Annotated in this window: 218 protein-coding genes; 154 read left to right on the top strand and 64 right to left on the bottom strand. The window is 41.4% G+C overall.

What is annotated here, in order from left to right:
* The first annotated feature begins 15 nt into the window (after positions 1-15).
* A complete protein-coding gene (locus QNM18_RS03010; RefSeq protein ID WP_284136288.1) occupies positions 16-513 on the top strand; it encodes a lipocalin-like domain-containing protein in 498 nt (165 codons plus the stop codon).
* Between the two features lie 171 nt (positions 514-684).
* Here the strand turns inward: QNM18_RS03010 and QNM18_RS03005 are convergent, their stop codons facing one another.
* A complete protein-coding gene (locus QNM18_RS03005) occupies positions 685-2,154 on the bottom strand; it encodes an FAD-dependent oxidoreductase (RefSeq protein WP_284136287.1) in 1,470 nt (489 codons plus the stop codon).
* Positions 2,155-2,209: 55 nt separating this feature from the next.
* The gene (locus QNM18_RS03000) at positions 2,210-2,908 is read right to left on the bottom strand and encodes a phosphoglycolate phosphatase (protein ID WP_284136286.1); all 699 of its coding nucleotides are present in this window, start codon (positions 2,906-2,908) and stop codon (positions 2,210-2,212) included.
* 530 nt (positions 2,909-3,438) lie between these two features.
* Between QNM18_RS03000 and QNM18_RS02995 the strand changes: the two genes are divergently transcribed.
* From QNM18_RS02995 to QNM18_RS02830, 34 genes are all read left to right on the top strand, one after another.
* Positions 3,439-4,299: a TolB family protein gene (locus tag QNM18_RS02995; RefSeq protein ID WP_284136285.1), complete on the top strand. Its 861-nt coding sequence runs from the start codon at positions 3,439-3,441 to the stop codon at positions 4,297-4,299.
* Positions 4,300-4,362: 63 nt separating this feature from the next.
* A complete protein-coding gene (locus QNM18_RS02990) occupies positions 4,363-5,061 on the top strand; it encodes a hypothetical protein (protein WP_284136284.1) in 699 nt (232 codons plus the stop codon).
* Between the two features lie 127 nt (positions 5,062-5,188).
* On the top strand, positions 5,189-5,560 hold the full coding sequence (locus QNM18_RS02985; protein ID WP_284136283.1) for a type II secretion system protein GspG: 372 nt from the start codon (positions 5,189-5,191) through the stop codon (positions 5,558-5,560).
* A 223-nt stretch (positions 5,561-5,783) separates the two neighbouring features.
* Complete coding sequence (locus tag QNM18_RS02980; protein WP_284136282.1) at positions 5,784-6,266, top strand: hypothetical protein; 483 nt, start codon at positions 5,784-5,786, stop codon at positions 6,264-6,266.
* Between the two features lie 185 nt (positions 6,267-6,451).
* Complete coding sequence (locus tag QNM18_RS02975) at positions 6,452-6,946, top strand: hypothetical protein (protein WP_284136281.1); 495 nt, start codon at positions 6,452-6,454, stop codon at positions 6,944-6,946.
* Between the two features lie 95 nt (positions 6,947-7,041).
* Positions 7,042-7,464 carry a hypothetical protein gene (locus QNM18_RS02970; protein ID WP_284136280.1) on the top strand — a complete coding sequence of 141 codons (423 nt, stop codon included), beginning with the start codon at positions 7,042-7,044 and terminating at the stop codon, positions 7,462-7,464.
* Between the two features lie 42 nt (positions 7,465-7,506).
* A complete protein-coding gene (locus QNM18_RS02965) occupies positions 7,507-7,806 on the top strand; it encodes a hypothetical protein (RefSeq protein ID WP_284136279.1) in 300 nt (99 codons plus the stop codon).
* 366 nt (positions 7,807-8,172) lie between these two features.
* Positions 8,173-8,529, top strand: a complete 357-nt coding sequence (locus QNM18_RS27265) for a DUF6559 family protein (RefSeq protein WP_348772541.1) — start codon at positions 8,173-8,175, stop codon at positions 8,527-8,529.
* A 98-nt stretch (positions 8,530-8,627) separates the two neighbouring features.
* Entirely contained in the window at positions 8,628-8,996 is a 369-nt protein-coding gene (locus QNM18_RS02955) for a DUF4431 domain-containing protein (protein WP_284136277.1), read from the top strand.
* A 340-nt stretch (positions 8,997-9,336) separates the two neighbouring features.
* Complete coding sequence (locus QNM18_RS02950) at positions 9,337-9,654, top strand: heavy metal-binding domain-containing protein (RefSeq protein ID WP_284136276.1); 318 nt, start codon at positions 9,337-9,339, stop codon at positions 9,652-9,654.
* Between the two features lie 288 nt (positions 9,655-9,942).
* Positions 9,943-10,257 carry a hypothetical protein gene (locus QNM18_RS02945; RefSeq protein ID WP_284136275.1) on the top strand — a complete coding sequence of 105 codons (315 nt, stop codon included), beginning with the start codon at positions 9,943-9,945 and terminating at the stop codon, positions 10,255-10,257.
* 610 nt (positions 10,258-10,867) lie between these two features.
* A complete protein-coding gene (locus QNM18_RS02940; protein WP_211009267.1) occupies positions 10,868-11,194 on the top strand; it encodes a hypothetical protein in 327 nt (108 codons plus the stop codon).
* 237 nt (positions 11,195-11,431) lie between these two features.
* Positions 11,432-11,824: a hypothetical protein gene (locus QNM18_RS02935; protein ID WP_284136274.1), complete on the top strand. Its 393-nt coding sequence runs from the start codon at positions 11,432-11,434 to the stop codon at positions 11,822-11,824.
* Between the two features lie 560 nt (positions 11,825-12,384).
* Positions 12,385-13,041 carry an ATP-binding protein gene (locus QNM18_RS02930; protein ID WP_284136273.1) on the top strand — a complete coding sequence of 219 codons (657 nt, stop codon included), beginning with the start codon at positions 12,385-12,387 and terminating at the stop codon, positions 13,039-13,041.
* 184 nt (positions 13,042-13,225) lie between these two features.
* On the top strand, positions 13,226-13,636 hold the full coding sequence (locus QNM18_RS02925) for a helix-turn-helix domain-containing protein (protein WP_211009270.1): 411 nt from the start codon (positions 13,226-13,228) through the stop codon (positions 13,634-13,636).
* 81 nt (positions 13,637-13,717) lie between these two features.
* Positions 13,718-14,125: a VOC family protein gene (locus tag QNM18_RS02920; RefSeq protein ID WP_211009271.1), complete on the top strand. Its 408-nt coding sequence runs from the start codon at positions 13,718-13,720 to the stop codon at positions 14,123-14,125.
* Positions 14,126-14,229: 104 nt separating this feature from the next.
* Positions 14,230-14,535 (top strand): hypothetical protein, encoded by a 306-nt coding sequence (locus QNM18_RS02915; protein ID WP_284136272.1) that lies wholly within the window; start codon positions 14,230-14,232, stop codon positions 14,533-14,535.
* A 95-nt stretch (positions 14,536-14,630) separates the two neighbouring features.
* On the top strand, positions 14,631-15,023 hold the full coding sequence (locus tag QNM18_RS02910; protein ID WP_284136271.1) for a hypothetical protein: 393 nt from the start codon (positions 14,631-14,633) through the stop codon (positions 15,021-15,023).
* A gap of 457 nt (positions 15,024-15,480) precedes the next feature.
* Positions 15,481-15,951, top strand: coding sequence for a hypothetical protein (locus QNM18_RS02905; protein ID WP_284136270.1), 471 nt, complete (start codon positions 15,481-15,483; stop codon positions 15,949-15,951).
* Positions 15,952-16,189: 238 nt separating this feature from the next.
* Complete coding sequence (locus QNM18_RS02900) at positions 16,190-16,582, top strand: hypothetical protein (protein WP_284136269.1); 393 nt, start codon at positions 16,190-16,192, stop codon at positions 16,580-16,582.
* A gap of 340 nt (positions 16,583-16,922) precedes the next feature.
* Entirely contained in the window at positions 16,923-17,480 is a 558-nt protein-coding gene (locus tag QNM18_RS02895; protein WP_284136268.1) for a hypothetical protein, read from the top strand.
* Positions 17,481-17,932: 452 nt separating this feature from the next.
* Positions 17,933-18,253, top strand: coding sequence for a hypothetical protein (locus QNM18_RS02890; protein ID WP_211009278.1), 321 nt, complete (start codon positions 17,933-17,935; stop codon positions 18,251-18,253).
* A gap of 347 nt (positions 18,254-18,600) precedes the next feature.
* Positions 18,601-18,819 (top strand): DUF7661 family protein, encoded by a 219-nt coding sequence (locus QNM18_RS02885; RefSeq protein WP_211009279.1) that lies wholly within the window; start codon positions 18,601-18,603, stop codon positions 18,817-18,819.
* Positions 18,820-19,104: 285 nt separating this feature from the next.
* Positions 19,105-19,440: a hypothetical protein gene (locus tag QNM18_RS02880; RefSeq protein ID WP_284136267.1), complete on the top strand. Its 336-nt coding sequence runs from the start codon at positions 19,105-19,107 to the stop codon at positions 19,438-19,440.
* A 90-nt stretch (positions 19,441-19,530) separates the two neighbouring features.
* Positions 19,531-20,730 (top strand): serine hydrolase domain-containing protein, encoded by a 1,200-nt coding sequence (locus QNM18_RS02875; RefSeq protein WP_284136266.1) that lies wholly within the window; start codon positions 19,531-19,533, stop codon positions 20,728-20,730.
* Between the two features lie 153 nt (positions 20,731-20,883).
* The gene (locus QNM18_RS02870; RefSeq protein ID WP_284136265.1) at positions 20,884-21,327 is read left to right on the top strand and encodes a hypothetical protein; all 444 of its coding nucleotides are present in this window, start codon (positions 20,884-20,886) and stop codon (positions 21,325-21,327) included.
* Positions 21,328-22,204: 877 nt separating this feature from the next.
* Positions 22,205-22,552, top strand: a complete 348-nt coding sequence (locus tag QNM18_RS02865) for a hypothetical protein (protein ID WP_211009283.1) — start codon at positions 22,205-22,207, stop codon at positions 22,550-22,552.
* A 173-nt stretch (positions 22,553-22,725) separates the two neighbouring features.
* Positions 22,726-23,202 carry a hypothetical protein gene (locus QNM18_RS02860; RefSeq protein ID WP_284136264.1) on the top strand — a complete coding sequence of 159 codons (477 nt, stop codon included), beginning with the start codon at positions 22,726-22,728 and terminating at the stop codon, positions 23,200-23,202.
* Between the two features lie 212 nt (positions 23,203-23,414).
* Complete coding sequence (locus tag QNM18_RS02855) at positions 23,415-23,975, top strand: NADAR family protein (protein WP_247687228.1); 561 nt, start codon at positions 23,415-23,417, stop codon at positions 23,973-23,975.
* A gap of 145 nt (positions 23,976-24,120) precedes the next feature.
* Positions 24,121-24,570, top strand: a complete 450-nt coding sequence (locus QNM18_RS02850; protein ID WP_284136263.1) for a hypothetical protein — start codon at positions 24,121-24,123, stop codon at positions 24,568-24,570.
* A gap of 88 nt (positions 24,571-24,658) precedes the next feature.
* On the top strand, positions 24,659-25,132 hold the full coding sequence (locus tag QNM18_RS02845; RefSeq protein WP_211009286.1) for a hypothetical protein: 474 nt from the start codon (positions 24,659-24,661) through the stop codon (positions 25,130-25,132).
* A gap of 89 nt (positions 25,133-25,221) precedes the next feature.
* Positions 25,222-25,716, top strand: a complete 495-nt coding sequence (locus QNM18_RS02840; protein WP_284136262.1) for a hypothetical protein — start codon at positions 25,222-25,224, stop codon at positions 25,714-25,716.
* A 117-nt stretch (positions 25,717-25,833) separates the two neighbouring features.
* Positions 25,834-26,085 (top strand): TIGR03643 family protein, encoded by a 252-nt coding sequence (locus QNM18_RS02835; protein ID WP_284136261.1) that lies wholly within the window; start codon positions 25,834-25,836, stop codon positions 26,083-26,085.
* Positions 26,086-26,432: 347 nt separating this feature from the next.
* Complete coding sequence (locus QNM18_RS02830; RefSeq protein ID WP_211009289.1) at positions 26,433-27,161, top strand: sterol desaturase family protein; 729 nt, start codon at positions 26,433-26,435, stop codon at positions 27,159-27,161.
* Positions 27,162-27,324: 163 nt separating this feature from the next.
* On the opposite strand, the gene QNM18_RS02825 is transcribed toward QNM18_RS02830, so the two are convergent.
* The gene (locus QNM18_RS02825) at positions 27,325-28,056 is read right to left on the bottom strand and encodes a type 1 glutamine amidotransferase domain-containing protein (RefSeq protein WP_211009290.1); all 732 of its coding nucleotides are present in this window, start codon (positions 28,054-28,056) and stop codon (positions 27,325-27,327) included.
* A 90-nt stretch (positions 28,057-28,146) separates the two neighbouring features.
* Complete coding sequence (locus QNM18_RS02820; RefSeq protein ID WP_284136260.1) at positions 28,147-30,195, bottom strand: winged helix-turn-helix domain-containing protein; 2,049 nt, start codon at positions 30,193-30,195, stop codon at positions 28,147-28,149.
* A gap of 172 nt (positions 30,196-30,367) precedes the next feature.
* On the opposite strand from QNM18_RS02820, the gene QNM18_RS02815 reads away from it, so the two are divergent.
* Complete coding sequence (locus tag QNM18_RS02815; protein WP_211009292.1) at positions 30,368-30,811, top strand: nuclear transport factor 2 family protein; 444 nt, start codon at positions 30,368-30,370, stop codon at positions 30,809-30,811.
* A 247-nt stretch (positions 30,812-31,058) separates the two neighbouring features.
* Here QNM18_RS02815 and QNM18_RS02810 read toward each other — a convergent pair whose 3' ends face one another.
* The gene (locus tag QNM18_RS02810; protein ID WP_284136259.1) at positions 31,059-32,216 is read right to left on the bottom strand and encodes a tetratricopeptide repeat protein; all 1,158 of its coding nucleotides are present in this window, start codon (positions 32,214-32,216) and stop codon (positions 31,059-31,061) included.
* A 351-nt stretch (positions 32,217-32,567) separates the two neighbouring features.
* On the opposite strand from QNM18_RS02810, the gene QNM18_RS02805 reads away from it, so the two are divergent.
* The 5 genes from QNM18_RS02805 to QNM18_RS02785 all read left to right on the top strand — a co-directional run bounded on the left by QNM18_RS02805 (position 32,568) and on the right by QNM18_RS02785 (position 35,209).
* On the top strand, positions 32,568-33,254 hold the full coding sequence (locus QNM18_RS02805) for a helix-turn-helix domain-containing protein (protein WP_284136258.1): 687 nt from the start codon (positions 32,568-32,570) through the stop codon (positions 33,252-33,254).
* Between the two features lie 166 nt (positions 33,255-33,420).
* A complete protein-coding gene (locus QNM18_RS02800; protein WP_284136257.1) occupies positions 33,421-33,633 on the top strand; it encodes a hypothetical protein in 213 nt (70 codons plus the stop codon).
* Positions 33,634-33,701: 68 nt separating this feature from the next.
* Positions 33,702-34,031, top strand: coding sequence for a hypothetical protein (locus tag QNM18_RS02795; protein ID WP_211009296.1), 330 nt, complete (start codon positions 33,702-33,704; stop codon positions 34,029-34,031).
* Positions 34,032-34,162: 131 nt separating this feature from the next.
* The gene (locus QNM18_RS02790) at positions 34,163-34,531 is read left to right on the top strand and encodes a hypothetical protein (protein ID WP_284136256.1); all 369 of its coding nucleotides are present in this window, start codon (positions 34,163-34,165) and stop codon (positions 34,529-34,531) included.
* 198 nt (positions 34,532-34,729) lie between these two features.
* Entirely contained in the window at positions 34,730-35,209 is a 480-nt protein-coding gene (locus QNM18_RS02785; protein ID WP_284136255.1) for an NUDIX hydrolase, read from the top strand.
* 180 nt (positions 35,210-35,389) lie between these two features.
* Here QNM18_RS02785 and QNM18_RS02780 read toward each other — a convergent pair whose 3' ends face one another.
* The gene (locus tag QNM18_RS02780) at positions 35,390-37,057 is read right to left on the bottom strand and encodes an energy transducer TonB (protein ID WP_284136254.1); all 1,668 of its coding nucleotides are present in this window, start codon (positions 37,055-37,057) and stop codon (positions 35,390-35,392) included.
* A gap of 468 nt (positions 37,058-37,525) precedes the next feature.
* Here QNM18_RS02780 and QNM18_RS02775 point away from each other — a divergent pair, with 468 nt between their 5' ends.
* Both QNM18_RS02775 and QNM18_RS02770 read left to right on the top strand, forming a co-directional pair.
* Positions 37,526-37,930: a DUF4177 domain-containing protein gene (locus QNM18_RS02775; RefSeq protein WP_211009300.1), complete on the top strand. Its 405-nt coding sequence runs from the start codon at positions 37,526-37,528 to the stop codon at positions 37,928-37,930.
* A gap of 230 nt (positions 37,931-38,160) precedes the next feature.
* Positions 38,161-38,709, top strand: a complete 549-nt coding sequence (locus tag QNM18_RS02770) for a GNAT family N-acetyltransferase (RefSeq protein ID WP_284136253.1) — start codon at positions 38,161-38,163, stop codon at positions 38,707-38,709.
* Between the two features lie 211 nt (positions 38,710-38,920).
* Here the strand turns inward: QNM18_RS02770 and QNM18_RS02765 are convergent, their stop codons facing one another.
* Complete coding sequence (locus tag QNM18_RS02765) at positions 38,921-40,864, bottom strand: GEVED domain-containing protein (RefSeq protein WP_284136252.1); 1,944 nt, start codon at positions 40,862-40,864, stop codon at positions 38,921-38,923.
* Positions 40,865-41,484: 620 nt separating this feature from the next.
* On the opposite strand from QNM18_RS02765, the gene QNM18_RS02760 reads away from it, so the two are divergent.
* Together QNM18_RS02760 and QNM18_RS02755 are read left to right on the top strand one after the other, a co-directional pair.
* Positions 41,485-41,733: a hypothetical protein gene (locus tag QNM18_RS02760; protein WP_211009303.1), complete on the top strand. Its 249-nt coding sequence runs from the start codon at positions 41,485-41,487 to the stop codon at positions 41,731-41,733.
* A 582-nt stretch (positions 41,734-42,315) separates the two neighbouring features.
* On the top strand, positions 42,316-44,145 hold the full coding sequence (locus tag QNM18_RS02755) for a serine hydrolase domain-containing protein (RefSeq protein ID WP_284136251.1): 1,830 nt from the start codon (positions 42,316-42,318) through the stop codon (positions 44,143-44,145).
* Between the two features lie 211 nt (positions 44,146-44,356).
* Here the strand turns inward: QNM18_RS02755 and QNM18_RS02750 are convergent, their stop codons facing one another.
* Positions 44,357-46,186, bottom strand: coding sequence for a hypothetical protein (locus tag QNM18_RS02750; protein ID WP_284136250.1), 1,830 nt, complete (start codon positions 46,184-46,186; stop codon positions 44,357-44,359).
* A gap of 465 nt (positions 46,187-46,651) precedes the next feature.
* Here QNM18_RS02750 and QNM18_RS02745 point away from each other — a divergent pair, with 465 nt between their 5' ends.
* Complete coding sequence (locus tag QNM18_RS02745) at positions 46,652-47,434, top strand: ion transporter (protein WP_284136249.1); 783 nt, start codon at positions 46,652-46,654, stop codon at positions 47,432-47,434.
* A gap of 85 nt (positions 47,435-47,519) precedes the next feature.
* On the opposite strand, the gene QNM18_RS02740 is transcribed toward QNM18_RS02745, so the two are convergent.
* On the bottom strand, positions 47,520-48,824 hold the full coding sequence (locus QNM18_RS02740) for an amidohydrolase (RefSeq protein ID WP_284136248.1): 1,305 nt from the start codon (positions 48,822-48,824) through the stop codon (positions 47,520-47,522).
* A 309-nt stretch (positions 48,825-49,133) separates the two neighbouring features.
* Here QNM18_RS02740 and QNM18_RS02735 point away from each other — a divergent pair, with 309 nt between their 5' ends.
* From QNM18_RS02735 to QNM18_RS02705, 7 genes are all read left to right on the top strand, one after another.
* A complete protein-coding gene (locus QNM18_RS02735) occupies positions 49,134-49,886 on the top strand; it encodes a hypothetical protein (RefSeq protein WP_211009308.1) in 753 nt (250 codons plus the stop codon).
* 510 nt (positions 49,887-50,396) lie between these two features.
* On the top strand, positions 50,397-51,128 hold the full coding sequence (locus QNM18_RS02730; protein ID WP_284136247.1) for a carbon-nitrogen hydrolase family protein: 732 nt from the start codon (positions 50,397-50,399) through the stop codon (positions 51,126-51,128).
* A 62-nt stretch (positions 51,129-51,190) separates the two neighbouring features.
* A complete protein-coding gene (locus QNM18_RS02725; protein ID WP_284136246.1) occupies positions 51,191-51,559 on the top strand; it encodes a DoxX-like family protein in 369 nt (122 codons plus the stop codon).
* 389 nt (positions 51,560-51,948) lie between these two features.
* Complete coding sequence (locus QNM18_RS02720; RefSeq protein ID WP_284136245.1) at positions 51,949-53,028, top strand: serine hydrolase domain-containing protein; 1,080 nt, start codon at positions 51,949-51,951, stop codon at positions 53,026-53,028.
* Positions 53,029-53,979: 951 nt separating this feature from the next.
* Complete coding sequence (locus QNM18_RS02715; protein ID WP_284136244.1) at positions 53,980-54,837, top strand: TolB-like translocation protein; 858 nt, start codon at positions 53,980-53,982, stop codon at positions 54,835-54,837.
* 99 nt (positions 54,838-54,936) lie between these two features.
* Positions 54,937-55,809, top strand: coding sequence for a TolB-like translocation protein (locus QNM18_RS02710; protein WP_284136243.1), 873 nt, complete (start codon positions 54,937-54,939; stop codon positions 55,807-55,809).
* Between the two features lie 337 nt (positions 55,810-56,146).
* Entirely contained in the window at positions 56,147-56,911 is a 765-nt protein-coding gene (locus QNM18_RS02705; protein ID WP_284136242.1) for a ribonuclease H family protein, read from the top strand.
* A 90-nt stretch (positions 56,912-57,001) separates the two neighbouring features.
* Here the strand turns inward: QNM18_RS02705 and QNM18_RS02700 are convergent, their stop codons facing one another.
* On the bottom strand, positions 57,002-57,559 hold the full coding sequence (locus tag QNM18_RS02700; RefSeq protein ID WP_247687231.1) for a TetR/AcrR family transcriptional regulator: 558 nt from the start codon (positions 57,557-57,559) through the stop codon (positions 57,002-57,004).
* The gene (locus QNM18_RS02695) at positions 57,556-58,059 is read right to left on the bottom strand and encodes a DUF2867 domain-containing protein (RefSeq protein WP_211009316.1); all 504 of its coding nucleotides are present in this window, start codon (positions 58,057-58,059) and stop codon (positions 57,556-57,558) included. The genes QNM18_RS02700 and QNM18_RS02695 overlap by 4 nt, the downstream gene beginning before the upstream one ends.
* A gap of 102 nt (positions 58,060-58,161) precedes the next feature.
* Between QNM18_RS02695 and QNM18_RS02690 the strand changes: the two genes are divergently transcribed.
* The 3 genes from QNM18_RS02690 to QNM18_RS02680 all read left to right on the top strand — a co-directional run bounded on the left by QNM18_RS02690 (position 58,162) and on the right by QNM18_RS02680 (position 60,569).
* The gene (locus QNM18_RS02690; protein WP_284136241.1) at positions 58,162-58,290 is read left to right on the top strand and encodes a hypothetical protein; all 129 of its coding nucleotides are present in this window, start codon (positions 58,162-58,164) and stop codon (positions 58,288-58,290) included.
* Between the two features lie 245 nt (positions 58,291-58,535).
* On the top strand, positions 58,536-59,489 hold the full coding sequence (locus tag QNM18_RS02685) for a hypothetical protein (RefSeq protein WP_284136240.1): 954 nt from the start codon (positions 58,536-58,538) through the stop codon (positions 59,487-59,489).
* Positions 59,490-60,281: 792 nt separating this feature from the next.
* A complete protein-coding gene (locus tag QNM18_RS02680; RefSeq protein ID WP_211009320.1) occupies positions 60,282-60,569 on the top strand; it encodes a hypothetical protein in 288 nt (95 codons plus the stop codon).
* 120 nt (positions 60,570-60,689) lie between these two features.
* Here the strand turns inward: QNM18_RS02680 and QNM18_RS02675 are convergent, their stop codons facing one another.
* Positions 60,690-60,974, bottom strand: a complete 285-nt coding sequence (locus QNM18_RS02675) for a transcriptional regulator (RefSeq protein ID WP_284136239.1) — start codon at positions 60,972-60,974, stop codon at positions 60,690-60,692.
* A gap of 1 nt (position 60,975) precedes the next feature.
* Positions 60,976-61,446, bottom strand: a complete 471-nt coding sequence (locus QNM18_RS02670) for a hypothetical protein (protein ID WP_284136238.1) — start codon at positions 61,444-61,446, stop codon at positions 60,976-60,978.
* A 213-nt stretch (positions 61,447-61,659) separates the two neighbouring features.
* Between QNM18_RS02670 and QNM18_RS02665 the strand changes: the two genes are divergently transcribed.
* From QNM18_RS02665 to QNM18_RS02650, 4 genes are all read left to right on the top strand, one after another.
* Positions 61,660-62,535: an alpha/beta hydrolase family protein gene (locus tag QNM18_RS02665; protein ID WP_284136237.1), complete on the top strand. Its 876-nt coding sequence runs from the start codon at positions 61,660-61,662 to the stop codon at positions 62,533-62,535.
* 117 nt (positions 62,536-62,652) lie between these two features.
* A complete protein-coding gene (locus tag QNM18_RS02660) occupies positions 62,653-63,060 on the top strand; it encodes a GFA family protein (RefSeq protein ID WP_284136236.1) in 408 nt (135 codons plus the stop codon).
* Between the two features lie 75 nt (positions 63,061-63,135).
* On the top strand, positions 63,136-63,351 hold the full coding sequence (locus tag QNM18_RS02655; RefSeq protein ID WP_211009324.1) for a hypothetical protein: 216 nt from the start codon (positions 63,136-63,138) through the stop codon (positions 63,349-63,351).
* Positions 63,352-63,604: 253 nt separating this feature from the next.
* Positions 63,605-63,799 carry a hypothetical protein gene (locus QNM18_RS02650; RefSeq protein WP_023401019.1) on the top strand — a complete coding sequence of 65 codons (195 nt, stop codon included), beginning with the start codon at positions 63,605-63,607 and terminating at the stop codon, positions 63,797-63,799.
* A 130-nt stretch (positions 63,800-63,929) separates the two neighbouring features.
* Here QNM18_RS02650 and QNM18_RS02645 read toward each other — a convergent pair whose 3' ends face one another.
* Entirely contained in the window at positions 63,930-64,091 is a 162-nt protein-coding gene (locus QNM18_RS02645; protein ID WP_284136235.1) for a hypothetical protein, read from the bottom strand.
* A gap of 406 nt (positions 64,092-64,497) precedes the next feature.
* Here QNM18_RS02645 and QNM18_RS02640 point away from each other — a divergent pair, with 406 nt between their 5' ends.
* The 6 genes from QNM18_RS02640 (at position 64,498) to QNM18_RS02615 (ending at position 69,098) form a co-directional block, all read left to right on the top strand.
* A complete protein-coding gene (locus QNM18_RS02640) occupies positions 64,498-66,396 on the top strand; it encodes a S9 family peptidase (RefSeq protein WP_284136234.1) in 1,899 nt (632 codons plus the stop codon).
* 306 nt (positions 66,397-66,702) lie between these two features.
* On the top strand, positions 66,703-67,152 hold the full coding sequence (locus QNM18_RS02635; RefSeq protein ID WP_211009327.1) for a DUF6174 domain-containing protein: 450 nt from the start codon (positions 66,703-66,705) through the stop codon (positions 67,150-67,152).
* Between the two features lie 264 nt (positions 67,153-67,416).
* The gene (locus QNM18_RS02630) at positions 67,417-67,743 is read left to right on the top strand and encodes a hypothetical protein (RefSeq protein ID WP_211009328.1); all 327 of its coding nucleotides are present in this window, start codon (positions 67,417-67,419) and stop codon (positions 67,741-67,743) included.
* 239 nt (positions 67,744-67,982) lie between these two features.
* A complete protein-coding gene (locus QNM18_RS02625; RefSeq protein ID WP_284136233.1) occupies positions 67,983-68,306 on the top strand; it encodes a hypothetical protein in 324 nt (107 codons plus the stop codon).
* Positions 68,307-68,454: 148 nt separating this feature from the next.
* The gene (locus QNM18_RS02620; RefSeq protein WP_284136232.1) at positions 68,455-68,664 is read left to right on the top strand and encodes a hypothetical protein; all 210 of its coding nucleotides are present in this window, start codon (positions 68,455-68,457) and stop codon (positions 68,662-68,664) included.
* Positions 68,643-69,098: an SRPBCC family protein gene (locus QNM18_RS02615; RefSeq protein WP_284136231.1), complete on the top strand. Its 456-nt coding sequence runs from the start codon at positions 68,643-68,645 to the stop codon at positions 69,096-69,098. Before QNM18_RS02620 ends, QNM18_RS02615 begins: the two co-directional genes overlap by 22 nt.
* 95 nt (positions 69,099-69,193) lie before the next feature.
* On the opposite strand, the gene QNM18_RS02610 is transcribed toward QNM18_RS02615, so the two are convergent.
* The 3 genes from QNM18_RS02610 to QNM18_RS02600 form a co-directional block, all read right to left on the bottom strand.
* Positions 69,194-70,549, bottom strand: a complete 1,356-nt coding sequence (locus tag QNM18_RS02610; protein ID WP_284136230.1) for a hypothetical protein — start codon at positions 70,547-70,549, stop codon at positions 69,194-69,196.
* A 43-nt stretch (positions 70,550-70,592) separates the two neighbouring features.
* Positions 70,593-70,790: a hypothetical protein gene (locus tag QNM18_RS02605; protein WP_211009332.1), complete on the bottom strand. Its 198-nt coding sequence runs from the start codon at positions 70,788-70,790 to the stop codon at positions 70,593-70,595.
* A gap of 423 nt (positions 70,791-71,213) precedes the next feature.
* Entirely contained in the window at positions 71,214-73,313 is a 2,100-nt protein-coding gene (locus QNM18_RS02600) for a winged helix-turn-helix domain-containing protein (RefSeq protein WP_284136229.1), read from the bottom strand.
* A 200-nt stretch (positions 73,314-73,513) separates the two neighbouring features.
* Here QNM18_RS02600 and QNM18_RS02595 point away from each other — a divergent pair, with 200 nt between their 5' ends.
* The 5 genes from QNM18_RS02595 to QNM18_RS02575 all read left to right on the top strand — a co-directional run bounded on the left by QNM18_RS02595 (position 73,514) and on the right by QNM18_RS02575 (position 77,511).
* Entirely contained in the window at positions 73,514-75,070 is a 1,557-nt protein-coding gene (locus QNM18_RS02595; protein WP_284136228.1) for an MBL fold metallo-hydrolase, read from the top strand.
* A gap of 302 nt (positions 75,071-75,372) precedes the next feature.
* Positions 75,373-75,504 carry a hypothetical protein gene (locus QNM18_RS02590; RefSeq protein WP_284136227.1) on the top strand — a complete coding sequence of 44 codons (132 nt, stop codon included), beginning with the start codon at positions 75,373-75,375 and terminating at the stop codon, positions 75,502-75,504.
* A 96-nt stretch (positions 75,505-75,600) separates the two neighbouring features.
* Positions 75,601-75,825 (top strand): hypothetical protein, encoded by a 225-nt coding sequence (locus QNM18_RS02585; RefSeq protein ID WP_284136226.1) that lies wholly within the window; start codon positions 75,601-75,603, stop codon positions 75,823-75,825.
* A gap of 370 nt (positions 75,826-76,195) precedes the next feature.
* Positions 76,196-76,702 carry a macro domain-containing protein gene (locus QNM18_RS02580; protein ID WP_284136225.1) on the top strand — a complete coding sequence of 169 codons (507 nt, stop codon included), beginning with the start codon at positions 76,196-76,198 and terminating at the stop codon, positions 76,700-76,702.
* Between the two features lie 125 nt (positions 76,703-76,827).
* Positions 76,828-77,511 (top strand): alkylmercury lyase family protein, encoded by a 684-nt coding sequence (locus tag QNM18_RS02575; protein ID WP_211009339.1) that lies wholly within the window; start codon positions 76,828-76,830, stop codon positions 77,509-77,511.
* 79 nt (positions 77,512-77,590) lie between these two features.
* Here QNM18_RS02575 and QNM18_RS02570 read toward each other — a convergent pair whose 3' ends face one another.
* Positions 77,591-78,793, bottom strand: coding sequence for an endonuclease/exonuclease/phosphatase family protein (locus QNM18_RS02570; RefSeq protein WP_284136224.1), 1,203 nt, complete (start codon positions 78,791-78,793; stop codon positions 77,591-77,593).
* A gap of 235 nt (positions 78,794-79,028) precedes the next feature.
* Here QNM18_RS02570 and QNM18_RS02565 point away from each other — a divergent pair, with 235 nt between their 5' ends.
* The 11 genes from QNM18_RS02565 to QNM18_RS02515 all read left to right on the top strand — a co-directional run bounded on the left by QNM18_RS02565 (position 79,029) and on the right by QNM18_RS02515 (position 91,623).
* Entirely contained in the window at positions 79,029-79,586 is a 558-nt protein-coding gene (locus QNM18_RS02565) for a GNAT family N-acetyltransferase (RefSeq protein WP_284136223.1), read from the top strand.
* A 78-nt stretch (positions 79,587-79,664) separates the two neighbouring features.
* Positions 79,665-80,072, top strand: a complete 408-nt coding sequence (locus QNM18_RS02560; protein WP_284136222.1) for a VOC family protein — start codon at positions 79,665-79,667, stop codon at positions 80,070-80,072.
* A 221-nt stretch (positions 80,073-80,293) separates the two neighbouring features.
* A complete protein-coding gene (locus QNM18_RS02555; protein WP_284136221.1) occupies positions 80,294-80,644 on the top strand; it encodes a hypothetical protein in 351 nt (116 codons plus the stop codon).
* A gap of 68 nt (positions 80,645-80,712) precedes the next feature.
* Positions 80,713-81,309, top strand: a complete 597-nt coding sequence (locus tag QNM18_RS02550) for a hypothetical protein (protein ID WP_211009344.1) — start codon at positions 80,713-80,715, stop codon at positions 81,307-81,309.
* Positions 81,309-82,424, top strand: a complete 1,116-nt coding sequence (locus QNM18_RS02545) for an efflux RND transporter periplasmic adaptor subunit (RefSeq protein ID WP_284136220.1) — start codon at positions 81,309-81,311, stop codon at positions 82,422-82,424. Before QNM18_RS02550 ends, QNM18_RS02545 begins: the two co-directional genes overlap by 1 nt.
* A 7-nt stretch (positions 82,425-82,431) precedes the next feature.
* Positions 82,432-85,539: an efflux RND transporter permease subunit gene (locus QNM18_RS02540; protein WP_284136219.1), complete on the top strand. Its 3,108-nt coding sequence runs from the start codon at positions 82,432-82,434 to the stop codon at positions 85,537-85,539.
* A 78-nt stretch (positions 85,540-85,617) separates the two neighbouring features.
* Positions 85,618-85,992 carry a hypothetical protein gene (locus QNM18_RS02535; protein WP_284136218.1) on the top strand — a complete coding sequence of 125 codons (375 nt, stop codon included), beginning with the start codon at positions 85,618-85,620 and terminating at the stop codon, positions 85,990-85,992.
* Between the two features lie 313 nt (positions 85,993-86,305).
* Positions 86,306-88,273, top strand: a complete 1,968-nt coding sequence (locus tag QNM18_RS02530) for a pyridoxal phosphate-dependent decarboxylase family protein (RefSeq protein WP_284136217.1) — start codon at positions 86,306-86,308, stop codon at positions 88,271-88,273.
* A gap of 149 nt (positions 88,274-88,422) precedes the next feature.
* Positions 88,423-89,688 (top strand): hypothetical protein, encoded by a 1,266-nt coding sequence (locus QNM18_RS02525; RefSeq protein ID WP_284136216.1) that lies wholly within the window; start codon positions 88,423-88,425, stop codon positions 89,686-89,688.
* Between the two features lie 205 nt (positions 89,689-89,893).
* A complete protein-coding gene (locus QNM18_RS02520; RefSeq protein WP_284136215.1) occupies positions 89,894-90,544 on the top strand; it encodes a hypothetical protein in 651 nt (216 codons plus the stop codon).
* Between the two features lie 110 nt (positions 90,545-90,654).
* Positions 90,655-91,623, top strand: a complete 969-nt coding sequence (locus tag QNM18_RS02515; protein ID WP_284136214.1) for a hypothetical protein — start codon at positions 90,655-90,657, stop codon at positions 91,621-91,623.
* Positions 91,624-92,228: 605 nt separating this feature from the next.
* Here the strand turns inward: QNM18_RS02515 and QNM18_RS02510 are convergent.
* Together QNM18_RS02510 and QNM18_RS02505 are read right to left on the bottom strand one after the other, a co-directional pair.
* Positions 92,229-92,603, bottom strand: a complete 375-nt coding sequence (locus QNM18_RS02510; RefSeq protein WP_284136213.1) for a VOC family protein — start codon at positions 92,601-92,603, stop codon at positions 92,229-92,231.
* Positions 92,604-93,516: 913 nt separating this feature from the next.
* Positions 93,517-94,659, bottom strand: coding sequence for a hypothetical protein (locus QNM18_RS02505; RefSeq protein WP_284136212.1), 1,143 nt, complete (start codon positions 94,657-94,659; stop codon positions 93,517-93,519).
* Positions 94,660-94,927: 268 nt separating this feature from the next.
* Between QNM18_RS02505 and QNM18_RS02500 the strand changes: the two genes are divergently transcribed.
* The gene (locus QNM18_RS02500; protein ID WP_284136211.1) at positions 94,928-96,460 is read left to right on the top strand and encodes a leucyl aminopeptidase; all 1,533 of its coding nucleotides are present in this window, start codon (positions 94,928-94,930) and stop codon (positions 96,458-96,460) included.
* A 119-nt stretch (positions 96,461-96,579) separates the two neighbouring features.
* Here the strand turns inward: QNM18_RS02500 and QNM18_RS02495 are convergent, their stop codons facing one another.
* Genes QNM18_RS02495 through QNM18_RS02485 form a run of 3 tightly spaced genes read right to left on the bottom strand, consistent with a single transcriptional unit; the run spans position 96,580 to position 101,061 of the window.
* Entirely contained in the window at positions 96,580-99,054 is a 2,475-nt protein-coding gene (locus tag QNM18_RS02495) for an ABC transporter permease (RefSeq protein ID WP_284136210.1), read from the bottom strand.
* 12 nt (positions 99,055-99,066) lie between these two features.
* Positions 99,067-99,798 carry an ABC transporter ATP-binding protein gene (locus tag QNM18_RS02490; protein ID WP_284136209.1) on the bottom strand — a complete coding sequence of 244 codons (732 nt, stop codon included), beginning with the start codon at positions 99,796-99,798 and terminating at the stop codon, positions 99,067-99,069.
* Between the two features lie 9 nt (positions 99,799-99,807).
* Positions 99,808-101,061, bottom strand: a complete 1,254-nt coding sequence (locus QNM18_RS02485; RefSeq protein WP_284136208.1) for an efflux RND transporter periplasmic adaptor subunit — start codon at positions 101,059-101,061, stop codon at positions 99,808-99,810.
* A gap of 263 nt (positions 101,062-101,324) precedes the next feature.
* Between QNM18_RS02485 and QNM18_RS02480 the strand changes: the two genes are divergently transcribed.
* The 5 genes from QNM18_RS02480 to QNM18_RS02460 all read left to right on the top strand — a co-directional run bounded on the left by QNM18_RS02480 (position 101,325) and on the right by QNM18_RS02460 (position 107,336).
* Positions 101,325-102,020 (top strand): response regulator transcription factor, encoded by a 696-nt coding sequence (locus tag QNM18_RS02480; RefSeq protein ID WP_211009358.1) that lies wholly within the window; start codon positions 101,325-101,327, stop codon positions 102,018-102,020.
* Positions 102,021-102,028: 8 nt separating this feature from the next.
* Positions 102,029-103,771: a sensor histidine kinase gene (locus QNM18_RS02475; RefSeq protein WP_284136207.1), complete on the top strand. Its 1,743-nt coding sequence runs from the start codon at positions 102,029-102,031 to the stop codon at positions 103,769-103,771.
* A gap of 120 nt (positions 103,772-103,891) precedes the next feature.
* Positions 103,892-105,598 (top strand): FAD-binding oxidoreductase, encoded by a 1,707-nt coding sequence (locus QNM18_RS02470; protein WP_284136206.1) that lies wholly within the window; start codon positions 103,892-103,894, stop codon positions 105,596-105,598.
* Positions 105,599-105,995: 397 nt separating this feature from the next.
* Positions 105,996-106,349 (top strand): gamma-glutamylcyclotransferase family protein, encoded by a 354-nt coding sequence (locus tag QNM18_RS02465; RefSeq protein WP_284136205.1) that lies wholly within the window; start codon positions 105,996-105,998, stop codon positions 106,347-106,349.
* Between the two features lie 30 nt (positions 106,350-106,379).
* On the top strand, positions 106,380-107,336 hold the full coding sequence (locus QNM18_RS02460; RefSeq protein ID WP_211009362.1) for a DUF4350 domain-containing protein: 957 nt from the start codon (positions 106,380-106,382) through the stop codon (positions 107,334-107,336).
* Positions 107,337-107,371: 35 nt separating this feature from the next.
* On the opposite strand, the gene QNM18_RS02455 is transcribed toward QNM18_RS02460, so the two are convergent.
* The 3 genes from QNM18_RS02455 to QNM18_RS02445 all read right to left on the bottom strand — a co-directional run bounded on the left by QNM18_RS02455 (position 107,372) and on the right by QNM18_RS02445 (position 109,399).
* Positions 107,372-107,782, bottom strand: coding sequence for a type II secretion system protein GspG (locus QNM18_RS02455; RefSeq protein WP_284136204.1), 411 nt, complete (start codon positions 107,780-107,782; stop codon positions 107,372-107,374).
* A gap of 39 nt (positions 107,783-107,821) precedes the next feature.
* A complete protein-coding gene (locus QNM18_RS02450) occupies positions 107,822-108,199 on the bottom strand; it encodes a type II secretion system protein GspG (protein ID WP_284136203.1) in 378 nt (125 codons plus the stop codon).
* Positions 108,200-108,376: 177 nt separating this feature from the next.
* Positions 108,377-109,399: a helix-turn-helix domain-containing protein gene (locus tag QNM18_RS02445; RefSeq protein WP_284136202.1), complete on the bottom strand. Its 1,023-nt coding sequence runs from the start codon at positions 109,397-109,399 to the stop codon at positions 108,377-108,379.
* 191 nt (positions 109,400-109,590) lie between these two features.
* Between QNM18_RS02445 and QNM18_RS02440 the strand changes: the two genes are divergently transcribed.
* A complete protein-coding gene (locus tag QNM18_RS02440) occupies positions 109,591-110,235 on the top strand; it encodes a hypothetical protein (RefSeq protein ID WP_211009366.1) in 645 nt (214 codons plus the stop codon).
* A 125-nt stretch (positions 110,236-110,360) separates the two neighbouring features.
* Positions 110,361-110,867, top strand: coding sequence for a cytochrome b/b6 domain-containing protein (locus QNM18_RS02435; protein ID WP_284136201.1), 507 nt, complete (start codon positions 110,361-110,363; stop codon positions 110,865-110,867).
* 36 nt (positions 110,868-110,903) lie between these two features.
* Here QNM18_RS02435 and QNM18_RS02430 read toward each other — a convergent pair whose 3' ends face one another.
* Together QNM18_RS02430 and QNM18_RS02425 are read right to left on the bottom strand one after the other, a co-directional pair.
* Positions 110,904-112,019, bottom strand: coding sequence for a pyridoxal-phosphate-dependent aminotransferase family protein (locus QNM18_RS02430; RefSeq protein ID WP_284136200.1), 1,116 nt, complete (start codon positions 112,017-112,019; stop codon positions 110,904-110,906).
* 145 nt (positions 112,020-112,164) lie between these two features.
* Positions 112,165-113,022, bottom strand: a complete 858-nt coding sequence (locus QNM18_RS02425; RefSeq protein WP_284136199.1) for a LysR family transcriptional regulator — start codon at positions 113,020-113,022, stop codon at positions 112,165-112,167.
* Positions 113,023-113,157: 135 nt separating this feature from the next.
* Here QNM18_RS02425 and QNM18_RS02420 point away from each other — a divergent pair, with 135 nt between their 5' ends.
* The 8 genes from QNM18_RS02420 to QNM18_RS02385 all read left to right on the top strand — a co-directional run bounded on the left by QNM18_RS02420 (position 113,158) and on the right by QNM18_RS02385 (position 118,090).
* Positions 113,158-113,817 carry an FMN-dependent NADH-azoreductase gene (locus tag QNM18_RS02420; protein WP_284136198.1) on the top strand — a complete coding sequence of 220 codons (660 nt, stop codon included), beginning with the start codon at positions 113,158-113,160 and terminating at the stop codon, positions 113,815-113,817.
* A 175-nt stretch (positions 113,818-113,992) separates the two neighbouring features.
* Positions 113,993-114,469, top strand: coding sequence for an ASCH domain-containing protein (locus tag QNM18_RS02415; protein ID WP_284136197.1), 477 nt, complete (start codon positions 113,993-113,995; stop codon positions 114,467-114,469).
* Entirely contained in the window at positions 114,466-115,122 is a 657-nt protein-coding gene (gene hxpB / locus QNM18_RS02410) for a hexitol phosphatase HxpB (RefSeq protein ID WP_284136196.1), read from the top strand. The genes QNM18_RS02415 and hxpB overlap by 4 nt, the downstream gene beginning before the upstream one ends.
* Positions 115,123-115,242: 120 nt before the next feature.
* Complete coding sequence (locus QNM18_RS02405) at positions 115,243-115,602, top strand: response regulator (RefSeq protein WP_284136195.1); 360 nt, start codon at positions 115,243-115,245, stop codon at positions 115,600-115,602.
* 99 nt (positions 115,603-115,701) lie between these two features.
* On the top strand, positions 115,702-116,649 hold the full coding sequence (locus tag QNM18_RS02400; protein ID WP_211009374.1) for an esterase/lipase family protein: 948 nt from the start codon (positions 115,702-115,704) through the stop codon (positions 116,647-116,649).
* A 103-nt stretch (positions 116,650-116,752) separates the two neighbouring features.
* Positions 116,753-117,142, top strand: coding sequence for a RidA family protein (locus QNM18_RS02395; protein ID WP_211009375.1), 390 nt, complete (start codon positions 116,753-116,755; stop codon positions 117,140-117,142).
* Positions 117,143-117,258: 116 nt separating this feature from the next.
* Positions 117,259-117,618 (top strand): RidA family protein, encoded by a 360-nt coding sequence (locus tag QNM18_RS02390; RefSeq protein ID WP_284136194.1) that lies wholly within the window; start codon positions 117,259-117,261, stop codon positions 117,616-117,618.
* A 34-nt stretch (positions 117,619-117,652) separates the two neighbouring features.
* Positions 117,653-118,090 (top strand): GNAT family N-acetyltransferase, encoded by a 438-nt coding sequence (locus QNM18_RS02385; RefSeq protein ID WP_211009377.1) that lies wholly within the window; start codon positions 117,653-117,655, stop codon positions 118,088-118,090.
* 56 nt (positions 118,091-118,146) lie between these two features.
* Here QNM18_RS02385 and QNM18_RS02380 read toward each other — a convergent pair whose 3' ends face one another.
* Together QNM18_RS02380 and QNM18_RS02375 are read right to left on the bottom strand one after the other, a co-directional pair.
* Positions 118,147-118,629 carry an acyl-CoA thioesterase gene (locus QNM18_RS02380; protein ID WP_211009378.1) on the bottom strand — a complete coding sequence of 161 codons (483 nt, stop codon included), beginning with the start codon at positions 118,627-118,629 and terminating at the stop codon, positions 118,147-118,149.
* A 96-nt stretch (positions 118,630-118,725) separates the two neighbouring features.
* Positions 118,726-120,375 carry an electron transfer flavoprotein-ubiquinone oxidoreductase gene (locus tag QNM18_RS02375; RefSeq protein ID WP_211009379.1) on the bottom strand — a complete coding sequence of 550 codons (1,650 nt, stop codon included), beginning with the start codon at positions 120,373-120,375 and terminating at the stop codon, positions 118,726-118,728.
* Between the two features lie 175 nt (positions 120,376-120,550).
* Between QNM18_RS02375 and QNM18_RS02370 the strand changes: the two genes are divergently transcribed.
* Positions 120,551-121,303, top strand: a complete 753-nt coding sequence (locus tag QNM18_RS02370) for an electron transfer flavoprotein subunit beta/FixA family protein (RefSeq protein WP_284136193.1) — start codon at positions 120,551-120,553, stop codon at positions 121,301-121,303.
* On the top strand, positions 121,300-122,226 hold the full coding sequence (locus QNM18_RS02365) for an electron transfer flavoprotein subunit alpha/FixB family protein (protein ID WP_284136192.1): 927 nt from the start codon (positions 121,300-121,302) through the stop codon (positions 122,224-122,226). Before QNM18_RS02370 ends, QNM18_RS02365 begins: the two co-directional genes overlap by 4 nt.
* 51 nt (positions 122,227-122,277) lie before the next feature.
* Here QNM18_RS02365 and QNM18_RS02360 read toward each other — a convergent pair whose 3' ends face one another.
* Both QNM18_RS02360 and QNM18_RS02355 read right to left on the bottom strand, forming a co-directional pair.
* A complete protein-coding gene (locus tag QNM18_RS02360) occupies positions 122,278-123,276 on the bottom strand; it encodes a helix-turn-helix domain-containing protein (protein WP_211009382.1) in 999 nt (332 codons plus the stop codon).
* Complete coding sequence (locus tag QNM18_RS02355; protein ID WP_211009383.1) at positions 123,276-124,187, bottom strand: GGDEF domain-containing protein; 912 nt, start codon at positions 124,185-124,187, stop codon at positions 123,276-123,278. The genes QNM18_RS02360 and QNM18_RS02355 overlap by 1 nt, the downstream gene beginning before the upstream one ends.
* Before the next feature lie 310 nt (positions 124,188-124,497).
* Here QNM18_RS02355 and QNM18_RS02350 point away from each other — a divergent pair, with 310 nt between their 5' ends.
* The 6 genes from QNM18_RS02350 (at position 124,498) to QNM18_RS02325 (ending at position 132,589) form a co-directional block, all read left to right on the top strand.
* Entirely contained in the window at positions 124,498-127,287 is a 2,790-nt protein-coding gene (locus tag QNM18_RS02350; protein WP_284136191.1) for a TonB-dependent receptor, read from the top strand.
* 55 nt (positions 127,288-127,342) lie between these two features.
* Entirely contained in the window at positions 127,343-128,617 is a 1,275-nt protein-coding gene (locus tag QNM18_RS02345) for a metallophosphoesterase (RefSeq protein WP_284136190.1), read from the top strand.
* 207 nt (positions 128,618-128,824) lie between these two features.
* Positions 128,825-129,415 (top strand): RICIN domain-containing protein, encoded by a 591-nt coding sequence (locus QNM18_RS02340; protein ID WP_284136189.1) that lies wholly within the window; start codon positions 128,825-128,827, stop codon positions 129,413-129,415.
* Positions 129,416-129,849: 434 nt separating this feature from the next.
* Positions 129,850-130,713: a hypothetical protein gene (locus tag QNM18_RS02335; RefSeq protein ID WP_284136188.1), complete on the top strand. Its 864-nt coding sequence runs from the start codon at positions 129,850-129,852 to the stop codon at positions 130,711-130,713.
* A gap of 214 nt (positions 130,714-130,927) precedes the next feature.
* Complete coding sequence (locus tag QNM18_RS02330; RefSeq protein WP_284136187.1) at positions 130,928-131,392, top strand: hypothetical protein; 465 nt, start codon at positions 130,928-130,930, stop codon at positions 131,390-131,392.
* A gap of 357 nt (positions 131,393-131,749) precedes the next feature.
* Positions 131,750-132,589: a glycosyltransferase gene (locus tag QNM18_RS02325; protein WP_211009389.1), complete on the top strand. Its 840-nt coding sequence runs from the start codon at positions 131,750-131,752 to the stop codon at positions 132,587-132,589.
* A gap of 706 nt (positions 132,590-133,295) precedes the next feature.
* Here QNM18_RS02325 and QNM18_RS02320 read toward each other — a convergent pair.
* From QNM18_RS02320 to cyoA, 7 genes are read right to left on the bottom strand one after another with little or no spacing between them, the layout of a single operon-like run.
* Entirely contained in the window at positions 133,296-133,784 is a 489-nt protein-coding gene (locus QNM18_RS02320) for a hypothetical protein (RefSeq protein ID WP_284136186.1), read from the bottom strand.
* Positions 133,781-134,383, bottom strand: a complete 603-nt coding sequence (locus tag QNM18_RS02315; RefSeq protein WP_023399251.1) for an SCO family protein — start codon at positions 134,381-134,383, stop codon at positions 133,781-133,783. Before QNM18_RS02315 ends, QNM18_RS02320 begins: the two co-directional genes overlap by 4 nt.
* A gap of 4 nt (positions 134,384-134,387) precedes the next feature.
* The gene (cyoE, locus tag QNM18_RS02310) at positions 134,388-135,272 is read right to left on the bottom strand and encodes a heme o synthase (RefSeq protein WP_023399252.1); all 885 of its coding nucleotides are present in this window, start codon (positions 135,270-135,272) and stop codon (positions 134,388-134,390) included.
* A gap of 1 nt (position 135,273) precedes the next feature.
* On the bottom strand, positions 135,274-135,615 hold the full coding sequence (cyoD, locus tag QNM18_RS02305) for a cytochrome o ubiquinol oxidase subunit IV (RefSeq protein ID WP_023399253.1): 342 nt from the start codon (positions 135,613-135,615) through the stop codon (positions 135,274-135,276).
* A complete protein-coding gene (cyoC, locus tag QNM18_RS02300) occupies positions 135,615-136,235 on the bottom strand; it encodes a cytochrome o ubiquinol oxidase subunit III (protein WP_023399254.1) in 621 nt (206 codons plus the stop codon). Before cyoC ends, cyoD begins: the two co-directional genes overlap by 1 nt.
* A gap of 16 nt (positions 136,236-136,251) precedes the next feature.
* A complete protein-coding gene (cyoB, locus tag QNM18_RS02295) occupies positions 136,252-138,288 on the bottom strand; it encodes a cytochrome o ubiquinol oxidase subunit I (RefSeq protein WP_023399255.1) in 2,037 nt (678 codons plus the stop codon).
* A complete protein-coding gene (cyoA, locus tag QNM18_RS02290; protein WP_247687236.1) occupies positions 138,278-139,087 on the bottom strand; it encodes a ubiquinol oxidase subunit II in 810 nt (269 codons plus the stop codon). Before cyoA ends, cyoB begins: the two co-directional genes overlap by 11 nt.
* A 288-nt stretch (positions 139,088-139,375) precedes the next feature.
* Between cyoA and QNM18_RS02285 the strand changes: the two genes are divergently transcribed.
* Positions 139,376-139,891 (top strand): hypothetical protein, encoded by a 516-nt coding sequence (locus QNM18_RS02285; RefSeq protein ID WP_023399257.1) that lies wholly within the window; start codon positions 139,376-139,378, stop codon positions 139,889-139,891.
* A gap of 89 nt (positions 139,892-139,980) precedes the next feature.
* On the opposite strand, the gene QNM18_RS02280 is transcribed toward QNM18_RS02285, so the two are convergent.
* Positions 139,981-141,165 carry a quinone-dependent dihydroorotate dehydrogenase gene (locus tag QNM18_RS02280; RefSeq protein ID WP_284136185.1) on the bottom strand — a complete coding sequence of 395 codons (1,185 nt, stop codon included), beginning with the start codon at positions 141,163-141,165 and terminating at the stop codon, positions 139,981-139,983.
* Positions 141,166-141,318: 153 nt separating this feature from the next.
* On the opposite strand from QNM18_RS02280, the gene QNM18_RS02275 reads away from it, so the two are divergent.
* Positions 141,319-141,894, top strand: a complete 576-nt coding sequence (locus QNM18_RS02275) for a hypothetical protein (protein WP_211009393.1) — start codon at positions 141,319-141,321, stop codon at positions 141,892-141,894.
* A 48-nt stretch (positions 141,895-141,942) separates the two neighbouring features.
* On the opposite strand, the gene QNM18_RS02270 is transcribed toward QNM18_RS02275, so the two are convergent.
* A complete protein-coding gene (locus tag QNM18_RS02270) occupies positions 141,943-142,416 on the bottom strand; it encodes a deoxycytidylate deaminase (protein ID WP_023399260.1) in 474 nt (157 codons plus the stop codon).
* A 335-nt stretch (positions 142,417-142,751) separates the two neighbouring features.
* Between QNM18_RS02270 and QNM18_RS02265 the strand changes: the two genes are divergently transcribed.
* The 11 genes from QNM18_RS02265 to QNM18_RS02215 all read left to right on the top strand — a co-directional run bounded on the left by QNM18_RS02265 (position 142,752) and on the right by QNM18_RS02215 (position 161,298).
* The gene (locus QNM18_RS02265) at positions 142,752-143,018 is read left to right on the top strand and encodes a hypothetical protein (RefSeq protein ID WP_349774885.1); all 267 of its coding nucleotides are present in this window, start codon (positions 142,752-142,754) and stop codon (positions 143,016-143,018) included.
* Positions 143,019-143,292: 274 nt separating this feature from the next.
* The gene (astB, locus tag QNM18_RS02260) at positions 143,293-144,630 is read left to right on the top strand and encodes an N-succinylarginine dihydrolase (RefSeq protein WP_284136184.1); all 1,338 of its coding nucleotides are present in this window, start codon (positions 143,293-143,295) and stop codon (positions 144,628-144,630) included.
* Positions 144,631-144,839: 209 nt separating this feature from the next.
* Positions 144,840-145,679: a DUF350 domain-containing protein gene (locus QNM18_RS02255; protein WP_284136183.1), complete on the top strand. Its 840-nt coding sequence runs from the start codon at positions 144,840-144,842 to the stop codon at positions 145,677-145,679.
* A 1-nt stretch (position 145,680) separates the two neighbouring features.
* Positions 145,681-146,466, top strand: coding sequence for a hypothetical protein (locus QNM18_RS02250; RefSeq protein ID WP_284136182.1), 786 nt, complete (start codon positions 145,681-145,683; stop codon positions 146,464-146,466).
* On the top strand, positions 146,466-147,983 hold the full coding sequence (locus tag QNM18_RS02245) for a polyamine aminopropyltransferase (protein ID WP_284136181.1): 1,518 nt from the start codon (positions 146,466-146,468) through the stop codon (positions 147,981-147,983). Before QNM18_RS02250 ends, QNM18_RS02245 begins: the two co-directional genes overlap by 1 nt.
* Positions 147,984-148,340: 357 nt before the next feature.
* The gene (locus QNM18_RS02240) at positions 148,341-149,642 is read left to right on the top strand and encodes a tetratricopeptide repeat protein (RefSeq protein ID WP_284136180.1); all 1,302 of its coding nucleotides are present in this window, start codon (positions 148,341-148,343) and stop codon (positions 149,640-149,642) included.
* Positions 149,632-150,840, top strand: a complete 1,209-nt coding sequence (locus QNM18_RS02235) for a FecR family protein (RefSeq protein WP_211009399.1) — start codon at positions 149,632-149,634, stop codon at positions 150,838-150,840. The genes QNM18_RS02240 and QNM18_RS02235 overlap by 11 nt, the downstream gene beginning before the upstream one ends.
* Positions 150,841-150,850: 10 nt before the next feature.
* Positions 150,851-156,565, top strand: a complete 5,715-nt coding sequence (locus QNM18_RS02230) for an Ig-like domain-containing protein (RefSeq protein WP_284136179.1) — start codon at positions 150,851-150,853, stop codon at positions 156,563-156,565.
* A 22-nt stretch (positions 156,566-156,587) separates the two neighbouring features.
* Entirely contained in the window at positions 156,588-157,406 is an 819-nt protein-coding gene (locus QNM18_RS02225) for an MBL fold metallo-hydrolase (protein WP_284136178.1), read from the top strand.
* Positions 157,403-159,628, top strand: coding sequence for a CHASE2 domain-containing protein (locus QNM18_RS02220; protein WP_284136177.1), 2,226 nt, complete (start codon positions 157,403-157,405; stop codon positions 159,626-159,628). Before QNM18_RS02225 ends, QNM18_RS02220 begins: the two co-directional genes overlap by 4 nt.
* Before the next feature lie 17 nt (positions 159,629-159,645).
* A complete protein-coding gene (locus tag QNM18_RS02215; RefSeq protein ID WP_284136176.1) occupies positions 159,646-161,298 on the top strand; it encodes an HD domain-containing phosphohydrolase in 1,653 nt (550 codons plus the stop codon).
* A gap of 13 nt (positions 161,299-161,311) precedes the next feature.
* On the opposite strand, the gene QNM18_RS02210 is transcribed toward QNM18_RS02215, so the two are convergent.
* On the bottom strand, positions 161,312-161,683 hold the full coding sequence (locus tag QNM18_RS02210; protein WP_284136175.1) for a VOC family protein: 372 nt from the start codon (positions 161,681-161,683) through the stop codon (positions 161,312-161,314).
* Positions 161,684-161,771: 88 nt separating this feature from the next.
* On the bottom strand, positions 161,772-162,362 hold the full coding sequence (locus tag QNM18_RS02205; protein ID WP_284136174.1) for an acyl carrier protein phosphodiesterase: 591 nt from the start codon (positions 162,360-162,362) through the stop codon (positions 161,772-161,774).
* 229 nt (positions 162,363-162,591) lie between these two features.
* Here QNM18_RS02205 and QNM18_RS02200 point away from each other — a divergent pair, with 229 nt between their 5' ends.
* Genes QNM18_RS02200 through QNM18_RS02185 form a run of 4 tightly spaced genes read left to right on the top strand, consistent with a single transcriptional unit; the run spans position 162,592 to position 165,873 of the window.
* Complete coding sequence (locus QNM18_RS02200) at positions 162,592-163,341, top strand: ABC transporter permease (protein WP_211009406.1); 750 nt, start codon at positions 162,592-162,594, stop codon at positions 163,339-163,341.
* Positions 163,342-163,343: 2 nt separating this feature from the next.
* The gene (locus tag QNM18_RS02195; RefSeq protein WP_284136173.1) at positions 163,344-164,009 is read left to right on the top strand and encodes an ATP-binding cassette domain-containing protein; all 666 of its coding nucleotides are present in this window, start codon (positions 163,344-163,346) and stop codon (positions 164,007-164,009) included.
* A gap of 3 nt (positions 164,010-164,012) precedes the next feature.
* Positions 164,013-165,050: an MlaD family protein gene (locus tag QNM18_RS02190; RefSeq protein ID WP_284136172.1), complete on the top strand. Its 1,038-nt coding sequence runs from the start codon at positions 164,013-164,015 to the stop codon at positions 165,048-165,050.
* On the top strand, positions 165,043-165,873 hold the full coding sequence (locus QNM18_RS02185; RefSeq protein ID WP_211009409.1) for a hypothetical protein: 831 nt from the start codon (positions 165,043-165,045) through the stop codon (positions 165,871-165,873). The genes QNM18_RS02190 and QNM18_RS02185 overlap by 8 nt, the downstream gene beginning before the upstream one ends.
* A gap of 53 nt (positions 165,874-165,926) precedes the next feature.
* Here the strand turns inward: QNM18_RS02185 and QNM18_RS02180 are convergent, their stop codons facing one another.
* On the bottom strand, positions 165,927-166,334 hold the full coding sequence (locus QNM18_RS02180) for a GFA family protein (protein ID WP_284136171.1): 408 nt from the start codon (positions 166,332-166,334) through the stop codon (positions 165,927-165,929).
* 82 nt (positions 166,335-166,416) lie between these two features.
* Positions 166,417-167,508: a GGDEF domain-containing protein gene (locus tag QNM18_RS02175; RefSeq protein WP_211009411.1), complete on the bottom strand. Its 1,092-nt coding sequence runs from the start codon at positions 167,506-167,508 to the stop codon at positions 166,417-166,419.
* A gap of 276 nt (positions 167,509-167,784) precedes the next feature.
* Between QNM18_RS02175 and QNM18_RS02170 the strand changes: the two genes are divergently transcribed.
* Together QNM18_RS02170 and QNM18_RS02165 are read left to right on the top strand one after the other, a co-directional pair.
* Positions 167,785-168,123: a gamma-glutamylcyclotransferase family protein gene (locus tag QNM18_RS02170; protein WP_284136170.1), complete on the top strand. Its 339-nt coding sequence runs from the start codon at positions 167,785-167,787 to the stop codon at positions 168,121-168,123.
* 99 nt (positions 168,124-168,222) lie between these two features.
* Positions 168,223-169,143, top strand: coding sequence for an ABC transporter substrate-binding protein (locus QNM18_RS02165; RefSeq protein WP_284136169.1), 921 nt, complete (start codon positions 168,223-168,225; stop codon positions 169,141-169,143).
* Positions 169,144-169,207: 64 nt separating this feature from the next.
* On the opposite strand, the gene QNM18_RS02160 is transcribed toward QNM18_RS02165, so the two are convergent.
* Both QNM18_RS02160 and QNM18_RS02155 read right to left on the bottom strand, forming a co-directional pair.
* Positions 169,208-171,544 carry a zinc dependent phospholipase C family protein gene (locus tag QNM18_RS02160; RefSeq protein WP_284136168.1) on the bottom strand — a complete coding sequence of 779 codons (2,337 nt, stop codon included), beginning with the start codon at positions 171,542-171,544 and terminating at the stop codon, positions 169,208-169,210.
* 92 nt (positions 171,545-171,636) lie between these two features.
* Positions 171,637-172,662 carry a LacI family DNA-binding transcriptional regulator gene (locus QNM18_RS02155; RefSeq protein ID WP_211009414.1) on the bottom strand — a complete coding sequence of 342 codons (1,026 nt, stop codon included), beginning with the start codon at positions 172,660-172,662 and terminating at the stop codon, positions 171,637-171,639.
* 281 nt (positions 172,663-172,943) lie between these two features.
* Here QNM18_RS02155 and glk point away from each other — a divergent pair, with 281 nt between their 5' ends.
* From glk to adk, 6 genes are all read left to right on the top strand, one after another.
* Entirely contained in the window at positions 172,944-173,960 is a 1,017-nt protein-coding gene (gene glk / locus QNM18_RS02150; RefSeq protein ID WP_211009415.1) for a glucokinase, read from the top strand.
* 12 nt (positions 173,961-173,972) lie between these two features.
* A complete protein-coding gene (locus tag QNM18_RS02145) occupies positions 173,973-174,983 on the top strand; it encodes a LacI family DNA-binding transcriptional regulator (protein ID WP_211009416.1) in 1,011 nt (336 codons plus the stop codon).
* A 272-nt stretch (positions 174,984-175,255) separates the two neighbouring features.
* Complete coding sequence (gene edd / locus QNM18_RS02140; protein ID WP_023399285.1) at positions 175,256-177,109, top strand: phosphogluconate dehydratase; 1,854 nt, start codon at positions 175,256-175,258, stop codon at positions 177,107-177,109.
* A 22-nt stretch (positions 177,110-177,131) separates the two neighbouring features.
* Complete coding sequence (locus tag QNM18_RS02135) at positions 177,132-177,752, top strand: bifunctional 4-hydroxy-2-oxoglutarate aldolase/2-dehydro-3-deoxy-phosphogluconate aldolase (RefSeq protein ID WP_211009417.1); 621 nt, start codon at positions 177,132-177,134, stop codon at positions 177,750-177,752.
* Between the two features lie 16 nt (positions 177,753-177,768).
* Positions 177,769-178,773, top strand: a complete 1,005-nt coding sequence (gene gap / locus QNM18_RS02130) for a type I glyceraldehyde-3-phosphate dehydrogenase (RefSeq protein WP_211009418.1) — start codon at positions 177,769-177,771, stop codon at positions 178,771-178,773.
* Between the two features lie 332 nt (positions 178,774-179,105).
* Positions 179,106-179,750, top strand: coding sequence for an adenylate kinase (gene adk / locus QNM18_RS02125; RefSeq protein ID WP_039609765.1), 645 nt, complete (start codon positions 179,106-179,108; stop codon positions 179,748-179,750).
* 187 nt (positions 179,751-179,937) lie between these two features.
* Here adk and QNM18_RS02120 read toward each other — a convergent pair whose 3' ends face one another.
* A complete protein-coding gene (locus QNM18_RS02120) occupies positions 179,938-182,166 on the bottom strand; it encodes an EAL domain-containing protein (RefSeq protein WP_284136167.1) in 2,229 nt (742 codons plus the stop codon).
* Between the two features lie 319 nt (positions 182,167-182,485).
* Here QNM18_RS02120 and tmk point away from each other — a divergent pair, with 319 nt between their 5' ends.
* The 6 genes from tmk (at position 182,486) to QNM18_RS02090 (ending at position 190,796) form a co-directional block, all read left to right on the top strand.
* Positions 182,486-183,118: a dTMP kinase gene (gene tmk / locus QNM18_RS02115; protein ID WP_284136166.1), complete on the top strand. Its 633-nt coding sequence runs from the start codon at positions 182,486-182,488 to the stop codon at positions 183,116-183,118.
* Positions 183,119-183,149: 31 nt separating this feature from the next.
* Positions 183,150-184,061: a DNA polymerase III subunit delta' gene (holB, locus tag QNM18_RS02110; RefSeq protein ID WP_211009421.1), complete on the top strand. Its 912-nt coding sequence runs from the start codon at positions 183,150-183,152 to the stop codon at positions 184,059-184,061.
* 5 nt (positions 184,062-184,066) lie between these two features.
* A complete protein-coding gene (locus tag QNM18_RS02105) occupies positions 184,067-184,393 on the top strand; it encodes a PilZ domain-containing protein (protein ID WP_211009422.1) in 327 nt (108 codons plus the stop codon).
* A gap of 10 nt (positions 184,394-184,403) precedes the next feature.
* Positions 184,404-185,201, top strand: coding sequence for a TatD family hydrolase (locus QNM18_RS02100; RefSeq protein WP_284136165.1), 798 nt, complete (start codon positions 184,404-184,406; stop codon positions 185,199-185,201).
* A 25-nt stretch (positions 185,202-185,226) separates the two neighbouring features.
* Positions 185,227-187,026 carry a metallophosphoesterase family protein gene (locus QNM18_RS02095; protein ID WP_284136164.1) on the top strand — a complete coding sequence of 600 codons (1,800 nt, stop codon included), beginning with the start codon at positions 185,227-185,229 and terminating at the stop codon, positions 187,024-187,026.
* 74 nt (positions 187,027-187,100) lie between these two features.
* Positions 187,101-190,796 carry a two-component regulator propeller domain-containing protein gene (locus QNM18_RS02090; RefSeq protein WP_284136467.1) on the top strand — a complete coding sequence of 1,232 codons (3,696 nt, stop codon included), beginning with the start codon at positions 187,101-187,103 and terminating at the stop codon, positions 190,794-190,796.
* 48 nt (positions 190,797-190,844) lie between these two features.
* On the opposite strand, the gene QNM18_RS02085 is transcribed toward QNM18_RS02090, so the two are convergent.
* On the bottom strand, positions 190,845-191,591 hold the full coding sequence (locus tag QNM18_RS02085) for a hypothetical protein (protein WP_284136163.1): 747 nt from the start codon (positions 191,589-191,591) through the stop codon (positions 190,845-190,847).
* A 531-nt stretch (positions 191,592-192,122) separates the two neighbouring features.
* Between QNM18_RS02085 and QNM18_RS02080 the strand changes: the two genes are divergently transcribed.
* Positions 192,123-193,055: an N-acyl amino acid synthase FeeM domain-containing protein gene (locus tag QNM18_RS02080; protein WP_284136162.1), complete on the top strand. Its 933-nt coding sequence runs from the start codon at positions 192,123-192,125 to the stop codon at positions 193,053-193,055.
* 62 nt (positions 193,056-193,117) lie between these two features.
* On the opposite strand, the gene metG is transcribed toward QNM18_RS02080, so the two are convergent.
* The gene (gene metG / locus QNM18_RS02075; RefSeq protein WP_284136161.1) at positions 193,118-195,142 is read right to left on the bottom strand and encodes a methionine--tRNA ligase; all 2,025 of its coding nucleotides are present in this window, start codon (positions 195,140-195,142) and stop codon (positions 193,118-193,120) included.
* A 191-nt stretch (positions 195,143-195,333) separates the two neighbouring features.
* Between metG and apbC the strand changes: the two genes are divergently transcribed.
* Together apbC and QNM18_RS02065 are read left to right on the top strand one after the other, a co-directional pair.
* Positions 195,334-196,407, top strand: a complete 1,074-nt coding sequence (gene apbC / locus QNM18_RS02070) for an iron-sulfur cluster carrier protein ApbC (RefSeq protein WP_211009428.1) — start codon at positions 195,334-195,336, stop codon at positions 196,405-196,407.
* Between the two features lie 177 nt (positions 196,408-196,584).
* Positions 196,585-199,050 (top strand): putative bifunctional diguanylate cyclase/phosphodiesterase, encoded by a 2,466-nt coding sequence (locus QNM18_RS02065; protein ID WP_284136160.1) that lies wholly within the window; start codon positions 196,585-196,587, stop codon positions 199,048-199,050.
* Positions 199,051-199,062: 12 nt separating this feature from the next.
* On the opposite strand, the gene QNM18_RS02060 is transcribed toward QNM18_RS02065, so the two are convergent.
* From QNM18_RS02060 to QNM18_RS02050, 3 genes are all read right to left on the bottom strand, one after another.
* Positions 199,063-201,102: a hybrid sensor histidine kinase/response regulator gene (locus QNM18_RS02060; RefSeq protein ID WP_284136159.1), complete on the bottom strand. Its 2,040-nt coding sequence runs from the start codon at positions 201,100-201,102 to the stop codon at positions 199,063-199,065.
* Positions 201,103-201,255: 153 nt separating this feature from the next.
* Entirely contained in the window at positions 201,256-202,047 is a 792-nt protein-coding gene (locus tag QNM18_RS02055) for a CLCA_X family protein (RefSeq protein WP_348772545.1), read from the bottom strand.
* Positions 202,040-202,639 (bottom strand): tRNA-uridine aminocarboxypropyltransferase, encoded by a 600-nt coding sequence (locus tag QNM18_RS02050; RefSeq protein ID WP_284136158.1) that lies wholly within the window; start codon positions 202,637-202,639, stop codon positions 202,040-202,042. Before QNM18_RS02050 ends, QNM18_RS02055 begins: the two co-directional genes overlap by 8 nt.
* Before the next feature lie 128 nt (positions 202,640-202,767).
* Between QNM18_RS02050 and QNM18_RS02045 the strand changes: the two genes are divergently transcribed.
* Both QNM18_RS02045 and QNM18_RS02040 read left to right on the top strand, forming a co-directional pair.
* Positions 202,768-203,112, top strand: a complete 345-nt coding sequence (locus QNM18_RS02045; RefSeq protein WP_211009432.1) for an Hpt domain-containing protein — start codon at positions 202,768-202,770, stop codon at positions 203,110-203,112.
* 163 nt (positions 203,113-203,275) lie between these two features.
* Positions 203,276-204,490: a pyridoxal phosphate-dependent aminotransferase gene (locus QNM18_RS02040; RefSeq protein ID WP_211009433.1), complete on the top strand. Its 1,215-nt coding sequence runs from the start codon at positions 203,276-203,278 to the stop codon at positions 204,488-204,490.
* Positions 204,491-204,525: 35 nt separating this feature from the next.
* Here QNM18_RS02040 and QNM18_RS02035 read toward each other — a convergent pair whose 3' ends face one another.
* From QNM18_RS02035 to QNM18_RS02005, 7 genes are all read right to left on the bottom strand, one after another.
* Positions 204,526-205,200, bottom strand: coding sequence for a M15 family metallopeptidase (locus QNM18_RS02035; protein ID WP_211009434.1), 675 nt, complete (start codon positions 205,198-205,200; stop codon positions 204,526-204,528).
* Positions 205,197-206,348 carry a succinyl-diaminopimelate desuccinylase gene (gene dapE / locus QNM18_RS02030; RefSeq protein ID WP_211009435.1) on the bottom strand — a complete coding sequence of 384 codons (1,152 nt, stop codon included), beginning with the start codon at positions 206,346-206,348 and terminating at the stop codon, positions 205,197-205,199. The genes QNM18_RS02035 and dapE overlap by 4 nt, the downstream gene beginning before the upstream one ends.
* Positions 206,345-206,692: an ArsC family reductase gene (locus QNM18_RS02025; protein ID WP_211009436.1), complete on the bottom strand. Its 348-nt coding sequence runs from the start codon at positions 206,690-206,692 to the stop codon at positions 206,345-206,347. The genes dapE and QNM18_RS02025 overlap by 4 nt, the downstream gene beginning before the upstream one ends.
* A complete protein-coding gene (locus QNM18_RS02020; RefSeq protein ID WP_211009437.1) occupies positions 206,689-207,195 on the bottom strand; it encodes a PTS glucose transporter subunit IIA in 507 nt (168 codons plus the stop codon). Before QNM18_RS02020 ends, QNM18_RS02025 begins: the two co-directional genes overlap by 4 nt.
* Positions 207,195-207,575, bottom strand: a complete 381-nt coding sequence (locus QNM18_RS02015) for an ACT domain-containing protein (protein ID WP_023399310.1) — start codon at positions 207,573-207,575, stop codon at positions 207,195-207,197. Before QNM18_RS02015 ends, QNM18_RS02020 begins: the two co-directional genes overlap by 1 nt.
* Before the next feature lie 116 nt (positions 207,576-207,691).
* Positions 207,692-209,836, bottom strand: coding sequence for a phosphate acetyltransferase (gene pta, locus QNM18_RS02010; protein WP_211009438.1), 2,145 nt, complete (start codon positions 209,834-209,836; stop codon positions 207,692-207,694).
* Positions 209,837-209,838: 2 nt separating this feature from the next.
* On the bottom strand, positions 209,839-211,038 hold the full coding sequence (locus QNM18_RS02005; protein WP_284136157.1) for an acetate kinase: 1,200 nt from the start codon (positions 211,036-211,038) through the stop codon (positions 209,839-209,841).
* Positions 211,039-211,190: 152 nt separating this feature from the next.
* On the opposite strand from QNM18_RS02005, the gene yfbV reads away from it, so the two are divergent.
* Positions 211,191-211,637: a terminus macrodomain insulation protein YfbV gene (gene yfbV, locus QNM18_RS02000; RefSeq protein ID WP_023399313.1), complete on the top strand. Its 447-nt coding sequence runs from the start codon at positions 211,191-211,193 to the stop codon at positions 211,635-211,637.
* A gap of 443 nt (positions 211,638-212,080) precedes the next feature.
* Here yfbV and rlmA read toward each other — a convergent pair whose 3' ends face one another.
* The 3 genes from rlmA to xthA are packed head-to-tail and all read right to left on the bottom strand — an operon-like array spanning position 212,081 to position 214,361.
* Positions 212,081-212,890, bottom strand: coding sequence for a 23S rRNA (guanine(745)-N(1))-methyltransferase (gene rlmA / locus QNM18_RS01995; RefSeq protein ID WP_284136156.1), 810 nt, complete (start codon positions 212,888-212,890; stop codon positions 212,081-212,083).
* Positions 212,887-213,510 carry a hypothetical protein gene (locus tag QNM18_RS01990; protein WP_211009441.1) on the bottom strand — a complete coding sequence of 208 codons (624 nt, stop codon included), beginning with the start codon at positions 213,508-213,510 and terminating at the stop codon, positions 212,887-212,889. The genes rlmA and QNM18_RS01990 overlap by 4 nt, the downstream gene beginning before the upstream one ends.
* A 41-nt stretch (positions 213,511-213,551) precedes the next feature.
* Positions 213,552-214,361: an exodeoxyribonuclease III gene (xthA, locus tag QNM18_RS01985; protein WP_211009442.1), complete on the bottom strand. Its 810-nt coding sequence runs from the start codon at positions 214,359-214,361 to the stop codon at positions 213,552-213,554.
* A gap of 238 nt (positions 214,362-214,599) precedes the next feature.
* On the opposite strand from xthA, the gene QNM18_RS01980 reads away from it, so the two are divergent.
* The 3 genes from QNM18_RS01980 (at position 214,600) to yccX (ending at position 218,363) form a co-directional block, all read left to right on the top strand.
* Positions 214,600-215,043 (top strand): exonuclease III, encoded by a 444-nt coding sequence (locus tag QNM18_RS01980; protein WP_284136155.1) that lies wholly within the window; start codon positions 214,600-214,602, stop codon positions 215,041-215,043.
* 210 nt (positions 215,044-215,253) lie between these two features.
* Positions 215,254-217,920 (top strand): TonB-dependent receptor plug domain-containing protein, encoded by a 2,667-nt coding sequence (locus QNM18_RS01975; protein WP_284136154.1) that lies wholly within the window; start codon positions 215,254-215,256, stop codon positions 217,918-217,920.
* 176 nt (positions 217,921-218,096) lie between these two features.
* Complete coding sequence (yccX, locus tag QNM18_RS01970; RefSeq protein WP_211009445.1) at positions 218,097-218,363, top strand: acylphosphatase; 267 nt, start codon at positions 218,097-218,099, stop codon at positions 218,361-218,363.
* Between the two features lie 142 nt (positions 218,364-218,505).
* Here yccX and QNM18_RS01965 read toward each other — a convergent pair whose 3' ends face one another.
* Positions 218,506-219,792 (bottom strand): citrate synthase, encoded by a 1,287-nt coding sequence (locus QNM18_RS01965; protein ID WP_211009446.1) that lies wholly within the window; start codon positions 219,790-219,792, stop codon positions 218,506-218,508.
* Between the two features lie 415 nt (positions 219,793-220,207).
* Here QNM18_RS01965 and sdhC point away from each other — a divergent pair, with 415 nt between their 5' ends.
* From sdhC to sucD, 8 genes are all read left to right on the top strand, one after another.
* The gene (gene sdhC, locus QNM18_RS01960) at positions 220,208-220,585 is read left to right on the top strand and encodes a succinate dehydrogenase, cytochrome b556 subunit (RefSeq protein WP_155250762.1); all 378 of its coding nucleotides are present in this window, start codon (positions 220,208-220,210) and stop codon (positions 220,583-220,585) included.
* A complete protein-coding gene (sdhD, locus tag QNM18_RS01955) occupies positions 220,576-220,923 on the top strand; it encodes a succinate dehydrogenase, hydrophobic membrane anchor protein (protein ID WP_211009447.1) in 348 nt (115 codons plus the stop codon). The genes sdhC and sdhD overlap by 10 nt, the downstream gene beginning before the upstream one ends.
* Entirely contained in the window at positions 220,924-222,696 is a 1,773-nt protein-coding gene (gene sdhA, locus QNM18_RS01950; RefSeq protein WP_023399323.1) for a succinate dehydrogenase flavoprotein subunit, read from the top strand.
* A 10-nt stretch (positions 222,697-222,706) separates the two neighbouring features.
* On the top strand, positions 222,707-223,432 hold the full coding sequence (locus QNM18_RS01945) for a succinate dehydrogenase iron-sulfur subunit (RefSeq protein ID WP_023399324.1): 726 nt from the start codon (positions 222,707-222,709) through the stop codon (positions 223,430-223,432).
* A gap of 90 nt (positions 223,433-223,522) precedes the next feature.
* The gene (sucA, locus tag QNM18_RS01940; RefSeq protein WP_211009448.1) at positions 223,523-226,336 is read left to right on the top strand and encodes a 2-oxoglutarate dehydrogenase E1 component; all 2,814 of its coding nucleotides are present in this window, start codon (positions 223,523-223,525) and stop codon (positions 226,334-226,336) included.
* A gap of 10 nt (positions 226,337-226,346) precedes the next feature.
* Positions 226,347-227,828 (top strand): 2-oxoglutarate dehydrogenase complex dihydrolipoyllysine-residue succinyltransferase, encoded by a 1,482-nt coding sequence (odhB, locus tag QNM18_RS01935; RefSeq protein ID WP_284136153.1) that lies wholly within the window; start codon positions 226,347-226,349, stop codon positions 227,826-227,828.
* Positions 227,829-228,013: 185 nt separating this feature from the next.
* Positions 228,014-229,180 (top strand): ADP-forming succinate--CoA ligase subunit beta, encoded by a 1,167-nt coding sequence (gene sucC, locus QNM18_RS01930; protein WP_023399327.1) that lies wholly within the window; start codon positions 228,014-228,016, stop codon positions 229,178-229,180.
* Complete coding sequence (sucD, locus tag QNM18_RS01925) at positions 229,180-230,052, top strand: succinate--CoA ligase subunit alpha (RefSeq protein WP_023399328.1); 873 nt, start codon at positions 229,180-229,182, stop codon at positions 230,050-230,052. Before sucC ends, sucD begins: the two co-directional genes overlap by 1 nt.
* Positions 230,053-230,686: the final 634 nt, after the last annotated feature.

Raw genomic sequence — 230,686 nt, 5'->3', positions numbered from 1 at the left:
ATGGATATATGAACAATGAGAGTTTTATTTACCTTAGTGCTCGCGTTAGGATTGCTTAGCGGGTGTCAAACACTAAGCAACAGCCGTCAAGCAGACACGCTAGAAGGTGAATGGCAATTAGAATTAGAAACATTAGTTATAGGTGACCAAAAATACACCACCTTCGATGGTAAAAGCCGTGAAATGATTAAAATATTTACAGATAGTCATTTTGCGTTTTCGAGTATTGGTAATAACCGGCCAAGGTTTAGCTCGTTTCAACTCACGAAAGAACAAAAAGTTGTAGCGTTTGATAATTTTGGTGGTTCGTTGGGCCGCTATAGCTACGAAGATAATATATTGACTGAACATATTGAATATTCGAGTTTTCCAAATTATGAAGGGGTATCCATTCCTTTTAAAATAACAATAATTGGTGACACTATGGTTCAAGAAGGAACCTACCCGCTCATTGAGCTCGGTCTAGGGGAGCAAGATGGATACTTGCGTGCAACTTTCAAACGCATTAAGTAGGCATTAAAAGCGTTGTAAGGGATACCATAGGACAGGCACAAATCCAATAATGAAAGACCTAAGCTCTATTAGCCAACAAAAAGGCCGATGAAATATTGCTCATATTCTTACTGTTCAGATCGAATATAGAACGGCTAAAGGTTTTGGCAAACCTAAAGCCGTTGTAACTATTTAGCTAATGTTTGGCGTTGTTCGCCTGGCGAGGTCTACAGGAAAACCACGCTCTTGTGCAAGATATTCTGCCCGTTGAGCAATTTGCTGCTCTGTTATATCGCTAGTTGAAGACGTATCAACAAAATCACTGTGACAGTATTTTGAGTACCTGTCAGCCAACAAACCAAGTTCTACGAGCTTACCAATGATAGTGTTAGCAGCTGGCAGTGCAGATGATGCCTTGACGATTTCACATCGCGCATAGCTATTTGATTGAAAAGCAACATCTGCAACTCGTAATGTCGCATCTTCCCCCGGTATCTGCTGCGCGCCATACATCGGGCGTCCGCCAATATCAGCGCTATTAAACGCGGGAATAAAGCCAGCTACTTTTTCAATGGCTTTGGTGGTTCTTTCATTAATTACCTGCTCGTCCCACTGATGATTGACTTTGTCGATGTATTTGTTCGGTAGCTCTGGCTGGGCACTTTCTTGCTTCGATGAGACTAAGCCATCTTCAAAAAGGGTAATGTCAGGTGTCATTGCATGTATTTGAAAATAACCGTTAGGGTAGGGGGTTAATTGGGTCATGCCATTTTTAGTGCCTCGAGTACCATGAAAAATAACTTCTGGCCAATTAGTCTGGTCGTTGTTCCAGCGGCTAATGTAAGCGGCTTTAAATTCAACCATACGTTGTGGCTTAAGCCCTATCATGTCATCGATAGTGCCGGTTCTAAACCCACACGCATTGATTAAATAGTCAACTTCAAACGTTTCGTCTACGCCCGAGCGCTTTGTCTCTATATGCCACTTTTGAGCACTGTTTTGCGTAACAGAAGTGACCTGGGTGTTTGTCAATAACTCACAATACTGACTGCTTTCTAGGGCTAAACTGGTCAATGCAGCTAGTCTAAAAACGCTAATGCCATATTCTTGTACCAAAAACACGGGAAACTTAAGCTGAGTTAAATCAGTTTGTTTAGCAAAAGCTATCATCCATTCGTCAGGGGTTTTTGGATGCTTTGGTGCAGTTAATTGCGATAGCCTTTCGAGGTCAGGACGTTGGTATAGCCTAAAATACTCGGATGCTGGCCCCAATATCTCATTTTGTGGATCTAACGCGATTAGTCGCTGGTACTCTTGCTGAAGCACTGTTAGCCTAGATACAACGTCGCTTGGCTTTCCGTTATCGTGCGATGGTACAGCTACGATTGTTGGCCTGTAATCGATAGCGTCTTGATATAGTTTTGCGGTGTTGATCGACTGTTTTAACAGATCGACACATTGTTGGTCTGATATTTCTCTATACAAATTGCCGCCTGCGTGTAGATGACACATTGGCGGACCATTGACTAGGCTACTTTCTTTTTCAAAAAGTAATACATTAGCGCCTTGTTGGCTTAGTTTTAATGCGATAGTGGCACCGCCAATACCACCGCCTATGATTCCTACGCGGGTATTGGAGTGCTCAAAGTGTTTATTTAGCATGTTCTAGACAGTAATTGAAATGATACAACGAAAAACCTTGGGAAGGTTGATAATCTTAATATGTAGGTTCCGTTATGGGAACTAGGGCTTCAATGATACCTGCAAAGTTATCTAATACGAGTGATGCGCCATGACTGTTAATGTCTTCACCATGATTATATCCATAGGTTAAACCGATGCTTTGCATGTCTGCCGCTGTAGCTGCAAAAATATCGTTTTTTGAGTCACCTATCATTAAGCACGACGAGGGGGAAACGCCAAGAGTTTCGCATACATAAGTTAACTGCATTGGATCTGGTTTGCGTTTTGGTAGGCTGTCGCCTCCTACAACCATTTCGAAAAAGTCATTTAAACCTAAATGTTTCAAGATAGGGCGAACAAACTGTTCTGGTTTGTTTGTTACAATCACCAAACGATAACCGTCGCTATGCAGAGATTCTAATGTGCTTTTTACATTAGGATATAGTGTTGTCTCAACGCATACATTCTTATCATAGAATGATAGAAATATTGAAAGCGCTTTTTCGACGTAAGTGGCATCTAAATCAGGGTCAATGTCGATACTGCCTGATAATGCTCTTTTAGTTAACACTGCTGCACCGTTACCAACCCAACTACGAATAGTGTCTGTAGGGTAGGGGGTCATGTCTAATGCGTTTAGCATCTGATTAATACTGAGCGCCAAATCTGGCACACTGTCAATTAATGTCCCATCCAAATCAAATAGCAATACGTCTTTGTTGGTGAATTTCAATTTAAATTCCTACTTCCTAATGTTTGCCCTAATTCAAATCCGCGCTAGTGTATCTTTAAAAGGACTAGCATTCTACGGTTTACCTAGCTAAATTTTTGTCTTTTGTGCAGCCTTATTAGGTTACCTTTCTTTAATATTAAATATGTAGTGATCGCCTCATGTCTTTCAACTAAATATGGGTGTTATACGGCTTCTATGTATATTCGGTTCAAAAACAGAGTGAAAAGTAATTTTTCCGATAAAAGCAACAAGCAGCAAGAGAGTGTCGCAAGTTTATTCGGTTAGGGAACCTAACCCAGTTCGAAAGCATATAACAATGCAAATCAAGTGGGCAGATTTTAGTCGTTTTTTCGCTTCGTTAAAGGTTTTATCCAAATACTATCAACCCCTTAGCAGGGCATTTGATGCCCTCAATAGATGGGTTGTCGCCTACAGAGAAAGAACATCTTAAAGTCATAAGAACGTCAGGTCTTTTTTCCAATTTAAATAAACTGGCAGCCACCTTGATCAGCTTCAAATAAGGACAAATCATGAAGCATATTCGCATTTCAGTTACTCTGCTGTTTTTGGTTCTAACTATGAGCAACAAAGGCCATAGTCAAGTTGCACTTTTAGCTCCTGTAGAGCCTTATTTTGGGCAAAAACCACCAGACTTAACTCCCGAAGTGTTTGCCCCTGATATTGTTTCTTCGGAACATCATGAGTGGGACGCTGTTTTCACACCCGATATGAAAGAGTTCTACTTTTCTAGGAAAAACAACACAAGTAAAAAAGAATCGCATTTTGTTCTTAAATTCGAGAATAATCGATGGCACGAGTCGGAAGTAGAGCGAGGGGTGGGCGGTTCTATCTCTCCTGATGGTAAAACTATGTATTATACAAATAAATATAGGGAGAGAATCGATGGTGGATGGTCAGAGTTAAAAAGTCTCGGTTCTGAGTATGAAGACATCGACATCATGGCCCTTACGGTTTCCTCAAAAGGCACTTATTTTTTTGATGAATATCGTAGAGGGGGAGGCGGTCTTCTTCGATATGCTCGTCTGATCAATGGTAAACGTGAAGCCCCAAAACCCCTCAGCAAAGAATTGAACACCGGAATAGTGAATATCCATCCCTTTATTGCACCTGATGAGTCCTATATTTTGTGGGATAGCAGAAGAGATGGCGGCTATGGTGGTAGCGATATCTACGTTAGTTTTCGACAAGAAGACGGCTCATGGGGTGCTGCCATTAACTTAGGGGATAAGATAAACACGAGTACCTCACAAAATGGAGGATACGTAACACCAGATGGCAAATATCTTTTCTTTAACAGCCCTGATAAATCAGGAAATGGAGATTTCTACTGGGTAGACGCGCAAATTATTGAGAAACTTAGACCGAAATGATAAATAATATGGCAATCGCAGTAAGCGCGACTCGCGTTGTAAGCTACCCGTTATTTGGTAATTATGAGTAAAAAAGTAAAGTACATAATATCCTTTTGTTTATTAGTAGCCATAGTCATTAAGTTTGGCCCCATATTGTGGGGCATTTATTTAATTGATAAATCAAAGAGCGAAGCGGGCGGAGATGAGGTCTTTACTGGGCTAGTTACTGTCACATTTAAAAAAGTTACCTCCAAGCCTTCAAATCAATTTGATTTGGGCTTTCTTTCAATTGGACTACCAGATGGCTTTGTGGATGATAAGTTAGACGAATTTAAGCCAATAATGCATTCTTTTTCAGCAGAAACTGAGGAGTCAATTACCATTTCGGATATGTCGTTAGAGGATATGCACACTGGTTATTTAGTTTCAAATTTAAAACATGAAAATACTGTTGGAATTGATTTTATTAACAGTGAATTAGGGCTGTTTTTAACTTTAACTAATTTAAAGCCGGATAAGGTTAATGTCTTGAGCTCTCTATTAGAAGTAAGCCAGATGGTAGTGCTGTTAAAATTGAGAAGTATTTTTATATATGGGAAAGAAAAGGAGTTTTATTACTTCAGAGTGGATGATCATCTAGAGGTAATCCAGCTGGTTGAGAAACAGGATAAAGGTCGAATTTTACTATTTCACAATAAAAATTGGTTGGCGGAAATATACTATCAATCTCTAACACAAGAAAGTCTAAACATACTACTTTCAAATATTCAGGTAAAGTAAAAAGCTTATAGCAAGTGCTTAAAGCATAGAGGATGCAAAATGTTTGGTTTGGGCTACTTAGTAACCATATTTAGACAAGCATTTGTGCATCCATTAACTAGGCATTATGAAGCCCGCGAGATAGTCAATGATAAAAAATAGAGTGTGCTGGGCGTTTGGAGCCTTACTTATTGCCGGGCTGGCCTTAATTGTCATGCCACAGCTTATGAGTAAACATCACTATTATCGAGTGTCTAAAGAAGCGCTCGATATAGCAGCGTTAGAAGCGGCTATAAAAATGTATTATACAACTCATCAAACATACCCCCATACCCTATCAGATTTGATTGAATCAAAAGTCGGTATTATTGAGTCAATACCTATAGATAGCTGGGGGAATGAGTATAAATATAATAACCCAGCTAAGGTCTCCAATAAAAGGTTTGAGGTTATTTCACTCGGTGCAGACAACAAAATAGGTGGTGAGGGTGATAATCGAGATATTTTCTTGAGCAATTAGTTAGCCGATTTTACTGGCGTTATGTAACGGTTGGATCATATGAAATCAAAGGCCAACTTTGTGGAGAAGTTATTACTCTCTCTGCAACAACCAATGATAAAAGCTGGGGTAGAGGACTTGAGATAGGTCTTAGGTATAATGGCATTGATCGCAAAGTTGGCTTTTGCTCCACCGCCGCTTATTTGAGCCTGCTCAGACCGCATTATTCTTTTTGGAAAGTAAAATGAAGTACATTGTTATCTCAGACGATAAAATAGATTTTAAAACTAGTAAGTGGTTATTAGAGGGGGCGGTTATTGCAGGCTGTGATCGTTTTTCTTTAGACTTCGATTCCGTTTCTTGCGCTACCAGCATACGTCACAAAGAAAAATTACGACAAGAACTTGAACCCTATTATATGGGGGAGGCGGTATTAGAAAAGCTTATTGTGTATCGTCCAAATCCATTTTTTCAAAAACAAGAAATCTGGAAATTAAACAGGGACAGTAAAAAAATTATTATGTCTCATATGGGGCGTAACTTATTGGATTGGAACAAAGCCATCAATTCAGGAATACTTAATTGGCGTTTTTACGTAAAGGAGAAGTTGCGAGCCGGGTCTGCATATCAAGACGACTACTTTATATTCTATGATATGCCAGAATTCGTTTTAGAAGTACTTAAAGAAAAAAACGTATTAACAAGTGAAGGTAACGCGATAAAATAGACAATTAAGTTCACGGCTGTAATCGCCTTGCTTAGCTACGTTTCTCAGTTTAACTTATCGTTATCAGCCCTTTATTGGGGCGGAATAAGTATCTAAGGAAGTTTCGACATGTCGAAGATCGATGACCAGTTTTATAGCCAAACCTTTTTAATCCGTTACGCAGATATCAATTGGATTCGTAAAAATTGAGTATATATTTTGAGCCAGTAATAAATACAAGTATTGACCACTTATTATCTCTAATCCCTTTTTTAGTAGTACTGTGTTTGGTTATTAAGTTTCCTGTTATAACTCAAGTAGCCTCTGATATAACGAAAACTAAAAGAACAACCTTGGTGGGAGTCTTTGTTGCTATATGTCTGTTGGCTATCTCAGCTGAAATCTCTCAATATCATGAGAAAGTTGAAGTAAGAAACATCATTAAAAACAAAGAGTTTCAGCAAGTCCAAGGCTGTATTAGCAACTATGAAACACGCAAACCTAAAGCGGGCACCTTGATTGAGTCATTTAGTATCGAAGGGGTGGAATTTTACTTTAGTAATCATGATGCAGGGCCATATTTTCATGGGGGGTTGCATAACGATAACTTTTTCAAAAACGGCCGATGTGTTTCCATTGATTACATATTAGATGGGAATAAAAATAAAATCTTGAAAATTAATAGGTTAACAACAGCTTAAAGTCGGATTCGTCATTGATGACCCAATAGTGCTTGGCTTTACATTTAGGCCAATAAAAATTCCTCGTTTAAAGTATTAGCAACTTAGAGATAAATATGCGTTATTTTTTAGCTTTACTGACATTACTTTCAAATATGTCATTGGCATGTACAGTAGAAAGTAGAAGTTATACCGAACTTGTTTCACAGGCTAAACAGGTTTTCATCGGCTCAGTTGTTGAAATTCATTGGAGTGATTTTGAAAAACATGTACAAAAACATTCGCCAGTAGAAAAAGAAGAAGTCACAATTTTGATGAGCGGAGGATATACTTACAGAGCTATTCCACATGAGGTTTGGAAAGGTCAGGTTAATATGTCTTTAAGGCTTCGTGGTGGCTATTGTAATGGCGCGTTTGTTAATGGCGGCAAAACATATTTAATAATGACATTCGATGATAGTTCTGTGTTAGGCAGTAAAGCCTTTCCGCTTAACCCAGAACTAATGAATATTGTAAAAACAGAGCTATCAGTTAACTAGCAAACGCTTAAACTAGGGGGCGTTATATTCTCATGGAGGCTTATGTACTCTGAACCATGGAATGACATAGAAGATTACGGTTCTTCACACAAATTAGCACTATTGACAGAAATAGTCGCGGAACTTTCTATTGGCCATGTATTGTATGGTAAAAATATAGAAATCCTTGCAAAGCGAGAAGATAGAGATGACGTTTTGGTCAAGTCTGAAGGTAAGTACTTTATTGTTCATTTAACTTGGTCAAACAGCAAAGAAGTATTGCCGTACCCAAAAACAGAGCTTTATGACTCGGTTGAGTTACTTCGCAAAAAGCTTGAGAAAGATACCAATTACTTTGGATAATTCAAATGCTTAGATTGCAAATCAAACAGTTGACGAAAAGCAGCAAGTTTGCGCTTAGGTATTTTTAATTGTGTTCTGCTTTTCACACTGTTCAAGGTACACATTATGATGAAGGTGAATAATTGAGTCAGCAATGCAAAAAATGTAATAGTAAGATCAACCCTATAAAGGTTGAGTTAGGCCATTGTTCACACTTTAAATGTCCTGATTGTGGCGCAGATGTATCAAGCAATAGAGGCAAAGGTACTCTTGCTTTAATAGGCATTGCCATAATTGCTTGAGCCTTTGTTTATCACCATTTGGCGTAAGAGTTTCGTAAACCCAAGTATAAATGTCTCGTTATATAGCTAGGCTTTAGGAGGAGCTATGTTTTTATCAAAATATAGAAAGAAAAGAGCAATAAGAAGTTACATACTCCGGCTAGGGAAAGACCTTTCGAGAAGGTATGGCAAGAGTAAAATGTATACATCTGGGCAGGTTGAAAAAACTGTCCATGATGAAGGTTATAACTGGAGGCATATTTGTTATGCGCATGCTTTATATACAAGTATGAAACAGTTCGATAAATGGCATGACGAACGTGGCGAAAGTTGTGACTATAACGAAATGCGAGAGGAAGTGTCAGATACATTTTTTGGCGGCGATATATCGTATATTGAGTCAGGAAGCTTTTGTGATGACTCTGCTGGGGGAGCAGGAGGTGACGGTGGAGGCTCAGATTAACCCGAGCCAGCCATTTAAGTTAGGAATATAACCATTTGTTGTATTCACTCTGTTCACCGTAAAAACAACTATAGTCTGTCAATTAAAGGAGCACCGCAGTGTTCATAAAGTATTTAGTTATAGTACTTGTGTTGCTACCTTTCGAAGCATTGTCGTGTATACCGACAGATGGCACAAAAGTTAACATGACTGGCACTATAGAAATGTCTGAAATTAATATTAAAGGCAAGATAAAAAAGTTTAAGTCTATTAAGCTTAAACATGACCAATGCTTCAAGCCCGATAGGGTGTTTTTGGATACGGTGCTATACCTCGATGTATTACAACTTGTCGTTCCAAGTACAATTAGCTTAAATTTAGGTCAGCAGTATGTGTTAAATGGAGAGGCACTTCACTGGCATACTAAACATCACTACACCAAAGTACTATTTAGTGTAAGCTCAGTAAAAACTTTAACAAATAAATAGTATAGCCATTGTATGGCTGGCTTTAGTCACAAAGCATAAATATTAGCATGCTATTTTTTAAAGTTATAACTACTGGTTTTAATCGTTATTTTATCGGCCTTTACGGAAAATTCAGAGCAACGGATGCTTCCTCTTATAGATAATTATTCAGATGATAATTGGAAGGGCATTGGCATTTTATGATTCTAACGAGTCCAACATTTATATCTATGCACTGGTCAGAACTTATTTAATAATGGCGTTAAAAGCTTGGCAAGTACTCATTTATTGGTTAGTTTTAATAAGTCATATAGGATAATTCTGTACAGTATATTAAGACGTTGTGTTATAGGAGGAAACTATGATTTATACGACAACTGAAACAGTTCCTGGAAGAGAAATTGAAGCGGTTTTGGGCATCGTCAATGGTAATGTGGTTCAGTCGAAGCATGTTGGCCGAGATATTATGGCAGGTTTGAAAGGCATTGTTGGAGGAGAGCTTAAGGGCTACACCGAAATGTTGGTTGAAGCGCGAAATATAGCGGTTGAACGATTAATTGAAAATGCAGAAAAATTAAATGCCGACGCGATAGTGGGAATACGATTTACAACAAGCGCTATCACTGATGGGGCATCAGAAATACTGGTGTTTGGTACGGCAGTAAAACTTCGAACATAGCGAGGGTAGCCTATAGGTTGCTGCCCTTCGTGCAAGCTGTGAAATTTAAGTCAATAAAGCACAAAATGGACTGAAGTAAGAATGGCAAAAGTGTTGTTTTTAGTTTTAATGAGAGAGTAACTTTTTACTTTAATACTTCTGTTAATGGCGTCAGATGTACTGATAGGTGGGTATTTAAATAAAAGTTCATATAATAAAATGTGAAGGGGCTCGTAACGGTTGGCACGAGCCTTATTAGTCTCATTTTTTTGATAATTATCTATTACCGATTGTGAGTTAAGTGCCACTATGGGATTGAATATCAGTGTAGCAATAGTAATTGCTTTGGCTATTGTAGGAGCTTGGTGCGTTGAGATATCACATGATCAAGCCCATTCAGTAAAATTTACAGAAACGATACGAGCATACAACGACTGGGAATGTGCCTACCAAAATCAGTATGGATGTAGCGTCGTACTTGAGGACGCAGCTGGCACCGAGCATAATGTTCGGCGCAGACAATATAGTAAGGACTTTATGGCTGTTAAAGTTGAACAAGCTGGTATAAGTGGCTGGGTTTTTGCCGGTAATGGTGTTCATGTCAGTTCTAAATCAAGTCCTTAAGAATGTTGTATGGCTGTAGTTAGCATAGCTGGTTGGGCTTCGCCCATCAGCATATTTCAAAGCTACTAATCCCGGACATATACATTCATTGAGCTAAGTTGGCTGGAGAAACTTAAACGGTGGTATACAGATTAACAATTACCACCCATTGTTAATTAACCTAACGAAAATGGAAGTTACGCTCTCAACTAATGAAATGGTATGGTGTAGGTGCTGTAGCTGGTACGACGAAATGCCCGTAAGTGTGTCAAACAATTGATAAAAATATCTTATTATATCTCCTTTTTACAAACTCACTCTCTTGATAGGTGCCACCTGAAAATAAGTATGAATATTAGCTTCTGAAGCAGCATTAATGTCGCATTGAGCATTGTTATTTGTTGTTTAATTTTAAGTGTTGCTGGACTTATAATCAAAGTTGAAGTTAAAAGTGAAGTGAGTTTTTTCTTGTTTTTTAAATTTAATTTTTTTGAGTTAAAATGGTTGTATTGTTGTGTGTGTTTTTAAATTATAATTTCTGTTGTTATTAAGGGTGATAATTTACACCTTAATATGACAATTTTGTGCATTACAAAATATAACACTAACTAAACTCACTATGGAGAGGACAATGAAATTAATTGGATTAGCAGCTTTACTATTTTTATCTATACCTTCGTTTGCGAATGATTGGAGTCAGGCGACAAAAGTTGCGGAAATCAATACTGGCTACACCGGTGGCTTTATATTGTTTCGTACAGAAAAAGCACATCACAATCCTAAAAACTGTGACGCAGCTTTTTATGCTGTCAGACAAGGAGATGCTGAAGTTGACCAAATCCTATCAGTCCTTTTAGCAGCACAAAAAAGCGGTGGCTCAATACAGGTTGGTGTCAACTCAAGTAAATGCGATCAACATGGACGGATCTCCGTGTCTAGAATTAGAAGCTTGCCGTAACTTCAGTAAATTGCTCGGCTTTACTTGGTGATATAGGAGTAAAGTTGAGCAATACTGCGATATGCCTCAGTGGCGATAAGGTTAAAATTTAACTCAAATCAATTAAATTGCCTCAGTACACAACACTTAAAAGCATAAAGTGTTTGTAGCTTACTCTAAGTTAAATTAAATACCTTCATTTAGCTTCAATTTGTTATAATTTAAAGCATTTTGACAAAGTGTGACAGGCTATAAACTATGAGCATCTACGAAGAAGAATTGGAAGGTCGAGAGTTTGACTGGTTCGCTAGTGATAGCGAAGGGAATATAGCTCTATTCGCAACGGCAGGCGAAGGCACAATACCCAACTTGGTGATTAAAAACTATGCAGATCATGATGCTGTTGCGGTGCAATTGGAATCTCCAAATTGGGGAAGCTCTGAAGTTTGGTCTGATTTTGCAAAGCTTGGTTTTTTTGTCTTCGATTGGGATTTGCATGGTGGTCCTTATAAAAGGGCGCAAAACCCTACGAGTAATATGAACAAACAATTGAGAAATACAATAATGGCGTTAGGGAGTATTCCTTCTCTACCGGTCAAGTTCGCGGAAATAGATGAAATAGCAAGTGGAATGCTTGGCAGCCACAAGTAAATTATCTAGTAAAAATGTGATTCAGAGCTAGAGTTTTTTTGAGATATAAATCTAACGGTAATGTGAGCGCAGCAGAGGCGCTACGGTACATGTCCTAACTGTCTATTCAGATGAGCGTTTTTTAGAAAGTTTAGATATCCAACACGAACATAACTTTTCGGATGAGTTATCAAGTTGCACTCAATGGCAAATGTTCCACTGATGATGCAGGGGATTCAAATCCTGGCAATGATTGACGAGTTATGTCAACAACTTAAGCAGGTAAAGAGACTTTTGATTAGCGTCAATTGCTGACGATTTTTGTGTCGCCAAAGTGTTTAAAAAGATTAAAAGTGTCCACTTTAAATTAAGTTTCAAAAAGTGCTGAGTGGATTTTCGTAGAGGATATTGCGCTAGAGTCAAGCTTTTTGAATATGCCTAGCGATTCTAGAGATGTTTCGGAAGTAATACCAAGCAAGGTTGTTTAAACAGCCGCGTAAAAGAGCTGGCTGGCACCCCATCGCTGCAAATTTTACCTTGGTGAAGTTATCTTGATTAGTTAACCGGAGAATATAGCTGAAATGATAGTAACTTTTGAAGGGGCGCCTGCTGTAGGTAAAAGCACAATCGCTTCAGTATTAAAAGATGAGCATGGGTGCTATGTAGTACCTGAAGTTAATAAATTATTTGGTAAAGATAATAGAGAGTCAGACCTATGGTACTACCAGAAACAAATTGAAAGGTGGCACATTGCAAGTCGTTCTGCAAATGACGCTATGCTATCTATTTTAGATGGTGATGTTTTTCAACCGGTTTGGTTTGGTCTAACTTTCCCAGATGAGCATTGGGGATGCTTTGACACTATTGTAAGCTTTTATCGAAAAATGTTAGATGGAAAACGAGTGTCGTTCCCGACTAAGTACGTCTACTTTCATGTGCCAGAACAAGTAAGAGCTAATAGAGAATTCGAGCGTTCATCACTTTTAGGTCGAAGCTCCGCAGCAATAGAAAAGAAAATCTCGAGGTTTCAGCACTTTAGTGCTTTGCAAAAAGACTATTTTACTGGACTGAAAGAGGAGTTTCCGGAGCTGGTTCTTTTTCATGAATCGAATGAAATTAGTCGCTCTATCGAGCAAATCTTATCTTGCGATGACAGTCATCAATATAAAGACAGTGATATTTTCGACTTTATGATTGAACGGTGTAGGGTTAATACGAGAGCAAAAGGAAACAGTTAACATAGTCAGCAGAAGACTACGCGCAGCGAGAGCGCTATATATTACTTCTGGTCTTTTGGATTACGAAAATATTTATTAGCAATAGCTGCTGACGAGAAAGGGGAAGATAAAAAGCCACATCACAGCTTCGTTGCTCAAACCTTAAACCCGCGTTATATTTTACGTTGTTCAAGGAGTTTACTTTATGGCTACGAACTATAAATTTAAAAGGTTGAATGCAGGTAGGGAATATATTGCTGGTAATTATCATACCCCACTTAGCTTATCGGATATAGCGCAGTATGCGCATATGTCCCCATATCATTTTTTGCGCTCTTTTAAAGATACCTATGGAGAAACACCAAATGAATTTTTGGTTCGGCTTCGCGTCGAAAGCGCTAAGAAAATGCTAATCACCGAAAATTTTAGTGTATCAGAGGTTTGCGAAAAAGTAGGCTACATAAGTCTTGGCAGCTTTTCTTCATTGTTTTTGAAGCAAACCGGTATGGCCCCAACTCTGTATCGCCGTAAGCTTTGGGCATTGTCTGCTGAGGCTTATCGCTTTCCTTCGCAGGCTATACCAGCGTGTTATGCCTATCACTTTTTGGGAAAATAGGAGAAGTGAGCAATATTGGAGAAATATCACGTTGATTATTTCTATAAGATAAAGGCAAATCAACAACAAAGGAATATTTAAATGATTACATCCATAGCGCATGCAACAATATATGTACTGAATCAGGAAGAAGCGCTTGATTTTTACCAAAATAAGCTTGGTTTCGAGGTCGGTGATGACATGAAAGTAGAAGGTGGCTTTCGCTGGCTAACTGTACACCCGAAATCTAAACCACAACTTCAATTGGTGCTAGCAGAGCCAAAAGAGGGGCCTATGTTCAGCAAAGATGCCGCTGAGAAAATACGCAATTTAATCACAGAAGGTGCATTTGGCGCGGGCGTTTTCGAAACTGAAAATTGCCACAGAACCTATGAAGAGCTTGTGGCTAAAGGCGTTGAGTTTATTCAACCACCTACAAAACAGCTCTATGGTGTTGAAGCTATGGCTATTGATAACTCAGGGAACTGGTTTAGTTTGGTTGAACGCTAAAATTAAGTTTAATGAGTGATACGAGCAAGGCGTCGCGAGTGGCGCCTCGCTTCTAGTATTTTGAGCATTTATGTAGTTTACTGGTAGTTTAAAAGAGGTATGTTATGTTGATATCAATATGTCTAGTGACCATTTGGGCAATCTTAATGCTGCGTTCGGGTTTGGCCGAATATAAGTACTATCAATCAGTTAAAAACCTTGAACCTGAGATTTGGGCACAATTAGGTTCGCCAGAATACTTTAAAGTCCCCGTCGCTTTTGTCTCCTCAAAAGGTGTAAAACTGTTGCAAGGCGCTTCTAATAAAACGGTGCTTGCACTTGCATGTAAACACCGTCAGGCAGGTATACAATTGTTAGCATATATTGTATTGGTTTTGGTTGTAAGTATTGTATATTTTAAAGTTGCCTAACAAGACGAGTAAAAACGAGGGTGCTGAAATACTTATTGGGCTCGCTTTAATTTATATTGTTGTCAACAAATTCGTACTGAGTAGAGCAAGGTTGTATGCAAATAACGAACTCTTTAATCCTAAGTCTGCTTTTTACAACGTGCGCATCAATTGCCAATTGCCCGGAACCGCAAAGTTTAGACATTCAAACTTCAATTAAAAAAAGAGGGGTTGAAGTTGAAGGCCATGGTTTCATGGACATTGTCACTATATCAGTCCCACAGTCTGTGAGCAGAATTCCGTTTGAAAGTATTCAACTAACTTATGGTGAAGTTGCTGAATACTGGATCCCTCTTGATACAAAAGTGTATCACGACCGCATAATTGCCAAACTCAATGGCTACCAAGCCTCAATTGAAGACTTCGAGTTTCAGGTCAACTATACCAATGGTTTGTGCTCTTTCTATCAAACCGGTTCGATTAGCAGCGCATATAGCAAGGTAAATTGAGGAACCAGACGAAATTGATCTAGAACGTGGCTGCAAGGTGAGCGCATTTCAGGCTAATCCAACAGGTATGTAATGAATGGTATTTCTCGTACAATAGTTTAGTTCGTAGCATTCACCATTGATTGGATATGAGATAATTATGAATACCGGGTACAATTTCGAGGCAAATAAATACTACTTTGTTCGCTTGTTTACGGAGCTTCGAGGTTTAGGGTAGATGGTGGTATCATATCTGTTCTGGTCGTTATGGTTTTATGTTTGTCGGAGTCTCATGCTATTGATGAAACTAAAAAACGGATAAAAGCAAAAGTCAGGAGCATAAAGTCGCTGGCTTGTGTACCTTGTTTGCTAAAGAGTCATTACTAAGTAATTAAATATAAATGAATAAATAGCGGGTTGTTTAATTGCTCAAATTAGGCGCACAATATTTCTACCCCTTAGCGAGTACTCACAGAATATGATTGAACGAGAAAAAATCAAAGATGTATTGCCTGTCTTTTTGGAGTATAAAGACCAAAGTGATTCGGATATCACTGACAGATTAACACACCATGGATTAAACCTTACGGAGGCTGAGCGGGTCTCAGCATTCTTACCAAGTGCATTCTGTCGCATAGTTTTGGGTCACAAACTTGATTTGAACTTTCCTAATACCTATAAAGTTTATGGTAAAGAAGGCGAGTACGCTTATTCAGAAGAGCCTATCTACAAATTGGCTATCGATATTGCCTCAGAAATTTATCACAATGAATCTGAATTTGCGGACATTTTTAATAGTATTGTCGCACGCAGCGCTGAGTTCAATGTCGTGAATCAAGCGTTAAATAAGGGGAGTGAAATTACCGGTAGTAGCCTGCAAGCTACGACCTACTTTGGCTATAAAACGTTAGGCAAAAAGCGAAGCCTACTCTCGAGAATATTCGGCTAGTAAAATCTAAATGCTATCACCAATTTAACAACTATTGTGGGATCATAGTTTGGAGGATATAACTGATACCCCAACTGAGGTTCGCAAAGAGCGTCAGCATTACGGTGACTAACAAATAATAGGAGAAGATTTTAAAGTGCCTAATAACTTAAACGAAACAAGGACGCAAAACAGCAAGCCTGTGTTCTTTCTCTCTCCCTTCAACCTGCATGCAGTGCAAAGCGAGCGTTAGTCATCCATGAAGCGTCTAGTAAGAAGCTTATGTCTTGTTGCTTTGTCTATGCTCTCGGGAGTATCAGTGGCAGTTGATATCGAACACCCCATAAATGTAAAGTGGGTTGATGGTTATGCTGTTATTTCTAATGAAAAAAAAGCTATCAATATCACAATCGACAATGTCTCCTTGCTTTTGAATATTAGTGCAGTTTTTGAGGATGAAAGTATGTACTTCATAGCTTATCACTGCACAGCGACTAAGTATGACGCGAACGCAGAAGTTGTCGGCTTATACGTAAGCGAGGTTGATATTGTGTCTATCTCAAAAGCAAAACAGAGTGCAGTTGATTGTGGGTTCGGCATTGTTTTGGACATGTCATTAGCTGACAAAGTAATAAGTGCAGTTAAAGAATAGTTATTGGTGCTAGTGAAGTTCCTGGCGACTATAGAGCGAAGCTAATCGCCAAGTAGTGGATGGATATAAACTTGCTTTTGAAGGTTACAAGGTTAGATTCGTAAAAACGTTGCAAGCTTGGACTCTCTGGTGATTTACCTTTGCCTTTCGATAGGAGATTAATATTGTTTTTAATAGCTCTTACCTATATACAGTCTGTGGTGTAGAGCTTAAGTTAATTGGCAGTGGGTTGTATTAACTACTTTCTAGCATTTTAGTTTGCGTAACTTCATGGCTAGTGCTTTCCAAACTTTTAAGCACCGTATACTGCGAGTGTTGATTATAATAAATGGAGTTTTATATGAAATGGTATTTAGGCGTTGCGTTCGGAGCTCTTTCATTCAATAGTGTCTCTGATACGGTCAATATTGAAGCTAAAGGTAATTTAGAAGCATTTACCCCAGCACGATGTGTTGAAATGACAGAGCTATCTAACAAGCAAAGTCCTGCCGATATTTTTATTGGGGTTGCTGAATGTTTATCAAACAACGAGTTTGGTAAAGCGTCTGAGCTACTTTTGGCTGCTTTAGCTTATGGCAAATATGACACTTTGAGGGTTAAAGATAAGTCCGCCCATCAAGCTATCTCGGTGTTACGAATGAACTCACTTTCTCAACTTTCGGAATTGGAGTTAAAAGAGTTACAAAGCACATTTGCTGCTTTGATGAATAACCCAATTGAAAAGAAAAAATTATGCAATAAGCTGGAAAAACTCGGTAGTCCTCAATATATACCTAAGTATATGATACAGCATGGTATCTCAGCGTTTACGGGAAAAAATAAAGGTTTAGTTGATGATTTTGATGCGCACGCGGCTTGGAGTGAAGTTAAAGCTAAATATGCCAAGTGTAATTTATAAACTAACAAGTCATTGAGGGCGGATTTGTAAAAATCTCGGCTATTTATCGCTTTACTAATTAAGTAATGCCAAACTTTTTTAGTCCATTTTTTGGGTGTTAGATTGATAGGGAAACCTGTGAAGCTTATACCGTTTACCATAGGTTGTGTATTGACATATATTGGTTATAAAAACATTAATTCAGCTCCGGCGGAGCATATTGGATGGATGACAATTGCGTTCGGTGCGCTATTAATTTTAAGCTCCCTCCGTTCGTCCAAGAATAAAACCAGATATAGCATCGAATCTGATATTGATGACTCCTCAGGAAATGGAGGTTCTTGCAGTGGTAGCGAATAGGCCACTGAGTAAAGGAATAGAGGCAGTAGGCATAATGTGCCTTTTGCGTCGGCGTAAGCATTCAAGTGTAGTTTGACTATGTCATTTTAAGTTTAATCATATCAGGAGTTATTATGGCGTCACATGAATTAGGGCCCCCTAAAGGTGTGTCCGATGAAGATTGGAAAGCTTTTCTAGAGCATGAAGAAAGCTGGCAGGCCATGTTAAAGCAGCGCTTTGACGATGAGCTCAAATTATCACCCCCAATACCTCCTTGGATAAAATATCCTGAACACGATTCGGACAGCATGTTTTGGCGCATGGGGATAGGAGAAGAGTATTTATCGGATTACTTTGGCATATACCTAAAATATGCCAGCAAAGACGATTTAGAATCCTACAAATTAGCGTATCCTGCGCCAAATGATTGGCTAGTTTGGTATAACAAGAATTGAGTAACGCAAAAGAGTTTAATGACTACACCTCCGCATAGATAAATTTCAAAGTCTGTAGCCATGTACCATCCACTAGTTATATTTTTATGGAATACCATGGTTCTAGGCACAGGATCTGCGCATTATAAAAATCTATTTGTTTAGAGCGTATGGGTGCCAGCTGTTTTTCTTTTTGGCCTTTAGAGTTAAACTTTTTTGTTAGAAGTTATTAAACTTTATGTATTTAAAATAAAACACGACAAAGAGTCCAAAAACGAGGTGATTGAGCTTACTCTTGCCTTACAGAGCTTTAGCCAGTATTTTAATCAATTTTACGGGTCTGATTTAATTGGGGGTTGAGGCAACTCATGAAGCATAGATTTAATGTATTCGGCAAAGTTATGTCGGTTTATCGTGAAGCGAACGAATGGATTTTATACACTGAATCCGATACGGGGATGAGGGCTAGAGTATATGATGTCGTCATTCCTTCGGAGCTGGCAGAAGATAAACTTGCACAGTTTTTAGACGATGTTTTTCATGAGCTTGCAAACCCGCGTTATCAATCAGTATTTAAGGTTGACTGAGGCCAGCAATATTCGAACTAACTCAATTCTGTCCAACTACTTTATATGCTCAAGACAGACATTAGTTAGTGGTCGAATTTATGAAGATTATATCAATAGTATCTGACTCAAAAGAAAAAGCAGATTTGTCTTTCGGTATTGACCCTAGTTATCGCAAAAGACCGTTTGTATTGGGGAAAATAGCAATGTTCCAAGGCAGCCTTCTGTTGCTAGTTGGCGCGCATCTTCCTCATTCGGCCTTGGAAATCTAAATAGTATTGATGGGTCCATATGGAAAGGCGCGCGGTGTCTTTACGTCATGTTGAACGGCCTAAGGCGCTTGAACCTATGGTTACAAATAGAGTATGTCCGGTTGCAAAGACAGGAGTGAATATGGAAGATGTCTTAAGTGAAATAGCAAAAGGGGTTTTTAGAGCAATAGGTTATATCTTGGCTGACGTTTTTTATGGGACAGTATGCTATTGGATTGGTTGGCCTATTTGTAAATTAATTACTGCTGGGGAATACCCCAAAGATAAACAAGCGGTATACTTTGAAGGTGAGTCTAGCTCAGGGTATTGGTGCAGTGCAATCGGCCTGATAACGATAATATTAGTGGCCCTTTATTTGATAATGCAATAGTAGACTAAGAGAAGTACTTTTAAAAAAGAGGGATGTACTTGGCTCGAGCTTCTTCATCGCATAGAAATCTCTGAGTCATGGATGAGTCAAATGAATAAATACGTTTTTTTAGTACTGCTAATCACCATTCACTTTACAATTCCCAGCAGGGTTATGGCAAACAACAGCCTAATCCAGAAGGTTGACTACCATAGTAACTATCAGCCTATGCTAGACAATCTTATATCTGAACACATTCCCGGAGCCGTTCTATTGGTTAAATCACAAGGCGGTGTTTATATCGGAAGTGCAGGTTTTAAAGACTTGGAAAAAAAGCAGCCAATGACAACGGATATTGTCATTCCCAATGGGAGTGCCGGCAAAAAGTTAACTGCTTTGTTGGCTGCCATGTTGGCAGATGAAGGTGTGATCAACCTAGATGTTTCCATCAGTACATACTTGGATCGTCAATTGCTTGGGAAAATTCAGCATTCAGATCGAATGACAATAAGGCAGTTGTTAAATCACACAAGTGGTATTTTCGAATATAACGATGCCAGTGATTATGCCTTTTTCAAAGCACAATTTGCTCAAAAAGATAAAGTTACGACAGACATGTTCCCTCTGGGTTTTGCTTTGAACCAGCCTGCTAATTTTAAGCCCGGGAAAGAATATGCTTATTCTAATACTGGGTATGCTTTAGCAGGAGTCATATTAGAGCGAGTATTAAAACAACACCCCTCTGTAGCGATTAGAAACAAAATACTCGAACCACTAAAAATGACATCTAGTTACTCAAAAGGTGTTGAAAAGCACATGCCTAAACTGGCTTCGGGCTTCTTTATAAATGATTCAGACCCCGCGTTTCCACTCCCCATGAATGTTTGGGTAGATACAAAAGAAATTATAGGCACAACCGCGACCTCTGACGCACCGTTGGCTTCAAGTGTTAGTGATATGGCAAAACTACTAAGAGCTATTGTGCGTGATAACGGAACTGTTAGTCGTAGCGTGAGAGCTACAATGATAGGAGAGAAGAGCCTCGTAAAGTCTTGGGGGCCTCGTTTTTATTCTTCATCTGATTTTCACTATGGACTTGGAGTTTGGGTGGAGAAGGTAAGAGGTAAGACATTTTATCACCATGGTGGTACTGAGTTTGGCTATTTTACTCAAAACATTTATATTCCCGATGGCGATGTCAGTATTACTGCTTTTGCAAATTGCGGTGTAAACGAGCAGTGTGAATCGGAATTTCAAAATTTTACTTTTGCGGTTCTAGATTCATTTTTAAAAGTGCGGCAGGGTATATGACAAGTACTTGCGGTCACGCGTTTTCAAACAGCATGAATGACTTTGCCATTGTGCGTAATAGTAAGTTCTACCTATGCCTGTGATGGAAACTGACTTGTCTATTTTGATTTTTTAATCCCAGCTTATAAGTGGGTTATATACGAATGGTGAAATATGAAGTGCTTTATTCTTGTTTTGTTGATAGTCAGTGCATGTAGTTTCGCTAGCAAGCCTAGTACACCATCCAAAGAATATCTAAATAGTTTATCGCCAAATGAAAGAGGCATTGCTTTGGAGTATGAAGCAAAACTCAAAGAAGAGTTTTTTCACCATCTTGGTGTTCTAACCGTTGAAAGGTTAGAAATATTACTAAAGCTAAGGGAGAAAATATTAGCGGATAGTGCTGAGTCCTCTCAGATATTTATTGATGGTATTATTTTCCAAGAAGCTCGAGTAATTTATGGCTCTAGTAAAGTGAGGGAATTGACAGAATATCAAAAGTCAATTTTATTGAGGTTCAAAAATTCAATAGAGGAAAATGAGCTGGCTTTTTCAGGTAAAAACGCAGAACGAAATAAAATTAGATTAAAAGAAATTATAGAAGGTATTTCATATTAAAGTGAGAGCAAATCGTATGCCCTTATCTCTTTTAAGTAATAGTTACAGCTTGCAACACAACGAACGGAACCTATGGTGAAATATATTGTACCATTGCTCTTATTGTTGGGAAGTGCCTATTCTCATGCAAAAGATTGCACTAATGTGGTTGGTGAGTTGACGCTTTGGAATGGCCATCCGCCTTTTCTTAGAATCACATTGTGGAGGAGCAATGAAGTTTTTGGAGTTTTACAGGCGGGGGAGGAGCCAGCTCCAGGCGCAATTCCTAGTACACTTTATGCACAGGTCTTAGAGGGAAGTCATCGAGTTAATGGCAAGTTTTGTATCGAAAAGCTAGGCAAGTTTACAAAAGTTCCTAACAGGAATAACGACATCGAGTATATAAAAATAAAGAATTTTTCTACGATAAACTAGCATTGCTGGTGTAAGTAACAGATAAAAACTTTAATGTGCTGCGTGTGGATCCCGCTCGAACTATACCAAAAAATCAAGGGAGTGCTATTTTAGCAGTGTTCTACCCATATCCATTTTCCACGCGCCTTACAAAAGAGCGCTAAAAGCTTTATCTGTTAATTGATTCATTAATTACTACGGCATTGTCGAGGAGTTTAATGACCCTGTTACACAGGCTTTATGCCCTTCTTTAACAACCCTAAACAAAGTTAGCTATTGGATTTGAACTTCGGAGCCTCTACGAATAAAAGTGGTCTAAACACGACTTTGTATTATTAATAAATGCGATATATTAAGTAATTTATAAAGTGGGGGTGAATTCATTAAAATATAAAAAACTTAATATTATTTTCCTTTTAGTAACTTTGTTCCGCTTACGCCTTGCGTTATAATTTCCCCAATTTAAAAAGTAGAGTAAAAAACAATGTTAAGAAAAATTCTATTATTCGGGGCGTTATCTTGCTCCTTAAATGTATTTGCTGGCGATATTGCCTTTGGCAAAGTGGTTGGCACAAAGGTCTATGACTTTTCTGATAATAAGTCTGTGAAAGTGTACTTTGAAAAAGGTTCTACACTTGGAACGTCAGCCTGTAAAGAAAGTGAAAGACCATTTGGGGTTATTACTTATAGTAAAAAGACTGAAGCATCCGTTAATCATATGTTGAGTGTTATATTGGCTGCACAGATGTCAGGTAAAAAAATGCGCATATTTTCAAAAGCTGACAACAGTTGTGAAGTGGATTTTGTTGCCCTTCAAGAAACCTACTTTTAATCCTACTGTCTAAATTGGCCGAACTTATAGTTCGGCTTTTTTCACGTTTTCTATTCCCTGTAAAATATGAGCTATTAGATAATTGGGTGTGTGAGGGAAAGCGAATTGAGTACTAGTGTAACTTTTAATATTGAGGTGGTTATATATTTTTAAGGAATTAGACTGGGGGCTAAGTGATACACGCAATTGTGGGTAAAAGTGATGTTATTAGTAAGATTGCATCAAATTGGGTAGTTGCAGAATTAGTGGTTCTCAAACAAGGGTATTCAGTTATCCAAGTATCTGATCAGCTACTAGATGACATAAACGAGCTTGTTAATTCAGAAAAAGAGGCCCCCTATCCAGAGTTTTATAAACTCTCTTCTTCACTTCACGAACTGCTTAAAAGCGAATCTATCAACAAAACACTAGCCTATATCGAAAGTGATTATTTTGGTGGTATAGGGGCGCAGTCAGCAGTGCTTTATATTAATAGTAAAACTGTGTTGGGGCCGTTAAAAACTGAAGTTAAGTGGTGTTCAAACACAAACCAGTACAACCAAGAGCCCAAAGGGCAACTGGCTATAAACTCGGTACTATCCCTACTAGGTGTTTCTACTAGTAACGGTATGGGTGAGTTTGATGTTTTGCAACTCGACTCATTAAGATAGAACATAAAGTTAAACTCCCGGCACAAATTGAATGCGAATTTTGGGATAGCATCTATTTCTAGTTTAGTGTCTGCCTCCTGACTAATTGGGTATCAAGAACAGACAAATGGTTATGTTTTCAAAATATATTTACAGAACCGTGGTTGATTAAATTTAGCCATTTTTTTAGCCTGTGTGCGAAACGCGTTAATACGTTAAATATGAGAAGAAATTTGAAAGTTAGAACGAAAGATAAACTGGCTGACTTTGTCAATCAGGGAAACAAAGTGGAGTATGTTTTTTTCTGGGGACATCAAGAAAAAAGCGGAAAAGTATCAAAGAGCTGCTTCAGTCAGTGGTATGAATCAACATTCCAAGAAGATGGAAATGAATTTTTAACGGCTGAGCATTACATGATGTATCACAAAGCAAAGTTGTTTGGTGATCATGATGCCTGTGAGAAGGTACTTTGTGCCCACAGCCCAGCAAAAGCGAAGGCGATTGGTCGCGAGGTACTGGGGTTTGAACAAAATTTATGGGACGAAAAACGTTTCGAAATAGTCGTCAACGCCAATCTGGCGAAGTTTTCTCAAAATGCCGGCTTAGAGGCTTTTTTACTCAACACTGGTAATCGGGTTATAGTTGAAGCGAGCCCTGTAGACAAAATATGGGGTATAGGGTTGGCACAAGATAACCCTGCATGTGAAAACCCTAACTCATGGAAAGGTCTCAACCTTTTAGGGTTTGCACTTATGGAAGTGAGAGCAAGACTCGCTGATAAAGCGGGGGCTTAAAGGCCTCGAACACTGGTTTGTTAGCTTGAGGATAGCTAAAGAGGTTTTATGAAAATTTTTAGTTTAATAATTTTGTTGCTTCACTTTACTACTTCTCTTTCTTCAACATGCAGTTTTTTATAAAACCGATAGCTCACTTAAATTAGTGGCTCAGTCAAGAGCTGAGCGTTTACAACAAGTACTCGATGAGTATAGCGAGCAGCAAAAACAGTCAAAAATAAAACTAAATAATGGCCAAAAGGTAGAGTGGACTTCGTGTGATCATATATGCTTTTTAAAGGTGGCCCGAGACTATGTCGAAATCATGATGCCTGATAACCGCAGCATTTTACACAACGAAGGTCTAGCTGTGATGGAAGAGAAGCTACTATCGCTTTTTTACGAGTATATCGCTTATTTATTATTAATAAATGCTTTATTCAATCACTGGAGAAGTTACCATCAGGGGAGTAATCTTATATTGACCACAGGAGAAGCTGTTCCTGTGAGTACGCGAATGATGCCAAAGGTAAAGAACCAATTGGATTACACAACGTTTGTATGCACTATAAACCAAGGGGTTTTTTTAAAAAGGCACTCTGAATATTGTCGATAGTAAGAGTCAAAAAGCGTCTCGCAGTTCTTTAATGACATAGGTATCCCCTCGAATTTTGGATGTTCAAAAACTTGCAATAGGAAATGGTATGGACCAGAAAATATTAGAACTAACATTACAAACAGCGATGAACTACGCTAGCTTGGCATCCACAGTGTTTAATTTATTCCTTACTGTTTTATTTGGGTCATTTGCATTTGCAGCAGCTATACCGCTTAGGGACATAGGTAAACCTATTCGATTTTTACCTTGGCACGTGAGTGGATCATCTTTTGTATTCTCCATTGGATTGCTTTCCTTTTATATCATCAGTTTTTGGACATTTAACCGTTATGTAAAAGATGCTGAACGTGCGTTGACGCATTTAAGTCTTGAGCTAATAAATACGGACTGCGACAGTGGGAAAAAGTTGTCAGCTATTTTGCATGTATCAGATAAATCGCTGCAAGGCATTGGTATGGGACTGCCAAGTATTGGATTTATTATAGGATCCATATTTGGACTGATTGTATTTCTATGGGTTGCGAATGCACCACGCACTGCTAACAGCGCATCACAATAAGGCAGGCTCTGCTTCTGCAATATGAGTTTGTAAGAAAAACACAAATACCCACTAACTATGAGGGTGAAAAGATACACATTGGATTGAATATGACAGACCTATTTATTCCCGATACATTTGAGCCCCCATTGTATTTTGAATCGGCGAACTTCTACTTTCGGGTGCTTGAAGAACAAGTAGCACAGTTGGATTTTGATGCTGTGATGTCCAGCCAGCAAAGGCTACAAGGAATATTTGGCCCAAATTCACAATGGCCTAAACGCAATATGACACTTGACGAAAATATAGAGAGTTTACAGGTGCATAAAAAGGAGTTTGAGTCACGAGAGGCATTTGCATACTCGGTATTCAATAAATCACAGGATAAGTGCCTTGGCTCTGTTTACATCGACCCTAGTCAATCGCCAAACTATGATTGTGAGGTATACTTATGGGTTCGAGATGACAGTATTAAACTTGAAAAGGCGTTATATCAAACAGTCTTAATCTGGCTTCAAGAGCGGTGGCCTTTTTCACGGATTGTATTTCCTGGTCGCAGTATTTCATGGTCTCGTTGGGCAAGCGAAATAAAAAGTGCGGAATAGGCGAGTGGAGCCCAGCTTCTCTATTGCCAATTTTAGTGTAATGTGGGCTTAGTCCCTTCTTACGGCTGATCCAAATTGAATATAGGGTCGTAAAACAAGGTTTTGTGAGAGGGAAACATGCAGTTTTCAGGAGAGGACGAGTCTAGGATCATTGAAATGGCCTGGGAAGATCGCACACCATTTGAAGCCATATATCTTCAGTTTGGGCTTAATGAAAAACAAGTTATCCAATTTATGAATAAAAGGCTCAAAGTGTCCAGCTTCAAGCTTTGGCGTACAAGGGTGTCAGGGCGCAAGACTAAGCATATCAAACTACGCAGTAAAGACGTTATTCGAGGTTACTGCCCGTCTCAATATAAGCATCGCTAGTTGGGCATCGAACCGGGTGCTGGTTTGTACAATGAGAAATTTTATTGCATGGGGCGTTTCACATGGATATCTATCGTGCATTGATAGTACAGTCCCTCATGTTGTTTGTGATTTGGGGTCTGGCAAAGCGACAGTGGAAATGACACTTTGTGAATGTTGTTAGCTTAGCACTTATTTAAATCTCAAAAGGCTATTTACCTCTTGCCAAGGCGCGATGTATTTCAAGGAAATCATACTATGAGTATAGAGAAAAGAAGCTAGCTCCCGTTTTTCATTAGTAAAAAATAATTGATTTAACCTGTTGTTTTTGAGACTGTTTAGTACAACAAGTTGGAAATGAGGTAGAAATGGAATTACTCACATTGATTATTGTAATTGTTGCTTTTCTTGGTGTGTTTACGCTAGAAGTCATCGCGCCAGCTTCAAAGAATGGCTGCGATCGTCGCTGGCTAGTTTTAGCCTCTTCTATAAGCTTGTTTCAGTCATTCTCGACCGTTGGCATTGGGCTCATATTCGTTGATTTATTTCGCGAAGTATCGATATTAGAGTTTCGAGATATACACTTTTTTGCTCAAGGCGTGTTGGGTTTTGTCTTAACCAGTTTTGTTGCCTATTGGTGGCATAGAGCGATGCATAAATCTGATTTTTTATGGCGGACATTTCATCAGTTGCACCATAGCCCTAGGCGTATTGAAGCACTTACTTCATTTTATATGCATCCATTTGACGGGGCCGCAGCGACTTTTTTAAATGCCTTTTGTTGCTATTTTATATTGGGCCTTGACGCGTCAGGTACCGCTGTTAGTTTAATTTGTGCGGCACTGTACAATATTTTTATACATGCCGATCTAAAAACACCGTATTGGCTAGGGTATATCCTCCAGCGCCCAGAAATGCATAGGGTTCATCATAAAAGTTTACACCATGCTCAAAACTATGGGTTTGCGGTTTGGGATTTGTTATTTGGCACTTTTAGTAATCCCAAATCGTATGTAAAAGAGGTTGGCTTTGATGAAATTCGTGAAAAGCGGGTTTTTGATATGCTAAAAACCAAAGATGTTTATAAAACCGAATGATGCAGGTGTCTAGGAGTGACTAATGATATTTGCGTGGTTTCTAAGTTGCGGGATTGGCTATAATTAATCACTATTTCGGTGGCTATAGTACAACAGGTGCTACTTGATTCATCAATGTTTCAATTTATGCAGTTGAGCCTGCCATTTGACAGGCTGCTTGAGCTTAAGAGCGGCCTTGTTTTAACAATTCAACCAATACAATAGCTGTGGGAAGTGCTGATTTGGGATTTTGGCCAGTCAATACCCCATTATCGTGAATGACATAGGGCTCGCCCGGTGCCGCATACGCAAACTTAGCGCCTTGTGCTTTGAGTTTATCTTGTAATAAAAATGCGTAATTTTTCCGAGCCCAACGTCCTTCTTCGGCGTTTGATTTTGCTGTAACTTTAAGCCCAGATACTAGGTATGTTCCGTCTGCATTTTTTATATCTACAAACGCTGCAGGTCCATGACATACAGCTGAAATGATTTTATCTTGGGCTAAAAATGCTAAAGACAATCTGGCCATTTCAGGGTGCCCGGCGAGGTCAAACATAGGTCCAGCTCCACCAGGTACATAAAATGCCACGTAGTCTTTCGGTTGTATCGATTTTAATGGTTTTGGCTGGTCAATGTTGCTGCCCTTACGCATGATTTTGTAGTCAACCTGAGCCTGTTTAGAAAGTAGATTGTAGGCGACTGGCCGACCGGGACTTCCATCTGGGCTGGCAAATTCGACGGTATATCCGTTATTCATGATATGTTGATAAGGCTCAACGACTTCAGGCAAATAGTAGCCATGTTTGTCGGCAGATAAAATAAACAGTACTTTTTCACTGTTGGACATTTTAGCTAAAGCTTGCTCAGTAAAAGTGCCTAATAGCACGAACCATAGTAACCCGATAACTTTAAACATAGAATTCTCCTATCGTTTTATTTTGACAGGAGAATTATTGACAGTCTTGAGGTTTTAAAACGTTACCTTGCAATGAATTAAAATGACTTTTTATGATTTATCACTAAAATTGGTTCTTATTATATCGCTGACATAAGATGACACTTGCCATGTTGCCCAATGCGATTGTGATACGGAAAAGTGGTACGGAATATAGTTATCTTGATGGAAGATCGCAGTTTGGCCCTTATTATCAATTGCTATGATGGCATTGCTTTGAGGGTTTCTACAATAAATGCGGTTATTGTCGAACTGCCAATTAATCCGGTAACGACGTAACACACTTGAGCACATGCTTGAATCTATCGCTGTGCCTTGCCATGTTGCAGATAGTTGCTGGTCAAAGTGGACATAGTGCATCTCATCTGACACTTTGTCTGCAAGTACAAAAGCATGCGTGTTATCCATCACATGAAGTTGGTTGGTTTTTATGTTGAGCAGGTTGAGCTGCCAACCCTGTTTGTGCCACTCACTATAATGAACCTCCTCATCAGAGTACCAACCTGCGGCGGTAACGGTTTGTGTGGTATCAATTACTTTTAGTACTTCAAGATGCTCTATATCGTATATCACTATGCCTTTATTTGTATTAGCTAGGAGTCGTTTATCGTCAAAAGACCAATCAAGGTGATAAAACAAGCGCCCTTGATCTTCAAGTTCAATTGAACGCAGCTGATTGGTGCCTATTTGTTGCAGCCATAATTTACTATATCCGGAGCGCTTGGAGATGAACGCAAGTTGCTTAGCGTCATTCGAAATCGCAGGTAGGTAGTCCATCACAGAAGAATTGGATAGCGCATTGACGTCTCCGTCAATTTGAATATCTCGGTTTACTATGTAAGAGGAGAACAAATAGTCTTTGCCATTGTTGATTCGATTGAGATCTGTGATGCGTCTTGAATCACTATATAAAACTTGCTGTTGCCCTGATGCCAAACTCGTTGCCACCAAGTCAAATGAGGGATGCTCTCCGGGGTGAACTATGGTGTTGAGGTCATGTCCCCAAAGTGCAGAGCGAACCATATATGGTAAGGTCAATAAGCTACGATAGGTGCTATCTGTGATGTTCAATTCAAAAGCTTGGCTAATGCCGGGGGCCGATTCATGTAACAGCAAGATGCGGTTTGTCTTTCTATCTCTATCTAGATAATAGTTTCCTTTGCCATTGGCGATTGGCTGAGCAACTTTTCGTTTTGCCACAGTGTTTAAAGATATGCTGTAGACTTGCCAAGGTGCATACTCTGCATCTCTTTCAATGAACAAGAGCTTTTGCTCCTTTGGCATATGGATAACGCTTCTAAGCTGACTGTCTGCACATTGATATACCACCTTGGGCGCGCTGAAAATTGCCTCTGATATCTCAATTTGGTGGATTTCACACTCTTGTCCTTGGTCGAACAAATAAAATAACTTTTGCCCATCATCCGACCAATAAGCATCGTGGGCCTTTCCACTTTCAGGGCTGACTATATGAGTTATGTTGTTTTGATTATCATGGATATGCAGCTGATTTACACCCAAGGCAGTTGGTGCTGAAAACGCCAAGTATCGTAGATCTGGAGACATAGCTCCTTCGAATTGGGTAGTTGAGAGTCTAGATAAAGGAGAAACCTTTGCATCAATGTAAGTGGGAGTAATATCGGATTGAGAAACAAATACTGAAAAGGTGATGCAGGCAGCGATAAAGCACAGAACCAAGTAGAGGTGTTTTGAACGATATACAGGGGATGATTTGTGTAGCAAGGACTTTTTGTCAGCTGGGTCTTCTAAATGAAGTTCATCATTATGGGTGGTCGCTTCAACCTTAATGGCAAATTTATAACCAACTTTTGGCACAGTGACGACAAACCGCTTTATTTTGTCATTGTCGTCAAGGGCCTTGCGTAATTTTACAACTATGCGATTAATGGCACTATCACTTACAACCTGCCCAAACCAAACTTGTTCAATTAACTCATCTCGACTAATCGCGCGCTGTGGGTTTTGACAAAAATAACTCAATAGTTCAGCCACTTTAGGTTCTAGCAGGTGTTCTTGCTGCCCTTTGCTCAGTATGTTGTTATTGGCATCAAAATAAAATTGGCCTAACTTCCAGCGCATTTTCTTCCTTTCATATTTTTATAATTATTTGATAAATATGCGAATAATTTAAAGTCACGTTCGGTCACTTGTCAGACATGACATGGGGTATATCAAGATTGTACATTACCCCACAATCCAAAATCTATCTTCTTGCATTACGAAGGTTTTTTAAAGAAAACAAGGAATAAATATGAAGCGAATAACTCAAGTGATGGCGGTGTATTTAGCCGCTATGTTGCAGATAAGTACAGCTGGCGCAAATGAAGATATCGAACAAATAAAGCAAGTGATTCAATGGTACTTTGATGGCACTGCTGAAGGAAAGCCCGCTTTAGTTGAGCAGGCATTTTTACCCAGTTTAGAGCTTCAGTTTGTTGACAGTGGTGGTGCGTTTAGACGTTGGTCGGGACAAACCTACATCAGTGGTATTGAAGAGGGTAAAAAAAACAGCCGTGTGGGAGAGATAATCGCTATTGATGTAACGGGTGACTCGGCTATGGCAAAGGCAACAATCACCATTCATAACACGGTTTATACTGACTACTTCCTACTATTAAAGCTTAGCCAGGGCTGGAAAATTACCAACAAGATCTTTACTAGAAAACAGGTTCGAAGCCATCAATATTCTAAGTAACCCCAAACGCTTGAGTATGGCGATAACATAGAGCATTCATAGGCTATGTGACGTTTGCACTCGGTATACTCGCGGGCTGTGAATAAGCTGCCAGCGTGATTTAAACCTTGCCTAATCATGGCGGGGTTTAGCGCTTGGTTATGAGCTGATCTGATGTGAGTGGAGCACCCAATGTAATTGAGTGTTTCGCTCACTCAAGATAGCCTCATTTATAAATAGGTAGTTACCATTATTTAGTTACCAAATACTAATGCTTCTTTTTCGATATTGCGTCATGTTTGGCTTGAAACAAAGAACGTTTCTGGGGATCTGAAGACTTTTCGATTGCAAGCGCAAGTAATCGCTCAGTGTTTTCCATTTCGCCTTTGGTATAATAGATACGAGCCAGTTCAAAGTAGGGTTCTGGAATATAGGGCGTTTCAACAATGACTTCTTTTAACTCTCTTATCGCTTTGTTATAGCTACCCTTTTTAATTGCTCTTTGAGCCAATTGAATTTTATCAAACGGCGTTGAGGCGCTGCTGTCGAGTAAGTTTTCTAGGTGATTTATCAGCTCTGTATTATCTTGATTTTTCACTAACGATAAATAATTAGAAATTAAATTTTGACTCGTCAAATGATGTTTATCTGCAAATTTAAATAATTCTAGAGCGTCGTTTTGTAGTCCTTTTCTGCGGTGTAAAATTGCGGCGATGTTGATCAACTCAGCATCATTTGGACTATAGTTCAGCGCGCTTGTTAAAAAGCTATAGCTTTGATTGAAGTTCTCGTTTAGCAAAGAATCTACTGCTTTGTTTGCATAATATTTAGCTATTAGGTCGTCGTAGCTTGCAGTATCGATGAAAAAACTGTCTTGGGCTGGGAAATAATCGACAACAGTGCCGGCGCGAATGATCTCAAACTGATTGGCAGCACTCGATGAATTCGGCGCTAACAATTTGGTGCGAAAGTGATTAGAGATCAATATAGTATTATTGTTTTTTCGAAAAACAGGGACTGTACCTACTTCTCTAAATGTGGTTTCTACTTTTGCTAATGTTGCATAGGCCTGAGTTAATATTGCCAAGGATATGCAATTGCCTTCATTTTTCTCCAAAGATTCTCGTGCTGTTAGAGTTGCGCCGTCGTAAGTAAATTGATCAAGTCGTTTCTTGAGGTAGTTAAATACAGCTTTATCTGGACGAGTGCCTTTATCGAGAGCTGTCTTAAAGTACGCCAAGAATTTATCTTGCTCTTGTTTGGGCAAAGAAAATATATCATGTTCTTCAATTGTGGATTGGTGCTCAAAAGCAGCATGGTTAAATAGTTCTTCAACAGAGGGGGGGTCTTCGAGTGGGGTTGTCTTTGTGCTTGAACATGCAATCAATTGAGCTGTAAAAAGCAATAGAACTGCGGTCTTTATCATGAAAATTGCTCCTTCAATATAGCAGTTGTGCTACTTATTTATGTCACGTATTTTCTTAATTAGCAATTGTACCGAAAATAGCATGCGCGATATCGAACCCTTTACACTTAAATATTCACCTGTTTTGATGGTGGTAAACACGAGCTGTTGTGGTTCTTTAAATCAGAACGTATCTTCTTGCGCTACCCTAAATAGGTAGCTTAACCGAATCGCGTTCTGCTTTTTTATAACATACTGAATTTATAGCTTTGTCATGCTGTGGCGTTTAAATGTCGTTAGATAGAAATAGACGTTAAAGGTGAGGCACGCATAATTACGTTCGTTGTTTTCAAAGTTTTTAAGGAGATCGAATTGTTTCTCTCTACAAGTAAGTTAAAGACACTACGCAAAGAAAAGGGCTGGTCACAGGAGGTACTTGCCAAAGCAACGGGGTTATCTGTAAGAACAATTCAGCGTATAGAAGCTAACGGTAAGGCGTCTGCTGAATCTACGTTGGCCCTGGCGTCTGTTTATGAACTTTCTCCTCAAGAGCTTAAAGCAACTTCAACAGATATTGAAATAAATTGGACGAGGAAAGTAATTATGAAAAGTGTAGTGGGATTGTTAATGATATCCAGTGCTGTCGGCATGTTAATTTATTTCGGTGCAAGCTTACGAAATTACCTAGATGTTACTTCTGGTGTATTTCTCATATTATTTTTGTATTCAGCAACCATGGTGACTTTTGGTACAAATGGCATGTTTAAGTCTTTGTCCGGGCTTAAATACATTTTCACAGAAGAGATGGTTGGTGGGGATGAAGCAAAATATTTGGCGGCGCTATTTCGAAGCCAAATTAAATTCATGTATGGTGGTGCATTAATCGGCTTAGTAGTAGGCTTAATTGCAATACTTAGCAATATTGATACCTATGAGAACTTTTCCTTGTTAAGGGCATTGTCAGTCAATTTAGTGGTTTTACTTTATGCTGCGTTAATAAGTGAAGGTGTGTTTAGGCCTTTGAGTATTAAGCTTAAAACATGTGACATTAAAGAGTAAACTTGCAACATACTGGGTATATGGCAGGGCAGCTTTAAATGGAGTCGATTTATTTTTGGGAGCTGGTAATAATGAGTGAACAGTTACAATGACGATTTCGGAATTTAACTATATTGAGTCGATGCTCTGGTTTGCCATAGCGCTTGGGTTAATCATAAATTTGCTAATGAAAGGCCATAGAGATGCCTATTTTACGGTGAACATAATTGCTTCATTAGCTTTTATTGCCTTTGGTATTTCAGACATAATAGAAGCAAGTACAGGGGCTTGGTGGCGTCCATTTAGCCTGTTAGTGCTGAAAGCGGTTTGTGTGGTTAGTTTCATTGGCTGTTTTATAAAATATAAAAAAATAAAAAGTGTCATTCAAACTCATAAATAGTGTTACGCTCAAAGAGTGTGAACGACAGTTTAATCTCTTATTGTATTACCTGATTCAAGTAGATAAATATGGATAAGAATATTTCTGATTTATTGTTTCGTTCTTTAGGTACTCATGCCCTGAAAGCAATATCATTATCACAAACAGAAATAAAGCTTGTGGTTGCTCCGTGGGATAATTTAAACAACGAAGCCTTGGCTATTTTTGAGACTCCTGAAATTATATATCTAGAAGGCACCAATGGTGATGTCAGTGCATTTGCGGACCTCAATCTACCCTGGGATATTATTCGGTTTGATTCACAGTTAGTATCAGGCTTGATTTGGGAGTTCGGTTTGTGCTGCGATGAAGTTCATTTAGGTTTCAGAGCAAAGATGCCTGATATCTCTTTTTCATGAAGTACTTAGGCCAAATGACATCAATCAAAGGCTAATTTATTCTAGCTATAACAACATTTTCAACAAGCGAAAATTTAAATTCGCTTAAAACTTCGTTAGTGGGGACGGAGTTAGGTGCAAAAGGAGGCACTTTGAAAGCTTTAACATCACTGTTCTTATTTTTATTTTCTTCATGCGTACTGTCAGCTAACCATAGTCTTCATCATTTAATCGGCACGTGGGTCATCAATCATGACAATAAGCAGGTTGACTATAGCTTTATTGAATATCAAAAATCAGGTGACAAGTGTGAAATATCTTTTTCTTTAGTTTATTCACTCGAAGTTGATATGTATTGGAATAAGTGGAAAGTCGAAAACGGTGTCATTCATTCGACAATACACAATACCAACACTTTACTTGAATACGGCACTAAAATTGGCGATAAAATTAAACGGCTAAATGAAAAAGAGTTATTTGTTGATATGGTCATTCCCAAGGGGGATTACGCTACTGAGTAGCACTATAAGAATATGAATGCAAAACCGGGTCAGGTGTGTAATACAGTTAAAAAGTTCTTTAATCATAAAAGTCTATTAGAACAATAAATTTTGATTGGATAATTGTTTTAAAATAGGTACGGATTGTTGTAGGGTCTATGTGACAACAACGAGTTTTGTTCAAGTTTTATTTAGGCTGGCGTGTTTAGGAGTATCCATATGCTGAAATTTGACCAAGGGAGTGCCCGTTTCAACTTCCGTAGCGTTGCGGTTGTTATTCACGACAATCACGTGTTATTACATAGGGCTGTGGGCGATTCATTTTGGGCACTGCCGGGGGGCAGAGTAGAGTTTTTTGAAAATTCGGATGCAACGTTAAATCGCGAGTTGCTCGAAGAGCTGGGAGTTGAAATAGTCGTAAAGCGCCACCTTTGGTACGTTGAGAACTTTTTTGAGTATTCAAATAAGCAATTTCATGAAATTGCCAATTACTTTTTGGCGCAACTCAGTGAGCCGAACCAGTTCCCTATGGAGGAAGTTTTTTGTGGAATTGAAGAAGAGGTCGACCTTGAGTTTAAGTGGTGCTCTTTGACTGATTTATCCAGTATCGAATTAAAACCTACATTTTTACAGCATGGCTTGGTTAATTTGCCAATGGAGACAAAGTTCATCAAAGTTAATGAACTCAATGTTGGCTGATTGCTTTATTTACTGATATGTACTTTCACTGGTTCCCATTGTTATCGCAACAGCTAGCGTGTTTGTTTTGCAATAAAAGCTAGGTATATAACTAGCTTTTATTGCAAAGGTGTTATTAATGGGGTTTCTTTATTTGAATTGATTCAGACAAGCTCTAACCATCTCCAAACGAAAAAACCGTTATTTGTCGGAACCTAAATTCCATCCAAACTGAACTTGAATACCTGTTCCTTCAATCACATTGCCCGTATCATTGAGATTAACTTTATAGCGCCATTGCTCTAAAGCATTTATCCCCGCTTGTTCAAAGTAGCCTTCAGGGCTTGCTTCAATTACCCGAATATTAACAGGTTCGCCTTTTGCATTAAGGTCAAACTCTAAAGTTACGCTGCCGGTAATACCTTGTTTTGCAGCTTCAATTGGATAGTCGTATTCTTTGCTAAAGATGACTACAGGCTTATAACTTTTTGGTGTATCTGCGCTTTTTTTCTTTTCTTGAATTTCTCCAAAGTAGCCAAAATCAATGTAGCTCTGCAATATTTCTGCACGCTGGGGGTTTTGAAGCGTTTTATCTTGCAGATATTTAAAAAAGCGCTGATCATCTTGCTGTTTGGTTATTTTAAGCAATACGCCATCTAGGTAGGTGTCTGACGATTTCTCAATGTAATTCAAGTAAGCCTCAATTTTTTGTTTTGCCCGCTCAAACTCTCCCAGTAAGTAGAGTCCAAATACTTCCAATCTCATTTGGTATTTGTGATCTTCAGCGTTTAGAGCACCACTATTGATCGCTGCGCTGGCATGACGCACCGAAAGCTCATGTAGCTTAACGTCACTATATAAATAGGCCAATTTACGATTGATCATGGCTGTTTCAAAGTCTGAGTTTGTCTTTATGGATTCAAGCGTTTCTTTTGCTGCCATTGCATTGTTATCTTGCTGTTGCTTGGTCGCCTTATCAATGGCTTGTTTAATATTCGCAGGCAAAACCTGCTTAGCACGTAGGTTGTGGCATTGATAGGTCAGGGTTTGACATGTAGAGTTGTTTTGTAGTTTTTGAGGTGGTTTTATTTGTTTCTCAAATTGGATTTGATTAGCATGCCGTTTTGCTATTCGAGTTTGTATCTCATCGAGCACGCGTTGAGCGGTCTGATTTTGCGCTTCTTCATCAATCATTGTTTGAATATCAAGCAGTAACTCGTAACGTGTTTGGTCTTTTTTCTGTTGTGCTATTTGATCGAAAATTTCAAAGATGTCAAAGTCAAACGATTCACCAATATATGCCAAATAAATTAATGCTTTTTCTTCTCCAAGTTCGAACCAACCAAGCTTAACAAACAGTTTTATTGCCAAAATCAGTGCCGATTTATATTCTTCTGCTGGTAAGCTCCCACTGTCTATTGCTTTCAAAGCATAATCTAAGGCACGTGCATCTTCTCCGATCCGCTTCATATTCATATTAGCTAGGTGATAATCCACAATTGCTTGTTCATAAACATTTTGGCTTTTGATTTTTTCTAACCTTATGGCTGCGGCGCTATAGTAGCCATGGGTTGCGATATTTAAAGCAAAGGATATATCTTTGGCTGTATTTTCGCTTATATCTTGCTCTGGCTGCATCGAGTGGCACTGGTACCTAAGCGGTTCACAACTTAATTTTTGTTGGTCTGGAGTAGTCGTTACTACAGCTTGGGTTTTTGGCGTAGTTGTTACAGCTTTAGCTTTTGATGTAGTAGTTAAAACTTGCTCATTTTGAACTGGTACTTCGGTCACAGTAGGAGCGGGGGACGACTGACATCCAGTTAAAACAGCCAGAGCAAGTGCTGTGATAGTAAGTCGTTGTTTATTCATTGTTATTATTCCATTATATTTTTCTCAATATTAGCATCTTGCATACTTTGCTTGAAGTTAAGTTCGTATTTGAAGTTCCGATGCTGTTAACGATTGTAAAGGTGCCTGTCTTCTTGTTCATAATTTGACTTATTTGTGAAAATAAGTATAAAAATCAGTGTTATGATATTCATCCTGCGTATAGTAAAAACTGGCTCAGCCGCTAGTGCTTTTTGCGTTTTGTTATTCAAATACAATGTCGGCATGCGGCTTATAGAGCAAAAAGGCCTCAAGTGTCGTGGGTACATCAACAATATTTACCATCTGTTTTTGAGCAGCAATTTAAGGTATAAGTGTATTTAGCGCTAATAACACCTAAGTGTCGTATAACTTTCGTATAGCTGCCGTAAAAGGTGCGTAAAAGTTTCGTATGACTTTCATGGGTTTACCAAAATAATTAAGCAGTCACAGAAAACGGTCTAATACATTATGAGAATAAATGCAGAATTAATTCTAAGAATGAGAAAAGAGAAATCTTGGTCTCAAGATGAGCTGGCAATTGCTTCTGGGTTAAACCTGCGGACTATTCAAAGAATTGAGTCAGAGGCGACAGCATCTTTGCAATCGAAGAAAGCACTTGCATCTGCATTTGAACTTGATGTTCGAGACCTTGATTACGAGGAACAACCTAAAATGAAAAAGTATGAATATAAGACTGTAGAACTTCCGTTTAAATTTGGTTTCTTTAAACAGGGTACACCAGATATAGAAGAGGTTCTGAATGCTGAAGGGGCTGAGGGTTGGCGACTAAACCAAATGGTGCTACCAGCTTCATCCAATATGGGGCAATCTGAAAAAATGATTGCGATTTTAGAGCGAGAGTTAATAGATTGAGAAAGCAAAGTGGTTAGCTCAGTTGGCAAGTCAAACAATGCAAACTGGGCAACTATATTGATTCGATAAAGCCCTATCAGGAGTACGGGCGATAGGGCTTTGCGCGTACTTTTAAATGTCTCGAGTAAGGATATGAATGCTTAAAGGCTATTCTTCATTTATTAAGCCCCATTTTTTACGGCTTTGAACAGGCATTAAGTTCAAACAAGCTACTAAAGGAAAGGTGTTAAATGCTAACCACAGTTATAGAAACTGAACGACTAATATTAAAGGCACTATCTAAACAGGATGCTGGAGACTTATTTACAATATTTTCAGATTGTGAAGTGATGAAATATTGGAATACAGCGCCGTGGGGATCAATTGAGCAAGCTGACTGTTTTATAGCTAAAAGTATTGACGCTCATAAGAATAATACAGAAATAACGTTAGGCATTTACTGGAAAGAGACTGGAGAACTCTTGGGTAAGATTATGCTTTTTAGCTATGATAAAACATCCAGACGAGCGGAAATAGGATTTGGGATCAGCCGTGATTTTTGGGGAAAAGGAATAGTCTCGGAAGCTGGACAAGCACTCATAGAGCATGCATTTAATCACCTAGGACTGCGTAGAATCGAAGCTGAAATAGACCCTGATAATATCTCGTCAAGCAAGGCACTTGAGAGATTAGGTTTCCAAAAAGAAGGGGTGTTGAAACAACGCTGGGAAATTAACGGAGTTGTTTCAGACTCGGCTATCTATGGATTAATAGCGCCGCAATACCGTGGATATGCGTAATAAAACAGCTTTGAAGGCGATGAGTTTAAAATTCATAATCTCTATCAATTCGCTATGTTTTTGCTCGTGAGTACAGCGAAGCCACTTAAAGTTAAAGCGAATATACAAAGGTAAAACAGTTTAAAAAAGCTGAGTCAAATTATTTTGACTCAGCTTGAGGGGTTGCCAAATATATCTTTTTTATAACTTCAATAGGTTCGCTAGATAGAACTTATAGTTTTTCTACCTTTACATCTATCCATGCATTTGCAGAGTCTTCTTGACCACCTCGCGCAATGGGTGTGATTTTGAAACCATTCCAAGGGTCAGTAAAGCTCTTGCCAATAGCTAACTCAGCGTCCGTTTCATCTTCTTGTGCCCAGCGAGAGTTATCTTTAGAGTTGGGGGTCATATCTAAAAGTGCTGAACGGTGATTCCAGAACGAAGGTAAAGGTTCATTTTCCATATAGCCTTTGATATTGACCAGTACACCATTTTTTGTATTGGTATTATATCTGTCATTTGTTGTACGGTACTCAAGCCAGTATGTGTAATCGCCATTACCAGACATCAAGCGCAGCCCAATATTGCCAGGCGCATTTGTGCCATTTGCCGTACCATGGTCAAAGGCGTAAATACGATATGTACCAGAAGATGTGATCAGGGGTACTTCTGCATCGGTTAGCCAACCTTTAAAGTAGCTCTTGTACATCAGGTTGTACTCTTCAAGCGTATGCGCTCCCATGCCCATCATTGCATGTGGATTACCATAGTTTCGGATCGTATCGCTACCCGAGTTTATGACATGGTTACCCGCTTCAACAGACATTGAATGACGCAGCCCCATTGCGTGTCCCATTTCATGCGCTATGGTGCCTGGTTTGTGGTGATATAGTTGGATGAATGGAGGACCTGCTTGCGAGTTGATAGTTGATACTTGTGGTGCAGCCATCATGACAAGATTTGCTTCACCAGGGAAGTTCATATCAACACCGGCCTCTGCGATTTTATCTGCATAGAGTTGATGCCAAGCTTTGGTGTCGGAATCATACTTTGACTTAGATTCATTAATGTAAATTTCAGGTTTGATCTCCCAAGTTACATTGAATCGGCCATAGGACTGCTCCGCATAGTACTGCTTAACAGTCTCCATATCGGCATTGATTTGATCTCTTGACCAAGGTAGTGGGGTACCATTAAAGCTAAATGGAAAAATGATCACATTTACGTGTGAAAACTCGTATGCAACATTGCCCGGATCGATAGGACCTGGTTCTTTACGGCAGCTGGTGGCACCGAGGTCAGCGACTATGGTGGCACCTTTAAAGAGACCCCGCATCACTATGTTAGTCCAATATTTTGTTGGATTGGAGATGACAACACACTCAGTATTGCCAATGTGCTTTGAGCGTATACTGTCGTCGCCGGGGCGAGGGTAGCCACCTTCTCCGTTGCGTGCTTCTAAGGTCAAGTTACCCTGGCCATAGGATGTGGTGATCGCAACACTGCCAGCAGTATCAGCTCCGGGAACTGAGAAGCTTTGAAACTGAGACGAAGATTTAACGCATACGGGGACACCATCTACGAGTGCCGACTGATCTGTTGGCGTTTGACTTAGACAAGTATTTTCAAGTTGTGTTGTGTCACGCTTTTTGATGATCACAGAGTAGTCTTCAACTTCACCTGAATTAAAGTTCTCACAGGCATTTGCAACGGGTGAATTGTACTTCATTGCAATTCGCATTCGTGACGTTACACCTTCTGCTGAAGCTGGGATATCCAAGGTTGTTGTTAGTGCCGAACGGCCGTTACCTGAACCAACCAACTCATCAATATCACTAAAGTCTCCATCATTGTTGAGATCAATATATACACTCCAATACTCGGTATAAGCGTTGTTGACGAATCCCGGGGTTAGGGTGATTTGATTTTGCCCAACGCTAAGCTCAGCCGTAAGGTTTGTATAGTCAGTGTATGCTGACTGACCAGATGAGGTGTTGTTTATTCCTCCAGCTGATACTCCTGCGATATGCTCATAGTTACCACCTCCTGAGCTGGTGCAATAGCTATTTTGTGGTACTGCGCTTGTGCTTGCGAGTGCGTTACTACATACAAGGGCACTGGGTAATAAACAGGACCCCATTAATAACAATTGTTTTGTACGTTTAATATTCACTTTACATGTTCTCCAAATTGTGAGTAGGCATACCCGAAGGTATTTATCTCATGGTAAAAAGGCTAAAAAAGTCACAAATAATTAATTAAATTATTGTGTTCCTTTAACAGTCTTTTGGATTTAGTGTATATTGTATACAATAGTTGTAAAGGTGAAATTATCTCATGATTATCTAAAATGGGTAAATTTTCACTTTTAAGGTGTTGATTTATAATGTGTTGTGTAGTTAAGGATTGTTTTTGTATATCAATATGACTCTTTGGAATATTGGAATAATATTTCCCATTGATTGTTTTTAATGCAGGCAGCCTTAATTTCATTGCTGGAAGTGTAACTCACAGCAAATATGGTAGTTACAGAATGTGGCGCAACTTCCCATTATTAAAAGTAATATAAATTTTGCTCAGGCATTTTTTGCAGAACAAACTTAGTAAAAACCAAACAATAATATTGCGTAATATAACTGGTGATTTTTGAGTTATTTGACGGTGCCGATTGACTGGTATAGTCGCGTTTTATGATTTTTTGAGTATGAAAATTAATCAATTTTGGGTGGTTGAATTCAGCCGCTGTTCAGCGTTTACTATTAGCTCAATTTTTCAAAAAAAGGAAATGATAAAGTGAAAACTCTACTTATTGGTGTAACAATTGCGCTAGCTTCGGCTGTCTCTGCTATTTCAACTGCGAACGCGGCGGGCTCTCCATTTACCGTTTGTAAATATAAAATGACCCAAGGTGCACCTGACTATGTTAGGCCTCCTGGTTCAGATTACGCGACTAAATACTTATCCGGACACGTATCTTGCCCATCTACACATGTGGGCGGTTGGGGGATTTACGCTCTAATTTCGCAAAGACACGTAAACTAAGTATTGCTGTTAAATAAACTTGTTTAAGTAGTTTATTTGAACGCATAAAAAGCGATGGGAGACTGATATATTTAGTTTCCCTCTATTGCTTTTAAGGCAAGCTTTACTGTTTTTTATAGTATATTGTATCCTGACTTGATTTTGTATTGTTGCGTTTTTTGACTGTTAATATTTGAACACTGATTTAAAGTCTATCGCCATATAGCTGACTAAGTAGTGAGGTAAATTAAGTCGATTAGATGTATTAAATTTGCACAAAGGTATTTGGATACATATGGCTAGTATGGCTAAGCGCCCTTTTTTCCAGCCGAACTGATATGGCATAGGTATCTCATCAAAAAATAATTAATCACTACATAAACGCAATTGGGCTGCGTTGTAGTTGTTTGGCCGGCACTTCGGTATAACACCTTGTTTTAAAACACATAGACATTAATTCACTATTGTGGTCCACTTCAAATCCCTTTTCACATTTGTTTCACGTCGCTGATCAGATACTTGTAGCACAGTGTTAGTCCTTACATGTATTGAGACGTTCGATGCGAATGTCATAATTGGTATGAAATTAATCAGGGAGAATAAGTGAAAAACATAATAACAACCCTCCAACTTCTAATTACTTTATGCGTTGTCGTGACTTCCAGCTTGAGCTCAGTGTATGCGGCAAGCAATAATGATGTAGTGTCTGGCATTGATCAGAAATTAGAACAGGTATTAGCAGAGCAGCAATTAGATGGCATAATTTGGACCATGGTAGATGGTGGCCGCAACGTGACAGGCGCACGGGGGGTGAGCGATGCGCAAAGCAAAAATGCAATGACTGACCTGCATAAAATGTACGTAGGATCAGTGACAAAAGCTGTGTTGGCTGTGGGGGTATTGCGTTTAATCACTGAGCAAAAACTAAGTCTCGATACTAGTGTGTCCCAAGTCTTACCGGGTATTGAGATCAATAACCCTTGGTCAAAAACGCACCCTATAACGGTTAGGCATTTACTAACACATACGTCTGGACTTGATGATATTCGTATGCATCAATTGTTGACCACCCAGACCGACCCAAATATGCCTTTGGAGTTGGCTTTTAGAGATAGCAGCACCCTTGATGTGAGAAACCAACCAGGACGGCGCTTTTCCTATTCAAATATAGGCTTTACGTTGCTTGGGATGGTAATTGAAAAAGTGACAGCCGTACGATATGAAGACTATCTGCTAAATCACATACTAAGACCACTAGAGATGCACCAAAGCAGTTTTCATTTTGTTGCAGAAAACGATCTTTTGCTTGCCATGGGACACTATGAAAACCAAGTTAAGCAGACACCTGTCAGTACTGTGCTGCGGCCTGCGGGGCAGTTTGTAACGACGGCACCTGATATGGCCAAGTTTCTTCAATTTTTAATGACACAAGATCATGATACAAAATCAAACTTTATTGCTCCGCAGTTACTGGACTTGATGTCAACCCCACAAGGAACTGAATCAGTTAAACATGGGCTTAAGATAGGACAGGGGCTAGTCTTATCGGGACGAGACCGTCACGACGTACTTGGTGCGTGTCGCCCTGGCAGCGCCTATGGTTATAATGCTTATTTATGTATTTTTCCTGAACAAAATAAAGCATATTTTTGGGCTGTTAATACAGATAATGAATCTGCAAATTTAGATAAACTTAACCAACTTTTTATCGAGCAATTAGATTTGGAACCTGCTGAACTTGTCGAGCCGAACGCGCCGGCGATTCAAACCCCGGAGATTGAAGGCGTGTATGTGTTAGCACCAAACAAAATGGTTCACTTTGCATTACCTGATTTACTGTTTCATTCGGTATATCTTTCGCAAAATGAGGGGCAATTAACCATCCAGTCGCTGCAGACGAAAGACAGAGTCTTATTGCCCATAGGAGACGGGATATACAGGGATATAACGCGCCGTACTCCATCACATGCTATTTATGAAGCCCGCGGTAAGCAATATTTAACGGACGGGTTCAAGACTTACTCTAAAATATCTATTGTGGAGTTTACCTTTTATTGGATCAGTTTGAGCATTGGTTTACTTAGTTTTGTTTATTTAATGGCCGTCGGCTTGTACAAGTTGATACGACTTAAAACAAGCCAGAATAGAGTATTAGTTTTGCCTGTAATTAATTTTATAGCATTCGCAGTGCCTATTTACTTACTTGGCCAACAACACTATTTGCAGCTAGGAGACAAAACTCTGGCGAGCTTGTCTTTGTTCGTTTGCAGCGCGCTACTGCCGCTATCCGTTTTGACCGCAGCGGTATTATTAATTCGTCAGCGGACTTTCAAAGAAATTAAATATCATTTGATTGCCTTAGTGATGTTTTTTCAGTGGTATTGTGTGATGTTTTATTGGGACTTTATGCCTATCGCATTGTGGAAAATATAGATTTCCATTGAGGGGGAGCATAGATGCGTATAGCTTGAAGTCAGGTGAATATGCTACAGGTGCGATGCACTTTATTGACTCGTCATGCATATAGAGAAGAATGACATTTATATTGAAAATTTGCTTGTAAATGTTGCGTCAAATTAAGTTAAAAAAGGGTCTGGTTTTGACCCTTTGGTACATGGTAAGTATGAATAAAAATTTTTAAGCCTTAGTTGCTTGTTCTATCACTTAAACAAGCACTATTAGGTCGCTCGGATATACGTCGCCATACACCCCAAGGGTCCACACTAAATGCTTTGCTTGGCGCATTATCGCCAACGATGTACCACTCATTGCGATATTCATGGCAATCGATGGCATCAATGACAATCTGCCCAGGTTGGCTATATAGTTGGCTTGGATCCCAATATCCATCTTTCACTGGTGGCGGGGGAGTGTGAGGCCCGTGTTCGAAGGCACATAAATTGTCTTCAAATTTGAGTTTAAGTTGTGCACTAAGAGAGACATAGGTTTCATCAGTACTTGCTTTAAGTGCTGCCAATGCGGTATTTGCCTCATCGGTACAATCATACGCTCCATCACTTGCTTTTAATTGGGTAAATTGACCATTGATATCAACGGCAATGCGATTTTGTGCTAACACAAATTCGTTTACATCAGCCTGATTGGCTTCGTTATTTGCAACGACCAATGCGGTTTGTTGAGTGTAGTTATACAGGTAGAATTGCTTCTTGCCTTGTTCATCATATGGACCACCTTCACCTAACTCATAGATAGGCAGCTTTACCATAATTTGCTCCAAGACCTGACCAAATTGCGTTTGGTATGAAATTGTATCGTTGCTTTGTAAGTCATTAAAAACCGATTGTGCAGCAACTTTAGCTTTGTCGATAACAGACTCCGAATAGAACCCGTAATTTTGTAATAAAGTTAAATAATTAGAGATATCTGTCCAAGTTAATTGAACTTCATAGGTACTCCCTTGAGCTGCTGCTTGTGACAAAGTGTTGGTTACATCAGGGATCTGCCTGATGTAGCGTGCACCAAAATCATTTTGTTTCTGAAAACACGTCCAATCATCTTCTAAGTCCTCTGTGATTGAGACGCAGTGATCAAACACTTCTTGAGAGCGTAATATCTGATCTTTTGCAGCATAAGGCCCACGGTTATACATAAAAGACATCAGCATAGTAAGCGCGTCGGGGTCTTTTGACTGCTGCAGAAACAAATGCATAGAATCCTGAGAAAGGTCGGAACCCTGATTCCACGGTAACGAGCCGCTGACTATTGCAAGTGCTGAACCGTTGTAAAATCCGCTACTCAAAGAAGAACCTAAAATATTTCTCGCGGGTCCGGTGTGGGAGCTAAGCACCGTTTTAGGGTCGAGGTTCTTAAATGGCAGTGGAAATCCGCCTCCAACTACACCTTGTAGCTCCGCCCAAGCACTGCCGGGGTACTCTATTTGAAGTACGCCATCATCTTCGTCTACTCCAGCTGGTAAATCTTTACCAAGAGAACTTTCTTGCAAGCCTTTTGAGACAAAATAATTTGGGTTCATTTGGCGCTCGAAGTAATCGCCAAAGCGCTCTCCTGTCGCGAAAGGTTTGCTCAAGTCGAAAGTACCATCGGCACCTTTGCGCAAGCCGTATTGCATTTGAATACGGCTTGATGCGCTGGCATGTGCAAATGCGATGGCCCACAATTTGTGCTCAACAATTGTATTGGATGAAGCTGAACCTCTGACACTCAAATTGATTTCATTAGGGAATTCTGTTTGCCAATCTATATGGTAAAACTGCCCCGGCTTGTTGCATCCCTCTCTATCGATATCGTAGCCGCCATCAGGTGTTTCGATGATTTCGCAGTGATAATTAACCGTTACCTTGTCTGCAAGTAAAATTCGGTAATCTGTAGCACCTTGATATGTCGGTAATAATTGACGGTATTGTGCTTCATTAATCGTTTGTATTGCACCGGCTTGGCTACACAGGCCACACAGGACGGCTACATAAATGGCCTTTATTGAAAGCTTTTTCATAATGTTTTGCTCTTTTCATGTTGTATTTTGAAAGTTTTGACATCGCTGTCAATATAAAATATACAATCTATTGTATGAAAAACAGGCTGGAATATGTTTTCAAAATGAAGCGGGTGGTTATTTTTGGTCTTATCGCTTGTTTGAAATGGCGCAAGATAGATGCCTGTAGTCTTGGCTATGTATATAAAATTGTTATTTAAATGGCACTTTTTGGATGGCTTATTCAACACTATACTTACTGTTTGGCTTTAGGTAGTAAGTTGTACAACCAGAACCTTTAATACCTCACAGTTTTCATTTTAGCCGCAAGATGCAGTGAAGAGGCAGATCACTATCTTTGATGACTCCACAACGATTATCATAATAAGAGTGCCTTGATAAGGCTTGACAAAAAAGCTCAAACACCAAATCATTGTTTAACTTTTGTTTTCCTAAAATAGAACCATGACATCTTCAAACACTTTTATGTCAAGATTGACCGCTTTAGTAGAGGCTAAGTCATTTCAAAACTTTTTAATTGCAGTGATTTTATTTAATGCTGTGACGTTGGGGTTGGAAACTACTCAGTTCGGCAAGGACAACGCAGGGTTACTGCATAAAATTGACTTTGTTATCTTAATAATATTTACCATAGAACTGATTTTGAAGCTGATTGTTTATCGTTTCAAGTTCTTCAAATCCGGTTGGAACTGTTTTGATTTCATCATAGTTGCAATTTCCTGGGTGCCAGCGGGTGGTGCGCTATCAGTGCTACGTGCATTCAGAATCTTACGAGTGTTGAGACTCTTTTCAGTTGTGCCTCAGATGCGCCGAGTTATCGGGGCTTTAGGTCATTCATTACCAGGAATGGCTTCTGTCATTGGGGTGTTGGGAATTGTGTTTTATGTGTCAGCAGTATTGACGACTAAATTATTTGGTCAACATCCAGATCCAAATATGCAGGAGTGGTTTGGTAGTATTGGCGCATCTGCTTACACCTTATTCCAAGTGATGACGCTAGAGAGTTGGTCAATGGGTATAGTAAGACCAACTATGGAGCTATTCCCACAGTCTTGGCTCTTCTTTGTTCCTTTTATCATTATCACCAGTTTTGCCGTTTTGAACTTATTCATCGGTATTATTGTAGATGCAATGCAGATTATGCATGAAGAAGAGGGCGACGCAGAGCCCGGTGTCGCATCAAAAGAAGATATATTGCGTGTTGAGGCAAAGTTGGATGAGCTTCTAAAGCAGAACGAACGCGACTGAATTCATTTTGCATTTTCGTGATGAATTCTTTTTGGCTTTCTCAAAGTCATGGGTGATGCGAATGAAACGCATCACCTCACTAGGCCTATCTATTTTTTGAATGTGTCATGTAATCCAAAGTAAATTCAGTTAAGGCACGTGTTCCGAGTTTAAAAGCGGACTCATCAGCAAAAAAATAAGGAGAGTGGTTGCTAGCTGCGTCCTTTGGATCTGTGCCTTTTGGTGTTCCCCCTAAAAAGACAAACAAACCGGGCACTTCCATCGCGTAAAATGAGAAGTCTTCTGCTCCGGTTACTTTTGGCATTTCAATCATGCCCTGTTTACCGACCACTTTACTAAGAGAAGGCAGCATTTGTTTTGTCAGTGCGGGGTCATTGACCGTCACTGGGTAGCCCTCGTAAATGCTTACCTCAGCTTCGTTGCCAGAAGCGCGAGCAATATGCTCGGCGGTATGTTTAATTTTATCAAAGATCTGTGCTCTGTTGTCCATGTCAAAGTTACGAATCGTGCCGACCATATTGACTTCTTCTGGAATAATATTGTTGCGTACACCGCCAGATATCTTGCCAAATGAGACGATAGCAGGCTCTTTGGTGATATTGATTTGACGACTTACAATGTGATTAACGCCTGACACAATTTGTGCGGCAGCGGCGATTGGATCTGCGCCGGCCCAAGGTGTAGAGCCATGAGTTTGTTCACCTTTTACGCTAATTTCAAACCTATCTGCGCTCGCCATTGTTGGGCCACTTCGATAACCAATCTGGCCTACATTTAACTTTGATGTGATGTGCAAACCAAACGCGACATCTGGTTTGTATTTTTTAAAGATCCCTTCTTTAAGCATCAGTTCAGCACCGCCTTCTTCACCTTCTGGCGCACCTTCTTCTGCTGGCTGAAAAACAAACATGACATTGCCGGCAAGTTCGTCGCGCATACCTGCAAGCACCTCGGCAGCGCCCATAAGCATAGCTACGTGAGTGTCGTGACCACAAGCATGCATAATACCGACATCAACACCTCGGTAATTGGTGGTTTTGGTTGATTTGAAAGGAAGGTTGGTCTTTTCTGTAACCGGTAACGCATCCATATCCGCGCGTAACATCACTGTGGGGCCGGGTTTGGCACCTTTTAACATGCCTACAACACCCGTATAAGCTACCCCTGTTTCGACTTCCATACCTAGGTTTTTTAGGTGCTCTGAAACCAGTGCCGCGGTGCGTACTTCTCGGTTCCCAAGCTCAGGGTTTTTATGTATATCTCTACGCCACTCTATGACTTTAGATTCAACCTGTTTTAGTAAGCTGGATTGATCTGTCGACGCATGAGCTGGCACGTTTAGCCCACCTAGTAGTATGGCAAGACTAAGGTTTTTTGTTATGTTTTTCATATCCTTTCTCATATGATTGTCTTTTCTTGATTATCAAAATAACAGACAAAATTCGTAGAAAAAATAAAATGAGACGAGGGGGTTGATAAGAGCTCTGCTTATTATTTTTTTTCCTGAGGCTTTCAGGCTATGCACCAAAGCGCGCGAATTAGCGAGTGTCATTAGCAGTAAATTGATGAGGTTTGTATTAGACATAATGTGATATTGACAGTGCGCAGCACAATAATATAGTGAAGATGCAGTACCCACATTACGAACTATAAAAATTTAATATTAAATCCAATTCAACAAAGGTTAAAAGGAGTTACAATGATTAAGAGCCTATCTTTGGTTTGTGCGCTTGTGTCCATGTCAGCTATTTCAAGCGAAATTGTCTATGATACAGATTTAGAAGCAGGTGCTAGCACTCAGTATAACCATGGTCCAATCAGTGAAGTTGTCGTTCAGAGTCGCAGAGCATTGCATATTTCAGCGCTATTTACTGTCGCAACCCCTGACGCACAGTGTACCAGCGCGAGTATTATTAATGAAAATACATGGCAACCAATTGCAGAGCTGGCAATACAAGGCAATACTGCAATAAATGGCGCGCTTCCAGAAGGGGTTGAAAGCACGCCAAAGTCACTGAAAATTACATGCCATACTGCAAACCAAACTTATACGGTATACCACAAAGTTCCAGCTGCACCGCAAATAACTTGGCAGGGTGATGTAATCGCCTCCGGTTGGACATCTGGCAATCATGCTTGGTATTACAAAAACATCGATTATAGGTCAACAGCATTTATCAATAATAATGCACCGGATGGTCAATGTAGTTATTCCAATTTAGTTGGTTTGACACCAAACGTAATTGAGAAAAAAGAGGGAACCCCGTTTAACAGCGCGTATTTCAGTGTTGAAGGCATAGCACTGGCTGGTGGTGGTTTGGCATATGACACTATGGTCTCGGAAATTGTTTGTAAAAATGCAGGTGGTACAACGCGAGCACTAGAGATTTGGGACTTAGGGTTTGATCATAATCCTGCGCCGAACAGAGAGATCACGGTTTATTCATACTAACGTATCAGTTAGGCAAGTAAGAAAGCAAAAGCATGGGGGAGTCGTACATTGAATGCGGTCTTTGAGCAGGTAAACAGGTGTTCAAGCTGTAAATGACGACCCTATTTTTTATCAACCAATTGAACCGAGCATCGATGACGCGGATGCGGTTAAAACCTATAAGTACCTTTTTTATATAAAAAATGATATTTTGCTCAGAACAACGGAGTACCCAGAAGCGCCATTTCCCATGAACCCGCAAGAAGAAATAGACTTATTAATACGCGAAGAACACGTAGCAAGTTATTAAAGCACAGGCGTAAATTTAGTGGTGGTGATAAACGTATGTGTTACAAAGCACGTTTCAAGACAAGCTTGGGGTTTGTTGCGTTTTAAACTTTCGTTTTCTCAGTTACTTTTACTGTGCTAATTGCCTTGTATTTTGAATATACAGGCGCAGATCGCTGCGAGCCTGCGACAATAATGGGGTTTAATACGACGATGATTTATCTTGGAGTTTAATAAAAAACTATGAAAATAGCAGTAGCGCAAAGCAGTTCAATTAAAGGTGATATAAAATTAAACATCGAGAATCACCTTAGGTATATTGAAAAGGCAAGTTCTCTAGGCGTAAATTACTTAGTTTTTCCTGAGTTGTCACTGTCAGGGTACGAGCCTCAGTTGGCAGCTGAGCTGGCAATGACGGTAGATGATACTCGTCTTGGTCCTCTTATCGCAGCTGCAAAAAAATATAAAATATCGGTTGGTGTTGGCGCTCCGCTGCGCTCAAATGGGCTACCAAAAATTGGTTTAATCATTATTCATGATAATGGCAATATTGAAACTTACGAAAAAATATACCTTCATGCTGGCGAAGAACAATATTTTAGCAGCGGCGATAAATATCATTTATTGGAAATAGAGCAAAGCCTAATCGCCAATGCCATTTGCGCAGATACCATCAATCCGAAGCATGCAAAAACTTGTGCTGAATCTGGTGCAATAATTTATGTAGCTGGTGTTCTGATAACACCGCAAGGGTATGAGAATGATGCAAAGAAATGGTCGACCTATGCGTCGGAGTACAGCATGCTGGTCGCCATCGCCAATTATAACAAGCCCAGTGGAGGCTTGCCTTCGGTGGGTAAAAGCGCAATTTGGTATGAAAATAAACTATTGGCCCAAGCTGGGATCTCTGAAGATGCGCTGGTAGTTGCAGAAAGTTGCAGTGGTGCTTGGATTGCTAACGTGTACCAGCTTTAAAGTTTATTCATTGATTTACATGTATTTTCGAGTTGGTTGTAACAATAACAAATGGAGAGACCGTGTCTTCGATTCAAATTGCCCGCTATGTCATTAGTTTTGCTTGGCTATATCATGGTATTTTTCCAAAGCTAGTCCATGTCGCACCAATAGAGCAATTGATTATGTCTAGTGCGGGCTTCCCAGACGACATATCGACGCTGATCACGAAGATAGCCGGAGTGGGCGAGGTCATGTTTGGTGTTTTGTTTTTTATGTTTTATAAATACAAAGCCATGAACATACTCAATATTATTGCACTAACACTGTTGTTGATCGCAGTTGCTGTTATGCAACCGCAACTATTGATTGAAGCTTTTAATCCTGTCACGACGAATATTCCTCTGATCGCGTTTAGTTATTTGCTGCTCAAAGATAGCCAAAGAGGTTAATATGCGCAGGTTTGTTGCTGGCTTACTCGTTATACTAATTACATATAGTATTGGCTGTTTGGCTGATTCAAGGAGTGAGTCTTTGGCGCTAAAATCAGCAGAAGGTTGGGTTAAAGACCAAGGAGTTGTGCATAAAGAGCTGGCTTTCGATACAAATTGCGACCATACAAGTTGTCAGATCCATATTTACCCACAGGCATTCGCGCGCAGTTTGTATAGAGGCTGTCCGTCAACATTGTGTGTCACCTTAACATATGACATTAGGAGCCAAAGTATTTCAAAACATGTTTTTTGGCGGTAGTGGTATATTTAATAAGTGTGTTTGTTTTAATTGATAACTTCTATTTATTTCCATTCCCTTGTATTGGTAATTACACCAAGGTGACCATATGAAACTTATCTACAGTGCGGTATTTTTATTGCTTACTGGGTGCAACCAGCATGAAAATGCCGATGATGAAATTGACCGAGCGGTAGCAGAGTTCTCGTCTAAAAATAGTTATGTGGGTTTGGCTATTTCGGCGGTTAAAGGTGAGCGGACGATAGAGAGTAGACAATATGGGTTTGCGGACAAAGCACTTGGCGTACCATTCGATCAAAGTAGTCTTATATCGCTTGGCTCTAACGCCAAAACAGTGATCGCAGCAGCGATTCTGCAATTGGAAGAACGTGGTTTATTAGAAACAACAGACACAATACAACAGCATTTTCCTTTCGAGTTGAAATACTTTGGGCAAGTCACCGTAGGAGAGCTGCTATGTCATACATCTGGTATACCAGATGTATTTAATGAAGAACAATTTCAAAACTACCGATGGCAAAAGTCTGTATCTCAAAAAGAGTTTGTAGATAAACTCAACGAAAAGCCAATCGTGATTCAGTCAGGAACAAGATATAGCTACAACAATACTGGTTTTTTTCTATTGGGCATGGTTATTGAGCACTTATCCAATCAGCCTATCGGTGACTTCTTAAGGGAGGAAATCTTCCCACAAGCGAAGGATCCTAATTTGTATTATTTAGGCGATTCGTTTTACCAACCTGCATTGGTTACAGCTTATGAGCAAGGTATATTCGGCAATACTGTATATCAGGATCCCGTTGAATACCGCGTAGTAGGTGGCGCGGGAGCGTTGGGAGGTAACTTAACGTCTTATATCAAACTGTTCAGAGCTATATTTTCTGGGAAAGTGCTCACTACAGCATCGCTTAATAAAATGACTACGCCTTGCCGTTACAAGAACAAAGATATTGTTCGTAATAAGCAAGGTCAACAAGTTGGACTTGGGATTGAAATTACACAATTAGGTGGTCAACTTGCCTTCACTAGAGGGGGGGCACTAAATGGTTACGTTTCCACTATCTATCATATTCCGGCAACCAATACGACATATGGTATCACGGGGAATACTTGGTCTCCTTTAGCGCCACTTTTGGAAGAAATCATTCTAAAACACACAGCAAAGTGAGCTGGGATTCGATTGAGTCAAAATGATACTTAGCACTATAAGTTCATGCCCAATAAAGAAAAAGAAAAAAAGTACCAAAATACATACCTTTAGAAAAAATCAGTGATATATCACAATCGTGTCAAGTATTTCATAGCTGCGCTATATACAGTCATGGCTCATTAACATCAAAACAGAGGTAGTTTATGAGCCTAACCTATCACTCCATTTGTGTTTTATTGGCAATGGCCGTAGCCGACGAAGATTGCTATGGCAAAGCAGGTAAATGAAGAACACCCCCTTTTATTGTACCGGACGAATCTTATTTGATGTAGGGTGTAGGAAGAGAAGATGGCTATGGATGAAAGGATATCTAAATTAGTTTTCGTGGTAAAAGGTAGCGTATGGTTACCAGCTGTAAATATGTGCTGGGAAAAACTCCAATTATCGTGAAAGTGCTCCGAGATTCTCATCCGATGGGAAGTACTTATTTTCCTCTAGAGGAATACCGAACAAAAAAGTGATGGCAGCACACTTTGGGTGTAAAAAGCATTGGTTTGATACATAAATTATCGAAGCTTTAAGGCCCAATAAATAACCTATCAACAATGCTGCTTTTGTATCGGTGCAAGATAAGTCCCTCCGTATTTTTGGTAGCTATGTGGCCGGGAAACATAAGTAATAAGCAGGTATCAATCTACTCCTTCTTTACTAGCGATCCCTTCCTGGCTTCTCCTTCTGGTTGCTCTAGTTAAATGCCTGAATTTTATAACTCATTAATATTAAGGCTAATATTTTTTATTAAGAGGCGTTGGGGGATTAAACTTCGCATTCAGAATTCACTTTCAGGAAAAATCATTGAGAAGTCATAAGGACGTAAGGTAATTAATGGTGTGTTGGATTAACTTGATTGGAAATTAGCTCGAACTAAGTCGAATAGATAGTCGATTGAATAACTAAGGAATAAACACCATGAAATCCACTTACCTGTCAAAAACCATACTACTTTCTGTGCTGATGATCGGTGGCGTAAGTCATGCTCAAGATGGCTTAGCTGGATTAAAGGGCCCTTATATTGGACAAACACCACCAGGCTCAACACCGGAAGTTTTTGCTCCGGGGATCGTTTCCAAACAGCATCATGATTGGACAGGCCGATTTACGCCAGATATGAAGGAGTACTACTTTACACGATACAACCGTAAAGAGAGAACAAATACTGCGATTGTTTTTAAGCACGAAAATAACCGCTGGAGAGAGGTGGTGTTAGCGCCTCAAATGGGCGGCTCGATTTCCCCGGATGGCAAAACGATGCATGATGGCAATAAATATAGAGAGCGCACAGCAAAGGGGTGGTCGGAGCTAAAAAGCTTAGGTGCGCCATTTAGCGAAATACCCATTATGGTGCTTACCGCATCTGCGAATGGAACTTATGTTTTTGATGAACGTGAAGAAATTGGCACGATCCGTTATTCAAAAGTCATTGACGGTAAACGACAAGCACCTAAAGCATTCGGTAAACAAATTAATTCCGGAAAGTGGACTGCGCACCCTTTTGTTGCGCCGGATGAAAGTTACATTATTTGGGATAGTGAGCGAGAGGGCGGTTTTGGTGCAACTGACTTGTATATTAGTTTTCAAATGGAAGATGGTTCATGGAGTAATGCAATTAACTTGGGGGACAAGATAAATACCGCTGGCCCAGATACAGGTGGAGTTGTGTCACCTGATGGCAAATTCTTTTTCTTTAATCGAAAGTTTGGTGATGGAGATTCCGACGTCATGTGGGTCGATGCGCAATTTATCAACAAGCTTAAAACCAAGCTCTAGGCAAAATTGCTGTCAATGAAGTGTTGTGCTAATCGGTGAGCGATGGCTATGTAGTTAAGCTCACATTATTTCAAGACGTTTTAATTTCAGGAGTTAAATATGAAACGTGCTTATTTTCTGGTGTCCCTACTTGTTACTCTCGCTGTTAGCCAAAAAAGCCTTGGTCATCAAAGTGCGGCTATCCTAGAAGGACCTTACCTTGGCCAAAAGCCGCCGGGTATAATACCTGAAATATTTGCACCTGGTGTTGTTACAACAGATGGGTGGGAATATGGTGGTGTGTTCACCCCTGATTTGAAAGAGTTTTACTTTTTACGTGATGGAAAAATAGATAAAAGCCAAGAATTAGTCGTTTTTCAATATAAAAATAACCGCTGGCATGAATCGATTGTTTCAAAAAGAGTGGGGCAGCCTTTTATCTCACCAGATGGAAAAAAGATGCATTTAGGGAAGCGATACAAGGAACGTACAAACAGTGGGTGGTCTGAAATAAAACAGCTGGCGCCATCATTTAAGGATATTCCTATTATGCGCCTGACCGCATCAGCAAAGGGCACTTATGTATTTGACGATGCAGATAGAAGTGGTAACGGCGTTTTGCGTTATTCACGCTTGGTGGACGGAAAGCGCGAAGCGCCCAAACCATTGAGTAAAGTGATCAATACAGGGAAATGGAACGCACATCCCTTTATTGCATCTGATGAGTCTTATATTCTTTGGGATGGAGAGAGACCTGGTGGGTATGGTGATGCCGATATTTACATTAGCTTCAAGCAACCAAATGGATCTTGGGGAGCTGCAATTAACTTAGGGGATAAAGTAAACACAAAGGCTTGGGAAGCGGCGGCTGGCGTGACATCTGACGGCAAATATCTGCTGTTCAATAGAAACTCGGGAACAGAAGAAAATACCAATATAGACATATATTGGGTTGACGCTAAAATTATCGAGGATCTTAGGCCGAAGTTTTAATTTATTTTAGCCTCAGGCGAGACATCCATTTTATCCGATATGTAAGCTTAACTGGTTAAATAGTCACTTAGAATGGATGTTTTGTCGTATTCATAACCATGCTTTAGGCAGCGCAAGCTTTGAGTTTAAGCACCTAGGAATTGACTGATAGATTTTACTCTTCTTGAAGGTTTTTTATTCGAAAAGGCCGACTTTAGTTTGCTTTTAATAAATTTGCGTGACAGCAGTGGCACTGTCGGAGAGAATGACTACTCAATCATTTCCAAAGGCTATATCGACAGTGAGCTACGGGAAGTAGGGTGATGTTTATGCAATTAATTTGAGTGAGGAGAAAAGTTTGGCTAAAAAGTACTATGTTGTTTGGAAAGGCCGAGAGACAGGTATTTTTACGACTTGGGCGAAGTGCCAATCGCTCGTTGATGGTTTTGCTGGCGCGAAATTTAAGTCATTTCCAACACTTGAAGAAGCTGAATTGGCATTTGGAAAAAAGTCTCAACTCAAAGAACCAAAGCTGAGAAGCAATACTTCTAAATATAGTAAACCAAAGCCTCAACCTCTTTCACAAACGCAAATTGACGCCATGCCCTATGATATCAAGATCTTCACCGATGGTGCATGTGAGCCCAATCCGGGAGAGGCTGGCACCGGGCTGGCCGTATATGAAAACAACCAACTTAGTGCGCTATGGTATGGGTTATATCAGCCTGTTGGGACAAATAATACCGCAGAGCTCCATGGCTTGAATCAGGCCTTGCGTATTGCTAAAGAGGTGCTCGCAAGTGGTAAAAGTGTGGGCATATTTTGTGACTCGAAATATTCCATCGACTGTATTACCAAGTGGGCAATGAGTTGGCAGAAAAAAGGTTGGACTAAATCGGATGGCGAAATCAAAAACTTGGATATCATCAAACCCACCTATGAGCTGTATCAAGGCATAGCTGCGCAAATTTCAATTCACCATGTTAATGGTCATGTTGGTATTGAGGGGAATGAATTAGCTGATAGGATGTCAATTGTGGCAATTGACTCAAAAGATAAAGATCTTGTTCAATTTCAAGAAACACATAATATTTCGGAAATTTTAGCGTTACGGACAGGTTGATATGTCATTATTTAATGATGTAATAGTCGAGCAAATGGAGCACCAATACAGCGCTCCATTAAGCATTAAAAAAAGAGTATAGTCAGTGTGTTAGTCTTGTTTATGTGAAAGTAGTGACTTCATCCCCAGTGCGGTGATCCGTAAAACGTCTTCTGGATCAGGTGCTGGATGAATTTGCTGCATCCCCAGAAAATTAGCATACGCCATCATGGCATGATCAGCAGCGGCTTGTTCCTCGAGCCCTAGCCCTAAGTAACATTCGGTCAAGTAAGCAATGCGTTGTTGATCTATTTTTTCTAGGTGAACTTTTATATTGGGAGTTCTTAATGCCCAAGCACGGATATGTAGTTCGGCTTCGGTATTATGGCTTGCAATGACCTTATCTAGCTTTTCAAGTCGTTCAATAGGAGTAGCGGCTTGATTGGCTTGCTGAATAAAGTTAATAGTCATCGATTGGTACCAGTACTCCATCAGCTGCTCGATAAAGTCCGACCTTGACGCAAAATGATGATAAAAAGAACCCTTTGATACGCCTTTTTTATCGCATAGGGATTGTATTTTTAACTGCTCAGGCCCATTTTCCATTAGTACTTTGAGTGCGAAGTCCAACCAGTCCTTTTTGGCCTCAGAAATGTGATAATTTGTCATATTCTGCCTGCTTTACGAGCACTATTTATCACTACGCGAGCAATGACATAATGAAAAGGTAAGATGGCATTGACATAGGCTTTACCAAGTAAGGTTTTTTTATTCACTAGCGTAGATACGATGATGTTGTTCGTATCCAACCTAACCGAGATATAAAAGTGCATATGTCTATCTTCGGCACCACAAATAATCTCATCTGCATATTTTTCTAAAACGGTTACAAAACCAGCTTGATCACCAACGTCCAATTCTGTTTTGCTTGTTGTGAAGTTGGTTTGTCCAACTTTGAAGCCGAGCAGTTTTACTAGTCTATTTCGCAAACGCATAAGCATTGTGATCCAGCTTGGCATGTAATTGAAAATGGCGTGTTGTGTTTCGCTCGGTGAAAGGGTGTGTTTCTTTCTTGAAATAACCAGTGCATCTCTAAAGTGGCTACTCTGTGCCTTGTTTGCTAACCGATCATTAAAGGGGGCAACGAGGGAGGAAATTGCTGAAAACATATGTTTTACCTAAATGTGATTAAACAATACACAAACCATACCATATGGTATGGTTTGTTGTGAAGCACTTATGGTTAGCGATTTGGAAGTTAGTACGTGAGTATGACTAGATTTGTGAAAGGGTGCATTACTGGCTTTGACTACTACATGAAGTTATTAGTTATCAATACAGCTGGTGTTGAAGGTTTTACATTAGTTTACACGACTGTGCCGCTTGGCCTGATATATTAGTGTCAGTTTGTTAAACGCATTAGGTGCGAAAATTATTATATGTTACATTGCTAAATTAATACTAAATGCCTCAATGAAAAGCATTGAAAATTAATAGCGAACAACGAAAGTGATTAACTGTTTGATGATGAAATTCAAAAGGTGTTACTTTCCAAAAATGCTTTTATATTGAGAATTATAATAATTATAACTTTTTAAGTATTTAGGGCTGAGCCCCAGTTTATTGAGAATTAAAGGACAAAATCATGAAAAAAATAAAGTCACTTGTTAATGCTGTATGTATTGCCGTTACACTGGCAGCCAGTGCCAGTGCCAGTGCCAGTGCCAGTGCCAGTGCCAGTGCCAGTGAAACGTTTCCTGTGTTAAAGGGATATTGGTTTGGGCAACAAGCACCAGGTTTGACTCCAGAACTTTTTGCGCCAGATACTGTTTCAGTTAATGGTCGATATGAATTTGGCTTAACGTTTTCACCAAATCTGGATGAAATGTATTTTACAGCATTGGATGTAATTGAAGGGGTAGATACACGTCCAAAAATTTTATACTCAAAAATTGAAGATGGTCGATGGACAGAGCCCAAAACAGTGAACTTTACCAACGGAAAAATGAGCTATGAACTAGTACCCTACGCGAGCCTAAAAGAAAACCGGGTATATTTTACTGCCCGCTCGCCTCACGAAAAAGGCTCAGGCATCTGGTATGTATCGCGAGAAAATGGAGAGTTAACAAAGGCTAAAAGGTTTGATTCGCCGATAAACAATGGCAAGTTGTCCGATCTAAACCAAGGTAAAAGTGGAGATCTCGTTTTTACCAATATGTCTGAGCGCCAAATGTATTATGCAAAAAACGAAAATGGTCAATATTTAGAGGCTAAACCAATGGATATCGATTTTGGTATTCATGGTTTTATCTCGCCATCTGAGGACTATTTGTTGGTAAATTCTCGAACAAGAAGTGGCAAAAACAGAAGAGATAGTGACCTATTTGTTTATTTTAAAGAGCAAGATGGTTCGTGGTCAGACCCTATCAACTTAGGCGACACAATAAATACGACTTATTCTGAGACTGTTGCAAGAGTATCACCTGATGGAAAATACTTATTCTTTGCAAGATATAATGAGCCAGACAGCGTATCGAATATTTACTGGGTAAGTACTGATGTAATCGCAAAGCTAAAAAAAGACTATTTCAATAAATAAGTCCCAAGTTGGTGCCATCCATAAGCGTTCTTTTTGAACTTTAAATAACTAGAATGCTACTCAAGCGTAGATAAAAGACATGAATGTCGCTTATCTACGCTCAGTTGGAATAAAAACCGTGTAGGATCGAGCGGGTGTTTACTTTGTTTCAATAAAGTCAATCCAAGCCAAATACCCGCTCTCAAAGCCTTCACTCTTAATATTGATTGCTCTAGCTAACCTGTTACCTTTGGCTGCATAAATCCAGCAGCCCCATTTGACCGGGCAAATGGGGGTTCTTAATGCTATTGTGTATAAAATCAGCACTCAAAATTACAGGGAGCCACCTCAGTGTAGCCATCGTTGATAAAAAGTATGCTCGACTGTATGATGCGTGTAATAAATTTAACGATATCGGGTACTTAACTTATTGTATCTGACGACTGTAGTGATAGTGTTAAATATGGATATTAAATGAAGTTGGTTGTATCTGCTGTTGTGTTCTTTGTTTTCATTTTCAGCTCCAATAAAGTTTGGGGCCGGATAAATTCATGCATGGGTGAATGTGCAGAAATGCTTAATGAATTATCAGGAGGCAGCACGGGTATGCTATTATTTAAAACCATTATGTTCGTATTTTTCGGCCTATACCTCATTGTTAAAATCCACGATAAATGGTTTAAGTAAAACCAGTAAATGCCACTTAAACATTGGGTTTGACTCAATCCGATGAGGGAACACTATTTTATGCCATCGGTATAGAAATCAATATAGTTAATATCTGGTTTTTTAGTAGAGTGAAAGTAAAGTTTTATGAAAGTCCAAATAAGCCGTTTTTCCGGGCATCAAACGAGTAAAATACTAGCCCTGATGTTCGCTTTGATGACAGTTCCATTCATGCTTGTAGGTGTAATGGGGGTGCTATTTGCTCCGAACACTGAACAAGACGGCCCAATCTTCCCATTTATATTGTTTATCATTTTACCGCTTATATATGGGGTTATGGGGTATATTTTTAATCGATTCTTTTGTTTTATATACAACTTTTCAGCGAAGCGCGTAGGTGGTATTGAATTTGAGACAGAGGAAAAAAGTGATTGAGCAATAGAGTCTAACTTGGTTTAAAATTTTTCTACCTCATGAGACGAGTTTTTGAGTTGTTAGAAATGCCATGCGCCGGATAGCGTTTTCTATGCGGCGCAAGGTAGTCGCATAGAAAACTCAGCTGGTATTGATGATGTTTTGCAGTGCTGAAATATGGCTTTCAAACGCTGACTGGCCTTTATCAGTTAATGATATCCAAGTTCGGGGTCGCCCATTATGGTTACGTTTTTTGGTTTCTATATAGCCAATATCTTCAAGGGCTTTCAGTTGCTTTGACAGTACAGAGTCGCTCACATCAAGTTGTGTTTTTATAAGTTTAAAATCTAGCTCAGCACTGGTAACCAGCATGGCACAAATTCTTAGTCTATTGGGGGCATGAATAACAGGGTCTAGCTCTGGCATACTATTTATCCTCAACCATGACTTCTCCTGTGGGCAGCTTCACAAGCAACCAAAACATTGCAATACAGGCCGCTAATGCACAAAAATATGGCGCCCAGTCAATCCCAAATTCGGTACGTAAAAATCGGCTACAAAACCCAAGACCGGCAAAGCCAAATGTGGCATAGACGTTGATTTTTTCAGCAGTTTTGGAACGTGGGAAAAGTCGAATTTTTATGCCCTGAAGCCGGTACAAGTAAAAATACAATGCGCAAGAAAGGGCAAACAATAGCGTGCCGGCAATAATTGCTAGCGCCCAATTATTTTCATGCTCAGTCATACCATAGCCAAAGAAAATAGCCGCGTAGCTTGCGCTCATTGTGAATCTTAACCAAATGGGTGGCGTATATTCAACGAGAATGTTTTGTTGAGAATTACGGACGGCATCCAATGCATCTTTTGCTTCTGGCCCCGAGGGTATATTTTCATTCATTGTTTTATTCCTTAACTTTCCAGTGTGGAAAGTTAGTGTAGATCATAACTTTCCACTTTGGCAAGTATAAGTTTTCCATAATGGAAAGTTAAGATGTTTCTCTTTCTCTAGGGACTAGTGGAGCAAAAACTCAAATAATTGCCTCTGTGGCCTTGCCAACTGGTAATACCACTTATAAGCTACAGCGAGTTAACCTTCAATTTAGTTGCAAGTATGCAGAGCTTTACGAGTCAAGATATAACAATAAAATGTGAAGACGGTTATCCTTTGGCCGCATCGGTGTTTAAGCCGATGAATGTCGTTAAGGGTGCTGTTTTACTTGGGCCAGCGACAGGAATAAAACGTCAATTTTATACGTCGTTTGCTGAGTTTTTAGCCGCACATGGCTATGGGGTTTTGAGCTATGATAATCGCGGCATTGGCCAGTCGCTACATGGTTCTATAGGTCAGCACACTGCTAGCTTGCAGTGTTGGGGGCAGCTTGATCAGCCTGCTGCTATTGAAGCGCTAGCAGGTGAGTTTCCTCAGTCTAATTACCATCTTGTGGGTCACAGTGCTGGAGGTCAGTTGATCGGACTAGCGCCAAATGCATTTAAATTATCGTCGATGTTTAACTTTGCGAGTTCTTCTGGTCGGCTTCTCAATATGAAGTTGAAAGATCAGTTTAAATCTCACTTTTTTATGAACATGTTTATTCCCTTTTCCAACTTTTTATTCGGTCATACTAAGTCTCAATGGTTTGGTATGGGGGAGCCGCTGCCTTCAGCGGTTGGAGCACAGTGGCGGTCGTGGTGTAATGGCAGTGGTTATGTAAAAACGGCATTTGGAAAAACGGTTGAAAAGCATTACTTTGACGAGCTTACGTTTCCTGCTATGTGGGTCAATGCTGTGGATGACTTTATTGCGAATGATAAAAATGTTCAGGACATGATGGCGGTCAGTCCAAATATTAAAAGCCAAACTCTCACACTAGACCCAATAGAATATGGGCTAAAAGAAATTGGGCATATGAAGTTTTTTAGTCGAAAGTCCAGTGTACTGTGGCAAATCCCTTTACAGTGGCTAGATAAACATACTGATAGTAAATAACATAAGTTATTGCTAGAGTGAGAAGAAAGTAAAAGGGTTGTTTATTGAGTTTATATGCTTTGATAAATGACTGCACTCGTTGTTACAAAGCGTAGAGAATGGGAGATAGGCGTAATCATGAGTGACTGTTATCTAGGCTCTTGTTTGTGTGGTAGCGTAAAGTATTCTGTTACTGGCTTCAGCGATCAAGTTGCGAACTGTCATTGTTCGATGTGTCGTAAATTTCATGGCGCAGCATACGGTACTTTGGTAGGCGTCCAAGGGTTAAAGTGGCTATCTGGAACTGAGTTAATTAAAGAGTTTGTAGCACCTAATGAAACTATTCGCACATTTTGTTCGAACTGCGGATCAAGTCTAGGGTTTCGAGTCAATGGTGCGGCACTTGAAAACATTGAGTTAGCAATATCGACATTTGATGTTGATATCCCGGTCACAGTAGACGCTCAAATTTACACAGATTATAAAGCCAATTGGTGTGAGCTACAGTCTGGATTGCCCACATTTGCCGAAGGGCGAAAAGGGTAACTGAGTATTCACGCTGCTTAATTTGTTTTGTAGACAGAACACATATTTCTACAATCGTCACAAAAGGATATATAGATGGAACTAAAAAGCGACAAGGGATCAGACAATAAATTGCAAGGCAAGTATATTGGGCTAGGGGTTGCAATTGGCGCAGGTTTTGGGTGTGTTGTGGGTATTTTAGTTGGGGTCTCCTTCGATTTACTGCCTTTCATGGGCGTTGCTACTGGCGCTGGAGTCGCGATTGGTGTTTCTGTAGGTCTTGCCATTTACCGCTCAAAGCTCGACTCATAAACTGACACTAAGCGGTTAATAGTATGGTTTTACATGAAATTCCGCTCATTTTTTAGCTTTGGAGTGTGTTATAAAGTTAGTGTTGATTAGACTTTGATATGCCTTGTAGTTTAAGTGTGATGGATATTCGCCGTTGTCTTTTATGGTATAGAAGAATGTGCTAACTGCTGACCAAGCCATTATGAAAAAGACATTGTTCACATTGAAAAAAAGTGTTTAGTGGATTTAATAATAAATTTCTTGGAGATGGAATATGGATTTTACAAGCGCAATAGATGGTCTGATCCTATTGTTAAGCGGTGTTATGATTGTTTTGTTTAGTAAAGGGGTAGTATTCTCTGGACTAACGCAACAAGAGCAGAGCTACGGTCTAGAAAAGCCCACGTTTATTGTTGGAGCAATTATGGCTGTTATTGGGTTTGTTGCAATAATTATGGGTGTTTTGTAGGTCTTTAGGCTGTTTTCTGCTGCTTCAGGTATTCGAGCATTGGGTCTTAAAGTGTAGTAGCGAGAAAACTGTGATATCTATGACAAAACTTTAAACAGGCGCTTTGAGCGCCTGACATTCACATCAATAATTATGCTTCATGAACTGTTTTTGTCGGATCACAAAGCGTTGTCGGTAACGTGATCCTTACTGTTGCAACCGTACCCCATGCGCCATTTATTTTTTTTGTTTGTGCAGGGTTTAATTGATTGGTAGCGGAGAGTATTTTTAGATTAGTCTTTTTTAAATTCATTTTAATTTCCTTTGTCTTTTTTAGTTATTAGAAGTATTAAAAGATAACCTATTCTTTGCTTTTGTTTCAAATGGAATATACCTTCAAGTGTGTTTGAATATTAATATGTCTAACAAGTTTGAGAAGAATTTTTCCAGTAAGTGCTTTTTTAATGCGATTTATGAAATGACAGGGTAAAAATCTACCCTCAATGAGTGTTTGGACTTGAATATTTTTCGGTATTTAACCGTTTGGGTAGTACGTTAAAGACTAAATTGCCAAATTACGTCTGTATATAATTTGTTTGCCTGCTATGCTTGTGTGCGTTAAATCAGGTTTATGTGACAATTTTCTTACCTTAATCTCTTTTAAGCGCCTGCCGATTTATGTAGTCTAGACGCGTTTTTATTTTTGGAGGCATTTCGCCATGTTGCGAGTTCTTTTATCTGCGAGCTTAGGCCTTGCAGTGAGTGCAGGTGTGTCAGCTCAAGAGGTGATGACCCCTGAAAAACTTTGGCAAGTAAAACGTGTGACAGCGTTGGGACTAAATAAAGAAAAAACACACGTCATATACAGCGTCACAACACCGAGTGTTGCAAACAATGATTTTGCCAGCAAAGTGTACCAAGTTCCTGTAAAAGGGGGTAAATCTCAGTTACTAAACGCTTATCAAGGTCTTTTAATCGATAGCAACATCTCACCTGATGGCAGTAAGAAGTTGTTTCACGAAAAGGTTAATGTGGAGTCGGTATTAGCTGCTCATCGACACAAAGACTTGTCACAAGCAAACGCCTATGTGTTTGACGACTTAAATTATCGCCACTGGGATACTTGGAATGACGGCGGTTTCAAGCATGTATTTTATCAAGATCTAGTGACTGAGAAAAAAGTCGATATTATGGAAGGCAAGCCATATTCTAGTCCGACTTCTCCTTTTGGTGGCTCTAGTGATTATATTTGGGGCCCTAAAGGCGAAAATATTTACTACGTGAGTAAAAAGCTAGAGGGCACTGAATACGTTACCAGTACCAACACGGATATCTATCGTTATAATCTAGCAAGTAAAAAAACCACTAATCTCACACAAAGCAATTTGGGTTACGACAAAAGTCCTGCGTTTTCCGCAAAAGGTCATTTGGCTTGGCTACAAATGGACAAGGCAGGCTATGAGGCTGATAAAAACGACATCATAGTGCGCATCAAAAATAAAAAAGTCAATTTGACTAAGCACTGGGATGGAACAGTAAACAGTTTTAAGTGGAGCCCCGATGGCAAACGTATTTACTTTGTTGCCCCAACAGACGGTACCATTCAGCTGTTCCAAGTATCAGTAAGCGCCAAATCTAAACCAAAGATCAAACAGCTTACTAAAGGCCAATATGATGTGAACGGCATTGTGGCAGCACTAGACAAGCAGCTGGTAGTGACTCGTAGCAGTATGAATCGAGCATCGGAGATCTTTCGTTTTGATCTGCGCAAGAAAAACCTAACGCCACTGACGAAGGTTAACGATACTTTGTATGCTGATCTTGACTTGCCAACAGTGAAGAAGCATATGGTGACCACTAAAGATGGTCAGGAAATGTTAACTTGGGTGATCTATCCGCCAAACTTTGACGAAAGTAAAAAGTATCCAACACTTCTTTATCTTCAAGGTGGACCTCAATCTGCGCTATCTCAGTTTTATTCGTTCCGCTGGAATTTCCAAGTGATGGCATCGCAAGGTTACATTGTTGTTGCGCCAAACCGTCGTGGTATGCCGGGTCATGGTGTGAAGTGGAATGAAGACATCACGCAGGATTGGGGAGGTAAAGCAATGCAAGATTACCTAGATGCGATTGATGATGTTGCAAAAGCGCCCTATGTAGACAAAAAGCGTATTGGTGCGATCGGTGCAAGCTTTGGTGGTTATTCAGCGTTTTACCTAGCTGGCAACCACCATGGGCGCTTTAAGACCTTTATCTCGCACTGTGGTATTTTTGACCTTCGCAGCATGTATGGCACAACTGAAGAGCTATTTTTCGTGAATCATGAATTTGGTGGCCCATATTGGGAGCAAAGCAATGCATCGATCAGCCAGACTTATAATGAGTTCAACCCGATTAATTTTGTAGACAAGTGGGATGCACCCATGTTTGTGATCCATGGCGGTAAAGATTACCGAGTACCACTAGGTCAAGGGATCCAAGCATTCCAAGCAGCAAAATTACGTGGCTTGGAAAGCCGTTTCTTGTATTTTCCAGAAGAAAACCATTGGGTACTGACGCCGCAAAACGGTATTGTGTGGCAGCGTGAGTTCTTTAAATGGTTGGAAGATACGCTGTAGACATTTATCTAAGATTTTTCTAAGAAAATGCAAAAAAACCTGAGCGCTTAGCTGTGCTCAGGTTTTTTTATTGATAGCTTTGTTGTGTTCTCCGCGGATTGCTAGCCACTCAATACAGCGAGATAAAACCTTTGAAATCACTTGGTATGACTTAATATCTTATATTCTGAAACGCGAGATTGAGCACTTTTATCCAATCAAGTATATTTTTATAAAAGTTGTTTGTGTATCGACCGCAGCGAAACTGAATAACTTCGCGCAGGGATGAAAGGCAGTAAGAAAAAAATGATAATAATAAGGTGAACTATGCAATTATCTCTTTCTCGAAACCCTTATTTAATTTGTATTGTGCTCGGTGCAGTTACTGCAATTGTGTTTAGTTTTTGGGTTATTGCCTACCACTCAATAACAGGGAAAACACATGACAGGGTTAAAAAGCAACAGAGTATTTGGTTGCACAAGGAGCCGGTGAGTTATAGTTACACAGCCTATGCAGGGTGCATGCACTCGATTGTTTCCAAAGTTGTAGTGATTGACGGCAACACATTTTTTGAAAAGGCCGCGCCAGAGGAGGATAGGCTGGTGATTGAGGCGTTTTTTGAAGCTGCATCGAAAGGGCTCTATGAGGCGTCGAGTATAGAAATAAAGTACCATTCAGAGTATGGCTTTCCCGAGCTAATTGAAGTGGATTGGGACAAGCACGTTATTGACGATGAGTGCTTTTACAGGATTGAAAAATTTAAACTTATTGAATAGTAAAATGGAATCTGTGGGCGAATTAATCAAAGCGGTTTGTTATTCCCTATGCCATATCATCGCGAGTGGATAGGATCTGAAAAGTCACCTAGTTGAGAGTGTCTGAGTACTATTCGAAGAAAGCAAAACAATATCAAAAACATAAAAGTCTATGCTGATGATAGGTCTTCAATGACTCTCAGTGGGGCTATTGCATTTTGTATTAATATGATTGAGCTTTACTTAGTCCGAAGCTGCTGTGGTCACACATAGGAAAGATAAAATATGAGCAAAGTTATGATTTTCATCTTTTTGCTGAGCTATACGAGTTATACACAAGCAATCAGTAAGCAGTGGAACGAGTTAAATAGGCACTATCATGAGTCACTGGTACAGCAACAATACGATACTGCGCTGCAAGTGGCTTTAGAACTAAATAAGATAGACCCTGTTGATACCCAGGTTTTGCTTTATATTGTTTTTGCTTCAATTAAACTAAAAAGGAAAGTACCTAGTTGGGTCATGTCCGAGCCTTGGCCGAACGCAACAGATCAAGACAAATTTAATCGCAAGCTAGCTGAACAATTAATGGGAAATAAGCGTTCAATATAAGGGTAAGAATACGTATTTGAGCTTTTCCTTTATATTTCTAATCTCTTATGGATAGTCTGAGCATTTGGTATGTACATGCTCTCCCTTATTGTATCAAACTAGAGTTCGCAATTTATAATGGTACAATTTCAAGAAGTGAACATAAAAATAGACATCTACATCACCAAAAATACGATAGATTTGGTGTTTAACTGAACAGAACTCGAAAATCACATTGTAGTAAATCTAAGGGAACAATTATGCGAAGTGTTATTGCAATCTTTCTTATGCTTATCTTATTGCAAGGGTGCGATATAGGTGGGTCTATATCCGGCATGTTGGAAAAGCAACAATTGGCAGAGCAACACATAAAATCAAAGTATGGCTGGGAGTCTAAGTTTGGTTATAGCATTGTCAATGGGACGCTTCAACAAGTCACTTTAATCGTGTTTTCAAATGACGTGCGTCAAACAACGGTGGCAGAACTGGAGCATGTTGCTGCGGAAGCTGTGTCATTGGCTTTTGACGACAAACCCCAAGCGATTTTTATTCAAATAGTTACTCAACCAGAGTACCTTAAGTAGTTACATTGCGCACAGTGAGACCAATTTAATTGTTTGCGGGTCTACAGTGATATTACAATGCTCAAATTGCAATTTCTTTAATAAGATAATTAAGTTATTGTAATTTGAGTAGATATATAGACTCAAAGCCTTCCTCCATATACAACCCATGTCGACAGTCGTACAGGCTGATAATCGCCAAGAAGATTTAATTTTGCCTGTCGGTATGACTAAACTGCGACTCAAAATTGTGTCACCGCATTTTATTCATATACTTAATGAAGTGGTGTGTCTAAACGCAGCGTGTAAATACCTAAAAGTATTCAATGGTGGAGCGACAGTAGAGGCTAATCAGCAATGCAAATATCTGAAAGTATAGACATCAAGAGTTCTAAAATGAGAGTTTGGTCGGTGATCACCGATATAGAAAATGCAGCGACTTGGCTATCAAATATAAAAAGTATAGAAATTATCGATAGTCCTGAAAGTGGTATCAATGGATTGAAATGGAAAGAAGTTCGCAATTTTTGTGGTAAAGAAGCGTCTGAAATTATGTGGATAACAAACTCTATTGAAAATGACCACTATTGCGTAAGGGCTGAAAGCCACGGTGCAGTGTATTTATCTCAATTAAGCATAAATGAGTCAGACGAGGTAACAACACTAACCATGTCATTTAAAGCTGAGCCACAAACATTTTTTGCAAAATTACTGTCCAAAATTATGAATCGTTTCGTTTTAAATTCATTGATAAAAGAAATTCAAAAGGACCTCAAAGATATAAAAGACTATGTAGAGAGAGCAAGTAATTGAATGGAAGTGGTACCTTAGTGACATGACTTTCTAGCAAAAAAGGGCCGCTCACGCTGAGCTAGCCCATTAACCCTGTTCATTTATATTGCAGGCAGTTATAGGGTAACGTTTTCTTGGTCAAACTGTAATTTTGCAGGGGTTTTTGCATCGGATACAGTCGCAAGTAGTGCGTTTGTCAGTGCTTCTTTGGCATCCGGTTTAGAGAGTGCTTGCGCGAGTACTTTGTCTAGAGCAGATTGCTCTTTTTTCTCGGATTCCCCCAAAGCGGCGCGTATTTTTGTTTTAACCGCGTGGGCCTGACACAGCGCTTTTGCACTGTTGTAATCTGCTATAAGCGTAAGTTCAGCCTCTTTAAATCGCGCGAGTATATAATTATTAATGACTGCAAAAATTGATGGGACTGTGTCGAGAATATTACGCAAGGTCTGGCTGTTATTGGACAGTAATTTTTCTGCGTAGTAGCCCAGCGCCGCATTGACCGCGGCTGAACCTGCTAAAGATATGCCGGCAGTCGCAACCACGGCTGCGCCACCAAATACGGCAGAAACGCCAGCGAGTATTTTCAAGAAACAAGCAGCTAGCTTTTTGGCTAATGAGGGCGTATCCATTTTCTCTAATTGTCGATAGTGTTTTATTTTGTCGGCAAAAATTAGCAGACGAATGGCATTATTTAATAGCCATTGAGCTTTATCCTTTAGCACCTTTTGGTGTGGATGTAGGCTAACAAGCGTTGGCCAGTCAGCATCTTCAAAACCAACGCTTTTTAGTACAGTATTAATGGCTTCGACTGATGCCAGCCCCGTGCGATACTTATACATTGCTAAATGTAGGGGAAAATCACCTTCCGAAGGCATGATTTTTTTATCATTAAAATATATAGGCAGGAACTTATTCATTTCGTCCCCTTTAACCGGGGTGACACTAGCCTTTAATAGCGCTTGTTCTAGCGCTGGAAACTCCCACTTCATAAAGACTTCAAACTCATCCGCAAGGACTTCAATATCTTTGGCCAAGGCTTCTGCGTAGTCTTTATGCTCAACCTTGCCTCGGATCGTTGCGCCATTTTTGATGATATTGTTAAAGTCACCGTCATCGAACAAGGTTTTTCCCATCAGTGTTTTGTTGTATTCGGAGGTGCCCTCGTAGTTTGCAATGTTTTTATTTGAGTAAGTTTCGAGACTATTCGTGGTTGTTTTACCACCTTTATCTCGTTCTGAAAATAAGGCTCCACGGACCAAGATAGCGCAGCTGTTGTCATGTTTTTTTGACTTGACCATTTGCAGTGAATAAAACTCACCGTCTTTGAACTGCGCCTCGAACATGGTGGTGATATCTTTCTCACTCTTTGCCGTTTTCGTTAGTCGCTTAAATGTTTCTGCATTTATTTCATGTGAGTCAAGTTCGCAGTGTCTATTCTTGTATGTCAACTCCGTAATCGTGCTTTTACTCATAAATTTTCTCCATATTCAATGCTAATTGAGGGGGGACCAATTGTTAGTTTTTGGATATTTCCTGATGACATAGACAATACAGCCAACACTCTTCATCAAGGTATTGCGGGTCGATATCGACTTCTAAGTCGATTAGAGTATTTGATGAAGAAGTAGCACCTTGTTTTGAGATCTTTTTGGATTTGGTTGAAGTGGATTTTTTAGCACGCCTAATCACACGGACAACTCGTGTTTTACCCATATTTGCGTTCCTTTTAGATTTTTAGACTGGTTCAATCAGGATTTCGAAACAAGAAAATAGTGAATTCAGTGTGGCCTAGTTGATGCACTCTATCTCAGTCAATTATCTTTATTTATCAGTCCTTTTTACCAAGAGTAAGTAAAGGAAGGCGTGAAAAAGGCGAATGCTCAACCATGTGATTTAGTGCCTGTAGTTGTAGTGGTACAATAAAAAAACAGCGTGTGATGTGCTTACACGATATGCTTGGTAACGCCCATGGGGAGAAGAGTGAACGTTTAGTTACGTCGACTGTCAGTACTGCTGAAAACCCAAGTTAGACTAGGCTTTTCTAGGTCACTTTTAAGCCAATGATTAATACCAATAGAGTAAAGAGTTAGCCTTATCGATAACTTGGGCAAAGAACGTTATCCGTTAAGGTGCAACTTACAGGCTAAGCTCAAAAATATCCTGATTCAGTTCAATCAACTGTTCAAGTAGCATTTGCTGGCCTTTGACATCCGATATTTTCCAAGCAAATGGTTTGAGGGGTTTTAATCGATTGAGCAGCTCGCCATTTAAGTCATACATAGACAGGTAGTCAGAGCGGCTGTCATAACTATAAAATTGGTCTTGGTGTAATACTAAACTGTTGCCATTGAGTGTCGGTATCGGTGTCGGCTTTTGTGGTTCTGAGTTCAGAGCTTGCTTAAGAACACGACCTTCGAAGTTACTAATATAGAGATTTTGCTCATAGACCCAAGCGGCTTTAACATCTGAAATCGGGTACTGAGTAAGATCAGAGGTGTCAATATCGAGCTCCCACAATGTGTCTCTAGATGGTTGTGTGGAGGTCACAAGTAGGCGCGAGGCATGATGCCAGCTTAGTACCTGTGTCAGTGGTATTTTTGTGTCGACTTCTAGGATCTTGCCCTTTAAATCAATGATGTTAAGTTTTCCATCATTCACTACCGCGATTTTTTTCCCGCTAGGAGACCAGCTTAATTGTTCAATTTCAATATGACCGACAAACTGGCTTAATTGTGTCGCCTGTTTGCCATCCCATAACCAGATTTGATCACGGCCACTGCGAGCAGAAACAAAAGCAATAAGCTCACCCTGAGGTTGATACTTTGCAAACTTCTCCCGACTCTTAGAACGCGCGAAGCTAGGGTAAGGTTGAACATGTTGATTTATTCCATTCTGTGTAGGCGCTGAGGGAGGTTCATAAAGAGGAATATGCGAAATATCAGTATCCTTATTGCCTGCAATAGTTAGAATATGGCTGCTTTTAGGGTGATACTGAGCACTGACAACTCCCTGAACTGTGGTGTTGTATGGAGTAAGCTTACCCTCTAAGCTTAGCTGATAGAGTTTGCCTTGTTTTATTGCCAGAAGCGACTCACCCGTTGATGAGAAACGTATAAAGAGCGGACCTTCTCCAGTGTCAGTGTCATCCAATTCAACAGGATTTTGCTGCGTCACTTTGCCTTTCGAATCGAGAATAGCTAAAACGTGTTCGCGTTGCTGGGTATAATAGAGTACAGCAAAGTAATTGTGCTGTGGCGCGTAATCATAGGTGTAAATTGAGTCCGTTGATGAGGTGAAGACTGCCCTGATCTTTTGGTCTATGGCATTGTAGTTAACTAAGGCAGGTCGGTTTTGCAGTGTGCTTAAAAAGGTGTAGTTGTGATTCGCCAGTGCGATGGGTCGCTCTATGGGTCTTTCTTGGCATTGATAGCGTACCGAAGATACTTGCGGCGCTACTAATGACTCAGCAAAGTCTAGCATGTTAATTTGCCAGCAATTAGCTTGGTGAGGCTCTGGGCTTTGCGTGTGTTGTTGGGTGCAATCACGCTGTTTTGTATAGATCACACTGCGGCCATCCGGAGTAAATCGTGTGTCGCGATAAAACCCTGCGTCGGCACTCAAGCGTGTTTCAACGCCTGATTGAATGTTTTTCGCCCAAATATGGCTTTGGCAGGATTGAACATGGCGGTTAAAAACGATGTATTGTCCATCCGGGCTGTATGTAGCTTCACTTTCAAACGCGTCAGTAAAGGTTAATTGCTTTAATGCTTTGATATTGAGGGCTTGCGGCGCGGAGTTTATCAGGATAAGCAGCCCAGTTAGCAATACCATGCCACCCAATATCCCCCACACGAGCTGTTTATTGTGTAACACTAAAAACTGCTTGTTCACAGTATTTGGTGAGGGGTTGTCCTTATCCCAGCGTACTTCGGTCATCAATCGGTACCCAATTTTAGGATGTGTCGCAATGATCCGTGGCGATTTAGCATCGTCACCAAGTACTTTACGCAGACGTGCGATACAACGCTGAAGTGCATTAGGGACTACTTCAGTGCCTTGCCAAACTTGTTCCATGATGTCTTGATGGCTCACCACTTGTTGTGCGTTTTGTGCAAGTAAGAGAAGCACTTGTAAAACCTTCGGCTCTACTTTAACACTTTGGTCTGCACTAATTATTTCTGAACGTGATAAATCAATGAGGTGATCTTCAATAAAAAAACGCTGTGGTGATGGCATAAATTTAAGACTGCGGCTCTGAATATGCACGAGTATATGAATATAATTTGTTGCTGTCGAGCACGGTGTTTTTTTATAACCTATTGTAAAGTATAGATATCAGTTATTCATCATGATTTCATCAGCGTGCCATTGTTGTACTCTTTGCCTCCCGACGCACAGTAGAGACTTTGATTTTACACAAGTTAAGGAGTCATGCTATGTGTTTACTTTCTTCGAATAAGTCGCTCAAAAAACTAGCCGCCTTTCAGTATATTGCCAGTGGCTTATTGGCTTTTTATAGCCAGCATTCTATTGCTGATGAAATCGCCAGCAAGGCAATTGAGAGAGCTGTATCGGCATACGGTGCTGAGGCATTGATGACAATGCAGCAGTTAAGCATAAAAGAACAGCAACTACGCTATACCAAGGGACAATCCGGTCATGCAGGGGAGGGCGCGCATGGCATTGCGCTGCATAAATACAATCAGCAACTAAACATCGACTTTGTTAACAAGAACAAAGTATTTAAGCGAAGTGATCAGAACTTACTTGGTAACTATGGTTATCATACTCTGGTTACCCTAGATAGGCGTTTTATCGAAGGCAAAGGCGCATACATTGATCACTGTTTGCAAACCTTTCAGCCTAGCGAACGAATACACTGGAATTCAGTTGGATTGGGCATGGAGCATGGCGTCGACACGCTAATTGTCAAACAGCTCGCGAAGCACAAGAAGCAAGTTAGCAGCGAGGGGGTGGCGTATATACATGGTCAAGCCCATGATGTTCTCAAGTATCAACAAAATAACGAACTACACACTGTTTTCATCAATACTGATTCAGGGTTGGTATCTAGGGTGATCCGTAAAGCAGGTGAGCAGCCAACACGGTATGACTTTTTAGTACATACAAAGAATCGTATTGGTATTACATGGGCAACTGAGGTGATGGTGAGCCGTGAACAGCATCCAATTGCGCATGTCACCGAGCGAAGTTTGACAATGGAGCTACCCCTTTCTTCAGCTGAATTAATGCCTGCCAAGTACAAACGCCGTCAGCCTGTGGCATATCTAGATTTTGAGCAACCCAGTGTTAATCAGCTTGCCGACGGCGTCTTTTTAGTTGGACAGGGGTGGAGCTTCACGCTATTTGCAGATATTGGCAAGTCATACGTGTCAATGGGAGCATGGCAAATGCCCGGAGATAAATTTACGTGGCAAAAACGATTGGAAAAACTACATCAATTTACCGCAGAGCAAAAACCGGTTTCACATTTTATTGTCACTCACCATCATGACGACCACTTGATGGGGCTCTCAGAGGTAGTAGAACATGGCGCTCAATTATTGATGCTTCCTCAACATGTCAATGCAGTAAAGGCGAGCCTAAGTATACCGATTGACTCCAGCAGGTTGACCTTGGTGCGAGATGCGTTAAAGGTTGCCAATGACAAGGTACAGGTGTTTGATGTGCCAAGTAGCCATGCGGACCACAATTTGGTGGTATACCTTCCTGAACAGAAGATTCTTTTTGCTGAAGACATGTTTGGCAGTAGCTTGGCACGAGGCTTTCACTCACCCAATAGTTGGCCGAGTCGCGATGTATATTATCGCACTGAGACTCTAAACAAAAAGCTTCAATCGGTGAGGGTAGATGTGGCTCAATATGTATCATCACATCATGGTCGGGTGCTATCTAAAAATGAATTTAATCAAGCTTTGAGTTTAACTTGCCCAAGTGATGACGTTTTAAAACAACGACTATTCGGTAGTTAAGCGCTGCTTCGATATTTTTGTTAAAAGCGTATAAAGAGCCTTTACAAATGTTTGCTAAGATACATTTATCGCAGCGAACAAGTGAAAGGCTTTTTATAGGCGTGTTTTGGTTCTTCGGTTTCTATTTGACAGGTATATCATGTGTTAAATAACAACCGAAGAGTTATTTTCTGAATAAAAGAATAGTTTTTTCATTGTATCTCGAATTAGTACACTCATTACTTCCCAACCTTCTTTTAATGTCATTGTGTGGAAAAAATAATAAACCAACAATAATTGAAGAAAAAGTATTCGGAGAGCAGGTGAAATACGCTTTTTCAATTCTGTTATTACTATCTCTAATCGGTTGTGACATGTCAGATGAAATATCCTCGTTGGGTAAGGCGGGTGACGTCGAAAAGGTTTGGATTTATGCCCAGTTTAATGTGCCATAAGAGAACGATGAGATTGAGTCGTTCTATTATGGTGAAATCTCAAAGCGGCTTTACACATCTATTTCTAACAACAAAATTGCGTCGGACTTTATTTTGATGTCACAGGTAAAGTACTGTGAAAATGACGACCTGATCCATGATTACAAAAATGTCGAAAGCTCAGGTGAGATAGTGTTTCGTATAGAAGATATTGCAACCCTCAACCTATTGAATATGGCACCTATCTCCGGGATATGGTATGAGCAATTTGACGACAAGAAGCAGGCAGATCAGGCAAATGCACCGATACAAACAGAAATGCCCAATCCTCAATCAAAGTAACTTCCTGACGCGTTCCTAAAGCCAATTTCGTTCTAGGCCTGCTGGTATTTTTTGTGTGGGGGTTTAAAGGTATGCCAAAATGGACGAGGAGTTTTCTAACAGGGTGTTCATTACAACACAGTAGGTTGCGCATTGTGGGCACCTGTTTAGTATATTGATAGAGCTCAGAAAGGCTCCTGAAGCACCTAGCTTCAAGACTATGATAACTTCGAGTTTAATACTATTGTTGATGAAACGTCGACAGTACTTTTTGAACCAAACGAATGGTATCGTGTTGTAAGAAATAACCAGTCGATAGGTTGGATTACCGATTATACGGTCAGGGCAGCGCGTTAAGTTTAGATTGAAATAGAAATGTGAGGTTAGGTGTTTGAAACTAGACGGCAATATAGAATTAATCATAGGAGATATTACTTCCTCTGAAGCCGATGCCATTGTGAATGCTGCTAACCCCAAAATGTTGGGTGGCGGCGGAGTTGATGGCGCAATTCACCGGGCCGCAGGCGCTGGATTGCTGGATGCATGCCGAAAAGTTAAAGCAGTCAATGGTATTCGATGTCCGTTTGGTGAAGCTCGAATCACGAGTGCGGGAAATTTACGGTCAAAATATGTGATCCATGCAGCAGGACCCATATACAGAAACGAACAAACCCCAGCGAGTGTACTTGAGTCAGCTTATCGCAGTGCATGTGAGTTAGCGATAAAAAACGGCTGCCATTCAGTGGCTTTTCCAGCAATATCATGTGGCGCATATGGTTACCCATATGAAGAGGCTGCCCAAATAGCAGTTCATACTTGCCGCCAATATCCACAGCTGTATGTGACATTTTATCTAATTGATAAAGCGTTGGCGGACGTATTTCGAAGTGTCATCTGAAGTCATTGGTATGTGTTTTCATGAGGCTCTAGTGAGGAGTAAATCTGGACTATATTTTATACTCGATAAGCTGGTAGGCGAATTTTATGAACCGGTTTTTCCGGTAGGCACGTTGTGAGAGAGCAATGAATTTAAACACTGCAAGTTTGCATTACTACATTATAAAGCACTTTGTTGAGTTTACGACAGCACCAAAGATAGAGAAGCTGGCTAACGCTTTTGGCGTCACAAGGCAGGATGTGATTGATGCACTCAAAATGCTACAAGATGATCATGGCGTTGTATTACACCCCGTGTCCAGTGAGATATGGGTAATGCACCCTTTTTCAGCTGCGCCAACTAATTTTTGGATTCAAGCCGGTCAAAATGGCTGGTGGGGAAATTGTGCTTGGTGCGCATTGGGGGCGGCTGCACTTCTAGATCGTGACTTGACGATCACCACAACTTTGGGCAGTGAATCAAAGCAAGTGAACATCGAAATTAAAGGTGGGAATGTTATCAATGATGACTTATATATTCATTTTCCAATCCCAATGGAAAAAGCATGGGACAATGTGATTTACACATGTAGCACGATGCTGATGTTTGAATCAAATTCTGCTATCGAACAGTGGTGCGCGCGCCACGGGTTGGCACAAGGCGATGTACAGCCGATAAGTCATATCTGGGAGTTTTCCAAAGTGTGGTACGGCAATCACCTCAATTCTGATTGGGCAAAATGGTCTGTTGCCGAAGCTGCCGAGATATTTGAGCAGTTTAATCTTACAGGCCCAATTTGGCACTTGCCTGTGGGCCCAGACCGATTTTAACTTTTGTCGTTATTGGACAATAGGTCATAAGTAATAAAACCTAGCTGATTGGGTCGGCCCAATCAGCGGTTTGCAAAGTCTACTTTGAACAGATTGATGACAAAGCGATATCAACCCAAACTAATCGATGGTCTGATGAGGCTGCTCTATCGGCAACAAGCTCAATGCCTTGTTCATCTGTTGCGGGCCAGAAAACCCCGCTATTGACCACTGCTAAATTACTAGACGGCAGCACATAGTCTGCTCTCATTCCCCAGTGCGCAGTGTGTGTGGCTGCATTTAGATTTTGCGGTTTATTCAGCTTTCCGCCTCTAGATTCAGGGGCAGCATAATTATTGACTCTCTGGTGTGTCAGCAATTGTCTTATGGCGTTTGGATGAGCGTCTCCATCTACATCACTGGCATTTAAGTCGCCTAGAATAACAAACGACTGATTGCTAATACCGCCGGTTATACCTGCGTCGTCATATATGTAGCTATTCCCTGAGTCAGAAATATAGTCTTTCCAAAGTCTAAGCTCATCGTGATTTCTTTTTCCATTTCTATCTTCAGGACCATCGAACACTGGCGGAGTAGGGTGGCTTGCTAACACGTTGAGCTGTTTATCGCATACTCTCACGGGAATATCCCAATGCGATTTAGAGGAAAGTCTCATGATTTCACTTTCTGACTTGGCGTACCAATTACTGCCGTCTTGGTATGTAGGCATTAAGTTGTCAGGCATATCTTTCCACAAAAACTTTTGGAAAGTACGTACTTGGTTTGAGTTTATAGGATACTTTGACAGCACTACCATGCCGTATTGGCCAGGATATTTACCAAAGCCATAGTGCGTTAATTTACTGTCTTGTCCAGTCAACGGTGTTTTGACCCCCGTATTAACTGGTGCAAGGTATACGTGTGGGTAAGTTATTGGCTCAAAACCATTTTGAGAGACTTCTAAATATTGCTGCTTAAACAAGTTAATCCCAAGTTCGGGGTTGGCAATATAGTCAAACTCATTTAATAAAATAATGTCAGGGCGAGTTTGTTGAATGATCTGTGCGATATTGTTGATTTGCTGCACTTCACCACTTTTCAGAGCGTTAGTCAGCACATTCCCTGATGTATCTAGCTTGTCTTCAATCTGGTAATTGGTTGCTTCCATACTTACATTGAACGTTGCGACTCTCATGGTCTTATGCTCTTCGGGCTGTGTATTGCCCAGCTGGCTTGATGTTTGTTGACAGCCTGTGCCCAGCAGGGTCGCTGTTAAAATAATAGATAATAGTGATGGTTTCATTACTAACCTAGTGAAATATGTTATTGCCCATAGTCTACAGCTTTGTGAATAAAAGAGGGTTTAAAAGTATGTTAATTATTTGATTTGATAAATTATTCATAATATTAGTGTAACTACTTCACAAATGCCCTTTGACTTGTTAGTTTTTTTATGGGGACAAACGAATCTACGGTCGCTTTAGATTAAATACGGGTTCTTTTTTGTATTTTTGGTGCTATCAACAAGGAGAAAAATTGTGGTTAAACTCGAGGTAAGATGTGGGTTAAGTGTTAAGTTACTTGATATTTCAGATGCGCAAACGCTGTTTTCTTTAGTCGAGGCAAATAGGTCTTACCTAAAAGAGTGGCTTCCTTGGCTCGATTTAACTAATTCTCACCTAGATTCAGAAGCTTTTATACAATCAACACATCAACAGTATCATGATGGCCTTGGTATTATGGGCGGAATATATAGTGATAATTCGCTGGTAGGGATGTGTGGCTATCATCCAATTGATAAAATCAACCGCTGTGCCAACATTGGGTATTGGTTAGCAGAGAAGTCGCAGGGACAAGGCATAGCGACGACGTGTGTTGCTTACCTTGTGGATTATGCGTTTACTGAATTGCAATTGGATCAGGTCTCTTTGTCAATTGCGGAGCACAATTATAGAAGTCAGGCGATTGCGACACGCTTGGGGTTGAGCCGCAAAGGTATTAAACGAGATGCAGAGTATTTGTACGACCATTTTGTGAACCATATTTGCTATTCAGTGAATCGTACTCATTGGCTGGAGCGCAAGGCAATCGATTAGCAAACCGAGCAAATGGGATACGCTTTTTTTGTAAGGTAATTTAAGGTTACACTTGGCTTTTTAATATTGGACACCGTTATGTCAAAAATTACACAGCAGCAAATTGGCAGCGTGGCCCTCGTTGTTGATAACTACGATGATGCTATTGATTTTTATACGAAAAAGTTACAGTTTACCTTGGTGGAAGATACAGAATTAGGAGGAGGGAAGCGCTGGGTTCAAGTGTCGCCTCCTAACTCGAACGGCGCTAATTTACTCTTAGCCCAAGCAAGCTCTGAAGAGCAAAAGTTGGCTGTGGGCAATCAAAGCGGCGGGCGTGTTTTTTTGTTTTTACACACCAACGACTTTTGGCGCGATTATGAGTTGATGAAAAAAAATGGTGTTTTATTTAATGAAGAGCCACGAGTGGAAGAGTACGGTACCGTGGTTGTTTTCCAAGATCTATACGGAAATAAGTGGGATTTATTGCAATTGAATCAAAGCTAAATTAACTCAATAAAGATGCAGGTGTAATGGCTATTCTGGTTTCTATCATACCTGCATAGCCAACACCGCCGCCTATTTAAAAAGGGGGCTGAAGGCAGTTTATCAGCCATTAAAATAAAATAGGTGTATTTACATTCAAGCTAAAAATCCGCTATTTATAAATTGAGCTTTAGCAAATTCAATGCTAGCATCAAAAAGAATTTAAACTTATCGTTCAACTAATGCGTCAACTTATTCTCATATTTATCATGTTTTGCGTTCTGAGTACTCAGGTATTCGGAAGCGTTGTGCATGAAGGGGAGCATAAGTCATTAGGTGATGAACATAGTTTACTCCATGAAATAGGACAACCGCACAGTCATGAACATGAAGATGACGGTGAATTTACCCTTTCGTTCACAAAAGAAGCAGTAGAGCACATTAACCAAGATTTGGAGTGCTGTATTACTGCTATTGTCGAAGTTTCTCAAGTTACAGAGCCTGAAATTAAACCAACTGGCCCGATTGTCTCGCTAAGTGCTAATTGGTCACCCCCTTTTCTAAAACATACGACACCGCCCCCTAAGGTTTAATCCAAAAATACATTGTTACGGTCAGTGCATATTCGCTCTGGCTGGTTTTGTCGTTTACTGGATTTATTATGTTTTTAAAAATATTTTTGCTGCAAAATTGGCAGCCGACGGCGTATAGATTGCTATTCGCTGTATTTTCATCGCTATTTTTTCTATCTGGTGTTTATGCATCACCGGGAGCACACGGTCCAAATGGAGAGCATTTAGATACCACAAAGCAAGTTTTGGTTTCCAATATACCTAAGTTTGAAAGTTTCACTGAAACGTTTGAGCTTGTTGGGGAGTTATCAGAGAACCAGCTGCTCATTTACCTTCATGATTTTAAATCAAACGCCCCAATTCCGGGGGCTTCGATAGAAATAGAGCTTGGGGACCTAAGTGCCAGCGCCACGTACTCTGCGCAAATGAATGCTTACAGCCTAAGCAACGAGGCTATAGTCACTTTACTGAATCAGCGCGGAACACATGAAATAGTGCTGACAATCATGACAGAAGATCTTGGTGACCTGTTAGTTGCATACCTTGAAAACGAAGCGCCTCTCATGGTGAAAGAAAATCACAACACAGCACATCACCATGAAACGCCTTGGTGGAGTATTGCTATTGGGTTAATGGTGTTTGTCATCGGTTTTTGGATTGGTCGTCAATTTAAGGAGCGTAAATAATGAAACTAAAACACGCTTTATTGTGCGCATTTTTCTTGCAAGCTGGACATGTAATGGCTTCACCCGGTGCCCATGGCCCTAATGGCGAACACCTAGATCAGAAAGCTAGTCGCGCAGATGGTGGGCTTGGCCGACAATCAGATGGTTCAGTCATTATGCCAATGAAACATCAGGCATTGCTCAATATTAGAACCCACTTTGCAACAGAATCTATGGCGGACAAGCACGTTCGTTTAGATGCGATTGTAAAGCCTCACCCAGCTGGTTACGCCAAAATTCAATCTAGTCGTGATGGTCGTTTGGATGCACCAGAAGCGGGGATTTTGCCAAGTGGCAGCAAAGTAGTCGCAGGTGATGTGTTGGGGCTTGTTCGATATCAAGATACCGATTACGAGCTTGCTAGCCAAACCAGTGAGTTAATTGCGATTCGAAATCGTATAGAGCAAACCAAGCGTGACGTGAGCCGTTTAAAGAAACTGGGTGAACTGGCATCTAAACAAGCTTTAGAGCAGCTAGAAACCGAGTTATTGAGTTTAACGCAACAGTCACGCGCCTTGCAAAAAGGTCTCGAGAAACCCGAAGTGTTAATTTCACCTGTTTCAGGCGTTTTGATTAACCACGCAGTCTCTCGCGGACAATGGGTGGAAGCGGGGCAAACGCTGTTTGAAGTAATCTCACCTGAGCAGCTCATTGTTGAAGCGAGTACTAATGACAGTCATTTACCTGCGATATTATCAACCGCTAAGGCAATAACGCACCCTGCGCTTAACTTTAACTATATTGGTCACACTCCTGTGCGTGTAAATGGATTGATACATGTAAACTTTGAACTTGAAAAAGCCGCAGAGGCTCCGGCGCTTTTAGTTAACCAACGAATTACGATTCAAGCTCCTATAAATGAGCAACAGCGCGGCATAGTATTACCTTCTGATGCTATTGTTCGCAGTCAAAACAACTTGCCACAAGTGTGGATAAAACTCTCGGCTGAACGGTTTTTACCTCAATTGGTTAAATATGAAAATTTACAGCCGGGTTTTGTGTTGGTAACTCAAGGATTAGGTGCAGACAACCGAGTCGTGGTAACCGGTGCGTCGTTACTTAACCAAGTGAGGTAAGCCAATCATGTTTAATGTCTTAGTGAAAACGAGCCTAAAGCATCGACTGGTGGTTTTGCTTATTGCTTTTGTGATGATGACTTACGGAGTTATACAAGGGCAAAAGTTGCCTGTCGATGTCTTTCCCAACTTGAATAAACCGGTTGTTACCGTGCTGACTGAAGCTGGAGGAATGGCACCTGAAGAAGTTGAGCAACTGGTTACATTTCCATTGGAAAATTTACTCAATGGTGTCACAGGGGTGACGCGTATTCGTTCCACCTCTGGGATCGGGTTATCCATCATTTATGTTGAATTCGAGTGGGATACGGATATCTATCGAAATCGGCAGTTGGTTTCGGAGCGTCTGGATTTGGCATCAGAGCAACTTCCTAACGGGATCAGTTCAGTTATGGGGCCTGTATCGTCTATCATGGGAGAAGTGATGTTAATCGCTTTACCCATTAATGAGCCTGGCAGTATAAATGCAATGGCGGCGCGAGAATACGCTGACTTCGTATTGCGCCCAAGACTATTGTCGATCCCGGGTATTTCTCAAGTCATCCCCATTGGAGGGCAAGTTCGCCAGCTTAGAGTTGCGCCAGATACTGTGCGAATGCGCCAATTTGATATCGATGTAGATACCCTTAAACGTGCACTGGAAGACTTTGCTGCGAATTTTGGCGGCGGTTTTATCGACTTGAATAATCAGGAGTACTTGATCCGACATCAAGGTCGAACTCTCGATGAAAGTCATCTACAAAACATGGCGGTTGGGTGGCAAGCAGGGCGTCCAATTGTACTTTCACAAGTAGCAACAGTAAGTTACGCGGAAGCCGAAAAACGGGGGGATGGCGGCTTCAATGGCAAACCCGCAGTGATCGTCAATATTCAAAAGCAGCCTAGTGCTGATACTGTGCAGCTGACAAAACAAATTGAATCAGCATTAGCGGAGCTAAACTCTGGATTACCTGCTGGTTTGGCTGCTCCACAAGTACTCTTTAGGCAAGCGGACTTTATCCAATCCTCAATTGATAACGTCACCGAAGCCTTGCGAGATGGTGCCATTATGGTAACTATCATCTTGTTTCTATTTTTACTCTCGGTAAAAACCACGGCCATATCACTGCTTGCTATCCCATTGTCGTTGGCTTTAACAGTCCTTGTATTCCAGTGGGTGGGGCAAAGTATTAATGTGATGACCTTGGGAGGGCTTGCGATTGCAATTGGTGAATTGGTGGATGATTCTGTTGTAGATGTTGAGAATATTCTCAGGCGTCTTAAGCTAAATGCACAATCACAAGAACCAAAACCGATCTTTAATGTAGTTTGGCAAGCGAGTGTTGAGGTGCGGTCGGGTATTGTATATGCAACAGCGATAGTGATTCTGGTATTTCTTCCTCTATTTGCCTTACCGGGTATAGAGGGGCGGTTATTTTCCCCGCTTGGTTTGGCTTATATCGTTGCGATTCTCGGGTCACTTCTGGTGTCAATGACTGTTACGCCAGTACTGTGTTACTACTTGCTGCCAAAATCCAAAGTGATCCATCAAGGAGATAGCTGGTTAGTGACGCAGCTGAAGTATATGCAAAGCCTATGGATAGAGTGGGCACTACCTAAGTCAACCCAGTTCATTGCCATAGCAGGTTTAGTCGCGGTGATCTCAGCTGCCAGTATTACTCAGTTTCCACGCGCTTTTTTACCTAAATTTAATGAAGGGTCATTGGTGCTTGGTGTCATTTTTGAGCCGGGCACTTCGCTCGAAGAATCAAACAAGATGGGACATTTAGCCGAGGCGATTTTGTTGTCAGTACCCGAAGTTACGCAAGTAGGTAGGCGAACAGGTCGGGCTGAGTTAGATGAGCATGCCGAAGGAGTACATTCTTCGGAAATTGATGTCGATCTTATTTCATCTGCGCGCAGCCGCGAAGAAGTACTGGCAGAAATTCGTGAGAAATTGTCAGTGCTGCCAGGGCAAGTTGCAATTGGCCAACCGATCTCACACCGACTCGATCATTTACTATCAGGTGTCAGGGCACAGCTGGCGATAAAGCTTTTTGGTGATGATTTAGAAGCTTTGAGAATAAGTGCGCAAGCCTTAAGTAAGAAGCTAGAGTCTGTTCCCGGCTTAGTGGATATTAATATTGAAAAGCAAGTATTAATTCCTCAGCTTAGCGTGCGTATAAAGTATCAACAGCTAGCAAAGTATGGACTGACACCCGGTGCAGCACTGCGGCAGTTAAGTGTTTTAACCGAAGGCACACACGTAACAGACGTGATTGATGGGGTAAAACGTTTTGCTTTGGTACTGCGCTTAGATGATACGAGCCGAACACCACAAGCGCTTGCGAACACTCTAATTGACTCGCCTGCGGGAGCCATTCCCATATCCTATATTGCTGATATTCAACTGCTTGATGGGCCTAACCAAGTGCTCAGAGAAAATGGCCGTCGTCGCCTTGTGCTCTATGCTAATAGTGAAAATGTGGATGTAAAAGCATTGATGGTTGCTATACGAGAGGTTGTTGAAAATCATGCGCTACCAGATGATAGTTTTGCGAGCTTAGAAGGACAATTTTTGGCCCAAGAACAAGCAATGCGGCTGCTCATCGGTCTGTCAGCCTTGTCATTTGTGCTGATTTTTTTAGTTTTGTATTTACGTTATCAGTCTTGGGCTTTTGCAGCCATTATCATGTGTAGTCTGCCTATGGCATTAATTGGTGCAGTAACAGCCATGTGGCTTACCTCTACGTCACTGTCGGTTGCGTCAGTGGTGGGCTTTATAACACTGACAGGCATCGCGGCACGCAATGGCATTTTAAAAATAAGCCATTACCTTAATTTAATTCGGTTTGAAGGAGAGTCATTTGATAAGGCACTGATTATAAGAGGAGCAAAAGAGCGTTTGTCTCCAGTTTTAATGACTTCCATGGTCACGGCATTTGCTCTAATTCCACTGTTGTGGGCGGCGGATCAACCAGGGAAGGAAATACTTCACCCAGTGGCCATTGTAATTTTTTCTGGGCTGATAAGTTCGACCTTGTTGGATACTTTACTGACTCCATTGCTGTATTGGAAGTTTGGTAAAAAACCCACAAAAGCGTGGCTTAGAAACAATTCAAACGAGTTGGTTTAAATAGGTTAGTGCAGCAACACCTATATAACCACCAAGTTTGCTGCTTTTAATTATTAATAAAACTATGAGAACTAAAATATGAAAACATCAATTTTAATCGTTATTTTGCTTGCATTAAAAGCCCTTGTATTTGCACCGTCGGCCAATGCACATGGAAGCACTCAGCCACTTCACGGGGGCGTAGTTAAAGTAGAACATGAAATGGTCTTTGAGCTAGTCCGCGAGGAAGCGGCTACAAGCCTGTACTTGCGCGATCACGGTAAACCTTACCCAGCAGCTAAGGTTACCGGCTCGGTAACTGTGCTTGCTGATGGCAAAAAGTTTGACGCTATATTAACTTCAGCTGGAGACAATAAGTTGACAGCCGCGGTAAGTATTCCAGATGGCGCAAAAGTTCTGGTCAAAGTAAAAGAAACCGGACACCACTCTGTAACGGTGCGTTTTACTTTTTAAGTAAATAGTATTGGAATACCTAGAAGCTTCTTCGAGGTATTCCAAAACCATGTGCTATTAAAAACGAATATTTGTTTAAAACTTGTTCTACCTCAAATTAACTTTCAATATATATCACTTCTGTAACTTTCTGATTAATAACACAGTCTACGAAACGTATTCTATATGGAGCCAAATTGGGTATTGCCATTGAGTTGGCGACTGGGTTTTTGGCAACGCATAAGTGTAACAGCGTGTTGGAGTAGCGGCGCAAAGGTAGTCAGGCATACTCCGGTATGCTGATTTATTTTTATCTAGATTTGAGTAAATTAATATGGATATACGCCTTTTCTCTCCTTATTTCCTTGGTTCTTATGGTGAAAACAATCATGAATTTGAAGATATATTTTTAGAATTTTTCCGTGATCATGTTTATTGGCGGCGCAGTTTTCACCCAGAAGATTTGCCACCGATTTCAATTCTTGAAAAACAATCCTCTCACTACCTTGAAACCATGGCTAAAACTAAACAGGAGCTGCATAAACTCAGTGCGGCTCTAAAGCAGTCAGTGCCATTTTCAAATCCTCGATATATTGGCCATATGGCATCAGATGTGTTGTTACCAGGTATGTTGGGGCAATTTATAACAGCTTTGTATAACCCAAACAATGTAACCGAAGAAGCTGCGCCCGTTACAGTTAAAATGGAGCTTGAAGTTGGTAATAACCTAGCGGCTATGTTTGGCTACAATTTGGATCCTAATAATGGCTCGGTTGCATGGGGACATTTGACCTCGGGTGGCACTGTGGCTAACTATCAGAGCCTTTGGATGTTTCGCTCTGTTAAGTACTATCCACTTGCCGTAAAACGCTGTGGCGAGCTGGCTGATATTGACTTTATTGATGGAAAAGGGCGCTCATTGCATTATATGTCAACATGGGATTTGATGAACCTCTCAATAGATGAAGTGATACAAGTGCGCGTGAACTGTTTGAATCAACTCAAAGCGATGGGGGACGACAAATACGATGAACTTATCCAACTACTAAGAGAGCAGCGCATTGAACATCAAGGGCATATCGACTTCTTCGAGCAGCATAAAGAGTTAAAACAACCTGTAGTGTTAGTCCCAGCAACAGCTCATTACTCTTGGGTAAAAGCGATGAAAATACTCGGGATCGGCAGTAAAAATTTATGGCATGTACCAACTGACGAAAAAATGCGACTTGATCCTGAGGCACTGAGATTACTATTACTCAAAGCAAAGTCTGAAAATCGAACGGTATTGGCCGTAATAGGTGTATTGGGAACAACAGAATTCGGCACAGTAGATCCCATTTCCGATATTGTCACCTTACGCGAGGAAATGATCCGTGATGAGTCGCTTAATTACTATATTCACATAGACGCCGCATGGGGTGGGTATTTATCTTCTGTATTTAGAAATGAAGAGAACAATCTGCGTTCACACGATGAAGTCAAAGCCGGATTTGAGCATTTTCCGTCTGCCAAAGTGTACGATGCCTTTGCAGCACTGAAAGATACAGATTCAATCACCGTTGACCCGCACAAGCTAGGTTACATGCCTTATGGTAGTGGTGCATTTATAGCCAGAAATAAGAATATGTGTGGATTTGTTGTGCAAGAAGCCGCTTATGTTTTTGATAAAAAGAACCGCTTTGTGGAGCCTGAGCCAAAACTAAACCAACTCGGGCAGTATATAATGGAAGGTTCTAAACCGGGAGCGGCCGCAGCTGCCAGCTATGTTGCGCAAAATGTTTTGCCATTGAATGCCGAGCAGTTTGGCAAATTACCTGCCAGTACGATACGGACGACCGAAGTGTTTTACCACAAAATATCAGAATTGAGTGACAAGCTAAAAGGCAAGGCAACGCTCATCACTCCGATGGAGCCTGACACGAATTTGATTTGTTTGGCGATAAACCCTGCTGGAAATACCAGTACTCGGGTATTGAATGATTTTACCCGTAAGGTATTCGAGCATATAAAAATTGAGAAAACGACTCCCTTGTTTAACAAAGAGTTTATTGGTTCATACACCTCTATTTTTAGAAAAAATATCGATGACTCAGTGGCGCAAAGTTTGTGCAGTAAATTGGGGTTAGACTCAGGCTCTTTTGTAACTGATATTGAAAAGGCTGAATATCAAGACAACGCATTGTTTGTATTACGTCATACACTAATGAATCCTTGGTTGTCAGATGATAAAAATGGTGAAACCTATTTAGATATGTATCTAACTTACCTAGAGGAAACAATTTTAAGGTTGATTGAGCAGTAAATCAGATTGACCTTTGTCGGACTGCGGCCTGTTACCCACACAAGCACACAGTCCTAAAAAATGGGCTTAATCAGTTTTTCGTTCTTGGTATCTCAAGAGTATAAAAATTGAGTAGTGTACCCAGTTTTATATTTTCATAAGGAGAAAAAATGAAAAAAATGTGTTTTGGAATATTACTTTTAATTTTGTCTGGTCATGTTTTTGCAAAAAACATAGCGTACTTGTGCGCTGATCCAGACTTCAAAAAAGGGCATGAGTACAGAGAAGTTGCCTTAAGAAAACTAATTGCTGATAGAAGTGTTGATGCGATACAAATTTGCTGGGCACAAATAGGTCTAACAGAACCGCTTTGGATCAATAGACCCCTAGAGATCATGGGGGTAGGTGAAAATACACGCATATATGCCAAAACTAAATTTGCAGACAATGCGGCGATGATTAAATTCACACACAATGCCAGTGGCAGCAAAGTTTACAATATGCTTATTGATGGTAGGTCGCGGGCAGCGAAAGGAATAGAGGCCATTGGCTTAAATGGATTTACGGTAGAGAGGGCCTCTATCCGAAACTTTTTAGGCACGAATTTTAAAAACGGATCTGTTGGTCATTACACTGAGATTTACCCAGCACGTGCGATCCAAATCAAAAATAGTGGCAATATTGATATTCTATTCAATACCATAGAAAACATTGGAGGATATGATACAAGTGCTGATAAGTACTTCGATGGCACGAGTTTGGTTGGAAAAATTCATTTAGCACATAGAGGGATTGTGATTTATGGCTCTTTCATTGGGTCAGTCAATGTAACTGGCAATACCATTAACAATGTATTTGGTTATTTAGATGCAGATGCGATTCATTTACAGGATATACATTGCAACACAGCTTGTTATCCCGGCGTTGTGACCAACAATACGATAAATAACTTTGGTAAAAGGGCCATAAAAATCCAAACAGGTAATATTACCGTTCATCGTAACAGGATCATGTCGAGTGGGTTGAGTGACTCTGTAAATAATAAAACAATTGGTACAACCGGGGCAGCGATATCGTCATATTGTCTTATTTACCCTTGCGAAGGGAATGTTATTTCTAACAATACCATTGATTTACAAAGAGCCTTTAGAGGGATACAAGCGAGAGGCCCTCATTTTATAGGCAATAATCAAGTAACGATCCGCAGTAGCCACAAAACAGGTAGAGGTCACCCGACCTATGAGTTTTCGATGCAGCTATATGGCGGCATGACGCATTTTGCATCTAACCGTATTGTTGGAAGTGCAAAGAATCCGCACTTTGGCACGACGAACTACGCCGATGGTTATTGTGTGAAAAATGTACCGCTAACCGACATCGGGGATATTAAATACGACTGTGATGCTCGTTTACCTGCTTCGGTAATTATTAGGTAGTTACTCATACCGCTCATTGTGAGCCTCTTTGGGGCTCACACCTATGGAGTATAATTTTCAAATTTATATATGCTCCATGTTTAATAATAGGCCAAACAAGTATTTTCTTTACGATAGCCTTAAGGGCATGTTACTAGACTTATCTATTCACATTTGATTAAAATTCCGGCTTTGTTATACGTTAGTTGTGATTGTGGGAAAAGCTGTGCATCTATTCATATTGATCATATTAATTGTGAGTATCTATTTATACATTGTCTATCTAAATAGGTCTAACAAGCCAACCGGTGATAGAAGTGTTACTGAACTTTTTAGCATCGAACCAGGTAGTCTTGATGTCGTGACAATTGATAAAGTATTTATTACAGACCCTCAAGCTGAGTACATTTATCACGCAGAAATTGATACCAATGCTGTTAATCGAGATGGGATCGGTGAGTTATACAAGGCGCGTTATTTTGCCCTAGTCAGTGTGAGTTTTGAAGACGACTTTCGAGAGGTTGCTTTGCACAGTCTGGAGTACAACCAAGAAAATGAGTTCTATGCAGCAGATGAGTCTGTGTTGGCAAGTTTTTACCCATTGAGCCCGAGCGCATTGATTGAACAAGCGCCTAGTTCTGGACCTTGGTTGTTATATGTTGATGATGATTGGTTTATTGAGCTACATATCAACTTGGACGTAAATAACGTTTACTTTATATATACTGAAATTAATGGTCAACGATGCACGTCAATCACAGTGTGGGCTGAAGGGGACTTTTTAACGATTGGCGATATGCACAGCAAGCTAAATCAGCTGATCCGTAAATACGAAGACATGCCATACCACCGTTTTACAGGTGCAGTGCGTGTGTAAATTTCAACCTACATATTGGCTTATTCACCCGCTTCTAAATTTCTTTTTATTGCTCAAATAATATTCATTCAGGCCGATAACCTATGCGCATGGATGGGCTTGGAGGAGCTATGAAAATTGAAAATGCACAAATCGAAATGGCAAATAAACATGAAAGTCGGCTTCATGTTGTTGAAAAGCGAACAGATATATCTCAGCCTGTAGAGGCGCGAGCGCAAATGGCAGAAGAGAAAGTTCAGTTGTATCAAACAGAGGCTGAGAAGGCTGATATTGATATAAACAGTGATGCCAAGATGTATATTCTTAAGTTGTTGGTTCAAAAGCTAACCGGTGAAGAGGTTGATTGGTATGACGATACAATTGGCAAAGATATTGCTGATTCAGAAGCGAATGTAAACAGCGTAGAAAGTGTAACAGCGCAAGCTGATCAGCCAACCCACGTTATTGTTGAGCGTTTAACTCATGAGCAGCAATCTAATATCTTTAAAGCTGGCGGGCAAATCCAACTTGAAAGTGGTGAACAGATATCCTTTGCGTTTAAGTCTGTTTTCGCGCAATCGCACACTAGCTATCAACGCACTATTGAAGACGTAAATATGAAAGACCCGCTAATTATCAGTTTTACAAACAAGGCTGTAGAGCTTGATAAAGAGCATATGAACTTTGATGTTGACGCTGACGGGAAAGCAGACAGTGTGGCCCATTTAAAAAAAGGCTATGGATTTTTAGCACTTGATTTAAATGACAATAATAAAATCGACGATGGAAAAGAGTTGTTTGGTGCTTTGAGTGGCAACGGTTTTGCCGACTTAGCGAAGTATGACGAGGATGGTAACGGGTTTATTGATGAAAATGACACCGTATTTGAAAGTTTAAAAGTCTGGGTGAAAAACAAAAGTGACGATAAGCTTGTGTCCCTGTCTGAGGCAAACATTGGGGCTATTTCACTGCAAAATGTCGACACACCACTCAACATCAGAGAGGAAGGCGAGTTAAAAGGTGTCATTCGCAAGTCAGGCTTTTATTTGGATGAGCAGGGTAAACCAAAGTTAGTACAGCAGATAGACTACGTTGTTTAATGGTTAGGTGTGCTTGTTGGGATCCTCGATTAGGTATACAAGTGTTAAAGACGGGGTGCCACTTTAAACGTTAATACGTCACCCTGAGCCCAAACTCGCCACCCTGCCACTCTGAAGTCAACCTTGTCACGCTAAACTTAAGCCAGTCACGCTAATAAACTTAAGCCAGTCACTCTGAACCTAAACCAGTCACTCTGAACCTAAACCTGTCACTCTGAACCTAAACCTGTCACCCTGAACTTGATTCAGGGCCCATAACTTCAATACAAAACATGGATTGCGGGGCAAGCCCACAATGACGGATAGGGCTGACTTGTACATGATTTTATTGAACTCACCTTGCCACTCTGAAGTCGCCCAGTCACGCTAAACTTAAACCAGTCGCCCTGAACGTTAATCCGTCACCCTGAACCCCAACCCGTCACTCTGAACCTAAACCTGTCACTCTGAACTTGTTTCAGGGCCCACAACTTCCATTACAAAACATGGATTGCGGAGCAAGCCCACAATGACGGAAGCAACGGGCCAAGTAATGTATAAGGCATAGGCTGTATATGTTTAAGTGTGCCGCAGTAAATCGGCCACATGATACTGTTCAAACACGGTTACTGCTCTGTATTGAGTGGTGCACCGAATCCCAATCTATTTCCACTTGGGTCAAGCACTCTAAAGTCTCGAACATTGAAGCTACGATCGGCTATCTCAAGTTCAATATTAGCTCCGTTCGACACACAAGACTCATAATATTCATCTAAGTTTGTTACGTGAAAGAAAATGACGGAAATCCCCGTTGGACCACCTCCTGATGCGTCTAATTGAAGTTCGAAACCATCTAATGCAACACCAGCTCTGATAGTTGGTTCCCCCCAAGTCCATGTAACTGTGAATCCGAGCGCATTTTGAAAATATTCAAGACTGAGCTGCAGGTCATTAACTGCCAACACAGGGTTCATCAAGGTTACTTTAGCGCTTTGTGTCATAATTCGTGTCCTTCATTACTTGATAGGCCCACTCCAGCACACATTAAGGTGATACGGGAGGAGGCAGTCTCTTAAGACTGTCAGGTTTAAAGGAATTCTTCAACTGGAATAAATTAAGGTAAAGCGCAATGGTTTGTAATCGATTTTTGACTTTTATCTCCATACCTTCAAAGAGTATTTGATTTACTCGTAAGCGAAGGATGCTTTATGCGCATATTTGTGAAAGTGGTGGTTTATTTTACGTTCGTGATAGGAATGAGCAGATGTGCAGTATATAACCCCCAACAACCTGAAATAAAAAGAGAACTTAGTGCGTGACTTGATAAGACAATTGTTTTTTAGAGGAGTCCAAATTTAATAGTGAAGACGAACCAATTGCTTTTAATAATCTTGTCAAACACTCGTACTTGAATTTAACAATACCAGAGCTAAGAGGTGCGTTGAAGGAGGTTTTTAACTTGCTCGCAAATGCGGATTTTATCAATCCTGCGCAAGCCTTTTCTTGTACCCAAAATGATTTTGATAGTAGCTCATGTGTTGCGCCGTGCTGTTCTGTTTGCCCTACACAGGCTTCCCAAAAAGCAGGGCCACTCGGAACAGGGTTAGTTTGTAGGCACGACCGGACATCCACAGAGCCACAGTATTGTTGTAAAAAGGGCAGCAAAGGGCCGAGCTCAATAGTCCAGCAACTGTCAAATGACGTTTTGTTTGGGACTAAAAATAGCTCGACTTTTTGGTAGGCAATTACCTGATAAAAATGAGGCGCTACGTCTCATTTGGTAATTTGTTATGGTGGGGATAACTTGCTTGATATACAACCGCCGTAAAGCTTGTGCTTACGGCAAAGGAAGGTTTTATGACAGTACGGCTTTAACCTGCGTGTTTGACGTTAAAGTCGCTGTCATAAGTCACTTTAACGGGCCGTTTCTGCCGCCACTTCTTTTAACTTATCCAAAATGAACTTTTGATTCCGGTTATCTACAAAGGCAATCTGATTAGATGTAAATACATTGTGTTTGGTATCCATTGCATATAGCCTCACACGGCCGGTACTACCCCAAAAGGTGTTTATAAGAGACTGGTCTTCTTTGGGAAAAGAGTTTAATTCGCCGGAACGAAAATGCAGGATATTAGTGGAAGAAGGTTGTAACTCTGCCTGCTCAGTATACCTTTGCATTTTTAGACGAATATCAACATAGTTATTGTCGCTAATTTGCACACGCATCAGTGCGAGTGGTCTCAGTGACGTGCTAACTCTGCCGGCATTGGAGGCGACAACTTCAACAGTAAAATAGGTATGGTGGTTTACTTGTTGGGCTTTAAGTTTTTGCAACTGAGTTTCAATATTGCGAATATCATCTCTAAGCCTCTCATGACGCATGCTTGATTCCCCGATAACATCTGTGATGTCTTCTTTTACTTCATTGAGTAAAAATTTCAGTGCCGCAAGGTTGATATTAGGCTCTGAGTCTTGGTTAAAGTCCATTTGTGAGTAGTTACGCGTGATCGTCAGCACTTGGTTTTCAAAATATTTGGCTTCTGCATCATCAATAAAATTACTGAGGTCCCAGCTTTTAAGTTCGCTAACACGAAACTCGATAAGCGGGTAGTTTAGATTGTTGGGATCTAGATATGCGTCTATTCGTTCAATGCTCTTTTGTAGGTTAGCTTTTGTATTGGCGATGTTTTTTAGATCTTGTTTTGCTTTGTCATATGCTGAAAATAAAGTGCCAATGGAGAATTCTGGATAATCAATTTTGTCTCCTCGTTCACCGAGTCTATTGTATTCATACAATTGGCTTTCTGGAATATAGGGCTCAAGCAAGGCGAGTTCGTCAGTATCGAGAGAGACCTTAAATTGAGGTGAGTCGTTTCGGTTAATCGATGCAACCTCAATAACAACTTCAGATGTTTCGACAAAATAAATCTGCCATATTGGCACAATAGCTGCGCCGGCGACCCCGAGAATACTTAGCATGACCGTTTTTAAATTCTTGTGTAGCTTGCTCTGTAGATTCGCTTTTGGTTCGGAAGTTGGAGAGTTATCTTTATCCATTGTGCGGCCTGCTCATTTTTTGTTGTTAGGCTAAGCGAAAAACAATGGCGATACTCGGGCATAACGAGCAAATAGCTAACAACAATCAGTTCCTAATCCATACACGGCATTTTTACTCTTATTCATCGCTTACACATGGTTACTTGTTACCATAAAAGGTAAAGTTCACGAGTTTCAAACCTTGGCTATACTCTTGGTTTAGTTGAGGTGGAATGTTCTAGAGACAACACTTTAAAGTGTTGCAGGTTTTACTAAGCGGATTAATAGCATGATAAGAATCACGGTTGCATTGTTAGCAATGTTTGTTGTCGGTACAGCACAAGCTTTGCCTAAAATTCAATTTTCCAAACTCGATATAGCGCAAAACAAGCGCCTTATTGTTTTTATTAACGACACAAACTCGCTCAGTGGTTGGGCTGCACAAGTCAACGCACATACTGATGGGCAATTGAAAGCTGCCATTGATAGTGCGGCGTTTGAAAGCAAGTTTGGCAAAACTCAGACTTTTTATGGATTAGCGCCATTTGCGCAGGTAACTGTAATAGGTACTGGTTCTGGTCCACTGACTCAATCTCAGCTGCAAGACTTAGGTGGATACGCTGCGGCAAGTACACCAGCAAATGGTAAACATCAATTTACCGTGATGGCTGATTCTTTAAATACATCAGTATCCGTGCCGGCAGCTTGGATGGCCATGGGGGCGGGACTTCGTGATTACCACTTCGACAAATATAAAGCTGCGACTGCACAAACTCAGCCTCGGGATTTTGTATTTCAAACTGCAAACTACAGTGCAGCCTCTAGCAAATACCACACTGACTTGAAATATATGGTACAGGGCGTTCATTTAACTCGAGATATGGCTTCTGAGCCGGGTAAATCTCTTTACCCGCAAAGCTTTGTTAATAGGGTGAAAGATGCGTTTGACGACATTGATAACATCGACATTGATGTTTTAAAAGTCAGAGACATGAAAAAGCACCAAATGGGGGCAATTTTAGGTGTAGGACAAGGCTCTATCCACGAGCCTAGAATGTTAGTGATCCAGTATCGCGGTGGTAAGAAAGGTGAGGCGCCAATTGCGTTGGTGGGCAAGGGGATCACATTTGATACAGGTGGGATCAGTCTGAAGAAAAACAGTGGCATGTGGCAGATGAAATCTGATTTATCTGGCGCAGCAGCGGTTGCAGGCACAATGCTCGCAGTTGCAAGTCGCGGTGAAAAGGTTAACTTGGTTGGTGTTATGCCTCTTGCCGAGAATATGCCTGCCGAAGATGCAATTCGTCCTGGAGATGTTTTAAAAACAATGCAAGGTACTACCATTGAAATCATTTCCACTGATGCAGAAGGTCGTTTACTTTTAGCTGACGCAGTGCGATATACGCAAGATGAATTTAAACCAAGAATGCTGGTAAATATTGCGACTTTAACCGGTTCGGCAGCGAGAGCGTTAAGTGATGAATATGCTGCGCTTGTTACACGTGATTGGTCGCTGGCACAAGACATGATGAATATTGGAGAAACCAGTGGTGAAGCTGTTTGGCCGCTCCCGCTACACCCTAACTTTTTTAAGCAGATAAAGTCTGATATCGCAGACATTAAAAACTCCGGTGCAGGTAATCCAGGAGCGAGTATTGGCGCCGCCGTGGTCGCCACTTTTGTCGATAAGGATGTGCCTTGGGTACACTTGGATATTGCGGGTGTCGATTGGTTAAACAAGCCAATTGCAGTCGCGCCTAAAGGGTCTCAAGGTTGGGGTGTACGCTTTTTAGATCAATTGGTACGTGAAAACCGTAATTAATCGACTTCTATTATTGCCTTACCCTGAGTAATAATGGCTGTATGTTATTTAGTGTACATATACCTAAAAAAAGCAGCCTTGCTATCAAGGCTGTTTTGACGGATATAAAAGCTTTAACTTTACCTTAGCCCTTCACTGGGTTCTTGAGAAGTAATTTTACGGCAAGGGATATAGGTCGCGGTTAATACCATTAGCGTGATAAATAAAGGAATTCCCAAAATTCCCAAGGCATAGCTATCGCTGCTGATCAGCATAGATTGTGATAATTGATTCATTACCACCAGTGACATACAAACTCCGCCAATTAATCCAATAACGAGTTGGATTCCAGCCTCTTTCATAAACAGACCAGTCACTCGACTATTACTTGCGCCCAAGGCTCTGCGTGTTGCTATTTCTTGACTTCTGAGCGCAATGCTATTTGAAGAAACTGCAAATATGCCACTGGCTGCTAAAAATAGCGCGACTGATCCACACCACAAAAATATGCTATTAACTGCGTTGACAAGCTGCATGGGCTGAGCAATATACTCGTCATAGCGCTGAATTTGGTTGAGTGTGACATCGAGATCCATCGCTGCCACAGTCTCTTTTAGAAGTGTCTGAGCTTGTGCTTGAGACCCTCGATAGTGCACAACTATTTCCATGTTCCAAGCGCGTAAATCCATTATGCCGTAACCTGTATGCCATGCGCTGGTCGCCTGCATTGTTGGCCCATGTATGCTATCGGATACAATACCAATAATCGTACGCCATTCTGTGTGCCAATTACTTTCATCTACTGTGCGTACTCGTTGTCCAATAGCATTGCCCTCAGGAAATAGGTCTCGTGCCATTGATTCGTTGATGATGGTGGGAGAGCCTCCATTTTCCAGATCGCGCAGATCAAAATCGCGCCCTTCAATGATCTTCATACCTACCACCCCCCATGCGTTTCGACTGACAGCTTCAAAGTTCCACATTGGATTTTCGTTGTAGGCTAATGCCTCTCGGCCTTGTATTTCAAAGTGAGAGCTCCCACCGCCAGTACCAGGTAGACTGCTAAAATAGGCAACGCCTTGGATATTTGGGTGTTTTTCTAGGTTACTTTTTAGTTGATAATAAAAGTCATTGCGTTTGTCCCGCGGGTTTCTTGGATAACTGCTGGTTGGTAATAGTATTTGCGCAGAGAGCCGGTTAGCTGTGTCAACACCGTAGTCAGCATTTTGTGAGTTGTAGCTGGTAGAGAGTAATATCGTCGCGACAACAAGTACGACAGAAGATAAGGCAATCTCGGTAACGACAAGAAGTTTATTTGCTCGACCTGCTTTTTTTCCTAAGGCACCACGTGTGCCATCTCGCAAAATGGCATTTACATCGCTATTTAATGCGCGTACGGCAGGGATAATACCGGTAACTGCAACCATGAAAATAATGGCTACCAGCAGCACGAGGAATGCGTCACTGTGTAAATTTAAATGCCACCAAAATGGTTTGTCACCGCTCAGTGCAAAGAGCCGCTCAAACGCAACATTGGTAAGGTGCACGCTGATCATTGCAAGCCCCCACGCGAGCACGCCGCCGATAGAGCAAATAAACAAGCTTTCCCATAACATTTGCAGTATCAGGCGCTGTTTGGGGATGCCTAATGCAATACGGACCCCGACCTCTTTAATCCTTTCATTGACGCGAGCGAGCAATAAGCTTCCAACATTGATGCAAGTTAAAAACAAGATCAGTGAGACGACAATAAGCATGGCGAAAAAGATGGTTTTGTGTTGAGCAACGCTGTCGTGAGTATCTTTGTAATTGAATGCTCGAATATACCCGCCAGGGGAGTTTGCACGCCACGCAAATGCTTGAGGTAAAGTTTGAAAATGACGCTGTAACAGGTTTTTAACCTCTAACTGAAGTTGCTCAAGTGAGATGCCGGGTTTTAATCTCGCCACAGCATTCATGGCATCAGTGTGTGCATCTGATGGCGCGGTGGGTGCCAGCTGAGTTTCAGATAGGGGTTCCCAAATTTGTGCAATCGCCGGAAATGTAAATCCATCAGGCATAACACCAACCACACGCTTTGAGATCCCATTTACGCGTATACTGGCATTGATGATATTTGGGTCTTTTGCCAAATACTTTGTCCAAATTTCATGACTTATCACAATGACAGGCTCGGCCCCAGCTTCTTGGTCAGATGGATTGAAACTGCGACCGAGAATAGGTTGAACACCAGCCAATTCAAACAAGTTCCATTGGTTATAGCTGGCATGTACCTTTTCTGCACTGATGTTGTTACCTAAATCACTAATTATGGTGGTACCGGTACGATATAAGCTCACTTTGTGCAGCAAATTAGAGTGCGCACTGATGAAGCTGAGATGATAGGGATCCGCAAGTTGACCTCGACCGTGGGCTGCTCTGAATTCACCTTCAATGGCAATAAGTGGAGTGGTGCCTTGCATGGTTAAAGGTTTAAATATGAGCTGTGATAGGAGCGAGTAGGTATAGACAGTCAACCCTAAGCCGATAGCCACAATCAATATTGAAGTGGCAGAAAAAGCTGGTTTTTTGAGTAATAGCCTGAAGGCATATTTTACATCAATCCAACATGACATGAGAATGCCTCCTTAAACTGCAATCGGTGTTGTGGGCTTTTTGTACTTATCAGATATGATTTCACCGTCAAATACCTCTATGACTCGTTGGGTACGAGCTGCACAAGCAGGGTCATGCGTAACCATACAAATGGTCGCCCCCTCGGAGTTGAGTTCTTCAAGTAAGTGCATCACTGATTCTGCATTTTTCGAATCTAGGTTACCTGTAGGTTCATCGGCCAAAATTATGGCAGGTTGACCTGCAATTGCGCGCGCTACGGCAACTCGTTGTTGTTGACCCCCTGACAATTGAGAAGGAAAATGGCTCGCTCTATGTGCCATATCCACCTTTTCTAAGGATGTGCGGACTAGCTCTTGGCGCTCTGATTTGGATAAATCCGTGCGGTACGTCAAAGGGAGCTCTACATTTTCAGCAACAGTCAAATCACTAATTAAATTAAATGACTGGAAAATAAAGCCAATCTCTTTATTGCGAATGCGTGCTCTTTCATTTGGGTCAATGTCAGATGCATCATGGCCCGCTAATTGATACTGCCCTGAAGTTGGTTTGTCGAGCAGTCCAAGCAGTGAGAGTAGGGTAGATTTACCACATCCAGAAGGGCCAGTAATTGAAACAAAATCTCCCTGATACACAGTAAGACTAACATTGCTTAGGGCGTTAGTTTGCACGTCATCTGTGCAAAATACTTTGTTTAAGTTTTTTAGTTCAACCAAGGCGCTGAGACTTTTTTTATTGTTGTGCATGTCTGACTCCTAATTTATTTGAATTTGTTGATGTTGTTGCCATGCTGATGCATCTGACACAATGATGTTTTGTCCTTCGTCTAAGCCTTGCTCAACTTGAATATAGTGAGTCGACATATGGCCAAATTTTACTGGCTGAACAGTGGCTAGCTTGCCTTCACTGTCGATGCGATATACGCTTGCTTGGCTGAAGCTATTGGCAAACATTGGACGTTTAACAAATAGGGTGTTTGGGATTGTGTGAATGGAGATAATGCCGTCCACTGTAAGTTCAGGGCGCACTTCTTTTGGCAGTTGCCCTTGCAATTCTACGTCGATCTGTACAGAACCATTCATAACGGTAGGGTCGATACGCTGTACTTTTCCTTGGATCTTGCTGACTCGGGTATCGAGTAATACATCTTGGCCGACTACCACATCTTTAATTTGTTTTTCTGGGACCATGAGTTCTGCGATATATAAGTCTGAACGGGCTAACAGCGCTAAATTGCTGCCAGCTCGAACCTCCTGGCCAAGTTCCATTGGTATCGCTTGTACTATGCTGTCCATACTGGCAGTGACTTTTAAGCTGGCAACTTGATGCTCGATACGTGCGACGCTTCTTCGCATCATATTGAGGCGTGCATTACTGGCATCAATTTGTGCGGTGAGGTTTTGCTTGCGCTTATCAAGGCGTTGTTGCTCCAACTTCCAACGCTGTTGATATTGGGTTACATTCATTTTGACTTCTTCAAAGTCAATTTTAGAAATTGCATCAAACCCTTTATCTAGTAGCTCTTTTTGAGCATTTAATGTTAGCTGACTACGCTCATAATTAAGGTGTTCATTGATCACTGCGATTTCTTGATCAAGTAGTTCCGACTCTAAAGACACACGTTGTGCACTCATTTCAGACTCAAGCGCCTGCAGTTCCCATTTTGCTTCTACAAGCTGTTGCTCTAGTTCGGGGTTACTCAATTCAAAAAGCAGCTCTCCTTTTTTTACCACTGCGCCTGCCTTTTTTAGTATGCGGTCAACTCGTCCGGGTACGTTGGTTGCAATCCAGCGAATATCTTTGGGGGCCAGTACACCTGTTCCACGCACTATGATGTTTAAATCGCCACGCTCTACTGTGCCAATAAGCAGACTGTTTCTGTCGACTAAATAGGATCCATTGCCTGAGGAGAAGAGCAGTACCATGCCTACGATTGCTGCGGCGCATAAGGTGCCCGAAATCAGCACTTTCGAATCTCGTTTTTTTGTCTTTTTTCTCACTATATCCATAATTAATTCAGAGCCTTACCTTTGATGCCTGATATTGTTACTAGACTTGTTGATGGCGATAAATATAGCGGGGAACTTAGCGTTGAAATAGGCATGATAAGTAAACATTGCAGGCTAGAAAGTTTACAAAAGTTTGCATTTATATTTTTGATAAAATTGGTACACTGCCGATGCGGCGTTGAATTTAATCGGTTCTTTTAAATGACAAATGAGTGACAACCCCATATTCAACATTGATTTTTACATCCACAAAAGGACATGGTTTGAGTACGAAACCCAAACTACTTATCGTAGAAGATGAGCCAAGTATATTAAGAGGTTTAACGGACCTATTTGTATTTCATGGATATGAAGTGACAAGCGCTATAGATGGCAAAGAAGGCTTAGAAATGGGATTAACCGGTGACTATACCTGTATCCTTTTAGATGTCATGTTACCTTCAATGAATGGCTTTGATATTTGCAATGCCTTGAGAGTGCACTCGCGCACCCAGCCTATTATGATGTTGACCGCCAAAAATACGGAAGCCGACATCATTAACGCGCTGACGCTTGGCGCAGACGACTATGTAGCAAAACCGTTTTCAACTTCTGAGCTGGTTTTGAGAGTCAATGCCTTAGTGAGGCGCTCTGGTTGGACAGAACAAGGAGATATGCTTAAGCTGAGCGCTGAAGTATCAATTTGTTTGCAATCTCTAACCGGTAAATCATATCGCCAAGATGTTAAATATACACGTCGAGAGGCACAAATATTGGCGTATTTGCAGCGTAAGGGCGGACTCGTATCTCGTGATGATTTACTCAAGGATGTTTGGGGATATAAGGATACAAGAGATATAGATACGCGAACGGTTGATATTCATATTGCCAAAATTAGAAAAAAAATAGAGGCTGATCCGAAATCTCCCAAGCATTTGCTCACCCATCGTGGTGAAGGCTACCAATTGTACATATTATAAGAATAAAAATGGTGTTTTTTAAAAATAAACGCTTACTCAACTACGCACAGCGTATAAAGCGTTTACGTATATCGGCAATACTGCTGCTATTGCTTTTGCTCGTACCTTTGTCTGTTTTGTTGTATTTCAGCTATCAACAATCTCAACAAAACCGATTAGTTGAGTATGAAAAAGAGGCAAGCAATCTAGCAAGGGTCATAAATAGAAAGCTTTTTCGAAAATTGAGTGTTAGTAATCAGATCCCTGCTGATGCATTCAACTATTACCGCTACATTTACAACCCACTGACTAAACAAACTCAGCAAATGTTGTCGCCACTTGCTCAGCTGAATAGTGAACAGACAATACGAGGCTTAGTCGGTTATTTTCAGATAGACGGACAGGGCAACTTTAACTCGCCTATTTGGCCCTATGCAATCACATCGAATATCGAGAATACTGGCCAGCAGAATCACACGCTTGAAATGATCACACGGCGCGAAATCGCTACATCCGTTTACCAAATGGTTAATCATTCGAATACGGTCAAACAGATGCTGATTCATGGGTTCAGTGTCAAAAATAGCCAATTTAATATTAGTTTTGACTTACCAGAATACCTTATTTTCTATCGTGTAGTGGAGGTGATTGATCAGCCTGTTTTGCAAGGCTACCTGGTCAAACGAGCGCCTTATTTGCATCAACAGATTGCAGATGTACTAGAGCTGCGAAGTTTTGATATTCCTATGTTGGTTACATTAAAGAAAGTCGAAAAATCAGTAGCTGATACTTACTTCCTATATTCGCCTTCAACCGAGGAGGAGCCGGATATTAGTCAACCACGAGATGTGGATGTGCGCTATAAGCAACAGTTTATATTTGAAACGAATTTGCATTGGCCATATCGAAATTACAAAGTGGTCCTGTCGAGTGCGCCGCTACCGATTGCACAATCTATGATATATAGCTTAATTTTCAATGCAGTAATGTTTTTAGCGATTGTGTCTGCATGTTATGGTTTCTATCGCTTTAGTGTTAAGCAGCTGGCGCTAGGAGAAGAAAAGGTCAACTTTATTTCCGCAGTCAGTCACGAACTTAAAACACCATTGACCTCGATAAAAATGTACTCTGAAATGCTCAAGTCTGGGATGGTTGCCTCTGAGCAACACAAAGATGAGTACTATGATTTTATTTGTGATGAAAGTGAACGTCTTGCCCGTCTAATTGATAACATTTTGCAGTTGTCTGCATTTGAGCGTCAACAGCAAAAGGTGGCGCCTGAATATACGCCTTTGACGGTTTTGCAAGATATTATTCGCTCGAAAACGGCTTCGCTGACTGAAAATCACCGCTTTGAGCAAGTGCATATTATGGAATTGGCACACTATGAGCACGCCCAAGCTTATATCGAGGTGGATGCATTTACCCAAATCGTTATCAATATAACTGACAATGCGGTTAAGTTTTTCGAATCAGCTGGTATTGACGATCCAGCTAGAAGAAAGATTGAGTTTACTTTTCGTAAACATCCCACACATAAGGGAATGGTGCAATTGGAGATCCGAGACTACGGAAATGGCATCAGTAAAGCGCAAGAGGAAAAAATCTTTGAGTTGTTTTATCGAGGAAGCAGTGAGTTAACGCGAAACTCGAAGGGAACCGGTATTGGTTTAGCTTTAGTGCGTGAGCTGGTATTAGCGCAACAAGGCGAGATCCAAGTGCAAGCTCGGCACCCTGGGCTTGCAATGTTGGTCTCATTTCCGATGAGGTAAATACACTTTCAAAGCGACCGAACTATGTGAATTTACCCGAGTCCCTGTAACAGGGTGTAATGGTTTTATATCAAGCCCCCAACCACAATAAAAACATTAAATGTGTACAAAAAGGAATGTATGACAATGTTTTTAACAGCGAGTCAAAAAGATAACATCCAGACGATAGTTGGTTGCGATAGTGTGTTTTTTCCTTCTGCCGATCTAAATAATCAAGAAGATCAATACAATCAATCTCGTAAAGTATTCAATCGAAAATTCGACTTTGTGCCAAGTGCGGTTGTGCAAGTTACTAACACAGTACAAGTCGCTCATTTGGTTGCCTATGCAGAGCAAGAAGGTATTGGCTTTACGGTTAAATCAGGTGGTCATGACCATGAAGGAGAGTGTGTTTCAACTGCCAAAGTATTAATTGATTTTTGTCGCATGAATGAGGTTAACGTTTTTGAGAATAAAAAGTTTGTTAGCATTCAACCAGGAGCAAAGTTCAAAAAAATTAAAACGGAGTTGGATAAAAGCCACTTAGGGATTCCGCACGGAACCTGTCAGACCGTTGCTATTGCAGGTTACACCATGGGGGGAGGCTGGGGGCCTTGGACTCGAAAATATGGGATGGGGTGTGAGCACCTTGTTGGCGCGACTATGGTACTTGGAGATGGGACGATTGCCTTCCTCGGTCAAAGTGCAACCGTCCATCGCGAAAAAATAACCAAAAATGGATTAAAAGTAATATTTAACGACGACTTAAACAGCCCATTACTTCGTGCTCTGAGAGGCGGAGGCGGCCTAAGTTATGGAATTGTCACTGAGTTCATTTTCGAGCCCTTTGAGTTACCAGATATTGCGCAAAGTTTTGTGATCAAAAAGAGCGATATCCCCGCATTTGATAACCTCAAAGCAACAGATGTGATAGCAGCTTGGGAGTCGTTGACCAGTGCAGGGAAAAACCCGAATTTAATTGGCACTAATTTGAAGGTCAATGCAAAAGGGGTTGCCTGTGAGTCTGAGGTTACCCCGAATGCGGTATTGGATTGGCAATTGAATGGACATTTTGGCGGTACTTCAGAAGAGCTTGAGCGCATGTTGAAGCAGTGGGGCGGTGATATTATCGGCCTGATTCAACAAGATCCAACGCTATCCGATGACGCCAAGAAACAGCAAATCGATGATTTAACCAAGGAGCTGACCCAGTTTTATAATAAAGTGTGCTCCAACAGTGTCCTTTATAGCAGAAGCGCCAATACATCTGGGTATACATTGAGCTTTGAAGCGTGGGATAGAGAATTAAACGGCATAGAGTTAGAAACTGACGAGCCCGCACCGCATAAAATTACCTCTCGTATGCCGACTCGGGATTGGGGGCATCAAAGCCGAATTGCTTTAGTTAAATCACTCCAGTCGACATTACTATACCGGGATAAAGAGGATACCAATATCTCGGCATACATCACACTTGGCGCTATAAGTGGGGAATATTATGGTAGTAAACCTGCTGATGCTGCATTGCATAAAGTAAGGTGCACATTCCCGTATCAAGACCGGCCATTTACAATTCAATACCAAGCTTGGTGGGACCAGCCTGAGAAAGATCATCCTGTTGAAAAAGAAATCATGACGCGCTTTTATGAGAATAGAGCACAAGATTGGATAGAATCATGCCGAAGCTATGACATTCCACATACCAAAGGGTCTTTTATTAGTTTTAAAGATGCAGCGGTTGAAACAAAGGATTATTTTGGTGACAGTTACAATGAATTAATCGATACCAAGTGCCACTATAGCAAAGATGCAAAGTGCCTATTTAGAAGCCGTAAAACGATTATTTAATTCGCTCTAGTGAGCTAACCAAGTTGGAATAACCCTCGCTTTATTTACTGGTTGGGGTTATTAAAACCTGTTGAGTAAAAGCGTTTTCAATGAAAATGTTAGCGATAAAAAACGCAGTTAATGACTTTTCCTGATGGCGACTTTTTTATTCTAAAACGCCCCTTTCAAATATAGCACTAGTAAGAATCTTAGTGTTCATTTGATGATGGATATAAGGAGTTCTGCGTGTACTTGCCCAGATAGAGCGCCAATTGTGAGGTGCTTTATATACTTTGCCATGACACCTATCTGGCAGTTGTGAACACTTTTATATCTGTTTATGCAATGCTTGATGTTTAGTTTAATCCCAGATAAATTCGCTACAGAAGCATGTTTCGGTCAAGCAGTAAGGATAAAAATGGAAAAACTATTCTCATATGGCACATTACAATTAGAACAGGTTCAAATTGAAACATTTGGTCGCATACTCACAGGTCACAAAGACAAACTGATAGGTTATGTTCTCAGCGAAGTTAAAATTAACGATGCTGAAGTGATAAAAACCAGTGGTAAAGATATACACCCAATTTTGAAATATACCGGGAATGACACCGATATTGTAGATGGTACTGTGTTTGATATAACGCCTTCAGAACTGTCCCAGGCCGATGAGTACGAAGTAGATGAATATGTACGTGTAGCAGGCCAGTTTCAGTCGGGAATGCAAGCGTGGGCTTATGTGTGTGCAGCAACAGAGTCTGCAAGAACATAACGTAGAACAACGGTTAAAAGAGGCTGTATCTTGGCGTTTATATTAAAGGTTGGAATTGCGAGTTGCCTATTATGGTTAGTGGGGTGCTCTGATAGTCCACAACACGCTGATCCTGATTTTAAGCCGAAGAATAGTACCCCTCGCTTTGTAGAGCATAACAGTCCGGTTGTGTTTATCGATCAAGCACATCATAACTTTTTAACTCTTAATGGGCGTTATAAACCTTTTGCGCGAGTACTCGAAAGTGACGGCTATACAGTCCAACCTAATCGCCACACATTATCCTTAGCAAGCTTGAGTAATATTGATGTTTTAGTTATTGCCAATGCGCTCGATAGAAAGAGAAGTGATTTTCGACCGCCATATAGCCAAGCTTTTACTAATGGCGAAATCGCTGATATAAAAACTTGGGTAAGCAAAGGAGGGGCTTTATTCTTGGTCGCAGATCATGCGCCGTTTCCAAAAGTCATCGAAAACCTTGCCGAGGCATTTGGATTTGAATTCTCAAATGGTCATGTAGGCGACGCTGTTTTTAATAGGCAGCAAGGAACCCTGGCTGCGCATCCTATAACCGAAGCGCCGTTGAAGGTGACGGCCAATATTTACGGTGTAGCGATACATGATGCCATGCATGCTAAGGCGACAGAAAGTTATATTGACCAAATTCGCTCCTTTGGTGGTTCGGCTTTTAAACCGCCCAGCGAAGCGCTCTCGTTGCTTTCCATGAAAGCCGGGAGCGTCTCTATAGTACCAAGCGTGCCATTTGAGGTTAATGCGAATACCAAACGAATTATCATTGACGGCTGGAGCCAAGGTGCTGTGATGGAACTTGGGCGAGGTCGAGTCGCTGTGTTTGCAGAGGGCATGATGTTTTCGTCACAAATAGATAGAAAAACAGGGAAAAAGCTTGGACTAACCTCACAAGGTGCTGAGCAGAACGAGCGCTTTTTATTGAATGTGATGGCGTGGTTGGTTAAAGAACTTTAGCTTATGGTGTTTGTGTTATTTGGTTGCTATTTTATCTATTTATTGCTGGGCCATAGCAACTGAGAGCCGCGGTAGCGCTCATTTTGTTTTGTAAATGTATAGATGATAAGACCTGCCTTAGCATCTAATGAACCAGGACTCCAAATGATAAAAGCGTTTGATTGCCCACCTAAATATTTATACTGATAAGGCTCTCCCCATGGATCGAGTGGTATAGTGTCTATCATTTTTGGCGTTGTTTGGGTGAGTATATTGAGCGCTTTAATTTCACTGATATCTTTTTTTTCTAGCTTTTCATACTGCGTTATGGCCTGACCCAATTGCTGAATATCTAGTTTTGTTATGTCGCCACGAGAAGAGGGAGAGTAAAAAGGTTTAGGCAAAAAAAGTGATATGGCAAATGCAATTGTCAGTAATGCCACAATAGAAGTAAAAAATTTCTTCAACTTTATACATCCGCAAATGGTTTGAGTTTAAAGCTAGACTCAAAATAATTGGCCTTTAGTTGGTTCCATCAGATTAGCAGTGTAACGTCCATCGTGTTTTTCAAAGGCATACATGATCAACCCAGAATCTGAATCAATAGATCCCGAGCTCCAAATAATAAAGGTAGCTGACCTACCACCTAAATATTTATACCCATATCGCTGATCCCATGGATCATCTGGCAATGCGTACAGTATTGCTGGAGTGCTCTGCGTAAGTTGAGAGATATCTTTGAGCGTTTTGATATTTTTACCGAGGATGCTTTCATATAACTCGATAGCCTGACCCAATTGCATAATATCTGACTCGACTTTATTAATTGTGCAAGAGCCACAATAAAGGGCCTGTGGCACTAAGGTCGATAGGATAAAAAGCATTAGTAGAAACCCTATCAAATAGACCAAGCACCTCTTCAGTATCCCATTCCTTTGCATTTTAGACTCCACACATGTTGCTGTAGCAAGCAGTAACTTACTGCTTTGATATGAATCTAGAATTAATCAAAGTGTGGGATAAGTAATCATCAGGCTAACATGTCATCGTCGTGCCACAGTTTACAAAGCATACTGGGCCCGCCACTTAGTTGGTGTGGTGCCTAGTTGCTTTTTGAACTCAATATAAAAAGAACTCTTGTTGTTAAAACCGCTATCGAGTGCAATTTGAGTGATGTTGTCTCGGGACGTTGTCTGCTTTAAGAGTTGGCAGGCAAAGCTGATACGATATTCATTGAGTAGAGCGTAAAAGCTTTTATTCATATGCTCATTGAGTAATTCAGAAGTTTGATGCTGGCTGAGTCCCAGTAGTTCAGCCAGTTGCTTTAGTGTCAATTGGTTATCTAGGAAAATGTGCTCCTGTTCAAGCAAACGCTTTAGATCATGACGACAGCTTTGAACAAGTGACGGACTAAGCTGAAGTTGTTTTTTTGTCGATTCAACTTCCTGCACTTGAATATATTGTGTTTGCTGAATGCGATATGCGGCGGCAAAGGAGAATGTCAGCAGGTAGAGACATACGGTAATGTTTAAACTGAGCCACAAAGGATAAAGCCATACAGAGCCGCTTAAATACGCAACAGCGACCCCTCCGTTTAGGCTCACCACAAATACCACCCAAGTGAATAGCCACTTATTTTGTTTGAGTAGTGTGGCACTTTTTGTTGAACGACTTTGCCACATTGCCGTCACGTAACTGAACATTAGACCAAAATAAATGGTGTGCATTAACTGGGCTTGGGTGTGAATACCAACCACTTTAACGATAAGGAAAATTGAAAATGGCACACAGTGAAGTAATACGGTAGCAAGCTTTGGTTTGGCGTCGAAGCGATAAAATAAAAAGCACAAACCGCAAAATAGTAACATACAGTTGTTGGCTATTTGCGAGATTAATACCGAGTGGATATTAAATTTGAGTTGAATGTAGCTGGTGAAAGGGATCAGCATCAAAACCAAGTTGGCTGATGTTAAAAAGTACATGCCTTTATCAAAGCTTTGTTCGTACCTTAGCATCATACCAACACAAAATAGGGCGATTAAGCACGATACGAGATAAAACTCCTGTTGCAGTTCAAGCCACATAATTAAAATTATCCTTGGTCAGGTTGTGCCATCAAACATAGCAAGCAGTCAATTTAGCTAAATTGACAACTGTAATCATCTGATACATATCGATATTAATTCAAAAAACTCCTATTTTATCAAGATGGAATAAATTGCTGAGCAAAGCTTTAAGACTAAAAAGGTGATAAATACAACGACTAGGAGTCATCATGAAATCTCTTCAAGCAAGTTTAATCTTATTGGGGTCGAGTGTTCTGAGCTTTAACGGCAATGCACAAGTGCTAACTGAGATGCAGGTCGAGCAAGTAAAACAAAACGTATTAACTTATATGAGCAGTTGGAATTTACAGCACGGGGAAGATCGAGTCAGTAATCTGGAGCGTGCCATTAATCCCGGCTTTCGTTACCAAGATCCGACAACAGCCGGGTACTTGGTTGGCGGTGCACAAAATGTCAGCAATTGGATCGGTGGATTTCAAGGGCAAATGCGCGACTTTGGACTCTGGCCTGTGGATGCAACTTTGGTGTCGAATATTGAAATTCATGGTAGCGTTGAAAATACGCATATAAGATTCAATTGGCATATTTCCGCGTTTGACGGTGCGGTGACCGTGGCTGAAGGTGTGGACTATGGTACTGCATCAAACTTAAAGTTGGACTCAATCACTGGCTTTTTTGGGCCGTTAATACCACTTTGTAAGGCCCCGGATTGGCAATCTGGCAGCACTTATTTAAGAGATGAGCAGGTGTCTTTTGAACGGGCGATTTACAAAGCGAGTTGGTGGACTCAAGCATCTCCAGTCCAAGATCCTGATGCGTGGGTTAAGCTAACTGACTGTAGCGAAACCCCCTAACTATTAGCAATCGTCTCAGAGCGGCTGGTTAAGGCTGCTCTTTTTAGTGTTCAGAAATATTTGAAACTTTATATCTTGGCGCTAAGATAAGAATGTATCTTGGTACAGAAATAAAGGAATATTTTATGGACAACAAGCATTATATCGTCGACCGCACCCTCCATTGGTTTGCTGCTTTTTTGATTTTATTTATTTTGATGAATATGAGTGCGCAAATTCATACCATAGACTACCAAATTAAAGGCCAAGAATTACATCGTCAGGAGTCAATTCAAACTCATGCATTGATGGCATTAGGTGTATTTACTTTGGTTTTGACCCGGCTAATTTGGGAAAAGCTATTTAGCGGAAAATTGACAAGACAGTCAATACAAAACCGTGCGCACGCAATTTTGGTAAAAATAGTACATGGGGGTTTTTATTTAATTTTATCAGGGCTGGTGGTTACCGGAGTTGGTATGGCAATAAATGCTGAAGTAGTTATTTATTTGTTCGGCGTGCAATTCTCAGATGCGGTCAGTCGAGATGGTCATTTTTATGCCAGTATGCTCGATATACATTTAATGTTGATAGACACTTTGTGGTGGGTGATCGCCGCTCATTTTGCAGGGGTTTTGTACGCTCGTCGGTAGCGATTCGCATGGGGTGGAAGACCCACCCCGTGTATCTTAGCTTAATACGTCTTGAAGCGCGGCGATTAACAATGCGACATTTTGCTCGTTGGCAGTCGAGCCCATTAGGCCGATACGCCATGTTTTGCCTGCAAGCTGGCCCAGTCCAGCACCAATCTCAAGGTTGTATTTGCTTAGTAAAGCTGTACGCACGGTGTTGTCATCTATTCCGTTAGGGATCAAGACGGAATTCAGTTGTGGTAAACGGTGGGGCTCATCAACTAAAAACTCAATGTTGAGCTTTTCAAGGCCAGATTTTAGTGCGAGGTGTAAATTGTGATGTCGCTGCCAAGCATTTTCTAGCCCTTCTTGTTTCAACATGAGTAAGGATTCGTGCAGTGCATACAATGAATTGATAGGGGCTGTGTGGTGGTAGCTACGCTTACCTTCGCCTGACCAGTAGTTCATCACTAAAGATTGATCTAAAAACCAGCTTTGTACTTTGCTTTTGCGTGACTTCAAGACTTCTACTGCTTTGTCACTAAAACTGATGGGTGAGATCCCTGGGACACATGACAAGCATTTTTGCGAGCCTGAATATATCGCATCAATTCCCCACTCATCTACTTTTAGTTCGCTACCGCCGAGAGATGTCACTGCATCAACAATGCTAAGGGCATTGTATTTCTTTGCCAATTGGCACAAGGTTTTTGCATCGCTGCGCGCACCAGTGGAAGTTTCTGCATGAACAAATGCCAGTGCTTTTACTGTGGGGTTGGCTTTAAATGCACCTTCAACTTTGTCAAGCGTCACAGGATCGCCCCATTTATCCTCTACGATAATAGCCTGAGCACCAACTCGTTCTATGTTTTCTTTGAGTCGTGTACCGAATACACCATTAATACACACAATGACTTTGTCATTGGGTTCTATAAGGTTCACAACACAGGCTTCCATACCCGCCGACCCCGGCGCAGACAACGCAATGGTAAATGTGTTTTCTGTGTTAAACGCATATTGTAAAAGTTGTTTAATTTCATCCATCAAGCCAATGAATTGAGGATCTAAATGGCCTATGGTTGGTCTAGAGAGCGCCCCTAAAACACGAGGCGAGACATTAGAAGGTCCTGGTCCCATTAGGATACGTGGGGTTGGGTTAAATGATTCAAACATAAAAATTCCCGTTTTTAGTGTGTTAGTTATGCTCGTTGTTGTGGACTTAACAAAACTGGCCGAAATTTCTGGCTTAATTGTGTGCCCTAGATGCTTTTAAATCCAGTGGTGAGATCAAGAGTTAATATTTCTTTGCTCGATTACTTTACTTATCAGAGAGCTGTGCTTTTAACCAGTTTATAAATATCAATTGTTGTCTGGTGTACTGAACTTCATTCAAAGGCACATAGTAACCAAGTTGTGTGCCGACAGGGCGATATGACGCTTTGGTTAAAACATTCTTTTCTATTAAGCCTTTAACAAGGCTATATGAAGCGAAAACTAGCCCACTACCTGCGATTGCTTCTTGAATGCAATACAATTCCTGATCAAAGTACACAACCTCAAATAAATTTGCATCTAGGTCATTGTGGGCTAACCAAGCCTGCCACGGAGCGGAGGGCAGTTGCGTGTTTTTCCACTTTGGAATAAACATGGTGGTTTTTTTCTGGGTGTTCAGTCTTGCAAGACACGCTTGATTGCCATAGGCATTAAAATTCTCAATGGAAAGCAACTGGCTCTGTTTAATTTGGCTTGTATCTCCAAAGCGAACGGCAATCGCTTGAGAGTCATGCACTAGGTGCTCACCAGTTGCTACAGAAACTTCAAGGTTCGGGTATTCTTTATTAAACCCTCGCAATGCGGGGATCAACATTTGAGCGGCAAAGGATGACGTAGTGTGTATTTGAATGACTTTGCCTTGTTCAACCAGCTGATTGACTGCGCGTTCAATGGTGCCAAACCCTGTATGGGTTGCCTGAGCCAAAAGAAAACCAGCTTTGGTAGGGTTTATTTCACGGGTTTTGCGAATAAACAAATCAATACCAAGACGCACTTCTAAGTTTTTAATGTGGTGAGACACCGCTGTCGGCGTGATATTTAGCTCCTGAGCAGCAAGTTTAAAGCTGTTGTGCCGCGCTGCAGCTTCAAAGACCCTCAACGCCTGCATTGATACATTCAACATGGCTACTTCCTCAATAAAGTTTGTGCAATTATACATGAGTAAAACTTACTTATAAAAAGGATCTTTTCATTTGTCGTGGCGGCGCATAAATCACACAATTCTCAACCAATGAAACACACTAAAAAGGTTACCTCCATGTTCAAACTACTTCATATAGATTCAAGCATTAGAAAACGTCAAAACAACAACCCTCAGCATGATTCAATTTCAAAAAGGCTCGCTTATAGCTTTGTTGAAAATATGAAAGAAAGCTCATCTGTGTCTCAATACGTTTACAGGGATGTAGGTATGAATCCGCCACCGTTCACGGATCAAGACTGGTTAGGTGCAGTGTTTACTCCCATAGATAAAAGAAGTACGCAGCAATGCCAAAAGCTCGCCATCTCAGACACCTTGATCGCTGAAGTGAAAGAGGCGGATATTATCGTAATTTCAACACCAATGTATAACTATGGCATGCCTGCACAGCTTAAAGCTTGGTTTGATCAAATTGTGCGGGTCAATGAAACATTTAGTTTTGATCTCGCTCGGGGGAATTTCCCACTAGAGCCCATATTGTCAGGGAAAACCTTAGTGCTTATCACATCATGTGGCGAGTTTGGCTTTGAAGTTGGCGGGGTGAGAGAGCATATGAATCACTTGGCACCCCATATTAAGACCCTGTCTAAGTATATTGGCTGTGAACGGATATTTGAAATCGCATCTGAGTATCAAGAGTTTGCAGATCTACGACATCAAAGTTCGCTAGAAGCTGCGTTTATAGAAACGCGAAAACTTGCAAAGCGTCTTATTTAATAGCACTTTCCTTAGCCATAAACGTGTCATTCACAATTATGGCTTTTTCCACTTTAGTTCGCGCCATCATTATCTTTTTCCATCCATTTTTACTTTGCTATTTATTATCGTCAGCAGTGTCTTTATTATCTTATTGTTGTTTCAATATTAATTAAGCCAAAAGGAGTGTTATTTGGTGCGACCAGCTAACCACCCATCCGTTATTGAACTCAGTAAAGCCTATTTTGAGCACCACAACCAGCCTTTTGAAATGCTACCAAACTGGCACTTTTGTGATAATGAGGCTGATGCTAACGACTGCCTCGATCTGGTGCTTGCGGGAGTGAAAAAAGCAACGTCTCCTTCTCTTTGGTGGTACAAAGCCAACAATATTGCATTACCACAAGTCGGTGATTTAAATATTGTCACAGACTGGCATGGTTATGCTCACTGTATTGTCAAAACAACCAAAGTAACCATAGTCCCCTTCAACCTTATTGATGATACCTATGCCGCTTTGGAAGGGGAGGGGGACAAGTCGCTGGCGTATTGGCGACAGGTTCATTGGGCGTATTACCAAAGAGAATTGGCTGAAACAAAGTACACGCCGTCTCACGATATGCCTATTGTATGCGAAGAGTTTGAAATAGTTTTTACTTTGGAGGATAAATGATTGACGCTGTGATATTTGATATGGACGGTACCTTAATAGATTCTGAGCCGATGTGGCAGGCCGCGGAAAAGCAGGTCTTTGGCAGTCTTGGCGTAGATGTACGCGATGAGCTAGCGGCTAGAACTGCGTCCATGACAACCATACAAGCTGCTGAATTTTGGTATCAACATGCACCTTGGGAAGGGCCGAGTACGTCACAAGTCGCTGACCAAGTCGTTTTACGTGTCGCTGAATTAATTGTTCTTCAAGGAGAGGCTTTGGCTGGTGTTCATCATGCGTTATCGTTGCTGCGAGCGAAAAAACTTAAGATAGGTTTAGCAACTAACGCACCCATGACGCTGATACCTGTGGTGTTCGACAAGCTGGATATAGGTCATTATTTTACGACTTATTGTTCATCTGATAATGAAATGGCAGGCAAACCTTCTCCAGATGTCTATTTGACTGCGGCGAAGGAAATGGGCGTTTTACCTGAACGATGTTTAGCTGTTGAAGACTCCGTAACAGGCATGAAAGCAGCGCAAGCGGCAAATATGCGCACGCTTGTGGTTCCACAAAAGTCACAGTTCAATAATGTCAAATTTGATAAGGCCGATATGAAACTTGAAAGCTTGCTCGCGTTAACAGAGTCGCACTTAGCATTAAACGAGTAGGTATGCTCGGCCAATATGCGTCAAAACACAGCAAAATAAGTTGCTTAACTTTGCGTTTATTGAAAGCAGTGACTAGCATCAAGCTTGGTAAGCAAATAAATTACAGCGGAAAGGAAGGCAATGAAGATTTTAGTTGTAGATGATACGTACTTTATGAGGGAGCTTATCTGTGAGAGTTTGCAAGAACAAGGGTTTAAAGAGCTGACGCAGGCGAGTAATGGCGAAGAAGCTCTGAATGCGCTGTCGAACAAACACTACGATCTCATTGTTACCGATTGGAATATGCCGAAAATAAATGGTGTTGAGCTGATTAAAAAGATGAAACTTAACCCAGCACTTCGCCACACCAAAATTATTATGCTAACAGGTGACACAACCCCTGAAAAAATCTTAGAAATGAAAGAGCTAGGTGTCAATGGCTACATTTCCAAACCATTCACTCCAGAGTTACTTACTGATTTAGTTATAAAATTATCTTAGATTTTTCAGATGCTTACTTATCTTATCTAACGTACTTTTTTAACTTGTTCTCTTGCCTTATTCTATTTAATAGAAATGCAGTTACTTTAAGGAGATGAGATGCAAGATATAGAGCAAAAACAAACGCAGATCCTAACAATGCTCGAAAAAGGGGTTACCGAACAAGACTTTGAACGCATTGCAGAAGACACCCTAATAGAAAACCTAAACAGCCCGTCTGATGACTTACAACTACTTAGCCTACATCTAATTCATGATTATTTAAGTCGCGCTAGTGACCGCGATAGAGCGCAAATAAAGATAGAAAATCTATATTGGTTAACTGCTAACGAGCATACGCGTGCGAATGAGACGCTTGGTCAGTTAATTGCGGCAGAAAAGTTGAACTTAGGCCATAAATTAGGTGTTGCAGAAACAACAGGCAACTCAGCTCTTCCTCGTGTGTTTAATATGGCAAATAGTCGTAGTAAAAAGGCGATATTAATCCATGGTACTTGGGCAAATGGTAATGCTTGGTATCAAAGAGGTGGGGATTTTTACAATTACCTGACCAACAACCATTTTGATGTCATGCCTTTTCATTGGAGTGGGGCGAATCAGCATGCAGATAGGGTAATGGCTGCGGTGAATTTACGTGCTTTGATAGAAAACGGTCAAAATAGTCATGTATTCAAAAAAGATTCTGCTGGTTTTTATGATGTTGAAATTTATGCCCATAGCCATGGTGGTAATGTCGCACTAAAAGCATTGAGATTAGGGTTAAAGGTATCGAAAGTTGTTTTAATGGGTACCCCGGTTAGGTATCAGTACATGCCGTTATTACGCAATGTGTCAAATGGGGTATTTAACGTGTTTTCGTTAGGAGATAAAGTCCAAATTGTTGGTGCGATGGGAAGTAAGCGCGGTGGTCGTGCAATTAGTGACAGTGAAAAAGGTGTTAACTATCTAGCTGAAGAGAATCAATCAAACCGAGCGCCAGGGCACTCAGATCTCCATGACAGTGGTGTGTGGGCAAAAAATGGTTTAGGCGATATTATGCATCAATAAAGGCGGTAATTTACCACCCAATATACCTTTAAACACTTGAAAAAAAGATAAAAGGTAGCGACTATAAGCGCACTTTTTCTACTAACCTGAAATGGAAATTATCATGACAAAAGTATTGCACACAGAATCTGCACCAGCGGCAATTGGCCCTTATGTCCAAGGTGTTGACTTAGGAAACATGGTACTGACCTCTGGTCAGATCCCAGTTAATCCTGTTACAGGCGATGTTCCAGAAGCCATTGCTGATCAAGCGAGGCAATCACTTGAGAATGTGAAAGCAGTTGTTGAGTCTTCAGGTCTAACCGTTGCTGATATTGTAAAATTGACTGTATTTGTAAAAGACTTGAATGACTTTGGCACTGTAAATGAAGTTTACGGCAAATTTTTCGACGAGCATAACGTAGCAAATTACCCTGCGCGTTCATGTGTCGAAGTTGCGCGTTTACCAAAAGATGTCAACATTGAAATTGAAGCGATTGCGGTACGTAAGTAACGAGAGAGCAAAAAGACATTAAAGGAGCTTATGCTCCTTTTTTAATTTTAAAGACGTAAATGTATTATCCAATTGCAATTACCCCCTCTACCTATCAATGATCAAGGAGTTGTACGATGATTGAAAGAAAGCGAGGCCTATATGAAGGCCGTAATAAATCATCAGCCTATAAAGACTTAGTTTGGACGGTTGCAACGTCGTTTGATACTCAAGCTGACTTGGCACAGCAAACAAGACACACGCTCAATACAATCCAAAAAAATCTAAATGAGCTGGGCTCAGATAAAGCCCGAATAGTTTCTGCTCAAGTGTATATTGCAAACATGGCAGACAAGCCAATAATGGATGAAGTTTGGAAAGAGTGGTTTGGCCCAAACCCCGATCATTGGCCTCAGCGAGCCTGCCTTGGTGTTGACCTTGAAGGTGACGTGTTGATCGAGGTGACAGTGACCGCAGTTCGGTGCAATCCACTTTAATATACCCATCAATAACCTAATATCGGGAATCCTTATGATTGAGCTGGTGGCGTCAGAAGTAGAACATATCGATACATTTATAGAGATGGAGCAAGAAAGCGACACGGAACACTTTATCATTCCATATACAAGGTCACAGCATTTAGCACAAATGCGCCAAACGCACACATTGTACTTGTCTATTTTTTGTGAAGGTAGATTGTCCGGTTTTTTTATCCTAGTTAAAGCGCTTACTGGAGATGTAGAATTTCGACGTGTTGTCATCGCAAAAAAACACCGAGGGATCGGCCAGCAAGCGATTAAGGAGATGGCCCTTTATTGTAAAGTGCACTTAGGTGCTAAGAGAATATGGCTAGATGTGTTTGCGACTAACTCACGTGGTATACACGTATATCGTAAACTTGGTTACCATCAATTTGGTGTGTCGCAACACCGAGGTAAGCAACTAATTTTAATGGAAAAACATATATAAAGCTCCTCAATTTCAAAGATAAGAGCTGTCTAGGGTTCTACAGAGCCCAATTGGCTCTATTCGTCTTGATCTAATGTAGCTTGCAGCAACGACTCCGTTTGTATCGCGATGTCTTTCATTTTTATCGCGTATTGCTCCAGTGCTTTTTGCTCAGGAGTTTGCGCAATAAATTTAGAAACGGGAATAGGGTAGCCAGCTTGATCCATAGCAATAAAACTAATGATACAGTGATTGGTTTCGACCATGTGTTGTTTTTGTGGATCGCCACACCTTACCTGTATAAATATTTGCATACTGGTTTTTCCGGTATGGGCAATTTTCGCTGATACTTCAACAATTTGACCAACTAAAATAGGACGATGAAAACGTACACCAGCAACTGAAACCGTGACGCAATAGGCGCCACTCCAGCCGGCAGCACAGGCATACCCAGCTTGATCGATCCATTTCATTACGACACCGCCGTGGACTTTTCCGCCAAAATTGACGTCGGTTGGTTCAGCTAAAAACCTGAAAATCACTTCTGATTGATTGGCCATACGCGCCTCATCGTTTATCGAGTATGAGGTAAGTATAGAAAAAAAGGGGCGTTTCGCCCCTTGCAATTTGAGATATGTAAATAATTGGTTGGGTTATTACATATTCGGGTAGTTGGGTCCACCAGCGCCTTCTGGTGTCACCCAAGTAATATTTTGGCTAGGATCTTTGATATCACAGGTTTTACAGTGAATACAGTTTTGTGCATTAATCACAAATTGCTTTTCACCTGCTTCATTTTCGTTTATCTCGTAAACACCAGCAGGGCAGTAACGCTGTGCGGGTTCCGCATATTGCTCTAAATTAACCGAAATTGGTATGCTGGCGTCTTTGAGTTGCAAATGGCAGGGTTGAACTTCTTCATGGTTGGTATTTGATAAAAAGACCGAAGAAAGCTTATCAAAGCTGAGCTTGCCATCCGGTTTCGGATAGTCGATTTTAGTCGCGTCTTTGGCCAGTCTTAGGGACTCGTAATCTTTGCTAATATCTTTGATTGTGAAAGGTAATGCACCAGAGAAGAAATTTTGGTCAATCATGTTGTAGGCGCCACCTAAGTAGCGACCAAGCTTGTGCATGGCTGGACCAAAATTTCGAGATTGATAAAGCTCTTCGTGCAGCCAACTCGCCTTAAACTTGTCGTCGAAACTTTGTAAGTCAGCTGCCGCGTCCTCTTTTGAGAGCGCTTCAATGATAGTATCGGCGCCGATCATGCCGGACTTCATTGCTGTGTGGTTTCCTTTGATTTTGGCAAAGTTCAAGGTGCCTGCATCGCAGCCAATCAACAAACCGCCAGGAAAGTGCATTTTAGGTAATGCGTGTAATCCACCTTTTGCGATTGCGCGTGCACCGTATGAAATACGTTCACCGCCTTCGAGGGTTTGTTTAAACACTGGATGATGTTTCATGCGCTGAAATTCATCAAATGGGCTTAAATATGGGTTTTTGTAGTTCAAATCGATGATCAGACCAACCACAACTTGGTTATTTTCGGCGTGGTACATAAATGAGCCGCCATGGGTTTCATTATCAAGTGGCCACCCAGTGCCGTGAACCACAGTACCTTCTTTGTGCTTCTCTGGGTCGATTTGCCAAATTTCTTTAAAACCAATGCCGTAGTGCTGTGGTGTGGCGTCTTTATCTAGCTCAAACTCTTTGATCAATTGTTTACCTAAGTGGCCGCGGCAACCTTCAGCAAACACTGTGTATTTAGCCCGCAGCTCCATACCCGGCATATAGGTATCTTTTGGCTGACCATCTCTGTCTAAGCCCATATCGCCTGTGACAATACCTTTAACTTCGTTTTCTTCAATGATCAGTGAATGAGCACTAAAGCCGGGGAAAATCTCTACCCCAAGCGCTTCTGCTTGCTCAGCTAACCAACGACAGACGTTGCCCATAGAAACGATGTAATTACCTTCGTTTTTAAAGGTTTTTGGCACCACCATATGTGGTAGGTTTGTTGCGTTTTGCTCATCTTTAAACAGGTAGATTTCATCTTCTGTTACTTTTGTTGTAAGAGGTGCGCCTTTTTGCGCCCAATCTGGAATGAGTTCATCTAATGCTTTGGTCTCGAAAACGGCACCGGACAAAATATGTGCACCCACTTCTGAGCCTTTTTCTACCACACAGATCATGAGTTCTTGTTCTTTTTGCTGTGCTTGTTGAGCGAGTCGAATAGCGCATGATAAGCCTGCAGGGCCCGCACCCACTATGACGACATCAAATTCCATGGTTTCACGTTCGACCATTTTTACCTCGTATACATTGACGGTAGATTAACTTAAACTCGAGTTAAGTTCTTTTTACGTTAAGCTAAGGTTATTTTAGGTTGACGTTTACGTCAACAGGAAGTAGGCTGGTTTCATTAAATTGTTTTATTGACGTACGCGTCAGCTACACAAATAACCAGATGATGGAGTAACCATGAAAGTACTTGTACCAATCAAACGCGTGATTGACTACAACGTCAAAGCGAGAGTCAAGGCAGATAACAGCAATGTTGATCTTACCAATGTTAAGATGGCCATGAACCCGTTTTGCGAAATCGCAGTAGAAGAAGCGATTAGATTAAAAGAAGCAGGCAGTGCAACTGAAGTAATCGCCGTATCTATCGGTGATAAAGCTTGTCAAGAACAGCTGCGTACGGCATTGGCACTTGGTGCTGACAAGGCAATCCACATCGAAACAGACGCAACTTTAGAGTCGCTACATGTTGCAAAATTACTGGCTAAATTAGTAGAGCAAGAAAACCCTGAACTAGTCATTTTAGGTAAACAATCTATTGATGCAGATAATAACCAAACAGGCCAAATGCTTGGTGCGTTGACGAAGCGAGGTCAAGGTACATTTGCATCTAAGTTGGTTATAGAAGGTGGCAATGCCATCGTGACGCGTGAGGTAGATGGCGGTCTGCAAACAGTGTCTTTAGCATTACCGGCGATTGTCACAACTGACTTACGCTTAAACGAACCTCGTTACGCGACACTGCCGAACATAATGAAGGCGAAGCGCAAACCACTTGATGTCGTCGCAGCAGATTCACTCGGCGTTGACTTAGCGCCACGTGTTGAGCTTGTTAGAGTTGATGAGCCGGCTAAGCGAGAAGCTGGTGTTGTCGTAGAGAGCGTTGAAGAGCTAGTAACTAAACTTAAGACAGAAGCAAAGGTGATCTCATGAGCGTATTAGTCATTGCAGAACATGAAAATGGTGTTTTAAAGCCTGAAACTGCGAAAGTGATCACGGCAGCTGTCAAAATTGGCGGTGAGGTTGATGTATTAGTTGCGGGTAGCAGTGTTGCTGCGGCAGCAGACGCTGTTGCTGGTATTGCAGGTGTTACATCAGTTAAGTTGGTTGATAATGCAAACTTTGAACATCAATTGGCAGAAAATACAGCAGATCTAGTCGTTGAGTTAGCTGCGGGCTACAGCCATATTCTTGCCAGTGCATCGACAACGGGTAAAAATATTTTACCGCGTGTTGCTGCACTTTTAGACAAGTCACAAATTTCTGAAATTGTTGATGTAGTTGATGCTGATACTTTTAAGCGTCCAATATACGCGGGCAATGCAATTGCAACTGTAAAATCGTTAGAGTCACAAAAAGTGATCACGGTACGTGCCAGTGCGTTTGATGCAGCGGGTGAGCAAGCTCCAGTGTCTGTTGAGACGTTATCAAATGGAGCTGCTAATAGCCTAAGTAGCTTTGTTGGTGTTGAGCAAACAGAATCAGAGCGCCCGGAGCTTACAGCAGCTCCTGTGATTATCTCTGGTGGCCGTGGTATGCAAAACGGTGACAATTTTGCGCTTCTGAATGGTATTGCAGATAAACTTGGTGCGGCAATTGGTGCATCTCGTGCGGCTGTAGATGCTGGCTTCGTACCGAATGATATGCAAGTAGGGCAGACTGGTAAGATTGTCGCACCAGATCTTTATATTGCAGTAGGTATTAGCGGAGCAATCCAACACCTTGCTGGTATGAAAGACTCTAAAATCATTGTTGCAATCAACAAAGATCCAGAGGCGCCTATTTTCCAAGTCGCTGATTATGGCTTAGTCGCCGACTTATTTGACGTATTACCTGAGCTAGAACAAGCTCTGTAACCTATTCTGGTTGTTGAAGCCGTGTGCACTATGCCGCGGCTTTTTTCCTTTTTATATCCTTACTTTTCTTAATTCTGACGGCGTCACGCCAAACCAACGTTTAATTGCGCGTCTAAAGTTTGGCAAATCATTGAAATCCAGAACTTTAGCCACCTGCGAGTTTGAGTAGCCTTGTTGCCCAATGCAGAAGCCTGCTTGTTGGCTCAGTACCCTATCTTTTAAGCAACTAAATTGACTGTTGTGCAATGCGAGTTTTCGTTTCAGTGTTGCACCACTGGTATTAAAGTAATTGGCGAGGTCTTCTAATGTTGCTCTGGGGTTGGCAATTAAAAATGATTCCGCATAGGCTAAAAAACCAATAGCGTTGCTGTTGGCTAAAGTTTTTATATCAGACTGGAGTGCCGGTATTGCGCTGTTTTGCCGCGATTGTAATGCTTCTTTGGAAATCACCACAGTAGTAAAATGGTGGCCGAATGACAATAGATTTGCACCTATGGCTTGATATTGTTCAATATATATTGGTGTTGTATACGGCAGTTGAAATTGCACTTGCGTATTTGCAAAGCGCCACTTTAAAAAGCCGTTGATTAAACTTAGCCACACTTCGAGCAAGAAGCGGTAAACGCTCGGCTGGAGTTCACTAATCGCAGGGTTGACTATTAAATGTATAGCCTTGTTTTGCGTAAACATTCGTACGCTAAAATATGGAAACAACTCACCTTGTAGTTGTTTGCAAGCGACAAGTAATGCTTTGAGATTACTGCAATGAAATAAATACGACGCATAGCGTGCACAGATACTGTGGAGTAAATGTTGTCCAAGCACAAAGCTGATGTCCTGTCCAAGGTGGCAAGTCATGACGTTTTTTATTGTTTGTTCTAGCTGCGAAAAGCTAGAGGCGTGATCTGGTTGTTCAAAATCACTGTGAAACAATTTGGTTCCCTTGAGTGCTTTGTCAGGGTGTATCCCGCGTTGTTTGGCAAGCTCTATTAGCGGTACTAGCAACTGATGGCTTGAGAGTTTTGATTCGCAAGTTTCAAAATAAAGCACTACGCTACCTGCTTATTGTGGTGCAACTGTTTGATTAAAAGTTCAAATATTTGTTTGCTTTGCATTGGCTGTGCGACTTCAATGCATGCGCAATGCAAAGTGTTTGGGTCGAGCGTAAGTAAGTTTTCATCGTATTGATAATGTATTTGTGCAGCTGCACATACTCTTTCTGTAATAGATTGGGCAGTATGAAGTGGAGTAGCGGGGTATAGGACAATGAACTTGTCACCCGCGTACCTGCAAGCTAAGTCACAACCGCGAATGTTTAACGTGATTAACTGGCCAGTATCACGTAGCAATAGCTCTCCTTTGGTAATACCGTGTTCGAAACAGAAGCGTCCATATGATTTTAAGTCCAAGATAGCAACGCAAAACTTTGTACCAGTATTAACTAGCTGTTCAATTTCAGTGCTAATTTGCTTTTCCATATACCGGGCACTATAAAGCCCTGTCACGTAGTCGGTAAATGTATGCTCGCGAAAGTGCCGCTCTTTTTTGAGCAGGGTTAAATTTAAATATGTCTGCTCTTGATACCACCAGTACATAGCAAAGCTCATAACAATCATGCCCAGCAACGCAGGAAAGGCCTCTAAGGAGCTTAGAGTTGGATGGATATGATCAAATGTAAAAAATTCATCGAGGCAGTCTAACAACAGTGAAATGAGCATTAAAGTAAGCCCGCCAGCAAGCGCTGTGGTGACGCGCCCAGTGGGGCGGCTTAACAACGTAGCGATAAGCCATACCAAAGACATAAATGCCAGACCTCCTTCGCCTAGCGCATCGAGAGTTTCTATGTGGGATGAGGGTTTATGCTCACCTAGATACACTGTGCACATTAAGGTTGCGGCGACCGATAATATGAGCAATAGCCACAAGTAAAAATGTCTAACTTTGTGAAAGGGAAATATCATGATTCAATGCTGAGCCTAGTGAGTATTATTGTTATGTTATTGCGGTTAAATTTCTTTAACAGGGTCAATTTAGCTCACTACTTTGACAGTTTTTTTAATATTAATAGCAATAATTGAGCAAAACATCACAAGGCGATTGTTTTCGACACTTTAAAGGGGGTGAAATTAGCTCAGTAATGCTTGGTTTATAGTGAAAAACTATTGAAATCAGTGTGTTCTAGGTGTGGGTGAAATAAATAATTCATAATGTACAGATAAGGTTTTTGCGATTTTTAGGGTGAACAATCAATACAATCTGTACGAGATAAATATGAAACATACACTACCGTTACCTTTTTCAAAGTCTCACAAAGCTGTGGCCATGCTGCTCGGTTTAATTGCAACCGGTGCCCAAGCCAATACCCTTCAGGGACAGATAGGAGATGCACAAAACAAAGCGCTGTTTGAAGGGGCACACGTTAAAATTGTTGAGCTAAACAAACAAGTGAGTTCGAGCCGAGATGGCCGCTTCATTTTTACACAAATACCTGCTGGAAACTACACACTTGAAGTGAGCTATATTGGTGCGCAATCTTATCGTCAAACAGTCAAAATCGACGATAAACAAGTAACCACTGTGTCTGTTGTGCTCGAACCACTAGACAGTGAGGTTGATAACATCATTGTTGTTGGGCAGCGAGCAGGCCAGGCTGGGGCACTTAACCGTCAAAAAAATGCAGATGGGATCATGACGATTGTCAGTGCTGATAGTATCGGCCAATTACCCGACCAAAATGCGGCGGAGGCCTTGCAGCGTTTACCTGGCATGTTTATTCAGCGTGACCAAGGTGAAGGGCGTTTTGTGGGGATCCGAGGTATCGATCCTGGATTGAACAACGTCTCCATTAATGGGGCAAATGTGCCCTCTCCAGAAGCAGGGATCCGTAGTGTCGCGATGGATGTGATACCTAGCGAGATTATACAAAGCTTAGAAGTCAGTAAAACAGTCACACCAGATATGGATGCAAGCGCCATCGGTGGCAGCATCAACGTTAAAAGCTTAAGTGCGTTTGATAGACAAGGGCAAAGTTATAGTTTCACAGCACAGGGCTCTCACAATGAGTTAGTGAATGAAACAAGTCCAAAACTCTCAGCAAGTTTTAGCGATATTTACGATTTAGCCACGAGTACACAGTTAGGAGTGGCAACAGCGGTTTCTTGGTTTGAGCGCAAGTTTGGATCTCACAATATGGAAACGGACGGTGGCTGGATGTCACTAGAGCAGGAGAGTGCAGAAACAGGAGAGGACGTTGAGTTTTTTGGTGCCGAAGAAATAGAGCAGCGGCACTATCAAGTTAAACGTGAGCGATTAGGCGCGGCACTGAATCTGGATTTGCATCAAGGGGCGATGAATAAATACTATCTGCGCACACTTTATAGTGAATTTTCTGATGATGAATTCCGCCAGCGCAATGAGTATCGGTATGACAAGGGCAAATACCTAATTGCTGAGTCTAGTGAAACCGCAGCCTATTTCTCTGATGCTGAAATGGACAGGGACACCAAAGATAGATATGAAGAGCAAAGTATTCTGTCAGTTGTGGGTGGTGCGGAGCACATTCTAAATAGTTGGTTTATAGAGTATAACCTTGGCTATTCTAAGTCAGATGAAGCTGAGCCGAATCGATTGGATGTTGATTTTGCAGCTGAAGCACTTACTTTGGGATATGCGAGCCTAGGGGATACGCCCACTTTGTCTCACTCACCTTCAGCACATGATCTCAGTCATTTCTCAATGGATGAAATTGTATGGGAAGACAACCTGAGTGAAGATGAAGCAATCAGTTTTAAGTTGGATATCAGCAAGGATTTTGTGCTTAACGGTTACAACGCACAGTTCAAGGCGGGGGTGAAATACTCTGACAGAGAAAAACTCAATCGCGTCAATGCCAAGGTTTATGACGGTGGCTTTGATGACGTCACTGCGCAACAGTTTGCGATCGACAGTCCTGAATTTGATTTAGGCGGTTTTGGTCCAGGTTTATCACGGCAAGGGATCAAGTCTTACTTTTCATCGAATCAAGCCAGCTTTGACCTAAACGTTTTGGAATCAGATATTGAAAGTAAGGGCAAAAGCTATACATCACAAGAAACCGTGTCTGCCCTGTATGCGATGTTGAGTTTAGATGTTGGCGATTTGAATGTGATTACCGGTCTAAGGTATGAAGACACAGAGTACGACACAGTTGGTAGTCGTGTAGAGCTACTTAAGAATGATATTGAGGATAGTGAGCGCGTCGCTATCACACCTTGGGAGGTAAGTAAAAATTACGACCACTTACTGCCTAACCTCACGATGCGATATGCCCATTCTGATTCACTTATAACTCGCTTCGCATATACTCAGACCATTGCTAGACCTAGCTTTGGAGATGCTGCGGCTTTTCAATTATTAGAAAGCGAAACGACTTTGGATGACGACGTTGTACAAATTGAACGAAAAGGCGAAGTTGGAAATCCAAACCTTAACCCGTATGAAGCAAGTAACATTGATTTTTCTATCGAGTATTATCCAGGCAAGATAGGTGTGTTATCTGCGGGGTTATTTCACAAGAATATTGATAACTATATAGCTAAAAAGCAGGTACAAGATAATGGTCTTTGGGATGGATTTGAAGAAGTGATCCAATCGGTAAATGGTGGAGAAGCCGAGCTCAGCGGACTAGAATTGGCTTATACCAAAAATTTCGATAATGGCCTGATGATATCTGCGAATGGTACATTTATTGATGCTGATGATGCCCTGCCTAACCAGTCTGACACCGTTGCAAACCTCATGATTGGCTATGAAAGTAGCCTACTTAGTGCGCGATTGAGTAATAGCTACAAGAGTAAATCGTACATCATGACCGAAAATGATGGCCGTGTTTACCAAGATGCGCATAACCAAATTGACTTCAGTGTGAAGTATTACATCAACGAGCAAACGCAAGTGTATTTCAATGCGCTCAACCTTACCGATGAACCCCTCTACGTGTACCACGCGCAACCGCGTTACAACTATCAATATGAAAGTTATGGTCGCTCGTATCAACTAGGTATTACCTTAAGCTCATTTTAATTTTTTATTTTAATAAACAATGGCGCTGTTTAGGCAACTAAGCAGCGAATACTCGATGAAGTTAACTTTCTCTCATATAGCAGTGTCAGCCCTATTGCTGAGCAGCACATTTTTGGTATCAGCTGAAGATACTATTTCGTTTTTGGCATTTGGTGATGGTGGATACCACCCTGATTACCCGAAAACCAAACATATTAAAAAACCCAAAAACAAACAGCAGTTTATTGCAGCAGAGAAGGCGGATTGGCTTGAAGACAACAGACCCATTGACGAGTTTGACCATGCGCCAATTTATGTTTATCCAGGCACCGAAATCGCGACAGAAGATACCGGTGCTGCGGCTGTAGGCTCTGCAATGGCGAAATTGTGCGAGCGTAAGCCCTGTGAATTTGGCATACAACTTGGTGATAACATCTACCCAGATGGGGCTGACGCCAATGATGGAAAAGATGATCAAAAGCGCATGAATGATCTTATTTTAGGGCCACTAAAGCCACTATTTAAAAATAATAAGGATCTTATTGTTTACTCTGCGCTGGGTAATCACGACTGGAAAACATCCCGAAAAGGGGTAAAGCTTCAAACGGAGTGGATGGCAAAACAGCCTAATTTCCATATGGATGAGCGAGGCTACTATAGTTATAAAATCGGTGAGCCTGGCAATGATGTTGAGTTTTTTGTGCTCGATACCAACATGTTGTTATCTGGACAGCACTATTACGAGATCCCACTTAAACACGACGGTAGTGAACAAGGCCTTGCTTCAGCGTTGGCAAGCGGTGTCGCAGAAGTTGAAGACATAGAGGTGCACGAGTCTCCGGTGAATGGTGAAGACCACAAGCAACTAGCATGGTTAGCTGATGGTTTAAAATCATCGAAAGCAAAGTGGAAAATAGTCTACGGACACCATATTTTGTGGTCAATTGGCGGCACTAAATATGACGAAGGACACGTGTTAAGACGGCTGATTTTACCTGAGTTATGTCAGTATGCAGACGCCTATATTGCAGGACATGAACATGACCTTGAACTACTTACGGATGATTGTTCTCGCGTTTTGCCGGGGAATAATAAGCCCAAACTGCCTTTAATTATTAGCGGAGCTGCGTCAAAAATGCGTGGAACTCACTCACCGTTTGCACAGCAACAAGAAAATCGTTACCCAGAGTATGATCTTATTTGGGCGAAAAGCTTCATTTGGGGCTTTGCGCATATTGAACTTGATAACCGCAGTGATCGCCTGAATGTCAGCTTCTATACCACACCGAAAGATAAATCAGGCTCGTTGCAGCCAGAAGCGAGTTTTTCTTTTAAGCATCGTAGTGACTAAGTAACAGATTTATTTTTAAAATAGGCTTATTAATTTAAAGTTTAATATATTTTAAGTGGTTGAGTTAATTGGTGTGTTTGTAGTTTGTTTTTGAACTGGATTAAATGGTGTGATTGGATACTATTATATTAATATGTTGATTTTTTCTTTGCTCTTTTTTTTCTTGTTGCTATTATCCTACGTGATTTTTGTTAATAAGGAAATGTTATGAAATTAATCAATAGTACGGTGTTAGCTTTTTCTTTGGTGTCTCTATCATCAATTGCTAATGAAGAAGCTTATCAAGTGAATCAAAGCCACTATTATCTAGGAGGAGTAGTAAAACATGCTCTGGCAAGTAGCCGAGCCTGTATTCATCCAAATGGTGGAAATATAAAGTTTAAGACTCAAAATGGTACTAATGTAGTGGTACATGGAGATTCATGCAATAGTATTGAAAGTCGAGTTTCTTGGTTTTATACATCCGAAAGACAAATTCGTTGGATGGGAGATAATGAGTCTGACTCATATAGAGCAGAGCGCACAGGTTTGTGTTGGGAACCCAAATTTCACACCAATAGCTATGGTGGTGTTAATAATAATACAGAGGTAGTTCTGCGACCATGCGATCCAAATAATCCATGGCAAAAATGGTCATTAGAGCGGTATGGATATGGTTCACCCGCTCAAATAAAAAATGATATGGCATACTCTTGTGTTCATATTAGTAAAGGTGGGTTTAATCCTAGAAATAATGACTCTTTAGTTATGTTCAATGAATGTAATATGGAATCTCGTTATATGTGGCATATCAGGTAATGGCTTTATTATAGAAAGTATTTTCTACTGAAAATTATCGAGTAGCCAAGAAATGATATCTAAGTCTGGGGAAAACTAAAAGTTCCCCAGCAACTTTTTAAATATCTTCTATAGATTTTTGTATTTAAACCCCTTGACCTCAATAGGAAATATGTGTGTGCAATATACTTGGTTAGGGCTCCAAATTTTATGCATTTTTAGGTCTGCGAAAAAACTCCATTAGTAACCAAATTAAGCCTCCTTCAGATACTGCTCTCTTTTATTGATAAAGGAAGCCACTTCGTAATAAATAGATTTAATATAAACTAATTAGCAATTAGGCGTTAAGTTCAATTTGCTTGAATAGTATCGACATACATCATTTAGGTACAAGATTGAATGTGATTTTTATGTAAACTACGCCGCGTGACAACCACTAGTATAGGAATAAGGAAATGAGATTAACAAGTTTAACTTTGGCTGTTATTGCGACTTTAGGCGTGACTTTGCCAAATAGTGCGAATGCGGAAGGGTTTATCAATTCTCCGGTACGTGTAGCGATTGACCGATTAGGTGTACCATGGGTACAAAAAGATGACTCGTTCGGATTGTGGAGAGAGAAAAAACTTCCCCATGGACAAAAAGCGATCGCGGCTTCAGGTGGGTACTTTCACTATCATTTTGGTACATCGCCCGATGACAAAGGTTATGCATTTTATGAAGGGGCAACATTTGCTATTTCAGAAAACGGCAACGCGTTTAGATACCAAAACTATGATTGGCAGTCAGTGACTGGCTGCTGGGGGGCAACAGACGTCAGTTCGTTCACCGTTGACCATGTATATTGTGTAAATGGTGATGGAAGCCTTAAAAAGTTTAACGACAAGAGCGGCAGCTTTGAAGGCTATTTCCGTATTGATAATGAAGTGATCACTAAAATTGACGTTGCACTAGGTGGCGTGATTTGGGCAATCACAGAAAGTGACAAGTTGTTTAAGTACGATGGAGTTAAATGGACACAGCAAAAAGTGGCTTGTGGCAACTTGTGCTCTTTGGTAGACGTTGCTGTTGGTGGTGGCCAAGTTTACGTTGTTGCCAGTGTTTATGGAAGCAATGATGGCCCTCAAAGTGTGTATACCTTGAACAATGGTGAGCTTGCAAAATTCGGCTCTTTCTACAATATCGACGTCGATAGAGAAGGGGTAATTTGGGCTATTTCAAACTATACACGCACGCTGTTTTATAAGCGCCCTGGCATGACACAGTTTGTTGAAGATCCACAAATGAGTTTTAAAGTATCTAACAATATTGGTAGTTAATTGCTCCATATATAGCTCAACAAAAGGGTGACCTAAGTACAGTCACCTTTTTTAATTTAGGGTGCTATCAAGCCCAGATGAGCCAATTGAGACAGTCACCAAAAAGAGCAGTTGGTGTTTGTTCATATCAGCTTCACCTCCCTAATATATCGTTAGTCGACTTTCAAACGTTTTTATTATGTAAAAATCACATACAATATACAGGATGTAACACATGACCAGAGCTTGGCATAAAGCCATACTTTTTACAGGCGCGTCACTAATTTTTTCGGGCAATGCCCAAACTCTTAATGTATCAACTGAAAATAAGACGCCGCAGCAAATAGCGAGCAGTGAGCAAACATTTAGCTATGAATTTAAATTGGAAATCGGTGACCGGGTATCCTATGACGTAACAGCTACGCTGGTTGAAGGTGAACCGGGCGAAGTAATCTATTACGATGCTTATAGTCAACCAACTTATAAAATCGTGCTCATAGGCAATATTGAAAAGTCTGAAAAGTTGGGAATAATTGGAACCGTTAAACACTCAATCCAAAAATATGCCCACGGGCAATGGACAGAGTTACTTGCCCCGGAGATGACATATCGCAATAAAAAACGAGGCGCCTTAGAAGTATATAATGACGATATGCTCAGAATATCGCTATCAGGTATTGTTGATGCTGAAAATCTATAATTCTAGACATAAATATTAGTAATTTGAACCACAGAGAGTAGACGTTAGTATCATTGAAACCCACTATGCTAGCTTTACTTTCGTGCCGTTTACACGTGTTACAATGTTTACTATTCATAACAATATTATTGAGCTGCTTTGCATTCTTATACGATATGTAATGTGAGTATTTGTTATCTTACTTTTCTTAACTAGGTTTAGGTCATTGACCTGCGTTTATGGCTTTTATGAAAAATTTATGATGCGTTGTAACCAAGTGTTTTAAAAGATAAAATATACACTAACTTGAACAGTGTCTTGCAGAGCCAATGAGCTTTTCAGGATATAACGCTATGTAAGTACTCGGATACAAGATTAATGAAAAAAGCAATTTTTACGCTCGCCATCGGCGACAACCCAATGTATCAGGCTGCCTTGAAGAGCTTCGAACTCTACGCTGATAGAGTCGGTGCAGATTTGATCGTATCAAAAAGCTTACATTACAAAATTGACATTGCTGAACCTGCATATCACGCATCGCCAGCTTGGACAGAAAAGCTGCGTATTGGAGAGTTGCTAAAAGAGTACGATAGGGTGCTTTACCTTGACTCAGACGTGTTAATTAAGCCGAATGCAAAAGACTTATTTGATCTATACCCAGATCGTGATACGACTTATTGGCTTAACGAGGGGGCATTAAAAAATCGCGAATCAGATATTAAGCTAGTGACTGATGTACTCGGAAATGTATCTTGGCCACGTACTGAAGAGGGAGCGGTATATTACAACGCCGGCGTCATTCTCGCTTCAAAGGAGTCTGGCTTATTTTCAAAAACTAGTTTGGAAGACCTACAAAAACTGTGCAATAAGATATCCTTTTACGAACAAAGCTATTTCAACTATTGCATACATAAGCATGGACTAAAGCACCAAAGCATCGACAAAGCATTTAATCGAATGGATATGTTTGGCAAAGAAAACTATCTAGAAGCAGATTTTATTCATTATGCTGGTAAGGGATACGCTAAAACCAGTAGGCGTCGCGATGTGCAATTTTTAAAGGATTTTTCAGAGATTTATAAAGATATTATACCAAGCAACGAAATCAACGAGCTCAAAGATGATGCTTGGCAAGCCTACTTAAAGGTGATCTACAAAAAATATCCACTGCCTAACTTTTTAATAAAGCTGTTTAGTGAGCGTTTTGTACCGAGGTAAATAGCTCTATAACTGAAATTGATAGGTGAGAAAGAGTAGGTACTCTGTTGTTGTACTGTCATGCATAGCTCACCTTTTGATGGTACTCCAACAAATACTGGCAGATCACCTCATAGCGATACCTTTAAAAACATGGGTAATCATGGCTCAGAAATAGCGCGGCTAGCGAGGATCGGCTTTTTAAAACCTCATGTATCTGTTTGAGAAGGATTACATTTAATAAGCATCTTTATCAAATCATTGTTTCCAACTTTGCAAATGTCTTTGCAAAAGCACCGCAAGCACTTCCAGATAACGCAATTATTCATCTGTTAGTATGGTTACAGGTTTTGTGTTTCTGCTTACTATCGTACTTTTACTTAAATCTAAAAAGGCATTACGATGCTTGTCATACACTGTATTGATAAGTGCTTCTAACGCATTTAATTGTCGAGGCGATTGAAAGCGAGTGAGGTGGCTGGACTATATACGCCCCTTCACAGTCGGCCATATAGAGCGCACCTTATTGATAGCAAATAAGTCAATTTAGGCTTTACTGACATTGGCAGTCAGTATCAATGCAGAGGTGTGCGCTGAGCGAGTTCTCAAAGCCTGTAATTTACATAAAAAGAGTATGGAAAGTATGAATCTATCGAGAAGGGAAGTGTGGTAAGAAGCTAGAGTAGTGCAGTAAAGAGAGACTATTACTGCACTGATTCTAAACAGACTAAGAAGTCTTCTTTTGACGGCTGACTAAACAATATGAGCCGTCTTTGGTACTGGTCATATAGCCAACAAAGTTTTCATCTCTTTTATGAGAAAAAACATGTGTATGGTCGTTTAATTTGCCTTTAAATAGCCACTTCTTGAATACTTCCTCACGTACCACAATACATGGGTTTTTAACAGCAAAGCTCTCTTTATAAGTAACTTCACAGTGTTGATCACTGTGAGACATAGAAAAAGTGATATGGCTTTGTCTATCTTTATATTCAAGTACACCCGTAACCAACAAGGTTTCAAACTCATTTTTGTTGGTTTGATTTGAAACGAGTAGGCGATGTTTCTTTGAACCAATAACGTCCTCTGCCATGGTTTTTAATTCACTGTGGCAGTTCTTGACATTATATTTTTCGATGATCGTTTCAATCGAGTTTTTTGCGACAACCTGAGTGCTTGTTAGCAATAGGGCCGCTATGAATAACTTGTGCTTCATAGTAGCTCCTTAATTTGTGCTGCAAGCTCATTTGGCGTTGTTGTATGACTCATTGCGGTGATTAAATCGCCTTCTTTATTGATGATATAAAATCTTGAAGCATGTGCTACAGAGTACTCCATAAACGACTCTTCAAGGTTTTGGTCATCATAATAAACGCCATATAATCCACCAACTTCTTTGGTTTGTTCAGCGCTGCCAGTTAAACCGGTAATACGCTCGTGAAAGTAGTCGGTATATTCCTTTAAATCTTCTACTGTATCACGCGCAGGGTCTACTGTGACAAGTAAGCCCTGCACCTGATCAAGCCCTTGTTTCTCAAGACGCATGAATGCATTTGTCATTACCGCGAGTGAGTTAGGGCATACCTCTGCACAAGATAAGTAGCCGAAGTACATAACGACAACTTGGCCTTGATAGTCAGAGAGTGAAACAGGACCGGCATAGCTTTGCAGCGTAAAATCGCCACCTAATTCATCGAAAGATTTTCTCGTTTCATTAAAGTCTTTAGTGGTCGTAGCTAAATAAAACCAAATTAGTCCAATAATACCAAGAAAAGACAAAATCCAATGTAAGTGAGCGGGCTTAAACTGCTTCATAACTCTACCTTGCTGTCACATATGAGGTTGGGTCAATGTGAGCAAAATCAACAGACATCAAGACGCTCATAGAGGTAATGGCTACGAGTGATAGAATAAACACGCGTTTAGCCCAAGTATGATTGTCCATGCGATGGAAGTCGAAAATAGTGCTCAATAGCCAGACCAATCCAATAATAAACGTAAGAGATGCGAAAATGGCACCAACGTAGTTTAATGTGAATAGTGAAAGTGCAAGTACAGTAAAGGCAACAATGAAGCCAATCATGTGTTTTCTAGCAACTTCAACACCACTGACGATTGGTAATACTGGAATATTAGCATCTTTGTAGTCTTTGAATCGGTAAATAGCAATTGCATAAGAATGCGGGATTTGCCAAATACAGAAGATCGCCAAGATTACAACGGCACCAATATCAAATTGACCATTAACGGCACAGTACCCCATTACAGGAGGACAAGCGCCTGAAATACTGCCAACAAAAGTACCGTATATCGATTTTCTCTTATAGTAGAGCGTATATAGACCTACGTATACAACGAAGCCAAGTACGCCAAAATAAAAGCTCATCATAGATGCATACAGTGCTAATGAGGCGAAACCTACGCAACCCAAAAGGGTTGCATAGGCCAAAGCTTTGGTTACCGAAATAGACTCTAAGAGTGGCTTTCGGTACTTTGTGCGTGACATCAACTGGTCGATGTCACGGTCAATCACATTATTAAAAACGCAACCAGAGGCGATGATACACACCGTACCCACTATCATTGCTGTAAACGTAACGAAATCAATATTACCTTTGGCTGCGAGCACGTAGCCCGCAACCGCAGTGATTAAGTTACCAAAGATAATGCCTGGTTTTGTAATTAACAGGTAACTTCTTAACATTTTAATGTCCCATGAGCATGTTGTGATTTAGGTGCTCCATAATCCAAATGGAGCCAATCACAACTATGGCCACTGTCAACACAATAAACGCGGCTGAAGTAGTGTTCCATATTTGCTCAGAAGATGAGTTCATGTGTAAGAAAAATACAAGTTGTACAAATAGCTGTGCAATTGCTGTAACTAAGATGACACCAAGCGTTAACGCTGGAGATGCCAAATCATACATTACAACTAAAAACGGAATAGCAGTTAGTACAAGAGATAGAAGTAAACCTATCGTGTACTCTTTAACGCTACCGTGAGCTGCACCGCCAGTGCCATGTTCGTTATTAGTGTGGCCCATTACATCACTCCTACTAAGTACACAACGCTAAATACACAGATCCAGATGATGTCTAGGAAGTGCCAGAATAAACTTAGGCAAGAAAGTCTTACTAGGTTGTCTTCTGTAAATCCGTCACGTTTGAAGTGAACGAATAGAACAAGCATCCAGATGATACCACCAAATACGTGCAGACCGTGCGTAGCTACTAGTGCATAAAATGCAGACCAATAACCACTTGTCTGAGGTGTTGCACCAAGCGTACTGAAGTGCCAGAACTCATACAGTTCTAAGCCAAGGAAACCAAGGCCAAGTAGTAATGTGATGACCAACCAAGTGATCATGCCTTTCATCTTGCGCTGGTTGGCTTGAAGCATTGCCATACCAAACGTGAAACTACTGAATAGTAGGAACGCAGTACCAACTGCAACTAGATTAAGGTCAAATAACTCTTTTGGTGTTGGGCCGCCAGCGAAGCCGCCACTTAGTACTGCATATGTTGCAAACAATGTTGCGAACAAAATACAGTCACTCATGATGTATATCCAGAATCCGAATATAGTATCACCACCGGTATCATGATGATCATGATCATCGTGGTGATCATGAACGTCGTTTGCGATTACGTGATCGTTTGACATAGTTTAAAACTTTCCTCTACTTGCCATTGTTAGCTGCGTGTTCTGCAACAGCTGCCAAGTGCTTTGACTCGATTTCTTCAACTTGGTCGACTTGTACGTAGTAGTCTTTGTTGCGATCAAATGAATACGCAATCCAAGAAGCTACGATACCGACGAAGCTAGCTATAACCATCCACCAGATGTGCCATACGAAACCGAAACCTAAAGTTAGTGAGAATGCACTGATCACAAAGCCAGCCCATGTGTTTGATGGCATGTGGATCTTTGAGTACTTCTCAGGCTTTTGGTAAGCAATACCATGCTCTTTCTTGTAATGATGCTCATCACGGTCATGGATCTTAGGTAGCTTAGCGAAGTTGTAGAACGGAGGAGGTGACGAAGTCGCCCACTCAAGCGTACGGCCATTCCAAGGATCGCCTGTAACGTCCATATTTTGCTTACGGTTCTTGAAGCTGATGAAGCCCATGTAGAACTGAACAGCGATACCAGCTGCTACGATAAATGCACCAACCATTGCAACGATTAGCAACGGAGTCCACTCTGGGTTGTCGTAGTAGTTAAGACGACGAGTCATACCGTTGAAACCAAGGATGTATAGCGGCATGAACGCAACGAAGAAACCGATTGTCCAAAGCGCACAAGAAAGCTTGTTAAGTTTCTCATCAAGCATCCAACCAGTCGCTTTAGGCCACCAGTAAGTAAGACCTGCGAAGTAACCAAATACTGCACCACCAATGATTACGTTGTGGAAGTGTGCAATTAGGAACAAGCTGTTGTGAAGTACGAAGTCAGCTGCTGGAACAGCTAGCATTACACCTGTCATACCACCAATGGTGAAGGTGAATAGGAAGCTACATGTCCACCACATTGATGCTGTGAACTCAACACGGCCTTTATACATAGTAAATAGCCAGTTGAAGATCTTAACTCCGGTTGGGACGGCTATGATCATGGTGGCGATACCGAAGAAGGCATTTACACTTGAACCTGCACCCATGGTGAAGAAGTGGTGTAGCCATACAACCATTGCTAGAACCATGATAACCGCTGTTGCCCATACAAGAGATGTATAACCAAACAAACGCTTACGAGAGAATGTCGCTGCAACCTCAGAGAAGATACCGAACGCAGGTAGAATTAGAATGTAAACTTCTGGGTGACCCCATGCCCAAATGAGGTTTACGTACATCATTTGGTTACCACCAAGGTCATTAGTGAAGAAGTTTGTACCTAGGTATCTATCAAGCGTTAGTAGCGTGATAGTTACTGTTAGAATAGGGAACGAAAGAATGATTAGTACGTTTGCACATAGAGAAGTCCATGTGAATACTGGCATTTGCATAAGCTTCATGCCTGGCGCACGCATTCTTATGATAGTAACGAAGAAGTTAACACCAGTTAGTAGGGTACCGATACCAGAGATCTGAAGTGCCCAGAGCCAATAGTCGACCCCGACCCAGGGACTGTATTCAATACCTGAAAGCGGTGGATATGCTAACCAACCAGTCGCTGCGAATTCACCAAGGAATAGTGAAATATTAACTAGTAGTGCACCAACTACGAACAACCAGAAGCTCAGAGAGTTCAGGAATGGGAAGGCAACGTCACGCGCGCCAATTTGCAGTGGTACAACGATGTTCATCAAGCCAACAACCAAAGGCATGGCTACGAAGAAAATCATAATTACACCGTGAGCAGTAAAGATCTGGTCATAGTGTTCAGGAGGGAGATAACCCGCACCCACGCTATCGGCGGTTGCCAATGCTTGGTGAGTACGCATCATAATTGCATCCGCGAAACCGCGGACCAACATCACAATCGCTGCGATGACATACATGATACCAATTTTTTTATGGTCTACAGATGTGAACCATTCTTCCCAAAGGTATCTCCACTTACCCATTTTAGTGATAAGTGCGAATAGGAATAAACCGCCAAGTATTGCACAGATCATTACTGGCAGAATTACAGGGTCATGAACAGGAATAGAATCCCAGGTCAGTTTACCCGTGAGCGGATCCGGATCTGTGATTATGGTAGCTTTACTTGCCATTTTGAACCCCAGTGTATTTCTCTATGGTTTTCTTAAAGTGCAGAGGGTCAACATCCGAGTAGTAAACTACCGGATTGTCTTTTGATTTCTCGCTAAGCGCTTTGTAAGTAGGTTCGTCTAGTACATGCTCTGAAGCTTTAACTTTGTTAACCCAAGCATCGAAGCCTGCTTGATCTACAGAGTGTGTTTTGAACTTCATACCTGAGAAACCAAAACCGCTGTAGTTTGCAGACATGCCTCTGAATGTACCTTCTTCAGATGCCATCAGGTTAAGTCTATTTTCCATACCAGCCATCGCGTAAATCTGGCTTCCCAATCTTGGAATAAAGAATGAGTTCATCACAGTGTCTGACGTGATTAAAAACTCAACCGGTGTATTCACTGGGATTGAAATTTCGTTGACGGTTGCGATCTGCTGCTCTGGATAGATAAATAGCCATTTCCAGTCCATCGCAACAACTTGAATAGTCAATGTGTCTTCGTCTTTACCTAGCGGCTTACGCGGGTCTAGGTCGTGAGACGTGACATATGTGAAATATGCAAGTGCAGCAATGATCAAACAAGGCACAATCCAAACAACAAGTTCGATTTTTGTTGAGTGTTCCCACGACGGCTTGTACTCAGCGTTTTTATTGCTAGTACGATACTTGTACGGGAAGTAAATAGACATAAATAATACAGGGATTATTACAATAAGTAATAAAGCCACAGAGATTATAATCAGGTCTTTCGCCTGTTCACCAATTGGCCCCGCAGGGTCAAAAAGAGCAAGCTCACAACCTGTTAGAAGAAACGCCATCGTAAAAACCATTACGAGTGACAAGGACTTTTTCAGCATATTCAACCTACTTGATATCGCGGGTAATTACCCCATTACCTGCCTGAATAAATTAACGAGATTAATGCAATTGAGAACTGTTTCCATTTACACCCCTCTCGGAGGGGAATGTTATAGGGAATACAGCCAAAATTCAAGGATGTCTTGAGCTAGATCAATACGTACGAATTGCAAATTTAGATGTTTTTTGAGCAATTTATGTCTAGACTTCGTAATGACACCGTCAAAAATAATTCTGGAGCGTGCGATATGAAGAGATTATTTTATTCCACTGATAGCCTAGACGACGCAGAAATGATTTCGAATGAGGTACATGAACTGGGTATCGATGATCACCATTTTTACGTACTATCGCGGGATGAAAATGGTATTGAAACCCATCATTTACATGGCTCAACTCAAATAGAAAAAACCCAAATCTTGTCAGCTAGAAAGCGAGCGTTCTTACTTGCTGGCATCACCGCGTTGGCCCTGATCACATTTATGTATTTTTTTACCGACTGGACAAATAAATTTTTATTACAAGCACTGGCCGCAAGCATCATAGGTGGTTTTGTCGTCATGCTAATTGTTAGGCTTGCTGGTAAGTCATTCGATGAATATTTCCAAATCTTAGTCAATGAGCACCTCGATGCAGGCGATGTTATCATAATTATCGATGTCAAAAAGTCACAAACACATATTGTAGAGACCCAGTTAGAAGGGCACCCTAAAGCCCAATTTATTGCTGATAGTTCAAATTTGTCGTCACCCATTCCAGATTAAAACGAGAAAGTTTGGTGCAAATAGTGGTGATAAACTTTGGAGAATGAAAAAGTTATCACCACTCGTAGCATCAAATCGTGATTGCAGCTTTATGCTGCCGAGCTTATTCCCTTGTCAGAGGGGTCTTCATTGACCTCTTTTATTTTCGGCAGTGGGTTCCTAGAGCCTACCGCTTCTTCAATGGAGTTAAAGCCATCCGCCTTTAGCAGTTTAACAAGACCTCGATTGATTTCGCTGATATTTTGTGGACCGTCAAATATTAAAGTCGAAATCATGTGCAATATGCTTGCACCTGAGGTGATCTTTTCGTACGCATCTTTTGCCGTGAATACACCCCCAACACCTATAATAGTCAATTCTCCACGTGTTCTTCGATAAACATGCCTGATCACATTTGTGGAGATCCTCTGAAGTGGTAAACCGCTCATCGCGCCTTTATGGAAAGGTAGTTCGTCTTTTACGTACTCTTGATTAAATTTAGGTTTTGCAAGGTTTGTCAAAACTACACCATCCATTTTGTGCTCAACACAGGCGTCTACAATGATATTAATTTCTTCAAGAGTCATATCTGCCGCTAGTTTTACATAAATAGGTCTACCTTCGACCCTGTGCTCGTTTACTGCAATTAGTAATGCATCTAAATTGGCTTTGTCGACAAATGGTTCGCCATCTTGGGTATTAGGGCAGCTGATATTAATCGTGTAGTAATCCCCAATATCTTTAAAGAGCTTCATTGTTTTGGTGTAGTCATCGATTGAGTCATTAAGGTCAAACTCTGGGGTAATATTTGATTTCGCGGCGTTAATACCTACTTTTAATTTGCCAAAGTTGACGCCTTGTAATCGAGATGAAATTTTTTCAGCACCTTGGTTATTTAGTCCGTACCACACTAAGATTGATTTTGATTTAACCATTCTAAACAGACGTTTACCCGGGTTTCCAGGACAAACTTCACCAGTGAACGACCCAAGTTCTGCCAAGCCAAAGCCAATCGATGGGTAAATTTTGGTTAATTCGCCATCTTTGTCAAAGCCTGCAGATAAACCTAATGGGTTTCTATATTTGATACCGTCAACTTCAATATTCAGACTGCGGTGTCCATAGTTGAAGAAAAGCGAGGTGAACCAGCGAGTTAGAAAGTTTGAGCCCAATATAACGCCTACACGTTTGAACATGTAGTGCGCGTCTTCTGGGTCCATCAGGAAGATCAGCGGACGAACCGCTCTGTACAGTAGCTTTAGCACAAAGTTACGAATGCCGATGATAAGGCGCATTTTCAACCTCCAAATTTGTCATCGATTGTTGTTGTTGGGTGCTTTCACAAGCACATCTGGTAACTCATGCTTTTTAGCTTATGATCTTTAAATAATAATAGCAATAAGAATTATTATCATTTAAAGTATGGTAATGAATTTATGGAGGTGCTAATGAAAAAGCTGATGTTAAAACTCTTGGGTACGCAAGTTGCCAAGCCGATAACACGAAACATAGTGGAGCCTATTTGGCAAAGTACAGGGGAAGTGTTTTATTTATTGAATACTTTGCAGTTGAGGTATGAGTCTCGCTACGGCACTGTGTCTGTTGAATCGTTTAACATAAATGCTTTTACTCATGGTGCCACAGATCCGCTCCAGAAGCTTGTTAGGGAGTTTGGTAAGGAGTTTACTGTATCCGTCTGTGCTGTGGCTTGGGAGCGCTACGGCAATCAAACACGAGTCAAAGCGATAGACAACGCGGCTGTTTTTAGGTTTAACCAAGCACTAGACTCGCCAACGCAAGTACTTTTTCAACATCAGTTTTGCTTAGCAGATGAAATAAATAGAAGTGATGTAAATATATCTAGAAGTGTCGGAGTATTTAAATACTATAACATTCAAATTAATGAGTTTATTAATCAATTAATGGAAGCAAATAAACGCATCAATCATGATAAAGTCAAACGCCATGGTATCACTGGTGAAAACTTCCATAAAGATATCTTTGGCAGGTTGTCGATGGCGTAAAGGTGAGTGTTAGAGGAGTGGGCAGAGTAGAAGCCACTCCTCAATGGGTTATTGGTCGTCGTATGTGGCAACCTCTTGTTCTATTACAACAAGTTCAACCCCCGCCATTGCAAACATATCTCTTGTTTCTTGGGCTGCATGATATCGTTTTTTAGCAACAACTTTTGAAATGCCACAACTGATTATCAGCATTGCACAAACACGACATGGCTCCATTGTGCAGTACAATGTAGCACCGTCTAAAGGTACACCATACCTTGCGGCCTGACATATAGCATTTTGTTCTGCATGGATGGTCCGTACACAGTGTTGCCGTGTGGTTCCATCACTATCAGTCACCTGCTTCATTAAATGGCCAACATCATCACAGTGTGGTAAACCAGAGGGAGAGCCCACGTAACCTGTTGATATTATTCTTTTATCTTTAACTATAATACAGCCTGATTTGCCCCGATCACAGGTGGCTCTCTGGCCAACACTGTCAACTAAATCAATGAAGTATTCATCCCAATCTGGTCTCATTGCTTATGCCTTTAATACTACGTTTATAATGATAGTATACGCAGTATTGGCAATAATTCGAAGCCTAACTTTGATATCAAACAAAGAACCAATATACTTTAATGTTGTTAAACTTACAGTAAATGTGGGAGTGCTGTTTTTTTGTGCCTTATTAATTATTATAAGTCTTTTTAAAAAGTATTTTATTATGACTTTTTAGTTATTAAATAGGGCGTTACTCTTGAATAATAAACCCTTGGTTCTTGCGGCATCGTCAAGTTTTATAGCTGCGTTACTTCATATCGGTTGTATTATATTTGGCGCACCTTGGTATCGCTTTTTGGGTGCTGGAGAGCATGGCCGAAGCGGGCAGAGTTGAGCCAGTAGTAATGACGTCATTTATTGCTGGTGTGCTTTTTATATGGGGAATTTTTGCATTGTCAGGAGCGGGTGTTACCCGTCGCTTACCACTTTTAAAGACAGTCATATTTTTGGTTGCAATTATGCTTATCGGTCGCGGTATTGCATTCCCTGTAATCATGCCTATATTTCCAAGTAACTCATTGACATTTTGGCTTGTTAGTTCAGCACTATGTTTACTTATGGGGGTGAGCTACGCATAGGGTGGGTGGATCCTTCAAAAACAACCAGTAAAAAGCTAGGTTTATATTTGTCAATGTATGAAAAGGTTCATTTACCCTTTAATTATCTCCTACCTTCCGCGTGTATCCACAATTACCGCCTATATTGAGATTTGGCACTAAACTTGATGCTTCGTTGTGCTGGCTTTACTGGCCAGCGTAAAGCTGTATTTAAACAGGTTTTTAAATGGGGTTTGACCTACAACCTGTGTGAATCTTACCAAAACGGTGCAGCACGCACTAAAAGGGGGCAATAATGAACTATTATGAAGTTAATTTCGATGGACTCGTGGGGCCTACACACAACTATGCAGGTCTTTCGTATGGAAATGTTGCTTCAAAAGCGAACGCAAAAAAATTTTCAAATCCGAAGCAAGCTGCTTTGCAAGGGTTGGGCAAGATGTTTGCACTATCACAACTTGGACTGCATCAAGGGGTGCTAGCACCAAATGCACGGCCTGACCTAAAGACTTTGCGCTCTCTAGGATTTGCAGGAAGTGATAAGCAAGTCATTGTAAAAGCCGCTCAAGTAGAGCCGCAATTGTTGAAAGCCTGTTATTCGGCGTCTTCTATGTGGACAGCCAATGCTGCGACGATCTCCCCAAGTTGCGATACACAAGACAATAAAGTGCATTTTACACCAGCAAACCTTAGCAATAAGCTGCACCGAGCCATTGAAGCTGATACGACGGCGCGCATTCTACAGTCAGTGTTCCACGATGAGGCTTTTTTTGTTCACCACAGTCCATTACCTCAGCACCCTCTTTTTGGTGACGAGGGGGCGGCAAACCATACTAGACTGGCAGACTCATACAACCACGCCGGCTTAGCTGTGTTTGTGTATGGTCAAGATAATCGTAGTGAAGTCCGGCCCACTAAATTTCCAGCAAGGCAAACTCGTCAAGCCAGCGAAGCTGTCGCGCGCAGTCACATGTTAAACCCAGATAATTGCCTTTTTATTCAGCAAAATCCAAACGTGATAGATCAAGGAGTATTTCATAACGATGTGATAGCAATAGGAAATGAAAACGTTTTCTTGTTTCATGAACAAGCTTTTTATGAGCAACAAGCTGCCGTTAAACACATTCGAGATGCGTATAAGGGAAGTCGCCCATTGCACTTAATTGAAGTATCTGAGGCTGATGTTAGCGTGGAAGACGCTGTTCAAAGTTACATCTTTAATAGTCAGTTAGTTAGCTTACCAAATGGTGGAATGGCCATAATTGCACCAAGCGAATGTCAAAAGGTTGATAGTGTAGAGTCATACTTGAGCGCACTAAAGCAAGCGAGCACCCCAATCAATGAAGTCATTTATTTGGACGTCAAACAAAGCATGCAAAATGGCGGGGGCCCTGCATGTTTGCGGTTGAGGGTAGTTTTGTCTGAGCAGGAACTTAAAGCAAGCAACCAGTCTTGCTTGCTAGATGAAACCCTGTATCACACACTCTGTCTATGGGTTGAGAAACATTACAGAGACCAATTATCTGAGTATGACTTGGCAGATCCTCAATTACTTACAGAAAGCTACACTGCTTTAGACGAACTCAGCCAAATTTTAGCTCTGGGCTCTGTTTATGATTTTCAAAGAGTTTAGTGCTTAACTGAAGGAGACAGCGCACATACGGTGCGCTCAACTATATTGTTTATAAAAATCGGATAAAACCTGATAATTATAAAGACTGAATAACTACACTGATGTTATTATGGGCAAGTTATAGCTTTCGAAAAGAACTCTAAAAGTTTGCAGCTGTACTGGGCTAAACGCTAAGTACGACCATTCTAATAAAAAAGTAGTTATTCATTATGTACGATTCACTTCTAATGACTTTGCAAAGTTTAAGCTTTGTTGGCTTATTACTGGTTATGATGTTTTTAGCCAAATGGTTATATAACTTCACAACACCTTACGATACCTTTCATGAAATATTGATTAAGAAAAATAGTGCGCTTGCGACATCAGTCGCTGGCTATATTGTCGCCGTTGCTATTATATTTTGCGCTGTGTTAATGGGCCCAAGTGCTGGATTGGTCAATGATTTATTGGCTGTAGCTGGTTACTGTTTTGTCGGCATGGTAATGCTGCTTATCTCAAGAGTTATCAACGATAAGCTAATTTTGCACGCATTTTGTAATAAAAAGCAGTTAATCGAAAAGCAGAATGTTTCGACGGGTGCTGTACAAGCTGCGAGTTATATTGCCAGTGCGCTTTTAATTGGCGCCTCCTTACATGGGGAAGGTGGGTGGATGTCTGCAATGGTATTTTATGTCTTGGGTCAGATAACCTTGGTTGTGTTCGCGCGCGTATACGATTTGTTGACTGATTATAATTTGATGACGCAATTGGAGTCGGGCAACAATGCCGTAGCGGCAACATTTTCAGCAACATTAGTTGCCTTGGGCATGGTGTTATTGCACGCTTTAGTTGGTGAATTCGAAAACTGGCAGTCAAGTATTACTTTATTTGCTCAAGATGCGGTTATCGGCTTTGTCGTACTCCCGTTGGCTCGTTTGTTCATTGATAAAGTGTTATTCCCATCTGTGTGTATAGATAAGGCAGTTGGTGAAGAGCATAATATGTCAGTGGCCTTGGTCGAAGGTGGTGTCGCTTTATCTGTTGCCAGCGTGATTGTGGTTGTGCTTTAGAATGATGGTAAGTCGCGTTTTAGTTACAACAATATTGGCGATAGTTATTGCAGCCTATTTCAATGCTTACTTCAATGAAAGTGTACGGGAGGTAAGGACCGTTCTTGGCAAGGCTTATAAGTCAAAACCGTATGAGTTCCGCGTTTCTGAAGACGGTGCACTGGTACGCTTCGAAGTCTATGGCATGATGCCTGATAACACCTGGAAGAGTGTTGAGTTTGAGGTTTTTGACCCCAATGAACAGTATTTATTTACATTGAGCAGAGAGCTTTGGACAGAAACAGGCAGGGACTCAGAGGGGTTTTGGAGGGAATCGCAAGGTAACCTTGATTTTGAGATTCGCTTAGCAGAAGCGGGTATTTATAGTGTGGTGTTACATGAAAGCAATGGACCACATAGTTATGCGCCTTCGAAGAAAAAAGATTTCAGGTTTAAGGTCACTGAACTAAGAGGTGATGCGGCGGCGTTTTTGGTTTTACTCTTTATACTTGTCCCTATTGCTTTGTTGTGTGGCGTTATTGTTTTTAAGCATATTGAGATGCATAACAAGTACGGTTCAAGCGAAGACAGTTACGATTTAGACTTTAAGCCTGTTGGGTGGTTATTAGCGTTATATTCAGTGGCCCTTATCTTTGCATATTTTCTTGCCCAAAATGATTCAGACGCCGATATTGATTATCACCGAAAAGCAGCTTATAAAAAGCACTTGGCGGTTGACAGACATATGCGTGAACATAGTTTATCAAGTGCAGGGTATCGCACTCGCAGTGGGGTTGGAGGCAAGTAATGTTGCGCGAAAGCCATATCCTGCTTTTTAGTATTTTCATTGCGGGGCTGTGCTCAATTGTTTATGAGTTACTCATTGCCACAACTGGTTCGTACTTCTTGGGTGACAGCATAACGCAGTTTTCTTTGACCATAGGTGTTTATATGGCATTTATGGGAGTGGGATCTTATCTTTCACGGTTTGTAAAAGATGACAAGCTACTCGCACAGTTCATTGGGTTTGAATTATTACTCGCTCTGTGTGGGGGCTTGAGTGTGCCGCTTTTGTATTTGGCCTATGCGTTAGATATTTCGGTTCAGGCAATGTCCGTTACGCTGACAGCTGTGATTGGTACGCTAATCGGGCTTGAGATCCCACTACTGAGTCGCTTGATGGAAAAGCACTATAGTCTTAAAGCGAATCTCTCTAACGTTTTGTCTATTGATTACTTCGGTGCCTTATTAGCGACCTTATTGTTCCCATTTATATTTCTTCCTTGGTTGGGCATATTCAAAACTTCGCTCATGTTCGGCCTGATCAACTTGTCTATCGCATTGTCATTGTTGTGGTATTTCTCTTCTCAGATACTGGACAAGCCAAAATATCAATTACGAATGGCGCTGATTTTAGTATCGGTCATTTTGATTGGCACTATGGCATCGAGTGCTCGTTTAAATAAAGCTTGGAATGGGCATGTGTTTGACGATCCTGTCGTACATAGTGAGCAAACACAGTATCAACAAATCGTCATGACCAGACATAAAAATGATGTTCGGCTCTACCTCAATGGAGGTCTACAATTTTCCTCGATCGATGAGTACCGATACCATGAAGTATTGGTTCACCCAGCGATGCAGCGCAGGGATAATATTAAAAATGTCCTAGTGCTGGGTGGGGGAGATGGGCTGGCTGTTAGAGAAGTACTCAAGTACGCCGGTGTGGAACATGTAACTTTGGTCGACCTAGATCCAGCGGTTGCACGCCTTGCTCGTGAAAACCACTATTTAAAAGATTTAAATGCCAATGCCCTAAATTCAGAAAAAGTGTCGGTCTGGCATGGTGATGCAATGGTGTTTTTGCAACAAATTAAGCGTAAGTTTGATTTGGTAATCGTTGACCTACCAGATCCTAAAACGGTGAGTTTGGCACGTTTATATTCCTTACAGTTTTATCGCCTTATCGGTAGGGCATTAACTCCAAATGGTATATTCGTGACACAAGCGACGAGCCCGTTTTTTGCCAAAGAAGCTTTTTGGTCCATAAGAAATACCGTTGCAGCCAGTGGTATGAAGGATGTAAAAACTTTTTTTGCTAACGTTCCTTCATTTGGAGAATGGGGGTTTGTGATGGGGTGCCAGTCAAATTGCCAGAAACCATTAAAATTCGAGCATATTTCAACACGTTTTTATCACCATGAGTTGGATAGCGCTATGCAAGTTTTAGCAGGTGATCAAAAAGTCGATAAAGAAGTAGTGAGTACCCTCGACAGGCCTAACGTGTTGTACTTGTATCTTGATGGGTGGCGGTATTGGAACTAATTACGCCCAGAGCCAGCGGCTGATCACCTTGCTTATCTAAGTCAGTTATCGTTTTTCCTTACGAGCCACAAATATTTTGGTTGTGAGCGGCTAAAAATATGTAAATTTTATGATTAAGTAAGCCTGTTTTCTTGCTTTTTATAAAATGTACCTGAAATCACAAGTGAATTTTTAACGTCCTTGATTATACTTTGCTTATCCTATCTAGGCATGTTTTAAGTGTTCTAGTCAGTGGCGAGTCGTAGGTCATGTAAAGTGGTCTTGCTTGAAGTAGATAGTGATGAACATACGATAACCAATAATGGGTGATTAGCTATGTCACTAGTACTTCGATGCGTACGGTATGCTCTTATTATAATGGCCAGTGGAGTAAGTTTATTGAGTTTGGCGCAAAGCGAGATGTCGCAGCCAAGCGATGAGCTAAAAAAAACGCTCACTGAGATCAAATCTAAACTGACAGCAAAAGATTATCAATCTGCCTTTCGACAAGCCGAAGCGGCTATAGATGAATGGGCAGGTGAACCTAATTTTGATTTTTTATATGCGCAAGCTGCTTTGGAACAGGCAAAATATGATGAAGCTATCTTTGCCCTTGAGCGTACGCTTGCAAGCTGGCCTGACCATATTCCCAGTCATTACTTATTGGGTCTGACCTATGCAAAGCAAAATAATTTGGCGCAGGCTAGCAGTGTATTTAAGGGGCTTCAGGGCTCCCAATTAAGCCCTTCGATGCGTTCGCGCGTAGATCAAGCGCTTGAATCAATAGAAAGAAAGTCTCAAAAACTAGAGCAGTCCTTTAGTCACGCAATCGCTTTGGCTTTAGGTCATGACTCTAACGTCAACAGCGGTGCGTTAGATGATCGTATAGTGATTGGCGGTGTGCCATTTTTACTTGATCAAACGAGCCGAAAAACGGCTGATAGCTTTATGCGCTTTAAGTATAACTTCCGCGGCGTTTGGCAGCAGACCCAATACCAAAGCTGGAAGCTAGATGTCGATTACTCGGATCAACGTCATCAAGACACCGACGAGTTTGATAGGTATCAAGGCACTATCCGGTTTGGATACGAACATAAACAAGAAGCACTGACGCTATCAACAGGTGGGCAGTTTGGTGTTTTAACGCTTGATAATAGCACTTATCAGCAAGATATTGGTCTATACGGCTCTGCCCAGTACTTCCTCAGCAACCACTACTTTACTGCGCTTAGTGCTTTTGTATTTTCGCAAAACAATGTTCAAGAACGAAACTTAGACAGCCGTGTTTATACCGTGCAAGGTTCTTTTGGATATTCCTCTGCTGGTTGGTTACTCAGGGCGGATGTCGGTTACACATGGCAGCCAGCTCGATATGACGAAGGCGAACACTATGGACGTGACTATGACTTTGTCTCTGGCTCTATAAGCCACAAAACGAGTGAAAACAGTTTACTTGGTTTCAAGGTGCAATACAGAGATATAGAACACCGTGCTGCACACCCGTTCTTTTTGACCACCAGAAATGAGGAACTGGTCATTCTCAACTTGAATTGGCGATATCAGTGGAGCCAAGCGCTAAGTATTGATTTATCTGCCTCATACTACGACAAACACAGTTCAATTACCTTGTATAGCTATGACAGAACCGAATGGTTCACGGGAGTCCGTTATGAATTCTAACTTTGAGTTAATTGCTAAAAGTAAACTGGCTGCAAGGGTTGCGCTTATAGCTTGTGTATTACCCATATCTGTCTCAGCTGAGCAAGCAGGAAAGACCATAATGTCTCGAGGCGATGTTATAGCCTCAGATAGCAGTACTGAGTCACAGAGGCCATTGAAGCGTCGAAGTCCGGTTTATGATGTCGACGTCGTCAACACTGGAACATCGAGTCAAGCGCAGTTAAGAATGCAAGATGGTGCTTTAATCGCTTTAAAGGCGCAAACCCAATTGAAGATTGACGAGTATACATTGGGAAGTGGTGACGGTGGTTCGGTTGTTATGGAGCTTATATCTGGGGGGCTGCGGACTATCACCGGAGAAATAAAAGGAGACAAAAGCAATTATAAACTAAAAACGCCGGTTGGTAGTATTGGGATCCGCGGCACTCATTATGAAGTAGAATGGAAAAACAACGAGCTATTTTTGGCTGTTTGGGATGGCACGATAGAGTTGGATATGAGCAATGCAACTGGGGGAGAAGGGCCTGTTTTACTTGGAAAGGGTGGGGACTTCTCATTTGCTAAAGTAAGTGAAAGCGGCACTGTAACATCGTTGCTTAAACCACCTTCAGAGCTGTCGTCATTATCATCAACGCCAAGTAAATCAGCACAATCTACAGAAGCGGACGAGCAGGGGAGCACAATTGCTAACGTTGAAATAACCACCGCAGAGCAATCAACACCACTGGTTACAGGTAGCTTCTCACAAATTGTACAGGATGTGTCTCAGAACGAATTTATTAACGAACAAGAGCTGGATAGTATAGGCACGGAGCCATTGGAAGAGTTGATTGAGCAGCGTTCAGGCACTGCGGCTTACTCTGTAATAGATAGGGTTGATGCGACGTCCAGCCTTGGAGCAGTGAGTGCCATTGATATGCAAATGACAGTCAACTTTGACCGCGGAACTGTAGAGCAAGGGGCGCTGTCCTTTCAAGATTCAGGAGGGCAGTGGTTTGCAGCATTTAACGGGCTCATTAACTCGCAGGGTATGACCTTAGGTGTAAACTTTGCCTCACATGGCAATAACTTAGCAAACGGTACGATTCAAAGCCAATTCACACAAGGCCTTGATAAGCTAACCGGTTCGTTTAATTTGCAAGAAATAGAAGACCCCAGCGTATTTGCTCAGGGTGCTTTTATTCTGAGTCAGCCTTAGGAGAGTCGCTATGAACCTAAGTGCATTTATTCGAATATTGACAGCAGTATCGCTGATTTTATTGGTTAGCAGTTGTGGTGGTGGAGATGACAGCAAACCACTTCAACAGAGCGGTAATAACACCATCGTTCAGCCTGATAACCAAACCAACAGTGAGGTGCCTGATAGTTATTCAAACTCCCCAGTGGTCGTCGATTTTTCCTATCAACCAAGATTTAGGCATGCACGATTACTAGAAACCCAAATAGTTGACGAACTGATGATCAATGGAACAGGTGATCTTACTCATCCACAAGGTGAGTTCACTGAACGGGGGAATATTACAGTTTCGGTCGGTAACATCGAAGACCCAGATGGTATTGGCCGTGTTTTATTAGGTTTTGGTGAAAATGCTGAGCAAGTAATTGTGCTGTGTGATGAGAGTTGTGTATCTCCTTTTTCATTTACCCAAACAGGTGTTAATCCATTTAATTTTGGTCAGCAAGCGGGCAGTATTAGCCTACAGGTCTGGGTTGAGGACTTAAATGGTAACTTGAGTGTTGTTGCTATCAAACAAGTCAATTGGCAACCGCGAACCATCGTGGTTGAACCTGTTCAACGCGAAGAGGATGGAACCGTCCAATTAAATTGGCAGGCTTTAGATAGTGCACTTAGATACAACGCATACGTATCAGAGACACCAATTGAAAATCTGAATCAAATCAGAACGCTACCTGAAGGAAATCGCTTTGTCGCGCTGTCAAATACTAGTCAGTCCTTTACTGGGTTAGACCCTAAAAAACATTATTATGCTTTGATCACGGGTATTGATGGTAGTGGCGAAAGTGCATTTAGCGAGTCTATTTTATTACCGGCTACTGAGTTTACTCCGCCAATTGCTAATAATGATACTTTTTCCGGTTTACAGTTTGAGTCAATTTCAGGAAATGTTTTAAGCAACGATCTAGACCTAGGCTTTGGCCCTTTGCTAGTTTCTAGTGAGCTTGTCAGCCCGCCTCAAAACGGAGCTGTAAGCATATCAAGTAACGGCGCTTTTAATTATGTTCCAACAAATAGCTTTTTTGGTACCGACAGTTTTGTCTATCAGGTAGAAAATGCTCAGGGAGCAACCGCACAGGCGACCGTAACGATTAATATTGAGGCTGTTCAAGTCTTCATATTGACACTGAACAATACCTATAAAGTAGAGAAAAATGCTGAACTTTCAGTTTCAAGCAATGGTGTACTAGTAAACGATATACACTTGGGTAATCAGGAATTACAAGTTGAAACACAGCCTGAGCGAGACGTGTCCAACGGCACTTTAGTGCTCAACTCAGATGGTACTTTTGTATATACACCTAATGCTGAGTTTGTTGGAGAAGACTCATTTACTTACAACGTGCGCAGTAATGATGGTGAAGTTCAAACAGCAGAAGTCACTATTATTGTTGAAGAGGAAGTTACTAATCAACCACCTGTGGCCGTCAATGATCTATTTGAAACTAGCGAAGATTTTATTCTGTCAGTTGCGGCACCTGGGGTGTTAGAGAATGATTCTGATGAAGCACTCAGTGGCGTTTCTCTCGGTATTGAAAGTGCAACGAGTAGTGGCACACTGGAGTTAACAGAAGAAGGTGGCTTTAGGTACATTCCAAATGCAAACTTTGCTGGGCAAGATGTCTTTATTTACAGTATTACTGATGAAGCGGGATTAAGTGCCAGTGCTCACGGCGTCATTACGGTCGTTGCTGTGAATGATCCACCAATTGCTAACGATGACTCAGTTGAAGTTGCGCAAGGGCAAGCCGTATCGATAAGTGCTACTAACAACGATGAAGACATTGATGGGCAATTAGATTTAACGACACTTGAAATAATAATGCCACCTATGCATGGCTCCGTATCGGTTAATTCAGGTACAGGGCAATTTGTTTATCAAAGCAATGCGGACTTCAGAGGGGAAGATTATTTCATCTATGTTGTGAGTGATAACGAAGGCGCAAGATCTAACGAGGCATTGGTCAGAATTTTTGTCACAGGTGATAATGTGGCACCTGTTGCTGTGAATGACTCGGCGAGCACATCGCAGGGTTTTCAAGTAGATATTAACGTTTTGGCCAATGACTCAGATCCAGATGGTACGCTGGTGTTTGATTCAATAGAAATCACCACAGCACCGTCTCATGGTCAAGTGAGTAAAAATAGTAGCGATAACGTATTAATTTACGTGCCACAATCCGACTTTTCTGGAACAGATTCATTTCAGTATCGTGTACAAGACAACGAAGGTGCTCTCTCAAACATTGCCTCCGTTACTGTGACTGTGCAAGCGGTAAATCAAAGTCCTATTGCAAATAATGATAGTGCGCAAGTTGAGATTGGCCGTTCAGTCGTCATTGAGGTGTTAAATAATGACTCAGACCCAGACGGAACAATTGAATATAGTTCACTTGAACTTGTGTCTAGCCCCAGCAAAGGTAACGTGACGATAGAGTCAATGGGTAGTATCTTGTATGTTCATACTGGAACGGCAGTGGGTACAGATAGTTTTTCATATCAAGTGAGTGATAATGATGGCTTGCAATCTAATATCGCGATTGTGACTATTACTATTGTAGAACCTGATACCACACCAGTTGCAGTTGCTGATGTTGCAACCCTTGATAAAAATACCTCTGTGATGATAGATGTTCTGAGTAATGATGATGCCAAAGGACAAACTTTAAATCTATCAAGTATTGAGATTGTTAGTGCGGTCCAGCACGGCTCAACTTTCATTGATACATCCACAGGTTCTATTAGTTATATTCCAATGACAAACTTTGTGGGCACTGACAGTTTTACCTATCAAGTTCAAAATACACTAGGTGAAACCTCGAATACAGCAACGGTAACAATAACTGTTGCACCGAGAAATTACCCGCCAACTGTCGCGGCCAATTCGGCAAACATAGAAACGGACGTTGCTGATGGCACTCTTGTGTTACAAGTTATGGCGTCAGACCCTGATGGGGATGATATTAGTTATACCTTGACGGGTACCAATTCAAGCCTATTCTCAATTGCTCAAAATGGTAATGTAACTGTGGCAAATGCGAGTCAAATAAGCAGTAACGGTGAAGCTGTGTACAACTTGACCGTTGAAGTGTGTGATAACATATCACCACCCTTATGTGCGAGTGCTTCAATTACCATCAACGTCAGTGTGGCAGTACAAACCTATGTCGCGAATAAGCTCACTTCATTTGGTACAGATGGCCAGCAGGTTGTTCGTTTAAGGGCCAGCATGGAATACCATGAATATGGGCAAACTATCGTTTTATCTGATGGTAAGTTGTTGACCGTTGGTGGGGTTGGACAGTTTGAAGCGAGTATTAGTAGAAATATTCATCGAGCGGCGGTTAGTAAGCTGAATTCTGATGGATTCTTTGACAGGACTTTTGCAACCAATGGCGTATTCACCAGTCATTTTGGCATCGAAGTTGCCGGGCAACCACAAAATATAGTGGCCAGCGCAGTTGCCATTGACAGTGAAAATAGAATCTATGTTGCAGGTTATGCCGATTTCGGTGCAACCCAAGAGCTTCTATTATTTAGACTCACGGCAGATGGTGCTCATGATACCAGCTATGGCGCAGGCTCTGGATATACACAATTGCCGTTAACATCCAACGCGCGTGTTGAACCGGTGGCAATTTTTGTTGATGATGCACAAGTTGTCACTGTCGTTTCAAATGTGACAGTGAGCACTCAGACGACCATTATGGTTCGCCGTATTGGCAGCACAGGAGAGATAAGTGGATCATTAGATATTGCACCGAACTCATCTCAGTTTGCAAATGGGGCCGTTGGTTTAGGTGGAACCATTTTAGTTTATGGTGAAACAACATCTGAAGCGGGTAACAAAGATGTGTTAATGACGCGCTTCAATGATTCAACATTGAGTTTAGATTCAGCGTTTGGCTCTTCAGGCATGTTACAGTTAGACATTGCGTCGTTATCATTTGACGACCGCGTAAATGATGTTGCTCAACTGTCAGATAATAAGCTCTTGGTTACAGGTGATACCTACTTGCCTGGCGGGACAATAAAATCGACGTTTGTAATGCGACTAGCCAATGACGGTACACTCGACATTACATTCGATACCGACGGTTTTAAAGTATACGACTTAAATGAGCTGCCTTCATCGTCGATTAGTGGGCTCGACTTGAGTAGCTGGCATGCTTCTGGAAAAGGTTTGTTTGCAGATGAAACTCATTACTACATAGGTGTTGGTAGAGGCCAATCAACATCTTCCTATAGCGTTGCGCAAATCTTTAGAACCTCCCATGTCGGTGTCGCTGACTCTGATTGGGTACCGGACTTAGGTGGTCCTACAGCATTTAATTCGTTAGGGTTAAACCCGGGAGGGATGTTACGTACTGCACAGGGGCTTTTAATCCCTGGGGATAAATACAATCTGATCGGCAATAACTTCTTCAGATCATACTGGTTTGGTGAGTTCACTTTAGCGGGAGTACCCAATTCGACATTTGGAAGTAATGGAGTGGCAAACGTCACAGTTGGAGATGCTGATGAGCGCTTTGAGTTTGGCCTCTTATCTCTCTTACAAAGTGATAAGTTTTTCCTAGTAGGGGATGCTAAGACATCTCAAAACAATGATGTGCCATATATCTACAAGTTGGATTCGACAGGTAAAGGTTCAGCAGATTTCGGTAATTTGGGAATATCACAATTATCAACAGGCATTAATGCGATTGCCACAGCATCTGCTCAAGTAATCTCTGGAAATGTCCTTATGGCCTTTAGCGGGGTAACCTCCAACACGGATGCATACATTGCCAGCTTTGCTACTGGTGGCATTCAAGATATGAGCTTTGCAGGTGGTGTAAATCAAGGAATTGTACAAATATCTGCAAGTACATACTCAGGTGAGTCTATTACAATCAAAAGGTTGTATGGGCTTGCTACTGGCGATTTCCTTGCATTTGCAAAAATTTATGATGGCTGCATAAATCAAAGCTACGGCTTTGTGTTCTCAAGCCTAGGTGTATTAACTGGCAATTTTCAATACCCAGTGCCGGGTACGCCTGCCTGTAATACATCGGCAAGAAGCATTGATTTTGTGCATCCTGTGTCGACATTTTTAGTAGGGATAGGGACTGATGAGCAAGTATTCCCAGAACCAAGAGTGATCCTCGCTAAAGCAACAGTAACCGGAGCGCTTGATCCAACCTTTGGCAACATGGGTGTAGCAGAGTTGGATATCGGTTTGACGTCAGGTGAAACAATTGATTTGCAAGGTTCCTTGGTTGATTCAGAGGGGCGGTTTGTCATCTTTGGTACTGCTGGAAGTAAAAACTTTGTTCTGAGAGTAAATGCTAATGGCTCTATAGATAGTAATTTTGGTTCGGCTGGCGTACTGACGTTTGAACAGCTGGGCTCAACTGCTGTGAGTATTAAACAAGGTTGGGTTCAAAGTACAGGGGAGCTTGTGTTATTCCTTCAAGAAACAGGCGGGCTGAATGTGTATATTGCGAGAGTTAAGCTAGCAGATGATGCGGGTACATTCGATGCGACGTTTAACTCTGTGGGTTATCAAAACTTTGCTACCGCCATGACAGGTCAGCTTTCTTCTGCTATTAGTTTGAATAACGGCGATAACTTTGTACTTGTTTTACAACAGGATGAGCCGAAAGTTATTGTGTTGCAAGCTGGTAAAATCGAAATTGCTGATTAGCAGTTAGCGAGGTTTACATAGAATGAGGTTAAAATTCTACGGTGTGCGGGGCTCAATCCCCACACCGGGACCAGATACTGTCGAATATGGTGGAAATACAGTTTGTGTGTCACTGCAAAGCCTAGCTGACACACATATTATATTGGACTCAGGTACTGGGATCCGACTACTAGGTGATGAGTTAATTAAAGATACTAGGGAGATTTACATCTTGCTGAGCCACAATCACTGGGACCATATTCAGGGTTTTCCATTTTTTGTGCCAGCTTATATGCCCAATCGCGATATCACCATTGTACCGGGTGTAACTGAGGCAAATGCACCTGATGCAATTTTACAGCAAATGGGGGGGAGTTATTTCCCTGTCCAGGCTGATGACTTACCTGCAAAAGTGCAAGTTAGTAAACAAGCAAATGATTCTTGGTGGTACAAAGATATCTTAATAGAGCGAAAAGCGATGAATCACCCCGGAGGTGGTAGCGCTTATCGTTTGACCGTTGATGGAATAAAAATAGTTTATGCCATTGATAATGAACTCTATCCGCCCAATGATCCGGTGACCAGCTTTGATCAATGGATTGAGTTTGTACGTGGTGTTGACTATTTAATCCACGATGGGCAGTTTATTCCCAGTGACTATCCTCTGAAAATGGGGTGGGGACATTCTCAAATCAAAGATGCGGTATCACTGGCTGTACAAGGTCAGGTCAAAAACTTAGTGATAATCAGTCATGATCCAGCAAGGACTGATAGGGATCTTGATAAAATTGCCGTTGATATAAAGCAGCAAGGCTATGAGTTTAAAACAATTATTGCCAGAGAAGGGTTAGTAATTAAATGAGCCTAGCTAAACGCTTCAAGCTTTATCGGCTTCAGTGGGCTACCGGTTGCATTATTACTTTTTCTTTTATTCTGCTGCACTTATTTGCCTTGTCACCGGCAGCGCCTTATGGCCAAGTTATGAAGCGGTTTGAGGGGCTAGCCTATGACGTTAGGCTGAAAGAAACGCTGCCTTGGCAGCAGCGGTCGTTTTTACCCATTGTTATCGTTGATATCGATGAGCAAAGCTTAATTGAAGTTGGGCGCTTTCCTTGGAGTAGACACGTTATGGGAAAGTTGCAGGATCAGTTAGTAGCAGCTGGCGCTTCTGTTGTTGCTTATGATGTACTGTTTTCAGAACCAGAATTAAACCCCGCGATTCAGGTGGCGAAGCATTTGGGGAGCAATGAGTTAGACACAATTGATATTTTGCGCTCAGTTGCGCCAGACATAGATGCAGATATCGCATTTTCAAAAACTCTGGATGCAACAGATACAGTACTAGGTATGTTATTTGAGCATCAGCAAGATATCTTGGTTGGCAAGTTGCCCGAACCTATATTTGCAGGTGACATAGCGCCAACGGAATTACCGATCCCTGATTTTGCGGGTCACGTCGCGAATGTCAAAGTATTGCAACAAAATAGCCCCGGTACCGGGTTTATCAACAGTGCGCCAGATGGAGACGGTTTTGTAAGATATTCAATGTTGATGATCAAGCATAAAGAGCATGCTTATCCAGCCCTAGCGCTGGAAGCTGCACGGCTATATACCTTAGCTGACAGTGTTGAAATCATCTCAAAACCTTTTGGTGATGGTCACAGTGTACAGGGGATCAAGCTAGGTACTACGCTTATTCCTACGGACGACTATGGCCGTGTTGCTATCCCCTTCAGAGGCCCTGCTTTTAGCTTTCCCTATATATCCGCTATAGATGTGATTAACGGAGAGATTGACAAAGAATTGTTTGACCAAGCAATTGTTTTTGTTGGTACATCAGCGGTAGGGCATGCAGATTTAAGAACAACTCCTGTCGGGGTGCAATATCCAGGTGTTGAAGTACATGCAAATGTGTTAGAAGGGCTTGTGTTTCCGGAGTTGCTGCCCTCAAGGCCCGATTGGATCGATGGTGCTGTGGTGGTGTTATTGGTTTTTTTGGGTGTCGTAATGTCTTTAGTGCTCCCGTTGTTGGGGGTCTTGGGAATGACGATATTGGCGACGGTTATCACCGCTTGTTTTATTTTCTTTAGTTTTTACGCTTGGGTCGTTTGGCGCTTAGACTTTCCTCAAATTGCAGTGCTTGGGCTAACTGTATCGCAAACGACTGTCCTTGGCAGTTTAGGGTTTGTGCGAGAGCATAAAGAGCGTGTACAAATTAAGTCTATTTTCGATCAGTATGTTCCTCCAGCCCATATTGCTTCGATGCTAGAACAGCCCGATCAGGCATCAATGGAAGGTGAAAAGCGCGTAATGACGGTGTTGTTTGCCGATATTCGGGAGTTTACCAGTATTTCCGAGTCACTTGATGCAGGGCGATTAAAAGCGTATTTGAATCAATACTTTTCACCAATCACCAAAATTATTTTTGAGTATCAAGGGACCATTGATAAGTATGTTGGTGATATGGTGATGGCTTTTTGGAATGCCCCGCTATTGGTCGATGATCATCCTGAACTTGCAGTGAAATGCGCTATGCATATGCAGCGACAAGTGGAAGACCTACAGGCACAAATGTTAGAGCAAGGCTTTCCTCCATTTGCAATTGGCATCGGATTAAATACTGGCGATATGAATGTTGGCGATATGGGGTCTGAATATCGAAGAGCGTACACGGTTTTGGGAGATGCAGTCAATCTAGGGTCACGCTTGGAAGGGTTGACCAAATTTTATGGTGTGGGTGTCTTGATCAGTGAAATGACACATGAATTATGTCCCAATATCGTTTTTAGGCCGATTGATAAGGTAAAAGTAAAAGGGAAAAACTTGGCTGTGACAATTTTTGAGCCGATTGCACTAAAAACAGAAATCTCTGATGAGCAATTAGAAGAGCTTAAAGCACATGAATTTGCATGGCAGTTGTATTTATCGCAATCTTGGCAGGAAGCTTTGTCAGCTTTTACTAAACTAATAGAGTTACAGCCGCAAAGAAAAATTTATCAACTTCTTTGCGAAAGAGTGCGAGATATGCAATTAAACCCTCCTGGTGAAAATTGGGATGGCAGCTATACGCACAAGTCGAAATAGTAAAGGTGTAATGGGCCATGGATTTGTCAATTCGTAGCACAGTAGCTGAAGAAGAGAGCATAGAAAGCCAAGTGGCACTTAAGCACTTGCTTAAGCTGGCTATTGAGCTGTCATCAGAACATGATACAGATCGACTTCTTGAGCATATTTTAGAGTCTGCTATTGCTCTGAGTAATGCAGAGGGCGGGACAATATACTCGGTATCTGAGGATGCTCAGCTTAAGTTTGCAACTCTAATCAATGAGCCGCTAGGCCTTCATATGGGCGGTACATCCGGTAAAGAAATCCCGTTTCCTGCCATACCTATCTATTTAGAAGACGGCTCACCTAATGAAAGTGCACTTGTCGCCCTTGCAGCAGCCAAAAAAGACGTGATTCGGATTGATGATGTATATGATTGCACCGATTATGATTTGTCAGCTGCAAGAGCCATGGATAAAAAAACCGGTTATCACACCCAGTCAGTCCTAACTGTGCCAATGGCAAATCACGAGAGAGATCTCAATGGTGTACTGCAACTCATTAATCCAAGAAGCAAAGATAAAGTTGTGAGATTTTCCGCCGATTTGGTTGAACTGATCTGCTCGATCAGTTCACTGGCTGCTGTTGCACTGACAAACCGTCAGCTTATTGATGATATGGAAACTTTATTTCAAGCTTTTACACGGCTAATTGCAAAAGCCATTGATGAAAAGTCACCTTATACAGGGGGGCACTGTAGAAGGGTACCTGAGTTAACCATGATGATTGCTGATGCAGTGCATAATGCGTCTTCGGGTCCAATGGCTGAGTTTCAAATGACTGCGGCAGATAGACATGAGCTCTCTTTGGCGGGTTGGTTGCATGATTGCGGTAAAATCGCTATTCCAGAATATGTCATGGATAAAGCAACCAAATTGCATTCAGTTTACGATCGAATAGAGCTAGTCGTAGCGAAAATAGAAATAGCCAAAAGGGATATCGAATTAAAGTTTAGCAGGCAAATTGTTGAAGCTGAGGTGCTGGATCAACAACAAGAAGCTGAAAATCTCAAAGCAGAGTTGCAATTGGCATTAGATAAACTTGATGAAGAAAGTGCGTTCTTGTCCCGAGCTAATATTGGCGGTGAATTTATGAAAGAGTCGGACCAGCAACGGGTTCAAGATTTAGCGAGTAACTATGATGTTTCTATTGGTGGTGTTGGACAACCTTTATTGACGGAAGAAGAGGTTTACAATCTGAGTATAGCTAGGGGTACTTTGACTCAAGAAGAGCGGCTTGTGATCAATAAGCATATGGATATTACATTGGAGATGTTAGAGGCATTGCCATTTCCTAAACATTTACGCAGGGTACCGGAGTTTGCAGGTGGTCACCATGAAAAAATGGATGGCACCGGATACCCTAAAGGGCTGACTAGAGATCAAATGTCGGTGCCAGCACGGATCATGGCAATCGCTGATATATTTGAAGCCTTAACTGCTGCGGACCGACCCTATAAAGATGCAAAACCACTGAGTGAATGCCTGTTTATTATGGGTAAAATGAAACTCGGAGATCATATTGATCCGGATTTATTTGATGTTTTTGTGAGCTCTGGTGTTTATCTTGATTATGCACACCAATATTTAAAACCAGAGCAAATTGATGATATAGACGTCGCCAACATTCCGGGTTATTCAAAGCCTTGATGAGTAATTAAACTTAATTTACTCGCCATGGCGGATTTAGGCGGTTTTCACCTGCCCAATAGAGTTTAATTTTATTATTGGACGGGTCCTTTAAAACGGCTTCTTTCCAAAGGTATCTTTCCATGGTGGGTAATTGTTCAAACTCAATGCCTTTTGAAATTAATCCATCGACCCAGTTGTCTAATTCTTGATGCTCAAAATAAATCACCGCACCGTTGGTAAATGGCTCACTTTCTAAAGACAGTGAAAAGGTACTGCCGCCTTCTGGACATTCAAAACGTGCGTAGTGAGGCGTATCTACAATAAGTGTAAAACCCAGTAATTGATAAAAGGCTACGGCTTCTGGCATATTTTTTACAGGTAAAGTAATTTGATTCAAATTCATGGTTTTTCTTTTCGTTGTTTAGAAAGAGGATTGCTTCATACTTTCAAACCTAGTCTAGTTTGTAAACCAAAACGCTTGTATATGCACATTAATTTTGGTTTTCCGGGCTGTGATCCGCGACATGATTTATAAGTTCAGGAAAGTACATGAGGAATAGCTGTTCTAACTCGCAGTAGTGTTGGGTAAGCTCTTTGCCTACGCCTTTAAACTCATTTTTAAATCTGATTCTATTGGCAATATTATCTATGGCTTGAGTGGTTCCATCTAGGGTTTGATAGTGAGAAAACCAGTCGCCAGTAATTAATTTCTCGACTACTTGCTGCATAGGCTGGTGCATGGATGGCAAATGCTGTCTAAGTAAATTGTAGCTTTGAGTTTTAAATGCTTCAAAGGGAGTTGTGCTAAATGCACTCCAATTTTTGATCAATAAGTGGTCGTAGAAAACATCTAGGGCAATACCCGAAAACCGCCTACGTTTGGCACTAAACATAGTTTGAGATTGCTTAACTAATTTATGTTGGTCTGTGAACTTATCTACTAAGATGTGGTTGGCTAGGCCATTTTGAATAGTTGCAGGAAGTGAGCGAGTGTCGATACCACGCTGAAAGTCGCCTAACAAATTGCCATAGTAGGAATCTGCATTTTTCTTAGCTAAATACAAATGAGCTAGATAGTTCACACATCACCTTTTGATTATATGTAGGTCAAGGTTTACTCAGGGTTATTATTGAATATAAGGGTAAGATTTTTATTATCAAGCGATGGTTGATAACGATGACGAGACGAGAGGGATTTTTTCTGACTACGGGGCCAATATTTGGATTGTTCTGCTAACCTTAATGGTATGACTCATTGTTAAGACGACTATTCATGCTTGATCTACTGAACTTTGATAACGAGGTACAGTTATGATTGCATATGGATTTTTGCCTTTTTCTGCATACGTTATCTCTGATTTTATTTTTTTCCATCGCAATCGCTCCATTAGCTTTGACGTGCTAGTACGTCAGGTCCGATTCACCGGTGTTGAAGCGCTTGGATTAGTGGTACTTATCGCTATGCTCATAGGGGCTTTGATTATTGTTCAAGGTTACCCTCTACTGGCAGCAATCGGGCAAGGTAATTGGATTTATGACATTTTGATCTCGACAATTGTCCGGGATCTTGGACCTTTTATTGTGTGTTTTATTGTATTGGCACGTTCTGGAACCGCAATAACTACTGAGTTAGGTAACATGGTTGTTAGTAAAGAAATAGATGCTTTGGTCTCTATGGGGGTTTCACCTATCTCTTATTTAGTCGCACCGCGAGTACTCGGGATGATTATATCTTTGGTGTTACTGATGAGCTATTTCGTGGCCTGTGGTATTTTCGGTGGATATTTGGTTAGCAATGCCTTTCAATCAATTCCTGTAAGTACTTTTTTTGCAAAACTAATTGGGGAACTACATTGGCTCGATATTGTGGTTATGTTAGCCAAAGTCGCACTATCTGGTTTGTTCATCAGTTTAATATCTAGTTATCACGGATTAACGGTAAATAGAGCAATCACAGAAGTACCACAGCGAAATATTAAAGCTGTGGGGCGAGGGTTAATTTCGGTCTGTTTGATTCATGTCGCATTGACATTGTTATACGTGATTTTGATGGGGCGTTAACTATGCATATTGAGTTCAAAAATATCTCACACAGCGTAAAGAATAGAGCGATCTTTAGTGACTTAAATGCTCAGGTTGGAACTGGTAAGTGTTTAGTGGTTTCTGGGCGTTCAGGATGTGGGAAAACACTATTTTTCAGTATAGCGAGTGACATTATTAGACCTGATAGCGGCCAAGTAGTTATCAATGGCAGTGCTGTGAATCAAATGCACGCCCAAGACTATGCTGAATTTAGACGGAACTTAGGTGTGGTATTTCAGTTATCAGGTTTAATCTCGAATTTAACTTTGGAAGAAAACCTTATGCTGCCCCTCAATAGGCATTTTAAAGAGTTGGATAAAGGTGAGAAATTACGACGTGTAAACTCGTTAGCTAAGGAGTTTTCACTGCAACATTATCTCGCACAAAGAACAGAGATGTTGTCATCAGGGCAAGCATCTCTTGCGGGGTTAGCTCGGGCACTTTTGTTAAAACCTAAAGCAGTTATCTGGGACGCCCCAATGACAGAAATTGATGAGCAGTGGGGGCTGTATGTTCTCAACCTATTGGTACGCTTAAAAGAACAGGGGACAACGCTTATTTTATGCTCTAATCGTAAAGAGGTTATCAACCAGCTAGCGGATGAGCAGTTAGAGCTCAATGAGATGCTTTGTTATTCGGAGCTTTAGCCTATGCAGCATAGCCCCAAAAAAACAAATAATATAGTACTCGCTTTTGGCGTAGCTGGCATTGTAATGCTCGTTGTTTTAACTTCTATGATCCTCGTAAATAATCACACCTTTGCTGATAAAACGTATTATAAAACCATTTTACAAGATGCGAGTGGGCTAAGCGCGCTGCCAGCTATCTATTTTAAAGGGTTAAAAATAGGCAGAATAGACGGGTTTAAATTGAATCATGAAACCAACTTGATAGAAGTCGAACTTTGGGTATTTCGCGAGTACCAAAATAAAGTAGTGCAATATGCAGTCCTGGCAGGGGAGCAACATCCCATTTTTGATGATGTGACGACTTTTGAGCTTATTTTACCTGAGCTAAATCGAGCTAACCAGTTCGCTCAACTTGCACCGAATAGTTTTATTCCACATATCAGTAGTGCTCTTGGAAAAAGTTACATAGAGCAGGGTTTTATCGCCCAAAAAGGCGATGATATCGAGTCAATTTTAGCCAGTATTAATCAATTACTGCAGAATTTTCAAAAAGAGGATAACCCTGAAGCGGGTGCCATATTCAGGGTGTTAGATAGAGTTGCCAAGATCAGTGATAACCTAATGGTAGTTAGTGAAGAAGTTAAAAGCAGTGACTTATTGCCTGATGCCGAACGTACATTGGCCCAGAGTCAGCAGCTATTAGAGAAAATGCCTCAAGTATTAGAGCAGTTAAATACCACTTTACTGACGACAGAGAGACTTATGGGGCAAGCAGAAACAACACTAGATAATTATGCTCAACCCGCAGATATAATAGGTGAGGTCACAAATAGACAGCTGCCTATAGTGCTTAGCAATTTAAATGAAAGCCTGACTGTGATGCAGCTTATGCTTAAAGAAGTGCATAGTGAAAGAGAGCAGTTTGCGATAGCGATTCACAGCATGCAGCAGGTGCTGGATAAAATGGATAAAACGTTACAGGCGCTAAATAATCACCCAATTCTAAAAGATGGTATAGAACAAAAGCCTAGTTCCTCAGGAGTGGAAATGCATGATTAAGTATGCAGCGGCAGTGTTGATCATGGTGTTATTCTTCCTCAATTCGGGGTGCTCTAGTGCACCAGAAAAGCAATATCGCGTCACGAGATACCTAGATTTGGCCAATACTTGGGCTGCAAGAGGGGATCGAAAGCGACAAGAGCAAAAGTTAGATATAGCCCTAAGCAATTACAATACGGCTTATAAGTATGCGCACTTGAGAAATGATGTGGAATTAATGGGCATTTTGCAACTTAAAAAAGCGATGGTGTATATTCTTTTAGATAAACCTGATAATGCATCACAATTCATAGGGCATGCTCGTCAATTGCAAGAGTTTGAGGGGGCTGAGCTGTCTTTGCCTATCAAGGCGTTGGAAGCTAAACAAGCGTTTGAACAAGGTGAAACTCGAAGGGCTTCTGCTTATGCAAATGAACTAAGTGCCGCTTACGAAGGGAATATTGAAAAACAGATTTACTATCGTTGGTTAAGTTGGATGTATGTAAAGAACAGTTTGTTGCCCTGGGAGCAAATGAACCAAGACCTTACTCAGTTGGAACTGCTAAAAAGTAAAGGAGATTTAAATAACATCGAAGTATTGTCTTTTGCTGTTTACTACAATGCTCTGTGGCGTGTAGACCATCAAGCTCCCCAAGCAAAGCAGGCAATTGAACAAGCTATTGTGCACTTTTCCGAATTAGAGTTAACCAATAGAGTTCGGGATTGTTATGGCCTCGCCGCTAAATTTTATCGGCAACGGGGTGAGCTAGACAAAGCTCAATACTTTGCAAAGAGACAACAACGTTTATCTGCCAGCATTAACATCTCAAATTCAAGTGAGTAAGTTAGACACGACTGGCTCCAACCTTATTGCGAGACCACAAAATAGCAGAACAATTAGGTGTCGATGACAGTTGACCACGCAGTGTTCCAGCGTATGAGCTTTTCCGTTGGAGATAGTTTTTTGGGGCTAACACGAATAGAAGGCGGGATCCGATACTTGGCTTCGAATAGCTGTTTGGACACAGCACCTCTTGTTTTATTGTTATTTGCGTGTGTGACAGCAACAATATCCATGCAATGGGGACATTGCCAAAATGTCGCTTGTAGTGACCCTTGTTTGAGTCGCTTCATTGGATCTTTAGCGGTCAATGACAGTGTACCATTCGGATCTGATAAATAGGCGAGGCCGTTGGCGAGGCAAAAGTCACAATTACACTCGCGGGGTTGGTATTTTTCAATTGGATGAGGAAAGTTCACCGACACCTCTACATTTCCACATTTACAGCTTGCACAGTACTTCATTTGGTTCTCGATCGATAAAGGAATACGAATTTACTGACAATAATGTACTTACTACTATGTATCAAAAATATATTCTCTGTGTTTATGTATCTTCAATGTGGTAAACCTCACTTCTATTACGGCCATTATTCTTGGCTTGATATAGAGCTTTATCGGCATGAATTTGCGAAGCCTCAAAGGCTTGTTGAGACACAGAATCAGTGTAGGCGATACCCGCACTCAAAGTCACTTCGCCAATTTCTGGTTTAATCTTTTCGATACTCTGTGAAAAGCTACTTCTTATTTTTTCACTTAACTGTAGAGTGTGCGCCGGGGGCGTATCAAATAAGACGATGCAGAATTCTTCTCCTCCCCAACGAACGACCAGATCAGAGGCACGCATAGTCGCTTTCAGTTCGTTACCAATATGCGTAAGTATTATGTCACCGGTTTGATGGCCAAACTGATCGTTAATCTTCTTGAAATGGTCGACATCTATCATGATCACACTGAGAGAATGGCACTTTCTTTGTGACAGCGGCATAATGTTTCCCAAATAACGGGATAGGCCACGTCTGTTCAGTAAATCAGTTAACTCGTCGTGATGTGCTGCATACTCCAGTTTGCGAACAAATCGCCCTGCGCTGAGTAACATAAGCAATGGAATACCCGCAACAATGCCAATGAGTGCGACTAACCAAGTGTACCCTCCCACCCAACTGAATTGCTCTCCAATACTAGGAAGTGCGCCAAAGGCACCATACAGTGTATAAATACTAGTAAGTACAAGTTCAAGTAATACGACAGCGACGGTTATTTTTACTGCTATATACTCATTTTTATCGTGCTTCGCATGTTGCCACAGGACCCACCCGTAATGCGCTCTTACCAATAACAACCAAATGCCGATCACCAGCAAACGGCTGGGACGATCTGGCAGTATGAAAGTGAAAAACAAAGACATTACTAGCACTGGTGCTATTAGGATTAGTATTTTTTTTGTGGAAGGAGGGGTGTGAACAAAGTGCCAAGCACCAATTAGCCACAGAGCATGGCCAAAAACTAAACAGGTGTTAAAGATTGCAACTGTTAGTTGCCTTGGCGCACTTTGCAACGTTAACTGGGATAGGTAAGCAATAGATAAAATACCGAGTGCTATAGCCCAAAACCGAGCTCCTTCAATCGTTTGACTCATTTTGGTGACTGCGCTTAGGACAATTGCCCCGGTTATGGATGCTATAAAAAGTGAAAGCATCAAAGTTAAGTCATGAACTTGCACTTAGAGTATTGTCCTTTTTTAGTGTTATTGATTGTAGCTCAGAGAGATTGGGCGTATGTTTCAACTCAGAACGTACTTAAAAGCTTAGCAAACGTTCTGGTTTTTGCATGAAAAGCAAGGCGGCAGGCTTTATTGGCGGCTAAAAAAGCGTATTAATCTATAGTAATAGTAAGGTGGAGTTGCGGAGTTACTATGAGTGAGGAAATAAATTGTTTATTTGTCTATGGTTCTTTGGCACCCAATTGCGTAAATGCACATATTTTAGAACCTTTACGCGGCGAGTTTAAAAAAGGGTGGGTGCGTGGGCAGCTTTGTGAGCAGGGTTGGGGTGCTGATATGGGGTATCCTGGTATCGTACTTAATTCACAAGCTGAATGGGTAGAGGGCTATGTATTTTTGTCACAACGGCTGTGTGACCACTTGTCTATGCTTGATGCTTTCGAAGGTGAAGAGTATTCGAGGCAAGTGTGTGAAGTGAAAATGGAAAATGCAAAGTATTGTAAAGCGTATATTTACACTTTAGCTAAGTAGTCTTGTTCATACCAAGTGACCTGAAGCGATTAGGTAACAGTAACAACCGAATTGCACGACGAGAAGAATGTATTTGCTGATCCAAGTATGGCAATGACTATGCGTAAACTTTGTTTATTATTATTGATTTTTCATAGTTCCCTTTTCGCTACACCTGTTAGGGTATTGGTAAATGACTGGAGCAGTCAGCAAATATTGGCCAATATTGCCGAACAGGTTTTCATAAGGCTTGGCTATGAAGTCGAGTTTATCAATGTTGAAGTGGACGCTCAGTGGTACTTACTCAAATCCAATAAGGCCGATCTGCAATTAGAGGTATGGCAGGGCACAATGGAAGAGAAATACACCCAATTGCTAAATAGCGGAGGGCTAGTTGATTTAGGTACATACTCGGTGGCGACTCGTGAAGATTGGTGGTATCCCATGTATGTTAAAGATGCGTGTCCTGGATTACCTGACTGGCGCGCTCTGAGAAAGTGCCATGATATTTTTGTAAGATCCGACTCGAGAGGCAAAGGGGTGTATGTCGCGGGCCCATGGGAGAAGCCAGATAGAGCAAGAATTAAAGCGCTGGGGCTCAATTTTGTTGTCAAGCAAGTCGAAGATGATCAAGCTTTATGGCGGGAGTTAGCAAACGCGACGGCTCAACAGCAAGCAATTTTGATATTTAATTGGACACCTAACTGGGTTGGAAGTGTTTACTCCGGAGAGTTTGTTGAGTTTCCTGTCCATTCCAAAGCGTGTGAAGAGGATGCTAAATGGGGAATAAATGCTGAGCTACCTTATGATTGCGGTAATCCAAGATCAGGGTGGTTGAAAAAAGTGTCTAGTAATCGGTTCGTTGAGTTATTTCCTTGTTTGGCTAACGGGCTACGGCAATTTGACCTAACAAACGATGAAATAGAGTCTTTGTCTGCTAAAGTGGATGTCGAAAAGCAAACTCCCAAGCAAGTTGCACAAAGTTGGGTAATTGAGAACAGAGCGCGTTGGCACGCTATCTTCAACAAGTGCAAGCAATAGCTAATTTAAAAAATAAGCCGAGGCTATCTGCTCGGCTTATTTGCAAGCTAATTGAAATTTAATTCTAAAACAACATACTAATCGCAGGTATTAATCGAATTGCCGTACAGGTTTTGTCATTTTCATCAGTAGGAAATGGCGCAAAGCTGCATGTGTCTAATTTGTGCTGAATACCTTTGAGCGGTGATAGACCGACTTCATGTGGGGCATCAATGCCTGGAACGAGCGGGCCAACAAACAGGCGTTTAAATATAGAGCGGCGAGCATTATCGTCTTCCCATAATTTAAACCCCTCTCTACCGTGGTTATGCGCATAGCCAAAAATACGCTCAGTGGTTGGTACGCCTTGATAGCCGTCTCGGCGCACATATTGCGGTGCTGTTTCCTGCCATTGATGATTACCATCTAGTGAACGAACGGCTGAGGTTAAGATGTTTTCACCTGCATAGTAAAAGTTTCTACCATAATGTGAACTCGAGGACAGACCAAACTTTGCAATGAGTGCATTTAGTTCACTATGGTTAAGGACGCTTAATTTCGCAAGGGTTACAGCGTTGCGGATTGCTGCGAATCGATTGACATCAAATTGATTCCCGCCGTTTACATGCATATCGGCTTTAATACGGGTCACAATGTCATGTGTGATCATCAACCCTTTGCCTGAATTGTCGACCTTAAAGGCATTTTGCAGGGCAACTTCCCCCATGTCAGATTGCAATTGCTTAAACAATTGATGCATTTCATCGCTTGTGAGCTTTTTAATGAGTACTTCAACAACTTCTTTCGTTGCTTTGCGTTTTAGTTCCCCTATTTTTTTGTGAATAGCAGCGGCAGGGCTCACAACAGGGGCGATATCCCCTAGTTTATTGAGCACTTCGTCCAAAAAATCCTTAACTATGCACTGTGTATCGGTTAAGTAGAATGGTGCACCCAGTAGCGCACTAGAATTACATTGTACCCATTGGGTAATGAGTCGTTGCGACCACTCTTTATCGCTGACAGAGTAGACGACGGCGAAGTTTAGGTTATGGATATATCTTGATGTGGCTAAATCAATGTTCTCTACCCAAGCTTTTAGGAAGGCTTCGACTGGACTAATTGAGGCTGAATTGTACTGTTGTAAAGTATCAATCAGGTTATTTGAAAGCTGATTCTCAAGTTCAATGGTGGAATTAATAATATCGTGCAAGTCTTTAGATGCTTTCTTGGCATCGGATACCTGCTTTGACACTGAGCTGCCAAAGCTCTCAACTAAGTTTTGTTGCTCTTTAATGAGCTTTTTTTGCAATGTATAAGTTGGGTTAATACCAATAAATTCGTCGACCCACACGGTATTACATGTCATCAAACCCACGAGACCTCCACTACAGACTTCGTCCTTAACCTTTCTGTATAGCTTCTCTGGAATACTAGCCAGTTCGTTTTGCAATTCTAAAATTTTTAGCTGCGCTGACGAAATGTCTCCGTGTAATTTGACGATAGCATCTGATGCATTGTTAATGGCATTCAGTTGCTCATTAATTAGTTTTTCGTGACCCCGGCTTAATTCTTTTTTCAAACTTGAAACAGAGTCTTTGACGTCTTGTGCACGGTCGATACTCCAGTTACCAGCTTTATTGACTTCTTCTCCAAGCTTAACGACTTTTTCAGCGGTGGCATCATTCAACTTTATGTTGAGCTGAGCTTGAGCTATGGCTTTAACCGCTTCTACTTTGAGGTCGTGCCATAATTTTGAATTAGCAAGTTTTTCAACATTTTCACGAAGGTTATTAATAGCGTATAAATGCGCACCGGATGGCGAATTCCACTGTGCTTGTGTTTCAGGATGATAGACTATTTTGTCACGTATAAAAGTAGATGGCACACTAATATGGCTGCTGTAGCTGCCTTTTGGTGTGTACTTTGAGATGAGGCTCTCTATTAATATATGACGAAGCTCGACATCCGTTTCCCCATCAGCTAAGTCAAAGGCACCACCGGCATATCTGTTTACATAAGTATGTGCAAAAATATCAGCGGCAGCGTGGGCTTTAAACCCTAATGCAAAAGCACGTTCAGTGTCAGATTCAGCGACGCGGTCTATAAAATTTAGCCATGAGTTTGTATTCCACATGGTATTGTCGAGCTTGTTTTCAGTGTGGATTTGAGATTGTCCGACAAATACGTCTGGCGACATATCTGGACCAATATTACCCGCTCTATAGAAGTTTTGATTATAGACGATAAGAGCCTTGGTATCGTCATTGACCGGAATTGATATAGTTTTACCATCGACATCAAAATCCAATTTACCATCTTTCAAATCTTCAATGACTTGTTGTCCGACCCAGACGTGTGTATCTATTTTGAAGGCTGCAGCTTGGGTACTGCATAAAAGCGCAAGGAGTGCTAATCGTTTCATTACTATCTTGATAGTGAAAAAAAAAGCGGGATTTTACACTAAAACCCATATAAAACAATGGGCTATTGGTGGGATCTGATTACCTGTTTTGATTACGATGTTGATTGGCGAATAATTAGCTTAGGTGGTAGCAAGGTTTCGGTTATTTGTTCACCTTTTATCAGCGCTAGCAAGTTTGAAACAAGCATTTGACCTGCCAAGGTCGTGTTTTGTTGGACTGTGCTCAATGAGGGCGTAATGTAATTTGCAGCAGCGATGTTGTCAAAGCCGATCACACTGACATCTTCAGGGATCCTAAGCCCGGCTTCCTTTAATGCTTTTATTGCGCCAATTGCAATCAAATCGCTGGCGGCAAATAAGGAGTCGAACTTAACATTATTTGCTAAAAGTGAATGAGTCGCGTGATACCCTGACTCCTCGGTGGAAATAGCATTGGCAATATTTCTTTCGCTCAATGAAATTGATTGTTGCTCTAAGGTATCCTTAAAGCCTTTAAATCGCATTAAAAACTCAGGGCTGTGCTCCGATGCATCACCAATAAACACACACTGCTTTTTACCAGTTGAAATAAAGTGTTGAGCAGCCAATTCACCACCGCCGTAATTGTCGCAGCTCACCGTTAAATCTGGTCGTCCTTCAACTTTTGCTCCCCAGCAAACAAACTTTGTATCTTGCGCCAATAAATTCTGTAGTCTTGACTGGTAATCCATATAGTCGCCATAGCCGAGCAATATGATCCCATCAGCGCGGTGGCTGTCTTCATATTCTGCACGCCAATCTTGACTGATTGATTGAAAGGAAACCAGCAAATCATATCCTTCTTTTGCACATGCCCGGGTAATACTGCCCAGCATATTTAAAAAGAAAGGGTTGATCTGAGACTCATCGCCGGTAGGGTCTTCAAATAGCAAAATTGCTAATGTTGCACTTTGCTGGGTACGCAAATTACTGGCATTTTTATCTACTTTGTAATTGAGTTTTTTAGCAATTTCCCACACTTTTCTGCGAGTTTCTTCGTTGACAAGCGGGCTATTTCGTAGTGCTCGCGACACTGTTGATTGAGAAACACCTGCGAAATGTGCGATGTCAAATGAAGTTGCTTTTCCTTTCGTTTTCATGGTCAAAACTATTTTAGTGGAGTCGTGAGTATTGTCTTTGATTATTTTTTTTTTGCAACCAATTTCACAAAAGCTGTAAATTTCTGTTGATGAAGTTTGACACCGGTGTCATAATGTCGGTGTTTTATCATTTTGTTGTCAAAACGTATTTAGCTGCCCTCTTTTGGGGCAGCTCTTTTTTCAGCCTGCGTGCAAAGTTTCGGCTGACTATATATTTGGGATAACAAGTGGGCGAAAGCCCCAAAGGTGTTTGGAACACCGCAACAACAGAGAAAAACATCATGAGCCAGACAACACAGAATAGTTTTAATGGTCATGACCTTGCGTTCGAGCCGATTATCGTTGCCGATATCGGGGGTACTAATGCTCGATTTGCCGTCGTGACAAAATACGATTTAGACTCTAATCAGTTTACAATTGACCATCAGTTCACTTTTCCTAGTGCAGAGTTTCAGTCCTTTGAATCTGCTCTTTCCGCTTTCCTTGATAAACTCACGATTTCTAAACCTTCCCGAGCTTGTTTTGCTGTCGCCGGGCCTATAAAAGGTCAACAGGTTTTTCTGACAAACCTTGGCTGGAACTTCAATTCACAAGATGTGCAAACACAATTTGGCTTTGAGCAACTCGCTGTGATCAATGATTTTGCAGCGTTTGCATACGCTGCGCCGTACTTGAAAAAAGAAGACAATATTCAAATAAAAGCAGGTCAAGCGGCTCCTGGGGCAAATATTGCGGTGATGGGTCCGGGCACAGGATTTGGTTCAGCATGTCATGTAAGCGATATACATAGCAGTGCGGTGCTAAGTTGTGAGGCGGGTCATATTAGTTTGGCGGCTGTCACTGAGTTAGACAAACAGTTGTTACAAGTGCTTAAAGAAAGTATCGGTCATGTGTCGGTTGAAACTGTGTTTTCGGGACCAGGGTTGGCAAGACTGTATAAAGCAATGGCACAAGTTAAAGGACTACCATCAGAAGACTTAAATGCAGCACAGATCAGCGCGAGAGCGGGTGAATGTGAAGTATGTGATGCGACACTTAATCAATTTTGTGACTGGATTGGCAGTGTAGCAGGTGATCTTGCGTTAACCTTCGGGGCGTTGGGTGGCGTGTTTATTGGCGGTGGAATCTTACCCCGCATGACTGAACGACTGATTTCTAGTCGATTTGTTGAAAGGTTTACAGAAAAGGGGATAATGTCTCAATATGCAGGGCAAATTCCAGTAACTTTAGTTGTGCAGGATAATATTCCTTTAATTGGTGCGGCAGCGTGTTTACATAGCCGCAACCAATTTTCGTAGATTGGAATAAATATGAAAAAAGTAACCATTAACAGCGTGGCAGAGTACGCTGGAGTATCAAAAAAAACGGTCTCCAGAGTACTCAATAATGAGCCCAATGTAAGTCCAGCCACACGTGAGAAGGTACTCAAAGTTTTTAAAGAGCTTGATTATAAGCCAAACCCAATTGCGCGGGGGCTCGCGCGCAATAAAAGCTTTATTATTGGTTGTTTGTATGACAACCCCAGTAAGAGTTACATCACTCGAGTGCAAAGTGGTGCATTAGAGGCATGTCACAAGTTTAATTATAATTTGCTGATACACCCCTGTGAGCTGCGTGGTGATGAACTAATTGAAAATGTTGATCAGTTGTTGACTACGTCAAGGTTAGACGGGTTAGTACTGACACCACCTTTTTCAGACTCACAAGAATTAATTGATTTCTTAAAGACCCAAAATATTCCTTTTGCTCGAGTAGCCTCAGCTTTAGAAGATGACACCTCTATTTCAGTTAGAAGTAACGACGAGCAGGGCGCTTATGAACTTACCGAGCATTTGATATCGCTTGGTCACAAAGAAATTGCTTTTATTAAAGGTCACCCAGACCACAGCGCAACGGAAAAACGTTTTAGTGGCTACCAAAATGCTTTGCTCAAACACGGTATTGAATACGAAGAAAAGCTTGTAGCAGAAGGTAACTTTAGTTATCACTCAGGTGCTGACAGCGCAAAAGAAATTTTGGATTTAGAGCCAATGCCAACAGCCGTGTTTGCTTCAAACGATTACATGGCCGCAGCTGTGCTTAAGCTTGCCACGCAAAGGCGCATCAGAGTGCCGGAAGATATTTCTATTGCCGGTTTTGATAATGCTCCAATTGCACGCCATATTTGGCCTGGTTTGACAACCATAGCGCAGCCTGTGGAGGAAATGACCCGTCAAGCTGTAGAGCAGTTGATACTGCAAATATCTGATCCATCGATAGAAGTTTATCAAAAAGTTTTGGAAGCAAAACTCATCACCAGAGAGTCCACTGCTGCAAAATAGAAAAGATTAATTACATCTACTTGTCAAAAGCCCAATCCCTAGCGATTGGGCTTTTTTTGTCCATAATTTAGATATGGACCGAATTTAATCTAAATTTAATGTTCAATAGGTTGACACCGGTGTCATGAATGTGAGTTAATACAGTGACACCGGTGTCAGGTTGAGGTGAGAGACAACCTGATAGCGTACCTTTGAACGGGTAAATCAAAGCTGCTCAGTACACAGCTAGTTGTACTGAGCCTTTTTCCTCTAAACATGCAGAGAGGCGGATTATGTTGCATCCTCGAATTCAAGAAGTTACTGAAAGAGTCGTTAAACGCAGCCAGACAACTCGTAGTGCCTACCTTAAGCGTATACAAGAAGCAAAAAAACAAACACGCGTTAGGGCTGGGTTAGGTTGCGGTAACTTAGCACACGTAATGGCTGCTTGTTCAAGCAGTGACAAGGCGCGATTGAAGGCCGATGACCAGCCAAACCTAGCCATCATTAACTCATACAATGATATGCTTTCTGCTCATGTTCCTTATATCGAATATCCAGATTTAATTAAAAAGATAGCAACGCAATACGATGCAACTGCTCAGGTAGCAGGTGGCGTGCCGGCAATGTGTGACGGGGTTACACAGGGTCGTGATGGTATGGAGCTGTCTTTATTCTCACGTGATGTAATCGCAATGTCGACCGCAGTTGCACTATCTCATGACGTATTTGACGGTGTTTTCTGTTTAGGTGTATGTGACAAGATTGTTCCAGGGTTGCTGATTGGTTCTTTGTCTTTCGGTCATTTGCCTATCTATTTCTTACCAGCTGGCCCAATGGAATCAGGTATTCCAAATAAAGAAAAAGCCCGTGTTCGTCAGAGCTTTGCACAAGGGTTGGTGAGCCGTGAAGAGTTGCTGGAAGCTGAAAGCGCGTCATACCACAGTGCTGGTACTTGTACTTTCTACGGCACAGCCAACTCAAATCAAATGCTGATGGAAATTATGGGCCTTCACTTACCAGGAAGCTCATTCATCAACCCTTACACAGAGTTACGTGATGGCCTAACGGCAAGTGCTGTAAAAATGATGCTTGAGCAGCTAATTAAAACAAAATCAGCTAACCCAATCGGTGAAATCGTTGACGAAAGAACAGTGATCAACGGTTTAGTTGGATTATTGGCAACTGGTGGCTCTACAAACCACGCTATTCACTTGGTCGCGATGGCAAAAGCTGCGGGTGTACAAATTACTTGGAAAGACATGGCAGACTTATCTGAAGTTGTGCCTCTGCTTACACGTATTTATCCAAATGGCTCCGCAGATGTTAACCATTTCCAAGCTGCTGGTGGTATGGGCTTCTTAATGCGTGAGCTGCGTGATGCAGGTTACTTACACAATGATGTGAAAACCATTGTTGGTGAAGGCTTAGATGATTATACCAAAGAGCCTGTTTTGGACATCGATACTAACGTGATAATGACCAACAGCGAAGGCCCGACAAAAGTTAAATGGGTTCCTTGTCCAGAAAACTCACTTGATGAGGAAGTATTAAGACCAGTCTCTAATCCATTTAATAAGCAAGGTGGTTTGCAGCTACTGACAGGTAATTTGGGTAAAGCTGTGATCAAAGTATCTGCTGTAGACGAGAAACATCAATTTGTTTCTGCTCCGGCAAAAGTATTTAGCTCTCAGGCGGCACTTCAAGACGCTTTTGCTAAGGGTGAACTGAATCAAGATTTCATTGCTGTAATTAAAGAGCAAGGTCCAAAAGCCAAGGGCATGCCTGAATTGCACAAGTTAACGCCTGTTATGGCCACACTGCAAGATCAAGGCTACAAAGTGGCAATTGTAACGGACGGCCGTATGTCGGGTGCTTCAGGTAAAGTACCAGCTGCTATCCATCTTGCGCCGGAAGCTGTAGAAGGTGGCATTATCGCGAAAATTCGCGAAGGTGACATGATCACACTTGATGCACCAAATGGTGACCTTGTTTTACACGTTTCTGATGAAGAAATTGAAAAACGTGAATTAGAACTTACGCAACCAGAGCTTACTTTTGGTACTGGCCGTGAGCTATTCACAGGCTTTAGAAACATGGTAAGCAGCGCAGATATGGGCGCAAGCGCCTTTGGTATCGACGAATAACAACATTGGGGATGAGGTAAATATGAAAATACAAGAAATCTTATCGGCAGCACCCGTGGTTCCGGTAATTGTTATAGAAGAATTAGAAGATGCAATTCCTCTGGCACGCGCTCTATACAATGGTGGTTTACGTGCACTTGAAGTGACTTTGAGAACGCCGATCGCTGCAGAAGCGGTTAAGCAAATCAAAGAAGCGATACCAGAAGCCTATGTTGGAACTGGTACTGTAGTCGATAAAGCATCTTTTGAGGCATCAGTAAATGCTGGCGCGGATTTCATGGTGAGCCCTGGTGTGAGCTCTGAACTATTGGAGCTGGCAAAAAGTACGGATATCCCATTTTTACCAGGTGCTGCAACACCAAGCGAAGCAATGGAGCTTGCGGCCCACGGTTTTAAATTCTTGAAGTTTTTCCCAGCAGAAGCTGCTGGTGGTGCGCCAATGCTTAAGTCGATTGGTGGACCTCTACCGCAAGTGACATTTTGTCCTACAGGTGGAATTACGCTAGAAAGCGCGCCTAAATATCTGGCATTAAATAATGTAGTTTGTGTTGGCGGTACTTGGATGTTGGATAAATCGCTAATTGCAAATAAAGACTGGCAAGCCATCGAAGCGCTTGCAAAACAAGCAAGTGAAGTTAAATAATTAGGGGAATGTAATCATGATCAACATCGCAATTAATGGCTATGGCCGCATCGGTCGCAACGTACTACGTGCACTTTACGAATCAGGTCAGAACGACCAAATTAGAATTGTTGCAATAAACGACTTAGCACCAGCAGAGACCAACGCACACTTGACACAGTTTGATTCTGTTCACGGTCGCTTTAATGAAAAACTGACGCTTGCTGGAAATACATTGGTTATCGGAAACGATGAAATCGCATTGACGCAAGAGCGTGACCCTGCGAATTTGCCGTGGAAAGCATTGAACGTTGATATCGTTCTAGAATGTACGGGTATTTTTACTTCTCGCGATGCTGCTGCTAAGCATATTGAAGCGGGTGCTAAGAAAGTAATCGTATCAGCTCCGGGTACGGATCTGGATGCGACAGTAGTTCATGGTGTAAACAGCGATGTTTTAAATGAAAACAGCAATATTATTTCGAATGCATCGTGTACAACAAACTGTCTTGCGCCTGTTGCCAAAGCATTGAACGATGTAGTTGGTATTGAGCAAGGTAGTATGACTACAATTCATGCATTTACAAATGACCAAAACTTGTGTGATGTATATCACAAAGATTTATATCGTGCTCGCAGTGCAACACAATCAATGATCCCAACTAAAACTGGAGCAGCAAAAGCAGTTGGCCTAGTACTTCCTGAACTTGCTGGTAAGCTGGATGGTATGGCTGTACGTGTACCAACGGTCAATGTTTCCCTTGTTGACCTTACTTTTGTAGCGAAACGTGAAACAACTGCAGACGAAGTAAATGAAATTGTTAAAGCTGCTTCTGAAGGCGCAATGGCTGGTGTACTTGAATACAACACGCTACCGCTTGTTTCTATCGACTTTAATCATAACCCGGCATCTTCTGTATTTGATGCGACACAAACCAAGGTAGAGGGCAAATTGGTTAAAGTTATGGCTTGGTATGACAACGAGTGGGGCTTCTCAAACCGCATGCTTGACCAAGTTAAAGCTCTGGGTGCTTTTTTATAACGCTCAATAACGCAATAGATTTAAAACCCCGCGAGTTTGCGGGGTTTTTTGTATCTATCTTTTGTCCAGTGTTGAGAGCGATAATCAGAGTCTGGCAATTGCGTACCAGCAGCTCAAGGTAGTATTGTTAAGAAACAAAAGATAGTAAATTGCATTCAAAACTTATCGATATTTGCATGGTTTTTAAGCAATAGGCAGGTAGATTATAGATCTATCCCCACACAGGGACAAAACCTCTAATCAATTGGTATAAGTGACTTGAGAATCAACGCGCAATATGAAAAAATTCCAAACAATTAAAATACAGTTAACTCAGAATCGAGGAACATAATATGCGCATTATCCTTTTAGGCGCGCCTGGTGCTGGTAAAGGCACTCAAGCTCAATTTCTTATGGAAAAATTTGGTATCCCTCAAATCTCGACTGGCGATATGCTTCGCGCTGCTATCAGCGAAGGCACACCACTAGGTCTAGAGGCAAAAAAAGTGATGGATGCTGGCCAGCTAGTTTCTGATGAAATTATCATTGGTCTGGTAAAAGAGCGTATTGCAAAGCCTGACTGTGAGAAAGGTTTCCTTCTTGATGGTTTCCCACGCACAATTCCTCAAGCTGACGCAATGAAAGAAAATGCAATTAACATCGACCATGTAATTGAGTTTGATGTTGCAGATGAGATCATTGTTGAGCGTATGGGCGGCCGTCGCGTACACCCAGGTTCTGGACGTGTTTATCATGTTGTATACAACCCACCTAAGGTTGAAGGCAAAGATGATGAAACAGGTGAAGACTTAATTATCCGTGCAGACGATACTGAAGAGACTGTTCGTAAGCGTTTAGGTATCTACCATGACCAGACAAGACCACTTGTTGATTACTACAATAAAGAGGCAGACGCTGGTAATACTAAATACCACAAGTTAGATGGTACTCAAGCGGTTGATGCTGTAAGCCAGCAACTTGGCGAGCTACTTGGTTAATATTTTAGATTAATCGAAAAAGCAAAACCCAGTTACTGTGTGACTGGGTTTTTTGTTTCATTACAGGCGAAAGCCGCTATGAGCAAAAAATTACGCCTGAGGCTCGAGCGTAAGTAAATCCAAGGGGGGTCAAATGCCAAACAGGTATTATTCGACACGCACATTTAACAATATTTGTATGACTGAATTATGACAAGGCTTTGTTGTTTGATTTTAATAGACTGAGATCTATCATATTTGCACTACAGGGTTTGCTAAACCAATAGCCTTGGAACTCTGTAATGCCGAGTTTCGATAGCCTCTCGAAATCCTCTAGCGTCTCTACACCTTCGGCAAGTAATGCAATTTGCATATTTTCGCAAATAGTCTTCAATCCCAGTAAAAGTGAGCGCTGCTTTTTGAGATCAGTGATATCTGTTAATAGGCTTCTATCTAATTTTAAGCGTTGTATTGGACACTCTAAGACACGTGCGATATTGGAATACCCAGTACCAAAATCATCAATGCTTAACATGAAACCGAGCTCATTGAGTTTATCCATGACATGATTGTGGTCGTCGGCAAAACTATACTCTGTTAACTCCAGTTCAATGGATTGAGGCGCGACACCATACTTACTGGTAATATTTTGTATTTGTGTAATAAAATGAGGGTCCTCAATGTCTCTTGAGCTAATATTAATGGCAACAGGCACGTTTATTTCAGGGTTGGCCGTTATGAACTGACAAACTTTGTCGAGCATTGTGCGTGTAACGTGGCTAACCAGACCGAACTCTTCAGCGATAGGGATGAACTGTGACGGAGGTACCCAGCCTAGTAAACTGTTGTGCCATCTTGCCAGTGCTTCGTAGCCGGTAATATTTTTCTGAATATCGTGTTTGCTTTGCAAATGTAGCTGCAATTCTCCCAGCTCTATTGATTTTTCTAGCAGTAGTGCCATTTCATGCCTAGCAAGGGTTTGCCTACGTGTCAGCTGGTCAAATACCGTAATCATTTGATTGGGGGCACGGAGCTCACAAGCTTGAAGGGCACTTTTTAATAGTCTCTCCGCGATGTAGCCATGCTCAGGGTAGGTGGCGATACCAATTGCATATTTCGAATGGAATTGATGCTGTCCCAGTTTAATCCAAAAATCTAATTGCTTGTGCCAGCGATTTGCAATGTCTTTAAGAGGGCCTTTTGCTTCAACCAAAATAGCAATTCGTCCAGCGCCAATATATGCAATTTGATCTAATAACTCAGCGTCTTGTTCAACCAATTGGTTAATGCGTGCGTACAAAGTACGGTGTTGCTCACCGTCTATCATGTAATCTAGTACGTGTTTATTTAGGTTGTCAGCAATTAAAAGCGCGAATGGTTTGCCTCTGTCTATATGTGCCTGTAGTTGTTCTAATAACCAGGTTTTATTTGGCAAATTGGTGGCTTTGTCAAAATATTTTGCTTGCTGATGCGCAACATCTAGCGTTAATAAGTCTTGTTGTAACTGTTGTTGGTCAGAAACATCCTGAAGGTACCAAGCTTTAATATCATTGGAGTGCTGTTCCTGAGCCGCAATTTCGATACATTTGTCATCTACTTCAAATGTCTTGGGCAAAGCCTCTATAAGGTCGTTGTCATAGGTTAGATACTCTACATTATCTGGTGTTATTCTGTTTAGTGGCAGAGGTAGAGGTTGTGTTTGAATACTTAGCAGGCGCTTTGCTTTATCGTTCGCTTCTACAACGTTTAGCTGATTGTCGACCAATATAATGGCGTTAAACGATTTTTGAAAAAAGCGCTGGTAAATTTGCTTTTGCGATTTTAACAATGTGTTGTTTTCATGCATATGCTTATTTAAGCGATTGGCCGCTAGGCTGGTTCGCCAAACCGCGAGTGGGATGCAGCAATTCAAGAAGAAAAACAATAACAATTGGATATGCAATATTGCATCGACATACATTCTTTGCCCCGTTGGCACGATGGATATATCGATATTTTTTAGTATCAAAATAAATGGGATAATATTGAGGACAGCGTAAAAGATTGCTGTTCTCTTGCCAACAAGTATTAATGCGATGATAGGCGTAATGTAGACAAAGATGGAGCCCAAATGCGCAAGTTCGAGGCTAGGAATAAAAAGTTTGATCATTACGCCTGCAACCACAATGCAGATGAGCAGCAAATGTGCGGTAATGAAAAATGTATGACTACTTAAAAACAACAGAGCACCAAGAGTGAGCGTAAAGCCCGTGGTCAGTGCGATAACATAGTCTAAGTTGTAGTCAATTGCGGTAGGTAAACTGTTGAGGAAAATGCCAAAACAGAGAACTAATCCGGTAGCCAAGATAATACGAAGGGCACTAAGACGCCATGTTGGGACGTTTACACGTGGTTTATGTTCTTCTTCAAGTAAGAAAAATCGGCTTAATGTGCTCAAAACTAAATATTTCGTATTATTATTTTGAACAATACTAAGGTCTAACTGTACACAATTCAATGACAAATCAGCAAAATAAAGACTTAAATCAATTTGATTGCGTTGTCATTTTCGAATTGCTCTTAATTGCTCATAAATAGTGGGGAGTTTTTTACTCTGTTCTGGCTGTTTAGAATGAGAGCTTGGTGTATGAGTTGGTGATTGATGGTGGCATGCCTGGTTGAGAAGTAAGCAAAAGGTTTTCTACATACTGATAAAGCGCTAAAAAAACGGTAGTATAGCGCTATACAGACTATAAAAAGATTATTTGAGTACAAAGATGAGCAAAGGGTTCATGTTCGTTTGTGATGGCAGTAATGGTGCTGGCAAAACAACGGTTATTAAGGGTATTGAGGCGCATCTAATTTCAAAAGGGTATGAAGTCGTTTTGACTCGGGAGCCTGGTGGAACTGAAATTGGGGAGAAAATTAGAGAAGTCATTTTAGACCCGAACACACCTCAAATGACAGATTTAGCAGAGCTGATGCTGTTTGGTGCTGCTCGAGCACAACATATAGAAGAAAAAATAAAGCCGGCGCTTGAAGCGGGTAAAATCGTAATATCTGATCGCTTTGATGCCGCTACTTTTAGTTTTCAGCATTATGCAAGAGGCATTGACCTGTCAGTCATAAAAACCATAAATGACTTAGCATTAAACGGTTTTAAACCTGATCTCAATATTATCTTAGATCTTGATCCTGAAATTGGTTTGCAGCGTGTCCAGCAAAGAGGCGAAGGCCTCGATCGTTTGGAAGTTGAAAAACTCGACTTTTTAAAACGAGCACGTGATGGTTACCTTATGCAGGCAAAGGCGGCACCGGATTCTTTTACTGTGATAGATGCTAGCTATTCAGCAAAAGACGTACTCGCGCAATGTTTACAGGCAGTCGATGCCCGCATGGCACAAAAGTAATGACGTATGTTTGTAAAAAAGGCGTAGCATAATGTACCCTTGGCTTGAACCAGTGCAACATAGAATGCAAGAAAACTTTGCCAGAAGTCGCTTTCATCATGCGCAGCTGCTCCATGGTTTGGAAGGGGTTGGCAAGAGAGAACTGTCTCGTGTATTAAGCGAAGGGTTATTATGTGTAAATAGTACCGAGACGCTTTCGAGCTGCGGTGGGTGTAAAAGCTGCATGTTAATAAAGGCGCAAAATCACCCTGATTTGCTCTACCTTTCAGCTGACTCGAGTAGTATTGGGGTCGATGAAATCAGAACGCTTAACGAGTTTGTTTTTCATTCTGCACAGCAAGGTGGGAATAAGGTAGTTGTAATCGAGCAAATCGAAAAAATGACAGAATCAGCTGCTAATGCACTTCTAAAAACGCTCGAAGAACCAGCTGCAAAACGATATATCTTGATGACGTGTAATGATGTTTCAAAAGTGAAAGCAACGGTATTGAGTCGTTGTAATCAAGTCCAAGTGGCTATAACGGACAAACGAGTTTCACAACATTGGTTAGCGGAGCAGGGGATCTCCAGTAGCGCATACCCGTGGGTTGATATCTTCTCAGAGCAACCCCTATTGCTGAGCAAGTGGGCGCAACAGGAAGTCATTTCTGAAGTGGATTATCTGTGGAAAGTTTCTCATGATATTGCTAGCATTTCTGATATAAACGCACTAGAAACTGCGCTTGCGAAGGACGCATACTTATTGTCGGTGTTTGCGCGTTTTCTAATGCAGGTAATTAAACAGCAACTCACAGTACAACACATTGGATTTGTTCAATTTCATAATTGCACCGTGCAAATCGAAAAATACATGTCCGATCATCATCGGATTTTGGGCATTAATAAAACTTTGAGTCTGTCTAATTTGGTGTTTGGACTCCAGCGAGTATTAAAACAGGATTGAATGCAGTGCAAGAACTATTAGTCGATATCGAAGACAACGACGAGCTTTATCGAAGCTACATGCCTTATTTGAAAAATGGCGGAATATTTGTTAAAACCAATAGCCGTTTCGATATGGGGACGCCGATCTCAATGAGAATAATGTTGCCTGACGCGCTTGAAGAAGAGGAAGTAACAGGCAAGGTTGTTTGGATCACACCGCAAGGTGCGCAAAACTCGAATCCGCCAGGTGTTGGTGTGTGCTTTGATGCCGAGTTTGAGCTGTTAAATGATAAAATAGTAAAAATGTTGGGTACTGCGCTCAATCTTGATAAACCAACCTATACGATGTAAGAAAGTAGTAATGATAGTAGATTCACATTGTCACCTTGACCGCTTAGATTTTGATAAATTAAAGAGCGAGTTACCAGAGATATTACAGGCAGCCCGCGACAAGCAGGTAGAGCACTTTTTGTGTGTGAGCGTCACGTTAGATCAGTTTCCAAATATGTTACGAGTAATTGAGCCATTTGATGATGTGTCTGCCTCATGTGGCGTTCATCCTCTAAATCAAGAGGAAGCTTTAGATAAAGCTCAGCTGTTGTCTTTGGCACAGCACGATCGCGTGGTTGCAATTGGTGAGACGGGATTAGATTACTACTACGCTAAGGACACTCATAAAGTTCAACAAGACAGCTTTGCCGGGCACATTGATGTTGCCAATGAACTCAAAAAGCCACTCATAATTCACACACGTGATGCCCGTCAGGACACCATTGATATTATGAAAGCTCACAATGCACAAAACTGCGGCGGGGTTTTACATTGCTTTACTGAAGACTGGGATATGGCAAAAAAAGCGATAGACATGGGCTTTTATATTTCAATATCAGGTATAGTGACGTTTAAAAATGCAGTAGAACTACAAGAGGTTGTTAAAAAGCTGCCTCTAGATAGGCTGTTAATTGAAACTGATTCTCCTTATTTAGCGCCTGTTCCACACCGTGGTAAAACTAATCAGCCAGCCTATGTGCAAGATGTTGCTTATTTTATCGCCGACCTTAAAGGTTTGTCGTTCAAAGAGCTTGCTCATGCGACTACCCAGAACTTCTATCAGTTATTTAGCCTAGCAAGTCGTAACCAAATCAGTGAATCAAGCTAATCTGCCTCTATTCCTCTGCGGGCCAATGGTCCGAAGAGCTGAACCTCACCTTGTTAGTTTTCAGTTTGTTACGACCAAACTGGTTAATCTTGTTGTTGAGTTCGCTGGGTATACAACCACTGTTGAACAAACGAATATACAGCTTGGGGAAGCGTTATATCTCATATTTCTGAACGTACGCCCGCAAGGTGATGCGTTTTCAACCGATATAGAATTGCCGTATGAGGTATATAACAACACAGTTGCTGTTGACCTTTCTCGATTCAGTTATAAGGCGTCACCGACATTAATTGTCCCTAAGGTACTAACTAATGTTCTGCATGGTTCTTGCCGAAACCCCCATCACCCTAGCAAGGATAGTTTGGCAGAAGCAGATGCCTACGTTGCGAAAAGTTATATAAACAGTGATGAACGTCCGAGCCTGTTGATTCTATCTGGCGATCAAGTTTACGCGGATGATGTCGCAGGCCCCATGCTTGTGGCTGTGCGTCAATTAATAAGTGTGCTTGGGATATACAAAGAGCGGCCCTTGGAGCTGTCTTTGCCCAACGAGTTAGAGTCGCAATTATATATCCGTGATGGGCACTTGCCTAAGGAGCCTTGGCAAAATCGAAGTAAACTAACGCTAGGCTACTGGACCCGTAAAGATGAGCCACATTTTTCAAGCGTCAAAGCAGGTAATCATCTAATTTCTTTTGAAGAGTTTGTCGCTTTTTATATATTGAACTTTAGTTCTGAGGCTTGGAAGTTAGTTGAACCGTTTAATTTTAAAATTGACACACTAAATACGAAACATCAAACTCTATTTGAGGCTGAATCAAGAGCATTAACAGACTACATTGCTACCCTCCCTAAAGTAGAAAGGTTAATGGCGAATATTTCTACATTAATGATGTTTGATGATCATGACGTCACCGATGATTGGAATTTGACACCGAGATGGGAGCAAAACGTCGCCAACTCTTCTGTTAGTAAGCGCATCATTAATAATGGTTTGATTGCATATTGGTTATTTCAAGGGCTAGGCAATGACGCACAGAGTATCTCAGGCGACTTGCTACCTGGCTTTTTAAAATCTTTTCAAAATGATACGTGGCAATTTGACAAGTTTGACAGAGCTATAAATCGATTTGGTCAATGGCATTACTGCTTGGATACGACACCAAAAGTCGTGGTGATAGACACTCGCACGCATAGGTGGCGTAGTGAGCAGGACTTTGATGAACCGAGTGGTTTGATGGACTGGGAAAGTTTAATGGATTTACAGGATGTATTAATCCATCACGAAAGTGTGTTATTAGTGAGCCCAGCGCCTGTTTTTGGTGTGAAGATTATTGAAACCATTCAAGCAATTTTTAACACCTGTGGTGAGCCATTAGTTGTTGATGTAGAGAATTGGATGGCTCACGAAGGTGCAGCAAGAAAGCTTATCGACATTTTTAAGCGTGAAGACACGCCCAAAGAGACAATTATTCTCTCTGGGGACGTGCATTATTCGTTTTGTTTTTCTGTACAGGCTAGATTTGGTCGCCACCACAATCGTATTTGGCAACTGACTGCATCAGGCATTAAAAATGAGTTTCCAAAGGGGCTATTGGCAATTCTGGAGAAATTAGATATTGCGCTATTCTCGACTTGGAGCCCATTCAATATATTTACCAAACGCTGGCAGCTGGCTGTGTCAAAACATAAATCTGATTACGGCAATGGGCGTTACTTGGTGTCTGACTCGGCGATAAGCTTGGTGCGCATGGAAGAAGGTAAGCTGAAGCACTACACCTTACTGCATGGCACAGGCGAAGTGACACAATTCGAACTCAACTAATCACGTAAGTATAGAAGCGCTAAACATAACTTTTGCTATAGTTACCTGTAAGTATAGTGACTTAAGTGGCATTTATGCTATTGATACTGCGCTTTTGTATGATATGTCTTTGCTGGTTATTAAGCCGTAACCAGAGCAAACGAGTACTTTCTGTATGTCTGCTGTCGACTGCGTGTCAAGCCGGAGCCAATCCCATTTTTACAGACACGTCGCAGATTATGCGCCGTTTTGATTATGAATCTGGGTTGAGTCAAGTCACCATAATGGCGCTGACAGAGGATCAATTAGGCTATATTTGGATTGGAACTCAAGCAGGGCTCAATCGCTTTGACGGTCATGAATTCAAGCAATTTACCAGTAAACAACAAGACCCCAACGCACTAGCCGGCGCATTTGTCACGGGATTGTGTCACAGTGGAGAAACAGTATGGATTGCCACAAGCACAGGTTTGAGCGCCTACCACACGGTAACGGGTCGATTTCAAAGCTTTTTGAAAGAAAATTATCTAGCGATCAGCTCTGATCGGGTAAAAAACCTAAATTGTAATGGAAACTACATATCTGTTTCGACTGAAAACCACGATTTTTATGTGATAGATAAAGTCTCACTTGAACCTCAATCTATAAAGTTACAAGGTCGTTTTGCCAGCCATGCAATCACCTATAACGGTCAGATTTACTATATATCTGAGCGTGGCTTTATGACGTTAAGTATGCAATCAAGTAAAAGTGCGCTGTTACTTGCTGGCGACTTCAAGTACTTAGCTTTGCGGGGCGAGCGAGTTTTTTTGATCACAAAAGACAATAGACTGGTTAGCTACGACACTCTGTACGAGCGTATCTTGTGGGAAATAGAAGTCGGTAGCCAAGCAGGTTTGGAGCTAAATACACTACACATATCGACAGATAGATTGTTTGTAGGAAGTAACTTTGGGGTATACCTATACGACTTAAAAGGTCAGTTTAAAAAGCACTGGTTTAAACATGAAGGCCAAGGGCTCGGCTTACAAGATAACAGCATATTGTCCGTCCTTGTAGATAGCAACCAAGATTTGTGGTTTGGAACGGAAACCAGTGGCTTACACTTTATTAGTCAGTTAAGTGAAAACTTTGGGCACGTAAGTGCATTTAACTACCCCGACAGGTCTCTTCCTGAGCCTGATATCAGAAATTTTGCATTGGATCGGTACGACAGATTATGGTTAGCGACATCCTCCGGTTTATATTTTTTTGATGGCGCGGGGTTTGAGCAAGCTCAGCAAGTATTTCCAAAAGTCTCGGTGATGGAAAATGCGTTTATTACTAAATTGCATATCCAAGGCGAGCATATGTGGATCGCGACCCGAGGGTTGGGTATGTACCGGCTGAATATAGCTAACGGGGATTTAATTAATATCATCCCAGATATAGGTAAAGGCCCTGAGCTGAGTTTTAACGATATTATTGAATTTGAGGGCAAAATATTAATGAGCTCTCGTTCTATGGGACTGCTTTACTTCAATGAAAAAACCAACAAACTTGAACCCTTTTTGCCTTTTGAAGACAAGGCTCCCAGCCATGTTTCCTCGTTATTAAAACAGGGAGATGCGCTTATTTTTGGCAGCATTGGAGATGGTTTATTTAAATATGAAGACGATGTACTTTTACAGCTAACCATTGCGAATTCACTGGCGTCAAATATTGTGTTTATGTTGCAAGAAGATAGTTTTGGTCGTATCTGGGCCGGGAGTGAAACGGGCATTTCAATTGTAGATAATAATTTTTCTGTTGTTAAGGCGATAAAACGATCTGATGGTTTGGCAAATAGCGCTATTTGGGCGCTTTTGTATGATAAACAAAATCATATTTGGTTTGGCACCAGTGGCGGTTTGTCGCGAGTTAATATTCATGACTTTAAGATTGATAACTTTTTTCCAGTAGATGGCGTACAAGGCAACGAATTTAATTACAACGCAAGTTGGCTCGCTCCGGACGGCCGCGTCTTTATGGGTGGGTCCAATGGATTTAATCAATTTCATCCAGAGGAGATCAAGATATCTCCGATTATAAGGCCGCTATTAATTTCTAATATTGAATTGTTAGGTCGTACACTGCACCCATCTAACAACAAAGAACTCAAATTGGCTCCTGAGTTGACTACCCATCTTGAACTTGAATATGACCAAGATATTGTTTCACTGCATTACTCCAGTTTAGATTATGGTTCAGAAGGGCTGAGGTTTTACTATCGTATAATTGGGCTTAGCGAACAGTGGCTTAAATTGGCTGATGGGGTTAGACAGATCAACTTGCTTAAGTTAGCACCTGGAAAGTATCAAGTACAGGCCTATACAATTAATCGCTTTAACCAAATTTCACCCGTACATCATTTTGACATAAGAATTAATGCGCCTTGGTGGTGGAATGATTATACAAAAGCGGGCTACTTCTTATTGTCGACATTGTTGCTCTTAATGTGGTTCAGGCAGCGTCAAAAACGCTTCCAGCAAGTAGTTAATGACAATAAAATTATGAATGAATTGCAAGAGCGTTTAGAGCTTTCCCTTTGGGCTAGTCAAGATGAGATGTGGGATTGGCATATAAATTCCAACAAAATTTATCGTCACAGCGTTAAACCTCGCATCGACTATGGGCAATGCAAGTCTACTATGTCGGTCCATGATGCGGTTCAGTTTATTCACCCAAAAGACTATATAAGTTGGGAGGAAAAACTCGAATCTTGCTTAGACGGGGAGCAGGATACGTATGAAATAGCGATTCGAGTAAAAACCGTAGATGATGATTGGACATGGGTACTCGAGCGCGGGAAAGTGGTGAGTAGAGATTGCCATGGAAAGGTGGAACGTCTTGCTGGCGCGCTAAAGGATATTGCTGAACTCAAAGCACACCAAAATGCATTGCAGTCGTTAAATGAAGGTTTAGAGATTAAAGTTGCTGTTAGAACTGATGAGCTTTATCAAAAAAACCAAAAGCTAGAACAGGCGATGATTGAGCTAAAACGAACTCAACAAGAGTTAATTGAAAGCGAAAAAATGGCATCGTTGGGCAACGTTGTAGCAGGCATTGCCCATGAAATTAATACCCCATTGGGAATATCAATAACAGCGATTTCGTACAATCAGGAAAGCCTTAAAACGGTTGCGACCAAACTAGAAAATCAGACATTAAAACAGTCTGAACTAGAACTGTCGATTCAGGAGCAACAAGAGGGCTATTTGCTTATGAGTCGCAATTTAGATCGCGCCAAAGAGTTAATTAGTAATTTTAAACAAGTTGCGGTTGACCACTCGAGCGAGGTCCAAAGGGAGATTAATGTCAAAGAGTATGTTGAAGATGTCTTCATTTCACTCAGCCCCTTGGCAAATGGTAAGCAAATAACATTGGCAATTGAGGGGGATACTGAGATAAATGTAAACACCTACCCAGGTGCGCTTTATCAAATACTAACCAATTTGTATAACAATACTATTTTACATGGTTTCGAAGGCAAAGATGAGGGAGAGGTGAGCGTCAATATTCAGCAGTTGGAAGGCTGTTGGTCTTTGACATATAAAGATGATGGCATAGGTATGAACGAGCGAAATTTAAATACACTATTTGATCCCTTTGTGACTACAAAACGAAACCAAGGTGGCTGTGGGTTAGGAATGCACATTGTTTATAACTTAGTTACTCAGTTACTTAAAGGGGAGATATCTGCTTGGTCGAAGCCAAGTAAAGGATTAGAAATAAAACTAAAAGTGCCAATTACCTCCGATAGCGTTGTTTAAGTATAATCCTCCCTAATTAATATTGGGAGGATATAGAGGTTATTTTAACTAATTTATATTGGTCGAAATATCTAAATTAATATCGTCTTTTTCAATTTTCCAAATTTCAGTAACTCGGGTAGTTCCCCCTGTATTTCGACAAACAATTTGAGCCGCTATTAATCCAGTTCTTGCATCATATTGGACAGCTTCATCGAAAGATAAGACATCACTATAAAACCCATTGTTGTGTCTTCGTGCCAAAGCAATAGGGGAGTTACTTTCAATACTAGAAGCAAAGCAAAAACCATCTGGCTCACTATTATCAATATTTAATATCGCTTTGTAGTTTACATCTTGATAAAACCCTGGATAGAGGTGATCACCCTCTGACCACTGAGCTGCATCTATGTTACTTTTTAGGTTTACTTTTGGAGCGGGTGCTAATTTGTGCCTATAAATAGAAACAATGTCGGTATTACCTGCACATTCTGCTTCAACATATTTAGCACTATATTCATGCCCCTTGGGAAGTTCAGCAGTAAGTGTTTTTCCATTGACTTCCATGTGAGACAAGAGTTTATCGGTATTTTCATCATAGATAGCAGCTTTTTGACAAGGTGTGTTATTTAGATAATGCGGTGTATAGATACGTATGGTATACGCGGAACTTGACTGAGTTACCATGGCATCAATTGGCCCATGTTCATAGAAGGTTACCCGACCTGCATTACCGTCAGTATCGTAGAACAGGGTTCCTGCTAAAGCTTTTGCACTTAATAAAATAGAGAGTGGTATTATCACACTAGGTTTCATTTTTCATTCCTTTTACATGTTGTTAATAACAACCTTACCTTGAGTATAATTAGATGTGAAGCGATATTTTAATGGTTTTATTATTTATTTTAATTGAAGTGTTTTAATGTAATATAAAATCTATTTATTAATATCTGTTGTTTATATTTTTCAAACAACCCCCTTTTGAACTACAGTTAGAGGTGTCCTTAAATTTGCCGCTGATGCAAGATGAAAGAGCCAGAAGCAAACCCCCTGACTTTTTATGCACACCAGTGAGCGCTACTAGCAAATAGCAGAAGATATTCGCACCAGTTCAAAGTACAAGGGCTGCGTCCATTTTTGCAGGTGTATCTTAGGTTTTATCAGAGCCGCTAAATTGGAATTGTCCAAAAGCTTAACTAGAGTTTTTTTCAAACAGTTCATTCGAAATAGAGCAAATTGCGGACAGCAGCTATTCCTAGCGTAGTTACATTGTGAATTATCTTGGCGCTATGCACCAAGGTGAGTATGCCATAACAGCTGTCAGTCAGACATTAAAGGGGAAAATGCATGCCAATAAAAATCAAGATTGCAGACACCACAAGCCTGATAGATGAATCTTTCAGGCTGAGGTATAAAGTTTTTGTTGAGCAGGAAGGTTACATTGAGCCCAATTCGCAACGGCGCGTATTTGATCGTTTCGATGCGTTTCCAACCACATTTAATTTGGTCTCCATGCTTGATAATGTGGCAGTGGGCGCTTTTAGGTTAGCTATTGATAGCAGCCAAGGCTTACCTGCGGATAGTTATTATGACTTTAGGCAGCATATTCCTATTGGCTCGGTGTTGATGCATGGCGGGATGTTTTGCATTGATCGAGAGCATCGCTCCAGCGGTATGGCCATGGGGCTTATTCTAATGGCCAGCTACCTAGCAATGACAAAAGGTGTAACCCATGTTGTGGCGCCAATTAACCCTGCAATCGGTAATATGCTTAAGCGTATAGGTTTTAAGCAAGTTGCTGACGAGTTTATGGATCCGCAAGTCAATATTTCAGTTTTGCCGCTTATTTTAGATGTCTCTGAAGTAAAAGACTTTTTTCTTAACTTTATAAGGCAAAACGAGTTACATGACTTTCTTTGTGATTATCAGAGGTGGTTTTATAAAGCAGGTGAAACAATCATTTCCTCAGGAACCAAAGGCGATGCTGCATTTGTCATTATTGAAGGCGTTGCGCAAGTAAAACTGCCTAACACCGATACTGTCGTAGCGACAGTAGAAGAGGGAGGTATGCTCGGGGAGTTAGCTCTCATTACTGATGAACCCAGATCGGCAGATGTGATTGCTAAACAGGATGTTGTTGTTATGGTTATCAATAAAGAAGTATTTTTGCACCGCTTTATGAATTCACCAGAACACGCTTTAAAGTTGCTGAAATTGCTAGGTAATCGAACACAAGGCATGCTCAAACAATTGCAGTTGAAAGATGGTTTTGGCAGCTAGTTGACGTGATAAGAAAACAAGGACATGAGCGATGTGTCATGTCCTAAAAAGTGTGTAAGCTGTTACATTACTCGCATGCCTGGCTCAGAACCTTCATCTGGGTTCAGAATATAAATTTCTTTACCACCAGGGCCTGCCGCTAGAACCATGCCTTCTGACATGCCAAAGCGCATCTTGCGAGGTTTTAAATTCGCAACCATAACTGTAAGCTTGCCTTCGATGTCTTCAGGCGCGTACGCAGACTTAATGCCGGCAAATACTTGTCGAGTTTCTCCGCCTAAATCAAGTGTTAGTTTAAGTAACTTTTCAGCGCCTTCAACATGTTCTGCTTTAGCGATTTTAGCCACGCGTAAATCCACTTTTGCAAAATCATTAAATTCGATTTCATCTGCAATAGGCTCTTTAGCAAGTGGACTGTTTGGATCCAAAGTTGGTTTTGCAGGTTCTAAGCTTTCTTTCGAAGCATCCACCATGGCGTTAACCTTATCTAAATCGACGCGTTGCATCAGTGCTTTAAATTTATTGATGTCATGACTAACCAATGGCTCAGCTACGGTTTCCCAGCTTAACTCTGTTGCTAAAAACTGCTCAACATTCGCACTCATTCCTGGCAGTACAGGCTTAAGGTAAGTCAAGATGATCTTGAACATGTTTAATCCAAGAGAGCAAACCTGGTGCGCGCGTTCTTGCGTAGCTTCATCTTTAATAAGTACCCATGGTGCTTCAGCATCGATGAATTGGTTTGCTTTGTCGGCAAGTGTCATGATCTCACGGATAGCGCGGCTATACTCGCGGTTTTCATAATGCGTTGCAATGGTATCGGACACAGCGCTAAATTCAGCTAATAATGCTTCATCCATGATTTCGTTGCTAAGCTTGCCAGCAAACTTTTTAGTAATGAAACCTGCGCAGCGGCTCGCAATGTTTACAACTTTACCCACAAGATCTGAGTTTACGCGTTGGGCAAAATCCTCAAGGTTTAAGTCTAAGTCAGTGATACCACTGTTTAGCTTCGCTGCATAATAATAGCGAAGATACTCTGGATCCAAATGTTCAAGGTAAGTACGAGCTTTAATAAACGTACCTTTCGACTTTGACATTTTTGCGCCGTTAACTGTTACAAAACCATGTGCGAATACATTGGTTGGTTTTCTAAATTCAGCACCTTCAAGCATTGCAGGCCAGAACAAGCTGTGGAAGTAAATGATGTCTTTGCCGATAAAGTGATACAGCTCTGCGTCTGAGTCTTTGCCCCAGAAAGCGTCAAAATCAATACCGCTTTTATCACACAGGTTTTTAAAGCTAGCCATGTAGCCAATTGGCGCATCTAACCATACGTAAAAGTATTTACCAGGAGCGCCAGGTATTTCGAATCCAAAATAAGGTGCATCGCGGCTGATATCCCACTGCTGGAGGCCTTCAGCAAACCATTCTTCAAGCTTGTTTGCCATTTCAGCTTGTAAGCTTCCTGAATGTAGCCACTCTTTTAGCATGCCTTCAAATGCTGGCAGATCAAAGAAGAAATGCTCAGAGTCTTTTAATACAGGTGTTGCGCCAGACATCGCAGAGCGAGGCTCTTTTAACTCTGTAGGGCTGTATGTTGCGCCACAGGCGTCACAGCTGTCACCGTTCTGATCGGTAGCGTCACATGTAGGGCAAGTTCCTGTAACAAAACGATCTGGCAAGAAGATGTTTTTCTCGGGATCAAACAACTGTGAAATCGTACGTTTTTTAATGTGGCCTTTGTCATTTAGACGTGTATAAATAAGCTCACTTAATGCTTTGTTTTCATCGCTGTGTGTACTGTGGTAGTTGTCAAAAACGATATTGAAATCAGCAAAGTCACGTTGTCTTTCAATGCTTACATTCTTGACCATTTCTTCAGGGGTGATCCCTTGCTTTTGCGCATTTAGCATGATTGGCGTGCCGTGTGCATCATCAGCACAAACATAGTACGCTTCGTGACCGCGCATTTTTTGGAAGCGAGACCAAATATCAGTCTGAATGTATTCAAGTAAATGCCCTAAATGAGTTGGGCCATTTGCATATGGTAATGCACTTGTAATGAGAATTTTTCTCTTTGTCATAGTTTTCCCATGGTTAATTAGCCGCTTTGGCTAACGCCAGTGTAACTTTGACTCAATTTGGTGATGAAATTGAGCGCAATTTTTTAGTCCAACTGGATTATGCCCTAATAACGCGATTTTGACTGGTCTTAATTTATCGAATGTTACATAATTCCTGCGTTCTTTTCACCACCTGATGGCGTTTTATTTGTATGTTTGGCATCAAGAAGTTTTTTAGTAAAGAAGATCCAAGACAAACTGAAATTATGAATTTGTTAAATGGCTATCGTAGCGCCATTTTTCCAATGGGAATTCAAAATGAATGGATCTCGTCGATAGAAAAACAAAAGTCAGTTTATCAAATCACCTTAACACTTCCTTTTGCTGCGCGTTCGCAACAACTTGAACTAGAGCAGTACTTACGCAAAGACAACTCTATTGACGTCAGCATCAAGATTGAAACAGCTATTCCGTCCGCGTATAAATTCAAAAAGATCAAACATATTGTGCTAATCGCATCAGGAAAAGGTGGAGTGGGGAAATCCACGACAGCAGTAAATCTTGCATTGGCATTGCAAGCTGAAGGAGCAAAAGTGGGTTTGCTGGATGCAGACATTTACGGACCTTCTATTCCGTCATTATTAGGTCTGGAAGGGCAACAACCTTCCGCAAAAGATGATAAAACTCTTAACCCTATGCAAAAATATGACTTGAATACGATGTCGATTGGTTATTTGGTGCCAGCCGAGAAGGCCACTGTATGGCGAGGGCCGATGGCTTCTCAAGCATTAAACCAGCTTTTGAATGAAACGGATTGGGGCGAACTCGATTATTTAATTGTAGATATGCCTCCAGGAACTGGTGATATTCAATTAACTATGACACAAAAGCTGCCCGCCAGCGGGGCTGTGATTATTACAACACCGCAAGATCTAGCCTTGGCCGATGCACAAAAAGGCATAGCTATGTTTTCACAGGTGAACCTTCCTATTATCGGCCTAATAGAAAACATGAGTTATTTTAATTGCCAGCATTGCGGCGGAAAAAATGCGTTGTTTGGTCAAGATGGCGGGAGTGAATTGGCGGCGCGACATGGCGTTCCACTACTTGCAGAAATTCCTTTGGATATTCAAATTCGTGAAGAGTCTGAAAAAGGACACAATATCATCACTCAGAACACTAAAGTGGCTGAGCACTATACCTATTGTGCGCAACTTTTGGGTAGCATGCTCAATCTTCAATCTTCTGATACCACAGGTGTTGAGGTCGTTTTTTCAGACGATTAGGTGCTCCTAAAACATCGATTTGAGAGTTTATTTCGTATACTCACTGGCAATTGTTTGTGTAGTCATCATACTTACCTATGTGATTTTGGGGCGGCTTATTTTTTCATAGTTTGATGGGCATAATTGTAATAATCCAATTAAGCCGAAAGTCTAAATCACTTACTCAAGGAGGTGGGTATGTGGTTGTATATGAAACACATCGTATTCTATTTGTTTCTGCTTGTGAGTGGGCAGTGTGCCTTTGCGTCTCAAGGGTATGCCATTGCGCAATTTACAGATACGTCTAATGAATTGTCGGTAGACAATGTCATAGATCGCAGTGCGAGCTTTATACCCGTAGGTGGCGAAGCTAAATTCGTCAAAGGTGAAACTCTTTGGGTTAAAGTGAGCGGCACGCAATATTCCAACGATCTGGTTGCGATAATGAGCACAATTGAGGGCACTGTAAAGCTGTATCAGGTTTTAAGCGGTAAAATTGTTGCATATAAATTAGTTTCCCCTGAGGTTGCTCACCTAGCTCCCAATCTACATATTTTACCTTCTATGTCGCTGTCAGATGGGCAGAGGCAATATGATGTTTATATAAAAGTTAAAGCAAAGTATGGCGGTGTGCTTTCGTTAGATGTGTTGTCAGAGAGTGAATACAGAAAAGCACTGAATTCACGCCTATTTGCAATAGGTGTAAGTAGCGGCATTCACTATTTTATTGCTTTTTTCGTAGCCCTAATGGCGCTGTTTCAATTGAGAAAAGGATTGGCGGTGTTAACTGCCTATTTTGTTTGCATCAGTATTCAAACTGGTGTCTATAGTGGTGCCAATAACTTAGTTTTTCCGAGTGAGGCTGCCAGCTATTTTGCGACATATCAAAGCCAAATTTACTTGCTGTCTCTAGTTTTTGCAGTGCTATTTTTACATTACTTTATGGTTTTGAAACGGGCCGAACCCAGATATATTCGCTTGGTGAATATTTCGATTTGGCTTATTGCTGCATTGACACTGTTAGTCGCACCACTAAATGCTCAGGACTCGTTAGTTTTTCATTTGATCGGTAGCCTAATTTGCTGTTTGTTATATTTTGTCGTTCTGAAAAGCCATTTGGTAGAACACCGAGATGAGGTGTTGGCACTGGTCCTGACTTGGCTACCAATTTTTGCGTTAAAAGCGTATATATTTGTTAATCAATTTGGAATCTACTTACCGATAGATGACCCGATCGTAAGCCATTTCCTGATCACCTCACATATTGTATTACTGGCTTTTTATTTATATTGGCACGATAAAAACAAAAAAAAGCAGCTTCTGTTTTATGCGACGCATGATAAAGATACTGGCGCACCTAACCGCTATATGTTGCAGCAAAGTTTAGAGTCACTCGAAAAAAAAGGAAAAGAGCATACTTTACTATTATTTAGACCACTGGTATTGCAGACTATTCGATTGAACATGGGGTGGAGCTTTGCAAATACACACCTTAAAAAGCTGTTGAGTAAAGTAAGCGAGCAATTGAATACCTATGGCAATGCCGTTACCGCTGAGAAAACAAACTCGCACACAGCAATATATCGATTGGATGATTCACTTTTTGCAATTGTCTTGCTTGGTAAATTTGAGTTGAGCCAAGTGGAGCAATTTGTTTGCATTTTGTCAGCGAGCTTCGAAGATGGAATTGATTTTTGCGGAGATTTGCTGGTCGATCAACTGGAAATAGGGGTAGCGAGCAACCCTATTCACGCAGCCAGTGCAGATTCATTGATCCAATGTGCGATGCAGGCTCTTGCCGCCAAACCTGCTGGGACGCATAAATGGCAGCTTTTTGATTTTGGTAATTCCATTGTGTCTCAACGCCGCATCAAAATTGCCTCGGCGTTAAAGGTAGCTATCGAACGTGAGCAGTTAAGTTTGTATCTTCAACCTCAATTACACTTAGATTCTGGCAGAGTATACGGTGCGGAGGCATTGCTTAGGTGGCATCATCCTGAGCTAGGTGTTGTACCTCCCAGTGAGTTTATTCCGATTGCGGAGTCTTCAGGGATTGTGTTTGAATTGACAGAGTGGGTAGTCGAAACAGGGCTCAAGCAACAGGCGGAGCTTGTGGAGCTGCTTGCATCACATACACTTTCGCTGAATATTTCTGGTAAAGACGTTGGTCGAAAAGAGCTTTCTGTTCAATTGATTGAGCTGATCAATCAATATGCTTTGTCGCCTATTCAAATAGTACTAGAGGTCACTGAATCAGCGACAGTTGACAATGAGAGAACTCTTTATGATACCTTAGCCGATTATCGAAAAATTGGACTTAGAGTGGCTATTGACGACTTTGGAACCGGATACTCGTCTTTGGCTTATCTCAGCCAGCTAGGGTTTGACAAATTAAAAATAGATAAACGTTTTGTTATGGACCTCGAAAGTTCAAAGACCAATCAAACTATCTGTAAAGCAACTTGCGACATGGCACATAGTTTGGGCTCTGTGGTTGTTGCGGAGGGAATAGAAAGCGAGGGGAGCTACAGGCAGCTTCAATCGTACCAATGTGAAATAGGACAAGGCTATTTTATTTCAAGGCCGCTGCCATTTGAAGAGTATAAAGCCTGGTTGCAGCGAATGATCGATGTTGAAGATGTTATACATTACCTAACATCTTAGTCAAATCGTCACTTATAACTTTGTATATTCGTTGCAACCCAAAGAAAGCTGCTCTAAACAGTTGGACAGAATGCGTGCCAAGGCCATAAAATCAATGGGCTTTGGCAGAATATCTACCATACCAACTTCTGCTAAGTGCTGTTTGCTTAGTTCGTCAATATTGGCCGTCATTGCGATAATATGAGTATGCTCGGCTTTAAGATTTTGCTTAGCAATGATTTTTGTAGCGGTAAGCCCATCCATTATGGGCATGATACTATCCATAAATATAATGTCGTAACATGTTTGTTCACAATTATGTATTGCTATTTGACCGTTGCTAGCGATATCAGGTTCGATATTGAATTTCTTTAAAAATGACGTCATCACTTTTTGATTGATGAGGTTGTCTTCTACCAAGAGCACACGTAGTTTGGACGCATCGAATTGGACGTGGGTAAGAGGCTTTTTTGGCGCTGGCATTTTGGCCTTTTGAAGAGGTAAGTTTACAAAGAAGTGACTACCTTCACCCAAGTTACTGGTAACTTTGATCTCGCCCTGCATTAACTCAATTAATTCTTTTACAATCGACATTCCAAGACCCGTGCCTCCAAAGTGGCTGCCGACTTCGTTTTCTCCCTGTTTAAATGGTTCAAATAAGTTACTGATGCTTGAAGAAGACATCCCAATGCCAGTGTCACGGACTTCAATGAATAAATACAGACTAGAAGAACACTCATCACTGTGCACGTTTAGTTCTACTGCACCAGTATCGGTGAATTTTACGGCGTTGCTGATCAAATTTGTAATAATTTGGTTTAATCGGGTCGAGTCACAATTTACCCAGCAAGACTCGGAAAGCTTTATATTATGTGAAAACTGGATGTCTTTTTTACTAACTAGTTGTTTAGATAATTCGACGAGATCGTCGATGAGCGGCACGATATCGCAAGGTTGGCAGGCGAGGGACAGCCCCTCTTGAGATATCTTTGAAAAGTCTAAAATCTCATTGACTAAGCCTGTCAAAATTTCAGTGCTTCGAAGCGCTAGCTGAATGTCCTCGGTTTTTTTTGTGTAGTCGTTCTCATCCATAGCATTTAGTAATAGTCCATTTATACCGTTCAGCGGGGTTCTCATTTCGTGACTAATTTTGGCTAACAATAAGCTGCGTTCACTCAATAACCGCTCAGCTTCATGTTTTTGCAGTTTAAGCTTTTCTCTTAGTTCAACGTCTGCGGTGATATCCTGTAAGGAGCCAATCAAGCTGATGCATTCACCATTATGAAATTCAGCTTCACCATGGCAAGAAACCCAAATAGTTCTATTTTGCTTGGTAGTGGCTCTTAATTCGAGGGCCCAAGGTAGGTCATAGTTGATTGCGTCAGATATTGCCTTCGAAAATGCATCTCTGTGTATGCCTTCACTGAAAAATCGCATCCACTGTGAAAGTGTAGGGCTCTCTTCTAAGCTCAAGTTATGGATCCGTTTAGTTTCGTTGCTCCAAAATACTTGTTGCGAAGGTAGATCTATTCGCCAACTGCCAATTGAAGCAACTTGCTCCATTTTTTCTAACGTCTTGTAATTACTTTTTAGCTTGCTTTCGGACTCTCTTCGAGCTAGTTCGAACCCTAGCCATTGAGCAAATAACTCTACATAATCAATATGCTCTGTTGTGAAAGGAGGGCTGATTTTGGCTGCGGAAAAGTTAATCGTCCCAAATATGCGATCGGCAATTCGAATCGGTGCGCCAATATAGGATTCTAATTGGAAGTCTTGATAACAAGGGTGTGTGGAGATTTCACTGTTTCCGGCGTGATGAAAAGACAGCGCTTTGTCTGCATTGAGTGTATGCACACAATAGGTTCCAGTGAGGTCAAATTGGCAGTGAGGGGCGAGATCAGGGTTCTCTGATTCAACATATAAAATGGTATATTGAGAATCTAATACCTCGCTCACGATTGCAATTTCAAGGTCGAATACCTCTAAACCAAACTTTAGAAGGGCCTGTATTTTCTCATCGGTATTTAGGCTTTGTTTTGATACGATGTTATGGAATTGTCTTAAAAAGCTCACAGGTTAAATCCTTCTTTTTTCTTAATAAGCTACAAAGCATCGTTGGATAAGTCAGCCCCTAGACTGGGGTTGATATAATATATTAAAAGTAGTTTAGCGCAATGTGGTATTTTATTAATTCTAAATGATGCAAAAGAAGCCAATGCCAAAAATCTACGACGCTGTGCTATGAAGGGCGTTGCCTAGTGCGCTAAAGTAGTTTTTTATTGCCGCAGTGATTAAGTCAATTTCGTCACCGATAAGAAAACCGCCAGCTAATTCCAATTTGGAATTAAGCACATCTGAAACGAGAAACTCGTTTTGAAATTCGAAGTGCTGGGCTATGACAGACTCAAAGGCACGTGCTGTTAGTTCCTGCGGCAAACTGTAATAGAGTTGCTGGGCGTGTTGATCTAAAGCAATACCGCGTGTGAAAAATGCACTGGGCTTGTTACCTTCGCTGTTAAGCAGAATACGTTTATATATTTCATTGAGTAACTGATTGAGCGGGTGAGAAGTACTTGGGTGAGATGTTAGCCATTTTGCGGAGGCGAAATCACCAGCCGTGCAATGCTCAAAAAAATGTTTACAGATGTAGTGATCAAAGGCATGCCACCACTCATGAGCAAGTGCGCCTCCACCAGCATTTTTGGCCAGCGCCAAAGTTCTTTTGGAAGGGGCGTAATGAGCTTGTACGCCCTTTTGCCCGCCGCTGCCAAATGCCAAATTAAGTGTTCCGCGAAGGCCAATAGCGGTCGGTGGCAAGGATAATATTTGAGCCAAATCAGCAAATGCATCATAAAGTAGGTTTGCGGCAATATGCTGCTCTTCTCTACTGACCCAATTTCCGAGCACGATGGTTTTAAATCCAAAGGTTGACTTTAATTCATCAAAACAGACTTGATCTCCGTAGCGGTAATCTGGGCCGTTACGTTTATAGTGCCTATGAAGTCTACTGTTACTCACTGAGATATCGCTGCTTTACGTCTTCAGGCATAAACTTTGTTTGCTCATGTATCATGCCCGCAAGCAGATCATATAGAGAACCAACAGGCAATGATTCATAGTGACTTAAAAAATAAGCGCATGCTTCCAAAGTAGAAAGGCTATGTAACTGCTCTGCTTTTCTAATGGTGTATTTATTTTCCGGTATTGATGAAAAAGATATCTTTTTTAAACGCGTTAACCAAGGATTGAGCATGGCGATTTTATGTGTTTTTTTCCAAGTACCATCCAATACAAAAAGATATTCAATCGTCTGTTGGTGTCTGTTAATAGTTTCTACGGTGTCTGCGTTTTGGTCTGGATATAACAAGGCGCAGTTACTTATTCGGGCAATCTCTTGTGCTGCTAAAAAGTCCTCTGGAGACTCACCTTGAAAAACCTCAATATTTGCCAGTTGTAGCTTGAGCAAACGAACCGTATTTTTCGCCACGGATACTTCGCTTGGATGCTGCAAAACGATAATTTTGGTTTTATTTTGCAGTTTTGGACAAACATAGTCGCAAACACATGTTTTTATGGAAAAGTGACAAATATTACAGGTACTTCTTTTCATAAAGGCTTTTAACAGGTTACAGTGTGCTATATCTTAACATAATTTATAGTTGGCTTTGCTCTTGTTGCGACTCTTAACTAGCATATAGTTATGGCAAAGTGGCGGGTAATAGACAATAAAGGACTTTTATGGACACTAGAATTGATGAAACTTGCTTGGAAAACATGCAGTCTTTGTTGGGGGAGCAGTTCAACGATACTTTGGAGTTTTGTCTAAGTGAATTCGATAGACTGGCTAATGATGTAAAAGCCACGATTGATAATGACTTGGAAGCAGCTACCAGAAATGCGCACAGTTTAAAATCAAATGCGGCACAGTTTGGAGCGATGAGTTTAGCTGATGTCGCCCGCAGCATAGAAATGGCGCTGATAGAAAATAATACTGAACATGCAAAATCACAGGTGAGTGTCTTGTGTGATGAAGTCGTGTCATCAAAAGCGCTACTACAACAATGGTTGACTTCAAGTGTATAAAGGCTTGGGTAAATAAGCACTTTTTTCCCTTGTAATAGGCTGTATTGTCACTCAGTACAGCCGAGTTTTCCTATTCGTCTGTTTGTCATTAAATTATACAACATTTGACCCTTTCCAATTTTCCAATCTCTGGTTATGCTACTCCTGAAATGAGGGGGAAATTATGCATAAAATTAATAAAAGCAATAAATTAAATGGGGTGTGTTACGACATTCGAGGGCCTGTATTATCTCAAGCTCAAAAAATGGAAGATGAAGGTGTTAAAGTGCTCAAATTAAATGTTGGGAATCCCGCCGCATTTGGTTTTGATATGCCTGAAGATATGCATAGAGACATCATTCGAAATTTACGCCAAGGACAGGGCTACTGTGACTCAAAAGGTTTGTATTCAGCAAGAGTTGCGGTATACCAATATTATCAGCAAAAGAGCTTTCCGAATATCAGTGTCGATAATACGTTTATCGGCAATGGTGTCAGCGAGCTTATCCAAATGGTCACGCAGGCGTTGCTGAATGACGGCGATGAAGTCTTGATCCCCGCTCCTGATTATCCACTGTGGACAGCGTCAGTGAAATTATCAGGCGGCGTGCCTGTGCATTATATGTGTGATGAATGTGCAGACTGGTTTCCAGATATTGCGGATATTCGAGAAAAAATTACAAGCAAAACAAAAGCATTAGTATTAATAAATCCGAACAACCCGACCGGAGCAGTTTATAGCAAGGCGCTATTAGAGCAGCTGTTGGACGTTGCCAGAGAGCATAAATTACTTGTGTTAAGTGACGAGATCTACGAGAAAATTCTATTTGATGATGTAGAGCACTTTTCAGTCGGTTCGCTATGTGATGATTTACCAATTATTACTTTTAATGGCTTGGCCAAAACATATCGTGCAGCTGGGCTCAGAATGGGGTGGATGGTTGCGAGCGGGAAAATCTCGGCCATGACAGATTTGCTTGAAGGTTTAAATATGCTCGCCTCAATGCGACTTTGTGCCAACGTCCCAGCTCAGTTTGCTATTCAGCAGGCGCTTGGTGGTGTGCAGTCTATCGATGACCTGTTGCTGCCTGGGGGAAGGTTGTACGAACAACGTAATATCGCATGGCAAGGCTTGAATGATATTCAGGGCATATCCTGTGTAAAGCCGAAAGGGGCTCTATATGCCTTTGCCAAATTCGACACTAAGCATTTCAACGTCAAAAATGATGAACTCATGATATTAGATTTATTGCGGGAAGAAAAAATCTTGTTGGTTCATGGTCGCGCATTTAATTGGCCATCACCAGATCATTTCAGGTTGGTTTTTTTACCGCATAAAGATGAATTAGAACCCGCTTTGCAGTCCATGCAACGCTTTTTCGACCATTACCGTCAGTAGGCGTGAAACAGGCCCTTACAAAAGGGCCATGATGCTTAACTATTGGCAATGTTAGTTACAAACTGACTATACAGCCTTGGCAAGTTTTCTAGTATTGCTGCTTTTCCTAACACATCGTGTGTTTCTATTGCTTTGTAAATTGCGCTCAGTGAAACCTGATCCATCATGGTTTTAGATGTTTCTATATGACTGATATGCCAAGGCTCTTCAGCGACACCACCTCTAAATTTGTCATAAGGCCTGAAAAAGCCAAATTTCTGTAAAGAGCTGTCAAGCCAACATGCGAAGTCATAAAATGGGCCGTCAAATTGATATTCCCACGGTTCCAGCTGCAGAGACTGCTCCGGCTGTAGGTAGTTGCTAGCGTAAACATCGAAGTCGCTGCCAAAGTGATGACGACTGGTTCCCGGGAGTGCTGAAAAGAGCATAATCGCTTCGACAACTTTTGCTTCGCTTAAGGCTGAAATGTCGACGGTGTCGTTATTTTGGTCGAGAACAGGACGTTGCCCACTAAACTTAGCGTTCCAAATCATACTTTGGCGATGAAAGTCTCGATAAGACGAAGCAATGGTAAAATCGAAACCAGCTGATTTAGCCGCTGCGTTTAGTGCGTCTAAACTCTCAACAACCTGCGCATGTACAAGCTGCCCTTGATAATCTACTAGGTGTGTTTGATCTAACCCGAGTGCTTGAAGCTGCGCAGTTTTCATTTAGGGTTTGCCAATAACTTTTCTAGTATCGACTCGTAAATGAGTGCAAGGTCATCGAGAGACTTGGCACACACGTGTTCATCTACTTGATGGATTGTTTTATTGATTGGACCAAGCTCAATTACTTTGCAGCCTGTTTGTGCAATAAATCGTCCATCTGAGGTTCCGCCTGTTGTCTCGGCATTGGCTGTTACGCCAGTGACTTCTTTAATTGCATCGAGCGTAACATTGAGTAACTCGCCAGGTTCAGTTAAAAACGGCAGCCCGTTAACCGTCCAGTTAAGTTCATAGTCTAGCTGGTGTGCTTTGAGTATGTCATTGACGCCATTTTGTAAGTCTTCTACGCTCAATTCTGTGCTAAATCTAAAGTTAAATTGAACCTCAACCGTACCTGGAATAACATTTCCTGCGCCAGTACCACCATGAATATTTGAAATCTGAAAGCTGGTTGCAGGAAAGTATGCGTTACCTGTATCCCAAACTTTGCTACTCAGTTCGGCCAAAGCTGGTGCAACATCATGAATTGGATTTTTCGCTAAGTGAGGGTAGGCAACATGACCTTGAATGCCTTTCACCGTTAGGTGACCCGTTAACGAACCACGCCGACCATTCTTTACAACGTCACCAAGCGTATCTCTTGAAGACGGTTCTCCAACCAAACACATATCTATTTTTTCATTACGTGCTTCGAGTAAATCAACCACTTTTGTGGTGCCATTGATAAAAGGACCTTCTTCATCAGAGGTAATTAAAAAACTAATTGAACCTGTGTGATTAGGGTACTTTGCAACAAAACGTTCGGTAGCAACCACCATGGCTGCGAGGGAGCCTTTCATATCGGCCGCTCCTCGACCATGCAAAACCCCATTCTCAACCAGCCCTGCAAAAGGGGGATGTCGCCAGTCTTTTTCGTTACCGACTGGTACAACATCAGTGTGGCCAGCAAAACAAAAGTGCGGGCCTTCGGTTCCTCTTCGCGCCCAAGTGTTGAGCGTATCAATGAAAAAGTGCTCTTCAATGTTGAAGCCTAGTTTTTCAAGACGGCTGTTGATCAGGTTTTGGCAACCTGCATCTTCGGGGGTGACGGAAGGGCGCTGGATCAGCGCCGAAGCGAGTTCTATAACATCACTTAGAGGTTGTTGGCTCATTTAAATATCTCTTGATACTGTGCTGCTTTGAAGCCAATATGAAGTTCAGAATTACGCTGCAAAATAGGGCGCTTGATCATCGCTGGAGATTCCAGCATATACTGCTTTGCTGATGTTTCATCTAAATTCTGTTTTTGCTCTTCACTCAGTGCACGATATGTAGTGCCGCGCTTGTTTAACACAGTTTCCCAACCCAGTTGTGCAACAAAGCTGTCTAATAGCTCTGGGGTTAAGCCATCTTTCCGGTAATCGTGAAAAGCGAATTCTACGTTGTTGTCTTGGAGAAACTTTTTGGCTTTTTTGATAGTGTCACAATTTGGAATGCCGTATAAAACTATACTCATAATTTACTAGCTCTTGATAATGTTATGAGCGGATCTTTGCCCGCATTGACTTGATTCAATGGATAATAACATGGCCCCAATTTATCTGCATTTAGAATTACTAAGGTGCCAGTAATAAGCAGATCTTGAGGTATATCGTAATAACAGAGAATGTCTCCAGACTTTATGTGTTTTTTACCAATGCTGTGTTTTAGCAGGTTTTCCATTTTCTGATATTCGCTTGGAATGTTTAGATGCAAAAGCAAATGTAATCCAGAGTCTGCTCGGATCACAAACTCCCCCCCTTGTTGGCTAACTTTTACAATGTTTCCGTTGCAAGGAGATATCATAAGTGCTTGATTCATTTTAACACACACGCCACTGCCAATCATACCTGATGAGAAAAGTGAGAGTGGATGCTGGGTTAATGGGAATACTTTACCAGTAAAAGGGCTTGCAATATGTAGTAGTGGGTTTGCTATTTGCGTAATTGGCGCATAGTTGATTGGTTTAGAAAAAATCATTAAACAAAAAGGTAACCGTCTTTTCTGAGTGCTTGAATTGCATTATTGAGCTGTTGCTCTTTAACCAGAATATAGTCTGTATCGTAAGTTGAGATAGAAAAAATAGAAACATTTGCACTGGCCAATACACCGGAAATGTTAGACATAATACCAGTAAGAGAAAAGCCCAAAGGGCCGATAATTTCAATCGCTCGCCAGTACGGCTCAGCTGCAAAACTTTCGATGTCGATGTCGGATGGGCACACAATTGATAGCTCTTCACTGGTTTTGGCAATGAAGAATATGTCTGATTTAAGCACATTAGTAGGGATGCCAGCATCGCTATCTAGGCTGTGGATCGTAAAGTCTTGTTGTAGTACTTGTAGCGTTTGTTTTGACATACTTGCGCTCTAACTGCATCGACTCATTCATAGTATAGGCAAGTAAAGTGAAAAGAAACCCTTTTATTTAGGGAGTAGACCGTTTCTACTCCCTTGATACCCTTAAGAAAGGCCTATTATGGGCGCTGGGCTGCTTGAATCGCCGTTAATGCAATTGTGTATACGATGTCATCAACTAGAGCTCCTCGGCTCAGGTCGTTGACAGGCTTTCGCATACCTTGGAGCATTGGACCTATACTGATCAAATCGGCACTTCGCTGCACAGCTTTATAGGTTGTATTACCAGTATTCAAATCAGGGAATACGAATACAGTTGCTTTGCCCGCCACTTTGCTGTTTGGCGCTTTTTTCCGAGCAACATTTTCCATAATAGCGGCATCGTATTGAAGAGGGCCGTCAATATCAAGATCAGGGCGTTTTTGCTGAGCTAACTTGGTTGCTTCACGCACTTTGTCAACATCAGCGCCTTGGCCAGAAGTACCTGTACTATAACTAATCATTGCCACTTTTGGTTCGATACCAAATGCCGCCGCAGAGTCTGCCGATTGGATCGCAATATCAGCAAGTTGCTCAGCTGTGGGGTCTGGGTTAATGGCGCAGTCACCATAAACTAGCACTTGGTCGGGTAATAGCATGAAGAATACTGAGCTGACTAACGATGAGTCAGGCGCCGTTTTGATTAGCTGTAACGGAGGACGTATGGTGTTTGCAGTTGTATTGACGGCACCCGATACCAGACCGTCAACCTCATCTTCAGCTAACATCATAGTGCCTAAGACCACGTTGTCTTGCAGTTGCTCAGCGGCGACTACTTCTGTGAGACCTTTATTTTTGCGAAGCTCAACCATTGGCGCGATGTAGTTATCAACCGCTTTTTGTGGGTCAAGTATCGTGACGTTTTCATTCAGAATCACGCCTTGCTGTGCTGCAATACGCTGAATTTCGTCATGATCACCTAGTAAAACTGTTTTTGCTATTCCTCGCTCACCACAAATTGCAGCAGCTTTGATGGTGCGTGGCTCATTGCCTTCTGGTAATACAATCGTCTTGTTGGCTCGACGAGCTTGATCGGTCAACATAAACCGAAATGCTGGTGGAGATAGTTTGCGAGTACGTGCGATCCCTTGCGAAAGGCTATCAAGCCAGTCTGGATCAATATGATCGGCATTGTGCTGTTTTACTTTATCGATACGTTGCTCGTCATCTGCGGGCACTTCCATATTGAAGTTATGCAAAAGTAATGACGTGCGCCAAGTGTCCGCTTCGGTCGCAAGAATCGGTAATCCCGTGTTCATTGCTTGCTCACACAGTTCCATTATACGAGGTTCAGGCTTAAAGCCACCAGTTAGCAGTATCGCGCCAAGCTTTGTGCCGTTCATTGCTGATAAACAAGCTGCAACCAATATATCTGAACGATCGCCTGGTGTAACGAGTAAAGCGCCAGGTGTGAAGTGGTTCAGAATGTTTGACACGGTACGTGCACAAAATGTCACTCGGCGCAGTCGTCTATGCGCCATATCACCTGCGTTAATCACTTCTGCTTGCAGATATTCACTTAAATCTCTCACTCGAGGCGCTACTAAATCAAAGTCCCAGGGGATAGCGCCAAGTAACATAAACGGATGCTTGCGGAAGATAGGCAGAGAGGCCAAACGATTCATCTCGTTTTCGAGTTGGTCAGGCTCGTGCTGATCGACCAAGTCTGCTCTCGCCCGGCCATCTTCATCAAGAGGGGCATTAACTTTGTTAAAAATACATCCTAAAACACGTGCATGGTCAATTCCGCCATAGTTGCCCGAGGCAATTTCTAAGCGATCTTCAAGCTGATCATTTGTGTCATTTCCCGGTGTTAATACAAATACGATATCTGCGCCCAAGGTTTGTGCTATCTCACGGTTTACTCGGCCCGCGTAGGGTTGTTTCCGAGTAGGTACCATACCTTCTATGATAGCTACTTCATCGTCTTGTACACTGCTTTCAAAGCGTTCAACGATTTCTTCCAGTAAATCGTCACCTTTGCCATCACCGATCATTTGCTCTGCATAGTGCAACTCAAATGGAGTGGGGGGGGCAATTGATGATCCTTGTTTGATAATTAACGTCGACTTTTCAGGGCCTACATCGGCATTACGTGGTTGAGCAATTGGTTTGAAAAAATTAACTTTAACTGCCTTTTGCTCTAGTGCGCGGACTAACCCGACAGAAACAGATGTTAAACCAACCCCTGTTGAGATTGGGATAAGCATGATCCTACGACCCATAGTTATTGCTCCCCAGCAAGCATGGCTGCATCTTGCGCGATAACAAGTTCTTCATTGGTTGGAGTTACAAGGGCGGTTGGTACTGACACTCCATCAGTGATTACCCCTTCATTACCAAAGCGAGCAGCTAAGTTTCGCTCGTTGTTTAGTTTAAAGCCTAGGAAGCTAAGTTGTTCTAAAACACTTGCACGAATTACATCAGAGTTTTCGCCTATCCCTCCAGTAAACACAAGTGCATCAATGCCACCTAATGGCACCGCAAAGCTCGCGATTTGCTTTGCTAGTCTGAAACAGAAAATATCTAGCGCTAGCTGGGCTTTTTCGTGGCCTTCTGCCGCACTTTCTTCAATTGTACGGCAGTCGTTAGATAACTCACTGAGACCGAGTAAACCGCTTTCTTTATTTAATAAAGTGTCAATTTGCTTTGCCGTATAGTTTAGTTGATTCACCAAGTACGCAAATAAACCTGGGTCAATATCGCCACTACGAGTGCCCATTACAAGCCCCTCAAGAGGTGTTAAGCCCATGCTGGTGTCTACTGATTTACCATCTTTAACTGCACAGACTGAGCAGCCATTGCCAAGGTGGGCAGTAACTATTTTAGATGGTTTGTCATTTAAGCCTAATTGTTCTATGGCTTGTGCCGATACGAAGTAGTGGCTGGTGCCATGAAAGCCGTAACGCCTGATGCCGTGCTTTTCATACAATGCATAAGGTAGCGCATACAGGAACGCTGTTGGTTCCATCGTCTGGTGAAAGGCGGTGTCAAATACTGCTATTTGAGGCAGTTTTGAAAATGCAGCGCTTGCGGCTTCTATACCAAGTAAATTGGCGGGGTTGTGCAATGGCGCAAGGTTTGCTGTTTGCTTGATAGCTTCAAGGACTGTATCGGTGATTAAAGCCGACTTGGTAAAGTGCTCACCGCCATGAACGACGCGGTGCCCTACAGCAACAAGCTGCTGGTCAAGTTTGAGAGATTTTACTAATTCGACCAGTTTATTAATGGCGACTTCATGTGCGTCTCCATTAGACAAAGAGATAATGTGCTTTTGGCCATTAACTTTGTATTTGATTTGAGGTGAAGCTTCACCTAAGCGTTCCGCTAACCCGGATAAATGCTCTTTTGCAGAGCTCGAGTCTATGATTGCAAATTTGAGGCTAGAACTGCCACAATTGAGGACCAAAACATGCGACGATGACATAATGACTTTCCGTTTTGACAATAAGAGTAGTTGCGTATTAAGCTAAATGGTGAAGTTCAATCAGCATTACACTTAATACTAAGGTATAATTGACATGTATGACCGTAATTTTACCTTATTTTTTTGAGAAAAGTTAGCACCTAGGAGTTATGATGCAGAAAAGTCTTATTTCACAAGTGCAACTGGGTCGGCAATATGCCAAAGAGTGGCCAATGCGTAAGGAACTTGCTCCCTTATTTCCTGAATTTAGGGTGATAAAGGCAACCGAATTGGCGTTACAAACGATGCCTATACTTGCGTTATTCACTGTGTTTTTTCAAACCAGCCAACTAGGAATGGACTATCTACCTCAGTCAATTGCAATTGCTTTATTCTTTTTAACATTACCTGTGCAAGGTTTGTTGTGGTTAGGTAAGCGATGTGATACTTCATTGAATCCCGCGTTATCTTCATGGTACAGAGATTTGTATCAAAAAATGGTCGCAAATGGTTATCAGGGAAATATCTGCACCCGAAAACCAACTTACAGAGAGTTAGCGAAACTACTCAGTGATATGTTTGAAAAAATGGATAAAGCATTTACTAAAGAAAACTTGTAGTTTTGATTGCGCACACCTGAAAAGGTGTGCGTAGCAACACACAAGTGCCAAAATGCCTTTCACTACATAGTGGCAACGTATTCACCGAAAAACACCTCTTCTTCGGCTGAAAGAAGCTCTTCTTGTTGAGGCTTTTAATCAGTAATAAGGTAGCGCACTTCAACTTTAAACACTTAATTGCTTTGCTTGTTGAAACCGGTTAGGGTATTCATTGGTTTCAATTCCATTACGTCCATGGCTAGCTAGTGATTCCGCTTACATTGTGATTTATTCGCCCCTTTCGGATATCCGAAGTAGTTTAATGTCGACAGAAAACGGCCCTGCTCGTTGGAGCTATAAGTGAGTCCATAGGTATTAGATAGGGTTTTGGTGTGCAGAAAACACCTAATCCCGGGAGGAATGATTGGACCGCTATTTAGCACAAAACGATCCAACCTCCAACATCAAGACGATTGCTTTTTATACTGCGTAATCAAAAAAGAAAACGTAATTTGGTGTGTGGTATTTTGTGCTAATTCTTCAAAGTGAGAAGCTTTAAACTTCCATGCAAATGGTGTCATCTTTATCAAGTTTTCCACGACATCTATTGCTACACTTTGGCGTTCTTCCACCAATGTTTGTTCAATCACTTCAAATCCCTCGGGGCAGGGGGGCGCATCGTGTAAACGCACATCATCATATATCTTTTGCTTTAGCTCGAAGAGGTGTTTAGGCCCAGGCCCTACGACAACTAGCATACCGTCTGGTTGTAATAATCTTTTTGACTCGTGTGAAAAAACTGGGGCGAAGATACTCAAAACGATGTCTGTTTGTGCCTCTTTGAAAGGGGCATCTTTGCTCGATGCGACGCTGAAGTGCGGTTTTCTATAGCGCTTAGCTGCAAATTTTACTGCTGGTTTACTGATATCTAACCCGTACACAGAGGTTGAGTCAGGAAGTGCAGCTGCCACAGCTTGGGTGTAGAAGCCTTCTCCACATCCTAAGTCAACAACCATTTTGGGTGACTTTTTAGCGATCAACTCGGCAAGTGATTGTTGCAAAAAGGTATAGTGGTTTGTAGCGAAGAATGCTCGCCTTGCCTGCACCATATCTAAATTATCACCTGGGTTTTTAGAGCGTTTAAATTGCACTGGAAGAAGGTTTACATAGCCTTCTTTTGCAAAGTCGAATTGATGACGATTTTTGCAGCTCAGTGTGTTGTTTGTTTGATTTAATTGCTCTGAGCAAATGGGGCAGCGATAATCTAATGTCATCTATCTAAGTATTCCTGATCGTAAAAAGTTCTGACCCAATGGGGCCGATAGGTGATCATCAATGTGATCGCCATACCATTTAACATGGCCTCTGGAAACCACATGATCACCGAGTAAAACAAATAATTATATTGAAGTGTTTGCCAATCATACTGGCCTAAAGACCAATAGTAGAAGCTTGTCAGCACTATTTTACTCGCTGCAACAAGGCCTGCGCAAATGAAAGCACAAACAAAAATATAAATAAAAAAATGTCTAGGTAGGTAGTGGTAGCAAATAGCAAACAATGCATAACTTATATAAACAGGAATAATCCCCGTTAGAAGCCAAAAGGAGAAAAACTCAATTGAGCTTTCTGCAAATGCGTAATGGAGCAGTGATGCGAGCAATGTACTGAGTAAAGAAAGCCGCCACCCCAACACTAAGGTAACAGCTGTAATCGCTAAAATATGGATATCTAAAAACGGTAAAATTCCAGCCTTTACCTGCCATAAAATAGCCATAACAAGTGCACAACATAAAACGCCTGTTTGTCTCTGCGGAGTTTTGAGCAACGCGAGAAATTGCGCTTTATCAAAACTGACTGCAAATGCGAGCAGACAAATTAGCGTTGTTGCCATCAACTGTTACCTATATTTACTGGGTTAACTACCTTATGTGCTTAAACGTCAAAAGTGGCCCAAATTGGAGCGTGATCTGACGGCTTTTCAATACCTCTAAGCTCATAGTCTATGTCGCTTTCAATACAAGATGACATCAGACTTTTAGTTGCGAGTACCACATCTATACGTAAACCACGGTTATCATTAAAACCTTTAGAGCGATAGTCAAACCACGAATATTTATCTTGGGCGTCAGGTGTAAGCTCTCGGAAGGTATCTTTTAAACCCCAATCCATAAGCGTTTTTAACCATTCGCGCTCTTCAGGTTGAAACGAACACTTGCCAGTTTTCAACCAACGTTTCATATTGGGCTCGCCAATGCCAATATCATCGTCCGTCGGGGAGATATTGATGTCACCCATAACAATAAGGTTAGCGTCTGGAGATTCATTCGTATTGAGGTGGGTCATTAAATCTTTATAAAATTGGCGTTTGTACGGGAATTTTGTTTCATGACTTATATTATCCCCCTGAGGGAAGTAGCCATTCATCACAGTCACTTCCTGACCATTATCGCTTTCAAATACACCAGTGATCATACGTTTTTGTGCATCTTCTGTATCAGTCGCAAATCCTTTTTGAATAGATTTGGCTGGCTTTTTCGACATAAGCGCAACACCGTAATGGGCCTTCTGGCCATGAAAGTAGACGTGATAGCCCATTGCTTCTATGTCATCGACGGGAAATGCTTCATCGTGCACCTTGATTTCCTGTAAGCCGATTACATCTGGCTGGTGTTTGTCTATTAATGCTTGTAATTGGTGAAGTCTAGCTCTGAGGCCATTGATATTGAAGGAGATTATTTTCATAAATAGGATTCGTCAATAAATAAAATCGAGTGTATCACTTTTGCTGCCCAGATAGGTGAAAAGTTTACTGTTTCACGTCTATAGATTGTTAAATTTTGCGATCTATTTAAAGAGTTAAAGCGAGACGATTATGAATATGTTAATTGATCATTAAATACTCAGAAAAGTTTAATTTTATCATTTACAGGGTGAAATCTGGTTATATAATGCGCAGCAATTCGTTCATTTGAGGTAAATTATGTTTAAGTCTTTCACTGTTGCAGCTCTTATTTCTCTAACGTCAACGACAGTTTTTGCATCTGAAGCACACAGCTTTAAAGCTGATGACGCATCAACAATTTCTAGAGTGTGTGAAGTAGCGGCAAATCAGGGTCTAAGCGCAGCTCGTAAAGAAGGTGCACGACATGGTGTATTTATTTCTCGCTTTTCTGAAACCGTAAGATGTAATGGTGAAGATATTCGTACATTTGCTAAAACTCAAAGTGAAGTTCAAACAGAAAAACAAGCTAGCAAATCAAAATTAGTTGCAAAAAATTCTTCAGTCGCAACTGAATTATGTATGAAGGCGGCTAAAGAGGGTATAGAAAGTTTAAAAGTATACCGTGGCCAAGCTAGAAGCCTTAAATGTAATGATCTACCAGTTAAGCAGTTTGTTCAGCAAATAAACAAAACTGCACTGTAAGTATAAAGATAAAATACTTAGATTAAGCCCAGCAAACTTGCTGGGCTTTTTGTTTTCCATACCTAAACTCCACTCTAAACTCTCGATTTTACCTAGTCGATTCGTTTACATTTTGTAAATTAAACCTCTCTTAAATGTGTTTTTATTGTTTTTTCTATGTGTTATAAAGGTTAAAAAGATGTTTTTAATACACTACGGAGAATAAAGATAATGAGAAAGGGGATTACGCTAATTGCATCTGCAGTCGGTATTGCTTTACTTGGGGGGGCAAGCCCAAGTTTTGCAAACGACAATGAAGTAGAACGTATTGAGATCACGGGATCACATATTAAACGTTCTGATTTAGAAGGGCCTTCACCAATCCAAACAATCTCGGCAGGAGATTTGGCTGCAACGGGCTCGACAGATCTAATAGGGGCTTTACAAAAATTACCAGTGGCTGGTGCTGGTACGTTTAGTACACAGGGCAACTCCAGTGATGACACCGCAAATGGCGGCTCAAGTGTTGCATTAAGAGGTTTAGGTGCGTCTTCAACGTTGGTTTTGATCAATGGTCGAAGAGTAGCGGTTAGCCCTTTTGCGAAAGATATTGAAACGTCTTTCGTTGATTTAAACACAATACCCGTTTCATCAGTAAAACGCATTGACGTACTAAAAGATGGAGCGTCAGCAACTTATGGTTCAGATGCTGTTGCAGGTGTTATCAATATTATTTTACGTGACGATATTGATGGTTTTGAAATTGCCGGCAAAATATCTGATACAGCTGATGGTGGAGCAGAAGAAGAAAATTTCACGTTACTATGGGGCAGCTCGACTGATAAGGGACATCACAACTTTTCACTAGATTATTTTAAGCGTGGTGATGTTTTTTATGCTGATAGAGATTATGCGTCTACGGCAGATCAAAGATTTCGTGGTGGTAATAATGCACTGAGTTCATCTGGTATCCCTGGAAGCATCGAAGTTGTACGAAGCCAACTCACTGATGCACAATGGGAAGCACTTCCAGTCACACGAGTCGAAGATGATGGAACGAAAGTAAGACAGACTATTTTTGCCGATGTGTGGGGCAATGATAAATGCCCGGAAAACATGATAATTGGTGATATTTGTCGTTATGATTATGCGCCTCATATGACACTTATTCCGTCTACCGAACGGATCAGCTTTAACTACAATGGCGTTCAAGAGATCATGGACGGTGTGGAAGGATTTGCTGAGTTTTCAGCGCAACATACTTCCACGTTTATTCAAGGTGCAGCAAGTCCAAGTTTTACAGAATTGAATATGGCCGGGGACAACCCGAATCACCCATTGGCAGATCAGCCCGATCACTTCTTGCACGGCGTAGATATTTCTATGCGACGACGTACAGTAGATATCGGTAACCGTAAAAAGGATGTAGATTCAGAGTATTACCGCGCTGTAATGGGAATGCGTGGTGAGTTTAAAGAGTGGGAGTGGGAGTTTGCTTACTCAGCCATCCGTTCAAGTGCGGTTGAAAAAGGCTTTGATGGTTTTCCTAATAAGCTAAGAGCACAGGCTGAAATAGACAACGGTAACTGGAACCCATTTGAGCCAAGCCAAAATTCTCAAGCCACTTTAGATAGAATTGAAACAACCACAACGCGTTACGGTGCATCAACAATGCAGTCATTTGACGCGACAGTCTCTGGTGAGCTTTTCGAACTCGGTGATGGCTATGTGGCCGCAGCATTTGGTTTAGAGCATCGTTATGAAAAAATCGAGGATAATCCTGACAGTCAGTACTTGAATGGTGAAATATTTGGTACTGAAGCAACGCAAGCAAATGGGGATAGAGACAATACCGCTTTATTTGCCGAATTTATCGTACCAGCCACTGAAAATTTAGAACTACAATTGGCACTTCGTTATGAAGATTACAGTGATTTTGGTAACACAACAGATCCAAAAGTTGCTTTCCGTTGGACACCAATAGAAGAAATTGTTGTGCGTGGTTCTTGGGGCACCGCATTTAGAGCACCATCACTGGTACAGCTCCACTTAGGTAGAACTGATGAATCACCAAGTGTGATTGACCGAGAGCGCTGTAAAATAACTAAGGATCCACTGGATTGTGAACCATTTGAATACACAGCTGAAGTTGCGGGTAATAAAAACCTACAGCCTGAAGAGTCTACAAACTACAACTTAGGTATTGTTTGGCAGGCTACAGATGACTTTAGTGTGGGTCTTGATTACTGGAATTACGATCAGGACAATCTAATTAAAAAAATTGGTGCACAGGATATTGTCGACTGTTGTGGCGATGATCCTAAGTTAGTCGTACGTGAAGCGAGTACTGGTGGTACGCCTGGGCGTATTCGACTGATCAACGATACGTTTGTCAATATTGGTGGCAGAAAGACAGATGGTATCGATGTTGATTTAGAATATCGACTTCCGACAAAAGACATGGGTGAATTTAAGTTTGGATATAACGTAACTTATGTTTTGAACTTTGACGAAGAGCTTATTCGAACGGATGAAAATGGCAATTCGGTTTCGGTTATCGAAGATGAAAATGGTGAATACCAACATCCAGATCTGCGTTGGAATGCACGTGTTGATTGGGCACTTGATGATTGGGTAGCAAACTTCAGTGTTAATTACATCAACTCTTACAATGATCTGGCGGATAGCGATGGAAATAAGTTTGAGATAGATTCTTGGACAACAATAGATACCAGTGTTACTTATATTGGTTATGAGCAGTTAACTGTGACTGTTGGTGCAGCTAACCTGACGAATGAAGAAGCACCATTTGCACCTTCTGAGTCCATGGGGGTTGACAATAAAACGCATAGTATATTGGGCCGTCAGGCTTACTTGAAGTTCGCTTATAAGTTTTAAATAGAACTAAATCTCTCAAACGCCCGGTAAAACTGTCAGTTTTATCGGGCGTTTTGTGTTTTGCGGCTATGCATCTGTATTGAATGAGTTCAGAGTTAAAATCTTATCGTGATTTTTCTTCAACAATTCTCACATCAAACCTATGCTTACTCCTAAGACATTAAGAGATAAATATTATGCATTCAAGCAGGTTTATAGTGACGGGCGTAGTGCAAGGAGTCGGATTTAGGTATCACACAAAGATAAAAGCTTCCGCATTAGGGCTAGTTGGTTACGCAAAGAATTTACCGGATAGAAGTGTTGAAGTGATAGCGACTGGGCACATTGAAAAAATTTCAGAGCTAGCATCTTGGCTGGAAAAAGGGCCGACAATGGCAAAGGTTGATTCAGTGAAGAGAGAAGATATTGACGTGGAAATGTCAGAAAACTTCGAAATATTTTAAATATTATTTATTTTTTTCGGATGCGGTGGGGTGCTTTCTTTGTACATTATTCTATACGTTTTTAGGTGGAGGGTAAAAATAATACAGTTTTCAAATAAAAAAAGAGGCTGTTTAGCCTCTTTTTTTCAATAATCATGAACGATTAACGCTCACCTTGGCCTTTATAATCGCGCGCTGTGTAGCCAGTGTATAGCTGACGAGGGCGACCAATTTTGTGACCAGCTTGAGAAAGCATTTCATTCCAGTGAGAGATCCAACCAACAGTACGAGACATTGCAAAGATCACTGTGAACATGCTTGTAGGGATACCAATCGCTTTAAGAATGATACCTGAGTAGAAGTCTACGTTCGGGTATAGTTTCTTCTCGATGAAGTACGGGTCTTCAAGCGCAATTTGCTCAAGTTTCATTGCAACGTCTAGCAGTGGATCTTGAATGTTTAGCTCTTTAAGTACTTCATGACAAGTTTGACGCATTACTGTAGCACGTGGGTCAAAGTTCTTGTAAACACGGTGACCAAAGCCCATTAGGCGGAACGGGTCGTTCTTGTCTTTTGCTTTTGCTACGTACTCGTCGATACGATCAACAGAGCCAATTTCTTCAAGCATTGTTAGACATGCTTCGTTTGCACCACCGTGCGCTGGGCCCCATAGTGAAGCAATACCAGCAGCAATACATGCGTATGGGTTTGCACCTGAAGAGCCTGCAAGACGTACAGTTGACGTAGATGCATTTTGCTCATGGTCAGCGTGAAGCATGAAAATACGATCCATTGCTTTAGCTAATACAGGGCTAACTTTGTATTCTTCAGCTGGTACAGAGAACATCATATGTAGGAAGTTTTCTGCATAGCTAAGGTCGTTACGAGGGTAAACAAACGGCTGGCCTACATTGTACTTGTATGCCATAGCTGCAATAGTTGGAAGTTTTGCAACTAACTTAGTTGCACAACGCATACGCTGCTCTGAGTCTGAAATATCCAAATCATCGTGATAGAAAGATGAAAGCGCACCCACTACACCACATAGCATTGCCATAGGGTGAGAATCAACACGGAAGCCTTGGAAGAATGCTGCAATCTTCTCGTGCATCATAGTGTTACGAGTGATCTCGTCAGAGAAAGTACTTAGCTGCTCTGCGTTTGGTAGTTCACCGTTTAATAGTAAATAGCAAAGCTCAATGTAGTTTGAGTTTTCTGCAAGTTGTTCGATCGGGTAGCCGCGGTGAAGAAGTACACCTTTTGCACCATCAATGTAAGTAATAGATGATTCACAAGAGCCAGTCGACATGAAACCAGGGTCGTATGTGAAGAAGCCGTGGGCACCTAACGTACGAACGTCGATAACGTCTTGGCCTGCTGTGCCAGAGTGGATCGGTAGTTCGATTGGATCGTGCCCATCAATATGGACTGTGGCTTTCTTATCTGCCATCTATCTTATCTCCTATGAAATAACAACATTCTGATTGTTATGTTGTGATACTAATGTTAAGCAAATTCAGATCATTGTAACTTATAAATGGGGTGAAAAGTCAATTTTTCTAAGAATTATGCAAAAATGTATAATAAGTATTCTAACCAGATTAAATATTATACCATTGGCTAATTCGCAAGCGTACGAAACTAAACAAGAATTGTAAAAACACGCATAGCCTTATATACTGTCAACGGTTTTATACCGTGTCGTCTGTGGGTAAACCTATTTTTACATCGAAGTTTTACAGGCAAGTGATCTTTTAAGTGTTTAAACAGGTTTATCTAGAGTGTGCCATTTGTGCATGTCGTGCAAGTGGGTTGATAAAAACAAGTAGATGAAGCTCTTATCGAGCAAAGATGGGCAAGTAACTGTGAAAAAGCAAAGACCTGTAAATCTAGATCTTACGACTATATCTATGCCAGCAACGGCAAAGGCGTCGATCTTACATCGTGTCACTGGTGTCGCGTTGTTCTTCGCGTTGACTTTTGTCATTTGGGCGTGGTCTGAATCTCTCTCTTCTCCTGAAGGTTTTGAATTTGTGAAAGGGCTAATGACTGGCTTTATTGCGAAATTCATTGCGTGGGGCACCTTGGCTGTATTGTCTTACCACATCATTGGCGGTATCCGTCACATGATCCAAGACATGGGCCACTGGGAAGAGTTAGAGTCGGGCAATGCAAGTGCTAAAATTGCAATCGCCATTTGGGTAATCGTTGCGATTCTTGGTGGAGTGTGGATATGGTCTTAAATCAAGCAACTCTGAAACGTGATGGTGTACAAGATTATGTATCACTTCGCGCAACAGCATTAATTATTGCAGCATATGCTGTATTTATCGTGGGCTACTTAGCGTTAACTCCTGAATTAACGTATGAAGCGTGGACTGGGTTATTTGACAACCTAGCCATGAAAGCTGCAACTATGATTACACTCGTTTGTATTATGGTTCATACTCGTATTGGTCTTTGGCAGGTTTTAACTGACTACGTCAACTGTGCAACAATGCGTTCAGTTTTAGGCTTTGTATTAAATCTAATGGCACTTGCATATGTTGCTGTTGGTTTGTTTGTTCTGTGGGGTGTTTAAGTGAAATATAATGTCCGTGAATTTGATGCTGTAGTTGTCGGAGCCGGCGGTGCTGGTATGCGTGCTGCACTTGCTATTTCTGAGTCAGGCAAGACATGTGCTCTTATCTCTAAAGTATTCCCAACTCGTTCTCACACAGTTTCTGCGCAAGGTGGTATTACAGTAGCACTTGGTAATTCTCATGAAGATAACTGGGAATGGCACATGTACGATACTGTCAAAGGTTCTGATTACATCGGTGACCAAGACGCTATCGAGTACATGACTAAAACGGGTCCAGAAGCTATTACTGAATTAGAAAACATGGGCCTACCATTTTCACGTTTTGAAAATGGCCGTGTTTATCAGCGTCCTTTCGGTGGTCAGTCTAAAAACTTTGGTGGTGAACAGGCTGCGCGTACAGCGGCAGCTGCTGACCGTACTGGTCACGCGTTACTTCACTGTCTATACCAGCAAAATGTTAAAAACAAGACAAACGTATTCTCTGAGTGGTATGCATTAGACCTTGTTAAAAATGACAAGGGTGATGTAGTTGGTGTTACTGCGATCGAAATCGAAACTGGTGAAGTAGTTTACTTCAAGTCTAAAGCTGTTGTATTAGCGACAGGCGGTGCAGGTCGTATTTACGCGTCAACAACCAATGCACACATCAATACTGGTGACGGTGTTGGTATGGCGGTTCGTGCAGGCATCGGCATGCAAGACATGGAGATGTGGCAGTTCCACCCAACAGGTATTGCAGGCGCAGGTACGCTTGTAACTGAAGGTTGTCGTGGTGAAGGTGGTTACCTTCTAAATAAAGACGGCGAGCGTTTCATGGAACGTTATGCGCCTAACGCAAAAGACCTTGCTGGTCGTGACGTTGTAGCACGTGCAATGATGACTGAGATCCGTGAAGGTCGTGGTTGTGACGGCCCGTGGGGTACTCACATTAAGCTTAAGCTTGACCACTTAGGTGAAGAAATGCTTAACCTACGTCTTCCAGGTGTTTGTGATCTGTCTAAGACATTTGCTCACGTAGATCCTGCTGAAGAGCCAATTCCGGTAATCCCTACATGTCACTACATGATGGGCGGTGTACCTACTAACGTAAATGGTCAGGTGCTAGACGTAGATAGCAATGGCAATGAGCGTATTGTAGAAGGTCTATTTGCAGTAGGTGAAATCGCTTGTGTATCTGTACACGGCGCGAACCGTTTGGGTGGTAACTCACTGCTTGACTTAGTTGTATTTGGCCGTGCTGCGGGTAACTTCTTAGGCACTTACTTGAAAGACTTTGAGTCAACTGGTGAAGCTTCTAAAGACGATGTTGATGAAGCGTTTGCTCGCTACAATCGTTGGGAATCATCAGAAGTTGGCAAAGGCGAAGACCCAGTTCAAATCAAGAAAGATTTGCAAGAGTGTATGCAGCTTAACTTCTCAGTATTCCGTGAAGGTGATGCTATGGCTGACGGTCTTAAAGAACTTAAAGAGATCCGTGACCGTCTTCAGTATGCACGCCTTGACGACAAGTCAACTGAGTTCAACACACAGCGTATCGAGTGCTTAGAACTTGATAACCTTATGGAAACAGCGTATTCGACAGCCGTTGCTGCAAACTTCCGTACAGAAAGCCGTGGTGCTCACTCTAGATTTGACTTCCCAGAGCGTGATGATGAGAACTGGCTATGCCACTCAATGTATCACCCACAAAGTGAGTCAATGACAAAGCGTGATGTTAACTTTGCGCCGACTACGCGTGAAGCATTCCCACCTAAAGCTCGTACGTACTAGGAGTTAAACGATGGCAACAGCAACTTTAGAATTATCTGTTTATCGTTACAACCCAGATGTTGATACTGCACCTCGTATGCAGGAATACAAACTTGAGGTTGAAGAAGGCCGTGACATGATGGTGCTTGATGCACTACTTATGTTGAAAGAGCAAGACTCAACACTTTCTTTCCGTCGTTCATGTCGTGAAGGTGTATGTGGTTCTGATGGCGTAAACATGAATGGTAAAAATGGCCTTGCATGTATTACACCACTGTCAGCTCTACAAAAGAACGGCAAAGGTAAAATTATCATTCGTCCATTACCTGGTCTTCCAGTAATTCGTGACTTGGTAATTGACATGAGTCAGTTCTACACTCAATACGAAAAAGTAAAACCTTACTTGATCAATGATAAGCCAACAGGCGGTGAAGAGCGTCTTCAAAGTCTTGAAGATCGTGAAAAGCTTGATGGTTTATATGAGTGTATTTTATGTGCATGTTGTTCAACTTCATGCCCATCATTCTGGTGGAACCCAGATAAATTTATCGGTCCTGCTGGACTTCTTCATGCGTACCGTTTCTTGGCTGATAGCCGCGACACGGCAACTGAAGAGCGTTTGGCTGGTCTTGATGACGCGTTCAGCGTATTCCGTTGTCACAGTATCATGAACTGTGTTAGCGTTTGTCCGAAAGGTTTGAATCCAACCAAAGCAATTGGACATATTAAATCTATGCTATTAAACCGTTCGGTTTAAAGCTTAGTATTATCTTAAGATGGCATGCATGACATGCCATCTTGTTTTCGTTTAAGTTTAAGTTTCTGCGCTAGAGAAAAGGGCTAATAAATGCACGAAGGTGTGATGAAAGCATGGCTGGAATCTTCTCACTTATACGGCGGCAACGTTGCATATGTAGAAGATTTATATGAGGCGTATCTAGATGATGCGGCTTCAGTGCCAGAAGAATGGCGAGAAGTGTTTGATCAACTACCTAAAGTAGAAGGTGTTGATGTTGATATTAAACATTCCGATGTAAGAGCACAATTTGCTGAGCTTGCTAAGAACAAACACAGAGAAGTAGTAGTTTCTGCAGAAGGTGCGGCAGATGCAAAACAAGTGCGTGTGTTGCAGCTTATTAATGCATTTAGATTTAGGGGCCACCAAAACGCCAATCTAGACCCATTGGGTCTATGGCAACGTGACCGAGTGAGAGAACTCGAGTTGGCTTACCACGATTTAGATGATGTGGATCTCGATAAAGAATTCAATATTGGCTCTTTTGCTTGTGGCAAAGAGACAATGAAGTTAAAAGATTTATACGCTGCACTTAAGTCCACATATTGTGGTTCTGTAGGCGCAGAGTACATGCACATCACATCAACCGAAGAAAAACGCTGGTTACAACAACGCTTAGAAGCCGGTTTCTCAAAGCCCCAGTTCAGCAAAGAAAACAAACTACGCTTATTGCAAGGCTTAATCGCAGCTGATGGTCTTGAAAAGTATCTTGGTGCTAAATTCCCAGGTGCAAAGCGCTTCTCACTGGAAGGTGGTGACGCACTAGTGCCAATGCTTAAAGAGCTTGTACATAGAGCAGGTGAAAGCGGCCAAGAAGAAGTTGTAATTGGTATGGCGCACCGTGGTCGTCTAAACGTACTAGTTAACGTTTTAGGTAAGAATCCACAGGAATTATTTGACGAATTCGCTGGTAAATACGGTGAGTCGGCGGGTTCTGGTGATGTTAAATACCACATGGGTTTCTCTTCTGATTTCTCAACTCAGGGTGGCGATGTTCATATGGCATTGGCTTTTAACCCGTCTCACTTAGAAATCGTAAACCCAGTGGTCATGGGCTCAGTAAGAGCACGTCTAGACCGTTTAAACTGTGCAAGTGGCTCTAAAGCATTGCCAATTACCATTCATGGTGACTCAGCAATCGCTGGACAAGGTGTTGTACAAGAGACCTTTAACTTATCTAAGACTCGCGCTTATGGTGTAGGTGGTACAGTACGTATCGTTGTAAACAACCAAGTTGGTTTTACAACATCTAAGGCAGAAGATACACGCTCAACAGAGTACTGTACTGATATTGCTAAGATGGTTCAGGCTCCAATCTTCCACGTTAACTCTGATGATCCTGAAGCGGTTGCATTCGTAACACAAGTTGCGCTTGATTTCCGTAACAAGTTTAAGCGTGATGTTGTCATTGATTTAGTGTGTTACCGTCGTCACGGTCACAACGAAGCTGATGAGCCAAATGCTACTCAGCCTCTAATGTATCAAAAGATCAAAAAGCACCCAGTACCTCGTCAATTATATTCTGACAAGTTAGTAGCTGAAGGTGTACTTTCTGCACAAGAAGCTAAGCAACTAGCTGACGACTACCGCAACGGTTTAGACAATGGCGAGTGTGTAGTTGCTGAAATTCAGCCTGAAACTAAGCATTCTTCAGAATGGTCTAAATACGTAGGTCACGATTGGGATACACCATACGAGACTGAAGTATCTGTAGACAAGCTCAAAGAGCTTGGTGAAAAGGTTGCTAGCTATCCTGAAGAGCACAAAGCGCAGTCTCGTGTTAAGAAAATCTATGATGATCGTAAAGCGATGGCTACAGGTGACAAACCACTTGATTGGGGTATGGCTGAAACACTGGCATACGCGACAATGGTTGACCAAGGCACTGACATTCGTTTAACAGGTCAAGATTCTGGCCGTGGTACTTTCTTCCACCGTCACGCTGTTGTTCACAACCAAATTGATGCATCTACTTATTTACCGTTGCAAAACATCAGCCCAGAGCAGGGTACTTTTGAGGTTTATGACTCAGTACTTTCTGAAGAAGCTGTACTTGCATTCGAATATGGTTATGCGACAGCAGAGCCTACTTCACTGGTTCTTTGGGAAGCTCAGTTCGGTGACTTCGCAAACGGTGCTCAGGTTGTATTTGACCAGTTCTTAAGTTCTGGTGAGCAAAAGTGGGGCCGTCTATGTGGCTTGACTCTGTTGCTACCTCATGGTTATGAAGGTCAAGGTCCTGAACACAGTTCAGCACGTCTTGAGCGATACTTGCAACTTTGTGCAGACCACAACATGCAAGTGTGTGTTCCGACTACGCCTGCACAGGTTTATTCAATGTTACGTCGTCAATCGGTTCGTCCGTTACGTCGTCCATTGATTGTTATGACGCCAAAGTCATTGTTACGTCATCCTTTAGCAGTTTCAAGTTTGGAAGAGCTTTCTGACGGCGTATTCCATAATATGATCGATGAAATTGATGATATTAAGCCTGAAAATGTTGAGCGCGTTGTATTCTGTAGCGGTAAAGTTTACTACGAACTACTTCAAGAGCGTCGCAAGCTTGAGCTAAACAATGTTGCTATCGTACGTGTTGAGCAGTTATATCCGTTCCCTCACAAAGAGATGGATGAGATTATGGCTCGCTACCAGCATGTTAAAGATTTCGTATGGTGTCAGGAAGAGCCACAGAACCAAGGCGCTTGGTACTGCTCTCAACACCATTTCTGGGAAGCAATCCCTACTGGTGCAAACCTAACTTATGCTGGTCGTAAGGCTTCAGCAGCACCTGCTTGTGGTTATATGTCTACCCATACTAAAGAACAAAACGCGTTGATTGCTGACGCATTAACAATTAAAAAATAAGGAATAAGAGATGACAACCGAAATTAAGGTGCCTGTTCTTCCTGAGTCAGTTGCAGACGCAACCGTCGCAACTTGGCATGTAAGCGTTGGTGATACGGTTAGCCGTGACCAAAACCTAGTTGACATCGAAACTGACAAAGTCGTTTTAGAAGTTGTTGCACCTGAAGACGGTGTAATTGTTGCTATTTCTGAAGAAGAAGGCGCAACTGTATTAGGTGAGCAAGTAATTGCACAAATCGGTGCTGCGGGCGCAGCACCTGCTCAATCAAATGAACAACCAGCAGCGCCAGCAGCGGCGCCAGCAGCAGAAGGTAAAGAAGTGGACATTAAAGTACCAGTACTTCCAGAGTCAGTAGCAGACGCTACAATCGCAACTTGGCACGTACAACCAGGTGAGGCTGTAAGCCGTGACCAAAACCTAGTTGACATCGAGACTGACAAAGTTGTTTTAGAAGTTGTTGCACCTGAAGATGGTGTAATGGGTGAACACTTGCACGCTGAAGGCGACACAGTTCTTGGCGAGCAGGTTATTGGTAAACTTTCAGCGGGTGGTGCACCAGCAGCTCCAGCAGACGCAGCTCCTGCGGCTTCTGATGAAAACGCTGACGTACTTACTCCATCAGTTCGTCGCCTAATTGCAGAAAAAGGTCTTGATGCTTCTCAAATCAAAGGCTCTGGTAAAGGTGGTCGTATCACTAAAGAAGACGTAGATGCCTTCTTGAAAGCTCCTGCAGCAAAACCTGCTGCAGCTCCTGCTAAAGCAGCGGCAGCTCCAGCGGCACCAGTAGGTGATCGTACTCAAAAACGTGTTCCTATGACTCGTTTACGTAAGACAATTGCTAACCGTCTTCTTGAAGCAAAGAACTCTACTGCAATGTTAACTACGTTCAACGAAGTAAACATGAAACCAATCATGGATCTTCGTAAGCAGTATAAAGATGTATTTGAAGAGCGTCACGGCATCCGTCTTGGCTTCATGTCTTTCTACGTGAAAGCGGTAACTGAAGCACTTAAGCGCTTCCCTGAAGTAAATGCATCAATCGATGGCGATGACATCGTATACCACAACTACTTCGACATCAGCATCGCTGTTTCTACACCTCGTGGTCTAGTTACACCAGTACTTCGTGATTGTGACAAGTTATCTGTTGCTGAAATCGAAAAGGGTATTCGTGAGTTAGCACTTAAAGGCCGCGACGGTAAGTTAACTGTTGATGACATGACTGGTGGTAACTTCACTATCACTAACGGTGGTGTATTCGGTTCATTACTTTCTACGCCTATCATCAACCTACCTCAGTCTTCGATTCTTGGTATGCACAAAATCCAAGAGCGCCCGATGGCTGTAAACGGTAAAGTAGAAATTCTACCAATGATGTACCTAGCGCTTTCTTATGACCACCGTCAAATCGATGGTAAAGAATCAGTTGGTTTCTTAGTAACAATCAAAGAATTACTAGAAGATCCAACTCGTCTACTTCTAGACGTTTAAGCGAAAGATTAAATCTTAAGCTGTATGTGTGCAATTAAGCAACATACAGCTTTTTTTTTGCGCCTTTGGTCTAACTGGGGTTTTCTTACTACGCCTTGGGATCTATACTATGGGCGCAATTTGGGATAGCTGATTATTTGCATAAATATTCAGCATTTTTAGTATAAAAAATTGGATAAAGCATCATGAATTTGCATGAGTATCAGGCAAAACAACTTTTTGCCGAATATGGTTTACCTGTATCTGAGGGTTACGCTTGTGACACTCCTCAGGAAGCAGTTGAAGCTGCTGGTAAGATTGGTGGCGACAAGTGGGTCGTTAAATGTCAAGTACACGCGGGTGGCCGTGGTAAAGCTGGCGGTGTTAAGCTAGCTGATAGCAAAGACGAGATCCGCGCATTTGCTGAAAACTGGTTAGGTAAAAACCTAGTGACTTACCAGACTGACGAAAAAGGTCAGCCTGTTGCTAAGATCCTTGTTGAAAGCTGCACTGATATTGCAAATGAGCTATACCTTGGTGCTGTTGTTGACCGTGCTTCACGTAAAATCGTGTTCATGGCTTCAACTGAAGGTGGTGTAGAAATCGAGCAAGTTGCTGAAGAAACACCAGAACTTATTCACAAAGCTGAAATCGATCCACTAGTAGGCCCTCAGGCATACCAAGGTCGTGAGCTTGGCTTCAAGCTTGGTCTTAACCCAGCTCAGATCAAACAGTTCACTAAGATCTTCCTAGGTCTAGCGAACATGTTCATCGATCATGACTTCGCACTTCTAGAGATCAACCCTCTAGTAATCACTGACGAAAACAACCTACACTGCCTAGACGGTAAGATTGGTGTTGATGGCAACGCGCTATTCCGTCAGCCTAAGATCCGTGAATTCCACGATCCTTCACAAGAAGATGCACGTGAAGCTCACGCTGCAAGCTTCGAACTTAACTACGTTGCTCTAGACGGTAACGTTGGTTGTATGGTTAACGGTGCAGGCCTAGCGATGGGTACAATGGACATCGTAAACCTACACGGTGGCAAGCCAGCTAACTTCCTAGACGTTGGTGGCGGCGCGACTAAAGAGCGTGTATCTGAAGCATTCAAGATCATCCTTTCAGATGACAATGTGAAAGCAGTACTTGTAAACATCTTCGGTGGTATCGTTCGTTGTGACATGATCGCTGAAGGTATCATTGGTGCAGTTAAAGAAGTTGGTGTAAGCGTACCAGTAGTTGTACGTCTTGAAGGTACTAACGCTGAAGCTGGCCGTGAAGTACTAGCTAACTCTGGTCTTGACATCATCGCTGCTGAATCACTAACAGATGCTGCAGAGAAAGTAGTTGCTGCTGCGGAGGGCAAATAATGTCTGTACTAATTAATAAAGATACTAAAGTAATCTGTCAGGGTTTCACTGGTGGTCAGGGTACTTTCCACTCTGAGCAAGCTATCCAGTACGGTACGCAAATGGTTGGTGGTGTATCACCAGGTAAAGGCGGCCAAACTCACCTAGGTCTTCCAGTATTCAACACTGTACGTGAAGCTGTAGAAGCTACTGGTGCAACTGCAACAGTAATCTACGTTCCAGCAGCATTCTGTAAAGACGCTATCTTAGAAGCTATCGACGGTGGCATTAAGCTAATCGTTTGTATCACTGAAGGCATCCCTACACTTGATATGGTTGATGTTAAAGTGAAGCTAGAAGAAACTGGCGTTCGCATGATCGGTCCTAACTGCCCAGGTGTTATCACTCCGGGTGAGTGTAAAATTGGTATCATGCCTGGTCACATCCACTTACCAGGTAAAGTAGGTATCGTATCTCGTTCGGGTACTCTTACTTACGAAGCAGTTAAGCAAACTACTGATGCTGGTTTCGGTCAGTCTACTTGTGTTGGTATCGGTGGTGATCCAATCCCAGGTACTAACTTCATCGACGTACTAGAAATGTTCCAGAACGATCCTAAGACTGAAGCAATCGTAATGATTGGTGAGATCGGTGGTACAGCAGAAGAAGAAGCTGCAGAGTACATCAAACACAACGTGACTAAGCCAGTTGTTTCATACATCGCTGGTGTTACTGCTCCTCCGGGCAAGCGTATGGGTCACGCAGGTGCAATCATCTCAGGTGGTAAAGGTACTGCTGATGAGAAGTTCGCAGCTCTAGAAGAAGCAGGCGTTAAGACTGTTCGTTCTCTAGCTGAGATCGGTTCTGCACTTAAAGAAAAAGCTGGTTGGTAATTACATTACCACTCAGGTAAAAGGCTCCTTAGGGAGCCTTTTTTGTATAATATGACCCGTCCTAAATAGCACGATGTGATCCTGAGCTCACTTCGCTCGCTGTCATCCTGAACTTGATTCAGGATCTATGTTTTTAAAGTGAACTTAGCAATGAAGGTGATGACATCATCAACTGTCAAAATTACCCATTTCACCTTGCGCAAAGCAAATGAACTCACGTCGCACGATGTCATCCTGAACTTGATTCAGGATCTATGTTTTTAAAGTGAACTTAGCAATGAAGGTGATGACCTCATCAACTGTCAAAACTACCCATTTCAACTTGCGCAAAGCAAATGAACTCACGTCGCACGCTGTCATCCTGAACTCACTTCGCACGATGCCATCCTGAACTTGATTCAGGATCTATGTTTTTAAAGTGAGCTCAGCAATGGAGGTGATGACCTCATCAACTGTCAAAACTCCCCATTTCACCTTGCGCAAAGCAAATGAACTCACGTCGCACGCTGTCATCCTGAACTTGATTCAGGATCTATGTTTTTAAAGTGAACTTAGCAATGAAGGTGATGACCTCATCAACTGTCAAAACTACCCATTTCAACTTGCGCAAAGCAAATGAACTCACGTCGCACGC

Origin of the sequence: Pseudoalteromonas obscura (genome assembly GCF_030135505.1) — a bacterium.
GTDB lineage: Bacteria > Pseudomonadota > Gammaproteobacteria > Enterobacterales > Alteromonadaceae > Pseudoalteromonas > Pseudoalteromonas obscura.
The sequence above is the reverse complement of the archived record's forward strand: the minus strand, read 5'-3'. Positions and strand labels throughout refer to the sequence as shown.

Bases quoted from the DNA above. Each gene is read 5' to 3' on its own strand.
- QNM18_RS02350 (WP_284136191.1), top strand. From the start codon at position 124,498: ATGAAACATACACTACCGTTACCTTTTTCAAAGTCTCACAAAGCTGTG.
- QNM18_RS02785 (WP_284136255.1), top strand. From the start codon at position 34,730: ATGCTGAAATTTGACCAAGGGAGTGCCCGTTTCAACTTCCGTAGCGTT.
- QNM18_RS02990 (WP_284136284.1), top strand. From the start codon at position 4,363: ATGAGTAAAAAAGTAAAGTACATAATATCCTTTTGTTTATTAGTAGCC.
- QNM18_RS02375 (WP_211009379.1), bottom strand. From the start codon at position 120,375: ATGGTCGAACGTGAAACCATGGAATTTGATGTCGTCATAGTGGGTGCG.
- QNM18_RS02685 (WP_284136240.1), top strand. From the start codon at position 58,536: ATGAAAAAAATAAAGTCACTTGTTAATGCTGTATGTATTGCCGTTACA.
- yfbV (WP_023399313.1), top strand. From the start codon at position 211,191: ATGCAGAAAAGTCTTATTTCACAAGTGCAACTGGGTCGGCAATATGCC.
- QNM18_RS02635 (WP_211009327.1), top strand. From the start codon at position 66,703: ATGCAATTATCTCTTTCTCGAAACCCTTATTTAATTTGTATTGTGCTC.
- QNM18_RS02885 (WP_211009279.1), top strand. From the start codon at position 18,601: ATGAAGCATAGATTTAATGTATTCGGCAAAGTTATGTCGGTTTATCGT.
- QNM18_RS02230 (WP_284136179.1), top strand. From the start codon at position 150,851: ATGAACCTAAGTGCATTTATTCGAATATTGACAGCAGTATCGCTGATT.
- QNM18_RS02035 (WP_211009434.1), bottom strand. From the start codon at position 205,200: ATGAAAACTGCGCAGCTTCAAGCACTCGGGTTAGATCAAACACACCTA.
- QNM18_RS02945 (WP_284136275.1), top strand. From the start codon at position 9,943: ATGGGATTGAATATCAGTGTAGCAATAGTAATTGCTTTGGCTATTGTA.
- QNM18_RS02865 (WP_211009283.1), top strand. From the start codon at position 22,205: ATGTTAAGAAAAATTCTATTATTCGGGGCGTTATCTTGCTCCTTAAAT.
- QNM18_RS01945 (WP_023399324.1), top strand. From the start codon at position 222,707: ATGGCAACAGCAACTTTAGAATTATCTGTTTATCGTTACAACCCAGAT.
- yccX (WP_211009445.1), top strand. From the start codon at position 218,097: ATGCATTCAAGCAGGTTTATAGTGACGGGCGTAGTGCAAGGAGTCGGA.
- QNM18_RS02505 (WP_284136212.1), bottom strand. From the start codon at position 94,659: ATGGATAAAGATAACTCTCCAACTTCCGAACCAAAAGCGAATCTACAG.
- QNM18_RS02915 (WP_284136272.1), top strand. From the start codon at position 14,230: ATGTTGATATCAATATGTCTAGTGACCATTTGGGCAATCTTAATGCTG.
- astB (WP_284136184.1), top strand. From the start codon at position 143,293: ATGAACTATTATGAAGTTAATTTCGATGGACTCGTGGGGCCTACACAC.
- QNM18_RS02425 (WP_284136199.1), bottom strand. From the start codon at position 113,022: ATGTTGAATGTATCAATGCAGGCGTTGAGGGTCTTTGAAGCTGCAGCG.
- QNM18_RS02005 (WP_284136157.1), bottom strand. From the start codon at position 211,038: ATGTCATCGTCGCATGTTTTGGTCCTCAATTGTGGCAGTTCTAGCCTC.
- QNM18_RS02400 (WP_211009374.1), top strand. From the start codon at position 115,702: ATGCAAGATATAGAGCAAAAACAAACGCAGATCCTAACAATGCTCGAA.
- QNM18_RS02510 (WP_284136213.1), bottom strand. From the start codon at position 92,603: ATGACACAAAGCGCTAAAGTAACCTTGATGAACCCTGTGTTGGCAGTT.
- QNM18_RS02570 (WP_284136224.1), bottom strand. From the start codon at position 78,793: ATGAAACCATCACTATTATCTATTATTTTAACAGCGACCCTGCTGGGC.
- QNM18_RS02315 (WP_023399251.1), bottom strand. From the start codon at position 134,383: ATGAAGCAGTTTAAGCCCGCTCACTTACATTGGATTTTGTCTTTTCTT.
- QNM18_RS02540 (WP_284136219.1), top strand. From the start codon at position 82,432: ATGTTTAATGTCTTAGTGAAAACGAGCCTAAAGCATCGACTGGTGGTT.
- QNM18_RS02430 (WP_284136200.1), bottom strand. From the start codon at position 112,019: ATGTTTGAATCATTTAACCCAACCCCACGTATCCTAATGGGACCAGGA.
- QNM18_RS02795 (WP_211009296.1), top strand. From the start codon at position 33,702: ATGGATAAGAATATTTCTGATTTATTGTTTCGTTCTTTAGGTACTCAT.
- QNM18_RS02775 (WP_211009300.1), top strand. From the start codon at position 37,526: ATGAGAATAAATGCAGAATTAATTCTAAGAATGAGAAAAGAGAAATCT.
- QNM18_RS02555 (WP_284136221.1), top strand. From the start codon at position 80,294: ATGCGTCAACTTATTCTCATATTTATCATGTTTTGCGTTCTGAGTACT.
- QNM18_RS02475 (WP_284136207.1), top strand. From the start codon at position 102,029: ATGGTGTTTTTTAAAAATAAACGCTTACTCAACTACGCACAGCGTATA.
- QNM18_RS02355 (WP_211009383.1), bottom strand. From the start codon at position 124,187: ATGATATTTCCCTTTCACAAAGTTAGACATTTTTACTTGTGGCTATTG.
- QNM18_RS02465 (WP_284136205.1), top strand. From the start codon at position 105,996: ATGGAAAAACTATTCTCATATGGCACATTACAATTAGAACAGGTTCAA.
- QNM18_RS02330 (WP_284136187.1), top strand. From the start codon at position 130,928: ATGACCAGAGCTTGGCATAAAGCCATACTTTTTACAGGCGCGTCACTA.
- QNM18_RS02390 (WP_284136194.1), top strand. From the start codon at position 117,259: ATGATTGAAAGAAAGCGAGGCCTATATGAAGGCCGTAATAAATCATCA.
- QNM18_RS02965 (WP_284136279.1), top strand. From the start codon at position 7,507: ATGTACTCTGAACCATGGAATGACATAGAAGATTACGGTTCTTCACAC.
- QNM18_RS02100 (WP_284136165.1), top strand. From the start codon at position 184,404: ATGATAGTAGATTCACATTGTCACCTTGACCGCTTAGATTTTGATAAA.
- QNM18_RS02470 (WP_284136206.1), top strand. From the start codon at position 103,892: ATGACAATGTTTTTAACAGCGAGTCAAAAAGATAACATCCAGACGATA.
- QNM18_RS02250 (WP_284136182.1), top strand. From the start codon at position 145,681: ATGATGGTAAGTCGCGTTTTAGTTACAACAATATTGGCGATAGTTATT.
- QNM18_RS02830 (WP_211009289.1), top strand. From the start codon at position 26,433: ATGGAATTACTCACATTGATTATTGTAATTGTTGCTTTTCTTGGTGTG.
- QNM18_RS02090 (WP_284136467.1), top strand. From the start codon at position 187,101: ATGCTATTGATACTGCGCTTTTGTATGATATGTCTTTGCTGGTTATTA.
- QNM18_RS02085 (WP_284136163.1), bottom strand. From the start codon at position 191,591: ATGAAACCTAGTGTGATAATACCACTCTCTATTTTATTAAGTGCAAAA.
- QNM18_RS02200 (WP_211009406.1), top strand. From the start codon at position 162,592: ATGATTGCATATGGATTTTTGCCTTTTTCTGCATACGTTATCTCTGAT.
- QNM18_RS02160 (WP_284136168.1), bottom strand. From the start codon at position 171,544: ATGAAACGATTAGCACTCCTTGCGCTTTTATGCAGTACCCAAGCTGCA.
- QNM18_RS02335 (WP_284136188.1), top strand. From the start codon at position 129,850: ATGAGATTAACAAGTTTAACTTTGGCTGTTATTGCGACTTTAGGCGTG.
- pta (WP_211009438.1), bottom strand. From the start codon at position 209,836: ATGGGTCGTAGGATCATGCTTATCCCAATCTCAACAGGGGTTGGTTTA.
- QNM18_RS02690 (WP_284136241.1), top strand. From the start codon at position 58,162: ATGACTAGATTTGTGAAAGGGTGCATTACTGGCTTTGACTACTACATG.
- QNM18_RS02750 (WP_284136250.1), bottom strand. From the start codon at position 46,186: ATGAAAAAGCTTTCAATAAAGGCCATTTATGTAGCCGTCCTGTGTGGC.
- cyoD (WP_023399253.1), bottom strand. From the start codon at position 135,615: ATGGGCCACACTAATAACGAACATGGCACTGGCGGTGCAGCTCACGGT.
- QNM18_RS02435 (WP_284136201.1), top strand. From the start codon at position 110,361: ATGGACAACAAGCATTATATCGTCGACCGCACCCTCCATTGGTTTGCT.
- QNM18_RS02710 (WP_284136243.1), top strand. From the start codon at position 54,937: ATGAAACGTGCTTATTTTCTGGTGTCCCTACTTGTTACTCTCGCTGTT.
- QNM18_RS02235 (WP_211009399.1), top strand. From the start codon at position 149,632: ATGAATTCTAACTTTGAGTTAATTGCTAAAAGTAAACTGGCTGCAAGG.
- QNM18_RS02625 (WP_284136233.1), top strand. From the start codon at position 67,983: ATGCGAAGTGTTATTGCAATCTTTCTTATGCTTATCTTATTGCAAGGG.
- QNM18_RS02575 (WP_211009339.1), top strand. From the start codon at position 76,828: ATGAATTTAAACACTGCAAGTTTGCATTACTACATTATAAAGCACTTT.
- QNM18_RS03005 (WP_284136287.1), bottom strand. From the start codon at position 2,154: ATGCTAAATAAACACTTTGAGCACTCCAATACCCGCGTAGGAATCATA.
- QNM18_RS01990 (WP_211009441.1), bottom strand. From the start codon at position 213,510: ATGGCAACAACGCTAATTTGTCTGCTCGCATTTGCAGTCAGTTTTGAT.
- QNM18_RS02800 (WP_284136257.1), top strand. From the start codon at position 33,421: ATGAAAGGCCATAGAGATGCCTATTTTACGGTGAACATAATTGCTTCA.
- QNM18_RS01975 (WP_284136154.1), top strand. From the start codon at position 215,254: ATGAGAAAGGGGATTACGCTAATTGCATCTGCAGTCGGTATTGCTTTA.
- QNM18_RS02080 (WP_284136162.1), top strand. From the start codon at position 192,123: ATGCCAATAAAAATCAAGATTGCAGACACCACAAGCCTGATAGATGAA.
- QNM18_RS02325 (WP_211009389.1), top strand. From the start codon at position 131,750: ATGAAAAAAGCAATTTTTACGCTCGCCATCGGCGACAACCCAATGTAT.
- QNM18_RS02610 (WP_284136230.1), bottom strand. From the start codon at position 70,549: ATGAGTAAAAGCACGATTACGGAGTTGACATACAAGAATAGACACTGC.
- QNM18_RS02095 (WP_284136164.1), top strand. From the start codon at position 185,227: ATGGTCCGAAGAGCTGAACCTCACCTTGTTAGTTTTCAGTTTGTTACG.
- dapE (WP_211009435.1), bottom strand. From the start codon at position 206,348: ATGAGCCAACAACCTCTAAGTGATGTTATAGAACTCGCTTCGGCGCTG.
- QNM18_RS02780 (WP_284136254.1), bottom strand. From the start codon at position 37,057: ATGAATAAACAACGACTTACTATCACAGCACTTGCTCTGGCTGTTTTA.
- QNM18_RS02605 (WP_211009332.1), bottom strand. From the start codon at position 70,790: ATGGGTAAAACACGAGTTGTCCGTGTGATTAGGCGTGCTAAAAAATCC.
- QNM18_RS01980 (WP_284136155.1), top strand. From the start codon at position 214,600: ATGTTTAAGTCTTTCACTGTTGCAGCTCTTATTTCTCTAACGTCAACG.
- QNM18_RS02145 (WP_211009416.1), top strand. From the start codon at position 173,973: ATGAAAAAAGTAACCATTAACAGCGTGGCAGAGTACGCTGGAGTATCA.
- QNM18_RS02740 (WP_284136248.1), bottom strand. From the start codon at position 48,824: ATGAAAAACATAACAAAAAACCTTAGTCTTGCCATACTACTAGGTGGG.
- hxpB (WP_284136196.1), top strand. From the start codon at position 114,466: ATGATTGACGCTGTGATATTTGATATGGACGGTACCTTAATAGATTCT.
- QNM18_RS02245 (WP_284136181.1), top strand. From the start codon at position 146,466: ATGTTGCGCGAAAGCCATATCCTGCTTTTTAGTATTTTCATTGCGGGG.
- metG (WP_284136161.1), bottom strand. From the start codon at position 195,142: ATGACAAAGAGAAAAATTCTCATTACAAGTGCATTACCATATGCAAAT.
- QNM18_RS02180 (WP_284136171.1), bottom strand. From the start codon at position 166,334: ATGAAGTACTGTGCAAGCTGTAAATGTGGAAATGTAGAGGTGTCGGTG.
- QNM18_RS02745 (WP_284136249.1), top strand. From the start codon at position 46,652: ATGTCAAGATTGACCGCTTTAGTAGAGGCTAAGTCATTTCAAAACTTT.
- holB (WP_211009421.1), top strand. From the start codon at position 183,150: ATGTACCCTTGGCTTGAACCAGTGCAACATAGAATGCAAGAAAACTTT.
- QNM18_RS02040 (WP_211009433.1), top strand. From the start codon at position 203,276: ATGCATAAAATTAATAAAAGCAATAAATTAAATGGGGTGTGTTACGAC.
- QNM18_RS02385 (WP_211009377.1), top strand. From the start codon at position 117,653: ATGATTGAGCTGGTGGCGTCAGAAGTAGAACATATCGATACATTTATA.
- QNM18_RS02935 (WP_284136274.1), top strand. From the start codon at position 11,432: ATGAGCATCTACGAAGAAGAATTGGAAGGTCGAGAGTTTGACTGGTTC.
- QNM18_RS02820 (WP_284136260.1), bottom strand. From the start codon at position 30,195: ATGCGCTGGAAGTTAGGCCAATTTTATTTTGATGCCAATAACAACATA.
- QNM18_RS02770 (WP_284136253.1), top strand. From the start codon at position 38,161: ATGCTAACCACAGTTATAGAAACTGAACGACTAATATTAAAGGCACTA.
- xthA (WP_211009442.1), bottom strand. From the start codon at position 214,361: ATGAAAATAATCTCCTTCAATATCAATGGCCTCAGAGCTAGACTTCAC.
- cyoE (WP_023399252.1), bottom strand. From the start codon at position 135,272: ATGTTAAGAAGTTACCTGTTAATTACAAAACCAGGCATTATCTTTGGT.
- QNM18_RS02525 (WP_284136216.1), top strand. From the start codon at position 88,423: ATGAAAAAAATGTGTTTTGGAATATTACTTTTAATTTTGTCTGGTCAT.
- QNM18_RS02240 (WP_284136180.1), top strand. From the start codon at position 148,341: ATGGCCAGTGGAGTAAGTTTATTGAGTTTGGCGCAAAGCGAGATGTCG.
- QNM18_RS02825 (WP_211009290.1), bottom strand. From the start codon at position 28,056: ATGTTTAAAGTTATCGGGTTACTATGGTTCGTGCTATTAGGCACTTTT.
- QNM18_RS02920 (WP_211009271.1), top strand. From the start codon at position 13,718: ATGATTACATCCATAGCGCATGCAACAATATATGTACTGAATCAGGAA.
- QNM18_RS02910 (WP_284136271.1), top strand. From the start codon at position 14,631: ATGCAAATAACGAACTCTTTAATCCTAAGTCTGCTTTTTACAACGTGC.
- QNM18_RS02170 (WP_284136170.1), top strand. From the start codon at position 167,785: ATGAGTGAGGAAATAAATTGTTTATTTGTCTATGGTTCTTTGGCACCC.
- QNM18_RS02185 (WP_211009409.1), top strand. From the start codon at position 165,043: ATGATTAAGTATGCAGCGGCAGTGTTGATCATGGTGTTATTCTTCCTC.
- QNM18_RS02835 (WP_284136261.1), top strand. From the start codon at position 25,834: ATGCAGTTTTCAGGAGAGGACGAGTCTAGGATCATTGAAATGGCCTGG.
- QNM18_RS02875 (WP_284136266.1), top strand. From the start codon at position 19,531: ATGAATAAATACGTTTTTTTAGTACTGCTAATCACCATTCACTTTACA.
- QNM18_RS02155 (WP_211009414.1), bottom strand. From the start codon at position 172,662: ATGAAAACGAAAGGAAAAGCAACTTCATTTGACATCGCACATTTCGCA.
- QNM18_RS02515 (WP_284136214.1), top strand. From the start codon at position 90,655: ATGAAAATTGAAAATGCACAAATCGAAATGGCAAATAAACATGAAAGT.
- QNM18_RS02670 (WP_284136238.1), bottom strand. From the start codon at position 61,446: ATGAATGAAAATATACCCTCGGGGCCAGAAGCAAAAGATGCATTGGAT.
- sucC (WP_023399327.1), top strand. From the start codon at position 228,014: ATGAATTTGCATGAGTATCAGGCAAAACAACTTTTTGCCGAATATGGT.
- QNM18_RS02620 (WP_284136232.1), top strand. From the start codon at position 68,455: ATGTCGACAGTCGTACAGGCTGATAATCGCCAAGAAGATTTAATTTTG.
- QNM18_RS02675 (WP_284136239.1), bottom strand. From the start codon at position 60,974: ATGCCAGAGCTAGACCCTGTTATTCATGCCCCCAATAGACTAAGAATT.
- rlmA (WP_284136156.1), bottom strand. From the start codon at position 212,890: ATGACATTAGATTATCGCTGCCCCATTTGCTCAGAGCAATTAAATCAA.
- cyoB (WP_023399255.1), bottom strand. From the start codon at position 138,288: ATGGCAAGTAAAGCTACCATAATCACAGATCCGGATCCGCTCACGGGT.
- odhB (WP_284136153.1), top strand. From the start codon at position 226,347: ATGACAACCGAAATTAAGGTGCCTGTTCTTCCTGAGTCAGTTGCAGAC.
- QNM18_RS02700 (WP_247687231.1), bottom strand. From the start codon at position 57,559: ATGACAAATTATCACATTTCTGAGGCCAAAAAGGACTGGTTGGACTTC.
- glk (WP_211009415.1), top strand. From the start codon at position 172,944: ATGAGCCAGACAACACAGAATAGTTTTAATGGTCATGACCTTGCGTTC.
- QNM18_RS02535 (WP_284136218.1), top strand. From the start codon at position 85,618: ATGAAAACATCAATTTTAATCGTTATTTTGCTTGCATTAAAAGCCCTT.
- QNM18_RS02490 (WP_284136209.1), bottom strand. From the start codon at position 99,798: ATGCACAACAATAAAAAAAGTCTCAGCGCCTTGGTTGAACTAAAAAAC.
- QNM18_RS02485 (WP_284136208.1), bottom strand. From the start codon at position 101,061: ATGGATATAGTGAGAAAAAAGACAAAAAAACGAGATTCGAAAGTGCTG.
- QNM18_RS02655 (WP_211009324.1), top strand. From the start codon at position 63,136: ATGGAACTAAAAAGCGACAAGGGATCAGACAATAAATTGCAAGGCAAG.
- QNM18_RS02320 (WP_284136186.1), bottom strand. From the start codon at position 133,784: ATGAAGCACAAGTTATTCATAGCGGCCCTATTGCTAACAAGCACTCAG.
- QNM18_RS02815 (WP_211009292.1), top strand. From the start codon at position 30,368: ATGAAGCGAATAACTCAAGTGATGGCGGTGTATTTAGCCGCTATGTTG.
- QNM18_RS02195 (WP_284136173.1), top strand. From the start codon at position 163,344: ATGCATATTGAGTTCAAAAATATCTCACACAGCGTAAAGAATAGAGCG.
- QNM18_RS02640 (WP_284136234.1), top strand. From the start codon at position 64,498: ATGTTGCGAGTTCTTTTATCTGCGAGCTTAGGCCTTGCAGTGAGTGCA.
- QNM18_RS02695 (WP_211009316.1), bottom strand. From the start codon at position 58,059: ATGTTTTCAGCAATTTCCTCCCTCGTTGCCCCCTTTAATGATCGGTTA.
- QNM18_RS02365 (WP_284136192.1), top strand. From the start codon at position 121,300: ATGAGCGTATTAGTCATTGCAGAACATGAAAATGGTGTTTTAAAGCCT.
- QNM18_RS02550 (WP_211009344.1), top strand. From the start codon at position 80,713: ATGTTTTTAAAAATATTTTTGCTGCAAAATTGGCAGCCGACGGCGTAT.
- sucA (WP_211009448.1), top strand. From the start codon at position 223,523: ATGCACGAAGGTGTGATGAAAGCATGGCTGGAATCTTCTCACTTATAC.
- QNM18_RS02720 (WP_284136245.1), top strand. From the start codon at position 51,949: ATGAAACTTATCTACAGTGCGGTATTTTTATTGCTTACTGGGTGCAAC.
- QNM18_RS02890 (WP_211009278.1), top strand. From the start codon at position 17,933: ATGGCGTCACATGAATTAGGGCCCCCTAAAGGTGTGTCCGATGAAGAT.
- QNM18_RS02345 (WP_284136190.1), top strand. From the start codon at position 127,343: ATGAAGTTAACTTTCTCTCATATAGCAGTGTCAGCCCTATTGCTGAGC.
- QNM18_RS02020 (WP_211009437.1), bottom strand. From the start codon at position 207,195: ATGATTTTTTCTAAACCAATCAACTATGCGCCAATTACGCAAATAGCA.
- QNM18_RS02025 (WP_211009436.1), bottom strand. From the start codon at position 206,692: ATGAGTATAGTTTTATACGGCATTCCAAATTGTGACACTATCAAAAAA.
- QNM18_RS02980 (WP_284136282.1), top strand. From the start codon at position 5,784: ATGAAGTACATTGTTATCTCAGACGATAAAATAGATTTTAAAACTAGT.
- tmk (WP_284136166.1), top strand. From the start codon at position 182,486: ATGAGCAAAGGGTTCATGTTCGTTTGTGATGGCAGTAATGGTGCTGGC.
- QNM18_RS02440 (WP_211009366.1), top strand. From the start codon at position 109,591: ATGAAATCTCTTCAAGCAAGTTTAATCTTATTGGGGTCGAGTGTTCTG.
- QNM18_RS02530 (WP_284136217.1), top strand. From the start codon at position 86,306: ATGGATATACGCCTTTTCTCTCCTTATTTCCTTGGTTCTTATGGTGAA.
- QNM18_RS02495 (WP_284136210.1), bottom strand. From the start codon at position 99,054: ATGTCATGTTGGATTGATGTAAAATATGCCTTCAGGCTATTACTCAAA.
- QNM18_RS02560 (WP_284136222.1), top strand. From the start codon at position 79,665: ATGTCAAAAATTACACAGCAGCAAATTGGCAGCGTGGCCCTCGTTGTT.
- QNM18_RS02730 (WP_284136247.1), top strand. From the start codon at position 50,397: ATGAAAATAGCAGTAGCGCAAAGCAGTTCAATTAAAGGTGATATAAAA.
- QNM18_RS27265 (WP_348772541.1), top strand. From the start codon at position 8,173: ATGTTTTTATCAAAATATAGAAAGAAAAGAGCAATAAGAAGTTACATA.
- QNM18_RS02930 (WP_284136273.1), top strand. From the start codon at position 12,385: ATGATAGTAACTTTTGAAGGGGCGCCTGCTGTAGGTAAAAGCACAATC.
- QNM18_RS02870 (WP_284136265.1), top strand. From the start codon at position 20,884: ATGAAGTGCTTTATTCTTGTTTTGTTGATAGTCAGTGCATGTAGTTTC.
- QNM18_RS02270 (WP_023399260.1), bottom strand. From the start codon at position 142,416: ATGAGACCAGATTGGGATGAATACTTCATTGATTTAGTTGACAGTGTT.
- QNM18_RS02370 (WP_284136193.1), top strand. From the start codon at position 120,551: ATGAAAGTACTTGTACCAATCAAACGCGTGATTGACTACAACGTCAAA.
- QNM18_RS02015 (WP_023399310.1), bottom strand. From the start codon at position 207,575: ATGTCAAAACAAACGCTACAAGTACTACAACAAGACTTTACGATCCAC.
- QNM18_RS02645 (WP_284136235.1), bottom strand. From the start codon at position 64,091: ATGAATTTAAAAAAGACTAATCTAAAAATACTCTCCGCTACCAATCAA.
- QNM18_RS02585 (WP_284136226.1), top strand. From the start codon at position 75,601: ATGTCACAGGTAAAGTACTGTGAAAATGACGACCTGATCCATGATTAC.
- QNM18_RS02735 (WP_211009308.1), top strand. From the start codon at position 49,134: ATGATTAAGAGCCTATCTTTGGTTTGTGCGCTTGTGTCCATGTCAGCT.
- QNM18_RS02600 (WP_284136229.1), bottom strand. From the start codon at position 73,313: ATGCCATCACCACAGCGTTTTTTTATTGAAGATCACCTCATTGATTTA.
- QNM18_RS02925 (WP_211009270.1), top strand. From the start codon at position 13,226: ATGGCTACGAACTATAAATTTAAAAGGTTGAATGCAGGTAGGGAATAT.
- QNM18_RS02380 (WP_211009378.1), bottom strand. From the start codon at position 118,629: ATGGCCAATCAATCAGAAGTGATTTTCAGGTTTTTAGCTGAACCAACC.
- QNM18_RS02905 (WP_284136270.1), top strand. From the start codon at position 15,481: ATGATTGAACGAGAAAAAATCAAAGATGTATTGCCTGTCTTTTTGGAG.
- sucD (WP_023399328.1), top strand. From the start codon at position 229,180: ATGTCTGTACTAATTAATAAAGATACTAAAGTAATCTGTCAGGGTTTC.
- QNM18_RS03010 (WP_284136288.1), top strand. From the start codon at position 16: ATGAGAGTTTTATTTACCTTAGTGCTCGCGTTAGGATTGCTTAGCGGG.
- QNM18_RS02895 (WP_284136268.1), top strand. From the start codon at position 16,923: ATGAAATGGTATTTAGGCGTTGCGTTCGGAGCTCTTTCATTCAATAGT.
- QNM18_RS02340 (WP_284136189.1), top strand. From the start codon at position 128,825: ATGAAATTAATCAATAGTACGGTGTTAGCTTTTTCTTTGGTGTCTCTA.
- QNM18_RS01965 (WP_211009446.1), bottom strand. From the start codon at position 219,792: ATGGCAGATAAGAAAGCCACAGTCCATATTGATGGGCACGATCCAATC.
- QNM18_RS02275 (WP_211009393.1), top strand. From the start codon at position 141,319: ATGAAAAAGCTGATGTTAAAACTCTTGGGTACGCAAGTTGCCAAGCCG.
- cyoC (WP_023399254.1), bottom strand. From the start codon at position 136,235: ATGTCAAACGATCACGTAATCGCAAACGACGTTCATGATCACCACGAT.
- QNM18_RS02050 (WP_284136158.1), bottom strand. From the start codon at position 202,639: ATGAAAAGAAGTACCTGTAATATTTGTCACTTTTCCATAAAAACATGT.
- QNM18_RS02615 (WP_284136231.1), top strand. From the start codon at position 68,643: ATGCAAATATCTGAAAGTATAGACATCAAGAGTTCTAAAATGAGAGTT.
- QNM18_RS02900 (WP_284136269.1), top strand. From the start codon at position 16,190: ATGAAGCGTCTAGTAAGAAGCTTATGTCTTGTTGCTTTGTCTATGCTC.
- QNM18_RS02840 (WP_284136262.1), top strand. From the start codon at position 25,222: ATGACAGACCTATTTATTCCCGATACATTTGAGCCCCCATTGTATTTT.
- QNM18_RS02595 (WP_284136228.1), top strand. From the start codon at position 73,514: ATGTGTTTACTTTCTTCGAATAAGTCGCTCAAAAAACTAGCCGCCTTT.
- QNM18_RS02280 (WP_284136185.1), bottom strand. From the start codon at position 141,165: ATGCGCCTTATCATCGGCATTCGTAACTTTGTGCTAAAGCTACTGTAC.
- QNM18_RS02285 (WP_023399257.1), top strand. From the start codon at position 139,376: ATGAAGAGATTATTTTATTCCACTGATAGCCTAGACGACGCAGAAATG.
- QNM18_RS02545 (WP_284136220.1), top strand. From the start codon at position 81,309: ATGAAACTAAAACACGCTTTATTGTGCGCATTTTTCTTGCAAGCTGGA.
- QNM18_RS02220 (WP_284136177.1), top strand. From the start codon at position 157,403: ATGAGCCTAGCTAAACGCTTCAAGCTTTATCGGCTTCAGTGGGCTACC.
- QNM18_RS02630 (WP_211009328.1), top strand. From the start codon at position 67,417: ATGAGCAAAGTTATGATTTTCATCTTTTTGCTGAGCTATACGAGTTAT.
- QNM18_RS02135 (WP_211009417.1), top strand. From the start codon at position 177,132: ATGAAAATACAAGAAATCTTATCGGCAGCACCCGTGGTTCCGGTAATT.
- QNM18_RS02405 (WP_284136195.1), top strand. From the start codon at position 115,243: ATGAAGATTTTAGTTGTAGATGATACGTACTTTATGAGGGAGCTTATC.
- QNM18_RS02175 (WP_211009411.1), bottom strand. From the start codon at position 167,508: ATGAGTCAAACGATTGAAGGAGCTCGGTTTTGGGCTATAGCACTCGGT.
- QNM18_RS02445 (WP_284136202.1), bottom strand. From the start codon at position 109,399: ATGTGGCTTGAACTGCAACAGGAGTTTTATCTCGTATCGTGCTTAATC.
- gap (WP_211009418.1), top strand. From the start codon at position 177,769: ATGATCAACATCGCAATTAATGGCTATGGCCGCATCGGTCGCAACGTA.
- QNM18_RS02500 (WP_284136211.1), top strand. From the start codon at position 94,928: ATGATAAGAATCACGGTTGCATTGTTAGCAATGTTTGTTGTCGGTACA.
- QNM18_RS02665 (WP_284136237.1), top strand. From the start codon at position 61,660: ATGCAGAGCTTTACGAGTCAAGATATAACAATAAAATGTGAAGACGGT.
- apbC (WP_211009428.1), top strand. From the start codon at position 195,334: ATGTTTGGCATCAAGAAGTTTTTTAGTAAAGAAGATCCAAGACAAACT.
- QNM18_RS02395 (WP_211009375.1), top strand. From the start codon at position 116,753: ATGACAAAAGTATTGCACACAGAATCTGCACCAGCGGCAATTGGCCCT.
- QNM18_RS02845 (WP_211009286.1), top strand. From the start codon at position 24,659: ATGGACCAGAAAATATTAGAACTAACATTACAAACAGCGATGAACTAC.
- QNM18_RS02420 (WP_284136198.1), top strand. From the start codon at position 113,158: ATGTTCAAACTACTTCATATAGATTCAAGCATTAGAAAACGTCAAAAC.
- QNM18_RS02450 (WP_284136203.1), bottom strand. From the start codon at position 108,199: ATGCTTTTTATCCTATCGACCTTAGTGCCACAGGCCCTTTATTGTGGC.
- adk (WP_039609765.1), top strand. From the start codon at position 179,106: ATGCGCATTATCCTTTTAGGCGCGCCTGGTGCTGGTAAAGGCACTCAA.
- sdhD (WP_211009447.1), top strand. From the start codon at position 220,576: ATGGTCTTAAATCAAGCAACTCTGAAACGTGATGGTGTACAAGATTAT.
- QNM18_RS02995 (WP_284136285.1), top strand. From the start codon at position 3,439: ATGAAGCATATTCGCATTTCAGTTACTCTGCTGTTTTTGGTTCTAACT.
- QNM18_RS02255 (WP_284136183.1), top strand. From the start codon at position 144,840: ATGTACGATTCACTTCTAATGACTTTGCAAAGTTTAAGCTTTGTTGGC.
- QNM18_RS02810 (WP_284136259.1), bottom strand. From the start codon at position 32,216: ATGATAAAGACCGCAGTTCTATTGCTTTTTACAGCTCAATTGATTGCA.
- QNM18_RS02940 (WP_211009267.1), top strand. From the start codon at position 10,868: ATGAAATTAATTGGATTAGCAGCTTTACTATTTTTATCTATACCTTCG.
- QNM18_RS02210 (WP_284136175.1), bottom strand. From the start codon at position 161,683: ATGAATTTGAATCAAATTACTTTACCTGTAAAAAATATGCCAGAAGCC.
- QNM18_RS02715 (WP_284136244.1), top strand. From the start codon at position 53,980: ATGAAATCCACTTACCTGTCAAAAACCATACTACTTTCTGTGCTGATG.
- QNM18_RS02165 (WP_284136169.1), top strand. From the start codon at position 168,223: ATGCGTAAACTTTGTTTATTATTATTGATTTTTCATAGTTCCCTTTTC.
- QNM18_RS02215 (WP_284136176.1), top strand. From the start codon at position 159,646: ATGGATTTGTCAATTCGTAGCACAGTAGCTGAAGAAGAGAGCATAGAA.
- QNM18_RS02225 (WP_284136178.1), top strand. From the start codon at position 156,588: ATGAGGTTAAAATTCTACGGTGTGCGGGGCTCAATCCCCACACCGGGA.
- QNM18_RS02660 (WP_284136236.1), top strand. From the start codon at position 62,653: ATGAGTGACTGTTATCTAGGCTCTTGTTTGTGTGGTAGCGTAAAGTAT.
- QNM18_RS02265 (WP_349774885.1), top strand. From the start codon at position 142,752: ATGGCCGAAGCGGGCAGAGTTGAGCCAGTAGTAATGACGTCATTTATT.
- QNM18_RS02650 (WP_023401019.1), top strand. From the start codon at position 63,605: ATGGATTTTACAAGCGCAATAGATGGTCTGATCCTATTGTTAAGCGGT.
- QNM18_RS02065 (WP_284136160.1), top strand. From the start codon at position 196,585: ATGTGGTTGTATATGAAACACATCGTATTCTATTTGTTTCTGCTTGTG.
- QNM18_RS02190 (WP_284136172.1), top strand. From the start codon at position 164,013: ATGCAGCATAGCCCCAAAAAAACAAATAATATAGTACTCGCTTTTGGC.
- QNM18_RS02680 (WP_211009320.1), top strand. From the start codon at position 60,282: ATGAAAGTCCAAATAAGCCGTTTTTCCGGGCATCAAACGAGTAAAATA.
- QNM18_RS02985 (WP_284136283.1), top strand. From the start codon at position 5,189: ATGATAAAAAATAGAGTGTGCTGGGCGTTTGGAGCCTTACTTATTGCC.
- QNM18_RS02950 (WP_284136276.1), top strand. From the start codon at position 9,337: ATGATTTATACGACAACTGAAACAGTTCCTGGAAGAGAAATTGAAGCG.
- QNM18_RS02970 (WP_284136280.1), top strand. From the start codon at position 7,042: ATGCGTTATTTTTTAGCTTTACTGACATTACTTTCAAATATGTCATTG.
- edd (WP_023399285.1), top strand. From the start codon at position 175,256: ATGTTGCATCCTCGAATTCAAGAAGTTACTGAAAGAGTCGTTAAACGC.
- cyoA (WP_247687236.1), bottom strand. From the start codon at position 139,087: ATGGCGTTTCTTCTAACAGGTTGTGAGCTTGCTCTTTTTGACCCTGCG.
- QNM18_RS02045 (WP_211009432.1), top strand. From the start codon at position 202,768: ATGGACACTAGAATTGATGAAACTTGCTTGGAAAACATGCAGTCTTTG.